This window comes from Arthrobacter methylotrophus, from assembly GCF_039539965.1.
Lineage (GTDB): Bacteria > Actinomycetota > Actinomycetes > Actinomycetales > Micrococcaceae > Arthrobacter > Arthrobacter methylotrophus.
Window position 1 is genome coordinate 2636849 of record NZ_BAABED010000001.1, and the last position, 229710, is coordinate 2866558.

At 63.0% G+C, this 229710-nt stretch carries 212 protein-coding genes, 8 tRNA genes, 3 rRNA genes, 6 pseudogenes and 1 riboswitch (2 of these 230 only partly in view); of the genes and pseudogenes, 76 read left to right on the forward strand and 153 right to left on the reverse strand.

The window, feature by feature from the left end; all coding sequences use genetic code 11:
* A protein-coding gene (locus ABD884_RS13990) for an anthranilate synthase component I (RefSeq protein ID WP_345046742.1) crosses the window boundary here: on the reverse strand, positions 1–217 show its start. Its footprint begins 1364 nt before the window's first position; only the first 217 of its 1581 coding nucleotides appear in the window; it begins with the start codon at positions 215–217; its stop codon lies beyond the left edge, outside the window.
* 55 nt (positions 218–272) lie between these two features.
* Positions 273–701, reverse strand: coding sequence for a phosphoribosyl-AMP cyclohydrolase (gene hisI / locus ABD884_RS13995; protein WP_345046743.1), 429 nt, complete (start codon positions 699–701; stop codon positions 273–275).
* Positions 702–790: 89 nt separating this feature from the next.
* Between hisI and ABD884_RS14000 the strand changes: the two genes are divergently transcribed.
* Positions 791–1435, forward strand: a complete 645-nt coding sequence (locus ABD884_RS14000; RefSeq protein WP_028266822.1) for a TIGR03085 family metal-binding protein — start codon at positions 791–793, stop codon at positions 1433–1435.
* 87 nt (positions 1436–1522) lie between these two features.
* Here ABD884_RS14000 and hisF read toward each other — a convergent pair whose 3' ends face one another.
* From hisF to ABD884_RS14070, 14 genes are all read right to left on the reverse strand, one after another.
* On the reverse strand, positions 1523–2299 hold the full coding sequence (gene hisF, locus ABD884_RS14005; protein ID WP_345046746.1) for an imidazole glycerol phosphate synthase subunit HisF: 777 nt from the start codon (positions 2297–2299) through the stop codon (positions 1523–1525).
* Between the two features lie 25 nt (positions 2300–2324).
* A complete protein-coding gene (gene hisG, locus ABD884_RS14010; RefSeq protein WP_345046747.1) occupies positions 2325–3185 on the reverse strand; it encodes an ATP phosphoribosyltransferase in 861 nt (286 codons plus the stop codon).
* 115 nt (positions 3186–3300) lie between these two features.
* A complete protein-coding gene (locus ABD884_RS14015; RefSeq protein ID WP_018778638.1) occupies positions 3301–3564 on the reverse strand; it encodes a phosphoribosyl-ATP diphosphatase in 264 nt (87 codons plus the stop codon).
* Positions 3565–3681: 117 nt separating this feature from the next.
* Complete coding sequence (gene ribH / locus ABD884_RS14020; RefSeq protein WP_345046749.1) at positions 3682–4164, reverse strand: 6,7-dimethyl-8-ribityllumazine synthase; 483 nt, start codon at positions 4162–4164, stop codon at positions 3682–3684.
* A gap of 18 nt (positions 4165–4182) precedes the next feature.
* The gene (ribA, locus tag ABD884_RS14025) at positions 4183–4884 is read right to left on the reverse strand and encodes a GTP cyclohydrolase II (protein ID WP_345046752.1); all 702 of its coding nucleotides are present in this window, start codon (positions 4882–4884) and stop codon (positions 4183–4185) included.
* Positions 4881–5501 carry a 3,4-dihydroxy-2-butanone-4-phosphate synthase gene (gene ribB, locus ABD884_RS14030; RefSeq protein ID WP_376954744.1) on the reverse strand — a complete coding sequence of 207 codons (621 nt, stop codon included), beginning with the start codon at positions 5499–5501 and terminating at the stop codon, positions 4881–4883. The genes ribA and ribB overlap by 4 nt, the downstream gene beginning before the upstream one ends.
* Before the next feature lie 71 nt (positions 5502–5572).
* A complete protein-coding gene (locus ABD884_RS14035) occupies positions 5573–6211 on the reverse strand; it encodes a riboflavin synthase (protein ID WP_028266816.1) in 639 nt (212 codons plus the stop codon).
* Positions 6211–7359, reverse strand: a complete 1149-nt coding sequence (gene ribD, locus ABD884_RS14040) for a bifunctional diaminohydroxyphosphoribosylaminopyrimidine deaminase/5-amino-6-(5-phosphoribosylamino)uracil reductase RibD (RefSeq protein WP_345046758.1) — start codon at positions 7357–7359, stop codon at positions 6211–6213. The genes ABD884_RS14035 and ribD overlap by 1 nt, the downstream gene beginning before the upstream one ends.
* The gene (locus tag ABD884_RS14045; protein ID WP_345046761.1) at positions 7356–7487 is read right to left on the reverse strand and encodes a hypothetical protein; all 132 of its coding nucleotides are present in this window, start codon (positions 7485–7487) and stop codon (positions 7356–7358) included. The genes ribD and ABD884_RS14045 overlap by 4 nt, the downstream gene beginning before the upstream one ends.
* Before the next feature lie 84 nt (positions 7488–7571).
* Positions 7572–7725: riboswitch (FMN riboswitch) on the reverse strand.
* Between the two features lie 79 nt (positions 7726–7804).
* A complete protein-coding gene (gene rpe / locus ABD884_RS14050) occupies positions 7805–8467 on the reverse strand; it encodes a ribulose-phosphate 3-epimerase (RefSeq protein ID WP_028266814.1) in 663 nt (220 codons plus the stop codon).
* A 91-nt stretch (positions 8468–8558) separates the two neighbouring features.
* Positions 8559–10109 carry an RsmB/NOP family class I SAM-dependent RNA methyltransferase gene (locus ABD884_RS14055; RefSeq protein ID WP_345046771.1) on the reverse strand — a complete coding sequence of 517 codons (1551 nt, stop codon included), beginning with the start codon at positions 10107–10109 and terminating at the stop codon, positions 8559–8561.
* A complete protein-coding gene (gene fmt / locus ABD884_RS14060; RefSeq protein WP_345046777.1) occupies positions 10106–11026 on the reverse strand; it encodes a methionyl-tRNA formyltransferase in 921 nt (306 codons plus the stop codon). The genes ABD884_RS14055 and fmt overlap by 4 nt, the downstream gene beginning before the upstream one ends.
* Positions 11023–11589, reverse strand: coding sequence for a peptide deformylase (gene def, locus ABD884_RS14065; RefSeq protein ID WP_345046779.1), 567 nt, complete (start codon positions 11587–11589; stop codon positions 11023–11025). Before def ends, fmt begins: the two co-directional genes overlap by 4 nt.
* Before the next feature lie 51 nt (positions 11590–11640).
* Positions 11641–12522, reverse strand: coding sequence for a cytochrome (locus ABD884_RS14070; protein WP_345046782.1), 882 nt, complete (start codon positions 12520–12522; stop codon positions 11641–11643).
* A gap of 178 nt (positions 12523–12700) precedes the next feature.
* Here ABD884_RS14070 and ABD884_RS14075 point away from each other — a divergent pair, with 178 nt between their 5' ends.
* From ABD884_RS14075 to acs, 3 genes are all read left to right on the forward strand, one after another.
* Positions 12701–13849, forward strand: coding sequence for a GGDEF domain-containing protein (locus tag ABD884_RS14075; protein WP_345046787.1), 1149 nt, complete (start codon positions 12701–12703; stop codon positions 13847–13849).
* 134 nt (positions 13850–13983) lie between these two features.
* Entirely contained in the window at positions 13984–14658 is a 675-nt protein-coding gene (locus ABD884_RS14080; RefSeq protein WP_345046790.1) for an acetate uptake transporter, read from the forward strand.
* 6 nt (positions 14659–14664) lie between these two features.
* Entirely contained in the window at positions 14665–16644 is a 1980-nt protein-coding gene (gene acs / locus ABD884_RS14085; protein WP_345046793.1) for an acetate--CoA ligase, read from the forward strand.
* An 85-nt stretch (positions 16645–16729) separates the two neighbouring features.
* Here acs and ABD884_RS14090 read toward each other — a convergent pair.
* Positions 16730–16804 (reverse strand) — tRNA-Val (locus tag ABD884_RS14090).
* Positions 16805–17087: 283 nt separating this feature from the next.
* Here ABD884_RS14090 and ABD884_RS14095 point away from each other — a divergent pair.
* From ABD884_RS14095 to ABD884_RS14120, 6 genes are all read left to right on the forward strand, one after another.
* A tRNA-Gly gene (locus ABD884_RS14095) sits at positions 17088–17160 on the forward strand.
* A 55-nt stretch (positions 17161–17215) separates the two neighbouring features.
* Positions 17216–17286: transfer RNA gene (locus ABD884_RS14100), tRNA-Cys, on the forward strand.
* 41 nt (positions 17287–17327) lie between these two features.
* Positions 17328–17402, forward strand: a tRNA-Val gene (locus ABD884_RS14105).
* Between the two features lie 57 nt (positions 17403–17459).
* Positions 17460–17532, forward strand: a tRNA-Gly gene (locus ABD884_RS14110).
* A gap of 47 nt (positions 17533–17579) precedes the next feature.
* Positions 17580–17654, forward strand: a tRNA-Val gene (locus tag ABD884_RS14115).
* A 57-nt stretch (positions 17655–17711) separates the two neighbouring features.
* Positions 17712–17787 (forward strand) — tRNA-Gly (locus ABD884_RS14120).
* A 101-nt stretch (positions 17788–17888) separates the two neighbouring features.
* Here ABD884_RS14120 and ABD884_RS14125 read toward each other — a convergent pair.
* Positions 17889–18296: a hypothetical protein gene (locus ABD884_RS14125; RefSeq protein ID WP_345046796.1), complete on the reverse strand. Its 408-nt coding sequence runs from the start codon at positions 18294–18296 to the stop codon at positions 17889–17891.
* 309 nt (positions 18297–18605) lie between these two features.
* On the opposite strand from ABD884_RS14125, the gene ABD884_RS14130 reads away from it, so the two are divergent.
* The 5 genes and pseudogenes from ABD884_RS14130 to ABD884_RS14150 all read left to right on the forward strand — a co-directional run bounded on the left by ABD884_RS14130 (position 18606) and on the right by ABD884_RS14150 (position 21176).
* The gene (locus tag ABD884_RS14130; RefSeq protein ID WP_376954742.1) at positions 18606–20015 is read left to right on the forward strand and encodes an amino acid permease; all 1410 of its coding nucleotides are present in this window, start codon (positions 18606–18608) and stop codon (positions 20013–20015) included.
* Between the two features lie 110 nt (positions 20016–20125).
* A pseudogene (locus ABD884_RS14135) lies at positions 20126–20224 on the forward strand (antitoxin); the annotation flags it as partial.
* A 288-nt stretch (positions 20225–20512) separates the two neighbouring features.
* Entirely contained in the window at positions 20513–20938 is a 426-nt protein-coding gene (locus ABD884_RS14140; protein WP_345046800.1) for a benzoate/H(+) symporter BenE family transporter, read from the forward strand.
* Complete coding sequence (locus ABD884_RS14145; protein ID WP_345046803.1) at positions 20893–21051, forward strand: benzoate/H(+) symporter BenE family transporter; 159 nt, start codon at positions 20893–20895, stop codon at positions 21049–21051. The genes ABD884_RS14140 and ABD884_RS14145 overlap by 46 nt, the downstream gene beginning before the upstream one ends.
* The gene (locus ABD884_RS14150) at positions 21024–21176 is read left to right on the forward strand and encodes a hypothetical protein (protein WP_345046805.1); all 153 of its coding nucleotides are present in this window, start codon (positions 21024–21026) and stop codon (positions 21174–21176) included. The genes ABD884_RS14145 and ABD884_RS14150 overlap by 28 nt, the downstream gene beginning before the upstream one ends.
* Before the next feature lie 18 nt (positions 21177–21194).
* Here the strand turns inward: ABD884_RS14150 and zapE are convergent, their stop codons facing one another.
* On the reverse strand, positions 21195–22232 hold the full coding sequence (zapE, locus tag ABD884_RS14155; RefSeq protein WP_028266805.1) for a cell division protein ZapE: 1038 nt from the start codon (positions 22230–22232) through the stop codon (positions 21195–21197).
* A gap of 208 nt (positions 22233–22440) precedes the next feature.
* On the opposite strand from zapE, the gene ABD884_RS14160 reads away from it, so the two are divergent.
* The 3 genes and pseudogenes from ABD884_RS14160 to ABD884_RS14170 all read left to right on the forward strand — a co-directional run.
* On the forward strand, positions 22441–23364 hold the full coding sequence (locus ABD884_RS14160; RefSeq protein WP_345046807.1) for a sulfurtransferase: 924 nt from the start codon (positions 22441–22443) through the stop codon (positions 23362–23364).
* A gap of 89 nt (positions 23365–23453) precedes the next feature.
* Positions 23454–23909 (forward strand): SufE family protein, encoded by a 456-nt coding sequence (locus ABD884_RS14165; protein ID WP_345046810.1) that lies wholly within the window; start codon positions 23454–23456, stop codon positions 23907–23909.
* Positions 23910–23926: 17 nt separating this feature from the next.
* Positions 23927–24175, forward strand: a pseudogene (locus ABD884_RS14170) (YbaK/EbsC family protein); the annotation flags it as partial.
* A gap of 112 nt (positions 24176–24287) precedes the next feature.
* Here the strand turns inward: ABD884_RS14170 and ABD884_RS14175 are convergent.
* Positions 24288–25538, reverse strand: coding sequence for an alpha/beta hydrolase family protein (locus tag ABD884_RS14175; protein WP_345046812.1), 1251 nt, complete (start codon positions 25536–25538; stop codon positions 24288–24290).
* 141 nt (positions 25539–25679) lie between these two features.
* Here ABD884_RS14175 and ABD884_RS14180 point away from each other — a divergent pair, with 141 nt between their 5' ends.
* The 9 genes from ABD884_RS14180 to ABD884_RS14220 all read left to right on the forward strand — a co-directional run bounded on the left by ABD884_RS14180 (position 25680) and on the right by ABD884_RS14220 (position 35952).
* On the forward strand, positions 25680–26171 hold the full coding sequence (locus ABD884_RS14180) for a hypothetical protein (RefSeq protein ID WP_345054803.1): 492 nt from the start codon (positions 25680–25682) through the stop codon (positions 26169–26171).
* 13 nt (positions 26172–26184) lie between these two features.
* Entirely contained in the window at positions 26185–26676 is a 492-nt protein-coding gene (gene msrB / locus ABD884_RS14185; protein ID WP_345046817.1) for a peptide-methionine (R)-S-oxide reductase MsrB, read from the forward strand.
* 172 nt (positions 26677–26848) lie between these two features.
* Complete coding sequence (locus tag ABD884_RS14190) at positions 26849–28225, forward strand: DUF6421 family protein (RefSeq protein ID WP_345046821.1); 1377 nt, start codon at positions 26849–26851, stop codon at positions 28223–28225.
* Positions 28225–28992, forward strand: a complete 768-nt coding sequence (locus ABD884_RS14195; RefSeq protein ID WP_345046824.1) for an SDR family oxidoreductase — start codon at positions 28225–28227, stop codon at positions 28990–28992. Before ABD884_RS14190 ends, ABD884_RS14195 begins: the two co-directional genes overlap by 1 nt.
* Positions 28993–29001: 9 nt before the next feature.
* The gene (locus tag ABD884_RS14200; protein ID WP_376954696.1) at positions 29002–30114 is read left to right on the forward strand and encodes a threonine aldolase family protein; all 1113 of its coding nucleotides are present in this window, start codon (positions 29002–29004) and stop codon (positions 30112–30114) included.
* 61 nt (positions 30115–30175) lie between these two features.
* Positions 30176–30841 carry a DUF3000 domain-containing protein gene (locus ABD884_RS14205; RefSeq protein WP_345046825.1) on the forward strand — a complete coding sequence of 222 codons (666 nt, stop codon included), beginning with the start codon at positions 30176–30178 and terminating at the stop codon, positions 30839–30841.
* Positions 30842–30910: 69 nt separating this feature from the next.
* Positions 30911–32248 carry an HRDC domain-containing protein gene (locus ABD884_RS14210; RefSeq protein WP_345046829.1) on the forward strand — a complete coding sequence of 446 codons (1338 nt, stop codon included), beginning with the start codon at positions 30911–30913 and terminating at the stop codon, positions 32246–32248.
* A 261-nt stretch (positions 32249–32509) separates the two neighbouring features.
* The gene (locus ABD884_RS14215; RefSeq protein WP_345046832.1) at positions 32510–33805 is read left to right on the forward strand and encodes a thiolase family protein; all 1296 of its coding nucleotides are present in this window, start codon (positions 32510–32512) and stop codon (positions 33803–33805) included.
* Complete coding sequence (locus ABD884_RS14220; protein WP_345046835.1) at positions 33802–35952, forward strand: 3-hydroxyacyl-CoA dehydrogenase NAD-binding domain-containing protein; 2151 nt, start codon at positions 33802–33804, stop codon at positions 35950–35952. Before ABD884_RS14215 ends, ABD884_RS14220 begins: the two co-directional genes overlap by 4 nt.
* 10 nt (positions 35953–35962) lie before the next feature.
* On the opposite strand, the gene ABD884_RS14225 is transcribed toward ABD884_RS14220, so the two are convergent.
* The 9 genes from ABD884_RS14225 to ABD884_RS14265 form a co-directional block, all read right to left on the reverse strand.
* Positions 35963–37051, reverse strand: a complete 1089-nt coding sequence (locus ABD884_RS14225) for a nucleoside hydrolase (protein ID WP_345046837.1) — start codon at positions 37049–37051, stop codon at positions 35963–35965.
* A 10-nt stretch (positions 37052–37061) separates the two neighbouring features.
* Positions 37062–38039 (reverse strand): aldo/keto reductase, encoded by a 978-nt coding sequence (locus tag ABD884_RS14230; RefSeq protein ID WP_345046840.1) that lies wholly within the window; start codon positions 38037–38039, stop codon positions 37062–37064.
* 39 nt (positions 38040–38078) lie between these two features.
* Entirely contained in the window at positions 38079–38294 is a 216-nt protein-coding gene (locus tag ABD884_RS14235) for a helix-hairpin-helix domain-containing protein (RefSeq protein ID WP_028266791.1), read from the reverse strand.
* Positions 38295–38324: 30 nt separating this feature from the next.
* Positions 38325–38885 carry a hypothetical protein gene (locus tag ABD884_RS14240; RefSeq protein ID WP_345046844.1) on the reverse strand — a complete coding sequence of 187 codons (561 nt, stop codon included), beginning with the start codon at positions 38883–38885 and terminating at the stop codon, positions 38325–38327.
* The gene (locus tag ABD884_RS14245) at positions 38882–39406 is read right to left on the reverse strand and encodes a DUF402 domain-containing protein (protein ID WP_376954691.1); all 525 of its coding nucleotides are present in this window, start codon (positions 39404–39406) and stop codon (positions 38882–38884) included. The genes ABD884_RS14240 and ABD884_RS14245 overlap by 4 nt, the downstream gene beginning before the upstream one ends.
* Positions 39407–39453: 47 nt before the next feature.
* The gene (gene dxs / locus ABD884_RS14250; protein ID WP_345046852.1) at positions 39454–41427 is read right to left on the reverse strand and encodes a 1-deoxy-D-xylulose-5-phosphate synthase; all 1974 of its coding nucleotides are present in this window, start codon (positions 41425–41427) and stop codon (positions 39454–39456) included.
* 152 nt (positions 41428–41579) lie between these two features.
* Complete coding sequence (locus tag ABD884_RS14255) at positions 41580–44405, reverse strand: aconitate hydratase (RefSeq protein ID WP_345046854.1); 2826 nt, start codon at positions 44403–44405, stop codon at positions 41580–41582.
* Between the two features lie 142 nt (positions 44406–44547).
* Positions 44548–45927: a class I SAM-dependent RNA methyltransferase gene (locus ABD884_RS14260; RefSeq protein ID WP_345046857.1), complete on the reverse strand. Its 1380-nt coding sequence runs from the start codon at positions 45925–45927 to the stop codon at positions 44548–44550.
* Positions 45927–47900, reverse strand: a complete 1974-nt coding sequence (locus tag ABD884_RS14265) for an APC family permease (RefSeq protein WP_345046861.1) — start codon at positions 47898–47900, stop codon at positions 45927–45929. Before ABD884_RS14265 ends, ABD884_RS14260 begins: the two co-directional genes overlap by 1 nt.
* A 110-nt stretch (positions 47901–48010) precedes the next feature.
* On the opposite strand from ABD884_RS14265, the gene ABD884_RS14270 reads away from it, so the two are divergent.
* Complete coding sequence (locus tag ABD884_RS14270; protein WP_028266784.1) at positions 48011–48685, forward strand: potassium channel family protein; 675 nt, start codon at positions 48011–48013, stop codon at positions 48683–48685.
* Positions 48682–49413, forward strand: coding sequence for a potassium channel family protein (locus tag ABD884_RS14275; protein WP_345046865.1), 732 nt, complete (start codon positions 48682–48684; stop codon positions 49411–49413). The genes ABD884_RS14270 and ABD884_RS14275 overlap by 4 nt, the downstream gene beginning before the upstream one ends.
* Here ABD884_RS14275 and ABD884_RS14280 read toward each other — a convergent pair.
* The 4 genes from ABD884_RS14280 to dut form a co-directional block, all read right to left on the reverse strand.
* Positions 49383–50174, reverse strand: a complete 792-nt coding sequence (locus ABD884_RS14280) for a DUF3159 domain-containing protein (RefSeq protein WP_345046868.1) — start codon at positions 50172–50174, stop codon at positions 49383–49385. The genes ABD884_RS14275 and ABD884_RS14280 overlap by 31 nt on opposite strands.
* Positions 50171–50413, reverse strand: a complete 243-nt coding sequence (locus ABD884_RS14285; RefSeq protein ID WP_331280365.1) for a single stranded DNA-binding domain-containing protein — start codon at positions 50411–50413, stop codon at positions 50171–50173. Before ABD884_RS14285 ends, ABD884_RS14280 begins: the two co-directional genes overlap by 4 nt.
* A gap of 103 nt (positions 50414–50516) precedes the next feature.
* Positions 50517–51266 carry a DUF3710 domain-containing protein gene (locus ABD884_RS14290; protein WP_345046872.1) on the reverse strand — a complete coding sequence of 250 codons (750 nt, stop codon included), beginning with the start codon at positions 51264–51266 and terminating at the stop codon, positions 50517–50519.
* Between the two features lie 110 nt (positions 51267–51376).
* Positions 51377–51889, reverse strand: a complete 513-nt coding sequence (gene dut / locus ABD884_RS14295; RefSeq protein ID WP_345054809.1) for a dUTP diphosphatase — start codon at positions 51887–51889, stop codon at positions 51377–51379.
* Positions 51890–51986: 97 nt separating this feature from the next.
* Here dut and ABD884_RS14300 point away from each other — a divergent pair, with 97 nt between their 5' ends.
* Entirely contained in the window at positions 51987–52478 is a 492-nt protein-coding gene (locus tag ABD884_RS14300) for a DUF3093 domain-containing protein (RefSeq protein WP_345046875.1), read from the forward strand.
* Here the strand turns inward: ABD884_RS14300 and ABD884_RS14305 are convergent.
* Entirely contained in the window at positions 52475–52774 is a 300-nt protein-coding gene (locus tag ABD884_RS14305; protein ID WP_028266777.1) for a DUF4193 domain-containing protein, read from the reverse strand. The two genes, ABD884_RS14300 and ABD884_RS14305, sit on opposite strands and share 4 nt — an antisense overlap.
* Before the next feature lie 286 nt (positions 52775–53060).
* Here ABD884_RS14305 and sepH point away from each other — a divergent pair, with 286 nt between their 5' ends.
* Positions 53061–54509: a septation protein SepH gene (gene sepH, locus ABD884_RS14310; protein ID WP_345046883.1), complete on the forward strand. Its 1449-nt coding sequence runs from the start codon at positions 53061–53063 to the stop codon at positions 54507–54509.
* A 24-nt stretch (positions 54510–54533) separates the two neighbouring features.
* Here sepH and ABD884_RS14315 read toward each other — a convergent pair whose 3' ends face one another.
* From ABD884_RS14315 to ABD884_RS14330, 4 genes are read right to left on the reverse strand one after another with little or no spacing between them, the layout of a single operon-like run.
* Positions 54534–55265: a thymidine kinase gene (locus tag ABD884_RS14315; RefSeq protein ID WP_345046885.1), complete on the reverse strand. Its 732-nt coding sequence runs from the start codon at positions 55263–55265 to the stop codon at positions 54534–54536.
* Positions 55258–56487, reverse strand: coding sequence for an alkaline phosphatase family protein (locus ABD884_RS14320; protein ID WP_345046888.1), 1230 nt, complete (start codon positions 56485–56487; stop codon positions 55258–55260). The genes ABD884_RS14315 and ABD884_RS14320 overlap by 8 nt, the downstream gene beginning before the upstream one ends.
* Entirely contained in the window at positions 56487–57215 is a 729-nt protein-coding gene (locus ABD884_RS14325) for a DUF5998 family protein (RefSeq protein WP_345046893.1), read from the reverse strand. The genes ABD884_RS14320 and ABD884_RS14325 overlap by 1 nt, the downstream gene beginning before the upstream one ends.
* Positions 57216–57270: 55 nt before the next feature.
* Entirely contained in the window at positions 57271–59964 is a 2694-nt protein-coding gene (locus tag ABD884_RS14330; RefSeq protein WP_345046896.1) for a bifunctional acetate--CoA ligase family protein/GNAT family N-acetyltransferase, read from the reverse strand.
* Positions 59965–60018: 54 nt separating this feature from the next.
* Between ABD884_RS14330 and ABD884_RS14335 the strand changes: the two genes are divergently transcribed.
* Positions 60019–62568, forward strand: a complete 2550-nt coding sequence (locus tag ABD884_RS14335; protein ID WP_345046898.1) for a DNA gyrase/topoisomerase IV subunit A — start codon at positions 60019–60021, stop codon at positions 62566–62568.
* A 17-nt stretch (positions 62569–62585) separates the two neighbouring features.
* Here the strand turns inward: ABD884_RS14335 and ABD884_RS14340 are convergent, their stop codons facing one another.
* Positions 62586–62966 (reverse strand): VOC family protein, encoded by a 381-nt coding sequence (locus tag ABD884_RS14340; RefSeq protein WP_345046901.1) that lies wholly within the window; start codon positions 62964–62966, stop codon positions 62586–62588.
* Between the two features lie 124 nt (positions 62967–63090).
* Here ABD884_RS14340 and ABD884_RS14345 point away from each other — a divergent pair, with 124 nt between their 5' ends.
* Together ABD884_RS14345 and ABD884_RS14350 are read left to right on the forward strand one after the other, a co-directional pair.
* A complete protein-coding gene (locus ABD884_RS14345; RefSeq protein ID WP_345046904.1) occupies positions 63091–63609 on the forward strand; it encodes a DinB family protein in 519 nt (172 codons plus the stop codon).
* A gap of 8 nt (positions 63610–63617) precedes the next feature.
* A pseudogene (locus tag ABD884_RS14350) lies at positions 63618–64699 on the forward strand (NAD(P)H-dependent flavin oxidoreductase).
* Here ABD884_RS14350 and cydD read toward each other — a convergent pair.
* The 3 genes from cydD to ABD884_RS14365 are packed head-to-tail and all read right to left on the reverse strand — an operon-like array spanning position 64696 to position 70827.
* Positions 64696–68091 carry a thiol reductant ABC exporter subunit CydD gene (cydD, locus tag ABD884_RS14355; RefSeq protein WP_345046909.1) on the reverse strand — a complete coding sequence of 1132 codons (3396 nt, stop codon included), beginning with the start codon at positions 68089–68091 and terminating at the stop codon, positions 64696–64698. The pseudogene ABD884_RS14350 and the gene cydD overlap by 4 nt on opposite strands.
* A gap of 3 nt (positions 68092–68094) precedes the next feature.
* Positions 68095–69192 (reverse strand): cytochrome d ubiquinol oxidase subunit II, encoded by a 1098-nt coding sequence (cydB, locus tag ABD884_RS14360; protein ID WP_345046912.1) that lies wholly within the window; start codon positions 69190–69192, stop codon positions 68095–68097.
* A gap of 18 nt (positions 69193–69210) precedes the next feature.
* Positions 69211–70827 (reverse strand): cytochrome ubiquinol oxidase subunit I, encoded by a 1617-nt coding sequence (locus tag ABD884_RS14365; RefSeq protein ID WP_345046915.1) that lies wholly within the window; start codon positions 70825–70827, stop codon positions 69211–69213.
* A gap of 274 nt (positions 70828–71101) precedes the next feature.
* Between ABD884_RS14365 and ABD884_RS14370 the strand changes: the two genes are divergently transcribed.
* Complete coding sequence (locus ABD884_RS14370; protein ID WP_345046919.1) at positions 71102–71488, forward strand: BlaI/MecI/CopY family transcriptional regulator; 387 nt, start codon at positions 71102–71104, stop codon at positions 71486–71488.
* 6 nt (positions 71489–71494) lie between these two features.
* A complete protein-coding gene (locus ABD884_RS14375) occupies positions 71495–72487 on the forward strand; it encodes a M56 family metallopeptidase (protein WP_345046921.1) in 993 nt (330 codons plus the stop codon).
* Positions 72488–72537: 50 nt separating this feature from the next.
* Here ABD884_RS14375 and ABD884_RS14380 read toward each other — a convergent pair whose 3' ends face one another.
* A complete protein-coding gene (locus ABD884_RS14380; protein WP_028266762.1) occupies positions 72538–74646 on the reverse strand; it encodes a DNA gyrase/topoisomerase IV subunit B in 2109 nt (702 codons plus the stop codon).
* Positions 74647–74866: 220 nt separating this feature from the next.
* Between ABD884_RS14380 and ABD884_RS14385 the strand changes: the two genes are divergently transcribed.
* Positions 74867–75088: a DUF7455 domain-containing protein gene (locus tag ABD884_RS14385; protein WP_028266761.1), complete on the forward strand. Its 222-nt coding sequence runs from the start codon at positions 74867–74869 to the stop codon at positions 75086–75088.
* Positions 75089–75192: 104 nt separating this feature from the next.
* On the opposite strand, the gene ABD884_RS14390 is transcribed toward ABD884_RS14385, so the two are convergent.
* Entirely contained in the window at positions 75193–75840 is a 648-nt protein-coding gene (locus tag ABD884_RS14390) for an FMN-binding negative transcriptional regulator (RefSeq protein WP_345046928.1), read from the reverse strand.
* 51 nt (positions 75841–75891) lie between these two features.
* Positions 75892–76491 (reverse strand): annotated as a pseudogene (locus tag ABD884_RS14395) (DMT family transporter); the annotation flags it as partial.
* On the opposite strand from ABD884_RS14395, the pseudogene ABD884_RS14400 reads away from it, so the two are divergent.
* Positions 76483–76731 (forward strand): annotated as a pseudogene (locus ABD884_RS14400) (PLP-dependent aminotransferase family protein); the annotation flags it as partial. The pseudogenes ABD884_RS14395 and ABD884_RS14400 overlap by 9 nt on opposite strands.
* 142 nt (positions 76732–76873) lie before the next feature.
* Here the strand turns inward: ABD884_RS14400 and ABD884_RS14405 are convergent.
* From ABD884_RS14405 to ABD884_RS14420, 4 genes are all read right to left on the reverse strand, one after another.
* Positions 76874–78172, reverse strand: coding sequence for an RNA polymerase sigma factor (locus ABD884_RS14405; RefSeq protein ID WP_345046931.1), 1299 nt, complete (start codon positions 78170–78172; stop codon positions 76874–76876).
* Positions 78173–78486: 314 nt separating this feature from the next.
* Positions 78487–79773: a DUF4192 domain-containing protein gene (locus ABD884_RS14410; RefSeq protein WP_345046934.1), complete on the reverse strand. Its 1287-nt coding sequence runs from the start codon at positions 79771–79773 to the stop codon at positions 78487–78489.
* 90 nt (positions 79774–79863) lie between these two features.
* Positions 79864–81222, reverse strand: a complete 1359-nt coding sequence (locus tag ABD884_RS14415) for an MFS transporter (protein WP_345046938.1) — start codon at positions 81220–81222, stop codon at positions 79864–79866.
* Between the two features lie 35 nt (positions 81223–81257).
* Positions 81258–82196 carry a proteasome assembly chaperone family protein gene (locus tag ABD884_RS14420; RefSeq protein WP_345046941.1) on the reverse strand — a complete coding sequence of 313 codons (939 nt, stop codon included), beginning with the start codon at positions 82194–82196 and terminating at the stop codon, positions 81258–81260.
* A gap of 315 nt (positions 82197–82511) precedes the next feature.
* On the opposite strand from ABD884_RS14420, the gene ABD884_RS14425 reads away from it, so the two are divergent.
* The 5 genes from ABD884_RS14425 (at position 82512) to ABD884_RS14445 (ending at position 88653) form a co-directional block, all read left to right on the forward strand.
* The gene (locus tag ABD884_RS14425; protein ID WP_345046943.1) at positions 82512–84029 is read left to right on the forward strand and encodes a leucyl aminopeptidase; all 1518 of its coding nucleotides are present in this window, start codon (positions 82512–82514) and stop codon (positions 84027–84029) included.
* 234 nt (positions 84030–84263) lie between these two features.
* Positions 84264–85646: a dihydrolipoyl dehydrogenase gene (gene lpdA / locus ABD884_RS14430; RefSeq protein WP_345046946.1), complete on the forward strand. Its 1383-nt coding sequence runs from the start codon at positions 84264–84266 to the stop codon at positions 85644–85646.
* A gap of 105 nt (positions 85647–85751) precedes the next feature.
* Positions 85752–87473, forward strand: coding sequence for a 2-oxoglutarate dehydrogenase, E2 component, dihydrolipoamide succinyltransferase (sucB, locus tag ABD884_RS14435; protein ID WP_345046949.1), 1722 nt, complete (start codon positions 85752–85754; stop codon positions 87471–87473).
* A gap of 149 nt (positions 87474–87622) precedes the next feature.
* Positions 87623–87994, forward strand: coding sequence for a hypothetical protein (locus ABD884_RS14440; protein WP_345046951.1), 372 nt, complete (start codon positions 87623–87625; stop codon positions 87992–87994).
* Positions 87995–88224: 230 nt separating this feature from the next.
* The gene (locus tag ABD884_RS14445; RefSeq protein ID WP_345046954.1) at positions 88225–88653 is read left to right on the forward strand and encodes an OsmC family protein; all 429 of its coding nucleotides are present in this window, start codon (positions 88225–88227) and stop codon (positions 88651–88653) included.
* A gap of 85 nt (positions 88654–88738) precedes the next feature.
* Here the strand turns inward: ABD884_RS14445 and ABD884_RS14450 are convergent, their stop codons facing one another.
* Complete coding sequence (locus ABD884_RS14450) at positions 88739–92239, reverse strand: S41 family peptidase (protein WP_345046956.1); 3501 nt, start codon at positions 92237–92239, stop codon at positions 88739–88741.
* 83 nt (positions 92240–92322) lie between these two features.
* Between ABD884_RS14450 and ABD884_RS14455 the strand changes: the two genes are divergently transcribed.
* A complete protein-coding gene (locus ABD884_RS14455) occupies positions 92323–93222 on the forward strand; it encodes a TIGR01777 family oxidoreductase (RefSeq protein ID WP_345046959.1) in 900 nt (299 codons plus the stop codon).
* A gap of 4 nt (positions 93223–93226) precedes the next feature.
* Here the strand turns inward: ABD884_RS14455 and ABD884_RS14460 are convergent, their stop codons facing one another.
* Positions 93227–94888, reverse strand: a complete 1662-nt coding sequence (locus ABD884_RS14460) for a serine/threonine protein kinase (protein ID WP_345046962.1) — start codon at positions 94886–94888, stop codon at positions 93227–93229.
* Between the two features lie 141 nt (positions 94889–95029).
* Here ABD884_RS14460 and lipB point away from each other — a divergent pair, with 141 nt between their 5' ends.
* The 3 genes from lipB (at position 95030) to ABD884_RS14475 (ending at position 97577) form a co-directional block, all read left to right on the forward strand.
* Positions 95030–95698, forward strand: coding sequence for a lipoyl(octanoyl) transferase LipB (gene lipB / locus ABD884_RS14465; RefSeq protein WP_345046966.1), 669 nt, complete (start codon positions 95030–95032; stop codon positions 95696–95698).
* Positions 95695–96723, forward strand: coding sequence for a lipoyl synthase (gene lipA / locus ABD884_RS14470; protein ID WP_345046970.1), 1029 nt, complete (start codon positions 95695–95697; stop codon positions 96721–96723). The genes lipB and lipA overlap by 4 nt, the downstream gene beginning before the upstream one ends.
* Positions 96724–96812: 89 nt before the next feature.
* Positions 96813–97577 carry a DUF4191 domain-containing protein gene (locus ABD884_RS14475; RefSeq protein ID WP_345046974.1) on the forward strand — a complete coding sequence of 255 codons (765 nt, stop codon included), beginning with the start codon at positions 96813–96815 and terminating at the stop codon, positions 97575–97577.
* 64 nt (positions 97578–97641) lie between these two features.
* On the opposite strand, the gene ABD884_RS14480 is transcribed toward ABD884_RS14475, so the two are convergent.
* Complete coding sequence (locus ABD884_RS14480) at positions 97642–98079, reverse strand: RDD family protein (RefSeq protein ID WP_345046976.1); 438 nt, start codon at positions 98077–98079, stop codon at positions 97642–97644.
* 318 nt (positions 98080–98397) lie between these two features.
* On the opposite strand from ABD884_RS14480, the gene glnA reads away from it, so the two are divergent.
* A complete protein-coding gene (gene glnA / locus ABD884_RS14485; RefSeq protein ID WP_028266741.1) occupies positions 98398–99822 on the forward strand; it encodes a type I glutamate--ammonia ligase in 1425 nt (474 codons plus the stop codon).
* Between the two features lie 180 nt (positions 99823–100002).
* Here glnA and ABD884_RS14490 read toward each other — a convergent pair whose 3' ends face one another.
* Positions 100003–100167 carry a hypothetical protein gene (locus tag ABD884_RS14490; protein WP_197023219.1) on the reverse strand — a complete coding sequence of 55 codons (165 nt, stop codon included), beginning with the start codon at positions 100165–100167 and terminating at the stop codon, positions 100003–100005.
* A 221-nt stretch (positions 100168–100388) separates the two neighbouring features.
* Here ABD884_RS14490 and ABD884_RS14495 point away from each other — a divergent pair, with 221 nt between their 5' ends.
* Entirely contained in the window at positions 100389–100649 is a 261-nt protein-coding gene (locus tag ABD884_RS14495; protein ID WP_345046983.1) for a hypothetical protein, read from the forward strand.
* A gap of 6 nt (positions 100650–100655) precedes the next feature.
* Here the strand turns inward: ABD884_RS14495 and ABD884_RS14500 are convergent, their stop codons facing one another.
* The 3 genes from ABD884_RS14500 to ABD884_RS14510 form a co-directional block, all read right to left on the reverse strand.
* Positions 100656–101177 (reverse strand): GNAT family N-acetyltransferase, encoded by a 522-nt coding sequence (locus tag ABD884_RS14500; RefSeq protein WP_345046987.1) that lies wholly within the window; start codon positions 101175–101177, stop codon positions 100656–100658.
* Between the two features lie 64 nt (positions 101178–101241).
* Positions 101242–104253, reverse strand: a complete 3012-nt coding sequence (locus tag ABD884_RS14505) for a bifunctional [glutamine synthetase] adenylyltransferase/[glutamine synthetase]-adenylyl-L-tyrosine phosphorylase (RefSeq protein WP_345046990.1) — start codon at positions 104251–104253, stop codon at positions 101242–101244.
* Between the two features lie 9 nt (positions 104254–104262).
* Complete coding sequence (locus ABD884_RS14510) at positions 104263–105603, reverse strand: glutamine synthetase family protein (RefSeq protein ID WP_345046992.1); 1341 nt, start codon at positions 105601–105603, stop codon at positions 104263–104265.
* Positions 105604–105795: 192 nt separating this feature from the next.
* Between ABD884_RS14510 and panB the strand changes: the two genes are divergently transcribed.
* Positions 105796–106695, forward strand: coding sequence for a 3-methyl-2-oxobutanoate hydroxymethyltransferase (gene panB / locus ABD884_RS14515; RefSeq protein ID WP_345046995.1), 900 nt, complete (start codon positions 105796–105798; stop codon positions 106693–106695).
* Between the two features lie 24 nt (positions 106696–106719).
* Here the strand turns inward: panB and ABD884_RS14520 are convergent, their stop codons facing one another.
* The gene (locus ABD884_RS14520) at positions 106720–106884 is read right to left on the reverse strand and encodes an SPOR domain-containing protein (RefSeq protein WP_345046997.1); all 165 of its coding nucleotides are present in this window, start codon (positions 106882–106884) and stop codon (positions 106720–106722) included.
* A gap of 114 nt (positions 106885–106998) precedes the next feature.
* Between ABD884_RS14520 and map the strand changes: the two genes are divergently transcribed.
* Positions 106999–107877 carry a type I methionyl aminopeptidase gene (gene map, locus ABD884_RS14525; RefSeq protein ID WP_345046999.1) on the forward strand — a complete coding sequence of 293 codons (879 nt, stop codon included), beginning with the start codon at positions 106999–107001 and terminating at the stop codon, positions 107875–107877.
* A gap of 72 nt (positions 107878–107949) precedes the next feature.
* Positions 107950–108753 carry a polyphosphate--glucose phosphotransferase gene (gene ppgK, locus ABD884_RS14530; protein ID WP_028266734.1) on the forward strand — a complete coding sequence of 268 codons (804 nt, stop codon included), beginning with the start codon at positions 107950–107952 and terminating at the stop codon, positions 108751–108753.
* 48 nt (positions 108754–108801) lie between these two features.
* Here the strand turns inward: ppgK and nrdR are convergent, their stop codons facing one another.
* From nrdR to ABD884_RS14545, 3 genes are all read right to left on the reverse strand, one after another.
* Positions 108802–109296, reverse strand: coding sequence for a transcriptional regulator NrdR (nrdR, locus tag ABD884_RS14535; RefSeq protein ID WP_028266733.1), 495 nt, complete (start codon positions 109294–109296; stop codon positions 108802–108804).
* Between the two features lie 168 nt (positions 109297–109464).
* Entirely contained in the window at positions 109465–110838 is a 1374-nt protein-coding gene (hisD, locus tag ABD884_RS14540) for a histidinol dehydrogenase (RefSeq protein ID WP_345047002.1), read from the reverse strand.
* Positions 110839–110847: 9 nt separating this feature from the next.
* Positions 110848–111396 (reverse strand): hypothetical protein, encoded by a 549-nt coding sequence (locus ABD884_RS14545; RefSeq protein ID WP_345047004.1) that lies wholly within the window; start codon positions 111394–111396, stop codon positions 110848–110850.
* Between the two features lie 158 nt (positions 111397–111554).
* On the opposite strand from ABD884_RS14545, the gene ABD884_RS14550 reads away from it, so the two are divergent.
* Complete coding sequence (locus ABD884_RS14550; protein WP_345054821.1) at positions 111555–112013, forward strand: flavin reductase family protein; 459 nt, start codon at positions 111555–111557, stop codon at positions 112011–112013.
* A gap of 10 nt (positions 112014–112023) precedes the next feature.
* Here the strand turns inward: ABD884_RS14550 and dnaE are convergent, their stop codons facing one another.
* From dnaE to ABD884_RS14670, 24 genes are all read right to left on the reverse strand, one after another.
* Positions 112024–115581 carry a DNA polymerase III subunit alpha gene (dnaE, locus tag ABD884_RS14555; protein ID WP_345047007.1) on the reverse strand — a complete coding sequence of 1186 codons (3558 nt, stop codon included), beginning with the start codon at positions 115579–115581 and terminating at the stop codon, positions 112024–112026.
* A gap of 61 nt (positions 115582–115642) precedes the next feature.
* Complete coding sequence (locus ABD884_RS14560) at positions 115643–116569, reverse strand: RluA family pseudouridine synthase (protein WP_345047009.1); 927 nt, start codon at positions 116567–116569, stop codon at positions 115643–115645.
* Entirely contained in the window at positions 116562–117158 is a 597-nt protein-coding gene (lspA, locus tag ABD884_RS14565) for a signal peptidase II (protein WP_345047012.1), read from the reverse strand. The genes ABD884_RS14560 and lspA overlap by 8 nt, the downstream gene beginning before the upstream one ends.
* Positions 117159–117251: 93 nt before the next feature.
* Entirely contained in the window at positions 117252–117935 is a 684-nt protein-coding gene (locus ABD884_RS14570) for a DivIVA domain-containing protein (RefSeq protein WP_345047015.1), read from the reverse strand.
* 165 nt (positions 117936–118100) lie between these two features.
* Complete coding sequence (locus tag ABD884_RS14575; RefSeq protein WP_028266726.1) at positions 118101–118388, reverse strand: YggT family protein; 288 nt, start codon at positions 118386–118388, stop codon at positions 118101–118103.
* A gap of 101 nt (positions 118389–118489) precedes the next feature.
* Positions 118490–119020 (reverse strand): cell division protein SepF, encoded by a 531-nt coding sequence (locus ABD884_RS14580; RefSeq protein ID WP_028266725.1) that lies wholly within the window; start codon positions 119018–119020, stop codon positions 118490–118492.
* A gap of 88 nt (positions 119021–119108) precedes the next feature.
* The gene (locus tag ABD884_RS14585) at positions 119109–119894 is read right to left on the reverse strand and encodes a YggS family pyridoxal phosphate enzyme (RefSeq protein ID WP_345047021.1); all 786 of its coding nucleotides are present in this window, start codon (positions 119892–119894) and stop codon (positions 119109–119111) included.
* Positions 119887–120582, reverse strand: coding sequence for a purine nucleoside phosphorylase YfiH/LACC1 family protein (locus tag ABD884_RS14590; protein ID WP_345047024.1), 696 nt, complete (start codon positions 120580–120582; stop codon positions 119887–119889). The genes ABD884_RS14585 and ABD884_RS14590 overlap by 8 nt, the downstream gene beginning before the upstream one ends.
* Before the next feature lie 38 nt (positions 120583–120620).
* On the reverse strand, positions 120621–121853 hold the full coding sequence (gene ftsZ / locus ABD884_RS14595; protein ID WP_345047028.1) for a cell division protein FtsZ: 1233 nt from the start codon (positions 121851–121853) through the stop codon (positions 120621–120623).
* A 215-nt stretch (positions 121854–122068) separates the two neighbouring features.
* A complete protein-coding gene (locus tag ABD884_RS14600; RefSeq protein WP_345047031.1) occupies positions 122069–122908 on the reverse strand; it encodes a cell division protein FtsQ/DivIB in 840 nt (279 codons plus the stop codon).
* A complete protein-coding gene (murC, locus tag ABD884_RS14605; protein ID WP_345047034.1) occupies positions 122901–124274 on the reverse strand; it encodes a UDP-N-acetylmuramate--L-alanine ligase in 1374 nt (457 codons plus the stop codon). Before murC ends, ABD884_RS14600 begins: the two co-directional genes overlap by 8 nt.
* Positions 124271–125392 (reverse strand): undecaprenyldiphospho-muramoylpentapeptide beta-N-acetylglucosaminyltransferase, encoded by a 1122-nt coding sequence (gene murG, locus ABD884_RS14610; RefSeq protein WP_345047036.1) that lies wholly within the window; start codon positions 125390–125392, stop codon positions 124271–124273. Before murG ends, murC begins: the two co-directional genes overlap by 4 nt.
* Before the next feature lie 6 nt (positions 125393–125398).
* On the reverse strand, positions 125399–126703 hold the full coding sequence (gene ftsW / locus ABD884_RS14615; RefSeq protein WP_345047039.1) for a putative lipid II flippase FtsW: 1305 nt from the start codon (positions 126701–126703) through the stop codon (positions 125399–125401).
* 2 nt (positions 126704–126705) lie between these two features.
* Positions 126706–128307, reverse strand: a complete 1602-nt coding sequence (gene murD / locus ABD884_RS14620; protein ID WP_345047043.1) for a UDP-N-acetylmuramoyl-L-alanine--D-glutamate ligase — start codon at positions 128305–128307, stop codon at positions 126706–126708.
* Positions 128289–129398, reverse strand: coding sequence for a phospho-N-acetylmuramoyl-pentapeptide-transferase (mraY, locus tag ABD884_RS14625; protein ID WP_345047046.1), 1110 nt, complete (start codon positions 129396–129398; stop codon positions 128289–128291). The genes murD and mraY overlap by 19 nt, the downstream gene beginning before the upstream one ends.
* Positions 129395–130885: a UDP-N-acetylmuramoyl-tripeptide--D-alanyl-D-alanine ligase gene (locus tag ABD884_RS14630; protein WP_345047051.1), complete on the reverse strand. Its 1491-nt coding sequence runs from the start codon at positions 130883–130885 to the stop codon at positions 129395–129397. Before ABD884_RS14630 ends, mraY begins: the two co-directional genes overlap by 4 nt.
* A gap of 6 nt (positions 130886–130891) precedes the next feature.
* A complete protein-coding gene (locus ABD884_RS14635) occupies positions 130892–132529 on the reverse strand; it encodes a UDP-N-acetylmuramoyl-L-alanyl-D-glutamate--2,6-diaminopimelate ligase (RefSeq protein WP_345047055.1) in 1638 nt (545 codons plus the stop codon).
* A gap of 121 nt (positions 132530–132650) precedes the next feature.
* On the reverse strand, positions 132651–134447 hold the full coding sequence (locus tag ABD884_RS14640; RefSeq protein ID WP_345047061.1) for a peptidoglycan D,D-transpeptidase FtsI family protein: 1797 nt from the start codon (positions 134445–134447) through the stop codon (positions 132651–132653).
* A 55-nt stretch (positions 134448–134502) separates the two neighbouring features.
* Positions 134503–135168, reverse strand: a complete 666-nt coding sequence (gene ftsL / locus ABD884_RS14645) for a cell division protein FtsL (protein ID WP_028266712.1) — start codon at positions 135166–135168, stop codon at positions 134503–134505.
* Positions 135165–136163: a 16S rRNA (cytosine(1402)-N(4))-methyltransferase RsmH gene (gene rsmH, locus ABD884_RS14650; protein ID WP_345047067.1), complete on the reverse strand. Its 999-nt coding sequence runs from the start codon at positions 136161–136163 to the stop codon at positions 135165–135167. Before rsmH ends, ftsL begins: the two co-directional genes overlap by 4 nt.
* Positions 136164–136358: 195 nt before the next feature.
* The gene (gene mraZ, locus ABD884_RS14655) at positions 136359–136790 is read right to left on the reverse strand and encodes a division/cell wall cluster transcriptional repressor MraZ (protein WP_028266710.1); all 432 of its coding nucleotides are present in this window, start codon (positions 136788–136790) and stop codon (positions 136359–136361) included.
* Positions 136791–137168: 378 nt separating this feature from the next.
* Positions 137169–137531 carry a DUF3040 domain-containing protein gene (locus ABD884_RS14660; protein ID WP_345047074.1) on the reverse strand — a complete coding sequence of 121 codons (363 nt, stop codon included), beginning with the start codon at positions 137529–137531 and terminating at the stop codon, positions 137169–137171.
* Between the two features lie 236 nt (positions 137532–137767).
* Positions 137768–139033 (reverse strand): DNA polymerase IV, encoded by a 1266-nt coding sequence (gene dinB, locus ABD884_RS14665; RefSeq protein ID WP_376954350.1) that lies wholly within the window; start codon positions 139031–139033, stop codon positions 137768–137770.
* A gap of 116 nt (positions 139034–139149) precedes the next feature.
* A complete protein-coding gene (locus ABD884_RS14670; protein WP_345047077.1) occupies positions 139150–139413 on the reverse strand; it encodes a hypothetical protein in 264 nt (87 codons plus the stop codon).
* On the opposite strand from ABD884_RS14670, the gene ABD884_RS14675 reads away from it, so the two are divergent.
* On the forward strand, positions 139391–139663 hold the full coding sequence (locus tag ABD884_RS14675; RefSeq protein WP_345047079.1) for a hypothetical protein: 273 nt from the start codon (positions 139391–139393) through the stop codon (positions 139661–139663). The two genes, ABD884_RS14670 and ABD884_RS14675, sit on opposite strands and share 23 nt — an antisense overlap.
* Positions 139660–140751: a polyprenyl synthetase family protein gene (locus ABD884_RS14680; RefSeq protein ID WP_345047082.1), complete on the forward strand. Its 1092-nt coding sequence runs from the start codon at positions 139660–139662 to the stop codon at positions 140749–140751. The genes ABD884_RS14675 and ABD884_RS14680 overlap by 4 nt, the downstream gene beginning before the upstream one ends.
* A gap of 102 nt (positions 140752–140853) precedes the next feature.
* On the opposite strand, the gene ABD884_RS14685 is transcribed toward ABD884_RS14680, so the two are convergent.
* Both ABD884_RS14685 and ABD884_RS14690 read right to left on the reverse strand, forming a co-directional pair.
* A complete protein-coding gene (locus tag ABD884_RS14685; RefSeq protein WP_028266705.1) occupies positions 140854–141207 on the reverse strand; it encodes an Rv2175c family DNA-binding protein in 354 nt (117 codons plus the stop codon).
* On the reverse strand, positions 141200–141703 hold the full coding sequence (locus tag ABD884_RS14690) for a hypothetical protein (protein ID WP_345047088.1): 504 nt from the start codon (positions 141701–141703) through the stop codon (positions 141200–141202). The genes ABD884_RS14685 and ABD884_RS14690 overlap by 8 nt, the downstream gene beginning before the upstream one ends.
* Between ABD884_RS14690 and ABD884_RS14695 the strand changes: the two genes are divergently transcribed.
* Together ABD884_RS14695 and pknB are read left to right on the forward strand one after the other, a co-directional pair.
* Positions 141681–142808: a LysM peptidoglycan-binding domain-containing protein gene (locus ABD884_RS14695; RefSeq protein WP_345047092.1), complete on the forward strand. Its 1128-nt coding sequence runs from the start codon at positions 141681–141683 to the stop codon at positions 142806–142808. The two genes, ABD884_RS14690 and ABD884_RS14695, sit on opposite strands and share 23 nt — an antisense overlap.
* A gap of 83 nt (positions 142809–142891) precedes the next feature.
* The gene (gene pknB / locus ABD884_RS14700) at positions 142892–144982 is read left to right on the forward strand and encodes a Stk1 family PASTA domain-containing Ser/Thr kinase (RefSeq protein ID WP_345047095.1); all 2091 of its coding nucleotides are present in this window, start codon (positions 142892–142894) and stop codon (positions 144980–144982) included.
* Between the two features lie 123 nt (positions 144983–145105).
* On the opposite strand, the gene ABD884_RS14705 is transcribed toward pknB, so the two are convergent.
* Both ABD884_RS14705 and ABD884_RS14710 read right to left on the reverse strand, forming a co-directional pair.
* Positions 145106–146533 carry a class II 3-deoxy-7-phosphoheptulonate synthase gene (locus tag ABD884_RS14705; RefSeq protein WP_035741741.1) on the reverse strand — a complete coding sequence of 476 codons (1428 nt, stop codon included), beginning with the start codon at positions 146531–146533 and terminating at the stop codon, positions 145106–145108.
* A gap of 65 nt (positions 146534–146598) precedes the next feature.
* Positions 146599–147402 (reverse strand): lysophospholipid acyltransferase family protein, encoded by an 804-nt coding sequence (locus ABD884_RS14710; protein WP_345047099.1) that lies wholly within the window; start codon positions 147400–147402, stop codon positions 146599–146601.
* A 199-nt stretch (positions 147403–147601) separates the two neighbouring features.
* Between ABD884_RS14710 and ABD884_RS14715 the strand changes: the two genes are divergently transcribed.
* Both ABD884_RS14715 and ABD884_RS14720 read left to right on the forward strand, forming a co-directional pair.
* On the forward strand, positions 147602–148417 hold the full coding sequence (locus ABD884_RS14715; RefSeq protein ID WP_345047101.1) for an alpha/beta hydrolase: 816 nt from the start codon (positions 147602–147604) through the stop codon (positions 148415–148417).
* Positions 148410–148967 carry a hypothetical protein gene (locus ABD884_RS14720; protein ID WP_345047103.1) on the forward strand — a complete coding sequence of 186 codons (558 nt, stop codon included), beginning with the start codon at positions 148410–148412 and terminating at the stop codon, positions 148965–148967. The genes ABD884_RS14715 and ABD884_RS14720 overlap by 8 nt, the downstream gene beginning before the upstream one ends.
* A 66-nt stretch (positions 148968–149033) precedes the next feature.
* Here the strand turns inward: ABD884_RS14720 and ABD884_RS14725 are convergent, their stop codons facing one another.
* A complete protein-coding gene (locus ABD884_RS14725; RefSeq protein ID WP_345047109.1) occupies positions 149034–150149 on the reverse strand; it encodes an ROK family glucokinase in 1116 nt (371 codons plus the stop codon).
* 207 nt (positions 150150–150356) lie between these two features.
* On the opposite strand from ABD884_RS14725, the gene ABD884_RS14730 reads away from it, so the two are divergent.
* Positions 150357–152168, forward strand: coding sequence for an AMP-dependent synthetase/ligase (locus ABD884_RS14730; protein ID WP_345047111.1), 1812 nt, complete (start codon positions 150357–150359; stop codon positions 152166–152168).
* A gap of 80 nt (positions 152169–152248) precedes the next feature.
* On the opposite strand, the gene ABD884_RS14735 is transcribed toward ABD884_RS14730, so the two are convergent.
* Positions 152249–155644 carry a pyruvate carboxylase gene (locus ABD884_RS14735; protein ID WP_345047114.1) on the reverse strand — a complete coding sequence of 1132 codons (3396 nt, stop codon included), beginning with the start codon at positions 155642–155644 and terminating at the stop codon, positions 152249–152251.
* Between the two features lie 80 nt (positions 155645–155724).
* Between ABD884_RS14735 and ABD884_RS14740 the strand changes: the two genes are divergently transcribed.
* The gene (locus ABD884_RS14740) at positions 155725–155967 is read left to right on the forward strand and encodes a hypothetical protein (protein WP_345047115.1); all 243 of its coding nucleotides are present in this window, start codon (positions 155725–155727) and stop codon (positions 155965–155967) included.
* Positions 155958–156776, forward strand: coding sequence for a ParA family protein (locus tag ABD884_RS14745; protein ID WP_345047120.1), 819 nt, complete (start codon positions 155958–155960; stop codon positions 156774–156776). Before ABD884_RS14740 ends, ABD884_RS14745 begins: the two co-directional genes overlap by 10 nt.
* 118 nt (positions 156777–156894) lie before the next feature.
* Here the strand turns inward: ABD884_RS14745 and ABD884_RS14750 are convergent, their stop codons facing one another.
* The 6 genes from ABD884_RS14750 to ABD884_RS14775 form a co-directional block, all read right to left on the reverse strand.
* Entirely contained in the window at positions 156895–157488 is a 594-nt protein-coding gene (locus ABD884_RS14750; RefSeq protein ID WP_345054836.1) for a MerR family transcriptional regulator, read from the reverse strand.
* 240 nt (positions 157489–157728) lie between these two features.
* The gene (locus ABD884_RS14755) at positions 157729–158232 is read right to left on the reverse strand and encodes a bifunctional nuclease family protein (RefSeq protein ID WP_345054839.1); all 504 of its coding nucleotides are present in this window, start codon (positions 158230–158232) and stop codon (positions 157729–157731) included.
* Positions 158232–158948: a transcriptional regulator FtsR gene (ftsR, locus tag ABD884_RS14760; RefSeq protein WP_345054842.1), complete on the reverse strand. Its 717-nt coding sequence runs from the start codon at positions 158946–158948 to the stop codon at positions 158232–158234. Before ftsR ends, ABD884_RS14755 begins: the two co-directional genes overlap by 1 nt.
* Before the next feature lie 20 nt (positions 158949–158968).
* Positions 158969–159448, reverse strand: coding sequence for an FHA domain-containing protein (locus ABD884_RS14765; protein WP_028266693.1), 480 nt, complete (start codon positions 159446–159448; stop codon positions 158969–158971).
* Positions 159449–159590: 142 nt separating this feature from the next.
* Complete coding sequence (gene gcvH, locus ABD884_RS14770; protein ID WP_028266692.1) at positions 159591–159977, reverse strand: glycine cleavage system protein GcvH; 387 nt, start codon at positions 159975–159977, stop codon at positions 159591–159593.
* Positions 159978–160340: 363 nt separating this feature from the next.
* The gene (locus tag ABD884_RS14775) at positions 160341–161564 is read right to left on the reverse strand and encodes an MFS transporter (RefSeq protein WP_345047130.1); all 1224 of its coding nucleotides are present in this window, start codon (positions 161562–161564) and stop codon (positions 160341–160343) included.
* Between the two features lie 171 nt (positions 161565–161735).
* On the opposite strand from ABD884_RS14775, the gene ABD884_RS14780 reads away from it, so the two are divergent.
* Positions 161736–162182, forward strand: coding sequence for a MarR family winged helix-turn-helix transcriptional regulator (locus tag ABD884_RS14780; RefSeq protein WP_345054847.1), 447 nt, complete (start codon positions 161736–161738; stop codon positions 162180–162182).
* Between the two features lie 67 nt (positions 162183–162249).
* Here ABD884_RS14780 and ABD884_RS14785 read toward each other — a convergent pair whose 3' ends face one another.
* Positions 162250–162600 carry a zinc ribbon domain-containing protein YjdM gene (locus ABD884_RS14785; RefSeq protein ID WP_345047133.1) on the reverse strand — a complete coding sequence of 117 codons (351 nt, stop codon included), beginning with the start codon at positions 162598–162600 and terminating at the stop codon, positions 162250–162252.
* Positions 162601–163012: 412 nt separating this feature from the next.
* Between ABD884_RS14785 and ABD884_RS14790 the strand changes: the two genes are divergently transcribed.
* The gene (locus tag ABD884_RS14790; RefSeq protein WP_345047136.1) at positions 163013–164230 is read left to right on the forward strand and encodes a tyrosine-type recombinase/integrase; all 1218 of its coding nucleotides are present in this window, start codon (positions 163013–163015) and stop codon (positions 164228–164230) included.
* 15 nt (positions 164231–164245) lie between these two features.
* Positions 164246–164785, forward strand: coding sequence for a hypothetical protein (locus ABD884_RS14795; RefSeq protein WP_345047138.1), 540 nt, complete (start codon positions 164246–164248; stop codon positions 164783–164785).
* 98 nt (positions 164786–164883) lie between these two features.
* On the opposite strand, the gene ABD884_RS14800 is transcribed toward ABD884_RS14795, so the two are convergent.
* The 19 genes from ABD884_RS14800 to ABD884_RS14890 all read right to left on the reverse strand — a co-directional run bounded on the left by ABD884_RS14800 (position 164884) and on the right by ABD884_RS14890 (position 175959).
* Positions 164884–165135 carry a hypothetical protein gene (locus tag ABD884_RS14800; protein ID WP_345047140.1) on the reverse strand — a complete coding sequence of 84 codons (252 nt, stop codon included), beginning with the start codon at positions 165133–165135 and terminating at the stop codon, positions 164884–164886.
* Between the two features lie 101 nt (positions 165136–165236).
* The gene (locus ABD884_RS14805; protein ID WP_345047142.1) at positions 165237–165383 is read right to left on the reverse strand and encodes a hypothetical protein; all 147 of its coding nucleotides are present in this window, start codon (positions 165381–165383) and stop codon (positions 165237–165239) included.
* Positions 165384–165408: 25 nt separating this feature from the next.
* Entirely contained in the window at positions 165409–165612 is a 204-nt protein-coding gene (locus ABD884_RS14810; protein ID WP_345047145.1) for a hypothetical protein, read from the reverse strand.
* 130 nt (positions 165613–165742) lie between these two features.
* Entirely contained in the window at positions 165743–168640 is a 2898-nt protein-coding gene (locus tag ABD884_RS14815; RefSeq protein WP_345047148.1) for a hypothetical protein, read from the reverse strand.
* Between the two features lie 306 nt (positions 168641–168946).
* Positions 168947–169729, reverse strand: a complete 783-nt coding sequence (locus ABD884_RS14820; protein ID WP_345047150.1) for a hypothetical protein — start codon at positions 169727–169729, stop codon at positions 168947–168949.
* On the reverse strand, positions 169729–170169 hold the full coding sequence (locus ABD884_RS14825; RefSeq protein WP_345047153.1) for a helix-turn-helix domain-containing protein: 441 nt from the start codon (positions 170167–170169) through the stop codon (positions 169729–169731). The genes ABD884_RS14820 and ABD884_RS14825 overlap by 1 nt, the downstream gene beginning before the upstream one ends.
* Positions 170163–171653 carry a terminase large subunit domain-containing protein gene (locus ABD884_RS14830; protein ID WP_345047159.1) on the reverse strand — a complete coding sequence of 497 codons (1491 nt, stop codon included), beginning with the start codon at positions 171651–171653 and terminating at the stop codon, positions 170163–170165. The genes ABD884_RS14825 and ABD884_RS14830 overlap by 7 nt, the downstream gene beginning before the upstream one ends.
* On the reverse strand, positions 171646–172125 hold the full coding sequence (locus ABD884_RS14835; protein WP_345047162.1) for a hypothetical protein: 480 nt from the start codon (positions 172123–172125) through the stop codon (positions 171646–171648). The genes ABD884_RS14830 and ABD884_RS14835 overlap by 8 nt, the downstream gene beginning before the upstream one ends.
* Positions 172118–172432: a hypothetical protein gene (locus ABD884_RS14840; RefSeq protein WP_345047165.1), complete on the reverse strand. Its 315-nt coding sequence runs from the start codon at positions 172430–172432 to the stop codon at positions 172118–172120. Before ABD884_RS14840 ends, ABD884_RS14835 begins: the two co-directional genes overlap by 8 nt.
* A complete protein-coding gene (locus ABD884_RS14845) occupies positions 172429–172638 on the reverse strand; it encodes a hypothetical protein (RefSeq protein WP_345047167.1) in 210 nt (69 codons plus the stop codon). The genes ABD884_RS14840 and ABD884_RS14845 overlap by 4 nt, the downstream gene beginning before the upstream one ends.
* Positions 172635–172784: a hypothetical protein gene (locus tag ABD884_RS14850; RefSeq protein ID WP_345047170.1), complete on the reverse strand. Its 150-nt coding sequence runs from the start codon at positions 172782–172784 to the stop codon at positions 172635–172637. Before ABD884_RS14850 ends, ABD884_RS14845 begins: the two co-directional genes overlap by 4 nt.
* Positions 172785–173002: 218 nt before the next feature.
* A complete protein-coding gene (locus ABD884_RS14855; protein WP_345047173.1) occupies positions 173003–173161 on the reverse strand; it encodes a hypothetical protein in 159 nt (52 codons plus the stop codon).
* 2 nt (positions 173162–173163) lie between these two features.
* Positions 173164–173373 (reverse strand): hypothetical protein, encoded by a 210-nt coding sequence (locus ABD884_RS14860; protein WP_345047175.1) that lies wholly within the window; start codon positions 173371–173373, stop codon positions 173164–173166.
* Entirely contained in the window at positions 173370–174518 is a 1149-nt protein-coding gene (locus tag ABD884_RS14865; protein ID WP_345047177.1) for an AAA family ATPase, read from the reverse strand. Before ABD884_RS14865 ends, ABD884_RS14860 begins: the two co-directional genes overlap by 4 nt.
* Positions 174515–174784 (reverse strand): hypothetical protein, encoded by a 270-nt coding sequence (locus ABD884_RS14870; protein WP_345047180.1) that lies wholly within the window; start codon positions 174782–174784, stop codon positions 174515–174517. Before ABD884_RS14870 ends, ABD884_RS14865 begins: the two co-directional genes overlap by 4 nt.
* Before the next feature lie 93 nt (positions 174785–174877).
* Positions 174878–175171 (reverse strand): hypothetical protein, encoded by a 294-nt coding sequence (locus ABD884_RS14875; protein ID WP_345047182.1) that lies wholly within the window; start codon positions 175169–175171, stop codon positions 174878–174880.
* Between the two features lie 105 nt (positions 175172–175276).
* On the reverse strand, positions 175277–175528 hold the full coding sequence (locus ABD884_RS14880) for a hypothetical protein (protein ID WP_345047184.1): 252 nt from the start codon (positions 175526–175528) through the stop codon (positions 175277–175279).
* Positions 175528–175749, reverse strand: a complete 222-nt coding sequence (locus ABD884_RS14885) for a helix-turn-helix domain-containing protein (protein WP_345047188.1) — start codon at positions 175747–175749, stop codon at positions 175528–175530. The genes ABD884_RS14880 and ABD884_RS14885 overlap by 1 nt, the downstream gene beginning before the upstream one ends.
* Complete coding sequence (locus ABD884_RS14890) at positions 175750–175959, reverse strand: helix-turn-helix domain-containing protein (RefSeq protein WP_345047190.1); 210 nt, start codon at positions 175957–175959, stop codon at positions 175750–175752.
* Positions 175960–176054: 95 nt separating this feature from the next.
* On the opposite strand from ABD884_RS14890, the gene ABD884_RS14895 reads away from it, so the two are divergent.
* Positions 176055–176708: a helix-turn-helix domain-containing protein gene (locus ABD884_RS14895; RefSeq protein WP_345047193.1), complete on the forward strand. Its 654-nt coding sequence runs from the start codon at positions 176055–176057 to the stop codon at positions 176706–176708.
* Entirely contained in the window at positions 176698–177942 is a 1245-nt protein-coding gene (locus tag ABD884_RS14900) for a tyrosine-type recombinase/integrase (RefSeq protein ID WP_345047197.1), read from the forward strand. The genes ABD884_RS14895 and ABD884_RS14900 overlap by 11 nt, the downstream gene beginning before the upstream one ends.
* A gap of 62 nt (positions 177943–178004) precedes the next feature.
* Here the strand turns inward: ABD884_RS14900 and ABD884_RS14905 are convergent.
* From ABD884_RS14905 to ABD884_RS14950, 10 genes and pseudogenes are all read right to left on the reverse strand, one after another.
* Positions 178005–178078: transfer RNA gene (locus tag ABD884_RS14905), tRNA-Pro, on the reverse strand.
* 127 nt (positions 178079–178205) lie between these two features.
* A complete protein-coding gene (gene der, locus ABD884_RS14910; RefSeq protein ID WP_028266687.1) occupies positions 178206–179756 on the reverse strand; it encodes a ribosome biogenesis GTPase Der in 1551 nt (516 codons plus the stop codon).
* 13 nt (positions 179757–179769) lie between these two features.
* Positions 179770–180482: pseudogene (locus ABD884_RS14915) on the reverse strand (lysophospholipid acyltransferase family protein); the annotation flags it as partial.
* 25 nt (positions 180483–180507) lie between these two features.
* The gene (gene cmk, locus ABD884_RS14920; protein ID WP_028266686.1) at positions 180508–181221 is read right to left on the reverse strand and encodes a (d)CMP kinase; all 714 of its coding nucleotides are present in this window, start codon (positions 181219–181221) and stop codon (positions 180508–180510) included.
* A complete protein-coding gene (locus tag ABD884_RS14925; protein ID WP_345047206.1) occupies positions 181221–182327 on the reverse strand; it encodes a prephenate dehydrogenase in 1107 nt (368 codons plus the stop codon). The genes cmk and ABD884_RS14925 overlap by 1 nt, the downstream gene beginning before the upstream one ends.
* Before the next feature lie 4 nt (positions 182328–182331).
* Positions 182332–183567, reverse strand: coding sequence for a pseudouridine synthase (locus ABD884_RS14930; RefSeq protein ID WP_345047208.1), 1236 nt, complete (start codon positions 183565–183567; stop codon positions 182332–182334).
* Between the two features lie 152 nt (positions 183568–183719).
* A complete protein-coding gene (scpB, locus tag ABD884_RS14935; RefSeq protein WP_376954374.1) occupies positions 183720–184403 on the reverse strand; it encodes an SMC-Scp complex subunit ScpB in 684 nt (227 codons plus the stop codon).
* On the reverse strand, positions 184400–185332 hold the full coding sequence (locus ABD884_RS14940) for a segregation and condensation protein A (RefSeq protein ID WP_345054854.1): 933 nt from the start codon (positions 185330–185332) through the stop codon (positions 184400–184402). The genes scpB and ABD884_RS14940 overlap by 4 nt, the downstream gene beginning before the upstream one ends.
* A 44-nt stretch (positions 185333–185376) precedes the next feature.
* Entirely contained in the window at positions 185377–186276 is a 900-nt protein-coding gene (locus ABD884_RS14945) for a ParA family protein (RefSeq protein ID WP_028266682.1), read from the reverse strand.
* 239 nt (positions 186277–186515) lie between these two features.
* Positions 186516–187841 carry a cation:dicarboxylate symporter family transporter gene (locus ABD884_RS14950; RefSeq protein ID WP_345047213.1) on the reverse strand — a complete coding sequence of 442 codons (1326 nt, stop codon included), beginning with the start codon at positions 187839–187841 and terminating at the stop codon, positions 186516–186518.
* Positions 187842–187991: 150 nt separating this feature from the next.
* On the opposite strand from ABD884_RS14950, the gene ABD884_RS14955 reads away from it, so the two are divergent.
* The 3 genes from ABD884_RS14955 to ABD884_RS14965 all read left to right on the forward strand — a co-directional run bounded on the left by ABD884_RS14955 (position 187992) and on the right by ABD884_RS14965 (position 191686).
* A complete protein-coding gene (locus ABD884_RS14955; protein WP_345047215.1) occupies positions 187992–189659 on the forward strand; it encodes a sensor histidine kinase in 1668 nt (555 codons plus the stop codon).
* Positions 189656–190369 carry a response regulator gene (locus tag ABD884_RS14960; RefSeq protein ID WP_345047217.1) on the forward strand — a complete coding sequence of 238 codons (714 nt, stop codon included), beginning with the start codon at positions 189656–189658 and terminating at the stop codon, positions 190367–190369. Before ABD884_RS14955 ends, ABD884_RS14960 begins: the two co-directional genes overlap by 4 nt.
* Positions 190370–190534: 165 nt before the next feature.
* Positions 190535–191686 (forward strand): bifunctional 2-methylcitrate synthase/citrate synthase, encoded by a 1152-nt coding sequence (locus ABD884_RS14965; RefSeq protein ID WP_345047219.1) that lies wholly within the window; start codon positions 190535–190537, stop codon positions 191684–191686.
* Positions 191687–191772: 86 nt separating this feature from the next.
* Here the strand turns inward: ABD884_RS14965 and ABD884_RS14970 are convergent, their stop codons facing one another.
* The 3 genes from ABD884_RS14970 to ABD884_RS14980 form a co-directional block, all read right to left on the reverse strand.
* On the reverse strand, positions 191773–193278 hold the full coding sequence (locus ABD884_RS14970; RefSeq protein WP_345047222.1) for a hypothetical protein: 1506 nt from the start codon (positions 193276–193278) through the stop codon (positions 191773–191775).
* A gap of 1 nt (position 193279) precedes the next feature.
* Positions 193280–193789 carry an RNA polymerase sigma factor gene (locus ABD884_RS14975; protein ID WP_345047225.1) on the reverse strand — a complete coding sequence of 170 codons (510 nt, stop codon included), beginning with the start codon at positions 193787–193789 and terminating at the stop codon, positions 193280–193282.
* Positions 193790–193897: 108 nt separating this feature from the next.
* Positions 193898–194401, reverse strand: a complete 504-nt coding sequence (locus ABD884_RS14980; RefSeq protein ID WP_345047227.1) for an 8-oxo-dGTP diphosphatase — start codon at positions 194399–194401, stop codon at positions 193898–193900.
* Positions 194402–194456: 55 nt separating this feature from the next.
* Here ABD884_RS14980 and ABD884_RS14985 point away from each other — a divergent pair, with 55 nt between their 5' ends.
* Positions 194457–195110: a hypothetical protein gene (locus ABD884_RS14985; RefSeq protein ID WP_345047229.1), complete on the forward strand. Its 654-nt coding sequence runs from the start codon at positions 194457–194459 to the stop codon at positions 195108–195110.
* A 26-nt stretch (positions 195111–195136) separates the two neighbouring features.
* On the opposite strand, the gene xerD is transcribed toward ABD884_RS14985, so the two are convergent.
* From xerD to ABD884_RS15030, 9 genes are all read right to left on the reverse strand, one after another.
* Entirely contained in the window at positions 195137–196099 is a 963-nt protein-coding gene (gene xerD, locus ABD884_RS14990) for a site-specific tyrosine recombinase XerD (protein ID WP_345054862.1), read from the reverse strand.
* A gap of 2 nt (positions 196100–196101) precedes the next feature.
* Positions 196102–196764, reverse strand: coding sequence for an NUDIX domain-containing protein (locus ABD884_RS14995; RefSeq protein ID WP_345047232.1), 663 nt, complete (start codon positions 196762–196764; stop codon positions 196102–196104).
* Positions 196765–196791: 27 nt separating this feature from the next.
* Positions 196792–198534 carry a CTP synthase gene (gene pyrG, locus ABD884_RS15000; protein ID WP_345047235.1) on the reverse strand — a complete coding sequence of 581 codons (1743 nt, stop codon included), beginning with the start codon at positions 198532–198534 and terminating at the stop codon, positions 196792–196794.
* Between the two features lie 212 nt (positions 198535–198746).
* Positions 198747–200483, reverse strand: a complete 1737-nt coding sequence (gene recN / locus ABD884_RS15005; protein ID WP_345047236.1) for a DNA repair protein RecN — start codon at positions 200481–200483, stop codon at positions 198747–198749.
* 3 nt (positions 200484–200486) lie between these two features.
* Entirely contained in the window at positions 200487–201509 is a 1023-nt protein-coding gene (locus tag ABD884_RS15010; protein ID WP_345047240.1) for an NAD kinase, read from the reverse strand.
* A 13-nt stretch (positions 201510–201522) separates the two neighbouring features.
* Positions 201523–202335, reverse strand: a complete 813-nt coding sequence (locus ABD884_RS15015) for a TlyA family RNA methyltransferase (protein WP_345047243.1) — start codon at positions 202333–202335, stop codon at positions 201523–201525.
* A gap of 2 nt (positions 202336–202337) precedes the next feature.
* Positions 202338–202547: a hypothetical protein gene (locus ABD884_RS15020; RefSeq protein WP_345047245.1), complete on the reverse strand. Its 210-nt coding sequence runs from the start codon at positions 202545–202547 to the stop codon at positions 202338–202340.
* Positions 202548–202556: 9 nt separating this feature from the next.
* Positions 202557–203546: an HAD-IIA family hydrolase gene (locus ABD884_RS15025; protein ID WP_345047250.1), complete on the reverse strand. Its 990-nt coding sequence runs from the start codon at positions 203544–203546 to the stop codon at positions 202557–202559.
* Positions 203539–204405: a hypothetical protein gene (locus ABD884_RS15030; RefSeq protein ID WP_345047252.1), complete on the reverse strand. Its 867-nt coding sequence runs from the start codon at positions 204403–204405 to the stop codon at positions 203539–203541. The genes ABD884_RS15025 and ABD884_RS15030 overlap by 8 nt, the downstream gene beginning before the upstream one ends.
* A 6-nt stretch (positions 204406–204411) precedes the next feature.
* Between ABD884_RS15030 and ABD884_RS15035 the strand changes: the two genes are divergently transcribed.
* Positions 204412–205497, forward strand: coding sequence for a hypothetical protein (locus ABD884_RS15035; RefSeq protein WP_345047254.1), 1086 nt, complete (start codon positions 204412–204414; stop codon positions 205495–205497).
* Positions 205498–205999: 502 nt separating this feature from the next.
* On the opposite strand, the gene rrf is transcribed toward ABD884_RS15035, so the two are convergent.
* The 5 genes from rrf to ABD884_RS15060 all read right to left on the reverse strand — a co-directional run bounded on the left by rrf (position 206000) and on the right by ABD884_RS15060 (position 215554).
* Positions 206000–206116, reverse strand: a 5S ribosomal RNA gene (rrf, locus tag ABD884_RS15040).
* Between the two features lie 146 nt (positions 206117–206262).
* Positions 206263–209400, reverse strand: a 23S ribosomal RNA gene (locus ABD884_RS15045).
* A 544-nt stretch (positions 209401–209944) separates the two neighbouring features.
* Positions 209945–211469: ribosomal RNA gene (locus ABD884_RS15050) — 16S ribosomal RNA — on the reverse strand.
* The 16S, 23S and 5S rRNA genes sit together here, the layout of an rRNA operon.
* A gap of 512 nt (positions 211470–211981) precedes the next feature.
* A complete protein-coding gene (tyrS, locus tag ABD884_RS15055; RefSeq protein ID WP_345047258.1) occupies positions 211982–213292 on the reverse strand; it encodes a tyrosine--tRNA ligase in 1311 nt (436 codons plus the stop codon).
* A 33-nt stretch (positions 213293–213325) separates the two neighbouring features.
* Positions 213326–215554 carry an AAA family ATPase gene (locus tag ABD884_RS15060; protein WP_345047261.1) on the reverse strand — a complete coding sequence of 743 codons (2229 nt, stop codon included), beginning with the start codon at positions 215552–215554 and terminating at the stop codon, positions 213326–213328.
* A gap of 157 nt (positions 215555–215711) precedes the next feature.
* On the opposite strand from ABD884_RS15060, the gene ABD884_RS15065 reads away from it, so the two are divergent.
* The gene (locus tag ABD884_RS15065; RefSeq protein ID WP_345047268.1) at positions 215712–216347 is read left to right on the forward strand and encodes a GNAT family N-acetyltransferase; all 636 of its coding nucleotides are present in this window, start codon (positions 215712–215714) and stop codon (positions 216345–216347) included.
* 22 nt (positions 216348–216369) lie between these two features.
* Here ABD884_RS15065 and ABD884_RS15070 read toward each other — a convergent pair whose 3' ends face one another.
* Positions 216370–217020, reverse strand: coding sequence for a DNA-3-methyladenine glycosylase (locus ABD884_RS15070; RefSeq protein WP_345047270.1), 651 nt, complete (start codon positions 217018–217020; stop codon positions 216370–216372).
* Positions 217021–217114: 94 nt separating this feature from the next.
* Between ABD884_RS15070 and ABD884_RS15075 the strand changes: the two genes are divergently transcribed.
* Positions 217115–218692 carry an AlkA N-terminal domain-containing protein gene (locus tag ABD884_RS15075; protein WP_345047272.1) on the forward strand — a complete coding sequence of 526 codons (1578 nt, stop codon included), beginning with the start codon at positions 217115–217117 and terminating at the stop codon, positions 218690–218692.
* On the opposite strand, the gene ABD884_RS15080 is transcribed toward ABD884_RS15075, so the two are convergent.
* From ABD884_RS15080 to argC, 9 genes are all read right to left on the reverse strand, one after another.
* Complete coding sequence (locus tag ABD884_RS15080; protein ID WP_345047277.1) at positions 218598–219335, reverse strand: maleylpyruvate isomerase family mycothiol-dependent enzyme; 738 nt, start codon at positions 219333–219335, stop codon at positions 218598–218600. The two genes, ABD884_RS15075 and ABD884_RS15080, sit on opposite strands and share 95 nt — an antisense overlap.
* 132 nt (positions 219336–219467) lie before the next feature.
* Complete coding sequence (gene argH / locus ABD884_RS15085; protein ID WP_345047280.1) at positions 219468–220895, reverse strand: argininosuccinate lyase; 1428 nt, start codon at positions 220893–220895, stop codon at positions 219468–219470.
* Between the two features lie 5 nt (positions 220896–220900).
* Positions 220901–222106 carry an argininosuccinate synthase gene (locus ABD884_RS15090; protein ID WP_345047283.1) on the reverse strand — a complete coding sequence of 402 codons (1206 nt, stop codon included), beginning with the start codon at positions 222104–222106 and terminating at the stop codon, positions 220901–220903.
* Positions 222107–222168: 62 nt separating this feature from the next.
* Complete coding sequence (locus ABD884_RS15095; RefSeq protein WP_345047285.1) at positions 222169–222705, reverse strand: arginine repressor; 537 nt, start codon at positions 222703–222705, stop codon at positions 222169–222171.
* Positions 222705–223724, reverse strand: coding sequence for an ornithine carbamoyltransferase (argF, locus tag ABD884_RS15100; protein WP_345047288.1), 1020 nt, complete (start codon positions 223722–223724; stop codon positions 222705–222707). The genes ABD884_RS15095 and argF overlap by 1 nt, the downstream gene beginning before the upstream one ends.
* Positions 223721–225049 (reverse strand): acetylornithine transaminase, encoded by a 1329-nt coding sequence (locus ABD884_RS15105; RefSeq protein ID WP_345047291.1) that lies wholly within the window; start codon positions 225047–225049, stop codon positions 223721–223723. Before ABD884_RS15105 ends, argF begins: the two co-directional genes overlap by 4 nt.
* Positions 225046–226005, reverse strand: coding sequence for an acetylglutamate kinase (argB, locus tag ABD884_RS15110; protein WP_376953600.1), 960 nt, complete (start codon positions 226003–226005; stop codon positions 225046–225048). The genes ABD884_RS15105 and argB overlap by 4 nt, the downstream gene beginning before the upstream one ends.
* A gap of 12 nt (positions 226006–226017) precedes the next feature.
* Positions 226018–227184 carry a bifunctional glutamate N-acetyltransferase/amino-acid acetyltransferase ArgJ gene (gene argJ, locus ABD884_RS15115; RefSeq protein ID WP_345047297.1) on the reverse strand — a complete coding sequence of 389 codons (1167 nt, stop codon included), beginning with the start codon at positions 227182–227184 and terminating at the stop codon, positions 226018–226020.
* Positions 227181–228212 carry an N-acetyl-gamma-glutamyl-phosphate reductase gene (gene argC / locus ABD884_RS15120; RefSeq protein WP_345047301.1) on the reverse strand — a complete coding sequence of 344 codons (1032 nt, stop codon included), beginning with the start codon at positions 228210–228212 and terminating at the stop codon, positions 227181–227183. Before argC ends, argJ begins: the two co-directional genes overlap by 4 nt.
* A 175-nt stretch (positions 228213–228387) precedes the next feature.
* Between argC and ABD884_RS15125 the strand changes: the two genes are divergently transcribed.
* Together ABD884_RS15125 and ABD884_RS15130 are read left to right on the forward strand one after the other, a co-directional pair.
* Positions 228388–229476 carry a fatty acid desaturase family protein gene (locus tag ABD884_RS15125; RefSeq protein WP_345054866.1) on the forward strand — a complete coding sequence of 363 codons (1089 nt, stop codon included), beginning with the start codon at positions 228388–228390 and terminating at the stop codon, positions 229474–229476.
* Positions 229477–229611: 135 nt separating this feature from the next.
* Positions 229612–229710: the beginning of a quinone oxidoreductase family protein gene (locus ABD884_RS15130; RefSeq protein WP_345047304.1), read on the forward strand. 867 nt of this gene lie beyond the right edge of the window; the window shows 99 of its 966 coding nt (coding positions 1–99); its start codon is at positions 229612–229614; its stop codon lies off the right edge, out of view.

Consider the following 229710-nt stretch of genomic DNA (forward strand, 5'->3'; position numbering starts at 1 on the left):
AACGGGAACCAATGAAGGAATAACGTGACCATGCTCCGCCGACGGCTGCCGACTCAAGGAGGAACGTGCCGGGCTGGCCTTGGGCCAGCTTCCGGTAAAGCCCGATGGGGGTCTCGGCGTCGGCCAGTACCCTGAGCCGGACCGGGATGACCCGGTTGTGCGCGGCGAGTTCGCGGAACTCCTCCAGGCCCGGGCTGATGATTCCAAGGTCCTGCATGGTTTGTGTTCTCCGCCTTTTCTTGTGATTCCTCAAGTGGATGGTGTGTGGTGGGCTAGTCCCGCTCGCCTGTCACGGCGGCGAGGCTCCGGTCATCGAAGCATGTGCGCGTACCGGTGTGGCATGCCGCCCCTACCTGGTCGACGCGGACCAGGAGGGCATCGCCGTCGCAGTCCAGGGCCACCGATTTCACGAACTGGACGTGCCCGGAGGTGTCTCCCTTGCGCCAGTATTCCTGGCGGGAGCGGGAGAAGAAGGTCACGCGTCCCGTGGTCAAGGTGCGGTGCAATGCCTCATCGTCCATCCAGCCGAGCATCAACACTTCGTCGGTGTCGAACTGCTGGATGATGGCCGCCACCAGGCCGGCCGAGTCGCGCTTGAGCGCGGCTGCCAGCTCTTGCGGGAGCGGACTTCCGGGTTCGACGGCGGGCTCCGCGGCAAAGGCTGCCGTGGACATGGCTGGGGGTGTTGACTGCTCGGACATCAGATCAAGTCTAGTGCCTCCTAGAGAGCCAAAATTCAGCGGCGCTTCCACTGCGCAACAGAGGGCGTCTCGTGCTAGTTTCACAAGTGATGCATTTCGTCGATCCCTCCCGCGAAGTACTGGCCGAAACACTCCTGGCGGCCGGACCTGACTCCCCCACGCTCTGCGAAGGGTGGCTGACAAGAGACCTCGCGGCGCACCTGTACTTGAGGGAGCGCAAAGCGGCCGTCGGCATCGGCCTGCTCCTCAAGAGCCTTGCCAAGGCCTCGGACAAAGCCACCGCCAAATTGGCCTCCAAGCTCAAGACCACGGAAGATTACGCCGAGTTGGTGAACACTTTCCGCGCTGGACCGCCGGCCTTGTCTCCCCTGAAGATCAAGGCCCTCGACGAATCCTCCAACCTCATTGAATATTTTGTGCACACGGAAGACATTCGCCGGGCCGGAGACCGTTGGGCCCCCCGCGCGCTGGACGAGGAATACTCGGACGCTTTGTGGGACGAATTGATTAAGCGCGCGGCCATTCTCTATCGCGGCGTGGACCTCGGCATCGTCTTGGTGCGCCCGACGGGTCCCCGCCACGTTGCCAAGCGCGCCCCCGTGTCCGTCGCGATCGTCGGCGAGCCCGGTGAATTGCTGATGCACGCCCACGGCCGCACGCATCACGCCCTCGTCACCTTCGAAGGCCAGCCGGACGCCGTCGCGCTGCTCCAGTCAGCCGAAGTCGGCCTCTAACCGTCCTTAAGCCCAACTAGCTCGCACTTGTTGTCGTTCTGAGCCCTCAAAACGACAACAACTGCGAGTTAGTTGGGCTGGAGCCAGCTAGCGGACCAGGAAGCCTGCTTCGCGGATCGCCGCCTTGACCCGGGCAATCATGTCATCCGGGCCAAAATGGAAGACGGAAGCCGCCAAGACCGCGTCGGCACCTGCTTCAACTGCCGGCGGGAAATGCGCCGGTTCTCCCGCGCCCCCGGAAGCGATGATCGGGATGCGGACCGCAGCGCGGACCAGGCGGATGAGTTCGAGGTCAAAGCCGTCCTTGGTGCCGTCGGCGTCGATGGAATTGAGGAGGATCTCCCCCACGCCGCGGTCAGCGGCTTCCTTGGCCCAGGCGATGGCGTCGATTCCGGTGCCCTGGCGTCCACCGTGGGTGGTCACCTCGAAACCGGAAGCCGTGGGCTCCGAACCTGGCCTTGTCCGCCGGGCGTCCACCGACAGAACCAGCACCTGCGATCCGAAGTGGCGCGTGATCTCGTCGATGACGTCCGGACGGGCCACGGCGGCCGTGTTGATGGAGGCCTTGTCAGCGCCGAACCGCAGAAGCTTGTCTACTTCGGCCACGCCGCGGACGCCACCACCGACGGTCAACGGAATGAAGACTTCCTCAGCGGTGCGCCGAACGACGTCGAACGTGGTTTCCCGATTGCCGGAGGACGCCGTGACATCAAGGAACGTCAGTTCGTCCGCCCCGGCGTTGTCATAGCGGTGCGCCAACTCAACGGGGTCACCGGCATCGCGAAGGCCTTCGAAGTTGACGCCCTTCACCACACGTCCGGCGTCGACATCTAGGCAGGGGATGACCCGAACTGCTACAGCCATTGCTACTCCCTGGAATTGTCTCTTGTCAGATGCGGCAGGCGTGGATGCTGCTGACCAGGATGGCGCGGGCGCCAAGGTCGTACAGCTCGTCCATGATCCGGTTGGTTTCCCTCTTCGGAACCATGGAACGGACAGCCACCCAATCGGAATCGCGCAGCGGGGACACGGTGGGCGATTCGAGGCCCGGTGTGAGGGTGGCAGCTTCTTCCACGAGGTCCTTGCGGATGTCGTAGTCCATGAGCACGTACTGACGTGCGACGAGCACGCCCTGCAGGCGACGGATGAGGACCTCGATCTCCTTCGCCGTGCCGTTTGCGGCGCCGCCTTCGCCTGTGCGGCGGATCAGGACGGCTTCGGACTTAAGGATCGGCTCGCCGAAGATCTCCATGCCGGCGGCCTTGAGCGTGTTGCCGGTTTCGACGACGTCGGCAATGGCGTCCGCGACGCCGAGACGCACAGAGGACTCCACTGCGCCATCGAGACGGACGACTTTGGCCTTGACGCCGCGCTCGGCGAGGTAAACGCGCAGGAGGCCGTCGTAGCTGGTGGCCAGGCGCTTGCCTTCAAGCTGGTCGACGCCGGAGAAGTCCCCGACGGGGCCGGCGAATCGGAACGTCGAGGCGGCGAAGCCAAGGGGAAGCAGCTCTTCCGCTTCGACTTGTGCGTCCAAGAGGAGATCGCGGCCGGTGATGCCGACGTCGAGCGTTCCCTGGCCGACATACACGGCGATGTCGCGCGGGCGGAGGAAGAAGAACTCAATGTCGTTGTCAGGATCGATCATGACCAGTTCGCGGGTATCGCGGCGCTGGCGGTATCCCGCCTCGGACAGCATCGCGGAGGCGGCTTCGGACAAGGATCCCTTGTTGGGGACGGCTACTCGCAGCATGAGGGGACTTTCTTGAGGTATGGAGGGTGAAGTTTCAGGCATTGTGCTTCAGCACGGGGGCCACGCTTGGGCTCCGGCAAGACCTCTTCGGGTCCCGCAGACGGAGCGGACGTGGCTAGAGATGCTTGTAAACGTCTTCCAGGCTCAGACCCTTGGCGAGCATCAGGACCTGCAGGTGGTAGAGCAACTGGGAGATTTCCTCGGCCGCGGCTTCATCGGACTCATACTCTGCAGCCATCCAGACCTCGGCTGCTTCCTCCACGACCTTCTTGCCGATGCCGTGGATTCCGGAGTCCAATTCGGCGACGGTACGGGAGCCTGCCGGACGGGTCGCTGCCTTTTCGCTCAGTTCTGCGAACAGCGTCTCGAAATTCTTCACGCCCTACAGCCTACTTGCTCCGAGCCGGAGACCGCCTGTCGAGGCATTGCATGACGAAAGGGATGTGAGCGAACGCACAATGCGCTTTGGTACGCCCACATCCCTTTCCTTGGTTTGCTAGAACTGCTTCAGGGTCAGTGCCGCGGCGAGCGCTGCGGTCACCGCTTCGTGGCCCTTGTCCTCGGACGAGCCTTCCAGCCCGGCGCGGTCCAGCCCCTGCTGTTCCGTGTCGCAGGTCAGCACACCAAAGCCCACCGGCACGCCGGTGCGGACACTGACGTCGGTCAGGCCCACGGTGGCAGCCTGGCACACGTATTCAAAGTGCGGTGTACCCCCGCGAATGACGACGCCGAGGGCCACGACCGCGTCAAAATGCGGTGCGAGCCGTGCCGCCGCGACGGGAAGCTCAAAGCAGCCAGGCACGCGCAGCACGGTGGGCTCGGCGATGCCGGCTTCCTTCGCAGCTCGCAGCGCCCCGTCGAGGAGCCCGTCCATGATCTGGGTGTGCCAGCTAGCAGCCACGATGGCGAGTTTCAACTGATGGGTTTCCTCCGATTTGAAGGTAGTGAGGTCAATGGTGGGGGCGCCGTGTCCGCTCATGAGTGTTTGTTGATCCGTTCAGTCTTGGTCGAGTTCGAAAGTGCTGGAAGAAGTATGGGTACCCGCTGGCTCAGTATCGCCCAGGGTGAGGCGGTGGTCCATGCGGTCCTTCTTGGTTTGCAGGTACCGGAGGTTTTCCTCACGAGACGGGACCTCGGTAGGCACCATCTCGACAACCTTCACGCCGGCCGCGGCAAGTCGGTTTTGCTTGTCCGGGTTGTTGCTCAGGAGCCGGATTTCGTGAAGGCCAAGTTCCGCAAGGATCTGGGCGGCGGCCTTGTAGCAGCGGGCGTCAATCGGGAGGCCCAGTTGTTCATTGGCCTCAACCGTGTCGAATCCGGCTTCCTGGAGTGCATAAGCCCTGATCTTATTGGCCAAGCCAATGCCACGGCCCTCCTGTCCACGCAGGTAGAGCAGCGTACCGCCTTCATCCCGGATCAGCTCAAGGGCGTAGGCAAGCTGTTCGCCGCAATCGCAGCGATACGAACCAAAGACGTCACCTGTCAGGCACTCGGAGTGCAGGCGCACCAGCGGCGCTTTGCCCGCCCGCGGCGTGTTCGGCGAACTGACCGCCAAGTGCTCAGCGCCGGTCACGTGGTCGGTCCAGGCCTGTGCCACGAACACACCGAACGCAGTGGGTAGCTGGACAACCGGGCCGCCGCTCACTGGGTGAGGCGTGCGTGCGGCCGTGCCGCCGTCGTGCGTTGTCGCTGTAGTCATCGCTGCTCCTCGTTTCGTGCCGGAAGTACGGCCTGGTCTTCACCCTCCGCCGCTGCCAGATAGGCCACAAGGTCCTCGATCGAAATCAGAGGGCACCCATGCTCTGCCGCGAACTCCCGGAGGCTGTCCAAGCGCATCATTTCGCCATCGTCATGTACCAACTCGGCGATCACACCCACTGGGGCCAGGCCCGCAAGCCGGCAAAGATCAACTGCCGCTTCCGTGTGTCCGGGGCGTTCACGCACTCCCCCTTTAACGGCCCGGAGCGGAAAAATATGCCCGGGACGGGTGATGGATGAGGCTGTGCTGCTGGAATCGGCCAGAATTCGGGCCGTCAATGCCCGGTCCGTGGCCGAAATACCGGTGCTCACGCCCACGGCGGCATCGCAAGAGACCGTGTAGGCCGTGCCTTTCGCGTCTTCGTTGACCATGACCATGGGCGGCAATGCCAGCGCGGCAGCCCGCGACTCCTCGAGGGGAACGCAGATGACTCCCGAGGTGTAGCGGATAGTCCAGCCCATGAGGGCGGGCGTCGCGTGCTCGGCGGCGAAGATGATGTCGCCTTCGTTTTCCCGGTCCTCGTTATCCACCACGATGACGGGACGTCCGGCCGCCATGGCCTGCACGGCCTTCTCAACCGGATCAAGTCCCTGGCGCACCGCCGTGGCACTCCTGTTGTGCTCGGAGCTCACAGTGCAACCTCCCCGGCAGTTGCGGGAGCACGGAAAGACAACAGCCGCTCGGTGTACTTCGCGAGAACGTCCACTTCGAGGTTGACGCGGCCACCGGTGGCCTTGGCTCCGAGTCCCGTTTCGTCCAGGGTGGTGGGAATGAGGCCCACCTCAAACCAGGGGTTCTCTTCGTCAGCCGGGCTGACGGCGGTGACGGTGAGCGAAACGCCGTCGACGGCGATCGATCCCTTTTCGGCGATATACCGGGCCAGCGGAACCGGCACTCCGAAGCGGAGGCGGTCCCAGTTGCCCTGCGACTCGCGTTCAAGAAGCCGCCCGACGCCGTCGACGTGCCCCTGCACGACGTGGCCGTCCAAGCGGCCCCCGGCCTGTACGCAACGTTCCAGGTTCACCGTGTCGCCAGCCGCCAGTTCACCGATGGTGGTCCGGTCAAGGGTTTCGCCCATCACATCGACGCTGAACTCCTGGCCGTCCAGCTCCGTAGCGGTGAGGCATACGCCGTTGACGGCAATCGAGCCGCCCAAGGCGAGCCCTTCGGTGGTGCTGGGGGCCGTCAGGCGCAGCGTGGCGCTAGCGTCACCCTCGCGCTCGACGGACAGGACCGTGCCTTGCTCAGCAACGATTCCGGTAAACATCAGTGTCCTCCTGTGGTGTTGTCCGGGGCATCCTTGCCCTGGAATGGTTCATGGTGTTCGTCGTGGGATTTCCACGCGGGTTTGTTTCCGTCGCTCGGTCCGGACCTCAGATGGAGCCGGAGGTCGCGGCCCAACGCATGGACTGCACCCCCGGCGGCATCGTCCCAGTTCCATTGCTGGGCATCCGCCAGGGTGAAGATGCCCAGATCACCCAAGGCCGGTGTACCCGCACCCAAAAGGGTGGGCGCAAGATAGACAATCAATTCGTCGACGAGGCCCGCGGCCAGGAAAGCACTCAGTATTCTGGAACCGCCTTCCACCATGACATGCCGCACGCCTTCGGCGAACAGCAGTCCCAAAGCTTCGGCAGGATCCCGGGTTGGCAACTGGATGAACTTGCCGTCAGTCCCCCGCACCGCGGCATCCGGCGGGACCTCCCGCAATCCCATCACGGCCCGGATCGGCTGGCTGGCCGACTCCTGGCCATCCACTTCCCGGGCCGTCAGCCGCGGATTATCGACGAGGACAGTTTCGGTGCCAACCAGGATCGCATCGATCAAGCGGCGCAATCCGTGGTTATCGGCCAGCGACTCGGGGCTGGAGATCCATTGGCTCGTCCCGTCCGTGGCCGCAATCCGGCTGTCCAAGGTCTGCGCGATGTGGAGTGTGACGAACGGACGCGTGGCGTCCACCGCATGGAACCATTCGCGGTTTAGATTCAAGGCCTCCGTCGCGGCTAACCCGGACTGCACGTCCACACCCGCAGCGCGCAAAGTACCGGCACCTCCGGCAGCGGGATCATGGGGATCGTCCACGGCATAGACCACCCGCGAAATCCCGGCATCAATGATCGCTTGCGCACAGGGTCCGGTGCGCCCGGAGTGGTTGCAGGGCTCCAAGGTCACCACCATGGTGGTCCCGGTCAGGTCCAGCCCCCTCGCCTTCGCCTTCGCAATCGCATCGGCTTCGGCGTGGGCGCTCCCCGCTCCGCGGTGGTAGCCCGTGACCAGCTGCTCTCCGCCGGGCCCGAGCACAACCGCTCCAACCAAAGGATTGGCCCCGCGGTGCCCCCGGAGAGCAACGTGCAGCGCAGCGTCCATGGCTGCGGACTCGGCGTCCGAGAAGTTCCGGTTCAGCTCCTCGCTCATGAGAAGACTCCTGCGATCCGCACTTTGGAGATCGCCCAGTCGGAGATATTGCCTGGCACTTCGCGAAGCACAATGACAGATCCAGCTACGGGAATCTGTGCTTCGAAGAGCCATCGCAGAATGCCCATGTCGTTCCTTCCCTCGAATGCCGCGATGGCTCCGGGGGGTACGACAGCGCTATGCGGGGCGCACTGGGCGCCCGAAGCATGACTGTACGTGCTTCTCCCATCCAGACTTTAACTGTCGGTACCGGAATTTCACCAGTTCAACCGTCCGCCGTCGTGGTTCCTGGAAGGAACCTCGACGGCTCGCGGGTCGCGGACTATAACCGCCGGTTCGGAATTACACCGACCCCGGAGCACGTATGTGTGTTGTTATTGTGACACAACTGGGGCCTTGGCCGATGTATTCCCGGCCGAAGATGCAAACATTTACGTCATTGTTGTCACATTGCCGCCAACCCCGCGGCCCGCAACCGCTCAATAGCGGATGCGGGGTCCTCATGGCCGTAGACGGCGGATCCGGCAACGAACACATTTGCACCGGCCTCTGCCGCCCGGACAATGGTCTCCTCGGTGACGCCGCCGTCAACCTGCAGGGCGACGCCAATGCCGGAACCGTCGATCGCGGCACGCGCCCGGCGGATCTTGGGCAACGTGACATCCAGGAAGGACTGCCCGCCGAAGCCCGGTTCCACAGTCATGATGAGTAGCATGTCCAGCTCTGAAAGCATGTCCAGATACGGTTCCACCGGCGTCGCCGGACGAAGCGCCATACCCGCCTTGGCACCGCGAGCACGGAGCTCACGCGCAAGCTTAATGGGGGCCATCGCGGCCTCTGCATGGAAAGTCACGGAAGCGACGCCCGCGTCGGCGTAGGCCGGCGCCCAGCGGTCGGGGTCGGCGATCATCAAATGGGCGTCGAGCGGGACCGGGCTCACTGCCTGGATCCTCTCCACAATCGGCAGTCCGAGCGTCAGGTTTGGCACAAAGTGGTTGTCCATGACATCGACATGGACGGCGTCGGCATTGTTGATTCTCTTCAGCTCGGCTTCCAGGTTCACGAAGTCCGCGGACAGGATGCTCGGGTTGATGCAGCACTCGGTCAAGGCAGTCCCCTCAGGGTTGGTGGCGCTCGTAGTTGTGGGAAATCCCCAGCTTAGGCAGGTGGGGCCTTCGGACGGGGAAGGTCGCTGAAGGTTAAGGCTTCTTCCGGATGAGCGCCAGGAACATCGCATCCGTTTGATGCACGTGCGGCCAAAGTTGTGCCGTCAACTCGTGCCCGGCACCCAAGTTGCCCGTCAGGCTGACAGCGTCCAACGCCGCTCCGGCGTCGATCTGCTCCAGGTCAGTCCTCTTGCGCAGGACGTCGCTGACGACTGCGGTGGTTTCCGCCGGGTGCGGCGAGCAGGTCACGTAAGCCACTACGCCGCCCGGTTTGACGGCGTCGATGGCCGACTTGAGCAAGTCACGCTGCAAGGGACCAAGATCGGCGAGGTCTTTGGGAGTCCTGCGCCAGCGCGACTCAGGACGGCGACGCAGTGCACCAAGGCCGCTGCAGGGAACGTCAACCAGCACCCGGTCGAAAGTCTCCGGCTGTTCCTCGCCGACGTCGCGCCCGTCGCCCACCCGCACGGTCCAGGCATTCGCGGGAACTGCCGCGAGCGCTTGGCTCACGAGCTTTGCCCGGTGTTCCGCGGGTTCGTTGGCCAAAAGAGTTGCACCTTCTTGATGAGCGAGGGCGGCCAGCAGCGCAGCTTTGCCGCCGGGACCGGCGCAGAGGTCCAGCCACTTCTCACCGTCCTTGGCGAGCTGTCCAAGGTCCACCGCCGCGACGGCCCGGGCCACCAATTGGGACCCAACGTCCTGGACGCGCGTAGTGCCTTCACGGATGGAGGACATGCGGCCGAGGTCGCCGCCGCTGGACAGTGCTGAGTCGATCACGAGTTCACCGGGTGTGGCCCCGTTCCCGAGGGCTTCATCAAGAGTGCCGATGCCGGGCAGCGCCACCAAGTTCACCACGGGGGCTGCGTTGTCGGCTTCAAGGAGTTCCGTGATTTCGCTCGCGGGACGGCCATGCATGACGAGCGACTGGCGCAACGCCCTGACAATCCATTCGGGGTGCGCGTAGCGTACGGAGGCGATCTTGGTTTCGTCGGTCTCGTTTTCCAGCAGGTGGTCGAGCCACTCCGGCAGCGTCCTCGCGGTGACTCGTCGGAGCACTGCATTGATCAGCGACGACGGGCCAGCTCCGATGACTGCCCGGGCCAGCCCTACCGTCTGGTCGAGTGCGGCGTGAGCAGGAACGCGCATGGCGAGCAACTGATGGGCGCCGAGGCGCAACGCATCAAGCACTGCCGGATCGAGTTGGGCGAGCGGGCGGTCGACGCACTCGGCGAGGACGGCGTCGTACGTTCCCTGGCCGCGGAGAGCCCCGTAGGCCAGCTCGGTGGCGAATCCGGCGTCGCGCTTGTCGAGGTGATGGTGGCGGATCCGTGACGGCAGCACAAGGTTTGCGTAGGCGTCTTCTGAAGCGACTGCACGTAAGACTTCGAAGGCCACCAATCGTGCCGGATCCGCTCGCCGGGTGCGCTGCGACGGTGCATTGGTGGAGAAACCCCGCTGCGGACCCCTGTTGCGTTCGCGACCTTGGGCGTTGCGGTTACTTTCGCCGCGGGCACCGCGGTTTCCGTGGCCGCCGCCGTCCCGGTTCCCGCTGTTGTTGGGGCCGCGCCGGCCGGACTCACTCATTCGAATTCCACGCTTTCTGGTGTTGCCAAACCACGGGCCCAATCGGCCGGCGGCATCATCTTCTTGCCCGCAGGCTGGATCCGTCCGAGCTGCACTGCATGCGAGCCGGTCCCCACAAGAACGTTCTTGCCATCCACCCGGACTTGGCCGGGTGCCAGGTCGCGGGTGTCCGGGCGCAAGGCGACGGGTTCCAGCTTGACCCGTTGCCCGTCGAGCATGGTCCAGGCGCCGGGTTCGGGCGTGACGCCGCGGGACCTGCGGTTGAGGGCCAGGGCCGGCTGGGTCCAGTCGAGCCGGCCGTCGTCGAGTGTCAGTTTGGGAGCAAGCGAGACGTCTCCCTGCTGCGGCTGAGGGGCGGCTTGGCCGGCGTCGACGGCGGAAAGCGTTTGGGTGAGTAGGATGGCGCCACTGCGCGCGAGCCGTTCCAGCAGATCCCCCGCAGTGTCGTCGGGCCGAACGGTTTCCGTTAAAGTCCCGAAGACGGGGCCGGTGTCGAGTCCTTCTTCCAGGAGGAAGGTCGCAGCTCCGGTGATGTCGTCACCTGCGATGACGGATCGCTGCACAGGTGCGGCGCCGCGCCACGCAGGGAGGAGGGAGAAGTGGAGGTTGATCCAGCCATGGCGTGGTATCCCGAGGGCGGCTTGGGGGACGAGGCCTCCGTAGGCCACGATCGCCGCGACGTCGGGCGCGTATGAAGCGATCCGCCCCGTGGTCTCTTGGTCCACCTTGGACGCATGGATGATGTCGATGCCTAGTTCCGCTGCGCGGGCTGCCACCGGCGACGGCGTCAGGATCCGTTTGCGGCCGGTAGGCGCATCCGGCCTGGTCAGCACCGCGACGATCTCGAAGCCTGCATCGATCAGCGCGTCCAGAGAAGGCACGGCGACGGCTGGGGTGCCCGCAAAAAGCACCCTCATTGGGCAGCCCCGAAACTGCCGAAGCTGGATCCGACCGTGTTGGCACGCTTGGCGGTGGTCCGATCAGTTACGGAGTGGTAATTTGCCGCGCGGATGGCGCGGAGGGCGGCTTTGCGGTCCTCGCCTTCGAGGCGGTCAGTGAAAAGGACCCCGTCCAAATGGTCGGTCTCGTGTTGGAAACAGCGGGCGAGCATGCCCTCCGCCTCGACCGACACGGGTTTGCCGTTGATATCCATTCCGGTGGCCCGGGTCGTCCTGCGGCGGCTAACCGGGAAAGCGAGTCCCGGAATGGAGAGGCAGCCTTCCACTTCGTCCGGCTGGAAGTCATCGCTGTTCTCCAGCACGGGGTTGATGATGTGGCCTTCCACGCCGCCGATCCGGTACGTGAATACCCTTTGGCTCACGCCAACCTGCGGGGCGGCGAGCCCGGCACCGTCCACGTCTTCCATGGTCTCCGTCATGTCCGACACAAGTTTGGCGAGCTCAGGACCGAATTCCGTGACTGGATCAGCAACCGTGCGGAGCACGGGATCGCCGATGATACGGATACTCAAAATGGCCATGTGCTGTCTTTCCTCACGATCGGCAAAACTTCGGGGCCCGGAAAAGGGCGCCTAGTCCAGTTTAGTTGAGCCTGCGGGCGCCGCTGTGGCGGTGTACGACGGCGGAGCTACAGCAAGCAGCGCCGTACCCGCCGCAGCAACATCAGCAGACATCTCCCACACCCGCTTCAAGGCGCAGAATTTCCACCAATGGTGCTTGAGGACGTCCGGATTGGCCCGCTGGGGACGGACTTCCGTCTCGCCGATGGCCACGGCAAGGAGGACGGGGTTCTCTCCGTATTTCCACGGTTCCCACTCCCCTGCCACCGGATCCACCAGGCTTTCCTCGGCCTTCATGCCGGCTACGAGTTGCATCACCACCTTGTCGTCAAGGGGTTTCACCGTTCCATCACGAGCGGTGCCTTTGGTCTTGTAGTCGATCAAACAGACCCTCCCGTTGATTTTGGCCACGAGGTCCAGCGTTCCGGCGTAGCCGACGCTTGAGTTCCACACGGTGATCTCGGGTGCAATGGGCTCCACCCGGTATAACTCCCACCATTCATCGAAGCGGTCCGCGAAGGCTTCTTCGCCGTTTGAAGCTAGCTCTTCGCGCGTTTCCTTCATTCGGTGCGGGCGTCCTAGGGCATGGATGGCCACTTGTTCGCAGTAGTTATGGACTCGATCGCCGCGGCGTGCGGCGTCGTCCCGGTAAACCTCCGCTGCCTTGGCGGCTTTGTTGACAGCCTGCCGCATCTTCGCGGGGCTGGAGAGATGCTGGGGAAGCTCCGGATCTTTTGCCAAGCTGCTGGCCCCCATATAACCGAACCAGCCGTCCAGGGAGTGGGCCTGCTGGCCGATCACCGTGGTGATGGAAGGGACCGAAAAGGACTCGGCCGTGGACCGGGCATACATCCGGCCATATTCGGTAGCGTGGGCAAGCAATGGATCTGTCATGGGAAAACTCTTTCACACACCACTGACAAGAAGGCGCGTCGGCTCGGTCTCCTCCATCGCAATGAGGGCGCGCTCACGCCGTCCCCTTCGTAACTAATCGGGCACTCATGCATGGCGATCCTGCTTTCTTGACCCGCGATGCCATAATTGGTCACGTCCTCGGCTACGGGAGCGAACAATGGTCCTCGATGTATCAACACTGCGCGTGGTTCTTGGCGTGGTCGCTCTCACCCTGCTTCTTCTGTTTTATGCATCGTTCAGGCGCACGCGCTCGCCGTACAGCGGATGGTGGTGCATTGCCCTCCTTTTCTTTCTTTCAGGGAACCTGGCTTTTCTTTTCAATGGGACGCCGCAGCAATTCTGGGCAAATCCGACGGGGAATGTCCTCTTGGTGGGTGGGGCGTTCAGTGTCTGGTCCGGCGCCCGCTCGCTAAGAATGTTGCCGCCGCCAAAATGGCAGTTTTCGGCGGCGTGTGGCGTCACGGCGTTCGCCTCGATATTGGAAAGCCCTGCTCACAACACGTGGTCCGGGGGCCTGGTTTATCTGGGCTTCATGACGTTGGGCATCGGGCTGGCGTCGCGCGATCTTTGGCGCCTGGATTCCAGCTACTCCCACGTGCACAAATCGATGGCCCTGGCCGCGGCATTCCTGTCTGCTTACTATTTCTGCCGCCTGTCCGTATATTTCGTCGAAGGGCCGACAGGTCCGGACTTCCGCCTGTACTTTGGCCCGTCCATGGCCAGTCTGGTCACGTTGATACTGCTGGTTGCCGTGTCTTTCAGCATGACAGCCCTCAGTAACGATCAGTTGATCAACCGGCTCAGTGAACGCGCTGCCCACGACAACCTGACCGGCCTCCTCAACCGTGGCACTTTCATAGACCTTGCCACCAAGGAACTTCAGCGACTACACACCACAAACTCCGTCGCCTCCCTGGTCTTGGCCGACCTGGACCACTTCAAGGGGATCAACGACGAGTACGGCCATGCCGCCGGTGACGCCGCGCTACAAGCCTTCGCTGCCGCCTGCACTGAGTCGGTACGGTCCACCGACCTGGTTGGACGCTACGGCGGTGAAGAATTCATCCTGCTCCTACCAGGAGCCAACCAGGAGCGGGCCGAGAGCATCGCGGCCGACATCAGCCGTGCCTTGGCAGCAACCGGGAGTCTCGACCATCTCCAGATTCCGACGGTGAGTTATGGAGTGACCTCCAGCCAGCACGGCGCCGTCGGCCTCACCGCAATGATTGCTGCCGCCGACGCAGCCCTCTACCAAGCCAAATCGCTCGGGCGGAACCGCGTGGTCAGCGCCGGTCCGCCTTCTTGAGAATCAATATGTGATTTGCGTCAGAGTATATTGTGATTTGCGTCACGGCACTTTTCAATATCGACTTGCACACTCAGGTGTACTCTGATATAAGTCACCGGCAGTGGAGCTGGTGCCGACCAAGGAGTCGTACCATGAGTGTCGAATCTAGTTCTGCCGCGGGAACCGTCCCGGCCGATAGTGGTCACCGGGCTGCAAATCCCCTATCAGCCCAAGGCCCTGTAATTTCTCCACAGGCGAGCCCCAGCCCCCCATTTGCCGATCCGGCTGCTTTGGGTTTGGGCGCTTTCGCAATGACGACGTTCGTCTTGAGTGCCATTAATGCCGGCCTGATCGTCAAAGCCGACGAACCCGTTGTCTTGGGACTTGCACTTTTTTACGGCGGCCTCGCACAATTCGGCGCAGGTATCTGGGAGTTTGCCAACCGCAATGTCTTCGGTGCGACCGCTTTCTGCTCGTACGGAGCGTTCTGGCTCTCGTTCTGGTTCTTGAGCCAATTCAGTGCAGCCAGCCTTCCCGCCGCCGACGCTGGCAAGGCTGTGGGCCTTTACCTGCTGGCCTGGGCAATCTTTACGGCCTACATGACCATTGCCTCGTGGCGCGTCAGCCTGGGCGTCTTTGCGGTCTTCGTCTTCTTGACCCTCACGTTCATCGCGTTGTTCATCGGCGCCTTCGCGGGGGCAAGCGGCATGACGATGCTGGGCGGCTGGCTGGGCCTCGTGACGGCGCTCATTGCTTGGTACTGCTCCCTCGCGGTCGTCGCGAACTCCACCTTCAAGCGGACCGTGCTCCCGGTGGGGCGACGGTGACCGGTGATGGCCGACTACCCGACAGAATCGGATGAAACCCTCGCGAACCTGCTGCATGAACAACGGCGATTCCCCCCGGAAGCCGGCTTTTCCGCCGAGGCCAACGCGACGTCGTCGGACTATGACATGGCCGACGACGACAGGCTGGCGTTCTGGGCCCGCCAGGCGGAGCGGCTGGATTGGTCGCAAAAATGGACCGAAGTCCTGGACTGGTCCAACGCGCCATTCGCCAAATGGTTCGTCGGGGGCAAACTCAATGCCGCCTATAACTGCCTGGACCGGCATGTGGCCGCCGGTCGCGGAGACAAAGTCGCCTACTACTTTGAAGGAGAAGGCGGAGACACCCGTACCATCACCTACGCCCAGCTCACGCACATGGTCTGCCAGGCGGCGAACACCCTGAGCGATTTGGGCGTCACTGCTGGAGACCGGGTGGCCATCTACATGCCGATGATTCCGGAAACCGTGGTGTCAATGCTGGCTTGCGCCCGAATAGGAGCCCCCCACACAGTCGTGTTCGGCGGGTTCTCCGCGGACGCCCTCCGGACGCGGATCCACGACTGCGATGCCCGGATTGTCATAACCTCCGATGGCGCCTACCGCCGCGGCAAGGCTATCGGGCTGAAGTCCGCCGTTGACGAGGCCCTGCTGGACTGTCCCGACGTCCGCAACGTCCTGGTGGTCCGTCGCACCGGCCAGGAGGTCGGCTGGACACCGGGGCGCGATATCTGGTGGCACGAATCAGTTGAGCTGGCTTCCGCCGATCACCAAGCCGAGGCATTCGACGCCGAACATCCGCTGTACGTGATGTACACCTCGGGAACCACGGGCAAGCCCAAGGGCATTCTGCACACCACCGGCGGCTACTTGACCGCCTGCGCCTATACCCACTGGGCCGTGTTCGATCTCAAAGCCGAGTCCGATATCTTTTGGACAGCCGCGGACATCGGCTGGGTGACCGGGCACAGCTACATCGTGTACGGGCCTCTGGCCAACGGCGCCACCTCCGTGCTCTACGAAGGCACTCCTGACACGCCGCACCAAGGCCGCTGGTGGGAAATCATCGACAAGTACAAGGTCTCGATTCTCTACTGCGCGCCGACCGCTATCCGGACGTTCATGAAGTGGGGCGCCCAGATACCGGCCAAGTACAGCCTCGGGAGCCTGCGCGTCATCGGCACGGTAGGCGAGCCGATCAACCCTGCCGCGTACATGTGGTATCGGGAGAACATCGGGCACAGCCGGACGCCTGTGGTGGACACCTGGTGGCAGACCGAGACCGGGTCGATCATGATCAGTCCCCTCCCTGGAGTCACGGCAGGCAAGCCCGGCGCCGCGATGAAGGCCCTCCCGGGGGTCGTCGCCGACGTCGTGGATGACTCGGGTGCATCGGTCGCCAACGGTTCCGGCGGCTACCTGGTGCTGAGGGAACCCTGGCCGTCCATGTTGCGCACCATTTGGGGCGACGACGACCGCTACGTCGAGACGTATTGGTCACGGTTCCCGGGGCTCTACTTTACGGGCGACGGCTCGAAAAAGGACGAGGACGGGGATATTTGGCTCATGGGACGAGTAGACGATGTGATGAACGTGGCAGGGCACCGCCTTTCGACCACGGAAATCGAATCGGCCCTCGTCTCCCATGCGAAAGTCGCCGAAGCCGCCGTCGTCGGCGCTACGGACGAAACCACTGGGCAAGGCATCGTCGCCTTCGTCATCCTCCGCAGCGAGGCGGGCGACGGCGGTCCGGAGGTCGTGCAGGAGCTTCGTGAACATGTGGCCAAGGAAATCGGCAAGATCGCTCGGCCCCGACAAATCATGGTGGTGGCCGAGCTTCCCAAGACCCGGTCCGGCAAGATCATGCGACGGCTGCTCAAAGACGTCGCACAGGACCGGCCGATTGGAGATGTCACTACCCTGGCGGACTCGTCGGTGATGGACCTGATCAAGGCCGGCATGCCGGGCGGCGCGGGAGGCTCGCACTAGCCGACAGCATCCGGACCGACAGCATCCAGGCAGCGCAAAGGAGCCCTTCCGGCCGGAAATTTCTGCGGCCGGAAGGGCTCCTTCTTGGTGGGCGATACTGGGTTCGAACCAGTGACCTCTTCGGTGTGAACGAAGCGCGCTACCACTGCGCCAATCGCCCGTGCACAAGAAGACTAACCGACCCATGCCGGAATTCAAAAATCGGGATGCCATACGGAATGATGCCATACGGAATAGCGACCAGGAGACCCGGCGAACTCCGTAATACCGGAAGCGAATCACATGGGTGTAACTCGCAAAATCCGCGCCGATTCAAGGAACTTACGCCCATTGCCGACCATTCGGACAGATCGATTTGGAGTTTCCCCGAACCTCCTATAGAGTTTTTACTCGTCGGAAAGCGACGGAATGTCCCTTGCGGGCAGGCCGCCGAATAAGGCTATGCGGACGTAGCTCAGCTGGTAGAGCACCACCTTGCCAAGGTGGATGTCGCGAGTTCGAATCTCGTCGTCCGCTCGCAGGACACTGTCACGGCATGAACTTCTTGGAACTCCAGGAATCGTGCTTACACGGTGGGTTGGCCGAGAGGCGAGGCAGCGGCCTGCAAAGCCGTATACACGGGTTCGAATCCCGTACCCACCTCGGTGAAAACCTTGGTTTCCGGTCCAGGCCGGATTGCATTTGGGCGATTGGCGCAGCGGTAGCGCGCTTCCCTGACACGGAAGAGGTCACTGGTTCGATCCCAGTATCGCCCACCAGAGCAAGGCAACTTGCTTGATGATGAAAGTCCGGTTCGGCCGGTACGGCCATCATGTGCGGACGTAGCTCAGCTGGTAGAGCACCACCTTGCCAAGGTGGATGTCGCGAGTTCGAATCTCGTCGTCCGCTCTTGTTTTCCACGTCCCGGCAACGGGCCGGTCGGCTCACGCCGATCCGGGCGATTGGCGCAGCGGTAGCGCGCTTCCCTGACACGGAAGAGGTCACTGGTTCGATCCCAGTATCGCCCACCAGAGCAAGGCAACTTGCTTGATGATGAAAGTCCGGTTCGAGCGGAACAGTCATCATGTGCGGACGTAGCTCAGCTGGTAGAGCACCACCTTGCCAAGGTGGATGTCGCGAGTTCGAATCTCGTCGTCCGCTCCACGTTTCCCTGTCCGGCAAGCGCCGGCATTCACAGCCGTATCATCCTCCAAAGCAGCTCCGCGGGAGCTGCTTTTTTTGTGCCCCGGGCAGGGTTATAGGAGTTATAGGACAAAACGTGTGGAAATCCCGGGCGCGTCGGGTCGTGCGGGGATCGTTTTCGCTCGGATGTCGGATTCTGCTCCATCATTCGAATGGACAGATTCCGGTCCCTCGCACGGGACCGGCAACTTCGGCGAAGAGAATGATCCAGCAAAATCCGACGGTGTCCATAGATCGTCGACCTGGACCTGGTCATGGACCTCGCCGGTCACCGGGATCCGCGGGGCAATGTTCCAGCACCAGGCCGTGCGGCGGCGGAATGACCGGGCGGCGCCGAACGAAGTGAGCGAAGACTCATTGGAGGTGCCCATCAGCCAGCCAAAGAACGCCTCGAGCTCGGAGCGTCTGCCGACGTCCTGGCGTTCACGGAGCGGCGAGCCCGCAGCCCAGACACCGGCAGCGCTGCTCACCCGCGGCCGCCTTTCCGTTCCGCACCAACGCCTGACCGCAGCCACCCTAAGCGTCCAAAGCTTAGCTACCCCCGAAATTCACCCGCCAACACCGGGAAGCAAGCCCCTCCCATACATACGTTCTGTCTCATACCCCGGCACGCCGCCCGCATGTGGCTCGCCCGAAGATTCGGCGGGCCTAATCAATACCGCTCAGCAAAAATCACTTTATCCAACGTGATTTGGATCGCATACTTTTCTTCAGGTCTCATTCGTCCACGCCAACCGGCAGGAGCAACGGTGAATCAAGAAACACTTGTCCGATCGATCATGCGGAAGAAACCCATTGACGACATCGAGGAGGAGAGCAAGCACAGCGGGCTCTTCAAGAGCCTGGGCCTTTGGCAACTGACGGCCATCGGCGTTGGCGGCATCATCGGCGTCGGGATCTTCTCCCTCGCCGGACTCGTGGCGCATGGAAGCAAGGACACCCCGGGCGTAGGCCCGGCTGTGCTGATTTCATTCCTGATTGCTGGCCTTGCGTCCGCCGCTGCCGCCCTGTCCTACGCGGAATTCGCCGGAATGATCCCCCGCGCCGGTTCGGCCTACACCTATGGGTACGTTGCCTTGGGCGAGGTCATCGGATGGTTCATAGGCTGGGACCTCCTGTTGGAGTACATCGCCATTGTCGCCGTCGTCGCGATCGGCATTTCCGGTTACTTTGATGCGTTCCTTTCCGGGATCGGCCTCCACATGCCCGCTTGGATGACCTCGACGGTGGACGAAGGGAATGGCGGTGTCATCAACCTGCCGGCTATCCTGGTCTGCCTGCTGGTCACCTGGATCCTCAGCCGCGGAACCAAGGCATTTGGCCGCTTCGAACTCGTTGCAGTGGCCATCAAGGTAGTGCTCATCCTGTTCATCATCGGCCTGGGGATCTTCTACATCAACACCAAGAACTACAACCCGTTCATGCCCAGCGGCTTCGGGCCCGTGCTGGCAGGCTCGGCCACGGTCTTCTTCGCCGTGTTCGGCTACGACGCCATGAGTACAGCCGCCGAGGAAGCTACGGATGGCAAGAAGCACATGCCGAAAGCGATTGTGCTGTCCCTCGTCATCGCCATGCTCCTTTACGTTGCGGCGACCTTGGTGCTCACCGGGATGCAGAACTACAAGGACATCAACCCCACCGCCGGCTTCGCCTCCGCATTCACCGGCGCCGGTCTGCCCGTCATCGCCACCATCATTTCCGTATTCGCGGTCCTGTCCATCCTGACCGTGATGCTGACCTTCCTCCTGGGCGTCACCCGGGTCTGGTTCTCGATGAGCCGCGACGGCCTGCTTCCCGGATGGTTTGCCGGAACCGACAAGCACGGCACCCCGCAGCGCGTCACATGGATCGCCGGCATTGCCTCGGCCTTGCTCGCCGGAGTCTTCCCCATCAAGGCCGTTGCCGATCTGACCAACATCGGCATCCTCGCGGCGTTTGTGGTGGTGTGCTTGGCGGTGATCGTCTTCCGCTACAAGAAGCCCGACGCTCCGCGCACCTTCAGGCTGCCCCTCATGCCTTTGGTGCCTGCCTTCGGCGTCCTAGCCTCGGCCTTCCTCATGATCCAGTTGCACTGGGAAACCTGGCTCCGCTTTGTGGTCTGGCTGATGGTCGGGCTGGTGATCTACTTCACCTACGGTCGTAAGCACTCGCTCATGAATCCGGAAAGCCCACGTCACCAACAAGCGTGACTCCTCAGGAAAACCATTTGACATCCCAGTCACGCAATCGCTTGGCACCTCCTGAGTCTCGGGTTAGGATCGAGAACGGAGGAGCGAACTGGCTCCGCGATTGAAGGGAGGTGCCCGTGGGATTACTTGACGATCTGAAGGGCAAAGCTCAGGGCCTCATTGGTGGCAATGAAGAAGCCATCAAGTGCGGCATCGAGAAAGCCGGTGACGCAGGCAAGGCTCCGGCCTAGGCGGCTCCCTCCACGGATGAGGCTCCGTAGCCGGTCTTTCCGGCCAGAGCTCCCGATTACAGTTACGTCAACGGGGCACCGGTCCCGCCGCGAGGCGCCGCCGGTGCCCTAGGCGTTTAATCGCCTGGGTTTTGCTTCGCCCGCCCGCTGGCTGCGCGCCGGCTCGGTTAACGTGAAGGACTATGCCAGCGTCACCCCTCCACACCGGACAGCCACGTCCTGTTCCCGCCTCCCGGCAACTGTCCCGCCCCCCTTGTGGCTGGGATCGTGACGGCGTTGGTCGGTTTCACTTCATCCTTCGCCGTCGTGCTCGCGGGCCTCAAGGCGGTCGGGGCCACACAGGAGCAGGCCGCCAGCGGACTGTTCTCCTTCACCCTCACCTTCGGGCTCGGCGTGCTCTGGCTTTCCTGGCGGTCTCGCTTGCCCGTCACGCTCGCGTGGTCGACGCCGGGCGCGGCGCTCCTCGCGGGAGCCGGCGTGCCCGGCGGCGGGTGGCCCGCCGCCGTCGGCGCCTTCCTTATCGCTGGAGTACTGATCGCCCTGACCAGTCCCTGCCGGGCTCCTGGTGGCCCTCGCCGCCATCGGCATCTACACGTGGCGGTCAACGGCGTAAGTATCCCGTCCAACGGGCTCTTGCCCGAATTGCGGTGGAGGCTCCGTTCGGCGGACATGCGATTAACCTGGCCGCACTGAGTGCCGCCCTGGCTGCCGGGGAAGAAGCTGGCGAGGACAGGGGCAGGCGCTGGATCGCGGCCTTCACCAGGGCCTGGCCTACCTCGTGCTGGCAGCCTTCTCCGCCGCGCTAGTAACCGTCGTGGCAGCGGCACCGGCGTCCGGCCTCAGTTTCGCGGGCGTCGGCGCCGCATTCTGGGCGCTTGCCGCCGGAATCCTGGTCCGCTGGGTGCTGAAAGACCGGGAACGCCGAAATTAGGGCGGGGCAGCAGGGTCCCTAGGAGGGTTCGTGGTTCTGGCCCTCGCGCGCCAAGGCGGTCAGTCGGGACACAGCACGGAAGTATTTCTTCATGTAGCCGCCGGTCATCATTTCCTCGGTGAAGAGCTTGTCGAACGGCACGCCGCTGGCGAGGATCGGGACGTCCTTATCGTACAAACGGTCGGCAAGCACCACGAAGCGGAGGGCGACGGCTTGCTCCGTAATGGTTTCCACATCCCGCCATACGACCGCGTCGATTCCAGCGATCAGCTTTCGATAACGGCTGGGATGGACACCGGCGAGATGTTCGATCAGGCCGCGGAAGTCATCCATGGCCACTGTCTGGCCATCGAACTCGGCGTACATTTGCCGTTTGAGGTCTTCCGTCTTCAAGGGAGCCGGGGCGGCCGGCAATCCACGGTGGCGGAAGTCTTCGCCGTCGATCCTGACGACATCGAACTGGTCCGCGAGGACCTGGATCTCGCGCTGGAAGTCGACGGCGGCAAAGCGGCCATCTCCCAATGAACCAGGCAAGGTGTTGGAGGTTGCGGCGAGCTTCACGCCGGCGTCGGCCAGCTCACGCATGAGGCGGGACATCAATACCGTGTCGCCCGGATCGTCGAGCTCGAATTCGTCAATGCAGACAAGCTTGTAGCTGCTCAAAGCGTCCACGGTCTTGCGGAACGACAGGGCACCCACCAAGTTGGTGTACTCCACGAATGTTCCGAAGGCCTTCGGCCCCGGCGCGGAGTGCCACAAAGAAGCCAGCAGGTGGGTCTTTCCGACCCCGAACCCGCCATCGAGGTAAATGCCTGCCCTGCCGTTGACCTTCTTGCCGAAAAAGCGTTTGAACAGGCCATCTCCGTCACCGGCGCCTACCGTCGCCCCAAACGCTTCCAGGGACTTGACTGCCGCCGCTTGGCTCGGTTGGTTCGGATCGGGCCGGTAGCTGTTGAAGGACACTTCTCCGAACCGTGGCGAAGGGTAGAAACCCTTGAGAATCTCGTCCGCTGAGACCGCCGGTGTGCGTGCGGCGAGCTGTTCGATCTGTACCAATGCGGTCCGTTCTTCGTGTCGTAAGTCCCCAGCAAGAATACCGGCAATGGCATGGCCCCGGCGGACACGTGATGAAGGCCATATTTCACCATATGAACGGAAGGGAGCTTTAGTCCCCGGGCATCGATACTGTGGATTCAATGCCGGGTAGGTCCTATCGTCCGGCGCCGCCCGGTGTCAGTGAAAGTGTCAGTGAAAGGCCATAGCTATGTCCTACCCCGTTGAACAGAACGAGAAGTTCGCCGCGTACGCCCACCCCGAACGCCTGGTGTCCACCGAATGGCTTGCCGCGGCCATTGAAGGCGGCGCCCTCGGCGACGGCAAGCTGGTTGTTGTCGAATCCGACGAGGACGTTCTCCTGTACGAGACCGGCCACATTCCGGGAGCAGTCAAGATCGACTGGCACACGGACTTGAACGATGAAGTCACCCGGGACTACGTAGACGGTGCGGCTTTCGCGGCCTTGGCAGCCGCCAAGGGTATCTCCCGCGACACCACCGTGGTGATCTACGGTGACAAGTCCAACTGGTGGGCCGCCTACGCTCTCTGGGTGTTCACGCTCTTTGGCCACGAAGACGTCCGGCTCCTGGACGGTGGCCGCGACAAGTGGATTGCCGAAGGCCGCGATATCACCACTGAAGTGCCGCAGCCTGCCCGGGGCGAGTACCCCGTTGTCGAACGCAACGATGCACCAATCCGTGCCTTCAAAGACGACGTCCTGGCTCACTTCGGCAAGCCGCTCATCGATGTCCGCTCCCCCGAGGAATACACGGGCCAGCGCACGCACATGCCGGCCTACCCCGAAGAGGGTGCCCTGCGCGGCGGCCACATTCCCACCGCTGCCTCCATCCCATGGGCACGCGCTGCCGCCGAAGACGGCACCTACCGCAACCGCACTGAACTTGAGGACCTCTACCTCGGCGAAGCCGGCCTCGCAGCAGGCGACGACGTTGTGGCGTATTGCCGCATCGGCGAACGTTCCAGCCACACCTGGTTCGCCCTGAAGTACCTGCTCGGTTTCGAAACGGTCCGCAATTACGACGGTTCCTGGACTGAGTGGGGCAATGCCGTGCGCGTACCGATCGCCAAGGGCGCTGAGCGAGGATCCGTCCCCGCACTCGCCGGAAAGTAGTCCGGAACCTCTGTGCCTTGCCATCTTGGACTGGGCCATTTTGAGCGATCCAGAGCCAAAGCTGCCCGGACGTGCGTAAGCTGGAAGCGATGAGTACCAATACTTTGCCCGCCGCATTGGCGGAAATTGTCGATGACTTCCAGGCACTGACCGAGCCGGACCGCCTTCAGCTCTTGCTTGAGTTCTCGCGCGAACTCCCGGCGTTGCCGGAACGGCTTCTGGACCACCCTGAACTGCTGGAGCAGGTGGTGGAGTGCCAGTCACCCCTGTTCCTGACCGTTGAACAGGAACAGAAGCCCGACGGCGTGGCCTACCGTTTGTTCTTCAAGGCACCGCCGGAGGCGCCCACCACGCGCGGCTTTGCGGGTGTCCTGCGCGAAGGCCTGGACGGATTGACTGCCGCGGAGATCCTGGCTGTTCCTGATGACATGCCGGAATTGCTGGGCCTTACGCGGGCCATCACGCCGTTGCGCATGCGTGGCATGACCGCCATGCTGGGGCGCATCAAGCGCAAGGTCGCCGCGGCGGACCGTTTGTCGTCCTGAGCCGGAATACACCGCGAATGGCCAAGAAACAGGCTTCTCAGGGAACGCCGGCCACAGCCATATTGGCTGCGGCCGGCGTTCCCTTCACTCTGCACCCGTATGCACACGATCCTTCGGCGGCCAGCTACGGGCTCGAGGCGGCGGAAGTCCTCGGAATCGAGCCTGGCCGGGTCTTCAAGACTCTGATGGTCGACGTCGAAGGCAAACTTGCCGTGGGAATCGTTCCGGTCAGTGGAACCTTGGATCTCAAAGCAATCGCCGCGGCCTGGACATTGAGCTAGATCCTGCGGACCTTATCCGGCTGACCGGCGCCCGTACCGCTCCGATCGGCAGCCACGCCACTAGCGGTCGCTGGGTGCAGGGCAGGCAGCGGTGCGCTCAAGCCGACGCCGGGCCGACGCGGGGAGTGAGCCGCGGAGCGAGCCACGAATGCACCAGCCGCTCCCACTTCTGCGGATCCACGTTCCACTCTTTGGTGTGCCGTGCGCCTTCGAAGGGTTCGAAAGTGACCATGTCCGGGTTCTTCTCGGCGAGGCTGGCCGAGGGTTCGTACGGTACGTACTCATCGTCCACGCTGTGGATCACCAGCGTCGGAGTACGGAGTTCGACGGCGCGTGTATCCCAGTCCATGGCCTTCAAGTCGACGGGTGCGGCCAGGCCGGTGAGGCGGCGGCCCAAGGGGTGCCCCAACATCAGCTGCCCGTAGCGACCCACCGCGTACGGGATCCTGTTGAGCTGCGCGTGGTGTGCCAGGACGTTGACCCAGTCGATCACCGGCGCGTCCAGGACCATGGCCCTGATGACATGGCGGTGGTGCGAGAGGTCGGCCGTCTGGAGGCAGATCGCACCACCCATCGACCATCCGAACAAGACCACCTCGTGGGCACCATGGGCCAGCGCGTATTCAATCGCCGCATCGACGTCGCGCCACTCCGTGGATCCCAAACCGTAACGCCGGTCCGGGGCGGACGGCGCCAGGCCGTCGTTCCGGTACGAAACCAACAGGCTGTCGAGGCCTAGATCGCGAGCGCTGCGCACTGCGCGCAAGCCTTCGACGCGGGTGGCACCGCGGCCATGGACCATGATTGCCCACACTTTCGCGGGCTTGCCTGCGCCCGACGGGATCAGCCATGCCGGCGCCTGGCCACCCTCGACGTCGATCTGCACTTCTTCCGAATCCAGGCCAAGCACCGCCGGGGAGTCATAGACGGCACCACTCCACCACCCGCGCCGGGCTTTTGCCAAGTCTCCGCTGTACACTTCTTCGACTTCGCGCTGCACCGTACGTTCCGCGGGCGAATAGGACACGATCCGCCCGATTCGCGCGAACCCGGTGCCACCTGCGAAGTAGAGGCTGAACACTCCATCGACGATGCTGTCCGGGGTAGCTGCCAGGATGACCTGGAGTCCATGGTCTCCGCGCACCACCGCCAGCACTTCCTGGTCAGCCTCGCGTTCGGACGGGGTGATGACGCGGCGGGCGAAATAGGCTGCGAGTGCCGAAGAACCGGCGCCCAGCAAGCCGGCGATGCTGCTGCCGGCAATGATTCCTGCGACGGCCCATTTGGCGCGGGTGGACATTTTCGCACCGTTCTCGGCGGTTGGTGCGGCTCGGGTCATGGATGCCATGTGACCATTGTCCCGGTTGCGGAGCCGTCCTTTGCACAGCACTGTTCACCGGCGTTGCCTCCCGAGCGGGCCAGCTACGCCGAGAACAGAATTGCCGGACCAAATCATGCTCCCGGCGCGGCTCCGGTCTACGCTGTAGCCATGAGTGATCCAATCGTCATCCTTACTGAAGAGCCTCTCGGCCCGGAAGACCGTGTCAATATTGCCAAACTGCTCGACGGCAGCGACTCGCCCGTGGTGGTGTTGGTGCCGGCGAACACCGAAAGGCACTTGCTGGTCGACTTCCTCGAAAACCTTTCGATGCTCGAAGTAGCCAAGGCATTTCGGGACCTTGTCGGCGAGGCGCCGACTCCCCAATCGGAGCGTGCGCAGGCCGCGGAAGCCTTGTCTGCCTCCCTGATGGCACTCGAGGGGCTCGGTGGCGGAGTTACCGGTGAAATCGTCGACGGCGGTGCCGTGGCCGGCTTGGTGTCCAAAGTCAAAGCGCTCAATGCGGCGCAGGCAGTGGTGATCACGCGCCCCCACGCGATCACCGATACCTTCCATACGGACTGGGCGAACAAGGCCCAGGACCAATTGGGGTTGCCGGTGCTTCATCTCTATGCGGGATCGGGATTTATCGGCGACTCGTAAGCGTTGAGAGATCATGAGCACTGCAGATAACAGGAAGTACTTCCAAGCCGCAGACCCCTTGGCCGGGGTCCCCCTCCAAGAAGTTCCGAAGGACGGGCAATGCGTGGAGAAGACGGATGCGGAGTGGCGCGAGGAGCTTACCCCGGAAGAGTTCAGGGTGCTGCGCCAGGCAGGAACGGAACGGCCCTACACGGGAGAGTATTGGGACACCCATACCGCCGGTGTCTACCAGTGCAGGGCCTGCGGCGCAGAGCTTTTCACGAGCAACGAAAAATTCGATTCCCATTGCGGTTGGCCGTCCTTCTGGGCCCCGCTCGCGGAAGGCACCGTCCGATACCTGCATGACCGTACCGTGGGAATGGAACGGGTGGAGGTCCGCTGCGCCAATTGCGATTCACACTTGGGACACGTTTTCGAGGGTGAGGGCTACGGGACGCCCACTGACCAGCGGTATTGCATCAACTCCGTTTCGCTCAAGCTTGTCGAGTCCCCCGCCGGACAATAGCTCCAGCGCCCGGCAGTCCCGGGGGCCAGCCCTCGCCGGGCTGGATCTCCGGGTGCCGGCGGAGCCATTTTCAACAGATTTTCTTACGCTCGAGCCACTTTTGAATTAGTTACTCTGACCGATTGCTACGCTCGCCTCAGAACAATATTTCTTGAGGAAGGCACCGTCGTCGATGACAACTACCGCTAGCATCGCCCGCCCGCGCATCACGTCCGATAACCGGGACTGGGTCTCGCTGAAGACCGCAGCCACTGCCCTGCAACCTCTGCAGAGCCGGGATGGCTCCATTCAGGATCCGGCACACCACGGCGCTGCGCAAGAATACACAGCCACCATTATCGAATCCATCAAGCGTCTGGGCCCGGCGTTTCCCCACGATGTCGCGTACCTTGAACTCTTGATCGAAGATTTCGCTCGGTGGGCCGATTCCGGATTCGGAGTCCCGGACTTCCTCGACTCGCTGCTGGCCTTCCAGCCCCAGGAACACCGCGAAGACGGACTCCAGCACCTCGTGGTATTCCCCATGTACACCCAGAACGGCAGCACAAGCCGCCTCGTGGAGGCCGTCCTGATCGAGGTCATCTGGCCCGAGTTCATCGGCGACTTGGAGTCCGGCGACTACTCCAACAAGCTCTTCGTGCCCATCCGTTTCCTGGACTTCACTCCGGGGTATGACACCAATTCCGCCGTACTCTTTCCAGAGACAGTCGCAGTGAGGGAAACGCCCGCCTTTACGTGGGGCGCCATCTTCGCCGACCGTGAAGCCGCCCGCTTCCGGCGTGTGCTCAAAGCAGCCGCGGCAACAACATCCCTGCAGCTGCCCGCAGGTGCGGCGGAGCTTTTGGATGACCAGGAACTCACGCAGCGGACCTTCGTCATGTGGGACCTGATCCATGACCGTACCCACATGCGCGGCGATCTTCCCTTCGATCCGTTCATGATCAAGCAGCGGATGCCGTTCTTCCTTTATTCGCTCGAAGAGCTCCGGTGCGACCTGACAGCCTTCCGGGAATCCGTCCGCATCGAGAAGGACGAGGCTGCTTCCCCTGACGCCCGACGCCACGCGAAGCTCGTCCAGTACGCCGTCATCTTCGACCGGATCTTCCGCTTCGCCATCACGGGAAACCGGGTGCGCAACTACGACGGCCTCGGCGGCCAACTCCTCTTCGCGTGGATGCACCAGCACCACGTCCTGCACTGGACCGACAGCAAGCTCAGCATCGATTGGGACGAAGCCGCCGACGTCGTCGTCGAACTCGGTGCCCGGATCGAGGAACTCTATTGGCGCTCCATCGACCGTCCGAAGGCTGCCCACTGGCTCGCGGCGTATAAGCTCATTTCCGGTACGGTCACTCCGCATCCGGCTTCGGTTTGGGCGAAGGGCCCGGAGGCACTGCCGCTCGACGGGCCGCCCCGCGGCCTCACCGACCAGGTGCTCGACGATGAATTCCCCCTGTCCATGTTCTACGAAGCCTTGGAGAAGAAAATGCGCCCCATCATCGAATCAACCACGGGCATCACCGGCACCAGCGGACCGGCCGCAGCCTGATGGTTAGCGAGCAGCTGACCATCCTCGTTACAGGTGGCAGCAACTCCTCCGGCATTGCCGTTGCCCGCGCCTTCACGCTGGCCGGGCACCGGGTCTTCACGGTCGGCTCGGACGAGGCCCGCATCAAGGCTGCCGCTTCCCAAGCGGGCGCCGACGTCACTCCCCTGGTGTGCGATCTTTCCCGGCTCGAGGCAGTGCGGGAACTCGCGTCGGCGATCCACGGGAGCGCTAAAAGGGTCGACGGCGTGATCCACTTGGTAGGAGGGTGGCGCGGCGCCAAGGGAATCGAAGATCAACCGGACGAAGACTGGACTGCCCTCGAACAAAGTGCCATCACCACACTGAGAAACGTCTCCCGGGTCTTCTACCAGGATCTCGAGTCCTCCCCCATGGGACGTTTCGCGATGGTGAGTTCGACGGCGGTCGCAGCACCCACCGCCGGAGCCGCGACGTACGCGGCGGCCAAGGCTGCTGCGGAGACTTGGACCTTGGCCTTGGCCGATGGGTTCCGACGTGATCAATCAGGCAAGCCCGGCAACCCCAGCAACCCAGGAAACCCAGAAAACAACGACGAACCCACGGAGCAGCACAGCGCCGCCGTCGTCTTCGTCGTCAAGTCACTGCTGGATGCCGCGATGCGGAAGGCACATCCCGAGCGGAAATTCCCCGGGTACACCGACGTCGACGATTTGGCGACAGCCGCCGTCGGGCTCTTCGACAAGCCGGCGGCAGAACTGAACGGACAGCGCCTCCTCCTGGCCAAATAGACTGAAAGCGTGAACGAACAAGTGACGAGCATTACTGAAGAGAACCCGGTCGCCCTGCCTTCGGAAGCCACGGGGCGCCTCCACGATCCCTCAGTCCGGGGATTCGCCTCGGACAACTACTCCGGCGTCCACCCTGAAATCCTGGCGGCCCTGGCCGCGGCCAACGGCGGCCACCAGGTCTCCTACGGCGAGGACCAGTACACGGAACGGCTCCACGAAGTCATGGAACAACATTTCGGCGAAGGCATCGAGTGTTTCCCGGTCTTCAACGGCACGGGCGCCAACGTGTTGTCGTTGCAGTCTTTGCTGCCGCGTTGGGGCGCCGTCATTTGCGCCTCGACCGCCCACATCAACATGGACGAGAACGGTGCCCCGGAGCGGATCGGCGGGATCAAGCTCCTGCAGGTCCCCGCCCCGGACGGCAAGCTGACTCCCGAACTGATCGACCGCGAGGCCTGGGGTTGGGGCGATGAGCACCGTGCGCAGCCGTTGGCCGTGTCCATCACGCAAACCACGGAGCTCGGCACCTGCTATACACCGGAAGAAATCCGCGCGATCGCGGACCACATCCATGCCAAGGGCATGAAACTGCACATGGACGGTGCCCGGCTCGCCAATGCTGCCGCCCATCTTGGAGTGCCATTGCGGACGTTCACCCGCGACGCCGGCGTCGACATTCTGTCCTTCGGCGGCACCAAGAACGGACTCCTGTTCGGCGAGGTCGTCGTTGCGCTGAATCCCGAGGCCGCCCACGGACTCAAGTTCCTACGCAAGATGAACATGCAACTGGCCTCCAAGATGCGATTCATCTCGGTCCAGTTCATCGCACTTCTGGAATCCGGACTGTGGCTTCGCTCCGCGGAGCACGCAAACGCCATGGCTGCACGGCTGCGTGCCGCCGTCGACTCCATTGAGGGTGTGGAGCCTACCCAGGCTACCGAGTCCAACGGAGTTTTCGCGGTGCTGCCCGCCGGCGTCGCCGATCGCCTCCGTTCCTCCTTCAAGTTCTACGACTGGAACGAAGCGAACCGCGAGGTGCGCTGGATGTGCTCCTTCGACACCACGGAAGAGGACATCGATTCTTTCGTTGCCGCCATCAAGCGCGAGCTGGCCCCGGCATAGGCCTGCGTGCGGGGCGGCGTGGCTTCAGGGTTTCGCCGCCCCGGGCACATAATCTGCGAAGGTGAACGCACTCGCACAGGTTCCCGCGGATTTTTTGCATGCGTTGGGAACGCTACGAAAAGCACAGTGCCGGAGCGAGCTGCGGCTCGCGGAGATTCCGGCACCGTCCCGCTTGGCCCCCTACGCTGTAGCCCTGGGGGCCGAGGTCTTCAGCCGTTCGACGCGTCCGGTCCGGACTCCTGTCCATGGCCCTGCAGCCATGGCGTTTACCCACGAGAACCCCTCCGGACCCGCCAGTACGGCCGATGATAATGATGACGAGCTTGCCACGGGCAGATTCATCCTCCTCCATGACCCGGACGGCTCCGCCGTGTGGGATGGGGAATTCCGGATCGTGACCTACATCCGGGCACAGCTGGACGCCGAGATGGGCAACGACGCGATGCTCGGTTCCGTGGCCTGGACGTGGCTCGTGGACGCCCTCGAAAGCCAATCCGCGCAGTACCGGGCGGCGGGAGGTACAGCCACACGCATCCTGTCGGAGAGCTTCGGTACCTTGGCTGAAAGACCGGAAACCATCGACATCGAACTTCGCGCCTCGTGGACGCCGGCGTCTTCCGATGCCCAGGCACATCTGGAGGCCTGGTGCGACATGGTCTGCACGTTCGCCGGGCTCCCTCCCTTGCCTCCCGGCGTCACACCCCTGCCACGTCGGCGGCTCACCTGAACGCCGTCGGGGTGCTCTGGAATGCGTGGACGGACCGGCCACGCACAGAGTCGGTAAACTGAAGGCACCATGACCCCTGAAAATCTGGAACCCACCACAGCCGGCGCTCCGGCTGCTGATCCCACACCACACATCACGGTAGACGGCTTTGATGGCCGGATACCCGAAATCATCGATCTGGATGCCCCGCGTGAGGGTGTACCCCTTGTCATCGACACCTTATCCGGCTTGGAGCGGTGCGCTGCTGCCATCGCCGCGGGAACCGGCCCCGCCGGGGTCGACGCCGAACGCGCCTCGGGTTTCCGCTACGGTCAACGCGCCTTCCTGGTGCAGATCAGACGCGACGGCGCAGGCACCTGGCTGATCGACCCTGAGCCCTTCGATGACCTGAAGATCATTAACGAAGCGCTGCGCGGCGTCGAATGGATCCTGCACGCCGCGACTCAGGATCTTCCGTGCCTGGCCGAGCTCGGCATGTGGCCCGACAAGCTTTTCGACACCGAGCTCGCTGCTCGGCTTGCCGGGCTGCCGCGCGTTGGCCTCGCCGCCGTCATTGAGCAGCTCCTTGGTTTCGGCCTCGCCAAGGAGCACTCCGCTGCCGACTGGTCCACCCGCCCCCTTCCCGAACCATGGCTGCGTTACGCAGCCCTCGACGTCGAAGTCCTCGCCGAACTGCGCGAAGAACTCATGGAACTCCTGGAAGCGGACGGAAAGCTTGAATTCGCCGAACAGGAATTCGCCGGCATCCTTGGAGCCGGACTCCCGGCACCGAGGATTGACCCGTGGCGCAAGACCTCCGGCCTGCACCAAATCCGCGACCGCCGTCAATTAGCCGCCGTGCGCGAGCTGTGGTACGAACGGGACCAGCTTGCGCGCAAACGCGATGTTGCTCCCAGCCGCCTCATTCCGGATTCCGCTTTGGTAGCCGCCGCCAAGGCGATGCCGGCTACCGTTCCGCAGCTCCTCGCCACCAAGGGTTTCCACGGGCGGGCCGCGCAGCGGGAAGCGCCACGCTGGTTGCGCTGCGTTACCGCCGCAAGGAGCACCGAGGACCTTCCTCCGTTGCATTTACCGACCAACGCTCCGCCGCCCCCGCGTGTGTGGACAGACCGTGATCCGGAGGCCGCAGCGCGCTTGGGGACTGCCCGGCCCAAGCTTCAAGCGGCTGCCGACGAGCTCAAACTTCCCGTGGAGAACCTCCTCACTCCGGACTACATGAGGCGTGTACTGTGGCGGCCGCCGTCGGACCTCACCGTCGATTCCGTAGCGGAAGAGCTGCGCGCCCTCGGCGCCCGGGAGTGGCAAATCGCCATCACGGCACCCATCCTCACCGAGGCGTCACTGAATCCGCAACCGCTGCCGCCCAAGGAGCCGAAAGAGCCGAGGAGCGCGGCTCCCAGCAACTGAATCATGCACAGCCCGTTGGGCCTGAGGGCCCCAAGCCCAACGCTCGCTCACATCGAACGCCCCCAAGCCCAACGCTCGCTCACATCCGACCGCGGTTCCTGCGGGATGTGAGCGAGGATCCGGCGAGGGGACGTCATATGTGAGCGAGGATCGGAATTTGTTCTCCTTGCGCGCTAAGTTACCGGCGAGTAACATAGCGGTAAATGACGCCGACTCCCTCTCAGGGCTGTCCGGCATCCCTGTCTCAACGAGGAGCCACACATGAGCCACAGCGGGAACAGCGCCAAGCCCCGGATTGTCCGCGACGTCGTCTTCGTGGACGGTGTCCGGACGCCTTTCGGCAAAGCAGGCGAAAAGGGCATCTATGCGGGGACCCGCGCCGACGACCTGATCGTCAAGTGCATCCGAGAACTCATGCGCCGCAACCCTGCTTTGCCCGCCGAGCGCGTCGACGAAGTCGCCATCGCTGCCACGACGCAAACCGGCGACCAGGGCCTGACGATCGGGCGTACTGCTGCTCTCCTGGCCGGTCTCCCCCGCAGCGTGCCGGGCTTTGCCATCGACCGCATGTGTGCCGGGGCGATGACGGCGGTCACGACGACGGCAAGCGGCATTGGTTTCGGTGCGTACGACGTCGTGATTGCCGGCGGTGTTGAGCACATGGGCAACCACCCCATGGGCGCCGGCGCGGATCCGAACCCGCGGTTCATGTCCGAACGGATCGTGGATCCAGCTGCGCTGAACATGGGCAATACTGCCGAAAACCTGCACGACCGCTTCCCGGCAATCACCAAAGAGCGCACGGACATCTATGCAGCGGCATCCCAGGCAAAACTAGCTGCGGCCTACGGCAAGGGCCAGATCCAGCCGGATCTGGTCCCGGTCGCCACGATGAAGCCCGGGGAAGGCTGGACGGTCAACATCACCGACGAGCCGCCGCGCCCCGGAACCACGGTGGCCGACCTCGCGGAACTGCGCACGCCGTTCCGCGCACACGGCCGCGTCACGGCGGGCAATGCCGCCGGATTGAACGACGGCGCGACGGCGGCAGTCCTCGCCTCCGCCGAAGCTGCCCAGGAGCTCGGCTTGTCCGTGAAAATGCGTCTGGTCTCCTATGCCTTCGCCGGTGTCGAGCCGGAAGTCATGGGAATCGGACCGGTCCCGGCCACCGAGAAGGCGCTCAAGAACGCCGGACTCGGCATCGAAGACATCGGCCTGTTCGAGATCAACGAGGCCTTCGCCGTGCAAGTCCTGAGCTTCCTGGACCACTTCGGAATCGCCGACGACGACCCGCGCGTCAACCGCTACGGCGGGGCGATCGCCGTCGGGCATCCGTTGGCATCCTCCGGCGTGCGGCTCATGAACCAACTCGCCCGCCAGTTCGAGGAAGACCCGTCAGTCCGTTACGGCATGACCACCATGTGCATAGGCTTGGGCATGGGCGCCACGGTTATATGGGAGAACCCGCGTCACCCCGACTACAACAACGACTACAACAGCTATGACAGCGCGACAGAGAACTCAGCAGACACCGCTACCCAGGGAGCCACAGCATGAGCGCCGCCCAATTCCAGCAACTGGCCGATCTGTTCCCGGACGAGACAGTGACCCATTCCTATGTCCAGGACATCAAACTCTCCGGCAATGCCGGAACGTTCGCCCTGATCACCCTGGACAACGGTCTGGACCACACCAAGCCCACCACCCTCGGGCCAAATACCCTGGTCGAGCTCGGGACGGTACTTGAAGGCCTCAAGGATCGCGCTGCGCGCGGCGAGATCGTCGGCGTCGGTGTCACGGGCAAGCCGTACTTCCTGGTGGCCGGAGCGGACCTCTCAGCGGTCAAGCGGCTCCATGAGCGCGATCACGGACTGTGGATGGCGCAGCTCGGCCATGACGTCTACGGCACGCTCGCCGATCTGGGCGTTCCCAGCTTCGCCTTCATCAATGGCCTTGCGCTCGGCGGTGGCCTCGAAATCGCCCTCCAGTCAACGTACCGCACCGTCTCGACCGCGGCGGGAGCCCTCGCTTTGCCTGAAGCGTTCATCGGGCTCGTCCCGGGCTGGGGCGGTGTCTACCTCCTGCCGCGCCTCATCGGTCCGGAAAACGCCGTCAAGGTCATGATCGAGAGCCCGCTGAACAACAACCGCACCCTCACCGGCCCCCAGGCATTCCATCTCGGCATTGCCGACGCCATCTTCGAGCCTGCGGACTTCATGGAGCAGTCCATTGACTGGGCAGCGAAAGTAATTGCCGGCGAGATCATCCCGAACCGGGGGAACTCCGTGGACCCGGCAGATCCTGCCGTTGCCGAACGCTGGGCCGGCGCCGTGACAGCGGGCCGCGCGTTCGTGGAAGCCAAGACTTCCAACGCTTCGCCGGCTCCGGCAAAGGTGCTGGATCTTCTCGAGGCCAACCGGACCATGGGCAAAGCGGCATCGGCGGCCTTGGAATGCGAGACGCTCGCCGAGTTGATGCAGACGGACGAGTTCCGTTCCACCGTCTATGCTTTCCTGGACCTCGTGCAGAAAAGGTCCAAACGGCCGGCGGGTGCGCCCGACCGCAAACTCGCACGCCCGGTGACGAAGATCGGCGTCGTAGGCGCCGGACTCATGGCGAGCCAGCTCGCCCTGCTGTTCGCGCGCCAGCTCAAAGTGCCCGTTGTCCTGGCGGACATCGATCAGGAGAGGGTGGACAAAGGCGTCTCCTATGTCCATGCGGAGGTGGACAAGCTCCTCGGCAAGAAGCGGATCAGCTCCGACGCCGCCAACCGGACCAAGGCCCTGGTCAGCGGCTCCGTTTCCAAAGACTCATTCGCCGATGCCGACTTCGTCATTGAAGCGGTCTTCGAAGAACTCAATGTCAAGAAGCAGGTCTTCGCCGAATTGGAGGCCATCGTCTCCCCCGAATGCATCCTCGCGACCAACACTTCATCGCTGTCCGTGACAGCGATGGCCGAAGACCTGGAGCACCCGGAGCGCCTGGTCGGCTTCCACTTCTTCAACCCGGTTGCAGTCATGCCGCTCCTGGAGATCGTGCGTGCCCCGAAGACCGACGACGCCGTGCTGGCTACCGCGTTCGAGCTCGCCAAAGGGTTGAAGAAATCAGCAGTGCTGGTCAAGGACGCCGCCGCGTTCGTCGTCAATCGGATCCTGCTGCGACTCATGGGCGAAGTCATTGCCGCGTTTGACGAAGGGACGCCGGCGGAAGTCGCCGACTCGGCGCTGCGACCCATGGGCCTGCCGATGAGTCCGTTCACCCTCAGCGCGATGGTGGGCCTACCGGTAGCCCAGCACGTTCAGGAATCGCTCCACGCAGCCTTCGGCGAGCGTTTTCCGGTATCCCAGAACCTGCAGAAGCTGGTTGACAACGGCGTTACGTCGCTCTGGGCACCTGGTCCTGACGGAACACCGGTGATCCCCGCGGACACCCTGGCGCTCATGTCCTTCGGCACCACCCCGTCCACGGCCGAGGAAGTCCTGCGCCGTACACAGGACGCATTGGCCGAGGAGATCGGGCTCATGCTTTCCGAAGGCGTGGTGGCAGGGCCGGAAGACATCGATCTCTGTGTCATCCTCGGAGCCGGCTGGCCGATGTTCCTGGGTGGTATCACCCCGTATCTGGACCGTGTCGGCGCTTCAGAGCGCGTCAACGGCAGACGCTTCCTGGCACCCGGGATCGCTTCGAAGCCGTCCGCGGGCTAGCTGCCCCTTTCTAGGGATTGCCTTGGCCGTCGGGTTTTCCCAGCCGCCGGCCAAGGCCACCCAGTGACCGCACCAATTCGCTAAAGGTCTCGCTGGGGTAGTTTTCAGAAACGATGCGCGCGTTGGGCGGTTCACCCCATAGGCCACGGAAGTCCGCCACCGTCGTACCGATGAGCCTGGGAGCTGCTGTTTCGACGTGCACGGTTGCGGCCCGCGCCCGGTACCTTGCGGTTCCGGCGGCGACGGACGCGGCGAAGTAGTCGTGGATGTGCGCCACGTAGCCCTGGTCGTAGCGGCGATGGAACTCGAAATAGAAGCGCAGCATATCGCTGACGTGCCTCACGAGCACATTTGAGGCGGTGCTGCGGCTCCCCTCCGGCTGATCCGGCAGGACAAGTTCCGGCTCCGTACAGCCTGCCTCAGCAGCCAGGGCGGTCACATGTTCGGGTTTGAGTTCGATCCGCTCCGTGGTCTCCAGGGCGCACACCACCGGCAACCGCTCCTCGGGAAGGCCGGAGAATGCCGCGAACACCTCGGCGGCTGCGTGCGGATCAACGTGCGTGTTCCACTCGGCGGTAGGCGTCGTGTTGCCTTGGTAGTAGTAACTGCCGCCCATGATCACGACGCCGCGCAGCAGCTCAGGTAGCCGGGGTTCGGCGCGCAGCGCGAGGGCGAAGTTGGTGAGGGGAGCGGTCATCAGGGCAACCAGTTCTCCCGGCCGGGATCGCGCCGCTTCGACCCAGAGCTCGACGGCGTCGATCTCGCTCACGCTCCCCTGCGGTTCCGGCAACTCGGCGTAGCCAACGCCTTGCGGCCCGTGGGTTTCCGGCGTGGTGACCAGCGGGATCCGCAGCGGCGCCCGGGCACCGATGGCAACGGGCACCCCGGGACGGCCACACAACTCGAGCAAGGACAGGTTGTTGCGTGCCACCTGTTCCGCGGCGACGTTGCCCGGAGTACAGCTGACGGCCACAAGCTCTACCTGTGCCAGGCTGCACAAGTAGGCTAGGGCGATGGCGTCGTCGATTCCCGTGTCGCAATCCACCAGCAAGCTCACGGGCTCCCGAAGGCCGGCTACCGGCGCGTGTTCCCCGCTCATGGCGCACTCCTCAGAAAAGAGCTACCTTCGGCGTGCGCGGGAAGATGTCGTCCAATTCCGCGCGCTCCTCTGCGCTCGGTACCCACCGCACGGCCTGGGCGTTTTCTTCGATTTGCTCGGGACGGGTGGCTCCGGCAATGACACTGCTGACTGCGGGCTGTGCGGCCAGCCAGGAAAAGGCCAGCTGAAGTTCGCTCAGGTCCCGTGCCTTGGCGAATTGGCTGAACCGGCCCAACTGGACCCAGTCGGCGTCGTTAACCATGTTGGTCCGTGTGTGGCTGAGCCGCGATCCTTCCGGGGCGCTCCCAGGCGCATACTTACCGGTCAGGAGGCCGTTCGCCAGCGGGAAATACGGCAAGACGCCGAGCCCGAAAGCTTCGGCGGCCGGCAGCACTTCGAGTTCCGCCCGGCGGTCCAGCAGGTTGTAGTGGTTTTGCGTCGAAATGAAGCGGGGGCCGCCCTGCATTCGGGCGACGTATTCGGCCTCGGCAATCTGCCAGCCGGCACGGTTGGAGTGGCCGAGGTACCGGACCTTACCGCTTGCGACGAGGTCCTCGAGGGCGGCGAGTGTCTCGTCAACAGGGGTGAGGGGATCCGGGGTGTGGTACTGATACAAGTCAATCCAGTCGGTGCCAAGGCGACGCAGCGATGCCTCGACGGCCTGGATGATGTAGCGGCGCGAACCCCGGGCACCAAAATCGTTGCCGTTGGCGCCGCGCATGTCCATGCCGAATTTCGTTGCCACGATCGCGTCGTCCCGGCGGCCCTTGAGCGCAAGGCCCAACATGGTTTCGCTGAGCCCGGGTTCCCGGCCGTAGACGTCTGCCACGTCGAAAAGGGTGACGCCGGCATCCAACGCGGCGTGCACCACCGCGTTGGTGCCCTCTTGCGATTCGGTGGCAGTATTGGGCCGGCCGAGATTGTTGCACCCCAAGCCGACTACTGAGACGGTCAATCCGGAATGTCCAAGACGGCGATATTCAGTCATGATTTCACCCTACAATGCCTGCCGGACCCCTGGGGTCACTCAGGATCCGAACGCGATTCCTGCTTCTTCCATCGCGTCATGCAGCTGGGCCATGACCTTCGGCCCCATACCGTGCAGGGCCGCCACGCGCCCTTCCCCGAACTCGGCGAGCTGTTCCAAGGTTTCCAGCCCTTCGTGAGCGAGGGCCCTGCGTGCCGGGGCGGACAAGCCCTTTGGCAGCGGCGTATGGCCGGGCCAGTTGCTCTTGGGAGCCATGGTTGTCCCTTCGAAGCTGGGGTGTGGTCCTTAGAGGGTAAAGCCCGCACCGGTTTTCGGCGAGTGTTTTACCTTGAATGCCGCGGGCTCGGCGTGGGGCGCAGCGGCAATGCTCAACTTGGTGAAGTCCAGGTCTTCTCCCCGGATGCACACCTTGATGGCGTTGACGGCCTTGTTGACGTCCGGGCACAGGCAGAAGATGTTGAGTTTTGAGTCGCCGATATCGGAACGTTCCACGGTACCGAGGCCGCGCCAAGCCAGTTCGCTCGTCAGCGCCGCCTTGGCCTTGCGTTCGAGGTACCGGTCGCGGTCCGTCCCGTCCTTCGTCTTCAGCGCAATCTGGGCGACTACCCAAAACTGCTCCGCCTCGGGGATCTCAGCGTAGCCATCCTCTTCGCATTGCGCGGCGAAGGCCGTCATGAGTCCGTCGACGGCGGCCTCATCCGCGACGTCGGTTTCGTCGGTGCTGCTCTGGTGCCCTGCGACTCCATGGTTGATGACGAACTGCTTGAATTCCTCGTCGTACCAAGCCTCGCGAAAATGCAGGACTGCCTCTTCATCGCGCTTGTAGGTGCGGATAATGCCGCTCATGCTTGTCCTTTTCTGAACCATTCGGCGCAGGTACTGCTGGGGCCTGTGCCGTCGAAGGGTGTTTGTTGCTTGGATACCGCGTGGAAAAGCTCCCCGCACTCGCGCCGCATGGACTCGACCACGTCATCGGGATAGCCCATGCTCACACGGCGCTCGTCGAATTCGTCCTCGTCGTCAATGAAAACATCCCTCTGGACGGAGCGGATGACGTCGAGATCCATATCGATCACATGGAATTCGGACACGCCGGGCTTGATGGCCTTCCACTCATGGGCCGTGGCGAGATCGACGTAGATCCGAAAATCCCCGGGGTAGCTGTCATTGTAGAACGTCGCTACGTACTCGCCGGCGCGTGGTATCAAGAGCACAGCATCCGACGCGGTGTAGAAAGCCGCCCCTGGCCGCGAGCAGAACTCGTTCCGGCCTTGGAAAATCCACCAGCCGTGGATGTCTTCGCCGAGATAGCGTCCCGGGACAACCCAATGTGCCGTGCCGTCCCATTTCCGGTTCCGGGCCACCACCAGGTCACCTGGCTGCAGACTCCCCGGCAACCGAGATGCGTCCTCGCTCACAGCTTGGGAAGACTGCCGGTGGTGGGGTGTTCCTGTCCCGGCAGGGGCCGCGCGAAAGGCACCTTTGTCCCTAGAACCTGCGCCACGACGTCGTGCGTTATCTGTTGGGCGGTAAGCCCCACACGCTCAAGCACTTGGCTTCTTGTTCCGTGATCGAGGAACTCAACCGGAAGTCCCACTTCGTTGAGGGCGGTGTCCACACCGGCCGCGCGCATCTCCTGGCGGATCCGGGATCCGACGCCACCCGCGCGGACGCCGTCCTCGATGCAGATCACCAAGCGGTGCCTGGCAGCGAGGGCAATGATGGACTTGCGCACCGGCAGGACCCACCGTGGATCGACCACGGTGGAACTGATGCCTTGGGAACCGAGCCGGCCGGCAACGTCGAGGGCGAGCTCGGACATGGCACCGACGCTCACAATCAGGACGTCGTTCTCCATGGAGCCTTCGGGGCGACGCGCCAGCACATCGACGCCGTCGGAAAGCCGTTCGATCGCCTCGATCTCACTTCCTACGCTGCCTTTGGAGAAGCGCACCACGCTGGGCGCGTCATTGATGGCGACCGCCTCGCGGAGCTCTTCACGCAAACGGCTGGAATCGCGTGGAGCAGCGAGATGAAGCCCCGGAACGATCTGGACCATGGCCATGTCCCACATGCCGTGGTGGCTGGCACCATCCGGGCCCGTCACGCCGGCGCGGTCCAAGACAATCGTTACCCCGGCCTTGTGCAGGGCGACGTCCATGAGGAGCTGGTCGAAGGCGCGGTTCAGAAATGTAGCGTAGACGGCCACTACCGGATGCAGGCCACCGAAAGCCATGCCCGCCGCGGAGGTGAGCGCGTGCTGTTCCGCGATGCCGACGTCGATCACCCTCTTTGGGTGTCGCTCCGCGAACTTATGCAGTCCAACGGGGATCAGCATCGCGCCAGTAATTCCCACGATATCTTCGCGTTCGTCGGCAATATCCGCGATTTCCTCGGCGAACACGGAGGTCCATGAGCGGGCTCCGCCGGCCTCCGTGGGTTCCCCGGTCTCGGGGTCGATGATTCCGACCGCGTGGAACTGGTCTGCCTCATTGGCAAGGGCCGGCGCATAGCCATGGCCCTTTTCGGTCATGGCATGGACGATCACGGGACCGCCGTAGTTGCGGGCTGCGGTGAGCGCGTGCTCGAGGGCACGCATGTTGTGGCCGTCGACGGGACCGATGTACTTCATGCCGAGATCTTCGAACATGCCCTGCGGAGCCCACCAGTCCTTGACGCCCTTCTTCATGGCATGCAGGCTCTTATAGGTGAACTGGCCGATCGGTCCGCCGTTCTGCAGCTTCTTCTTCCACCAATCCAACACGACCTCGTAGGCGGGCGCAGCGCGGAGCGAATCGATCGTGGGGCGCAAGGAAGCGAGGTAGTCTGCCACGCCGCCGACCGTGGGGGCGTAGGATCGGCCGTTGTCGTTGACGACAATCACTACGCGGCGCCGCTTGTCGGCGGCAATGTTGTTGATCGCTTCCCACGCCATGCCACCGGTCAAGGCACCATCCCCGACGACGGCGACGACGCAGCGATCTCCCTGGCCCGTCAGCTGCCTGGCCCGGGAAATACCGTCGGCCCACGACAGCGACGAGGAGGCATGTGAACTTTCCACGATGTCGTGCTCGGACTCGGCACGATCGGGGTAACCGGACATGCCCCCTTGCTGTCGAAGCGTACTGAAGTCCTGGCGTCCCGTCAGCAATTTATGGACATAGGACTGGTGGCCGGTATCGAAGACGATGCTGTCGCGCGGCGAATCGAAGATCTTGTGGATGGCCATAGTGAGTTCCACGACGCCAAGGTTCGGTCCGAGATGTCCACCCGTTTGAGCGACGTTGGTGATGAGGAAAGTCCTGATCTCGCCGGCAAGCTGCTCCAACTGCTGGCCGGTGAGCTTACTCAGGTCCTGCGGGTTCCGGATTGTCTCCAAAAGTCCCAACGGCCCCTCCTTAGGGTGATTGACGTGCCATACAACTCTACCGCCTTGGGCGCAACGAAGCCGTCGGAAATTGCGACAGCCCCGGATGGTCCGTGACCATCCGGGGCTGTAGCAATTGCCTTCAGCTCAGGCCGAGCCTGTGCTGTCTTCCGCTAGTGTGCGGAGATCTGGCGCAGCACGTACTGCAGGATTCCGCCGTTGCGGTAGTAGTCTGCTTCGCCCGGGGTATCGATGCGCAGCACGGCGTCGAAGGACTTGGTGCTGCCGTCCTCGGCCGTTGCCGTGACCTTGAGCGTCCGCGGCGTGGTGCCGTTGTTCAGCTCGGTGACGCCCTCGACAGCGAACGTTTCCGTGCCCACCAATCCAAGGGACGCGGCGGATTCGCCGGCCGCGTACTGCAGCGGGAGGACGCCCATGCCAATGAGGTTGGAGCGGTGGATACGCTCGTAGCTTTCGGCGATGACAGCCTTCACACCCAGGAGCGCGGTGCCCTTGGCAGCCCAGTCACGGGAAGAGCCCGAGCCGTACTCCTTGCCGGCCAGGACCACCAGCGGGGTGCCGGCAGCCTGGTAGTTCTGGGCTGCGTCGTAGACGTAGGCCTGCGGGCCGTCCGCCTGGGTGAAGTCGCGGGTGAAGCCGCCCTCGACGCCGTCAAGCAGCTGGTTCTTGATGCGGATGTTCGCGAACGTTCCGCGGATCATGACCTCGTGGTTGCCACGGCGTGAGCCGTAGGAGTTGAAGTCCTTGCGTTCCACACCGTTGGCCAGAAGGTACTGGCCTGCCGGGGTGTCCGACTTGAAGGAGCCGGCCGGGGAGATGTGGTCGGTGGTGACGGAGTCGCCCAGCTTGAGCAGGACGCGGGCCCCGGCGATGTCCGTTACCGGTTCCGGCTGTGCCTTCATGCCTTCGAAGTACGGAGGCTTCCGCACGTACGTGGACTTGGCGTCCCAGGCGAAGGTGTCGCCTGCCGGGGTGTCGAGGGCCTTCCAGCGGTCGTCGCCGTCGAAGACGCCCTCGTAGCCACGGGCGAACATTTCCTTGTCGATCGAGGAGTCGATAACCTTCTGGACCTCGACCGGGTTCGGCCAGATGTCCTTCAAAAAGACATCGTTGCCGTCCTGGTCCTGGCCCAACGGGTCGGCGTCGAAGTCGAAATCCATGGTTCCGGCCAAGGCGTAGGCGATGACCAACGGCGGGGAAGCCAGGTAGTTCATCTTGACGTCCGGGTTGATGCGGCCTTCGAAGTTGCGGTTGCCGGAGAGGACAGCCGTGACGGAAAGGTCGTTGGCCTGGATGGCCTCGGAGATTTCGGCGTCAAGCGGGCCGGAGTTGCCGATGCACGTGGCGCAGCCATAGCCGACGATGTAGAAGCCGAGCTTCTCCAGGTAGGGGGTCAGGCCGGACTTCTCGTAGTAGTCGGTGACAACCTTTGAACCGGGGGCGACCGAGGTCTTGACCCACGGCTTGGACGCGAGGCCCTTGTCCACGGCGTTGCGGGCGAGAAGCGCGGCAGCCAGCATCACGGACGGGTTGGACGTGTTGGTGCAGGACGTGATCGAAGCAATCGAAACGGCACCGTGGTCCAGTTCGAATTCGCGGCCGTCAGCAGTCGTGACGCCCACCTTGTTCGACGGGCGGCCATTCGATTTGGGTCCGTGTGCGTGCGGAGCAACCTCGGCCAGATGGGTCGCGGAGGAAGTGAAAGACGGCGAATCCGAGGCCGGGAAGCTCTCGTCAATCGCTTCGTCCAGGCTTCCGTCAGCCAGGTCTTCCTTCACGTAGTTGCGCAGGTCCTCACGGAACTGTGCCTTGGACTCCTTGAGGATGATGCGGTCCTGGGGCCGCTTCGGACCGGAGATGGACGGAACAACCGTCGACAGGTCCAGCTCAAGGTACTCGGAGAACTTGATCTCATGGGAGGGATCGTGCCAGAGGCCTTGTTCCTTCGCGTAGGCCTCCACCAGGGCAACGTTCTGCTCTGAGCGGCCGGTGAGGCGCAGGTAGTCGAGAGTGACGTCGTCGATCGGGAACATCGCTGCAGTGGAGCCGAATTCCGGGCTCATGTTGCCGATGGTTGCGCGGTTGGCGAGCGGCACGGCCGCGACGCCTTCACCGTAGAACTCCACGAACTTGCCGACCACGCCGTGGTTGCGCAGCTGCTCGGTGATCGTCAGGACGACGTCGGTGGCGGTGGCGCCCGCAGGAATCGAGCCCGTGAGCTTGAAACCGACAACGCGAGGGATCAGCATGGAGACGGGCTGTCCGAGCATCGCGGCCTCAGCTTCGATGCCGCCGACGCCCCAGCCCAGTACGCCCAGGCCGTTGACCATGGTGGTGTGGGAGTCCGTACCGACGCAGGTGTCGGGGTAGGCGCGGAGAACTGTGCCTGTCTCGGTGTCAACCGAGCGGGTCATGACGGTGCGTGCCAGGTATTCGATGTTTACCTGGTGGACGATGCCGGTTCCCGGGGGAACAACCTTGAAGTCGTCAAACGCAGTCTGGCCCCAGCGCAGGAACTGGTAACGCTCGCCGTTGCGCTGGTATTCGATCTCCATGTTGCGCTCGAGGGCGCCGGAGTTGCCGAAGGCGTCGATCTGCACCGAGTGGTCGATGACCATCTCGGCCGGAGCCAGCGGGTTGACACGCTTGGGGTCGCCGCCGAGGTCCTTAATGGCTTCTCGCATGGTGGCGAGGTCGACTACGCAAGGAACCCCGGTGAAGTCCTGCATGATGACTCGAGCAGGGGTGAACTGGATTTCGGTGTCCGGCTGGGCGTCCGGATCCCAACCGGCCAGTGCGCGGACGTGGTCGGCCGTGATATTGGCGCCGTCTTCCGTCCGCAGGAGGTTTTCAAGCAATACCTTAAGGCTGAACGGAAGGCTGTCTGCGCCTTCAACGGAGTTCAACCGGAAAATTTCATAATCGGTGCCGGCTACATTCAGTACGCCTTTGGAACCGAAGCTGTCCACAGTGCTCATGGCAGGACTCCTCTCGCAACAGCTTTCATCTTTGTCGCGCGGTTGACCACTAGCTAGTTAGGCAAGCCTAATCTAAGCATCGTGCGGCCGGTAGTGGAGAAGTGAAGCGCGACGCGGGACCTCTCCACCATCGTAGTAGCGGCTATGCCGCGGGCACCAGCAATGCAACGGTCTCCAGGTGATGGGTGTGCGGGTAAAGATCAAAGGCACGGAGCGATTCGAGCCGCCAGCCGCGGTTCCGGAAGTAGCCCAGATCACGTGCGAAAGAGGCCGGATCACACGACACATAGGCAATTGCCCGCGGCCTGGACTCGATGAGCTGGCTCACGACCGCTTTGCCGGCACCGGCCCGCGGCGGGTCGATCACCAAGGAATCGAAGTTTCGGGGCCGCTGGCGTAGTACTCGTTCCACCCGGCCCTGGACTATTTCCACGTGGGACTCGCCATGTAGGTTCTTGCGGGCATCCCGGCTGGTGCCTGGCGATCCTTCGACGGACAGCACGGAACCGGTGATCCCCACCGCGTCGGCCAAGGGCGCCGTGAACAGTCCGGCGCCCGCGTAAAGATCCGCCACGGCAGATCCCGGAACGAGGTAGCCGCCGTCGTGCAGGAAGCCGGTCACCGCGCCCACCAAAGTTTCCGGAGCGTCCTTGTGGATTTGCCAGAAGCCCTCCCCCGTTACCCGGTATTCGTGGCCGGCGGCCGATTCCTGGACCCAGGTCCTTCCGCGCAACTGCAGCACTTCTCCGCGGACAGGGTCGAAGCTTGCCACGGACGCCTCATGCGGTAGCTGGTCTAGGATCCGGTGGAGGCGCCGCGCGTCAGTTCCTTCTCCCGGGGCAAGGAGGATGAGCGGCCGCGATCCGTTGGCCGGCGCAGCTACTTCCACCCTGGAGATGCCCCGCAGGTCGATATCCCACAGCCGCAACTCGTTGATGCCTGGCATCGCCAAGGGCATCTCGTGAACGGGAATCACGACGTCGGAGCGGTGGGCATGCATTCCGAGCCGGCCGCCTGGGGTGACGGCAAAGCTGGCACGGGTCCGCCAGCCGAGTCCTGTCTCGCCGTCGGACCCCATGGCACCGGCAGCTGCGGCCTCGACCTCGACAGTGAGGTCAACACCGGCGAGCCGTTTCAATTGCTCGGCAAGGACCTCGGATTTGAGCGAGCGTTGCCGTTCCAAGGTGACGTGCCCGAGTTCGGCGCCGCCCACGGGCGGACCGCCTTTCCGCCAAGCGGCCAGGGAATCGGCGAGTGGCCAGAAATGGCGCGTCCGGTCCTCCGATGCTTCCAGGACGTCGACGACGTCGGCACGCCAGAAACGGGAAGCCTCTCCCGAGTCGGTCAGCCGGATCCGGACCTTCTCCCCCGGGATGCCATGCCGGACAAATATGACCCTGCCTTCGTGCCGTGCGACAAAGTGGCCCCCATGCGCGATGGGACCGACGTCCACCACCAGCTCCATGGCAGCTCCGTCCTGGGCCGTGGGCGAGCTGGATTCGGTTTCGCTGGGGTGGGTCATTAGGTATCCTGCAATGCCTTTGCTTCTTCGGACGACTTTAATTGCCATGGAACGCTGGCCACCATGACCCCGGGTTCAAAGTGAAGCCGGGCCTTGATTCGCAGCGCGGTCTGATTGTGGACGAGTTGTTCCCACCACTTGCCAACGACATATTCGGGGATGTAGACCACGATGAGGTCGCGTGGAGAATCGCGCCGCATGTTCTTGACGTAGTCCAGGATCGGCGTGACGGTTTCCCGATAGGGGCTCGCCAAGACGGTCAACGGGACCGGGATGTCCAGCTTGTCCCAGGCTTCCACCGTGTGGGCCGTTTCCTCGTGGTTGATGTCAACAATGATGGCATCCAGGCGGGACGGCCGCGACGCCCTCGCATAGGCGAGTGCGCGCAGCACCGGCTTGCGGACGTGGGACACCAGCAGGACTGCGTGGACCCGGGTAGGCAAGGCGCGCGGCGAAGAATCCTCGTCAACGGCAAGTTCCTTGGCGACGTTGTCGTAGTGGGCGCGGATGCTCCACATGATGAGGAACAGCACGAACATGGCCAGAAGGGCGATCCAGGCGCCCTGTTCGAACTTGGTGATCAGTACGATGGTCAGTACCAGTGCCGTCATTGCGAAGCCGAGCATGTTGATGGTGCGGGACTTCAGGATCCTGCGGCGGACGGCTTTGTCGCGGGCAAGTTTGAGTTCCCTTCCCCAGTGCCGCACCATGCCCAACTGGCTCATCGTGAAGGAAATGAAGACACCCACGATGTAGAGCTGGATCAGCTTGGTGACATCGGCGTTGAAGGAAATGATCAGGACGAGGGCTCCGGCAGCAAGGGCCAGTACGCCGTTGCTGAAGGCGAGGCGGTCCCCGCGCGTTCGCAACTGCCGGGGCAGGTATCCGTCTTGGGCGAGGATGGACCCCAGGACAGGGAATCCGTTGAAAGCCGTGTTGGAGGCGAAGACAAGGATGACTCCCGTGGCGGCGACAACGATATAGAACGGGATGGAGCCCGCCCCGAAGATGGTCTCCGCAATCTGGCTGATGGCCGGGTTCTGCAGGTAGTCGCCCGCCAGCGGTTGGCCGTTGAGGAGGAACTCCTTGGCTGGATCCAGCACGATATGGACCTTGGTGGCGTTGGCGAGGTAGATGATGCCGGCCAGCATGGACGAGGCGATGACTCCAAGCAGGAGCAGCGTGGTTGCCGCATTCTTGCTCTTGGGCTTCTTGAAGTTCGGCACACCATTGCTGATGGCCTCGACGCCGGTCAGCGCGGCAGCTCCGGAGGAGAAGGCCCTCAGGAGAAGGAACGCCCCGGCGAGGCCGACGAGACCTTGGTCGAATCCTTCTTGCGGGACGATGGTGAATGCCGCCGACGGCGCTTGGCCCAGTTGGCCGGTGACCGCCTGGAAGATGCCCACCGCCGTCATGCCGAGGATCGAGAACATGAAAATGTACGTGGGCACGGCAAAAACACTCCCGGCTTCCTTGATGCCACGAAGGTTCACCAAGGCCAGGATGACGACGCCGATCGTGGCGATGAGCGCTTGCTGTCCGTGCAACGACGGGATCGCGGTGGTCATGTACGCGGCTGCGGACGACATGGACACGGCGACCGTGAGGACGTAGTCCACCAACAAAGCGGCCGCGACGGTCAGGCCAGCGAACTTCCCCAGATTAACGTTGGCGATTTCGTAGTCTCCGCCACCGGAGGGATAGGCGTGGACGTTTTGCCGGTACGAGGCCACCACCGTGAGGAGGACCACCATCACTGCGAGGCCTACCAGCGGCGAGATGGCCACTGCGCTCACTCCCGCAAGGGCCAGCGTCAGGAGGATTTCGTCGGGAGCGTACGCCACCGAGGACAGGGCATCCGAAGCGAAAATCGGCAGTGCAATGCGCTTGGGAAGCAGGGTGTGGGCCAAACGGTCGTTACGGAAGGGCCGCCCCACCAACACTCGCTTCGCGGCATTGAGAATTGTCAGCACTCCGCAAAGCTACTCTGAATCGAACCCGATGTCATGACGGCGGTCTGGCTTCGCCGACTTGCCCCGGTAGAGTCTTACCGAGCGGCAAGCTTAAGAGTGAAGGAGAGACCGTGGCTCACTTTGTAATCATGGGTTGCGGACGAGTGGGCGCAACATTGGCGCACACCTTGGAAGACGCCGGCCATTCCGTGGCGATCATCGACCAGGACGACCGTGCCTTCCGCCGTCTGCGCAGCGGATTCACCGGCAGGAAAGTCACCGGCGTCGGCTTTGACCGCGACACCCTCAAACAGGCGGGTTGTGAAGAGGCGTACGCCTTCGCTGCCGTCTCCAGCGGTGATAATTCCAATATCCTCGCAACCCGGGTAGCCCGTGAAACTTTCCATGTTTCGCATGTTGTTGCCCGCATCTACGATCCCGGCCGCGCCGAAATCTACCAACGCCTGGGCATTCCCACGGTTGCGGCCGTGCGTTGGAGCGCGGACCAGGTTCTGCGACGCATCCTGCCCGAACAACACTTGGCGGGCGATTACCGCGAGCCTTCCGGCCGGCTGGTGCTGTCCGAAGTGGACCTCAACGAAGGTTGGATCGGACGCCCGTTGACTGCCATCGAAGCAGCTTCCGGAATCCGCATCGCTTTCCTGACCCGCTTCGGGGAGGGCGTCCTGCCCCAGACCGGAACGGCGTACCAGGAGGGTGACACTGTGCACGCCATGTTGAATCTGGACCGCAGCGCCGAGGTAGCGCGCGTCCTCGCCAGCGCACCCGCCAAGGAGTCTGAGTGAAAGTCGTTATTGTCGGCGCCGGCAGCGTCGGTTCATCGATCGCGCGGGAATTGCTCGCCCACAAACACGAGATCATGTTGATCGACCTCAAGCCGGAAGTCATTGGGCGCAGCGGCCTCCGTGGGGCCCGCTGGCTGGTGGGCGATGCGTGCGAATTGAGCACGCTGCAGGAAGCGAAATTGGAAGGGGCCGACGTCGTCGTGTCTGCGACCGGCGACGACAAGGTCAACTTGGTGGTGTCCTTGCTCGCCAAGACCGAGTTCGGTGTTGGACGCACGGTGGGTCGCGTGAACAACCCCAAGAACGATTGGATGTTCAACGATTCCTGGGGCGTCGACGTCGCCGTCAATACCCCGCAGCTCATGACGGCGCTTGTCGAAGAAGCCGTGGAAATCGGTGACCTTGTCCGCCTGCTGACCTTGCAGACGGGCGTGTCCTCGCTCGTCGAATTCACCGTCCCCCACGACTCACACATCATCGGCAGCACGGTGGGCGGCATCGAATGGCCCGAAGACACCACCCTGGTGGCGATCCTCCGGGACCATGCACCCATCACTCCGAGCCGCGACGACGTGATCGACGGCGGAGACGAGCTGTTCTTCGTCACGACCATCGTGGCCGAAGACGGTCTCAGGGCCTTGCTCTCCCCGTCCGCCGCCGACCACGGTTCTGTGGAGGTCGAGGAAGAGTTTTCGGATCAGTCAGACGACGACGGCTTCGACGGCTGAGGATCCGTTTCCGGCTTCTGGCCTGGCGCCGGCCGGGTCAGGAGCCAGGCAATCCAGAGACCGAGAATGTACAACGGGGCGCCCATGATCAGCCTCATGGTGGCGAGGGCGGCCAGGCCGGGCTCGCCCATGAAGTACAGGGGAACCTGGACCACGAGCCGTAGCGCCAACACAACGATGACCACCCACGTGCCGATGGCGTATGCCCGCAAGCGCTCCGGGTCCTTCCGCCATTCGAAGCCTTCGTTGCGGACAAAGCCGAACAGCAGGCCGGCGATCGGCCACTTGAGCAAGATGGACAAGAGCATTCCGGCGATGTAGGCGCTGTTCGTGTAGAAGCCCAGGACGTAGAAATCCTCGGCCTTTCCGGTGGTGTTCGCGAGCCAGGCGGAGACTGCGACGCCGGCGGTCCCGGCAAGCGCCTGGGTCAACGGGCGCCGCTGGACCAACCGGACGACGGTAAAGACGGCGGCAGCCGCGAGGGACGCAAGCAGGGAAGCGGCGAGGTCCTTGGTAATCATGAACGCGATCAGGAACACCAAGCCCGGCACGATGCTCTCGGCTATCCCTTGAAAACCTCCGGCCGACTTGAGGATATCCACGTGCCCATGACTGTTGCGTTGGAGTCCGGCCTTTTCCGCGTAGCCTGCGGCAATGTCGGCAATACTTGGGCCTGGGGTCCCCTGAGCGAAATCTCCTGCCAAGCCAGGTTCTTCCTGAGCTGGTTTCTCGTGGGGACCGGGTCCCTTGGCGACTGTCATTGGTGCTCCTGCCGGGAGAGGATTTCATAGCGCGGATTGAACATGGTGGGCATCCCGTCCCGCACGGTCACCATGCCTTCGAGCCGCAAGAGGGTCCCGGGTTCGATCCCAGTCACTTTTCGCCGCCCCAACCAGATGACCCGTAAGCGGACCAACGGCTCGTTTTCCCCCCTGCGGGCAATCCGGTCAACGACGATTGCCGAAAAATGTGCTTGCTCGTTGGCGGGCTGGTAGGTCACCGATTCAATGAAACCCGTGCAATCGACTCTGCCCCGTGCAGGGAGCTCAGCGAGGGAGCGGGATGGCGGGCTGCCATGGGCGCCAGCAGCGCGAGGCGCTTTGTCAGCCAATCTGGGTGATCTCCGGGCCACGTTCGGGCTGCTGAAACTCCGGTGTTTCGTGCGGAGCACCGTGCTCGCCGGGGACTGCTGCGTCCTTGGGCAGCTTCAGCTGGAGCAATTCGCGGGGCGGCATGGGGTTGTCTCCGCGAATGACCACAACCTTGCGGAAGAGGTTCTCCAGCCCTTCGGCAGCTGCCTTGTCCAAAGCGGCCTCACCACCGATGACACCCCGGAGGAACCAACGGGGCCCGTCCACCCCCATGAACCTGGCAGCTCGGAAGCCGCGTCCGCCGTCGGCAGATTCGCTCGGAAGTTTGGCGATGAGTTCCGTGCCGAAGGTGCCGTCGATCTCCTCGACTTCGCCTCCTTGACTGGACACGGACTGGCCGATCTGCTCGCGGATCTCGTCCCAGAGACCTTCGGACCGGGGCGCCGCAAAAGCCTGGAGCTGAAGGCTCGAGCCACCCAAGTCCATGGTGACGGCCACGACCCGTTGGGTTGCTTCTTCCACCTCGAGACGCAGTTGGAGTCCCTCGGTAGGTTCGATGAGCAGGGAGCCAAGGTCCACGTAGCCGTCCTGGCTATCAATTTCGCTGGCATCCAATGGCCCCTTGGAAAGACGGAAGTCGCCTTTGGGGGCACCGCTGGCTACTGTCCCGGCGTCCTGCCGCGGAGTCGCGGCGTTGGCCTGCTCGGTACCGCTGTCTTTCGGCTGCTCAGCCTTGGACTTCTTTCCGCGCCCAAAAAGCATCGGGTTGTCTCCTTAGTAGTGGTCTATCCCCAGTAAACCGCAGACTGCCCGTCAACTCGCGGGCAGTATCTCACTCGGCGCCAGACGGCGTCGATTGTCGAGGCTTTTTGCTAGCCCACAGCCGGTGCGAAGCCCCCGGTCGATCCAAAGCCGCCGGTGCCGCGCGACGTGTCGGACAGCTCATCCACCGCAACGAACTGCGCATACTCGACGCGCTGGATCACCATTTGGGCAATTCTATCGCCGCGCTTGAGCTCTATTGCCTGGTTTTTGTCCGTGTTCAAAAGCGTCACGGAAATTTCACCTCGGTAGCCGGCATCGACTGTCCCTGGGGCGTTGACCACTGTGAGTCCGTGTTTGGTGGCCAGCCCCGAGCGCGGGTGGATCAGCGCGACGAAGCCGTTGGGCAGCCCGATAGAGACCCCTGTGGGAACGAGCTTCCGTTCCCCCGGGGCGAGCGATACGTCCACCCGGGCACGCAGATCCGCACCGGCATCTCCGGGATGGGCGTACGACGGTGCTTCCAAACCGGCGTCGAGCATCTTCAGCTGAATCTGGAGGGTTGGCGCGCCATATTCGGCGGCGGTGTCTGCTGGGTTGGCTACTGCGGTCTCGTGGCTCACAGTCACATATTCTATCGTCCGCGCGATACTGCCACGGTTGCGGTCGCACATTCCTGCGCGTTCAATCAGGGGGTCCGAGTCCCGATAAGCTGGTTGCATGCCTGAATCGACTGCTTCCGTACCCGCTCCGGACCATTCTTCGAGTGAAACGGGCGTCCTGTTTACGGAAAAGCTCTGGCCGTCACCCTGGATTTGGATTGTGGTGGTCGGCTTGTCCGCCGCAGGCATCCTGATGTTTGCTCCCATCAGCATTACCGCGGGCATCATCGCCGCTGTGGTCCTCTTCGCGGTCATGACCATCATGCTGTTGTTGTCGACTCCGGCGATCGTCGTGGACCGCGACACCGTCCAGGTGGGCCGCGCCACGATCCAGCGCGAATTCGTCGGAGCAGTCAGCGCATTCCGCAAGGAGGAAGCCACTGCAGAGCGCGGTACGCGCCTCCATGGCCTGGCGTTCCTGTGCCTCCGCGGCTGGATCGACCCTGTGGTGCGCATTGAAATCACCGACCCGGCGGACCGCACTCCGTACTGGCTGACGTCCACCCGTCGCCCTGAAGAACTGCTGGCGGCGCTCTCCAAGCAGGGCTAGCTTTCGCACTCCTTGCAGTAAAGGTGCCCGTCCTTCTCCCGTGCAATCTGGGAACGGTGCTTGACGAGGAAACAATTGAAGCACGTGAATTCATCTGCCTGCGGAGGCAGGACGCGGACCAGTAGCTCTTCGCCCGACAAGTCCGCGCCCGGGAGCTCGTAAGCGTCAGCCAGATCAGTCTCATCAATGTCAACCGCTGATGACTGCTTCTCTGTACGACGCGATTTGAGTTCCTCGATCGAGTCCTCGCTGGCGTCTTCCTCTGTCTTCCGAGGGGCATCGTAATCCGTTGCCATGGTCCCTTCTTCGTTCTCCCTTGTGCTTCACGCGGGGCGCGCGGTCCTGCCGACCAGAACCTGCTCCGGTCTAAGGATGTAACGCAGCAGGCAGCATTTTTGTGCCCGATATCGGGCAGATTTTCCTCCCGACAGCATCAAATGTCCATAGCCCCGCAGCAAACGTTCGGCGCAGCAGAATGCCGGAAAATCGCGGAATATCGCGGCGCGCCCTTTGTCCTAGTAGGAAAAGCCTCCACCGGGTGGCAGAGTTTCGAATGTCAGATAGGCCATGGTGGAGGATTTTATGCGGGATCTACGGCTGGTTGGCGTCCACGACGACGGCGGACATCTCCTGTTGAGCGGTACCGGCGGCGAGATGTTCCAGCTTCCGATTGACGAGGCGCTGCGTGTTGCAGCGAGCCGGACACCTGCCCAGGTGGCCGCCCGTGCCTCAATTACGCCCGTCTCCATGTCCCCCCGTGACATTCAGTCGCGTATCCGTAGCGGCGCGACGGCCGAGGAAGTGGCAGAGCTGTCCGGGTTGCCACTTGCCAACGTGCAGCGGTACGAGGGCCCCGTGCTGGCTGAGCGCGAGTACATCGCCCAACAAGCCCGCAAAGTCGAAGTCGCTGCCCCTGCCCCGGGCCACGATGCCTACCGTGCGGCGTTCGGCGACGATCCTGCAAGCTTGGGCGAAATGGTGGCGCACCGGCTCACGGCCCACGGGATCGATTCCGCCGCGGTGGAATGGGACTCTTGGCGCCGGACCGACGGCGCGTGGACCGTCGTCGCACGCTTCGAAACCAAGCCAGGCAGCCTGGAGAGCATCGGCGAAGAGCCGCCCGCGATGTGGACTTTCAATCCCGCCCGAAAATCCCTCCAGAACGCCAACCGGTGGGCCCAGCAACTGAGCGAGCTCGAACCTCTTGATGGTCCCGTGCCGGCCCGACGGCTCGCAGCCGTCTCCGACAGGCCCTTTGACTTTGAGGTCGACGGCGGGACCGCCGCCCGTGCGGCCGCCGCCGCTGCCACCAAGGAAGCCGATGGACTTCTGGACATGCTGCGCTCACGCCGGGGACAACGGCTCGGTCTCGACGAAGACAGTGACGACGCTTTGGCACTGCTTCTGAGCAGCGGGGTTCCTGCTGCTCATCCCCGACCCGGCGATATCGAAGACGACGAGCTTTCGGACAAGGCATCAACCGAAACAGCGACGGACGAGCCGGCAGAAGACGAGCCCGCCCCGAGCCGCCGGGACGCCCGCGCATCCATGCTGGCAAGGCTGAGCTTGGCGCCGCGGCATGAGGACAAGGAAGACGATTCCCTCCGCCTTCACGATGGAGTCAGCACCGATACGCGCGAAATCACGGTGATTCCCAGTCCCTTGCGCCCCGTGACCCTGCTCCGGGGCAAGACCGACGATGCCCAGGCCAGCAAGGATGAAGCGCGGTCCCCGGCCGAGGCGTCTTCCCAAGACGGACCGGCATCAACGCGGGCCGGGCTCGACGAATTGCTCGGCGGAGCGCCCCGACGTGACCGCGAGGAGCTGAAGCCCACCCGTGCCGGGTTGAAGGATTCCTGGCACAAAGTCACTCCGGCTGCCCCGTCTGCGGGGGTGCACCCGGAAGCAGACAGCCAGTCCCACGGTGAAGAGTCCGACGCAGCAGCCCCAGCCGAGCGCCAACCGTCACGGCCCAAGCGCTCCAGTATCCCAAGCTGGGATGACATCCTCTTTGGAACCCGCGGCGACTAGGCAACCTTCACTCGCGGCGGACGCTCAGCTCGCGCCGCGCCAAAGGCAGGCGTCGACGTCGAACGGCAGCAATTGGTCCCGGCTCGCCATCAGATTTGCGCCATGTGCCGTCACCCGGCGCATGTAGTGCCGGCGGCATAAGGTCTCGTACCCGACAACAGGGAGCAAGGTTTCAAGGGGCAACATTTCGGCTTGCGCACTGGCAGCCTCTGCCCGGTCGTTCTCCCTTGCGACGTCACCCACCACGACCTGCTCACCTTCGACCACCATGATGCCATCCACGGTCCGCGCATTGTGCGTTGCCCGGCGGCCGCACCAACACAGCGCTTCGACCTGCAGGACCTGTACCCTGTCCGCAAGTTCCACGAACCGCTGGGATCCAGGGAACAGCCGGGTGCGGAAGTCAGAGGTGATCCCGAAGGCGAAGACGTCTACATCCATCTCGTCGACAACACGCGCCAGTTGTTCGACTTGCTCCGGCGAGTAGAACTGGGCTTCGTCGCAGATGAGGTAGTCAACCCGGAGGCCCGTCGTCCGGCGCAGGACAACTTCGTCCCAGAAGTCGGTGGCGTCAACGACCTCCACCGCATCCGTCCGGAGCCCGAGCCTGCTGGAGATGACGGAACCGCCAGCGCGGTCGTTACGGCTGAAAAGAATCCCGCCGCGGCCACGGGCCCTGTGGTTGTAGTCCATCTGCAGAGCGAGGGTGGACTTGCCGCAATCCATGGTCCCGGAAAAGAAAATGAGCTCAGCCACGGCGGCCTTTGGCTCCTCCGGCCTGGAAGCAAAGCAATGGCACTTCGCGCTCCGCCTTGGTCAGCGAGCCGTGTTGCCCGACGACTTCCAAGGCGGTGGGGCGGACGCGGCGGACGTCGTAGAGCGCCAAAGCGTCCCGGGCGGCGATCATGACGTCGCCGATCCGAGGTGATACCTCCGGGCGGACGGCTCCGAAAAGACCGGCCGCAAGCGCTTGTTCCCGGGTGAAAGCCCAGATCCGCTCGCCGAAGCGGTCGCGCCAGGCATCCAGCAAGGCCTGCCGGTGATGCTCGCCGGCATCGGGTTCCAGGTACAGGTGGACCATGCGCGGCTCGCCTGCCGTGTGCCGGACGCCTGCAACAAGAGCAGCATCGGCTGAATAGTCGAGACGCTGCGATTCCGGGACGTCAAGCATCCCGTGGTCGCCTGTGAGCAGGATCGTGGTGCCTGCGGGAAGGGACGCGGAGAGCCTTTTCACGGTCGAATCGATCTCTTCGAGCTGGTGCTCCCAGCGATCCGACTGGCAGCCGTAGCGGTGCCCGGCCTTGTCCAGCTCGTTGACGTAGAAGTACATGAGTGAAGGCGTTCCTGCGGTCATGGCCTCCCCCGCGGCTGCCGTTCGGGCGTGCAGTGAGCCGCCTCCCACGAAACGGCTCCCGCGGAGCGCAGCCCGGGTCATGGGTGATCCGCCGAACTGGGGCAGGCTCACAGTGACGACATCGGCCTCGGCGGCCACCCGTTCGAAAATTGTGGGGAACGGCTGCCAGTTCAGGGGGTCCACGCCGGCGTCCCAATTGCCGAGCAGGTTGACCACCTTGTCCTGGGCCGGATCCAGGACGTCATAACCCACCATGCCGTGCTCGCCGGGCGTACGGCCGGTGCCAAGGCTGGCCAAGGACGAGGCTGTGGTGGAAGGGAAAGCCGAATCGAGCCAGACGGGGACAACGCCTTGCCCCACGTTCGTGATGGACCGGAGGAACGGGGTGTGTGCGGCCTTCTGCTTGAGGAGGCTCCGCCCCAAGCCGTCGGCGAGCACCACGCACACGCGTTGTGATGCTGGTAATTGCAGCTTGTTCACGAACCCGGGCAGGCCCATGCTCGCGGCGGCGCTCGTGAAGACCTCGGCGATTGATTTGCTTCCGTACAACGGCGCGTTGGGAAGCTCCGGACCTGAGTTGGCGACGGGTGAGGCTTCCCGGGTGACGGGTTCCGACGTCGGCATCAGCGCTGGTGTCCGCGGCTCAGCCGGTTGCCGAAGACGCCCGAGCGGAGTCGTGGTGCGGGAAGGCTGCCCGTGTGTACCGAAGGCCCAGGAACGCCTGTGTTCACCGCTCGCAGTGCGCGGGCAAAGATCTTCGCGTCTTGCACCGCCCTGGGGCCGTCGGCCTCCGCGCTGATCCGAAGCACGATGTCCTCTTGGGAGATGGTGCCCGTGTACCCATGGTCTGCTTCGCACTGCGGATCGCCGCAGCTGGCAGGTCCCACGTCCAGGCGTTGGCCACCGGACCAGGCAATGGACAAGGTCAGTTCCCTGACGGGGTCGCTGGGAGCGTAGTTCTGCGGTTGCGCATACATGTAGCTGAGGACTACCGAGCGGATCTGTGCCACGGGCACGGACTCGGTGGAAATCTGGGCGACGATCTGCTCGCCGGCCTCGTCAAGCTGCTGGTCGTCGACGTGGGTGATGACCAGCATGTCCTCCGTGAGGACAAGGACCGTGATGTGCCGCCGGACCTCGGCACGGTCGAAATGCGTTTCCAGATGCACGAGATGCGCAAGGCAATCGCGCCCGTCCAAGGCATCGGCAACAACATCGGCAACGAGGACAGGGTAGAAACCTGCCCGCTGAAGTGCCTGGTCCAGGCTCTGCCCCTGCGAGCTGTGGTCGTGTGCTGCATGGTGCCCGGTGTTGGCCGGACTGGACGGAGGCGTCGGGGACTTCGAGCTCATTCCCCCATTTTCACAGATCGGCAGGGGACTTCATAACTGCCCGGTTACTTCACGGTCAGCCGAGCATCGCACGGCGGGCGCTGTCCGTACGCTGCGCGGCGTTTCCGATCCAGACCTCGGCGGCCAGGATTTTCACTCCCCGCGCCCCGGCGAGGACGGGATTGAATTCCACCAAGGCAATCTCGGGGTGTTCATCCTTGAGGCGCACCAACCGCGCTCCCAGGTCCTCGAGGGCTGCCACGTCAACTGCAGGAAGTCCTTGGTAGCCGAACAGTTTCAAGGAAGCACGGGGGGTCCGGATGAAATCGTGGAGATCGGCTGCGTACAAGGGAGGCACGCGGTGTGCCCAATCGTCGAGGAGGTTCACGGCATCTCCCGCCAATCCGAAGGACACCACCGGCCCCAGGAGCGGATCTTCGATGGCGCGGAAAGTGCATGCCTGCCCCACCGGAACCATGGCCTGTACCTCGATCGCGGATGAACCGTAGGGCTCGAGGACCCGGCGCATCTGTGCGATGTTGCGCCGCAGCGAATCCGCGTCCTCGATGTCCAGCCGCACGCCTCCCAGGTCCAGGCGGTGCCGGAGGGCAGGGTCCGTCGTCTTGAGAACCACGGGCCAGCCAAGGCGTTCCGCAGCCGCTACGGCTTCGTCGTCGCTCTCGAAAACCGCCGATGGCACCACCTGGATGCCATAGCGGGACAGCAGGGCCGCGGCTTCGCCGGCGTCGAGGTGGACCAGTTGCTCCCCGGTGACGGAAGACAAGAGCCGTTCGATGTGTTCTCGGGTACCCTCGCGGTCGCAACCTGTTGGTTCCACGACCATGCCTTGGTCCCGATCCAGCCATTTCGCGTAACGGACCACTGCCGCCAGCGCCGCCACCGCGGTCCCGGCGCTGGAGAAGCAAGGAAGGGACGGCCCGGACGCTCCGCCTGGAGTCAGCAGACCATCCAGTTGCACGGAAGCGTCCAAGACCCCTGTGAAAGCCGCCACCACGGGCTTCCCGGCCTCAGCCGCGCACTCGGCGAGGATTCCGGCGATCACTTCCATGGTGAGGCTGCGTGAGGGCACCATGGCTGCCACCACCGCATGGACGGCGTCGTCCGAAAGATTCTGCGTGAGACTTCTCCGCATTTGATCCCGTGCCGCGGACATCCCCGCATCCAGGTCGACGTCCGTGACGATCCTGTCGACGACGAGTCCTTGGGGCGCCGCGTTGTCCGCCACAACCTTCCCAAGAGCTGCGGAGTTGCTGTAGACGGCGAGCGCCGGGCCCTTGGGCAATGGCTGGCTGGACACGATCTGGGCCACGTCCATGAGTTGCTCAATGGTTTCGACGGCGATGACCCCTGCCTGGCGCATCATGGCATCCAAAGCTGCTGCCGGAGCCAACGTTGTCCTGACCACGTGGCCCGGCGGAAGGCGCAGCCCTGTGACATCGGATTTGGCGACGATGACCGGCTTGGAGCGCGACAAGCGGCGGGCCAGCCGGGAGAACTTGCGGGGGTTGCCGATCGACTCCAGGTAGAGCCCGACGGCGGAGGTGTCGGGATCGTCTTCCCAGAACTGCATGACATCGTTGCCGGAAACGTCGGCGCGGTTCCCGGCGGACAGGAACGAGGAAAGGCCCAGGCCCCGGCGGCTCGCGGCGGCGTAGACGGAAATGCCAATAGCCGCTGATTGCGTAAACAGCCCCAATCCCCCGCGCCGCGGCAGCTTCGGAGCCATCGACGCGTTGAGGGAAACGTCGGGATTCGTGTTCACGATCCCCAGCGACTCGGGACCGATGACGCGCATCCCGTAGGACCTGGCGCGGCGCACGAGGTCTTTTTGCCGCCGCAACCCTTGCTCGCCGTCCTCGGCATAACCCGCGGTGGCGACCACGAGGCCTTTGACGCCGGCTGCACCGCATTCGTCCACGACTTTCGGTACTTCTTCGTATGGCACGGCGATGATGGCAAGCTGCACGGGACCCGGGACCTCGGCGATCCGGGCGAAGGACTTCATTCCGGCCAGCTCGAAGGCTTCAGGGTTGACCGCATAGACCGCGCCGGTGAAACCGCCCTCCAGGATGTGGTCAAGCAGCTGGTGCCCCACAGCACCCCACCGGCGGCTTGCGCCCACCACGGCGATCGACGACGGCGCCAAGAGGTCCCGCACGCTCCGTGCCTCGGCGCGGTGTTCCCGCGATTCCATGACGGCGAGGGATTTTTCTGTGGGGTCGATGTTGAATTCCACGCTGACGACGCCGTCGTCGAACTTGCGCGCAAGCTCGTATCCGGCGTCGGCGAAGACCCTGAGCATCTTCCGGTTCTCCGGGAGCACCTCGGCGGTGAACCGTCGGATGCCGTTTTCGCGGGCGGCCGCCGCCAGGTGTTCGAGCAGGATGGAACCGATGCCGCGGCCCTGCTGGACGTCGGAAATGTTGAAGGCCACTTCAGCCTCGGTGGGGTCCCCGAGCCTGTCGTAGCGGCCGACGCCCATGATCTCGCCGCCGATGGTAATGACGAACGCCACCCGGTCCTTGTGGTCCACTTCGGTGAATCGACGCAGTTCCTTGCTGGAGAGCCTCGGCTTGAACGAGAAGAACCGCATGTAGATGGACGTCTCGGACTGCGAAGTGTGGAAGGCCTGCAGTGCCTCGGCATCTTCGGGCGAGATGGGTCTCAAGTGGGCAGTGCCGCCGTCGCGAAGAACGACATCGGCCTCCCAATATTCCGGATATACGCCGGCGCCGGGCTGATCCACCATAGGCTTAGCCTAGCTAAGTCTTCCGCAGTACACGTTTAAGGATCCACCGACTCCATGGCACGCAGCCAACGTCCCCCCCGCGCAAACGCAGCCACGGCCGCCGTCGACGGGGACTTCACAGAGAACATCATCGATATCGACGTCACTTCCGAGATGGAAGGCTCCTTCCTGGAGTACGCGTATTCGGTGATTTATTCCCGTGCGCTCCCCGATGCGCGCGACGGCCTCAAACCCGTCCAGCGGCGCATCTTGTACATGATGAGCGACATGGGCCTGCGCCCGGACCGCGGGCATGTGAAGAGCGCCCGCGTCGTGGGCGAAGTCATGGGAAAGCTGCACCCCCACGGTGATGCCGCCATCTATGACGCCATGGTGCGCATGGCCCAGGACTTCTCGCTGCGCTTGCCCCTGATTGACGGGCACGGCAACTTCGGTTCGCTCGACGACGGCCCGGCCGCGCCGCGTTACACGGAAGCCCGGCTCGCCGCGGCTGCGATGACGATGACCGAGAACCTCGACGAAGACGTCGTGGACTTCGTCCCCAACTACGACAACCAGCTCACGCAGCCGGATGTCCTGCCCGCAGCTTTCCCCAACTTGCTGGTCAACGGCACCACGGGCATCGCCGTCGGCATGGCCACGAACATGGCTCCCCACAACCTCGTAGAGGTCATCGCGGCCGCCCGCCACCTCATCGCTCATCCGGACGCCACGTTGGAAGACGTCATGCGTTTCGTGCCCGGCCCCGACTTGCCCACGGGCGGCAGAATCGTGGGCCTCGACGGAATCCGTGACGCGTACGCCACGGGGCGCGGTTCGTTCAAGACCCGCGCCAAGGTGGAGATCGAGCAGCTGACCGCGCGCCGCACCGGCCTTGTGGTGACCGAACTCCCCTACATGGTGGGCCCGGAGAAGGTCATCGAAAAGATCAAGGATGCCGTCAACGCCAAAAAGCTGAGCGGCGTCAGCGACGTCATGGACCTCACAGACCGCAAGCACGGGCTGCGGCTCGTGGTCGAGATCAAGAACGGCTTCAACCCCAACGCGGTTCTCCAGCAGCTCTACCGCTTCACACCGATGGAAGACTCCTTCGGCATCAACAACGTGACCTTGGTGGATGGGCAGCCGCAGACTTTGGGCTTGCTCCAGCTTCTCCAGGTCTACGTTGGCCACCGGCTGTCCGTCGTGAGCCGCCGCACGGCCTTCCGCTTGGGCAAGAAGAAAGACCGTCTCCACTTGGTTGAGGGCTTGCTGATTGCGATCGTGGACATCGACGAGGTCATCCAGATCATCCGGTCCTCTGACGAGGCCGCGGCGGCCCGCGAACGGCTCATGTCCATCTATGACCTGTCCGAGATCCAGGCCAACTACATCCTGGAACTCCGTCTGCGCCAGCTGACCAAGTACTCGCGCATCGAACTTGAAAAGGAACAGGAAGAGCTACGTCGCGAAATTGCCGAGCTTGAGGCGATCCTCGAGTCCGACGTCCTGCTGCGCGAGCTGGTGTCCGGTGAACTGGCCGACGTGTCCGAGAAATACGGCACCCCGCGACGCACTGTTCTCCTCGAGTCGGAGGCAGTCTCCCCCACCGTCGCCGCGGCGCTCGCGGCCGCCGTCCCTGCCGGCAAAGGCAAGGCCGCGGCACTCCCACTCGAAATCCCCGACGATCCCTGCTGGGCGCTCCTGAGCACCTCCGGCCAGATCGCACGGACGTCCAATCAGGAACCGTTGGCCGAATCCGGCCCCCGGAGCAAGCACGACGTCTACCGGTCCGTGGTCAAAACGACCGCGCGCGGCGAAATCGGCGCTGTCACCTCACAGGGCCGCATGCTCCGCGTCCAGGTCATGGACATGCCGGCCCTCCCGCCCGTGTCCGGCTTGCCTAATCTTGCAGGCGGCGTGGCGGCAAAGGACTTCATTACCCTGCTCAAGGGCGAAACGCTTGTGGCGTTCGTGCCGCTCGATGCCGTGTTGGCCATCGGAACGGTCCAAGGCGTGGTCAAGCGTGTCCAGCCGGACTATCCGCTGAACCGTGAAGACTGGGAAATCATTGCGCTCAAGGACAAGGACAGTGTGGTGGGCGTGGAACCTGCCCCGGACGACGACGTCGAACTCGTCTTCGTGACCCGGCTTGCCCAGCTGTTGCGCTTCAGCGCCTCCTCTGTCCGGCCACAGGGGCGCACCGCCGGCGGCATGGCGGGCATCAAACTTGCAGATGGCGACGACGTCATCCACTTCGGCACGGTGCGCGCCGACGACCCTGCTGCGGTTGTCGTGACGATCGCAGGGACCAACGGTGCGCTGCCGGGGACTGCTCCGGGCACCGCAAAAGTCACCCCGTTCGGGGAGTACCCGGCCAAAGGCCGCGCCACGGGAGGCGTCCGGGCCCACCGGTTCCTCAAGGGTGAAGACACGCTCCTCCTCGGGTGGGCGGGTCACGGTCCGGCGAAGGCATCATCGAGCGCCGGCGTTGCCCGCGCCCTCCCACAGGAGCACGGCCGCCGCGACGGTTCCGGGGTTCCCCTCTCCCAGCCTGTTGACGCTCTTGGCGCGAGCATGGCGTGGGAGGAAGGAATCGTGCCGGAAACCGTCGTGCGGGGCTAATACTCGAAGGTGCCGGGTTACATCGTGGCGAGGCTGATGATGTTTCCTTCCGAGTCCAGGAACCAGGCTCCCCGTTCGCCGTCCGGCATGGTGGCGACGCCGTTCTCGGTTTTCAGGCCCGGGAAGTCGTATTCTTCGAAAACGACTCCCCGTGACCTGAGATCGGCCATGTCCTGGTCCAGATCGGTGCTCTGGAATCCCAGCTGGGTGTTCTTGGCGGTCCCGGCGTTGGGCGTCTCGTACAGGAGGAAGGCAGTGCCGTTGGCGCACTTGTACATCAAGTTGTCCGTGGCATCCGGGTTGTCCGGTTCGAGGCCGAGCTTGTCGCGGTAGAAGTCGCGGGCGCGGGCGAGATCGCTGGCCGGAAGCACGCCGGCGACGTTTAGATCCTTAAGCATGGCAATTTCACTTTCCAGGCTTCCCCAGCACCTAACTGTACTCCTGATCGGGCGCTGGGTGCCGTGGACCCGATGGGATTCCGCAGTGCGCCCGGATCACGAATTCGGGCCCTAGACTACTGCCATGCCGATCATTCCTGATGAGAAGGACTGGACCTGGGTCCTGTCCGCACCGTGCCCCGAATGCGGCTTCGACGCCGTCACCGTGACTCCCTCGACCGTTCCGGGAACGGTGCTGAACATGTTGCCGCGCTGGCGCGCCGTGCTGCGCCGGGAAGGCGCTTCGGTCCGCCCCGACGAACACACCTGGTCGCCGTTGGAATATGCGTGCCACGTGCGGGACGTGTTCAGCCTCTTCGACCAGCGCCTGAACCTGATGCTGCGCGAGGACGATGCCCACTTCGCCAATTGGGACCAGGACAATGCCGCGATCGACGGCGGCTACGCCAACTCGGATCCCGCCGAAGTGGCCGCACAACTGGCAGCCGAGGGAGAACAAATTGCGAATTCCTTTGCCGCCGTCCGCGAAGAAGAATGGCCACGAACCGGTGTCCGCAGCAACGGCTCCACCTTCACCGTGCTGACATTTGCGCAGTATTTCCTGCATGACGTGGTCCATCACCTCCACGACGTGGACGGCTAGGCGTTGTGATGCCGTGGAAGGATACGCGGGCAACTCGTCTCTTCGATGTTGAGCTCCCTATCGTCCTTGGCCCTTTCGGTGGCCTGTCCTCGGTGGAGCTTTCCGCCACGGTCAGCGATGCCGGGGGACTGGGTTCGTATGGACTCTACGGATTTGATCCGGAACGGATTGCGGCCACGGCCTGCGAGCTCAAGGAGGCCAGCGGGAAGCCGTTTGCCCTGAACCTCTGGCTTCCCATCGAGGGCGAAGAGGCGCCAAGCGTGGATGCCGAGCAATTCGCCGCCTATGTGGACATCCTCCGGCCCTATTTCGAACGGGTGGGCGTGGACCCGCCTGAGCAGCCCGAGCACTACCTGCCGGATCTGGAGAGTCAGATCCAGGCGGCCATCGACGCCCGTCCGGCCGTGCTGAGCTTCGTGTTCGGGGTCCGTCGGAATCCGTTATTGAACAAGCCCACCGGAACAACGTTGTTGTAGTAGGCACGGCGACCACTGTGGACGAAGCCGTGGCCCTCGCCGCCGGCGGAGTGGACGCCATCGTTGCCACGGGGATGGAAGCCGGCGGCCACCGGGTATCTTTCCGCCGTGCTCCGGAAGATTCGCTGGTCGGAACCATGGCCCTTGTCCCGCAAGTGGTGGATGCGGTCTCCGTTCCGGTCATCGCCGCGGGAGGTATCGCAGATGGCCGCGGGGTCGCTGCCGCTCTCGCCCTCGGTGCGGATGCGGTCCAGATCGGTTCGGCTTTCCTTGGCACGCGCCAGTCTGCCGCCAGCCCGGCCCACGTGGCTGCGCTGCACGGCCCCGACGCCGCCCATACAGTCCTGACACGTGCCCTCAGCGGCCGCTTGGCACGCGGTATCCCCAACTTGATCATCGCGGAGCTTGCCGACCCCTCGGCCCATGCCCCGTTCCCCATCCAGAACTGGCTGACCGGCAAGTTTCGGCCTGCTGCGGCAGCCCAAGGAGTCCCTGGCCTGATGTCCCTGTGGGCAGGCCAATCGACGCCGCTCATCCGGGAGGACGACGCGCGGAAACTCGTGGAGACCATCGTCGAGTCGGTTGACGCCATCTTCGGGCGGTTCGCCGACTAGCCTCCGGGTACCAGCGCCGGGCTCTCCTTCGGGGCTTCGAGGTCGAGCCGGGCGTCCGCCTCGCCGATCTCGACCGGGTTGTGGGTCACGAGGACCACCGTGACATCCTTCAGCCCGCTGCGGAGTTCCGCCATCATGAGGCGCCCGGCTTCAGCATCGAGGTGGGCGGTCGGCTCGTCGAGGAGGAGGACTTTCGCTCCGGTCAGCAGCGTTCTGGCCATGGCGAGCCGTTGGCGTTCGCCGCCGCTCAGGAACGACCCCGAGGGGCCGATGCGGCTATCGAGTCCGCCGGGAAGGCCGGCTACCAGTCCGGAAAGGCCGACAGCGCGCAAGGCCTTGCACATGTCCGTTTCGGAAGGCTTGCCGGTGGCGGGGCGGGCGAGCAGCAGGTTGCCGCGGATAGTGGAGTCGAACAGGTGGGCTTCTTGGGGACACCATGCGGCATTCCCGCTGAGATACGCCCTGCCGGACGAGGCAGGCAGGAAGCCGAGCAGCACAGAGAGTAGCGTGGATTTTCCGGAACCGGAGGGGCCGGTGACCGCGAGCCAGCGGCCGGGGACCGCCTCGGCGCTAAGCCCGGTGAAGACGGGCGCGCCACCGGGCCAAGACGCTCCGAGGCCGTCCAACAGCAGCCCCTGGGAACTGTCAGGTCGCTCCGCCAAGGCCAGCACACCGCCGTCGGACACTGGCATGTCAAAAGCCCCGGAGCGGGCGATACGCCGCAGCACTGCGGCCAAAGCGGGGGCTTGCCGTACGGCGGACACCACTGCTCCGTAGGGTTCCGCGAGCGCCAATTGGAGAAGGACGACGACGGCCAGCAAGGCGGGTGCAACGGTTCCGGACTGCACCGAGGGCGCAGCGAGGATGCCCGCCGCGAGCGCTCCCAGCGTGCAGGCGAGCACCGCAGCCCCCTGGCCTATGCCGTCGGCCCACGCGGAACGCTGTGCCGCGGCGGTGGCTGCGTTGTCCCGCTTGGTCAAGGAGCTCAGAACGGCCCCGGCCACACCATTGGCGCTGAGTTCGGCACGGGCATCGAGGGCGGATGCAACGTCACGCAGCACCAGCGAGCGCAATTGCTGTTCGCCGCGCGCGGCATTGCGGTCCGCCACCAGGGCAAGGAGAGGCGCCAGGACAACGCCAACCACGGCGGTTGCGATGACAGCCGGCACCGTGGCGGGCGCCAGAAAGGCCGAGGCGACCACCGCCGATACCGCGACGGCAAGTGCGGAAAGGGGCGGCAGTACGACGCGCGGCAGCACGTCGCGCAAGGTATCGACGTCGTCCACCACGGCGCCCAGGACGTTCCCGCCTTGCAGAAGCCTGCGGAGGGACAGCGCCCGCGCGCTGAGCGCCGCCCACAGCGTACCCCGGAGCCTTGTCATCGCGGCGAAGACGGTGTCGTGGACGAGGAGCCGCTCGGCATAGCGCAGCACCGCCCGGCCAATACCAAAGAACCGCACCCCCACGATGGCGCCCAGCAGGTACAGGATCGGAGGCTGCTGGCTGGCCCGGATGATGAGCCAGCCGGACAGTCCGGACAAAGCCACGGCAAACAAGGCGGCGAGCGCCGCAACGAGCGCGGCGCCGGCAAACTTGTAGCGGACCGGGGCCAGGATCCGCGCCAGGTCCTTGACCGTGGAGAGAAGGATGGGGGGTTCAATTCCCCGGTCCGGTGTGGCTGCGGGATTCGTGTCCCGCTGGACCGGAGCTGCCGCCGATACGGCGGAGTCCTGGTGCACGGAGCCGACGTGCTCCTGTGCCGTCCCGCCGTCGATCTTCACTGGGTCGATCTTCACTACGTTGTGCGCCAGTTTCCGGGTCGCAGCGTCGTGGGCAACCAGGATGACCGTCGCATTCCCGCGCAGTCCCGCGATCACCGTGCGGATGGCGTCGGCGGAGGCGACGTCTAGGTGGGCGGTGGGTTCGTCGAGGAGCAGCACAGTGGCTCCCGCGTTAAGGCGCGCCAAGCCGCGGGCCACAGCGGCCCGCCGCACTTCGCCGGGGCTCAACTCGGCAGGATGTTTGAGGGCGAGGTGTTCCGCTGCAGCCTGTTCCAGGCAGCGCATTGCCGTTGCAATGTCCGCGTCTGGCGCGGAATCCTGGCTTCCGTTGTTCAGGTAGAGGAGGATCTCGTCCAGCACCGTCCCGGCCACCATGACGGGATGCTGCGGCACCCACGCCACTGTACCGGCCTTCAGGCCGGTGACGGATCCCGTGATCGAGGCCTGCGGACCGTCGCCGATCGTCCCGGCAAGGACGCCGAGAAGGGTGCTTTTTCCCGAACCGCTGCGGCCGTCGAGGGCCGTGATTTGCCCTTCGGGTGCATGGAAATCGATAGGCCCGACGGCGGCTGCGTCCCTTCCCGCATAGCGCACCGTCAATCCGGTCACCCCGACGCCGGGCTCGCTGCCGGAAACCGGCTCGTTGGCCGAAAGGCAGCCAAGCGGACTGCCCGCCGGCGACTCCAACACTGCGTTGCTTGCAGCCAATGCCTCGCGGCCCTCGTCGCTGGCGTGGTGGGCCGTCCCCAGCTCTCGCAGAGGAAGATAGCAATCGGGGGCGAGGATGAGTGCCAGCAAGCCCGCTTCAAGGCCCATGTCACCGGCCACGAGTCGCACCCCGATGAAGACGGCCACGACGGCCACCGAAATGGTGGCTATGAGCTCCAGGGCAAGGGCGGACAAGAAGGCAATCCGCAGGGTTCCCATGGTCCGTGAGCGGTATTCCTCCGAGAGGTCCTCAAGGGCTGCACGCTGTTCGCCCGCGCGGCCCAGTCCCACGAGCACGGGAAGCCCCTTGGCCAGCTCGAGGATGTGCCCTGAGAGCCTCCTCAACGTGGATTGGGCTCCGTGAACCTGGTCCTCGGTGTGGCGGCCGATCAGCACCATGAACAGCGGCACCAAGGGTAGGGTCACCACCACAACGACGGCACTGACCCAGTCCGCGAAGAAGATCCGGACTCCAAGGAGCAGTGGTATTGCTGCGCAGTTGACCAAGGCGGGCAGGAACTGGGTGTAGTAGTTGTCGAGCGCATCGAGTCCGCGGGTCGCGAGCACCGCCAGCCCGCCGTCGTTGACTTCCCCGACCCTTCCCGCAGCCCCCGTACCGAGGGCACGCCCCAAGAGCCGGGACCGCAGTTCTTCCTTTACCCCCAGTGCGGCCCGGCGGGCCGCAACAGCCTGGCCCCAGACGGTCAGGGAGCGCAGCACTGCTCCGGTGGCGCCCCAGAGAAGTCCTTCCCGCCAGCCGGTGCCGCCCGCTGCAAGTCCGGACAGCATTCCTGCGATGGACTGCGCAATCAGGACGAGGGACAAGGCCTTGAGCGAAGACAGCAAGCCAAGGACGTACAGGGCGGATCGCGTGGCCGGCCCGGCGGGCAACTGGGGCTTCATCCGCTACTCGCTGGCGTTGTGGCGGGCGTGGTTGGCAGCAGTGCCGCCCGGTGACTCGTTGCCGACGAGCACTTTGGCGGCGATGGCCGGCAGGAATCCATGCGCTGCCGGAATGTGTGCCGCGCTCACCCGCCGGCGGAACACCCAATAGGTCCACGCCTGGTACGCGATGACGAGAGGCAGACCGACGGCCGCCACGATGCTCATCAAGCCCAGGGTGTAGGCGGAGGACGAGGCGTTGGAGACCGTGAGGTTGAAGGCGGGATCCAAGGTCGAAGGAATGACCACGGGGAAGGCGGCGCCGAAGATGGATCCGGTAGCGCACACCAGGAACGCACCCAAGGCTCCGAAGGCCTTGCCCTCAGCACCCTGGCGCGCGAGAACCCAGGCCACTGCGGCCGCCACCACTGCCAGGATCACGAGCAACCACGTCCACGGCTTCCCGCTCAGGAGCTGGACAGCCACTGCCCATGCCAGCAACGGCAGTAACGCAACGGGCGCAAGCCGCACAAACCAGCGGCGCGCACGGTGCCGCACGTCGCCGTCGGTCTTCAATGCCAGGAAGGCCAAAGCGTGCACCAAGGCAAAGGCTGCGACCGCGAGGCCGCCCAGCACGGCGTACCCGCTGAACCAGGCGAATGCTCCGCCTTGGCGGTCGCCGTTCGAGTCGAGCGGGAGCCCCGTGGTGGTCAGGGCCAGGGCCGCGCCGATGCCGAAGGAGGCCGTGAACGAGCCCACGGCAATCGCCCAGTCCCAGACCGTACGCCAGCGCGCATTGTCCACCTTGCCGCGGTACTCGAAAGCCACCGCCCGGAAGATCAGGGCCACCAGGACGATCAACAAGGGCAGGTAGAGCGCTGAGAACAACGCGGCATACCAGAGCGGGAAAGCCGCGAATGTGGCACCGGCCGCGGTCAGCAGCCACACTTCGTTTCCGTCCCATACCGGACCGACCGTGTTGAGCAACACGCGGCGTTCGGTATTGTTCCGGGCGAAGAGTTTCATGAGCATTCCGACGCCGAGGTCGAAGCCCTCCAGGAAGAGATATCCCGTCCACAGCACGGCGATGGCCACGAACCAGACGGTAGGCAACAGTTCCATTCGAAGATCCTCTGCTTCCTAGTAGGCGAATGCCAGGACGTCGTCTGGCGTGCCGGGCTCCCCCGGAGCGCCCGGGGTCCCGCCGTCGCCGTCCTTCTTCTTTTCGTTCTTTTCGCCGTGGCCGGCCTCGGCGAGCTCGGGCATGGCGGAGGCCACGCCACCGCGGACATATTTGACCAGAAGGCGGACTTCCACCACCAACAGCACGGCGTAGATGGAAGACAACACCACCAGTGAGGTGATGAGCTCGGCGGCGGAAACCCCGGGCGACACGGCCGCAGCGGTGAACATGAACACTTGGTCAATACCGCTCGCGTCCGGATTGGGCGCGACGACGAAAGGCTGACGGCCCATCTCGGTGAAGATCCAGCCGGCGGCGTTGGCCCCAAAAGGGGCCAGGATACCGAAGACAGCCAGCCGCATGATCCAGCGGGATTGGGGCACCACGCCCTTGCGCGTCACCCACAGGGCCAGCAAAGCAGCGAAAGCGGCGATGCCGCCGAAACCGATCATCATGCGGAATCCCCAGTACGTCACTTCCATGACGGGCACGTATTGGATTTGCTGCCCGGCGCGGTCCCCGTACAGGGGATCGTTCGGCAGGTTCGTGCCGTACTTGGCTTTGTATACGTCCAGGAGGCCGTTGACGCCTTTCACTTCCGTGGTGAAATCGCCCTTGGCCAGGAAGGAGAGGATGCCGGGAACTTCGATCACGGCGACGATGTCGTTGCAGTTCTTCGAGCCGACGTTGCCGACGCTCAGGACGGAGAATCCCGTGCCGTCGTGGCAAGCGGCCTCGGCCGCGGCCATCTTCATGGGCTGTTGTTCGAACATCAACTTGCCCTGCATATCACCCGTGAAAGCGGTGCCGGCAAAAGAGATCATGGCGACGACCGCACCGATCCGCAAGGAGCGGATCCACACTTTGTAGTCGGCCTTGTCCCGCCCCGGGATGTTGGTCTCGCCCGCAATGGCACGGCCGTCGGCTCCGACCGTGTCAATGCCGTCGTGGCGGCGGCGCCAAAGGTGGTACCAGGCAATTCCCAGGAGGAAGGCGCCGGCGACCCCCAGCGCGCCGAAGAGCGTGTGCGGCACGGCCACGAGTGCCGTGTTGTTGGTGAAAACTGCCCAGGCGTCCGTCATGACGGGCCGTCCGTTGACCATCTGGACGCCGACCGGGTGCTGCATCCAGGAGTTGGCAACGATGATGAAGTAGGCCGAGAAGACCGAGCCGATCACCGCGATCCAGAGGCACGCGAGGTGGACACCGCGCTTGAGCTGCTTCCAGCCGAAGATCCACAGCCCCAGAAAGGTGGATTCAACAAAGAACGCGAGAAGCGCTTCGAGGGCCAACGGCGCGCCGAAGATGTCTCCCACAAAGCGGCTGTATTCGCTCCAGGCCATGCCGAATTGGAATTCCTGCACGATGCCCGTGGCCACGCCCATGATGAAGTTGATGAGGAAGAGCTTGCCCCAGAACTTGGTCATCCGAAGGTATTCCACCTTGCCAGTGCGGTACCAAAGAGTCTGGATGACGGCTACAACGAGTCCCAGCCCAATGGTCAGCGGCACCATCATGAAGTGATAGACCGTGGTGATTCCAAATTGCCAGCGTGCGATTTCCAAGGCGTCCATGGCTGTCCTTATTATCCGGCCGTCCGCTTGCGGCGTTCATTTTCTACGCTGCGTAGAAATTTCTTCTTCTACACAGTGTAGAACAAGCCTCTGCGATATTTTCACCACTCTTCCAGTGGCGCCGCAGCGCCGCAAGGACACGCCGGGCAGCATGTTCTACCTCACGTAGAATCGCGAGCCGAAAAGCTGTAGATTGAAGGTGGAATGTTGGATTCATCGCGCACCCCCACCCGTACAACGGAGCAGGGAAAGTGCGGAAAGTAGGGATGCATTGATGGCAAGTCTTGGCGAACTGGAACGGGCGGTCATGGATCTGCTCTGGGCGGGCCAGGAGGCTGCGACAGCCAACAAACTTCGTGATCTGCTGGCGCAGGATTCCGCCGCAGTGGATGGCAACGCGGGACATCAGGGCAAGGACCTCGCAGTCACCACAGTGCTGACTGTTCTGTCCCGCCTTGAGAAGAAAGGCCTCGTGGAGCGCGAACGCGGGACCCGCCCACACCGCTACCAGGCAGTGTCGAGCCGCGCCGACCACACGGCAGACCTCATGCACGAGGCCCTGGGTTCCGCCCCGGACCGGGAAGCCGTGCTGGCCCGGTTCATTGGTTCCGTGAGCGAGAGTGAAGCCGCCACGCTGCGCAAGCTGCTCGGCAAAAACTAACCACCCATGTTCTGGACCTCATATTTTCTGGCGGTCCTTGCTCTGGTACTGGCATGGCCGGTTCCTGTACTTTTGTCGCGCGCCGAATGGCCGGCTCGCGCACCGTTCATGGCCATGGTCCTCTGGCAGGCCATCGCGCTTGCCGGTGGCCTCTCGATGATCGGGGCCATGCTTGTCTACGGACTTGAGCCGATCGGCGACAACCTCATCGCCGGGCTGCGTTCCCTGGCCGGCATGGTGCTTCACAACGAGCCCACTACGGCGCTGGGGTTCTGGCATTTGTTCGCCTTGTCCGCGGCAGCCCTGCTGAGCGCCCATCTCGTCTTCACCCTGCTGCTCACCTACATCAAGATCGAACGGCAGCGACGGAGGCACCGCGAACTTCTCGCGCTTCTGGCGTCGCCCTCCGACGACGGCCCCGGCACCGTGGTCATCAACCACGACTCCCCCGTCGCCTACTGCCTGCCCGGCGGCGCGCGGTCCGTCACAGTGCTCTCGGACGGCCTGATGGCAGCCTTGGAGCCTGCCGAGCTCAGGGCAGTCCTGATCCACGAGAACGCGCATCTTTCGCAGCGGCACGACCTTCTTCTGTGGGCCTTCGCCGCTTGGCGCCAGGCGCTGCCTTGGTTCCCCACCACGCGACTCGCCCAGGTTGCAGTCAACTCCTTGATCGAGATGCTCGCCGATGACGTGGCGCTGCGCACCGAGAGCAAGGGAACGCTCATCAAGGCGATCGCGATCGTGGCCGGCGGTTCCGCCCGACCGATTGAGCAATTCGCGCCTCCTGCACCAAACACCGGGGCACCTTCCCCCGACGACAGCACCTTCAGCGGGACCGGCGGCGCCGATTCCCCGCGTACGACGGCGTCGCGCGTCAGCCGGCTGCTCTCGCCGAAGCCGCCACTTCCGCTTGGTCAGTGCGCCTTGGTCCTTGCTGCGTCGACCATGTTGCTCGCAGTGCCGACAGGCCTGCTGATTGTGCCGGGTTTGCTGGGCTGAACATGCCCTCCCGGGCTGAGCCGGCCCTGCTGTAACGAGGGCCCGCCGAATCAGGCGTCGATGCGTTCCCGGTCCAGGTCCGCGGCGCCGGCAATAATGAAGTCCTTGCGCGGGGCAACGTCTGAACCCATCAGCAGGTCGAAGGTGTCCTCGGCCATCTTGGCATTCTCGATCCCTACCTTGCGGAGGGTGCGATGGCGTGGATCCATGGTTGTCTCCGCAAGCTGCTCGGCGTCCATCTCGCCCAGGCCCTTGTACCGCTGGATCGGCTCTTTGTAGCGCTTGCCTTCCTTGGCGAGCCGGGCCAGCAGCACGTGTAGTTCAGCCTCCGAGTATGTGTAGATCATCTCGTTGGCCTTCTGGCCGGCGTTGATGACTTCCACCCGGTGGAGCGGCGGTACGGCCGCATACACCCGGCCTTCATCGATCATCGGGCGCATGTAGCGAAAGAACAGGGTGAGCAGGAGCGTACGGATGTGTGCGCCGTCGACGTCCGCGTCGGTCATCAGAATCACCTTGCCGTAACGGGCAGCGTCAATGTCGAAGCTGCGGCCCGAACCGGCTCCGACCACCTGGATGAGGGCGGCGCACTCTGCGTTGGAGAGCATGTCTCCCACCGAGGCTTTCTGCACGTTCAGGATCTTGCCACGAATTGGCAAGAGCGCTTGGAAGTCCGAGGACCGCGCCAGCTTGGCCGTGCCCAGGGCCGAATCGCCTTCTACGATGAACAACTCGGAGCGTCCGACGTCGTCCGTGCGGCAGTCTGCCAGCTTGGTGGGCATCGACGATGTTTCCAGAGCATTCTTCCGGCGCTGCGTTTCCTTGTGGACGCGGGCGGAGATGCGCGACTTCATCTCGCTGACGATCTTCTCGAGCAGCAGGGCGGACTGTGCCTTGTCGTTGCGGTTCGCCGAGTTCAGCCTCCCTGTGATCTCTTCCTCGACCACCTTGGCGACGATCGCCTTGACGGCCGACGTGCCCAGGATTTCCTTGGTCTGGCCCTCGAACTGCGGCTCTGCCAAGCGGACAGTCAGGACTGCCGTCAGGCCGGCGAGCACGTCGTCCTTCTCGATCTTGTCGTTGCCGGCTTTGAGTCTGCGTGCGTTCGTTTCCACGGCCTTGCGGAAGGTCTTCAGGAGTGCCTGCTCGAAGCCGGCCTGGTGCGTCCCGCCCTTGGGCGTCGCGATGATGTTGACGAAGCTCCGCATGGTGGTTTCGTAGCCGATCCCCCAGCGCAACGCGATGTCCACTTCGCAATCGCGCTCTACTTCGGCGATCTTGCTGTGGCCATTATCGTCAAGGACCGGAACGGTTTCCTTGAACTTACCGGCACCATGGAGCCGCCAAATGTCAGTGACACCCGAATCCGCGGCGAGGAAGTCGACAAACTCGGAAATGCCGCCGTCGTGGTGGAAGACCTCTTCGTGCGGGCCGTTCTCGCCGGGCGTGCCGGGAAGCCGGCGCTCGTCGCGCACAGTCAGCTTGAGACCCGGAACAAGGAACGAGGTTTGGCGGGCACGCGCAGCAAGGTCCTCGAGGGAGAATTTCGCGTCAGGCGTGAAGATCTGGCGGTCTGCCCAGTAACGGATTCGCGTACCGGTCACGCCCCGCTTGGCCTTGCCTACGACGTCGAGCACCGAGTCTTCGACGAAAGGCGCAAATACCGACGTCGGGCTGGGCTTGGAGCCGATGTCCTTGAACCGGCCGGGCTCGCCGCGGCGGAAAGACATCTGGTAGGTCTTGCCCCCACGGTCCACCTGGACGTCCAGACGGGAAGAGAGTGCGTTCACCACTGACGCGCCAACGCCGTGCAGGCCGCCGGAAGCCGTGTAGGAGCCGCCGCCGAACTTACCGCCGGCGTGCAGTTTCGTGAAGACAACTTCGACGCCGCTCAGCCCGGTCTTGGGCTCCAGGTCCACGGGGATGCCGCGGCCGTCGTCGTGTATTTCCACTGAATTGTCCGCGTGGAGGATAATCTGGATGTCGTGGCCGAAACCAGCCAGCGCTTCGTCGACCGAGTTGTCGATGATCTCCCACAGGCAGTGCATGAGACCGCGTGAGTCGGTGGAACCGATGTACATGCCCGGACGTTTGCGGACCGCTTCCAAGCCCTCCAGGACTGAAAGGTGCCGGGCGTTGTATTCAGAACTCGGTGCCACGGGCTGGGCGCTCCTTCGGGGTGTAACAGAGGCAATAACACTCCTCCTAGGCTAGCCGCCCCGGAGCCAAGACGAGCGCTGCCACTCCCAATCGTGCTGGACGCCACTTCTTCGTGTTACGCATATGTGATACGCGGACAGCGAACGTGACCCATCCTTGCCATGGTTTTGCTCCGAATGCTGGTTATATGGATACACAGAACTACTAAGGAGGCCGAACATGACAACAGCAGTTGCAGACCGCACACTCAACGCAGTTGACCGGTGCGATCGTTGCGGGGCACAGGCATATGTCCGCGTTGTACTTGAGTCCTCCGGCGGTGAGCTGCTTTTCTGCGGCCACCACGCACGTGCAGTAGAGGCCACGCTGCGGCCGATGACCTCGGACTGGCATGACGAAACGGGCCGCCTTCAGGAGAAGGAACCGGCCCTGGCCGACTAGCCATCCATGGCTGGCCCATCGGCCGCCCGGCTGACAAAATTTCACAGAGACGGCAAGGCCCCCTCCAAGCGGAGGGGGCCTTGCCGCTTTGGCGGAAGAGTCGGCTATGAGCCAGCGTCCCGCTGCGGCTTTTCCTGCCTCGCTCGCGCTACGTCGGCGGCGATCTCCGATTGCCCGCGAGCTTCAAGTCCGGCCACGACTCCGTCAATGTCCTTGTCCGGCCGATTCTGGCTCAGTTTGGCCTTCCCTTCGATCCGGGTAATGACCAGCTCGACGCCGACGATGGCACGCAATTGGCCGGAGATATAGCGCTCCGGGGCATCGTCCACGGACCACGGCCGCTCGGACTGGCCTTCGTTGAGATCGGTCAACCGCCTGACGTGGTTCCCGAGCCAAGCCACATCGTCATGGATGGTGAGCTTGCCGTAGACATGGACTGTCGAATAGTTCCAGGTGGGGACGACGCGCCCATGCTCTGCCTTCGATGCATACCAGGAAGGCGAGACGTAGGCGTCCTCGCCCTGAATGATGACGAGTGATTCTCCGATCGCGGGCTCGGACCATTGGGGGTTGGTTCGGGCGAGGTGCCCGTGGAGCGCCCCGTTCTCACCAGTGGACGGATCGTAACGGAGGGGCAGGAAGGTGGCGAGCAGGCCTTGCGACGTCATCGTGACCAGGTTGGCTGCGCCTGGCCGCCTCAGGAGGCCGTCGATGACGTCAGGACCGGCGGTGAAATGCGCTGGGATGTACATGGTTTCATTCTTCCTGTTCTTGGAAAGGCAAGCGTCGTGTTCTGCTCGTCCTCAGCGGCCCTGTTTCCCGGGCGAGGGATTGAGCCGGACCCGAACGGCGATTCCAGCACTGACGATGACGGCGATGCCACCGACGATTGTGATCCAGCTCAGGGTTTCACCGAGCAGCAGCCCGGCCCAGCAAATGCTCAACACGGGCTGGACAAGTTGAACCTGGCTGACTTTGGCCATGGGGCCAAGGGCAAGGCCCCTGTACCAGGCGAAGAAACCCAGGAACATGCTGACGATGCCGAGGTATCCGAAAGCCGCCCACTGGACCGGTGTGGCTGACGGTGGCTGCTGAGCCAAAGAAAGCGCGGCCAGGCCGGCCATCAACGGAAGGGCGAGAACCAGCGTCCAGGATACGGTCTGCCATGCGCCGAGTTCGCGCGCGAGCAGTCCGCCTTCCGCATACCCGATGGCCGCTGCCAGGACGGACCCGAGGAGCAGGAGGTCCGCCGAGTCCAGCTGCCCGAAACCACCCGACTGCGAGGACGCAAAAGCAATCGCGGCGATGGCCCCCACCGCAGTGACCGCCCGGAAGGCTATCGGCGGATGTTCCCGCCCGCGCAGGACGGCGGCTGTAGCGGTGGCGGCAGGGTCCAAGCCCACCTCAGCCTCATCCCCAAAGGTGGGCTCAACCTGTGGGCACGGCTTCCCGACGGAACCGACCTCGAAAAGCTGAGCCGTGATTGCGAGAGCGCCGGGGTCATCATTGCTGTCGGCACCGAATGGTTCCCGGCAGAACCGGCAGGTCCGTTCATCCGGCTCAACTTCGCCGGACCTAATCCTGCCGCCTTTGCCGAAGGTGCACGAATCCTCGGACAGTCGCTGGAACGCAACAGCCGCTAGAAGCAACGCAGTGAACCTGGACTTTCCGCGGCAGCTGCGTCCATGCACCTTGCGGGAAGGCAGAAAAGAAACGGACCCCCGGAATAATCCGGGGGTCCGTTTCGTCACGGGCCGTGCGGTTCAAGGCCGCTCGTCCGTTGCTTTAGTCAAGGTAGTCGCGCAGAACCTGCGACCGCGAAGGGTGGCGCAGCTTGGACATCGTCTTCGATTCGATCTGACGAATGCGTTCGCGGGTGACTCCATAGACCTTGCCGATTTCGTCTAAAGTCTTCGGCTGGCCATCGGTGAGACCGAAGCGCATCGCGACCACGCCTGCTTCCCGCTCGGACAAGGTATCAAGCACCGAGTGCAACTGCTCCTGGAGGAGGGTGAAGCTCACCGCGTCCGCCGGCACAACAGCTTCGGAGTCCTCGATGAGATCGCCGAATTCGGAGTCACCGTCCTCGCCAAGCGGGGTGTGCAACGAGATCGGCTCGCGGCCGTACTTCTGGACTTCGACGACTTTCTCGGGCGTCATGTCCAGTTCGAGCGCCAGTTCCTCAGGAGTAGGTTCACGTCCGAGATCCTGCAGCATTTGGCGCTGAACGCGTGCCAGCTTGTTGATGACTTCCACCATGTGCACGGGAATACGGATGGTGCGGGCCTGGTCCGCCATGGCACGGGTAATGGCTTGGCGGATCCACCACGTGGCGTAGGTGGAGAACTTGAAGCCCTTGGTGTAGTCGAACTTCTCCACGGCGCGGATCAGACCCAGATTGCCTTCCTGGATGAGGTCCAGGAACAACATGCCACGGCCCGTGTAGCGCTTGGCCAGGGAAACCACCAGGCGCAGGTTGGCTTCCAGGAGGTGGTTCTTGGCCCGCTTGCCGTCGTGGATGATGAACTCGAGCTCACGCTTGAGTTTCGGGTCCATGGATCCGTCATCGGCATTGATCTTCTCTTCGGCGAAGAGGCCGGCTTCAATACGGAGCGCAAGGTCGACTTCCTGCTCCGCGTTCAGCAGGGCGACCTTGCCGATCTGCTTCAGATAGTCCTTGACCGGGTCGGCGGTGGCGCCGGCAGACATCACCTGCTGGACAGGCGCGTCGTCGTCGTCGGCATCCGAGTAGACAAAACCGGAACCGGTGGTGACGGGTTTCTTGCCCTCTTCGCCTTCTTCGACTTCCTCCGTGAGCTCTGCGTCGTCGGGAACGACGGCGTCAAGATCGACTTCTTCCTCGGAGTCGTCGTCGTCGGCGCCGGCGGAGTTGTTGGCTGCTTCGGCAGCGGCCTTGGCGCCGGGCTTGGGCCCGCGCTTCTTGGGTGCCGGCTTCTCTGCACCTGCAGTCGAAGCATTGGCAGCACGCGTTGCCGCACGCTTCACAGCTACAGCCGCCTTCTTTTCTTCGGCGGACAGTTCGGCCAGGGCGGCGGGTTCCTTCTCGGCGGAAGACGGGGTCACAGAAAACCTTTCTAGCGGCGGTCTGTGGAATCACCATGGGGGCAACACCACTATGACCCTGTCAAGTCCGCGATCAATATCAAATGCCATCGCCGACTGCAGAGTCTTAAGGTAGAACTCCCGCCGACGCCTAAATGTTCCCTGAATCCGGGGACATTTACGGCACATGAATCACGGACCCAACCGGGTCTCGGCAACCATTGTCTCACGGTTTTGGATTCCGGAGGTCGATTTCCGCCTCCTTGCAGACAATTACGCTCCAGCGGATTGTGCACAACAGCGCGCACCCGGAGGCCCCGCGTCATGGCTTCGCATCATGCCGCTGCCCCACCGAACTTCCGCCATGCAGACGAGGGGTTCTTGGCCCAGCCACACACAGTGCCGCGCCGCAACACTTCGGCTAGAAGTTCGGCAAGCCGATAGCCTGGTTGCTCGGCGTTTGCCTGCGAAAAGAGCTCATCGGCGAACGACCCCCTTCCCTGGCACCAATGAATCCACCCCCGGATCGTGAGCGCAGCCGCACGCGCCTCCCCCACGCCGAGCCGCGAGAGCATTGCCAGAACCTCGTCTAGGCTCGTCATCCGGGCCCAGTCGGGCTGCTCCGGGTGAAGACCCAGCAACACGTCCCCGTACCGCAAAGCATTGATGTCCCTGTCCGCACACCGCGAAGATTCCCCGGATCCGGAGGATCCCTGGACATTCCCTGTTTCCGCTGGTCTCCTGGTCCCCTCCGGTTTCAGTGGCACCCGGGACGCGGGACGCAGCCCGTGCGGAATGACCAAAGGCTCCCCTTCGTCACCGTCGCGGTAGAAGGTGCAGAACGCCTCTGCGCCGCCACGGGCGACTGCTTTCCCCGCAGCCGCCAGGACCACAACTGCGTCGCGCCACGCGGGGACCCTGAGGCTCGCCCGCAGAAAGGCCGCAGCCTCAGCGTCGAATTCTTCGGGAAGGCCGCTATCAAGGACCCGTGTCCAGACATCCAGCACTTCTTCGAATGCCCTCCCGCTTCGCCACCCCTGAAGCATTTCCTCCAGCTTGCCGTCTTCCGCACGCATGAATCCGGGATCTACGGCAGGTTCGTCCCCAGGCCCAAGCAGCTGCGGTGATTCCCGGACGCTGCTCCCCCTGAAGACCATTTCCGCATTAATCCGGCTATCAAGGATCTGGTCCACGGGACGCCCGGGGATGGGACAGCACTCCACATCGGCGCAGAACGCGCTCCGCCAATACTCCGAACCGATGAACCATGCATCCCGCAGCGCAAGCCCACAGCCGGCCAGGACCGGTTCAAGGGACGATAGCAGCGACACGTTGCCGCGGACCACGCCGCCGTCATCCCACCCCTCGTCGCTGAAGATCGCCAGGAGTACTCCATCGGCATCACGGTCCGCTTCCAAATATTCGCCGATCGTCCGCGAATACACGGCAAGCACTCTTTCGGACCTCGCAGATGGAAGGTCCACGCGCAGGGTGGCGCCGATGGTTTGGCCGCGCAAGGTGATGGCCACGAGGCTCTCCTTCGGCCAGAGTCCCAAGGCATGGGGAATGAAGGCCAGGATGTCTTCGGCCCGGGAGACTGTTACTCGGTTGTCTGCTGTCATGAATCCAGCATCGGCAGCAATTCACGGCGATGACAGCCCCCAATTGCCCTATGTGGACAACGCCGGCGACGACCTTGTGGAGGAACACCGCTACTGGCTGGCGCTTCGCTGCTTCGCGAGCCGTTCGCGGCGCAATTCCACACGGCGCCGACGCTGAGTTGCCAGCGATACCAAGAGCGGCGGAACGTGTACGCCTTGGGCCGCCATCTGGCGGCGCACCTTGCGACGGGTGACAAGGATCAACACGCCACCCACCAGCAAGAACAGGAACTGCACGCTGAGCGCGATGCGGAAGGACGCCAGGCTGTACAGTTCCCCGCCCGAAAAACCACTGGTATGGAGCACGTCGAGAATCAGCCCCACCAAGTAGATCGTCAAGAGCGCCGCAACAAAACCGCCCACGTTGACGATGCCCGTGGCTGTGCCGATCCGGTGCGAAGGATTGAAGGTTCTGGCGAAGTCAAAACCGATCATGGAGCCGGGGCCTCCGATGGCCAGGACCACCACCAGCAGGGCGAGCAACCACAGAGGTGCCCTGCCCGGGAGCGCCAGGACCGCAGCCCAAGCGAGCGCGGTGGCCACAGTAATAAGCAGGACCATGGCCGAGCGTCGCATGGGGTGCCTGGCCACGAAGGTTCCGAACAAAGGACCGACCAGAATGCTCGTAACGACGAACAGACCCATCAGGGCGGACACGGTCGCGGTATCCAGGCCCTGTGCGGACACCAGAAACGGGTAGCCCCAGGACATGGCAAAGACGTTTCCGCTGAATTGGACCGTGAAGTGGCTCCAGAGCCCCAGTCGCGTGCCTGGTTGCTGCCAGGCGCGCGCCAAAGTCACCCCGGTGGCACGCAGCCCCTGGCCGCTCTCCCGCGGTGGGTGGCCGGGCGGAACGTCCCGGAGGAGGGCGACGACAAGGACGACGGCGAGCGCGGACAATGAGCTCAGCGCCAGGAAAGCCGTAGTCCAGCCTGCAGAATGAAGGACCAGCGCGAAGGGCACCACGCTAATGAGCTGGCCGAGCTGGCCCGACATGCCGGTCAGCTGGGTGACGAGCGGAACCCGCGCCGGGGCAAACCAAATCGGGACGAGGCGTATGACGGAGACGAACGTCATGGCGTCGCCGGCGCCGACGAGCACCCTGCCGAGAACACCAGCCGGAACCGCGTCGGCATATGCCAGCTGGAGTTGGCCGAGTCCCATCAGGACGGCACCGCTCGCAATCATCGCGCGGGAACCGAAACGGTCAACCAGGAGCCCGACCGGTATTTGGAGGCCGGCGTAGACCAGCAGTTGGAGCACTGTGAAGAAGGAAATGGCCGCGGCACTGGCATGGAACCGCTCGGTCGCTTCCAGTCCGGACACACCAAAAGATGTGCGCTGGGCGACCGCCACGAGGTAGGCAAGCACCCCGATCGTCCAAATGAGCCAGGCGCGGGGTGCGTTCACCTCTCCATTATGCCCGGGGCAGGATTAAAGCTGCTTTATGGGCGCGCATCTTTGCGCGCGAGATACGCCTCAACCGCCGCACCCAGGTCCTCGGCATTAGGCAGCTGGTCGTTCTCGTCGGCGAGCAAGGACCGGCGGGTGGTTCCCTCGGCTTTGTCGTCGTAGCGCGATTCGAGGTTCGAGACCACCTGCTGAACATCCTCGGATGCCTCCACCTGCTCGGCGATCTGCCGGCCCACTTCCCGTCCGGCCTCACGGAGTCGGTCCGTGGGGAGCATGAGGGAGGTCGCGGCTCCCAAGTATTCAAGGCCCGCGACCGCAGCCGGCGGGTACTCGGCGTCCGCCAGGTAATGCGGGACATGGATGACGTATCCAGCCACTTTCCGCCCGGCTTCCATCAACCGCAGTTCGAGGATGTGGCCGATGGCCGAAGGAACCTCGACCGTGGGTTTCCACGTCGAGATCCCCTCGATGAGTTCAGGCCGGTTTCCGTGCACCGTCACGCCGACCGGCCGCGTGTGCGGAACCGGCATCGGGATGGAGTGGATCCAGGTGACCAGGTTCACGTCGAGTTTTTCCACGATCCCGACGACGGCGCGCGAGAAACGCTCCCACTGCAGGTCCGGTTCAAAACCGGCAAGCAGCAGGAATGGCTCGCCCAAGCCGTCATTGAGCTTGTATAGCGCCAACCGGGGAGCTTTGTAATCCTCCAGATGGTCTTCCACAAAACTGATGTGGGGACGGCGCGTGCGGTAGTCGATGAGCTGATCGGCATCGAATACCGCCACGGTTTCGACTTCGAGTGCATCCAGCAGTTCGCGGTTGATCTGCTGGACCACGTGGCCGGCATCGGCAAACCCCGTGAAGCCCATCAGCATGTTGAGGCCCCTGATGTCCGGGCTGTGGAAGAGCTCAATGTTGCTCGCGTAGAGCGACTCGGGGTCAAGGAGGGAGCCGGAAATCCGTTCAAACACGGCGTTTTCCTTTCGCGGTTACACATTCGAGGAGGAGCAGGCGGCTACACACCGCGGCAATACCTCGGCGGCCAGCCACGCTCCATGTACTGATACAACGCTTAGGATTGGCCACGCATTCCTCTCAATCGATGTGCTGCAAATCTCATTTAATTGCTTTCCGGCGCGGCAAACCGACTACGATCAAGACGTGCCGCTGTGCGCGGACCACTCAACCACCGACGTTGGCACAAGCTGGCAACCGAGGGGTATCAGGGCCGGCGCCTAACATGCAGCCCGGCCAAGCCATGCAGAGAGAGATGAGGAAAGATCCTCGTGGTGAAGACTACAGACATCGCCCTTGGCACGATCGCCAAGGACCTGAAGAAGTCGCCCAGCGACGCACTCGTGATAGGCATCGGACAGGGCGAGGACGGGCCAGTGCTGCTCGGAAATCCCCTGGGCGCGAAAGCCGCGGAATCCCTCGCGGCTTCGTTGGGCCTCCTTGGCATCACTGGAGCAGCCGATCAGGTACACCGTCTGCCAGGTCTTCCGGAGACCGGTTCGGGCGTTCTGGTTCTGGCGGGTGTCGGCAAGGTTGCCGATACCATCCTCTCGGAGGAGGCCCTGCGCCGCGCGGCTGGATCCGCCGTCCGCCAGCTGGCCGGCTTGTCCTCCGTGACCCTCGCACTCCCGACGGCGTCCCTCGACGACGTCGCGGCCGTCGCCGAGGGCGCCGTGCTGGGTTCCTACTCCTACACAGAGCACCGCTCCAGCAAGGATGGCCTCAAGGATCCCGTCGGCAAAGTCCTGATCCACACGGCATTTGACAGCAAAGACGTCCAGCCTGCGCTTGACCGGGCCTTGCTCGTGGGACGCGCAGTCAACAACACCCGCACCCTGGTCAACCAGCCGCCGAGCCACCTTTTCCCCGAGTCCTTTGCCGAAGCTGCCAAAGAACTCTCCAAGGGACTTCCCGTCAAGGTGACCGTGTGGGACGAGAAGCGCCTCGAAAAGGACGGCTTCGGCGGAATCCTTGGCGTCGGCAAGGGTTCAACCCGCCAGCCCCGCCTGGTCAAGGTCGAGTACGCCCCGGCGAGGGCCACCAGGAAGATCGCACTGGTCGGCAAGGGCATCACCTTTGACACTGGCGGCATTTCCATTAAGCCCGCCCTCGGCATGGGCGACATGAAGAGCGACATGGCGGGTGCCGCCGTCGTACTTAATACGGTCTTGGCCGTCGCCGGACTCGGGCTGCCGGTCAAGGTGACCGCGTGGCTCTGCATTGCCGAGAACATGCCGTCCGGCGCGGCACAGCGCCCCGCCGACGTCCTCACGGTGTACGGCGGCAAGACGGTTGAGGTTCTCAATACCGACGCCGAGGGACGCCTTGTCATGGCGGACGGGATCGTGGCGGCAAGCCTCGAACAGCCTGATGCCATCATCGACGTCGCAACGCTCACGGGCGCGCAACTGATCGCCCTCGGCAACCGCACCGCCGGTGTCATGGGATCCGACGCCGTCACCGGCGCGCTCAAGTCCGCCGCAGACCGCGCCGGCGAGCTCGTGTGGCCGATGCCGCTGCCCGAGGAACTTCGGGCCAGCCTCGACTCGCAGGTGGCGGACATCGCCAACATCGGCGAACGCCACGGCGGCATGATGACCGCAGCCGTGTTCCTTCGCGAATTCGTCGGCAAGGACGCCGCGGGCAAGCAAATCCCCTGGGCACACGTCGACATAGCCGGCCCGTCCTTCAACAACGGCAGCCCCTACGGCTACACACCCAAGCAGGGCACCGGTTGCACCGTCCGGACACTGCTTGCCTACGTGGAAGACATGCTCGCAACGGCCTGAACCGGCACCCACTTGGGGCCGGTCATGACCGGCCCCAAGGCCCGACGTGAGTCTGGCCACAAGCGCCCCACAAAAGCCTCGGCAGGGTGGAGCATGGATAAGTGGTTCGCTAAGGTGAACCACGGTAGTCACAAATGCAAGAGAACTTCGGTGCTGGCATAATCGCCGCAGTACAAGTTCCAAGACCAGATGACGCGTAGTCGCGTGTCATCGCTCACGCGAGGGAGCGTCCTAGTGGCCGATCAGGCAACTGCGCAAGAATTCGACATCCTGGTACTCGGCGGCGGCAGCGGCGGCTACGCCACGGCCCTGCGTGCCGTTCAGCTTGGTTTCACCGTTGGCCTCGTCGAGAAGGGCAAGCTCGGCGGCACCTGCCTGCACAACGGGTGTATCCCCACCAAGGCACTCCTGCACTCGGCGGAACTGGCCGACCACGCACGCGACTCCGCCAAGTACGGCGTCAACGTCACGCTGGACAGCATCGACATCACTGCTGTGAACGCTTACAAAGACGGAATTGTCGCCGGTAAGTTCAAGGGCCTGCAGGGACTCATCAAGTCCAAGGGCATCACGGTCATCGAAGGCGAAGGCAAGCTGCACGGCACCGACACCGTCGTGGTGAACGGCACCGCCTACAAGGGCAAGAACATCGTCCTGGCCACGGGTTCCTACTCCCGCTCCCTCCCGGGCCTGGAAATCGGCGGCCGCGTCATCACCTCCGATGAAGCGTTGACCATGGACTACATCCCGAAGAGCGTGATCGTGCTCGGCGGCGGCGTCATCGGCGTCGAATTCGCTTCTGTATGGAAGTCCTTCGGGGTCGACGTCACCATTGTTGAGGGCCTCCCCTCCCTCGTTCCCAACGAGGACACCGCCATAGTCAAGAACCTGGAGCGCGCCTTCAAGAAGCGCGGCATCAAGTTCAGCACCGGCGTCTTCTTCCAGGGCGTGGAGCAGGACGAGAACGGCGTGAAGGTCACTTTGGTCGACGGCCAGACCTTCGAAGCCGATCTCCTCCTGGTTGCCGTGGGCCGTGGCCCGGTCACTGCGAACCTCGGGTACGAAGAAGCAGGCGTCACCATCGATCGCGGCTTCGTCATCACCAACGAACGCCTACACACCGGCATCGGCAACATCTACGCAGTCGGTGACATCGTCCCCGGCGTCCAGCTCGCCCACCGCGGGTACCAGCAGGGCATTTTCGTTGCCGAAGAGATCGCCGGCCTGAAGCCGGTGGTCGTCGAAGACGTGAACATCCCGAAGGTCACCTACTGCGAACCTGAAATCGCCACCGTTGGCTACACCGAAAAAGGCGCCAAGGAGAAGTTCGGCGACGACCAGGTCCAGATCCAGGAATACAACCTGGCTGGCAACGGCAAGAGCTCTATTTTGGGGACGAGTGGCATCGTCAAGGTGGTCCGCCAGAAGGACGGTCCCGTCGTCGGCATCCACATGATCGGCTCTCGCATGGGCGAACAGATCGGCGAGGCACAGCTGATCGTCAACTGGGAAGCACACCCGGAGGACGTGGCCCAGTTCATCCACGCACACCCGACGCAGAACGAGGCCCTGGGCGAAGTCCACCTCGCGCTGGCAGGCAAGCCGCTCCACGGCTAAGTCTTTCGCAAGACACCCGGTCCTGCGCCCGCACGAACTGCGGCGCAGGACCCCAGCAGGCAACACTCATCCGCACTAAAGATCAATAAGGAGAACGGGGACGACATGTCTGAATCCGTTAACTTGCCCGCCCTTGGTGAAAGCGTCACCGAAGGCACCGTTACCCGCTGGCTCAAGCAGGTTGGTGACCGAGTGGAAGTCGACGAGCCCCTGCTCGAAGTTTCCACCGACAAAGTAGACACCGAAATCCCGTCTCCTATTGCCGGCATCATCGAAGAGATTCTCGTAGCTGAAGACGAGACCGCCGAGGTCGGCGCTCCCCTGGTTCGAATCGGCAGCGGCAGCAACGGCGCTGCAGCACCCGCAGCCGCACCTGCGGAAGAAGCCCAGGCAGCTCCCGCCCCGGCACCGGCCCCTGAAGCAGCACCGGCTCCCGCAGCCGAAGAAGTCGCAGCACCCGCAGCGGCCTCCGGCCCGGCATCGGGCCACGACGTAACCCTCCCTGCCTTGGGCGAAAGCGTCACTGAAGGCACCGTCACCCGCTGGCTCAAGGCCGTCGGCGACACCGTCGAGGTCGACGAACCGCTCCTCGAGGTCTCCACCGACAAGGTCGACACCGAGATCCCTTCCCCCGTGGCCGGCACGTTGCTCGAGATCCGCGTCAACGAGGACGAGACCGCAGAGGTCGGCGCCGTTCTTGCCGTCATCGGCTCCGGCGCACCCGCCGCCGCAGCTCCCGCACCCGAAGCTGCTCCGGCACCTGCCGCAGCAGCACCGGCACCCGTTGTTGAAGCAGTGCCTGCACCGGCTGCTGCCCCTGCAGCGCCTGCACCAGCCGCCGCACCCGCAGCTGCGCCTGCGCCGTCGGCTCCGGCGGAATCCGGCTATGTCACCCCCCTTGTCCGCAAGCTTGCCAACCAGAACGGTGTCGACATCAGCACGGTGGCCGGCACCGGCGTCGGCGGCCGTATCCGGAAACAGGACGTCCTCGCCGCGGCCGACGCAATGAAAACGGCGGCGCAGGCAGCCTCGACTCCCGCGGCGGCGTCCGCCGCACCGGCAGCCTCCGGGAAGCCCGCTGCCGCCCCGGTCGCGGCGTCCTCGCTGCGCGGAACTGTCGAGAAGGCTCCCCGCATCCGCCAGGTCATCGCCCGTCGCATGCGCGAATCCCTCGAAACCTCCACGCAGCTGACCCAGGTGCACGAGGTCGACATGACCAAGGTCGCCAAGCTCCGCCTCAAGGCCAAGGGTTCCTTCGAGGCCCAGAACGGCGTCAAGCTGACCTTCCTGCCATTCATCGCCAAGGCTGTCGCCGAGGCACTGAAGCAGCACCCCAAGCTGAACGCTGCCTATGACGAGGACAAGCAGGAGATCACATACCACAACGCGGAACACCTCGCGATTGCGGTGGACACCGACAAGGGACTGCTGGTTCCGGTCGTTACCGACGCCGGCAACCTGAACCTCGCCGGCCTGGCCAGCAAGATCGCCGACGTCGCCAGCCGCACCCGCCAAGGGAAGATCGGTCCGGACGAGCTCTCCGGCGGCACCTTCAGCATCACCAACATCGGTTCTGTCGGTGCCTTGTTCGACACGCCGATCATCAACCAGCCGCAGGTGGGAATCCTGGGTACCGGTGCCATCGTCAAGCGCCCGGTAGTGGTTGCCGACGAGAACGGCGACGACTCGATCGCCATCCGCTCCATGATGTACCTGTCTCTGACGTACGATCACCGACTGGTGGACGGCGCCGACGCAGGCCGCTTCCTGCAGACCCTCAAGGCCCGCCTTGAAGAGGGTTCGTTCGAAGCTGACCTGGGTCTCTAATCCCAGTCGCTCCGATAGCACGCACCGCCTGAGGTTGCGATAGCAACGGGCAGATCCCGGCACGAAACTGCCGGGATCTGCCCTCTTTGCGTTCATTTTGTTGCGTGGCTTTGCTACGGCACGTAGAAGCTTCTGGCTAAGCTTGGGCCATGAGTATTCTCTTCAACGTCCTGCTGTTCTTGCACATCGTCGGCGCAGCCATGATTGTGGGCTACTGGATCGCCACCATGAAGCAGCCCACCGTCCACCCACGCCAGCGGGATGGCGCGTTCGTGCAGCTGATCACCGGTATTGCCATGATGGGCCTCCTACCGGTGCTCCACAATCAAGACCCTGCCGAATTCGGCGACCCCAACTACTTCAAGCTCGGCATCAAGTTCGCCATCGGCCTCGCCGTGGCCGTGCTCGCCGTCATCGGTGCGCGCAAGGTGAAGAAGGGCGAACCGGTCTCTACAGGCCTGGCCCACGGAGTGGGCGGACTGGCACTGCTCAACATCGCGATTGCGACCATCTGGCAGTAATTCGGGAGAACCCCGCGGAACAAACAGGGCGGCCGCCTGGACTTTCCGTCCGGGCGGCCGCCTGGACTTTCCGTCCGGGCGGCCGCTGGCGTCTCGAGCCCGGCAACGGTTCGTGGTCACAATCCTCTCAGAGCGGACAAGCGGTGCGCCGCCGTCGTCGAATCCCTAGGATTGAACCCGGCGGCATCCGGCATCCGGACGCCAATTCGCAACGACGCTGAGGAGTGGACATGGCTACAACACGCACCGCACACACCGTATGGAACGGCAACCTGATCGAAGGCGCCGGCAACACCACGCTGGACAGCTCCGGACTCGGAACCTTCAACGTCACGTGGAAGGCCCGCGCGGAGTCCGCAGAGGGCAAGACCAGCCCCGAAGAGTTGATTGCCGCCGCACACTCGGCATGCTTCTCCATGGCCTTCAGCAACGGCGTGGCAGGCGAGGGCTTCACGCCGGAAGAGGTCAACACCAAGGCCGATGTCACCTTCCAGCCAGGCGTTGGCATCACGGGCATCCACCTGACCGTGAGCGCACGCATCCCCGGAGTCTCCGAGGAAGAATTCCAGCGCCTCGCCGAAGACGCCAAGGTCAACTGCCCGGTCTCACAGGCGCTCAAGGCAACCCCGATCACCTTGGACGCCACGCTCGCTTCCTAGCGGCGACACGTCCGAAACCTATCCAAAAAGCGAGTCCCCGCCTTCCTTCCGGGAGGGCGGGGACTTCGCTGTTGTGGCTTAGCCGCTAGCCCTTGTGCGGCCTCGCGGGCAGCTTGGCCGGGCGGACCTTGCGGTAGCCCTCACGCAGCGGAGGCCGGTCCGTGGGCAGTTCCTGGACCATTTCCCTAAGCGCGCCGATCCCGTATTCCAACTGGGGATCAGTGCCAGCTGCATATGCGTGCGGCGGGAACACCACTTCGATGTCAGGCTCCACCCCGAAGTTCTCCACGCTCCAGCCGATGCCCCCGGAGAACCAAGTCGCATAGCGAGGTTGCGTCACACCGGTGCCATCGGCCAGCGTGAAGCGGTTGTCGATGCCCACGACGCCGCCCCAGGTCCTGGTACCGATGACCGGGCCGATGCCCCGGAGTTTGGACACCTGGGTGATGATGTCCCCATCGGAGCCGGCGAATTCGTCGGTCAGGATGATGACTGGACCGCGCGGAGCGTGATGAGGGTACGTGCGCGGCTTTTCGCCGCGGGGCATGCTCCAGCCGGTGACCTTGCGGCCGATCAGTTCGGCCACCAATTGGGAAGTATGGCCGCCGCGGTTGCGCCGGACATCAACAATCAGCCCATCCAGCGCGGTCTCCGTATCGAGGTCCCGGTGAAGCTGCGCCCAGCCGTTGGCCATCATGTCCGGAACGTGCAGGTAGCCGAACGTTCCGTCCGAGGCCTCACGCACGGTGCGCCTGTTGGCGTGTACCCATTCCTGGTACCGCAGGCGTTCCTCGTCCTTCACAGGAACCACGGCGATCCGCCGCTGCCGACCAGCGGCTTCACCGTGCCCGACGCCGTTCAACAGCGTGAGTTCCACTGCCCGGCCTGCCGCGCCGACCAGCTGTTGGGCCGGAGTACGGTCCGCGGACAGCCCGACGCCGTCGATCGCCAGAATGACGTCGCCCACCTTCGCATCGGCTCCAGGCCGGGTCAACGGTGAGTTTGCCAGAGGGTCCGAAGTGTCTCCGGCGAGGATGCGCGTGATCTCCCAGCCGGCCTCCGTGAGCCTGAGGTCGGCACCGAGTCTGCCCTGTCCATTGCTGCCGGGTTCACTCACTGCCGCCGGACGCACGTAAGCGTGCGAGGTACCCAGCTCCCCGTGCAGTTCCCACAAGAGGTCCACAAGATCGTCGTGCGAACCCAGGCGTTCGACGATTGGACGGTACCTCCGGTGTACCGATTCCCAGTCCTGTCCTGCCATGTCTTCGGTCCAGAAGAAGTCCCGCTGCAGCCGCCATGCTTCGTCGAATGCCTGTCCCCATACGGCCACGGGATCCAGGACGACCCGGATGCGGTTCAGCTCAACTTTCACGAGCTCACCGGATTCTTCGTCAACCTTGGCGTCCGACGGTACGGCAACAACCTGTTTGTCATTGACGTAGACCAGTTTCTTGCCATCTCCGGACAGGCGGTAGCGCTCGACCGCGGAGACCAGGGTAACGTGTTTCTGCTTCGAAAGCTCGTAGCGGACCAGCGCGGGAGCGGGTGCCTTGTCCTGCACCTTTCCACGGCCGTCGCCGGTGACTCCCGAAAGCGGTGTGTCGAGCCAGAGTAGCGCTCCGCCGGAGGCCGAAAGTTCCGAGTAGTTGCCCTGAGGCACCGGGACACCGACCACTCGCGAGGGCAGGCCCTCGAGGTCCACGCGGACCTGGACGGTGGGCGAGGCCTCATCCTTCGTCGTTGTGGCAGGCTCAACGTCATCCTCGTCCAGGAGGTCCACTACCGGGCCGAAGGGAGACGGAGTGTCCGCTGCGAGAGCCACGAGATAGGGCTTGATGGGGCTGGGGAAAGACAGGTCAAAGGCATGGCCGTCGTAGACGGGATCAAAACTGCGGTTGGACAGGAACGCCAGGAACTTGCCATCGGGAGTGAACGCAGGTGATTCGTCGCAGAATCGTCCATCGGTGACATCCACGATGTCCTCCGGCTTGGCGGTGCTTACCATGCGCAATTTGCTCCGGGAGCCGAAAGCCGTAACGGGTTCGGACCACGCCAGCCATTGTGAGTCGGGAGACCACGCGAGGCCGTCAATGCTGCCGTCCCCGACGCTGAACAGCAGCGACAAGGTGCCGCTGGCCGTGTCGGCCAGGTAGACGTCCCCGAACGCAGTTCCCACGGCAAGCCACCGGCCATCAGGGCTGGGCTCGAGGGCGCTCGGACGGGCTGCCTTGGGGAAGTCAATGCGCAGGACATCGATGCGCGGCCCTTCCGCCCGGTCATCCGCGGCTCCTACCGGGGCAGTTTCCTTATCCCCGGAAGGCGGGACCGGCTCCGCATACGTTTCCGGTAGCCGGACGCCGGACGTGACAGGCTGCCCGGCGATGGCCGACGCCGAAACGGGGCGGGGCAGTTGCTCGGCCCCGCCCTCGGCACTTTCGCGCGGCTCTGGTGTGGTGTCCGGGACCGGCGCTTTGAGGACGGGCCGGCCGATTCGAGGGGCAATCCGCTTGATGTACACGGAATCGACGCCGTCGTGGTCTGCCACGTAAGCGATGCGACCGTCGATGAGGGGCCGGGGAAGCCTTGCGCGGACGCCGGGAGTCGCTTCGACCACCCGGGATGGTCCGTCTTTGTGGCGCAGCCAGTGGATGGTCCCGTGGGTTTCCACTGCGCTGGCCGAACCTGCTGCGTTGGGGAAGACGTCGCCCAAGTGGGCGGCAACTTTGAGGGGCGCCGGGCGGCGGGACCGCGATGCCGAGCCCAGCGTAATCTCCAGACGCACTGCTTCGGACGTGGCGTCGAGCGTCGGCAGGATCCACAACTCGCCGGCCGATTCGAAGATGACCCGTTTGCCGTCGCTTGCGGCATGCCGTACGTAGAAGTCCTCGTGATCGGTGTGCCGGCGCAGGTTCGAACCGTCCGGCCGCACGGAGTAGAGATTTCCGTAACCCTCGTGGTCCGAAAGGAAAGCAATCCGACCGTCCACCCATAGCGGATCTGCGAGGTTCCCGTCGAGTTCCGGAAGCAGCCGGGCGAACTCACCGTTACCGTCGGCATCAATCCATAGTTTTCCAGCGGTACCGCCGCGGTAACGCTTCCACCATGCCGGCTCGCGGGAGAGCACACTGGCAAGGACTACAGGTCGTTCGTCCCCCACTTCCGGGCCAAACGCCAGCGATTCCACCGGACCGAAAGGGAGCTCGACGCCGGGGCCACCGTCGAGGGATAAGGCGTAAGCATGTGTGTGCCGTCCCTCTGCCTTTTCGAAAGCAGTCGTGACGACCACGTCGCCCGAGGAGGTGAATCCCTTGACCCGGGTGGTGCTGTGGCCGAAGTAGCTCAACTGCCGGTACCCGCCGCCGTCGACCTCTGCTGTCACCACTTCGGGAGCAGCCCCGACGATCGTCGTCCAGACGAGCCGCTTGCCGTCCGCGGTGAAGCGGGGATTGCGTGCAGGCAACTGCTGGGCTGAAATCCGCCACGCGCGGCCTCCGGCCAAGGGGGCGATCCAAACGTCGTCTTCGGCCACGAAAGTAAGCAGATCACCGTGCACATGTGGGAAACGGAAGTAGCTGGAGGAGGTCATTGTTCGATCATAGTCAAAGGAGAAGGGAGCCCCTTGAGGCCTGCCGTAGTGCCGGAGTGACGCTCGCCATGATGTGATGAGGCATGCGAATCGTGATTTCAGGTGCTTCGGGATTCATTGGAACTGCACTGTCCGGGCATCTTCTCGCTCAGGGGCACGACGTCGTCCGGCTGGTTCGCCGTCCACCGGCAGGAACCGGCGAGGCTTTTTGGGATCCTGCCGCGGGGCACCTGGACGAGACAGTGCTCGACGGCGCGGACGCAGTGGTCAATCTCTCCGGGGCCGGCATCGGGGACCGCCGCTGGACGAAAACACGCGTGCGGGAGATCATCGACTCACGCTTGCGGACAACTACGACGCTTACGGCGGCCATGGCACGGCTGGCAGCCCCGCCCGGAACGTTTTTGAGCCAGTCGGCGTCGGGCTATTACGGTTCGTCCCGGCAGGGTCTGCTCCGGGAGGATGCGGGACCAGGCAAAGGCATGCTGGCTGCCCTGTGCGTCGAATGGGAGGCCGCCGCCCACACGGCACCCGCCGGAGTGCGAGTGGTGACCCCGCGCACCGGCGTGGTCCTCAGCCCGGCCGGCGGTGCGTTGGGGCCGCTCCTTCCATTATTGAAGCTGGGTGTGGGTGGCCCGCTGGGAAACGGCCGGCAGTACTGGCCGTGGATTTCCCTGGTGGATGAAGTCTCCGCCTTCGCTTACCTGCTCGGCTCATCGATCGAGGGTCCAGTCAACGTCTGCGCCCCGGAAAGCGCTGACGTCAACGCCATCGTTGCGCAGTTGGCGGCTGCCTTGCACCGTCCAGCGTTCCTCCGCGTACCCGCCCCGGCTCTACGACTCGTCTTGGGCGGCCATTTGGCTGAGGAGCTGGTCCTTGCCAATCAGCGCATGGAACCGGCGAGGCTTATGGACGCGGGCTTCACCTGGGAGCACCCAGCGCTTGCGGACGCGGCCCGGTGGGTGGCGAGCGGCGGCAAGTGATCGCTTAATCCTTCTTGGCCAGGATATCCTTGATACGCCACGCGCCCTCGAAACGCTGGAGAACCACCCGGAGTTCCTGCGGTTTGCCAGGAGGACGGGAGCGGAGCATTTTCCCCGTGGAATCCTGTTCCGCATAGGCCGAAGCCTCCACCGTGACGGCAACTGTTGCATGCTCCGAGCTCGGCGCGTCCTCCAAGCGCACGCTGGTCAAAGTGGTGGAGAAGCCCGCAAGAACCAAACCGCCTCCTTGCAGTTCGTCCCTGGTCTTGGTGTCCGCAGCAGCGGCGACCGAGCCCTGCGCGTTGACGTGTTCCAACAGCTCAAGCCTGCCTGAATTGAACGCCACGTCGCGGAGCGCCGATAGTCCCCGGAGGGCTTCCTCGGGGTCCGGCGACTGGATCTGGCGCTGCACCCCGTCGGGAAGGCCCCGGACGTCGGCAGGAAGCGGAGTATTTCCCGGCTGACCCTCCAACCCGCTGGGAGCCGGCGTCGGAGTCTGCTGCTCAACTCCCTGTCCCCTTTCTCCGGCCCACCACACCGTGATTGCCGAACCGACAGCCACAAGTATCCCGACGGTGAACAGCATGGACGCTGCCCGTCGTCGTGCGGAAAGGAGCGAAACGGCACGCCGGCCCTCTCTTCCTCCCCGTGGCGAGCGGAAACGGCCGAAAAACGCCGCCACGCGTGTCCGCCTTGGGCGAGGACCGGAAGCCCGACGCCGGGTCAGCAGTTCCGGAATGACCGTCGCATGCACCGAAACGGAAAGGTCAACGGGTTCGGGCGCTGAGCTCCGGTAAACGGCTGTACCTAATTCGCTCGCGGAAGGCCTTTGACTCACCTCCGGATGAAGACCGGCCTCGATGGCAACGGCCAGGGGGGCAGGTACCTCCGGAACAAGCAACGTCAGGGGTGGCCTGCGGGCCGGGGCGCCTGGAGCAGAACCGGTGAGGCAATACCAACCAAGGGCAGCGAGGGCGTAAGTGTCCCGCTCGGGTTGGAGCTCGGCCCGCTGCCCGGCGATGGGAGCTGGATCGACGAATCCGGGAGTGCCGGCATCCGGGGCACCTGTTGCATCCCCCACTATCCGCGAAATGCCCAGATCCGACAGAAGCGGCTTCCCTTGGGCGGTGAAAAGCACATTCCCCGGCGAAACGTCGGAGTGGGTCATGCCCTGATGGTGCAGGTACGCCAAAGCCTGGGCGAGGGGAGCCAGGATAGTCACTGTCTCGCCCACGCCGAGACGCCCTCTGCTGGACACCAGCTGGCCCAGCGAACCCCCGGGTGCGTAGTCCATGACCAGGCCCAGGCCGCCATCATATGCCCCCGACAACGTGACGACGCCACGAACTTTGACTAGGTGTTCATGGTCCAGCCGCGACTGGAGTTGCACCTCCCGGAGCACAGGGGTTGTGGCCTCGCCCGGTTCCTCCGTCTCAGTTTCGCGGGCAATGCACTTCACTGCGAATCCGTCGCCCGACCGTTGGTCCACGGCGAGCCACACCACGGCGGATCCACCGCGGCCCAGCTCCCGGACGGGGACAAAGCCGGGAATCACCGGTTCGGAACCACCGGTCCCCGGGGCGGCCCCTGCTTTCTCGTCTTTCTCGTCGTCTTTCTCGTCTTTCTCGTCGTCTTGGTCGCCCTTGCCGGACGCAAAAGTCTCCATGCCTCAAGAAATACCGCATTTCCCGGATTGCCGCAGAAGTTATCCACAGGCTACTTTGTCGAAACCGCAGTTGCAGCGGTACGACTGAGAGCTTGGCCACAAAATCATGGCCTCCGCCCGGCGGGGTCTAAGCTTGTCCCCATGACTCTTGAGTTTTCACAGCTGGGTCTCGCCCCGGATTTCGTCGACTACATGCAGGGCTGGGATATCCAGCGCGAACTCCACACCAAGGTTGTTGCAGGCGAGAAACCCAGCACCGTCTTGCTCCTCGAGCACGAGGCGGTTTACACGGCAGGCAAGCTCACGGAAGACCATGAGCGCCCGTTTGACGGCACTCCTGTTGTTCCCGTGGATCGTGGCGGCAAGCTGACCTGGCACGGTCCGGGCCAGCTGATTGCCTATCCCATTCTCAAACTGAAGAACCGTGCCGGGATCCGTGACTACGTCGAGCGCCTCGAAGCCGTCATGATCGCGATCATGGAGGACTACGGGATCAAGGCCACCCGGGTCAAAGGCCGGGCGGGAGTCTGGGTCCTCGCTGACGACAAGGGCCCCGACCGCAAGATCGCCGCAATCGGCATCCGGGTCTTGGACGGTGTCACTATGCACGGCGTGGCCATCAACTGCAGCAACGATCTGGCTCCTTACGCACAGATCATCGCGTGCGGCATCACCGATGCCAGCGTCACAACTATGTCCATCGAGACCGGCAGGACCATCAACCCCGCCGACATTGCCGAGCGCTTCAAGGAAGAGTTCCGCAAGCACGAAGAAGCACTCGTATCCAGCCCCGAAGGAGCACTCCAGTGACCCTGGCACCTGAAGGCCGTAAGCTGCTGCGCGTTGAACAGCGCAATAAAGCCGTCCCGGTCGAACGCAAGCCCGAATGGATCAAGGCCAAGGTCCAGATGGGCCCGGAATTCGTGGGCCTGAAGAACCTCGTGAAAAAGGAAGGCCTGCACACCGTCTGCGAGGAAGCCGGCTGCCCTAACATCTTCGAATGCTGGGAAGACAAGGAAGCGACCTTCCTGATCGGCGGCTCCGAATGCACCCGCCGCTGCGACTTCTGCCAGATCGACACCGGCAAACCCTCACCGGTGGACATGTTCGAACCCACCAAGGTCGCCCGCTCCGTCCAGTCCATGGCCCTGCGCTACGCCACCGTGACCGGCGTGGCCCGCGACGACCTCGCCGACGAAGGCGTCTGGCTCTACGCCGAAACCGTCCGCAAGATCCACGAACTGAACCCCGGCACCGGCGTCGAACTGCTCATTCCGGACTTCTCCGGCAAACCCGAACACATCAACGCGATCTGCGACTCGAACCCGGAAGTCTTCGCGCACAACGTCGAAACCGTGCCCCGGATCTTCAAACGCATCCGCCCCGCGTTCCGCTACGACCGCTCCCTGGACGTCATCACCCAGGGCCGGGCCCGCGGCATGGTCACCAAATCCAACCTGATCCTGGGCATGGGCGAAACCCGCGAAGAAATCTCCGAAGCCCTGGCAGACCTGCACGCCGCGGGCTGCGACCTGATCACCATCACCCAATACCTGCGCCCCTCCGAACGGCACCTGCCCGTGGACCGCTGGGTCAAACCCCAGGAATTCGTCGACCTCGCCACCGAAGCCGAGGAAATCGGCTTCCTCGGCGTCATGTCCGGCCCCCTGGTCCGCTCCTCCTACCGCGCCGGCCGCCTCTGGGCCACCGCGATGCGCAAGAAAGGCCGCGAGATCCCGGTGCACTTAGAGCACATTGCCCACATCGCCGAAGGCATCCAGGACTCCGGCACCACCCGCCAGGAAGCCCGCACCCTCCTCGCACAGGGCTCGTAGCGGGTCCGAAAACACATAGCCAAAGGACCTGGTCCCGGATAAGTCCGGCGTCCGGTCCTTTGCCGCAAATCACGTAGAATTAAGGCACTATGGCGAAATCCCCTGATTCCAGCAACTCCACAACATCGGCTGCCGAGGCTCCCAAGCGCGGGTTGTTTTCCCGCAAGCCCAAGGAAGCCAAGGCCAAGAAGCCGAGCCAGCTGAAGCAGATCGGCGAGGTCTTCAAGATGACCCGCCGCAACGATCCCATCGTCGTGTGGCTCATGCTGCTGGCGTTCCTCGGCGTCGTTGCTGTCAGCCTCGTTGTCGGGCTGCTCCTGAACAACTGGGTCACGGGCCTGATCATCGGCATTCCTTTGGGCTTGCTCGCAGCTGTCTTCATCCTCTCGCGCCGTGCGGAACGGGCAGCCTTCGCACAGATCGAGAACCAGCCCGGGGCCTCCGGTGCGGCCTTGGGAACCTTGCGCCGTGGCTGGATCACCGAAGACCAGCCGGTCGCCGTCAACCCGAGGACCCAGGACGCGGTCTTCCGCGCTATCGGCCGCCCGGGCGTCGTACTGGTCACCGAGGGACCTTCGCACCGCGTCAAGCCGCTGGCCGACGCCGAGCGCAAGAAACTCTCCCGCATTCTCCCGAACGTGACCATTCACGTGATCGAGAGCGGCCGTGGCGAGGGTCAGGTGCCCATCAGCCAGATTGCAAAGACCATGAACAAGTACAAGAACGAGCTCACCAAGACTGAGGTCGGCGCCGTCAACAAGCGGATCTCCTCGCTCGGCAACCGCCTGCCAATCCCCAAGGGCATCGACCCTTACAAGGCTCGCCCGGACCGCAAGGCTGCACGCGGACGCTAAACCACAAAAGCCGCTTGTTCCTGGAAACTCCAGGAACAAGCGGCTTTTTTGTCTGAGGAAGTGTCTACATCCGAATGAGTATTGTGTTCATCGCTTTGTCATGGAGGCCACGCTGATCAGGATCGAAGACAACTGCGGGAATCACCAGGCACAGCAGGAGAGTCCTCACCAGGGCCGCCAAAGGCCCCGCCGGCGTGCCTCCGAGCCGCACGACGTGGATACCTGCAACGCGGTGTCCGATGCTGTAACCAAGCGTGCCGATCAGGAGGATCTGTTCCACGGCAAAGACAGCAAGCGTTGCCCACGAGTTGCCGCCAAAGGCAAAGTTGCTGATCACCAGGGCGATGACCCAGTCGATGCATATCGCCAGGATGCGACGGCCGGCCCTCGCCATGGAGCCGGGTCCCGACTCGGGCAGGCCGAGCCGTTCGCCGGGGTATTTGGATATTCCGGACGTATCCGGCCCTGTGAGCCATGAACCAATGTCTTTACGATCTACCACTGTTCAAGCTTACGGCTTCACCAGGGGATGCCAGACGGCGGTTGCTGATGCTTGCTCGACCGTCCACTGAGTTCCCAAGGAACGGGCAGACACCTGAAGGACATAGACTGGCACTGCAGTAGACCAGTAGCGTTTACACAGCGGGTAGTTCTGTAACCTGCTCGAAACAATACCGACACTCCGGGGAAATCACGTTTCCCTAGGGTTGGAGAAGTTGCTAGCCACCGCCTCAGGGATACTTTTTTGTTTCCCTGCTTCCGGTTTGCGCTGGACCAGACGGCCCGAGGGCCTGTTACCTGTTATGCGTTAGGAGCATAGATGTTCAAGACTGCGGACGAAGTCCTCCAGTTCATCAAAGACGAAGATGTCAAATTCGTCGATATCCGCTTCACCGATCTCCCGGGTGTCCAGCAGCACTTCAACGTGCCGGCTAAGAGCGTAGATCTCGATTTCTTCGTCCACGGCCAGTTGTTCGATGGTTCTTCCATCCGCGGCTTCCAGGGCATCGCCGAGTCCGACATGCAGCTCATCCCGGATGTCACTTCCGCATTCGTCGACGCTTTCCGCATCGAGAAGACGCTCGCGCTTAACTTCTCCATCGTGAACCCGCGTACCGGCGACCCGTACCACCGGGATCCCCGTGGCGTAGCCGAGAAGGCTGAGGCCTACCTCGCTTCCACGGGCATTGCCGACACCGCGTTCTTCGCTCCCGAGGCCGAGTTCTTCGTCTTCGACAACATCCAGTACCAGTCTTCCCCGCAGGGCAGCTTCTACAAGATCGACTCCGAAGAGGCCCACTGGAACAGCGGTCGCGAAGAAGAGGGTGGAAACCTCGGTTACAAGACCCCTGTCAAGGGCGGATACTTCCCCGTCTCCCCGACCGACAAGCAGGCTGACCTTCGCGACGCCATGTGCCTCGCCCTGGATGAAGCCGGCCTTGAGGTCGAGCGCAGCCACCACGAAGTCGGCTCCGCCGGCCAGGCTGAAATCAACTACAAGTTCACCACGCTGACCCACGCGGCTGATGACCTGCAGAAGTTCAAGTACGTCATCAAGAACACCGCTGATGCCTGGGGCAAGTCCGTGACCTTCATGCCGAAGCCGGTCTTCGGTGACAACGGCTCGGGCATGCACTGCCACCAGTCGCTGTGGACCGGTGGCGAGCCGCTGTTCTACGACGAGAAGGGCTACGCCGGCCTGTCCGACACCGCCCGCTGGTACATCGGCGGCCTGCTGAAGCACTCTTCAGCAGTCCTGGCCTTCACCAACCCGACGGTGAACTCCTACCGCCGCTTGGTCAAGGGCTTCGAGGCTCCGGTCAACATGGTCTACTCGCAGGGCAACCGCTCTGCCGGTATCCGCATCCCGATCACGGGCTCCAACCCGAAGGCCAAGCGCATCGAGTTCCGTGCGCCGGACCCCTCCTCCAACCCGTACCTGGCGTTCGCTGCCCAGCTCATGGCCGGCATTGACGGCATCCGCAACCGCATCGAGCCCCCGGCTCCGATCGACAAGGACCTGTACGAGCTGCCCGCAGAAGAAGCCAAGGACATCCCCAAGGCTCCGGGTTCCCTTGAGGAAGCCCTCGACGCCCTGAGCGAGGACAACGAATTCCTGCAGGCCGGCGGCGTCTTCACGCAGGACCTGATCGACACCTGGATCGAGTACAAATACGAGAACGAGATCCGTCCGCTGTCGCTGCGCCCGAACCCTTACGAGTTCGAGCTCTACTACGGCGTCTAATGCCAGCAAAAGGATAGAAGGGGTCACGGGCAAGCGCCTGTGACCCCTTCTTCATTTAACGGTCACAGTGAAATAGTCACCGTGACTTATCCGCACAAACAAAGGACGGCTGTGTCAATTAAGACACAGCCGTCCTTGCTGTAATGGCCTCAGGGTGGCGGGATATGACCGCCAGTTTCCCTACACCCGCCGACGCCCACTCATCAACCTGAAGAGGAAGACAATGATCGCCAGGACGATCAGAATAGGGGCAATCCAAAGAAGGAACCCGAGGGCCTTTACGGTGCCGCCAATGATAAAGAAAAGAATCGCGATGACCGCGACGATTCCGAGGATGACATTCATGATGTAATACCTTCCGTTTCAGTCGTAAACATTTTGATGATTGCTTTATCGCTGTGCAAACCTCAGCAACCTTACTGTAAGTAAGCTTATTACTCCAATCGGCACTCGCGAAAGCCTGTCGCCGCAGCGAAGGGCGTGATACTTTCAGCGTGATCAGGATGCCTTGGGCGATTCCTCTCCCAAGAAGCTCCTGACGCAACTTCTGAAAGCGGAGGCACAAGATGACGACACTAATGATCTTTCATGAGGTCGATGACGTTGAGCACTGGCTCAGCTCACCACAACGGGGAGAAATCTTCGGACCCATGGGTATGACAGTTCGAACGTTCGTCGACCCGGCAAAGACCAACCGCGTCGGGCTGATCGTGGAAGTGCCCGACCTGGAAACGTTCCAACGGATGATGGAGTCAGAGGCTGCGGCCGAGGCGATGAAGGTCGACGGCGTACGCCCCGAAACAATCGTGATGCTCGTCGAGTCCTAGATACCCCTAGTCGCGGAAAGCCCGATACATGGTCCGCTGCGGACCGGCGGAACCGCCCAGGTACCTTCCAGTCTCGGCAAAACCCGCTTTGGCGTAAGCAGCCTTGGCCGCCGGATTGCTCTCGTTGACCGAAAGTACGACGCCGGCCTGGCCGCCGCCCAGCCTCTTTGTCAGCTTGAGGGCTTCCCGGGCGGCTGCGGCTGCCGCCAACGCACCAAGGCCCCTCCCTTGGTGCGCCTGGTCGATCAGGAACCCCCGCAAGAGCCACGCGGATTCGTCGTCCGGCCATCCTGCCAAGCTTGCGGCACCAGCCTGCAAGGTGAAGACTCCGACGGCTGCGCCTGCCGCTTCAACCACGTACGGCAGGCGGCTCTCGTCTTCCAGGCCCATGAGCATCATCCTGAAAGGGTCGCCAACGAAATCCTCTTGTCCCGCGGCCAATTCCATGGTCGCGACGTCGCCGAGCGTCACGGCGCGGGCGTCGTCGTCGAGATCCTTCAAGGGAATGAGCCACACGGTGTCACGCATCTTTCGAGCTTAGCGGTCTCCGGGCTCCGCCCGTCGGCTCCGGCCGAGGGTCACTGACCGGAGGTCACTGGCCGTAGAAATCCTTTTCGAATACAGCTCGGGTCCGCCGGCTCAGGCGCAAGTAGTCCTCTTCAAGCATCGCCGCCTGGCCGGGAGCGTAGCCACACCACCGGGCCACAGCCTCCAGGTCCCGCCGGGAGGCAGGCAGGAGATCGGAGGCGCGGCCGGTGCAGATCACATTCGCCGAACGGATGCGGCTCGCGAGGCGCCACGCTTTGCGCAGCAACACGATGTCAGCCTTGGCGATCAGGCGCAGCGACTCAATTGCGTCGAGGGCCTGCAAGGTGGAGGTGGTCCGGAGTTGCGGATGACGCCCCGCGTATTGGAGTTGCAGCAGCTGCACAAGCCATTCGACGTCGCTGAGTCCGCCCCGGCCGAGCTTGACGTGCCGTGCCGGATCGGCGCCCCGGGGAAGGCGTTCGGATTCGACCCGGGCCTTGACGCGTCGAATCTCGCGCAGATCCGTATCTGCGAGCGATTCCGGGTAGCGGATCGGGTTGATGAGCCGGACGAATTCGGCCGCCAATTCGTCGTCGCCGGCCATGGGCTGAGCCCGCAACAGCGCCTGGGCCTCCCAGATGAGGGACCAGCGCCGGTAGTACTCGGCGTAGGAATCCAGGGAGCGGACCATGGCCCCGTTCTTCCCTTCGGGGCGAAGGGCTGCGTCGACGGCAAGCACCCGCTCCGCCAGGATGGCCGGCTTGAGGGGTTGGGTCAGCAAAGTGGAGATGTGCCCCACAATGGCGAGCGCCTGTTGCTGGGCTTCGGACTCGCTCGCTCCCGGAAGGGCGCGATGGACGTACATGACATCGGCATCCGAGCCGTAGCCAATCTCTCGTCCGCCTTGTCTTCCCATGGCAACCACCAGCACCTGGGTCTTGAGGGGCCCTTCGGTCCCCACGATGGCCTCGGCGACGTGCAAGGCGCCCAACACGGCAGCCCGGTCGGCGTCGGCCAATGCCACGCCCACTGCGTCCTGCTCCAGGAGCCCGGAACTGTCCGCAATCGCGATCCGGAGGATTTCCCGGCGCCGGATGAGCCTGATAAGCCGCATCGCGTTTGCGGGATCGGCATGGCGTGAGAGCTTGGATTGGATTTCCTGCCACTGCGCCTCGAAGCCGATCGGCATAAGATCCTTGTCGGAACCAAGCCACGCAACCGATTCCGGGGAAACCTCCAGGAGGTCGGCAATCAGCCGTGAGTTGGAGAGAACATGGCAAAGTCGCTCGGCGGCTGCCTGCGAATCCCGCAGCATTCCGAGATACCAGTGCGTGGTTCCGAGGGCTTCGCTGACGCGGCGGAAGGCCAGCAAGCCGGCGTCGGGATCCACTCCTTCGGCGAGCCAGCCGAGAAGGATGGGGAGCAGCTGACGCTGCAAAGCGGCACGCCGGCTGACACCCGCCGTCAAGGCTTCAATGTGGCGCATCGCCCCTTGCGGATCACGGTAGCCAAGAGCCGCAAGGCGACCCTGGGCAGCTTCCGGCGTGAGCCGGGCATCCTCGCTGCTCAACTTCGCGGCAGTGTTGAGAAGCGGCCTGTAGAAGATCCGGTCGTGCAGCTCCCGCACGGACCGTTTGGTCTTCTGCCAGGTTTCGACCAGCGCATCCGGATGCGGCCTGCCCGTGGAAAAGGGACCCAGGACGGCCTTTGCAAGGAACCGCAAGGATTCCTGGCTGGTGGGCATGAGGTGGGTACGGCGCATCTGGAACAACTGGATCCGGTGCTCAAGAACCCTCAAGTAGCGGTATGCGGCGTCGAAGGCAGCGGCATCGACCCGGCCAATGTAGCCGCCTGTGGACAGCGCGGATATCGCCGAGGTGGTGTCCCGGCAACGAAGGGTTTCGTCGGACTTTCCGTGGACGAGTTGCAGGAGCTGCACCGTGAATTCGACGTCGCGCAGGCCGCCCGGCCCGAGTTTGATCTGGCGCTGTTCATCCGCCGGGGCGATGTTGTTCGTGACCCTGCGGCGCATCGCCTGCACCGATTCAACGAAGCCTTCCCGTCCGGCCGAAGCCCAGACGAGCGGCTGGACAGCCTGCTCGTACCTCGCGCCCAGATCCTTGTCCCCGGCGATGGTCCGGGCCTTGAGAAGTGCCTGGAATTCCCAACTTTCGGCCCACTTCGCGTAGTAGCTCAAGTGCGAGGGCAAGGTCCTGACCAGAGGACCCGATTTCCCCTCGGGCCGCAGGTTCGCGTCGACTTCCCACAATCCGGGTTCTGGAGCTGTGGAGGAGATAGCGCGGGAGATGCCGGCTGCAAGCGCGGTACCGATGGTCGCAGCCCTCGCGTCATCCAACTCCGGCGCCTCGATGACGTAAATGACATCGACGTCGGAAATGTAGTTCAGTTCGCGGGCACCGCATTTGCCCATACCGATCACGGCCAGCGCGACGCCGGCAATCTCGGCGGGATCGAACGTCGCCGCCGCTTCGGCGCGGGCCACCGCCAGGGCGGCCTCTATCGCCGCACCGGCGAGGTCAGCCAGTTCAGCGCCGACGGCGGGCATGAAATCCTGGGGACTGGCTGCGCAGAGGTCCTTGATGGCTAGCTCGGTCAGCCCACGCCGGTAGGCCGTCCGGAGCGCGGCATATGCACCAACCCCCGTTACCCCGGCGACCGGCCTCGGAGAGTTGGGGTCCGCCTTCACCGAGCGGAGGAGCTTCATCTGCAGCTCACCGGCGTCGGCGGACAGCGGCTCAGGGCTGACACGGACGTCGAAGACATCCAAATGCTCCGGATGCCTGATCAGGAACTCCCCTAAGGCCTCGGAAGCCCCCAACAAGCGGTAAAGCGGCTCACTGCGATCCGGGTGCTCTCCCGCAAGCTGCCTAAGTGAGGGATGCTTCTCAATCAAACGGACGAGCGACTGAAGCGCGGTGTCCGGGTTGGCGCTCAGATGCAGTCCGGCGAAGATCGTGTCTTGATCTATGCCCTCGAGTTCGCGCGCAGCAAGGAACCGCTCGCCCTTCTCGAGATCGCTGAAGCCGGCCGAGATGAGCCGGCGGGCCAGACTCACACTCACGGTCTAGAGAATGCCGAGATTGCGCTTGAGCTCGTAAGGGGTGACTTGGAGCCGGTAGTCCTGCCACTCCGAGCGCTTGTTCCGCAGGAAGTGGTCAAAGACCTGTTCGCCGAGGATATCGGCCACGAGTTCAGAATCCTCCATGGCCCGGATTGCATCGTGGAGGCTGGCTGGCAGCGGAGTGTGCCCCATCGCCTTGCGCTCGGCCGAGGTCAGCGACCAGACGTCGTCTTCAGCTGCACCCGGGAGCTCGTAGCCTTGCTCGATACCCTTGAGCCCGGCGCCCAGCAACACTGCGTAGGCGAGGTATGGGTTGGTGGCGGAGTCGATCCCGCGGTATTCGATCCGCGCGGACTGCCCCTTGCCCGGCTTGTAAAGCGGCACACGAACCAGGGCAGAACGGTTGTTGTGGCCCCAGCTCAGATAGCTCGGAGCTTCACCTCCACCCCAGAGACGCTTGTACGAATTGACGAACTGGTTGGTGACGGCGGTGAATTCCGGAGCGTGCCGCAGGATACCGGCAATGAACTGGCGGGCGGTCTTGGACAGCTGGAATTCGGCGCCTGCCTCGTAGAAGGCATTCGCGTCACCCTCGAACAGGGAGAAGTGGGTGTGCATGCCCGAACCCGGGTGATCGGTGAACGGCTTGGGCATGAATGTGGCGTAGGTGCCCTGTTGTAGGGCCACTTCCTTGATCACAGTGCGGAAGGTCATGATGTTGTCCGCAGTCTGGAGCGCGTCGGCGTAACGGAGATCGATCTCGTTTTGGCCGGGTCCGCCCTCGTGGTGGCTGAACTCCACGGAGATCCCGACGGATTCCAGCATGGTGACCGCCGTGCGGCGAAAGTCTTGTGCCACGCCACCGGGTACGTGGTCGAAGTAGCCGCCTTCGTCAACGGGAACAGGCACGCCGTTGGCGTCAAGTTCCTGGGACTTGAGGAGGTAGAACTCGATCTCAGGATGGGTATAGCAGGTAAAGCCCATATCGGCGGCCTTCGCGAGGGTGCGCTTGAGCACATTCCGCGGATCGGCAGCCGACGGCTCGCCGTCGGGCGTCAGAATGTCGCAGAACATTCTGGAGGTCTGCTCTGTTTCGCCGCGCCAAGGGAGGATCTGGAACGTGGAGGGGTCCGGCTGGGCCAACATGTCGGATTCGAACACCCTGGCGAGCCCTTCAATGGCCGATCCATCGAAACCGAGGCCTTCTTCGAAGGCACCCTCCACTTCGGCCGGCGCGAGCGCCACTGACTTCAGGGAACCGACGACGTCGGTAAACCACAAGCGTACGAAGCGCACATCACGCTCTTCGATAGTTCGCAGAACGAACTCTTGCTGGCGGTCCATGGGGCCTCATTTCAGGGTCAACGTCCATGCCGTGGGTTCGGGGAGTTCGAAGCCGACGACAACTCAGCATTTACTCTACTAAGCATTGGCCCGGAATGGCTGCAGGCCCGGTCCCCGTAACACAGCGTTTACAAATGCCTCGCCCCGCTGCCGCCGGTGGCTACGACAGCCGGTACCGCATACGCTCTACTCATGGCCCCAAGCAACAAATCTGATTCCAGCATGCCCGCCGAAGTTCCCGCCCCCTACGGAACAGGACCTGCCGTTGCAGGTGCCGGGGCTTCAGCGCCGAAGCCCGCTACCAGGATCCGCACGCACCACCTCCAGCAGGCCAAGGACAAGGGTGAGCGTTTCGCGATGCTGACCGCCTACGAGCAGTACACGGCCGAAATTTTCGACGAAGCCGGCATCGAAGTCCTGTTGATCGGCGATTCTGCATCCAACAACGTCTTCGGAAACGAAACCAGCCTCCCGGTCACCGTCGATGAGCTCCTGCCGTTGTGCCGTGCGGTGTCCCGGTCGGCCAAGCGCGCGCTGGTAGTGGCCGATCTCCCCTTCGGAAGCTATGAGGTCTCGCCGGAACAGGCTGTGGCGACGGGTGTCCGTTTCCTGAAGGAAGGTTTGGCCCACGGCGTCAAGATCGAAGGCGGCGCGTTCTATGCGGGAACTGTGCGGGCCATGGTCCAGGCAGGCATTCCCGTCATGGCGCATATCGGCTTCACGCCCCAGAGCGAACACTCCCTGGGCGGCTACCGCGTCCAGGGACGGGGCGATGACGCCAACCGTCTGGTCGAAGACGCAATTGCCCTCGCCAATGCCGGAGCTTTCTGTGTGCTCATGGAGATGGTTCCCGCAGAAACCGCAGCCGCAGTCGATGCCGCTATTGAAGTGCCCACTATCGGAATCGGCGCAGGCAACGCGACCACGGGACAGGTTCTGGTGTGGCAGGACATGGCCGGACTTCGCGGCGGCAAGATGGCCAAATTCGTCAAACAGTATGCGGATCTGCGCACCACGCTCAGCGAAGCCGCGAGGGCGTACGCCGACGACGTCAGGTCCGGGCAGTTCCCCGGCCCGGAGCACTCTTTCTAGGACCAGAGCCGGCCCTCGTCGCCGCTAGTCCTCTTCGTCTTTGTCCCAGGCATCGTTGCGGGCTTTGACCTTTTCGAGGGCGTGCTCGGCTTCTTCGCGGGTCTTGTAAGGACCAATCAGCTGGGTCCAGTCCGACAACGCGTCTTCTTCGATCTGGTGTGTCTGAACGTTGTACCAGTACTCCGCCACGGTTCCTCCTTTGCTCCTCCCGCCGGAACGCCGGCGGGCCAGTCGGCCTGCGACCGGGCTGTTATTTAGCTACTTAGTTACTTGCGTCTCGCGCGTGCCTTATATGATCAATCTATGCCTTCTCCCGCTCTGACTGCACCCATCGGCACGCTCACCCGAGGAACCGTCAGCCCACAGCTGCCTGTACCGGCGTCCATCCCGCGTCCGGAGTACGTTGGAAAGCCCGGACCGGCTAAATTCACCGGTTCCGAAGTCAAATCGGCGGAGACCATCGAGAAAATCCGTATCGCCAGCAAGATTGCCGCCCAGGCGATCGTCGAGGTCGGAAAGCACATCGAGCCAGGCGTCACGACGGACCAGTTAGACCGGATCGGGCACGAGTTCATCCTGGACCACCACGCTTACCCGTCAACCCTTGGCTACCGCGGCTTCCCGAAGTCCCTGTGTTCTTCCCTCAACGAGGTCATTTGCCACGGAATTCCGGACAGCACGGTGGTGCGCGACGGTGACATCCTGAACATCGACATCACGGCCTACATTAACGGCGTCCACGGCGACACCAACTACACTTTCCTCGTGGGGGACGTGGACGAGGAGTCCCGACTGCTGGTTGAACGCACCCAGGAATCGCTGAACCGTGCCATCAAAGCAGTAGCTCCCGGCCGCGAAATCAACGTGATCGGCCGGGCTATTCAGTCCTACGCGAAACGCTTCGGCTACGGTGTGGTCCGCGACTTCACCGGCCACGGGGTCGGCGAGGCCTTCCACACGGGCCTGATCATTCCCCACTACGACGCCGCGCCGGCCTACAACACCGTGATCGAAGCGGGCATGGTCTTCACGATTGAACCCATGCTCACCCTCGGCACGATCGAGTGGGACATGTGGCCCGATGATTGGACCGTAGTGACCCGGGACCACAAGCGGACTGCGCAATTTGAACACACCCTGTTGGTCACCGAGACCGGCGCCGAAATCCTGACTCTTCCTTAAACTGTCCGGAAGGTCACCTGCAGCCCTTCCGGCTATGACCTGCCCACCCCTCCTGCCATGAACGGAATCGCATTGACCAAGAAGGATGAGAAGATCCACAAGAACGGCCCGCTGATCGGCATCGACGTCGGTGGCACCGGCATCAAGGGTGGCGTCGTCGATCTCAAGAAGGGCAAGCTCGTCGGGGACCGCCTTCGCATTCCCACCCCCCAGCCGGCCACGCCCGAGGCCGTCGCCGAGGTTATCGCGCAAATCGTTGACGAGTTGTCTTCCCGCTCGGACGCCCCTGCCAAGGGTTCGCCTGTGGGCGTCACCTTCCCTGGAATCATCCAGCATGGTGTGGTCCGTTCTGCCGCCAATGTGGACAAGTCCTGGATCGACACCGACATCGATTCCCTCCTCACCAAGCGACTGGATCGCCCCGTCGAGGTCATCAACGACGCCGACGCAGCCGGCCTCGCGGAAGCCCGCTACGGAGCGGGCGAAGGCGTTAACGGCACCGTGCTCGTCATCACCCTCGGTACCGGAATCGGCTCGGCCTTCATCTTCAATGGCCACTTGGTGCCCAATGCCGAGCTCGGCCACCTCGAGGTGGACGGCCACGACGCGGAAACCAAAGCGTCCGCCGTCGCGCGCGAACGCGATGGCTTGAGCTGGGAAGAGTACAGCGTCCTGCTGCAGCGCTACCTCTCCCATGTGGAGTTCCTGTTTTCCCCTGAGCTCTTCATCATTGGCGGCGGGATTTCGAAGCGTTCCGATGAGTATTTCCCGCACCTGAAGTTGCGTACGCCCATCGTTACGGCGGAGCTGAAGAACGACGCAGGAATCGTCGGAGCGGCCCTCGACGTCGCCCTTCACCACAAGCTTGCCAAGTAAGTGATGCCGGTGGCGGCTGCGGCTTCCCCTCCGCAGCCACCACCGGAGCTAGAGTGCGCTCTTCTCGGAGCTTTTGCCGGGGCCCTTTGCTGCATCCTCGGCCTCGTGGCGAAGGAGCGAGATGGCTGATTCGAAGTCCTCCAGGGATTCGAAGGCCTGATAGACGCTGGCAAAGCGCAGGTAGGCGACCTCGTCCAGTTTCTGGAGCGGACCAAGGATGGCCAACCCGACCTCATGGGCATCGATTTCCGCCGCACCCGAGGAACGGATGTTTTCTTCGACTTCCTGGGCCAGCATCGCGAGGTCATCCTCCGTCACCGGCCTGCCCTGGCAGGCCTTGCGCACACCGTTGATGATCTTGATCCGGCTGAAGGGTTCTCCCACGCCCGATCGTTTGATGACCGACAGGCTGGTGGTCTCAACTGTGGTGAAACGGCGGCCGCATTCGGGACACTGCCGCCGACGCCGGATGGCTGACCCGTCGTCGGCCATGCGACTGTCAACAACGCGCGAGTCAGGGTTTCGGCAGAACGGACAATACACGCTGGACCTCCCCTGCTCGGTTCCGGCCCGCTGCCCCCGCGCCAGGAGCGGCCGGGAACGCAAAGGTGCCGGAAGTTTGACTTCCGGCACCAGTTTACGGCTAGATCAGGCCTAATGACAAGAATGTAACTACTATATGTAGTAGTGCCCACCCATACATGTAGTGGTCTAGCCGCCAGCGAACCGGATCTTGACGGCGTCGCCGTGGCCCGGAAGGTCCTCGGCGTCGGCAAGACTCACAATGTGTGTGCTGACCTGTTCCAGCGCGACCTTGTTGTAGTTGATGACCTGGATGGCCCGCAGGAAAGTTGTCACGTTCAGCCCGGAGGAGAAGGCTGCGGTACCGCTCGTAGGCAACACATGGTTGGAGCCCGCGCAGTAGTCCCCCAAGCTGACAGGGCTGTAGTCCCCCACGAAAATCGCGCCGGCGTTGCGGATCCTTGCAGCCACTGCGGGCGCATCCGCCGTCATGATTTCCAAGTGCTCTGCTGCGTAGGCATCGCAGACCGCAATGCCTTGCTCAAGGTCATCAACCAGCACCACGCCTGATTGCGGCCCCGACAACGCCGTGCTGACTCGTTCCCCGTGCTTCGTGTTTCCGGCCTGAACCTCGAGCTCCCGCTGAACCGCCGACGCAAGTTCCTCAGAATCGGTGATCAAGACCGACGCCGCCTTGGGGTCGTGCTCGGCCTGGCTGACAAGGTCCGCGGCCACGAGCGCCGGGCGGGCCGAAGCATCAGCCAAAATGGCGATCTCCGTGGTCCCGGCCTCGGAGTCGATCCCCACGACGCCTTTTACCAGCCGCTTGGCGGTGGCCACGAAGATGTTTCCGGGACCGGTCACAACGTCCACTGGCTCGATGGGCTGCTCGTCTCGAGCACCCGGGATCCCATACGCAAAAGAGACGATCGCTTGAGCGCCACCGATGGCGTAGACCTCGTCGATTCCGAGCAAAGCGGCCGCGGCGAGGATGGTGGGGTGGGGCAAGCCGCCGAAGTCCTTTTGGGGCGGCGAGGCCAACGCAATCGAAGCGACTCCGGCAGCCAGGGCCGGAACCACGTTCATGATCACCGAAGAAGGGTACACGGCGAGCCCGCCAGGCACGTACAACCCCACCCGGCCCACCGGCACCCACTTCTGACTGACGACGGCGCCGTCCCCCATTTCCACGTCGATGTTCGCGGGCCGCTGGGCGTCGGCAAAACGCCGGGCACGGCTGATGGATTCCTCCAGAGCCGCACGGACCGCCGGCTCCAGATTTTCAAGAGCCTCGGCGAGGGCGGCGGCCGGCACCCTCGGGTGGGATTGTTCCACGCCGTCGAACGCCAGAGCCAACTCGCCCAGCGCTTCAAAGCCCCGGGAGCGGACGGCGGCAATGATGTCAAGGACCTTTTGCTCGGCGTCCGCCATGGTTTGATGCTTCGCCCGGGGCACCGTGGCGCGCAGTTCGGCCAACGTCAGGGACCGTCCGCGCAAGTCAATGCGGCGGAAGTCCAGGGGCAGGGCGGCGGTGTCGGCAGGATTCTCCGGAAAAGTGGTCACCAGATCATTTTACGGGTCGAGCGGCTCTGCCTCCGGCTGGCGTCCCATCAAGCCGAAAAGAGTCAGGAAGAAAGTCACGAGGGCGATCGCTCCGGGCCACAGCAAGAGTGCCGCCATCGACCGCAAGGAGAATCCGTTGGCCGCGTCGCTGGAAACGGGACCCCACCACTGCGCGGCCAAGAGGCCCACCTGCCAGGCCACCAGGGCCCCTGCGGCGCCGCCGAGAACCGCCAGGAAGGTACGGATGCCCTGACCTGGCTTCTGCACCTTGCTGTCGAGGAGGATGGCCGTGAAGCAGCCTGCAAGCAGGAGAATCCCGGCCAAGACCACATCCCGCGGAAAGCGGCCTGCAGAGGCAGACGGATCCGCGAGGGCAGGATTTCCAGAGATGACATTAAGGCCGCCCGGGGCCAACACCCACCAAACGAGGCCGAGCCCTATGCCCGAAGCAACGGGCACGGCGAGCCATAGCCACCATCTCGGTGCCCGCGTTTCCGTGTCCGCACCGGCTCCTGTCACAGGGGCGGAGTCGAGAACATTCGATGTTGGCTTGGTCATGACACAAACATTAACAAACCTTCCTGAAAGCTCCACAAGTAAGCTCCCTGGCGGGCCGCGGAATACGCTGAACCCATCAGCTTTATTACTAGTACATCATCAGGAGATCGAGCAAAGTGTCGTCGGACAAACCGGCTTTCGAAGCAACGTTCAAGCAAATGTTCCGTCGGCATGCCGCCGGGGTTGCCATCATCACTGCCAACCTCAACAGCAAGCCGTTCGGCTTCACCGCGACCTCAGTCGCTTCGTTGTCGGCGGAACCGCCCCGATTCACGTTCAATATGTCCCGCAGTTCCAGTTCCTGGCCGGCGATTGCGAATTCGACATATATCGGCTTGCATATGCTCGGTCTCGAGAACCAGGCACTCGCGGACCGTTTCGCCCGTACCCAGGAACGGTTCGAGGGCGATCACTGGGAACCGGGCCCCTTCGATGTTCCCCTCCTGAAGAACGTGCCAGGTTGGCTGATCGGCAAGATCCAGATGCGGCTTTCCTTCGAAAACAACGCGATCGTGGTTGTCGAAGTCATCGACGGCCTGGTGGGCGACGAAGATACGCCCCTGCTGTACCACTCCGGCGCCTACGGACAGCCGGTTCCGCTCGACTACGAAATCTGACTCGCCGGGATCAGCTGTCCAGGCAGGTTGGACCCAGGAGAACCTTGAGGTCACCGAACAGCGACGGCGTGGGATTCACGCGCAGGTGCACCGGCAGGCCCATGACCTCCACTTTGGAGTCGCCTTGCAGATGGAGCCTGACCTCGGAGTTTCCCCGGTGGGTGTTCAAGACGTCGCGAAGATCGGTGACAACAGCCTCGGTTGCCTTGTAGGTGGGCATCGTAATGACCAGGGGACCGTTGGTACTTTCACTCAAGTCCGGAACCGAGAGCTCCATGCAGTTCAAAGTGACCGCACCGTCGTCGCGCCGTTGCAAACGGCCCTTGACTACCACGATCAAGTCCTCCGCCAGCACCGAGGCAATCGGGCCGTAGACCTGGCCGAAGAACATGACCTCGATGGATGCCCCGAGGTCTTCGATCTCGGCCCGCGCGTAGGCGTTGCCGCTTGCCTTGGCGATCCTGCGGCTGAGGGACGTGATCATGCCGGCAATGGTGACGACGGCGCCGTCGTGCGGTCCGTCTTCGCCCAGGATCGAGGTGATCGACTGCTCGGCATGCTGGCTCAAGACGCCTTCAAGCCCTTGCAACGGGTGGTCCGAGACATAGAGCCCAAGCATGTCGCGCTCGAAGGCAAGCTTGTCCTTCTTTTCCCATTCCGGCAGGTCCGGGATCTCCGTGCTCAGGGAGGCCTCGGGTTCCTGGTCCTCGAAGCCGGCAAACAGATCGAACTGGCCAATCGCTTCGTTCCGTTTGAGTGTGATGACGGAGTCGATCGCTTCTTCGTGGACCATGGCCAACGCACGGCGGTGATGGCCCAGGGAGTCGAAAGCACCGGCCTTGATGAGGGACTCGATAGTGCGCTTGTTGCAGACCACCGCCGGAACCTTCATGAGGAAGTCCTTGAAGGTGGTGTAGGCGCCTTCGCTCGCACGGGCTGCCACCATGGCCTCCACGACGTTGACGCCAACATTGCGGATGGCCCCCATTCCGAAGCGGATGTCAGTTCCCACAGGGGTGAAGTTGAGGCTTGACTCGTTGACGTCGGGCGGCAGGACAGTGATGCCCATGCGCCTACATTCATTGAGGTAGATGGCCGATTTGTCCTTGTCATCGCCCACGGAAGTGAGCAAGGCAGCCATGTATTCGGGAGCGTAGTGGGCCTTCAGGTACGCAGTCCAGTAGGAGATGACTCCGTACGCGGCCGAGTGCGCCTTGTTGAACGCATAGTCGGAGAACGGGAGCAGGATGTCCCACAGGGTTTTGACGGCAGCCATGGAGTAGCCGTTGTCCTGCATGCCTTGGGAGAAACCAGCAAACTGCTTATCCAGTTCGGATTTCTTCTTTTTGCCCATGGCACGGCGCAGGATGTCGGCTTGGCCCAGTGAGTAGCCGGCCAGCTTCTGGGCCACGGCCATGACCTGCTCCTGGTACACGATCAGGCCGTACGTTCCGCCGAGGATTTCCTGCAGGGGCTCGGCGAGCTCCGGATGGATGGGGATGACCTCTTGGATCTTGTTCTTCCGGAGGGCGTAGTCCGTGTGGGCATTGGCGCCCATGGGGCCCGGTCGGTACAACGCCAACACGGCGGAGATGTCTTCGAAGTTGTCAGGCTTCATGAGCTTGAGCAGCGACCGCATGGGTCCGCCGTCGAGCTGGAACACACCCAAAGTGTCGCCGCGCGCCAGCAGCTCGTACGACGCCGCGTCGTCCAACGCCAGGTTCTCAAGATCGAGGTCGACGCCGCGGTTCATCTTGATGTTTTCCAGGGCGTCGGAAATGATTGTCAGGTTCCTCAGGCCGAGGAAGTCCATCTTGATCAGCCCGAGACCCTCGGACGTCGGGTAGTCGAACTGGGTGATGACCTGGCCGTCCTGGATACGGCGCATGACGGGAATGACGTCGATGATGGGGTCCGAGGACATAATGACGCCGGCGGCGTGTACGCCCCATTGGCGTTTCAGTCCTTCGATACCCAGGGCGGTCTCGAAGACCTTGGCCGCTTCGGGGTCCGTGCTGATGAGCTGGCGGAAGTCTCCGGCCTCGCCGTAGCGCTTGGCTTCCGGGTTCTGGATGTCCGCAAGCGGGATGTCCTTGGCCATCACGGCCGGCGGCAGGGCCTTGGTGAGCTGTTCGCCCATGCTGAACGGGTAACCCAGCACGCGGGAGGAGTCCTTGAGCGCTTGCTTGGTCTTGATGGTGCCGTAGGTGACAATCATCGCCACGCGCTCGTCGCCATACTTCCGGGTGACGTAGTCGATGACTTCGGAGCGGCGCCGATCATCGAAGTCGACGTCGAAGTCGGGCATGGACACGCGATCCGGATTGAGGAACCGCTCGAAGATCAGGCCATGTTCCAGCGGGTCGAGGTCGGTGATGCGCATGGCATACGCCACCATGGAGCCCGCACCTGAACCACGGCCCGGGCCCACCCTGATCCCGTTGTTCTTGGCCCAGTTGATGAAGTCGGCCACGACCAGGAAGTAGCCCGGGAATCCCATGGACGTGATGACGTCGAGCTCATAGTCGGCTTGCTTGCGCACCTTGTCCGGGACGCCTTGGGGGTAGCGGTAATCAAGTCCCGTGGCTACTTCCTTGACCAGCCAGGACGTCTCGTCCTCGCCTGGCGGGCACGGGAAGCGGGGCATGTAGTTTGCGCCCGTGTTGAAGGACACTTCGCAGCGCTCCGCGATCAACAAAGTGTTGTCGCAGGCCTCGGGATGGTCGCGGAACAGCTCGCGCATCTCCTGCGGGGACTTCAAGTAGTAGCCGCTTCCGGAGAAAGCGAATCGGGAGCCGCCATTGTCATAGGTGGGCTCGAGCAGGGTGGAGCCCGACTGGATCGCCAACAAAGCCTCGTGGGCCTTGGCGTCATGCTCATGCGTGTAGTGGAGGTCGTTGGTGGCCACGAGCGGAAGCTTCAGTTCCTTGGCCAGGCGCAGCAGATCGCCGGTGACCCGCCGTTCGATGTCCAGGCCGTGGTCCATCAGTTCGCAGAAGTAGTTTTCCGCACCGAAGATGTCGCGGAACTCGGAGGCCGCGGCCAGGGCCTCCCGGTATTGCCCTAGCCGGAGCCGGGTCTGGACTTCGCCCGAAGGGCAGCCCGTGGTGGCGATCAAGCCTTCGGAATACGTGTTCAGCAGCTCGCGGTCCAAACGGGGCCATTTGCCGAACACCGAGTCGAGGGAGGCAATCGACGATGCCCGGAATAGATTGCGCATGCCGACGTTGTTGTAGCTCAGCAGTGTCATATGGGTGTAAGCGCCACCACCGGAAATGTCGTCCTTCCGCTGGCTCTCCTCGCCCCAGCGAACGCGCTCCTTGTCGCCTCGCGCCGTACCCGGCGTGACATAGGCCTCGACGCCGATGATGGGCTTGATGCCTTTGTCCGTGGCCTTCTTCCAGAAATCGAAGGCGCCAAACAAGTATCCATGGTCCGTGGTGGCAAGCGCAGGCATCCCGAGCCGCTCCGTCTCATCGAACAACTCGGTGAGACGGGCCGCACCATCCAGCATGGAGTATTCGGTGTGGGTGTGCAGATGGACGAACGAGTCATTGCTGGAAGTCACCACGACAGTCTACCGGCAGGGGTCGCGAGGTTGGAGGGGCACGCCTGAAGCATGAGTCCCGCTACGCGTTGCCGCTTTCAAGAAGTTCCAGCGCATACTGCAGGTCCGCCGGGTATTGGCTGGTGACTTCCACCCATTCACCCGTGCGGGGGTGGGTGAAGCCAAGCTGGCGCGCATGCAGCCACTGCCGGGTTAGCCCCAGGTTCGCGGCCAGGCGTGGATCCGCACCATAGGTCAGATCCCCCGCGCAGGGATGCCGGAGGGCCGAGAAATGCACGCGGATCTGGTGTGTCCGGCCAGTCTCAAGGTGAATTTCCACGAGGCTCGCCTTGCCATAGGCTTCGAGGACTTCGTAGTGCGTTACGGAAGGACGGCCATCCTCGATCACCGCGAAACGCCAGTCATGCCCGGGATGGCGCCCGATGGGCGCGTCGATGGTGCCCTCCAGCGGATCCGGCAGGCCTTGGACCACTGCGTGGTACACCTTGTCCACGGTGCGCTCCTTAAAAGCCCGCTTGAGCACCGTGTAGGCGCGCTCCGTCTTGGCGACTACCATGACGCCGGAAGTTCCGACGTCGAGGCGGTGGACGATGCCAGCCCGCTCAGGCGCTCCGGACGTGGAGATCCGGTATCCGGCACCGGCGAGGCCCCCGACCACCGTGGGGCCGACCCAACCCGGTGACGGGTGCGCCGCCACACCAACTGGCTTGTCGATGACAACAAACTCGTCATCGTCCAACAGGATATTCAGGCCTTCCACGACTTCCTCCACGATTTCCAAGGGATCCCGGCGTTCGGGAACAGTGACTTCCAGGACGGACCCGGCGACGAGCTTCGCCGATTTGCCCACCGCACTCGCTGAGACGGTCACGTTGCCCTCGGCGATCAGCAAAGCAGCCGCGGAACGGGAGATATCCATTAGCTTGGCCACGCCTGCGTCCGCCCTGACGCCGTCCAGCTCTTCGGGCACCACGAATTGCTCAGACATCGCCGGGATCCTCGTCGGTCCTGGGCATGCCGGTTTGAGGCCGGGCGGCGTGCTGCCGGGAGCCATCGAGCCCAATCCCGCGCAGAGTCAGAAGGCAGATGATCGCGACGCCGGAAACCACTGCTGAGTCTGCGATGTTGAAGATCGCGAAATTGGGAAATTGAATGAAGTCCACCACGTGGCCCATGGCGAAAGAAGGCTCACGGAAAAGCCGGTCCGTGAGGTTTCCGAGCGCGCCACCTAGCAGGAGGCCGAGGGCAAGTGCCCACCAGGCCGACCCCAATCGACGCAGTTGGAACAAAATCACCACCGAAACGGCCGCCATAATGATCGTAAAGACCCACGTGACGTTTTCACCGATCGAGAACGCAGCACCGGAATTACGGATGTAGTACCAGTGCAGGAGCGGCGGAAGGACGGGGATCCGTTCACCTTCGACCATGGTGCTGGTGACCCAGAGTTTTGTCAGTTGGTCGAAGGCATACGCGAACACGGCGAAGCCTGCAAAGACCCAAAGCAGTGCGGGACGCCAGATGTGGGTTTTGATGCGGACCGGCTCCGTGGTGCCGTCAATTTGTTCGTCGCTCATAGTACTTTCATTCGGTAACCGTGGCTTTTGACGCCTTAACAGGCGAAAGCCGGTGGCCGAGGAATCCCCAGCCACCGGCTTTCAGAATACTTGCTAGACCTCTGCAGCGGCTTCGCCGACCTCAGGAGCCGCAACCGAGCCGCGGGCATCCAAGTCACGCAGCTGGCCTTCGATGTATGCCTTCAGGCGGGAACGGTAGTCACGCTCGAAGCCGCGGAGCTGCTCCACCTTGCGTTCCAGAACCGAGCGCTGCTGCTCGAGGGCACCGAGGATCTTGCGAGACTTGTCCTGCGCGTCGTTGACGAGGGTGGAAGCTTCGATCTGTGCCTCGGCAATGATCTTTTCCTTCTGCTGCTCACCATCAGCGACGTGCTTGTCGTGCATCTGCTGCGCCATGGCGAGCAGGCCCGCTGCGGACTCAGCAGAAGGAGAGCCGACAGAAGCGACTGGAGCGGGGGCCGGAGCGACGGGCGCCGATTCCTTCTTCTTGTCAGCTTCGGCTGCCTTGGCTTCGGCTTCCGCCTTGGCCTGGGCGTCCTTGTCGGCCTTCACCGGCGCGGGCACCTTTTCGATCACGGGTGCCGATACTGCGCTGGCGGGAACCGGGTTTCCGCCTTCGGCGAGCTTCTTGCGCAGCTCGTCGTTCTCTTGGTTCAAACGCCTCAGCTCGACAACGATTTCGTCGAGAAAGTCGTCGACCTCGTCCTGGTCGTAGCCTTCGCGGAACTTGGTCGGCTGAAAGCGCTTGTTGACAACGTCTTCTGGCGTCAAAGCCATCTGGTCACCTCGTTGGTCTAGTTAGTCAGTAGGCCTTCCGGCCGTTCAAAACTACGGTACCTAAATATCATCTGATTCCCCCAATTCAACACCATGTGTTGGCTCGAAGGATTGCAGCCCACGGGCCGAAGAAAACAGATCGTCGGAACATGCACTACGGAAAAGCTACGCCAGCGTCCAGACGAATCCCATCGCGATGCTGACGATGATAAACACGATCAGAAATGCCAGATCAAGCGACACTCCTCCAAGCTGCAGGGGTGGAATGAGCCGGCGAATCCGTTTCAGGGGCGGATCAGTCACGGAATACACCACGTGCGCGGTGACGAGCGCAGCGCCTCGGGGCCTCCACTGGCGAGCAAACATCTGCACCAGATCAAAGACGAGCCTAACGATGAGGGTGACCAGGAACAGCAGCAATGCAATGTAGATAAGGCCGAAAACTATGCCCACGGGTTAGCTCAGATCTCCTAGTTCGCCACTTTTCGGTCAGTCCCTCTATTGCAACACAGATGCCAGGCAGATCGCTCTGCCTGGCATCTGTGTCAATGGTGCTAGCTTTGGTTGAAGAACGTTGCCTGCGCCTCGCTGGCCTTCTTATCGTCGCCAAGGACTTCGACATACGACGGCGACAACAGGAATACCTTACTGGTGACGCGCTCGATGCTGCCATGGAGTCCGAAGACCAGGCCGGCCGAGAAATCAACGAGTCGCTTGGCATCTGCCTCGCCCATGTCCGTGACGTTCATGATCACGGGGATGCCATCCCTGAAACTTTCGCCGATGATCTTGGCGTCGTTGTAGGACCGGGGATGGACGGTGGTGATCTGCCTCAGTCCGGAGGCGTCTTCGCGGCTCGAAGCCGCACGCTTGATAGGTGTCACGGGTGCGCGGTATTCCTCTTCGGCGACAGGGGGGACTTCACGAACTACTTCACGTACAGGCGCAGGGGCGCGGCGCTCTTCGCGATCATGGTCAACTGAACGGTCCTCGTCAGCTTGCTGCATGTGCTGCTCAGACTCGTAGTGATCATCGCCATCGGCGAGCCCAAGATAAACCATTGTCTTGCGCAGTGCGCCAGCCATGCTGGACTCCTATCGTGTCTGCGGTAGGCGGGCCGCCCATGACTTGACATCGCTGAAATCCCGGCCCGTCGCTTCCAATACTTCGACGCTACCCCACCTGCGGACGCGAACCGAGAATATCCGAGCCAATTCTCAGGTGTGTCGCACCGAAGTGGACAGCAGCTTCAAGGTCCTGGCTCATCCCGGCGGATATCCCCACGGCACCCGGGTGCAACCGCCGCAGATCCATTGAAATACCGGCGAGTTTCTCGAACGCTTGCTCCGGGGACGCTCCGAGGGGAGCGACCGCCATCACGCCGGCTAGATGCAGCCCGGCTGCGGTAGCGATGGATTCGGCGAGGCGTTCGACGTCGAACGGAGCAGCACCGCCGCGGTGGGCACCGGCGTCGAACGGAGCAGCACCGCCGCGGTGGGCACCGGCGTCGTCCTCGAGGCTGACCTGGATGTAGCAGTCAAGATCCGGCCTGCCGGACTCGGACTGTTGCCGAGCAACCGCCTTGGCCAGGGCCTCGGAGAGCTGCGCACGATCAATTGATTGGACGGAGAATGCATACTTCGCGACCGACTTTGCCTTGTTGCTCTGCAATTGACCGATGAAGTGCCAGCGCACCGGGAGCCCGGCGAGCTCCGCGGACTTCCCTGCCGCTTCTTGGTCGCGGTTTTCGCCGACGTCCGTCACGCCCAGCGCCGCGAGCCGGGTGACATCCGCTGCGGGATGGAACTTGGTGACGACAATCAGTTGGGGCTCTTCGCTGCGTCCAGCCGCCAGGGTTGCCGCAGAGATTCTCTGCCGGACGGCGGCGAGCCGTTCCCGCAGTTCGACTGTCCGCGGATCAGTGCCGGCAGTACCAGCGGCCGGAGGGACTTCACTCATGCGTCCACACCAAACCTGCAAAGCGGCCTGTTTGCTGATTGCGCCGGTAGGAGTAAAGCCGGGCAGTCTCCCGGGTGCACTCCCCCGAGTACTCGACCGTGACGCCAAGCGCTTTCAACTGGGCCCGCACTCCGGCGGGCAGGTCCAGAGCAGGCGTACCCCACGAGGTTGTGGACCAGGTTTCCGGCACAGCGGCAGCAACGTCCGCCCGCAACTGTTCGGGAACTTCGTAGCATGCGCCGCAAATGGAGGGGCCCACCCAGGCGCTGATGGTCGCGGCACCGCGGCTGCGCATGTTCGCCACAGTGGCCGAAACGATATCTACAGCAACACCGGGCCGGCCGGCGTGGACCACCGCAAGGACTGAGTCGAGTTCGTCTTGCACTTCGCCCAACAGCACGACGGGGACGCAATCTGCCACCATGACCGCGAGCGGCTGGCCCCTGGACACCATGGCGTCAGCCGTTGGACCGTCGCCGTGCGCAGTGATGAATTCGACGGCGTTTCCGTGGACCTGGTTCATATATTGGAAATGCCGGTCGCCGAGCCCCGCTGCTGATTCCAGCCGGGCCCGGCGCGCCATGACGTCGTCAGGAATGTCCGCGACGTGCAGTGCGAGGTTGCCTGCATCGACATCGGTGAACGCGACCGAGACTCCTGGCCGTACTTCTTTTCGCCACCAAAACACTACTGTCCGACTCTCCTGGAATGACGTGAACGAACCGGCTACTTCAGGAAGTCCGGAACGTCCAGGTCGTCGGTGCGGCTTCCGGAGAGGTCCGGCTCAACGACGGCCGGAAGGTCTACGTCGAAACCCGAGTCGGCAGGGAGTGCCGAGGGGCGCTGCTGGCCCCAGTTACTCAAGCCCGAGGCGCCGATCCCGGCAGCAACGTGCTGCGGAGTCGAATAGGCCGGGGCAGCTGCGGGCGCTGCAGGACGGTCCGGGATCGAAGACGCCTGGTGCTGGCCCGACTGTTGGGAGGTGTGCTGGTTCATCGACGGTGAGGTGGCCTTGACGTCGTCAAAACCAGCGGCGATGACCGTGACGCGTGCTTCGTCACCCAAGGCGTCGTCAATGACGGCACCGAAGATGATGTTGGCCTCGGGGTGGGCCACTTCCTGCACGAGCCGCGCGGCTTCGTTGATTTCGAACAGACCGAGGTCCGATCCGCCCTGGATGGAGAGCAGAACGCCGTGGGCACCGTCGATCGACGCTTCCAGCAATGGCGAGGCAATGGCAAGCTCTGCCGCCTTCACCGCACGGTCCTCACCGCGTGCCGAGCCGATACCCATAAGGGCGGAGCCGGCGCCCTGCATGACGGACTTGACGTCGGCGAAGTCGAGGTTGATCAGGCCGGGCGTCGTGATGAGGTCCGTGATGCCCTGAACACCGGACAGGAGTACTTGGTCAGCGGAACGGAAGGCGTCCAGGACGGAGACGTTACGGTCGCTGATGGAGAGGAGGCGGTCGTTGGGGATGACGATGAGGGTATCGACTTCGTCGCGCAAGGCATCGATACCGGCCTCGGCGGAACCGGCGCGTCGGCGGCCTTCGAAAGTGAAGGGCCGCGTCACCACACCGATGGTCAGGGCACCGAGCGAGCGTGCAATCCGCGCCACGACGGGGGCGCCGCCGGTTCCGGTGCCGCCGCCTTCGCCTGCAGTGACGAAGACCATGTCGGCTCCACGAATTACTTCTTCGATCTCATCGGCGTGGTCCTCGGCGGCCTGGCGTCCGACGTCGGGGTTGGCGCCTGCTCCCAGACCGCGCGTGAGCTCGCGTCCGACGTCGAGCTTGACGTCCGCGTCGCTCATGAGGAGAGCCTGGGCATCGGTGTTGATAGCGATGAACTCGACGCCGCGAAGGCCGACTTCGATCATTCGGTTAACTGCATTCACGCCACCGCCGCCGATGCCGACGACCTTGATGACGGCCAAGTAATTCTGCGGTGCTGCCACGTTTCGTGCCCCTTGCTTGTGTCCTATAGCGAAACAGATCGAGTCCAACTTGAATTCTTGGACCTTAACCCTCTAGTTGAAGGTTATAGTTATGTCAAGTAACTCCTAAGTGACGGTATGGGCTATGAATCCGACATTCAATGACCGCCTCCGCGTGTCGTGCGAAAGTCCGAAAAATAGCGCCATACATCAACGAAGTTACTTCCCGGAATTGGCTACTTCGTGAACGGGTGCCGCGGCGCGCTGACGTCGTAGACGTTCACTGGAACCTTGGGATTCGCCGGAGCCTTCAGCAACGCCTCGAGGACCCGCGCCTTCAGTTCCTTTTCGTCCGCATTCCCCCACACCACGATCTTGCCGTCCGTGAGCTTGAGCTCTACGGCGTCGGGCGACGTGGCCGAAGCGCTGGCCATCTTCGCCAGGACATCCGGCGGCAGCGTCGCAAGGACACTCGTGATCGCCTTGAACAGGTCCTGGTTGGCTCCTTGTCCGTCGACCAGGGGCAAGGGAACCGAGGCTGGATCCGCGGTTGACCCAAGCTGCACTCCATCGACATCAACCAAAAGATAGTTGTCCCCGCTCTTGACCAACGCCACCGGTACCCGCTCCACAATGTGGACCAAAAGTTCGGACGGCGGGCGCGCCTCGGTGCTCACGGAACGCACCTGGACCAACGGTTTGAGCAGCGCGGCGATTTCGGCGTCGCTGACCTGCGGAAGCGGCTTTCCCTTCACCGGTTCCAATGCTTTCTGGACAGCCCCCGGCTGGAGCAGCTTGGTGCCTTCGACCGACACCGTGCGCACGGCGAAAACCGGCGAATAGATCGCCGCAACGAGTATTCCGGCGACCAAAACGACGATGACCGCCAACGCCGTGAGCACCGTCCGCCGCCGTTTGCGTCCTTTCGGCTCCGGGAAGGCCAACACATTGCTGTCCTTGCCGCGAGCGGCTTCTTGGGGACCGCCGACGGAATCGTCGAGGCTGCGTTCAGCACTGACGACTCCGGCCCGGGCTCCGGCCTTCCGCTTGAAAGTGGGCTTCCGGGTATCAGCCACCCAACAACTCCAGGATCCGGGGCCCGTAAGCCGTCACGTCGCCAGCTCCGACGGTCAAGACGATATCGCCCTCGCTGGCCACCGCAAGGACTGCGTCCAGCGCTTCCTGTCCGGCCCCCACCAGCCTGCCGTTCTTGAGGCGTTCCGTGATCATGGTGCTCGTGACCCCGGGAATGGGGTCTTCGCGGGCAGGGTAGATGTCCAGCACGAGCGCCGTGTCCGCTTCGCCGAGCGCCTCGGCAAAATCTTCGGCGAATTCCCGGGTGCGCGAAAACAGGTGCGGCTGGAAGAGCACATGCACTTTGTTCCCGCCTGCCACGGAGCGGGCCGCGGACAAGGCAGCCCGGACCTCGGTGGGGTGGTGGGCGTAGTCATCATAGACCCGCACCCCTCTCCCCTGACCCTTGAATTCAAATCGCCGCGATGCTCCCGTGAAGCGGCCCAGGGCGGCCGCGGCGGCCTCTGGTGCCACTCCCAGTTCGACGGCGACGGCAAACGCTGCGGCCGCGTTCAGCGCGTTGTGCCGCCCGGGAACCTGAAGGTCAAGCCGGTACCGCTGTTCGTCGATGGACACCCAGACATCACCCGGACCTCCATCATGTAGGCGGATGTCGGCGTCCTCTGCCGTCCCGTAGCCCAGCACCCGGGTATTGCCCGCCGCACGGGTCCGTTCAGCGAGGGCCCGGGCGCCGTCGTCGTCGGCGCAGGCGAACAGCGCGCCTGCAGCCGGCAACAGTGCGGCGAAACTGTCGAAGGAGGCAAAGACGGCCTCTGGAGTGCCGTAGTAGTCCAGATGATCGGCCTCGACGTTGGTGACAACGGCGATGAGGGGCCTGTAGTTGAGGAAGGAACCATCCGATTCGTCGGCCTCGGCGACGAAGATGTCCGAGCTGCCGTGCGCTGCGTTGACGCCTAGGGCGGGCACGTTGGCCCCGATGGCAAACGACGGATCCAGGCCCGCTTCCTTGAGCAAAACAGCCACCATTGACGTGGTGGTGGACTTGCCGTGCGTGCCGGCCACGGTCACCACGCGGTCCGCGCCCATGGTTGCCGCGAGGGCCTCGGAACGGTGGAGCACGGGAAGTCCTGCCGCGCGGGCCGCTTCCAATTCCGGGTTGTCAGTCCTGATGGCTGAACCTGCGACGACGGTCTGCGCCTCACCAAGATTTTCAGCGGCGTAGCCGACGGAGATCCGAGCCCCGGCGGACCGCAGGTCCTGCATGACGGGCAGGTCTTTGGCATCCGAGCCGCTTACCGGAACTCCGCGGGCCACCATGATCCGCGCGACGGCGGACATGCCCACCCCGCCGATGCCGATGAAGTGAACCCGGCCGAGGGACGAGAGGTCTGTGAGGGGCTGGGTCATTCGGATACCGCTTCCAAGACGAGATCAGCCACCCGCTGATCAGCATTTCTGATGCCAAGTCCTTTTGCCTTGCTGGCCATATCCTCAAGGCGGGCTTGATCCGTGAGCAGCGGAATCAACTCGGCTTTGAGCCACTCCGCGGTCAGCGCCCCATCATCGACCAGAAGCGCCGCGCCTGCCTTGACCAAGGCGGAAGCGTTCATGGCCTGCTCGCCGTTCCCGACCGGCAATGGAACGAATACCGCAGGAAGCCCGACGGCGGCCACCTCGCTTACTGTTGCGGCTCCGGAGCGGGCAAGGAGGACATCCGCTGCCGCGTAGACGTTTTCCATGCCGTCCACGTATTCCACCTGATGGTAGCCGTCGGCTGCCAGGAGGGCGCCGCCGGCGTTCGTCACGGCCTTGCCGCGGCCGGTGATGTGGAGTGTTTGGATCCCGGCTTCGGCCAAAGCGGCAACGGCGCCGGCGATGGTGAGGTTGATGCTCTGGGCTCCGGAAGAACCGCCCGTGACGATGAGTGCAGGTTGTCCGGCATCCAGGCCCAGGGATCGTCTGGCGGCCGCACGGCCGGCCGCACGATCCAAACCGGCGATGGCCTTGCGCATGGGCATGCCGACGTGGCGGGCGTGCCTCAACCTGGTCTCCGGGAAGGCCACGGCAACATGCTTGGTGAACATCGCCCCGACCCTGTTCGCAAGCCCGGGGCGGGTGTTGGCCTCATGAATGACGATGGGGATCTTCCGGCGCCATGCCGCAAGGTACATCGGCGTGCAGACGTAGCCACCCACGCCCAGCAAGACGTCGGCTTGGGCATCGTCGAGAATACGGCCGGCCTGTTTGACGGCTGCCGCGAGCCTCCCGGGCAATTTGAACAGATCTGCGGAAGGTTTCCGGGGAAACGGAACCCTATCAATCGTGGCCAGCTCGTATCCCGCGGCCGGAACGAGGCGGGTTTCCATTCCATTCGGCGTCCCGACGGCAAGGATGGCCGCATCCGGCCGCAGCGACTTGAGGGCATCGGCGATGGCGAGCAAGGGACTGATGTGTCCTGCCGTCCCGCCGCCGGCCAACACCACGGAGAGAGGCTTGGGCTGGGAATTCTGGGGTTGGGAATTCATGGAGTGCTATGTACGCTTTCGTGCAGGTTTCACAAGACGCCAACGCGGCTTGGAGGGGCTGGCAGAAGCCGTTTGTGCCCGGGCCAAAGACAACACTACGCCCACGCCGCATAGTGACATCACCAACGCTGAACCGCCATAGGAGATGAAAGGCAGCGGAACACCGATCACGGGAAGCAAACCTGCCACCATGGCCATGTTGATGACGGCTTGCCCCAGCATCCAAGCCATGATCGATCCGCCCAACACACGGGCGAACAAGTCTTCCTGGTGGCTCACGACTCGATAGATGGCAACGGCCAGCAACGCGAAGAGCACCAAGACCACGATGGTTCCCACCAGGCCGAGTTCCTCCCCGATGACCGCGAAGATGAAGTCATTGTGGGCTTCAGGGATCCACTGGTACTTTTGCCGGCTCTGGCCGAGCCCCACGCCAAGCCAACCACCGGAAGCCAGCGCGTTCATGCCCTGTTCACTCTGGAAGCCAATGTCGCTTGCCCCCGCGCAGCTCTGCCCCATCCACGATGTAATACGGCACATCCGGTTTCCGCTGGTGGCCGCGAGTATCAGGGCTGCAGCGGCGGCAACACCACCCGCCGCAGCGAAGAGCTTCAGATTGACGCCGCCGAAAAACAGGCCGGCAGCCATAATGAGCATGACCACCAGCGAGGTGCCGAGGTCGTGGCCTGCAACGATCAGGCCAATGATGCAAAACGAGACCGGGACGATCGGGACCAGTGCGTGCGTCCACTTGTCGAGGAGCTTTGCCTTCACCGAAAGGACCGTGGCCATCCAGAGCACTAGCGCGAATTTGGCATACTCCGACGGCTGGAAGGTGAACCCACCTATCTCGATCCAGTTCTGGTTGCCCAGGACCCGCTTACCGATCACCAGGACGAGCATCAACAAGGCAACGGCAAGCACAATGGCCGGCCACGCGAACCTCTTCAGCCACAGGACGTTGACTCGTGAAAGCACCAGCATTGCAACGATGCCGATACCGGCAAACATGCCTTGCTTTGTGGCGATGGAGTATGGGGATTCCCCGGCCGCAATCGATTCGACGCTGGAGGCGGACAGGACCATGATGATCCCGATGGCCGTCAATGCGAGTGTCGCGCCAAGGATCAGGTAATAGGTAGAGCCGTTAGTCGGCTTGCCGTTTCCTTCGAGGTTCGACCAAAATCCGGCGACCCCGGACCGAATACGCGACGGTAGCGAGGCTCGAGCAGCGCCTGCCGCGCGTCCAGCAGGGGCTGCCTTAGCGGCCCGAGTCCGCCCGGGCCCCCTGCGCGTGGGCGTGCTGACCATTGCTACTCCTCGGTGGTCTGTGCCTGGCCTTCCACAAGATCGCGCACTGCCCGGATGAAAGCATCGCCACGGTGAGCGTAGGAAGAGAACTGGTCCATGGAGGCAGCCGCCGGGGCCATCAGCACAGTATCGCCGGACACGGCGATACTGGCTGCCGACTCGACAGCGTGGGCCATGACGGTGTCGCCGAAGATCGGAGACGGTTCCGCGGCGGCACCAGCTGAATCGGCGGACTGCACCATTTCAGTGTCGCTCTTGGGCTGCCCGATTACGGGCACATCCGGCGCGTGTCGTTGGAGGGAGGCTTCAAGATCCGCGGTATCGGATCCGATCAGCACCACGGCCTTGAGCCTGCGTGCGTTGCCCTTGACCAAGTCGTCATAGTTGACGCCCTTGGACAATCCGCCCGCAATCCAAACGACGTTCCTGAATGCCGACAGGGCCGCCGAGGCGGCGTGTGGATTGGTCGCCTTGGAATCGTTGACCCAAAGCACACCGTTCTGCCTAGCCACAGGCTGGATCCGGTGGTCTCCCGGGAGATAGTTCCTGAGACCCTCGCGCACTGCCGCCGGATCCACGCCATAAGCGCGCACCAGTGCCGCAGCAGCCAGAGCGTTGGCAACCATATGGCGTGGAGCAGCCAGGCCCAGATCCGCCAGCGCGGCAAGTTCCACGGCGGAGCTCTTGCGTTCTTCGAGGAACGCACGGTCCACGAGCAACCCCTCGACGACGCCGAGCATGCTCACGGCCGGAGTCAATGTGGTGAAGCCGATTGCCCGGCAGCCCTCCACTACGTCGGCGTTTTCCACCATGCGTTCGGTCTCGATCTGCTCGGCGTTGTAGATGCACGCCTTCTGGGTGTTCTTGAAGATCTTCGCCTTGTCCGCGAGGTAGGACTCGTAGGATCCGTGCCAGTCAACGTGGTCCTCCGCAACATTGAGGCAGACACTGGCGACCGGAGAGATCGACTCACTCCAGTGCAGCTGGAAGCTGGAGAGTTCAACCGCGAAAGCATCGTATTCCACCGGGTCGCGGAGGGCATCAAGGATGGGAGTGCCCACATTCCCCACGGCGATCGCTTTGAGGCCCGATGCCTGCAGCATGGCCTCGGTCATGCCCACCGTGGTGGTTTTGCCGTTGGTACCGGTGATCGTGAGCCAGTCCGCGGTCTTGTGGCCTTTGCGTTCGCGCACCCGCCATGCGAGTTCGACGTCGCCCCACACTGGCACGTGGGCACGCTTGGCAGCTGCCAGGAGGGACTGGTCCGGGCGCCAGCCCGGTGACGTCACCACAAGTTCGGCCTTTTCACCGTCCACCAAAGGCAACTTCTTGACGGCGTCCTGGCCGAGGAGGACGTCGGCAGCGCCCACGATCTTCAAGGTATCCGCCTGGGCCGCGGCCTTAGCGCTCGTGGCGGCGTCGACCACCACCACCCGCGCACCGAGTTCGATAAGGGTGTCGGCGGCAGCGAAACCGGAGACGCCGATGCCCGTCACAACGACGCGCAGGCCTTTCCATTCGGAATCCCAGCTGACGAGGTTCTCAAGCCGGTCATTGGCCGAAGGTTTGGTTTCAGGAATTGCGCTCACAGCAGCACCACCCATTCAGCATAGAAAATCCCAAGGCCGGCGGCCACGAACAGGCCACAAAGAATCCAGAATCGGACAACCACCGTGATCTCGGCCCAACCCTTGAGTTCGAAATGATGTTGCAGGGGGGCCATTTTAAAGACCCGCTTACCCTTGGTGACTTTGAAATAGCCCACCTGGATGATGACGGACAGGGTGATCAGGACGAAGAGGCCGCCGATGATCCCCAAGAGAAGCTCGGTGCGGGAGAGGATCGCAAAGCCGGCCACCGCGCCGCCGATGGCCAGGGAACCGGTGTCACCCATGAAGATCTTTGCCGGGGATGTGTTCCACCAAAGGAAGCCCACCAGCGCAGCACTGCAGATAGCCGCCAAGAGTGCCAGGTCAAGCGGATCACGGACCGAATAGCAGCCGCTGCCCGCTTCGCGCGGTGAACCACAAGCCTGGTTGTTTTGCCAGATTCCCATGAGTGTGTAGGCCCCGAAGACCATGATCGAGGCGCCCGCGGCGAGGCCGTCCAATCCGTCTGTCAGGTTGACGCCGTTGGTCGCTGCGGTGACGATCAGGTTCGACCAGATGACGAACAGGATGGCTCCCAGGACGGTACCTCCGAAGGCCAGGTTCAGCCACGGAATGTCGCGCACCAGGGAAATATGCGTGGAGGCCGGTGTAATCCCCTGGGAGTCGGGGAAGTTCAGGACCAGCACGGCGAAGACAATACCGACGAACGCTTGGAGGATCAACTTGGCTTTGGCATTGAGCCCCAGGCTGCGTTGCTTCGATATCTTGATGAAGTCATCGAGGAAACCAACGAATCCCATGCCGACCATAAGGAACAACAACAACAAGCCTGAAGCGGACGGCCCCGGTGAATGCGGATTCATCATCCACATGATCAGGTGGGTCACTCCGTAGCTGATGAGAACTGCGGCCACCACGACGGTGCCGCCCATCGTGGGTGTACCACGTTTGGTGTGGTGGGACGTGGGGCCGTCGTCCCGGATGAACTGGCCGTAGCCCTTGGTGACAAGGAACCGGATGAAGAGTGGTGTTCCGATCAAGGCCACCAGGAGGGCGACGCCTGCGCCGATCAACAGTGCAATCACAGCAGCTCGTTCCCTTCATTGGCGGCAGTCGCAGTCGCGGTGTTCGCACTCGTTCCGGCTTGTGGGGGTAATGCTATCCGATCCCCCAAATACCGCAGGCCGACTCCGTTCGAGGACTTGAACAGCACAAGATCGCCCGGTTCAAGCTCAGCCTGCAGGAGTTCGTAGGCCTCGTCCACCGTTTCGGTGAAACTGCATTCGTTGCCCCAAGAGCCTTCCTGGATCGCGGAAATGTACAGCGCCCGGGCCTCTCGGCCAACCACCACGAGCCGGGAAATGTTCAAGCGAACCACTTGGGTCCCCACGGCCGTGTGTTCACGAATGGAATCGTCGCCGAGTTCGCGCATCGCGCCCAGCACGGCCCAGGTGCGGCGTCCCTGGCCGAGATCGGCAAGGGTGCGCAAGGCTGCACGCATGGATTCGGGATTCGCGTTGTACGCATCGTTGATGACGGTCACCCCGTCTGCCCGCTCGGTGCGTTCCATTCTCCACCGGCTGGCCGGCGACTGCTCGCTCAGCGAGGCGGCAATGTCGGTCCCGGGGATTCCCGCCGCGAACGCGGCCGCTGCAGCGGCAAGCAAGTTGGTGATGTGGTGAGCACCGATCAACTTGCTGTGGACGGCATGGGGGGCCGCGCCGTCGGGCAGGCTGAGTTCGAAGACCGGGTGGCCGTCTTCATCGATATCCGCGTTCCTCGCCGCTACCCCCGAGCCGGAGGCACCGGTGGAGGTTGTTCCAAGCACTGTGGCCCGCGTGCGGGAAACCATCGCCGCGACACGCGTGTCGTCGAGGTTGATGACGGCCGTCCCAGCCTCCCCAAGTGCCTCGACGAGTTCACCCTTCGCTTTGGCGATGTTCTCGACGCCACCGAATTCGCCAGCGTGCGCTGTGCCGACGACAAGTACCACGCCGATGTCGGGTTGGACCATTTCGGCGAGGTACTTGACGTGTCCCACACCGGTGGCTCCCATTTCGATCACGAGGTAGCGCGTACCGGCGTCGGCCCCGAACACCGTGAGCGGTACGCCGACTTCACCGTTGTACGAACCCTGGGGAGCCACTGTGGCCCCGGCCCGGGAGAGAATCCCGGCGAGCAGGTCCTTCGTGGTGGTCTTCCCCGCCGAACCTGTGATGCCAATGACAGTAAAGTCCTCACCCTTGACGGCGCGGGCAGCACGGATGCGGCCCACGGACTCAGCGGCCAGGGCACCCATCGCGAGCACGGCGTCATCGACGACGACGGCGGGGTAGGGCCGGCCGTCATCGTCGGAAATGGCGCGCTCGGTTAGCGCCAGGACGGCACCGCGCTCAAATGCGGCGCCAACATAAGCATGGCCATCGGCGTTTTCTCCGGGCTTGGCCACGTACATCGATCCCGCGGTCGCCTCACGGGAATCGGTGACGATGGACTCGGGAACAATGCCCGGGTCCGCCATCAGTCGGCCGTTGGTGATATCGGCGATTTCCGCCGCAGTAAGTGCAATCATCTCGGTCTAGGACTCTATCCGTTTGTCCGTGGAAATTCTGAATCTCCTGGCTGTCAAGGCTGCCCGCAACTCGACCCGGTCATCGAGCGCAAGGTTGACACCTTTCACTTCCTGCCAAACCTCATGGCCCCGCCCGGCGATCAGGATGGTGTCCCGTTCAGTGGCCAATTCCACAGCGCGCCGGATGGCAAGCTCCCGGGGGTACGCTTCGACGATCTCGCAGGTGAGTTGCTCCGACTCGCGGGCGGCTTTGGCCCCGGCCAGTACCTCCGAGCGAATGGTTGCGGCATCTTCGTCGTGCGGGTCGTCGTCGCTGATGATCACGACGTCGGCGAGCCGGGCGGCTATGGCGCCCATGGTCGGCCGCTTGCCTTGGTCGCGTTGGCCTGTGGCCCCGAAAACGACGATGACCCGGGATCCGGGTTCTTGGGAACGCACGGCCTTCAAGGCCCTGGCCAGGGCGTCCGGGTTGTGCGCGAAATCAACGACAGAAGCCGGAGCGTCCGAGATCAGTTGCATCCGGCCCGGCACGGAAAGGGTGAAAGGATCGTATTCGTCGAGGGCCGCCTGCAATGTCTGCGGATCGGCACCCGAATCGAGCACCATGAGGGTGGCGAGTGCCGCGTTCGCGACGTTGAAGTCTCCCGGCAATCCTGTGTGGACGCGCAGGAGCGTTCCGTCTCGGTGGCGCAATTCGAAGTCGTTTCCTAGCCCGCGTTGCTTTGCCGATTCCACCGTCCAGTCAGCATCCGTGCCCGGCACGGCGGACAGGGTGGTCACGGGAATTCCCGCTTCTTCCGCCAGCAAACGACCCCACTCGTCGTCCACGGTGACCACGGCGCGCCGAGCGCGGGACGTGGAAAAGAGTTTCGCCTTGGTCCGGAAATACTCGTCCATGCTTCCGTGGAGGTCCAAGTGATCCTGGGTGAGGTTCGTGAAGCCGGCAACGTCGAACGTGACCGAGTCGACCCTGTGGAAAGACAGGGCGTGCGAGGAGACCTCCATGGAAGCCGCGTCCAGCCCACGCTCGCGCATGAGCGCGAGAAGGGCATGAACGTCCGTTGACTCGGGCGTCGTCAGCAGGCTGGGGATGGCCTCTCCTCCCGCAAGAATTTCTATAGTCCCGATCAAGCCTGGATTCCTACCCAGGGCGCGAAGAAGCGCGTTGATGAAGTACGTCGTGGTGGTCTTGCCGTTGGTACCCGTGACACCGAACAGCGTGGGAACAGCCTCATCGTGGGGCTGGCTTCGATAGATGAGGGCAGCAAGGGGCCCGACGGCGGCACGGGGACTGCTGACGATCAACACAGGGATAGAAAGATCGTCGAGTGCCAATTTGCGTGCGCCGTCTTCATCAGTCAAGACGGCCACGGCTCCCGCGGACACAGCTTGGGGGACAAAGTCGGCCCCATGGCGTGCGGCGCCTGGCAATGCCAAGTACAAGTCGCCCGGCTCGACGGTGCGGGAGTTAAGGGACACCCCGGTCACCGACGTCTTGGCTGAGTCCGGTGGCACCACGATTCCTAGCGAGGCTGCGATGGTTTCGAGGGAAACGGACTCCACGACGGCGGGACGGAAGCCGGCTTTGTCCGTAGCCGGCGGATTCCCGGAAGGGATCGATGCGGCGTCATTCTGCTCTGACAATGGGTCTCCGTTGGTACTCGTAAAACTGGCCGCGCAGGAACCGTTGGACTCCTGGAAACGGCATGGGTGGATCGTGGTGTGGCCGGACAGATGCCAAATAAGCTTACTTGGCAAAACCGACTTACTTGGCGTACTGCGGGAATCGCGCCGGAGTGCCGGTGGAGGGCGAGACGTTGTAGGTGCGCAGGACCTGGCCCATGACCGAGCGGAAGATCGGCCCCTGGGTGATGCCGTAGATGTTTCCCTTGGGCCGCTGGACAACTACTTCGACGATGAACCGTGGATTGTCCATAGGGGCCATTCCGATGATGGAGGCGGTGAAGCCATCGAAGCCGGGCAGCCCGTCTTCACGGGGCGCCTGGGAGGTTCCCGTCTTGGCGCCCACGCGGTATCCATCGATTCCCGCATCCTTCACTTCGCCCATGGTGACGTTGCTCTCAAGGATGTCGCGAACCTGCTGCGCCGTGTCTTTGGAAACGACTTGCCGGGAATCCTTGGCAGGCGCTTTCGCCTCGACTCCGTCAGCGCCGACGTAGCCGTCGATGAGCCGCGGCTGCAGCATCACGCCGTCATTCGCCACGCTTTGGTAGGCCCGGACAGTCTGAAGCGTGGACTGGGAGACGCCCTGTCCGAAAAGCACCGTGTACTGCTGACGGTCGTCCCACTGCTCGGGCTTTGCGAGGATGCCGGTTGCTTCAGCCGGAAGGCCGATATCCGGAGCTTCGCCGATACCGAAGCGTGTGAGGTAGTCGTACCGTTGTTGCTTACTCAGGCGGCTACCGATCATCACGGTACCGGTGTTCATCGAATAGCCGAGGATGCCGGCGAGGGTCCGTTGTTCGGTTCCGTGCTCGAACGCGTCCGTGAAAGTCTGCCCGTCAATCGTCAACGCCGGGGGAACGGTGACCGTATCCAGCGGGCTGGACTTTCCTTCATTGATCGCGGCCGAGGCCGTGATCATTTTCTCCACCGAACCGGGCTCGTAGGCAGCTGTCACGGAACGCACGCCACGGTCCGCGGCCGCCGTCTTACCGGGATCGTTGGGGTCCGGCGCATTGGTGTCCGCCATCGCGATGAGGTTTCCGGTCTTGATGTCCTCGACCACGATTGATCCCCACTCGGCATTGAGTTGGCTCACTTGCGTCTGGATCGCCTGCTGGGCAAAGTACTGAATGTCAGTGTTCAGCGTGAGCTTGACGTCCTTGCCGTTGACCGCAGGGGTCAGGAGGTCGGTAGCCACGGGGATACGAAGACCATCGGCGCCGATCTCGAATACCCGCTTTCCGTCCGTGCCGCGGAGGAGATCGTCCTGCGTCTGCTCAAGCCCGGCCTGGCCTGTGGTGCCGTCCTTGAGGAAACCAATGACTCCCCCAGCGACGCTGCCGTTGGGATAGACCCGTTTGCTGACACCTTCGGAGCCCACTCCCGGAATGTGCAGCTGGGAAATCCGGTCTTCAACGTCCGGTTTCACTTCCTTGGCCACGATGTTGTACTTCTTCTCGCCTGTTACTGCCTGCGTGACTTGGCTGACGTCCATCCCCAGGGCGCTGGAAAGCTCCGCTATGCCCTGGGCCCTGGAAATCTTGTCGATGCCTTGGGTCTGGGAATTGTAGCGCGGGAACTGATCAGTGTTTGTGTTGACCGTTTGATCCACGACGATGTTGTAGCGGATCACGCTGGTAGCGAGCACGGTGCCGTTCGCGTCAAGGATCTTGCCGCGTTCGGCAGGCAGGATGGTGCTTGTCAGCCGGTTGTTATAGGCAGCCTCAGCCATCCCTCCAACGTCCAGGCCCTGGACGAGGAACAGTTTGCCCCCGACGATCAGCAGCAGCGTGAGCATGATGGTCAGGCCGATGCGCAGGCGCTTCTGCGCCGCCGGCGTTCTCTTGTTTTTCGATTTGCCGGTCTTCTGCACCACGTCGATTTCCTTGCTGCTTGCCTTGCTGTTTGCCTGAAATCAGGTCGGCCGGAAGCTACTGCCCGGGCACCTTCTGCTCGGGAGCAGGGACCGAGCCACCATGGAGGTCCACCACGGGGGGCTTGGGGGCCGCAGGAACCGCTGGCGCCGTCGGTTTGGCCGGTGTGGAGTCCACAGCCCCGTTGGGTTTGCGGCTATCCAGTGAATCATTCTTGGCCGGCGCGGAAGGTGCCGCACTGGGCTGGCCTCCAACCGCAGGAGCCGCGAGGACAGCACCGGGATCCTGTCCCTTGGTTGCTGGCGTTGCCTTTCCTGTAACCGTCAGTTTGTCCAGATCGATCTGGCCAGTGGCGGTGGACGCTACCATTCCCAATTCTGCAGCCTTGGCGGCCAGATTCTGCGGAGCTTGGAAATTCTGAACTTGCTGTGTCAGATCCTGGTTTTGTTTGTTCAGGGACGCATCATCGTTCCTGAGCTTCACGAGGTCGTACTGGGCTGTGGAAACGGAGATGTTGAGCACCAGGACAGTCAACAGGGCTGCCGCAAGCACGCCGAAGCAAAAGACGACGAAGGGGGTGCGACGTCTCCCGGGGACGCTCTGAACGAGTGAGAGCGGCGTGCGGACCTTGCGGGTGGGGTCGGGTTCCGGGCCTCGGACGGGCAGGGCACGCGCGGTGTTACCCACCGTGGTCGGCAAGATCTTCGCGGCGGCGGTGCTCATGCTGTTCTCCTCGCTTTGATGCGTTCCACGGCCCGCAGGCGGGCCGATGCCGCACGGGGGTTTTCGGCAATTTCTTCGGCTGTTGGCACTTCGGTGCCTTTGGTCAAGGTCTTGAATTCCGGTTTGTGTTCCTCCAGCTCCACCGGGAAGCCGAGCGGAGCCGATGACTTGGACCGGGACTGGAATGCCGATTTGACGATCTTGTCTTCAAGCGAGTGGTACGACATGACCACAACTCGTCCCCCCAATGCGGAGGCCGCAAGAGCTGCAGGCAACGCTCTCTCCAAGACATCGAGTTCCTCGTTGACTTCAATCCGCAGAGCCTGGAAAGTCCGCTTTGCCGGATGCCCTCCGGACTTTGCGGCCGCCGCGGGAACGACGCCTCGGATCTGTTCGACGAGTTCGCCTGTGGTGGCGAACGGCCTGGTGGCCCTCGCAGTGACGATGCGGTTTGCGATCCTGCCGGCAAACTTCTCTTCGCCCCACTTGCGGATAATCCGCACCAGGTCTTCTTCGGAATAGTTGTTGACTACGTCAGCGGCAGTCTGGCCGCGACTGGTGTCCATCCGCATGTCCAGTGGCGCGTCGTAGGAGTAGGCAAAGCCACGCTCCCGCTCGTCCAGTTGCAGGGACGACACGCCGAGGTCCATGAGGATACCGTGCACCTCCGGGATGCCAAGGTCCGCGAGGACGTCTTCGATCTCATCGTAGATGGCATGTACCAGGTCGGTGCGGGCCGAGAACGGCTTCAGTCGCTCTCCGGCGAGAGCCAAAGCCTCTTCGTCCCGGTCGATTCCGACGAGGTGCAGATCAGGGAACCGTTGAAGCATCGCTTCGGAGTGGCCGCCCATACCCAGGGTGGCGTCGATGGCCACAGGCGTTTCGCCGCGGCGACGGGCCGCCTCAAAACCGGGGGCCAACAAATTGATGCACCGGTCCTTCAGGACCGGTACATGGCGTTCCGAGGTTGGTTTTGGCGCGTCCTGCTCCTCCATGCGGCCTCCTCAGTGCTGAATCGTTCGGTACATCCGTCAGTTGCGTGTTGCTTTGAGTGGTCGCTACTTGGGCCGGATCCCCATCCGCGCCTATCCCAGGGTCTGCCTGGCTCCGGGGAAGGGAAGCCAGGAAAACAATGTGATGGGCGGCTGGAGATCCCGTCCAAGAAGCTTCGGTGCTTTCTTGCCCGGTTCCTACATGAATCCGGGAAGGGTGTCGTCGTCGGTCTCCGAGAAGGCGGCTTCCTTCTCAGCCAGGTACTCATCCCAAGCCTGGGCATCCCAAATCTCAGCTCGGGTGCCGGCGCCGATTACCGCCAATTCCCGGTCGAGACCTGCGTAGCTCCGGAGCGTCGGCGGAATCGTCACTCGCCCCTGCTTGTCAGGTACCTCGTCAGAGGCTCCGGACAGGAAAACCCGCATGTAGTCACGTGACTGTTTGGAGGAGATGGGGGCCTCCCGCATCGATTCGTGAATACGTTCGAATTCCCGCTGGCTGAAGACGTAGATGCATCGCTCCTGGCCTCTTGTAAGTACCAAGCCGTCAGCAAGTTCCTCGCGGAACTTGGCGGGAAGGATGATCCGGCCCTTTTCGTCCAGACGCGGCGAATGCGTGCCAAGAAACATTGGCCCACCGCCCATCTGTCAAAGGTGCCCGTACCTACCCCACGCCGCCACTACCCTCTTACTTGCTCCACTTTACTCCACAAGCTCCCACAGTCAACGCAATCACGCGTGTTTCTGCCCCACTTTCGAAGACAGGAGCCCGAACACATGCGGAATTTTCGGGCGTGGTTGAAAGTGGAGTGGATTTGCGATGGTTTTCAAGGAAGCGCACGACGGCGGCGCCAGAGTTGCGCCTACATCCTCCTGAGAAGCTGCGCGCCCGGTTAAATGCGAAAAGACCCGAAGTCCGGGTCTTTTCGCAATCAGGCCGACGCCTGGTGGTGCAATGTGGAGGATTTACTTCCAGCGGAAGACCATCCCGATAATGGAAGCTCTCAGCTACTCCTCGCCCCGCCGACGCTCGTCCCAGCGCTCCTCGAGGTTGCTCATGAATGAGTTCCTCGCCTTGCCCGGCTTGGTATTCTTCGATTTGCCCCCGATAGCCCTTCTCAGGGTCGCAAAGTACACGCCGGCGCCCATGACAATGAAGCCCAGCACTCCAAGGAAGATGTTCTGCAAGGACACACCTACCAACAACAAGAGGATCCCGGCGATAGTGCCTAGAACGCCAATAACGATGTGCCTGGTCGACCACGAACGAATGGGGTCAGAGCCCATTGAATTGGCAAACTTCGGATCGTCCTCATGCAGTTGCTTCTCGAGTTGTTCGAGGAGCTTCTGTTCGTGCTCCGAGAGGGGCATCGCGACCTCCTTTAGTCGGCCAGCGACTGGATATGCCGCTGCCCTTGCCTCTGTACCCTTGAACGGACGAACCCAAAAAAGGGTTCCCGAAGACCGGGTCTTGTGAACACGGTCTCACGGAACTGACACAACGGAGCAATTTATCCAGACGGTCTAAATCTGTGTATATCTAGGATAGTTTGTTGGCCGCTGTTCTGAAAGACACACGACCGGCATCCGGAGGTGCTCTTGGGCACCTAGGGAGAGTCCGGTTCATCCGGCCCTGCATGCGGCTCCAAGAGCCTCGCCGGAAGGACCGTCTTGCTGCCGAACCGCTCGGTGACACGGTCGAGCGCCTGCTCGGCCGCTCGCCAGTTATCATCCCGGCGATCCAGGCTTAACTGCAGTGAAGCCTGTTCAGCTGGCTCAAGCTGCTCGGCGCGGACACCCACAAGCCGCACGTCCATCGGCCGCTCGCCCAAGGACGCCAGCAACTGGCTTGCCACCTGAAAGATCAGCTGGGCGCTATCCACGGGTGTATGCATCGTCTTGCTGCGGCTGATGGTCGAAAAGTCCGCATACCGCAGCTTCAACGCAATGGTGCGGGCCAGCATTCCGGCATTCCGTAGCCGTGAAGCGGTGCGGTGCGAAAGCCGGAGCAACTCGCGGTGGAGGAGCGCGTCATCCGGGGTATCGACTGCGAAGGTTTCCTCCGAACTGATGCTCTTCTCGAGTCGGACGGGGGTGACCGGCCGGGGATCCAAACCCATGGACAGCCGGTGGACGTGCTCCCCCGAGGCGCCAAGGACCTTTTTCAAAGAAGAAAGCGGCGTGGCCGCAACGTCGGCCACGGTGCGGATCCCCAACCTGGCAAGGACATCAGCCGTCTTGGCCCCGACTCCCCACAAGGCGTTCACCGGCAGGCTGTGCAAATAAGCTACGGTCTGCCCAGCCTCGATAAGCAGCATCCCGTCGGGCTTGCAGCGCGTGGAAGCGATTTTGGCAACGAACTTGTTCGCGGCGATACCCACGGATGCCGTGATTCCGAGCTCGGAAACAACGCGGCGCCGGATCAAATGGCCGATCTCGAGAGGCGGCCCCAGCCTCCTGATCGCCCCGCCGACATCCAGGAAGGCTTCGTCGACGCTCAGGGGTTCCACGAGATCCGTTATTGATTCAAAGATTCCCATCAACTGCCCGGAGACCTCGTAGTAGAGGCTGTGGCGGGGTTCGATAATCACCGCGTGGGGGCACATCCGCATGGCGTTGGCCATGGGCATGGCAGACTTTACGCCCAAGGCGCGTGCTTCGTAGGAGGCAGACAGGACAACAGAGCGATCCACAGGGAAGCCCACAATGACGGGTTTTCCCCGGAGCTCTGGACGGGTGCGCAGTTCCACGGAGACGAAGAAGGCATCCATGTCCACGTGGAGAATACTGGTGCGCCTTAGCTCCCGCAGTGCGGCGGCATCCGGGACGATTACTCGACCGGGGCCCCGCCCGTCCTCTCCATGTGGTCTCACAAGCAAATCCTATGCCGGGACGCTGGTTACGGGAGGCAGCGTCCGGCGTCCTAAACTGAAGGCAGCATCCGGCGTCGTCCCCAGGAGGAAATCCCTGTGAAGCTCTTTGGAAAGCCTCAACCCGTCAGCCTGGCCTTGTTGGCCACGGGCGTCGCGTTGACCATCTCGGCTTGCGGCTCGTCCCCTGCAAGCACGGCATCCCAAGGGGCTGCGCCAACATCGTCGGGGTCGGCAAGCGCCTCGGCCAATCCGATGCCTGCTGCTCCCTCCACAGCGAGCCCGGGAGCGACCGCGGCGGTCGGGGCGTTGGTCCCCGGGTTTCCACAACAACTCATTCCGCTGATGCCGCAGGCGACCGTGGAGTCCAGCAGTTTCGACAAGAACACCTCCCCGGCGTCGGTGGCCCTGGTCGGTGCCATTGCATCGCCTGCCGACGCGGTGGTCGCCTTTTATACGACGGCACTCACGGCACAGGGGTTCAAGGAAATTCCCGGTAATACGGTGGGGAGCATCAAGTCAAAGGACTTTCTCCGCGGGGACAATGAAACAGTAAACATCTCGGTCGTGGAAACCGCGGGCAAATCCACGTTCACCATCGGCGCCAACGTGGCCGCCGGGTCCGTCAAATGACCGCGGAGAGCCTCGGTTCGGAGCAGAGCCGATTCGTGGCCGACGTCGCCGCCAAACTTCATGGCTTCCTGGGTGTGCAGCAGGAGACCATGGCCACCATATCCCCCGATGTCGCTCCCCTCATGGGCTCCATCAGGAACCTTGTGACAGGTGGCAAACGCCTCCGTGCCTTGATGTGCTATTGGGGATGGCGGGGTGCCGGAGGTGAGTCCGGGCATCCCGATATCATCACGGCTGGCTGCGCTTTGGAACTCTTTCAAGCTGCCGCCCTGATTCACGATGACATCATCGACCGCTCTGATACACGACGCGGCGGTCCCAGCGTCCACAAGCGGTTCAGTCAACTCCATGAAGGCGAAGGCTGGGCCCTGGACAGCGAACGGTTCGGGCATGCGGCGGCCATATTGACCGGGGATCTGTGCCTGTCCTTCAGCGAAGAGGCATTCACCCAGATTGGGGTCAGGGCTGCTTCCGGGACACCTGCGCGGCGGATCTTCAACGTGATGCGCGCCGAAGTGATGGCCGGTCAATACTTGGACATCCTGGAGGAGGTTGCGGGTCCAGTGCGGGACCGCGCAGGCGCCGTCCACCGCGCGCAATCGATCATCCGTTTTAAATCGGCAAAATATTCAACGGAACATCCCTTGGCGCTGGGGGGCGCCTTGGCCGGCGCCAGCCAAGAGCTCCTACAAGGATATTCCGCTTTTGCGCTGCCGCTTGGTGAAGCATTCCAACTGCGCGACGACGTGTTGGGCGTGTTCGGCGACCCCGGGACTACGGGAAAGCCCGCGGGCGATGACCTCCGCGAAGGCAAGCGGACCGTTCTGGTCGGCTTCGCCATCAACCAAGCCGGAGCCGCTGATTCCAGCTATATCGACACCATGCTGGGAAGACAGGATCTCGGGGAAGCCGAGGTTGCAGAGATCAGGCGGATCATCGTGGATTGCGGAGCGCTGGAAGCCACGGAATCAATGATCGAGGAACTCAGCAACCAGGCTTTCGAGGCCTTGGAACGCCTCCCCTTGGCTGAACTCCCGCTTACGGCACTACGTCAGTTGGCCGAAGCCGCTGTCAGCAGGGCCGCGTGAACTCTTGGCTAAATCCAGATTAATCTCAACATAGAATCCGGGATTAAATACAGTGGTGACGGCAGTTTCCTGCCGCCACCACTGTATTTAACGGAGGAGTCCTTACCAGGCCAGCGATTGGGCTCTGCGTCGGATTTCAGTCTTGCGCCCTTCGCGCAACGCGTCCACAGGCCGGCCACGCAGTGACTCATCCGGAGTGAAGAGCCACGCAATGAGCTCCTCATCCGTGTACCCGGCGTCGCCAAGTACTGCAATGGTGCCCTTCAGGCTGTCCACTACATGACCATCCTGGATAAAGAGTGCGGGAATCGACCGGATGTTCCGTTCGCCCACTCTCACAGCCACCACTGCACGCTCATCCAGAAGACCGTGGACCTTGGTGATTGAAACGTTCAGCAGCTCTGCGACATCGGGCAGCGGCAGCCAATCGGAAACGAGGCTTTCTACATTACTCACGGATCAAGATTGCCACGCCTTTGCACTTTGCGCCTAGCCAGCTGGGCGGAACCGGCCGGATTTGCGGCCATGAATTGCCCAAGAATCGAATGCTCAAGGATTTCTTGTGCCGAATCGAAAAATGTGAGAGATTCACATTGATCACATTTGCATCACTACTAACTTTAGTAACACTGGCAACAGCGGCATTCCCCGTATCCGCTGCTGAGATGAGGATTGCTTCCATGACGACGCCCCGCTCGCCCAAGAAGACACCGAACATGCCCATAATTGCGGCCACTACCGCGGCATTGCCCGCCGTCATGCTCTCTTCCTTGGCGCTTGCCCAACCGGCAACAGCGCTTCCAGCGGTCCAGCCCCAGAGGATCCCCGCGACGCTGGCAGCGGCCATGCAGGCCCAGGCTTCGGCCGTTGCTGCGAATGTCATCCCGGCGTCAGCGGTTGCCGCCACCATCCCGACTGCCATGCAGCCAATGGCCCCGTCCGTACCTGCCACGTACACCATCGTCCGCGGCGATACCGTCAGCGGCATCGCAGCCCGCTATGGACTGAACACCAACACAGTGCTGCAGCTCAACCAGCTCTCGGCCAACACCATCATCTACCCGGGACAGCAGATCAAGCTGACCGGTTCCGCGACCACGCCCGCTGCCCCGGCTCCCGCACCAACCCCGGCTCCCAGTACCGCGTCGTCGTTGGATGCCACATACACCGTCAAATCCGGCGACACCCTGGGCGGCATTGCGGCCCGCCATGGCGTGGCGCTGTCCGACGTTTTCAGCTGGAACGGCCTCAACGGCCGGTCCATCATTTACCCCGGCCAGAAGATCAAAGTCGGGGCGGGATCGAAAGCCCCGACACCCGCAGCGCCAGCCCCTACGGCGCCAGCCCCTGCTTCCGCGCCTGCGCCAGCAGTGACGGCTCTTGCCAGCACCGGCGCTTACACGATCAAGTCCGGTGACACTTTGGGCGGCATCGCATCCCGCCTTGGCGTCTCCCTGTCATCGCTGCTTTCGGCCAACAAACTGTCCATGAGCACCATCATTTATCCCGGGCAGAAGCTCGCCATCCCGGGCGCTCCTGCGGCCCCTGCACCAGCCCCCGTCACCACACCGCTGGTTCCGAGCACTTTCCTGGGCTACACGTACCCGGCCGCCGTCGTCAGTTCAGCCAACGCCAATAAGGCCCTGCTTAATGCTTCCCCGGTTCCGACCGCCGCCCAGATGAAGGCAATCGTTACCGACACCGCGCGTCGCATGGGCGTGGACCCCTCCCTGGCCCTGGCATTCGCATACCAGGAATCGGGCTTCAACCAGCGTGCCGTCTCGCCTGCCAATGCCATCGGCACCATGCAGGTGATTCCATCCTCCGGCGAATGGGCCTCGGAACTTGTGGGACGCAAGCTCAACGTCCTGGACCCGTACGACAATGTGACCGCCGGCGTCGCCATCATCCGGGCACTCGTGAACACCAGCAAGGACCTGAACACCGCTATCGCAGGGTACTACCAGGGCCAGTACTCAGTGAGCAAGTACGGGATGTACGACGACACCAAGGCCTACGTCGCCGCGATCTTGGCACACAAGAAGACCTTCAGCTGAGCCACACGAATAACATGGGCCCGGATCGCATGGCGATTCGGGCCCATGTTTTTGCTCAGTTTTTGCTCAACTAGGATCGTAGGGTGCAGGAACAAGTTTCGGACCATCTCCTCGGATCCCTCGTGGACGGGCGCTACCTGGTGCGATCGCGCCTTGCGGGTGGCGGAATGTCCATCGTCTACCTCGCTACCGACAAGCGGCTCGACCGCGACGTGGCGCTCAAAGTGCTGCATCCGCACCTGGCTAACGACCAAAATTTCCTGGACCGGCTTCAGCGTGAGGCCAGGGCCGCCGCCAGCTTGTCCCACCCCCACGTTGTCGGGGTCCTCGATCAAGGACAGGACGGCCACATTGCGTACATCGTCATGGAGTACATCAAAGGCCACACCCTGCGCGACGTCCTCAACGAGAAGACAGCGCTTCCGCCCCGGCTGGCCTTTGCATTGATCGATCCAGTCATCGAAGGACTTGCTGCTGCCCACGCGGCGGGACTGATCCACCGTGACGTGAAACCGGAGAATGTCCTGATCGCCGAAGACGGCCGCATCAAGGTGGGCGATTTCGGCTTGGCCCGGGCGGTCACGGCGACAACGAGCACCGGTGCCCTGATCGGCACGGTCGCTTACTTGGCTCCCGAACTGGTCCTGGGGAAGGCCGCCGATGCGCGCAGCGACATCTACTCTGCCGGCATCATGCTCTACGAGATGCTTACCGGCGAGCAACCGTACGCGGGCGACGTACCCATCCAAGTTGCCTACCAGCACGTCAACGCAGCCGTCCCTCCGCCGTCGCTCGCCGTCCCTGGACTTGCCACGGACGTGGATGAACTCGTCCAATGGTGCACCGCGAAGGACCCTGACGGGCGTCCCGTGGACGGCGCTGCGCTCTTATCTGAACTACGGCATATCCGGACGACCCTGAGCGACGCCCAACTGGACATCAATCCGCCAGCAGCCAAGACACTTGCTGCAGGTTCGGAAGGGCGGAAGGATGAGGCCGGAGCAACGGCAATCGTCGCCCCTTTCCCTGCAGAACCGACACAACCCTTGGAGAGGATCGGACGCCCAACCGAGGTTATCTCCGGCCAGCGCAATCCAACCACGGTGCTGCCGCCGTCGGGCTACTCCCCCGGCGCCACCACCCTTCAGGGACGATTACCCCAGGACCGGACGACCCCGGCGGGACCCCCGGCGAGCAAACGCGACATCAAGCGGATGGCGCGCCAAGAGGAGAAGGACCGTTCGCGTGCAGCGGCTACGCCGTCGCGCTCGTTGCGGGAAGGCAATCCGCGCCGCCGTGCCGTTATCTGGACGATCGTGGTGATTGTCCTGGCGATCCTGGCTACCGCGGCGGGCTGGTTCTTCGGCATGGGGCCCGGCTCGCCCGGAACCATTCCGGATACCAAAAACAAGACGGTCGCGGAGGCGCAGCAATTGCTGAGGACAGCCGGCTTCCAATCGGATCCGAAAGACGTCTTCGACGACGAAGTCACGGCTGGCTTCGCGGTGGGAACCGAGCCCGCGTCCGGCCAGGTGGTCCGGAAATTCCAGCCTGTGTCGCTCTTCGTCTCGAAGGGACCACAGTTGTTTCCCCTCGCCGGGATGACGGGCCTGACGTTGGACCAGGCCAGCAACGCCCTCGGAACTGCCGGGATGACCCTCGGCAAGGTCACTGCGCAGTATGACGACAGCGTGCCTTCGGGACTGGTCATCTCCCAGTCCCCGGTACAGGACACCCCAGTGCGCCACGGAACCCCCGTAGGGTTCGTGGTTTCCAAGGGACCCCAGCCACTCCCCGTGCCCGATGTCCGCGGCATGACCCAGCAAGCAGCCGTCAAAGCGATCAGCGATACCGGTTTGACGGCGAAGATCGCTCCGGATCCTGTCAATGATAAGAAGGTTCCTGCCGGGGCCGTGGTCAGCCAAACTCCAGCCAACGGCACTTTGGCCCGCGGGGAGGCCGTCACGCTGACCCTGTCCAAGGGACCGAAACTCGTCCACGTCCCCAACTTCATCGGCAAGCAGGCCGACGCTGCCCGCAAAGCCCTGGAGTCGCTGGGATTCGACGTCAAGATCAACAACATCCTGGGTGGCTTCTTCGGCACCGTCCGTGACCAGAACCCCGTGGAGAGTGACGCGCCGGAGGGCTCGCAAGTCACCCTGACCGTCGTGTAGGACCCAAGCACGCAAGACAAGAAAGGCGATCCGGAACCAGCCGGATCGCCTTTCTTGTGTGTGCTTGCTCGCCGCGCGGCATATTAGCCGGATGGCACCCTTGCCGGACTAACGCTTGCCGGACTAACGCTTGGTGAGGGCTCCGGCTACGAGGAATGCCATCTCAAGGGACTGCATGTGGTTCAGTCGGGGATCGCACACTGATTCATAGCGGTCCAGGAAGGCGTCCTGGTCGATGGGATCGGCACCGCCAAGGCATTCCGCGACGTCGTCCCCCGTCATCTCCATGTGCAAGCCACCCGGTACCGTACCCAAGCCGTGGTGGACCTCGAAGAACCCGCGGACTTCGTCCACGACGTCGTCGAAGTTGCGCGTCTTGTACCCGTTGGGCGAGGTGACCGTGTTCCCGTGCATGGGGTCCGTGACCCAGAGAACCTGCGCGCCCGAGGCTGTGACCTTTTCGACAACGGCAGGCAGTTTCTCGCGGATGTTCTTGGCACCCATCCGCGTGATAAAAGTGAGGCGGCCTGGCTCGCGGTTCGGGTCCAGCTTGTCGATTAGCCGCAATGCGTCGTCTCCACTGGTCCCGGGGCCAAGTTTGACGCCGATGGGATTGCGGACGCGGGACAGGAAATCCACATGCGCATGATCGAGCTCGCGCGTACGCTCACCGATCCAGAGGAAGTGAGCGGAGGTGTCATAGGGAAGGCCCGTGCGGGAGTCAATGCGGGTCAGCGCGCGTTCGTAATCCAGCAACAAGGCCTCGTGGCTCGCGAAGAATTCCACGCGCTTGAGGGCTTCAAAATCGGCACCGCAGGAATCCATAAACTTGATGGCGCGGTCGATGTCCCGCGCCAAGGACTCGTAGCGGGCGTGTGCGGGGTTTTCGGTGAATCCCTTGTTCCAGAGGTGCACCAAGCGGAGATCGGCGAAACCGCCCTGCGTAAAGGCGCGGATGAGGTTCAGCGTGGAAGCCGAGGTATGGTAGGCCTTCAGCATGCGGCTGGCATCGTGGGCGCGCGACTCGGGGGTGAAGTCGTAGCCGTTGACGATGTCTCCGCGGTAGGCAGGCAACGTCACGCCGTCGCGCGTTTCCTCGTTTGAGGACCGTGGTTTGGCAAACTGGCCCGCCATGCGCCCCATCTTGATGACGGGCATGGCCGCACCATAGGTGAGGACAACGGCCATCTGGAGGATGGTGCGGACCCGGGCGCTGATCTTATCAGCGGTGGCGTCTTCGAAGGTCTCGGCACAGTCGCCGCCTTGAAGCAGGAATGCCTTACCTTGGGCTGCGGCGGCCAAGCGCTCGCGCAAGATGTCCACTTCGCCGGCAAAGACCAACGGCGGGAGCACGGAGAGTTCCTTGACGGAGGCATCGAAGACGGCCCTGTCGGTCCAGGTGGGTTGCTGCGAGATAGGCAGCTGGCGCCAATCGTCCAAGCCGGGATAGTTTGCCGCACCGCTCTGCGCGGTGCTGGTCAGCGGGCTGCCCAGGGAAGTGCGCAGGGGGCTCGTCACGGACGGGGCGGGGTTCGCGGATAGCTCAGTCACCCTCCAAGACTAGTTGCCTTGCCCGCTGTTCGGGGCACGGCCCCGTAACCGTTATTCGCGGGTCGTCACACTTTTCCAGACACTCCGCCGTTGCCCTCATCGGGGGCTGGGCCCTCGACGGACACGGGCTTGTCAACCTTGCCGGTATCTGCTGGATCTTCCTGGCTTCCCTTCGCGTGGCCGGGAAGGGGCCCGGCCAGTCGCTGCTTGACGACGGCGGCATATTCGTCCACGTATTCCTGCCCGGAGAGCCGCATGAGTTCATACATGATTTCATCGGTCACGGCGCGTTGCACGGAGCGATCTTCTTCTTGGCCGTAGTACCGGCTAAAGTCCAGCGGTTGGCCGAAAATGATCCCGATGCGGCGGATGTTGGGCAGACGCTTGCCGATCGGCTGGACCTTTTCGGTGCCGATCATGGCCACGGGGATAACCCGTACCCGGGTCTGGAGGGCAAGTTTGGCGACTCCCACTTTGCCCCGGTACAGCTTGGCGTCAGGGCTGCGGGTGCCCTCGGGGTAGATGCCCAGCAGGCCGCCCCCGGTCAGGACGTCTCTACCCGCCTGCAGGGACATCTCGGATGCCGCTCCGCCGGAACGATCCATGGGCAGCTGGTTGGTGAGCCGGAAGAACATGGCCGTCAGCCTGCCCTTGATCCCTGTGCCGGTGAAGTACTCGGACTTGGCCAGGAAGACGACCGGCCGCGGCACCATCAACGGCATGAAGATCGAATCGGAAAAGGACAAATGATTTGACGCGAGAATAGCGGCACCATCGGGAGGAACATTGTCGAGACCCTTGACCCAAGGACGGAACAGCAATTTGAGAACCGGACCCAAGAAGATCCGTTTCATGACCCAATAGAACACTGCGGTTCCTCTCGAGGGCGGCGTCTGCAAGGCGTCCGAACGGTCTCGGCCTGCACTCAGAAGCCACCCTACTCCAGTGAGAAATGTCCCGAACAGTGACACCATGGACTCATGACGGAAAGCACGCTCCGACCATACTTGAGGAATCGACCAGCTTTTTCCTGCAACGTGCCGCCAACAGAGTAGCCTCGGAGTCATCATGAACAGGATCCCTGATCCCTCCCCGTACGTCAGCGATTTTACCGGCGGCGGACCTAGCGTCGGCGTCGTGATGAGCCACGGCTTCACCGGCAGTCCGCACAGCATGCGCCCCTGGGCAGAGTACCTTGCGGCCGAAGGCTACGCCGTCCGCCTCCCCCTGCTTCCGGGCCATGGGACTACTTGGCAGGACATGTCCACCCGGCACTGGCAGGAATGGCACCACGCAGTGGATGAGGCGTACCTCAACCTCCAGGCCGAGTGCGATTTCGTCTTCGCCGCCGGGCTGTCGATGGGCGGGACGCTGGCCCTCCGGATCGCGGCTACCCGCCCCGTGGCGGGTAGCGTCGTCGTCAATCCGGGACTGGTGATCGATGACCCCCGCGCGGCAGTGGTTGGCCTTCTCAAGCACGTGATGAAATCCACCCCGGCCATTGCCAACGACATCCTCAAGCCAGGCATGGACGAGGGAGCGTACCCCAGAACACCGGTCGCGGCAGCCCATGAGCTGAAGAAGATGTACAAGGACACCGCCACCCTCCTTCCCAGGATTTCCGCCCCCGTGCGCGTCTTCCGTTCCTCCGTGGATCACGTGGTTTCGGATCGAAGCACCAAGCTCTTGACGGAGCGCGTCACCGCTTCGATGGAATTCAGCACCCTGGGGAACAGCTACCACGTAGCCACCCTGGATAATGATGCCTTGGAGCTCTTCCGTGGCTCGGCCGAGTTCATCCGGAAGACGATGGCTGGACTGACCAGCGGTTCCGCCGCTGCCCGCCAGTCCGGCTCCGAACTCCGGGACCTACCCCATGAATAGGCCAGGACCTGATTCCGCAGACCAGAGCGCGAACAAGGGCGACGACGCCGTCTGGCTCGATATTGTGGCGCGGCTTGAGTCGATGCCTTCCTCAGCGTTCGATGAGCCGCTGCCGGCGGAGGAGCTCCCCAACGAGCCGGTGCCTGAACAAGGTCCCGGACCGGATACGGTTCCGGGCAAGACCACATCCCGTTCATTCCAGGACTTCGATCCGCTCGGGTTGTCAAAAAGAGGCGCTGCCGAAGGACTCGGCACAGGAGAGGGGGAGGACGGCGGAACGACCGGTCCGCGGGACTATGACGTCGAAGACGAGAACGGGTTCGTGCCCGAGGACCCGCCGAGCCTGGCCGGCACAGAACCCCTGACCATGCTCGCCTGGATCGGAGCCGTGGGCGGCCCGCTTGCGCTGCTCTTCACCGCAATGTTCTGGCGCTCAGCACCTCTCCTGGCCGTGATGGGCATCTTGGTGGCGTTTCTGGCCTCGGTGGTGTACCTCATCATGAAGCTGCCCCAGGAAAAAGACGAGAACGATGACGGAGCCCGCGTCTAAATGGCAGTCCTGGGTAGCTTGCCGCATCGCAGATAGTCCCAGCTCGAGCCGCAGGGACGCCCGTATCTAACCGCGTGCCCTGCCGCTGACCCGGGACAGATCCGCAGCGCCTATCATCCCTGCCCGCGGCCCCAATGCCGCAAGCTTGATGGCGGCAGCGGGTCTGAAACCGCGGCCCGTGAGGTTCCGGGCGAACGCAGTCCGCGCGGGGCCCACAAGAAGCTCTCCTGCATCGCACAGTCCACCGCCGATAACGAATGTCCCGGGGTCCAGCGCAGCCGCCAGGTTCGCCAAGCCGAGCCCGAGCCAGTGCCCCACCTCTTCCAGGAGCTCCCTTGAAGCCGGGTCTCCGGCTTTTGCCCTCTCGGTCACGGTGACGCCCGTAATGCCTTCGGCAGCTCCCCCGGCTGCCTTGAGCAATTCGTGGGCTACCGGCGAATTCCGCAGGGCCAACTCCCGGGCTTCCCTGCCGAGCGCGTTCCCAGAGGCATATTGCTCCCAACAGCCCCGGTTGCCGCATTCGCAGCGGTGCCCGCCGGGCACCACGATCTGGTGGCCGAACTCTCCCGCTACGCCGAAGCGCCCGCGTTCGACGCGTCCATCCATGACCATGGCGCCACCGATGCCGGTGCCGAGCGTGATGCAGACGAGGCGGCTCTCCCCAAGACCAGCGCCGAAGCGCCATTCAGCCCAGGCAGCCGCGTCGGCGTCGTTAGTCACCAGTACCGGGCGCCTCAACAGGCTCTGGAGGTTTTCGCGCAGCGGTTCGTTACGCCAGGCGAGGTGCGGGCTGAACAGCACCGTGCCGCCGTCGAGATCCATCCAACCGGCCGCACCGATTCCCACGGACGCGATCCGGTGGCTTCTGCCCAATTCCTGAACCAGCTCGACGATCACCCGCTCCACGGCGCGGGGGTCATTACCGGGCGTGGAGCGCCGGGCTTCATCGACGACACGGCCCGAGGGATCCACAACTCCCGCCGCCACCTTGGTGCCGCCGATATCGATCCCGATGGCAAGTCCCCTGCGTCCGAGATGCGAGCGGCGGGCGGCCCAAGGCACTGACTCCCATCGGGTGCCGCCATGCAGGGAGCCCGGACGCCGGCCGGTTGTGGTTGAACCGGGCCAGGAAGTCTTCAGAACTCTTGCCGCGGCCTGGTCGTTGGATGAAATCAGAGGCATCCCGCCATCCTATTCCGGGTGCCGCATATGTACTGACATGCAGACTCTGCGGACGGAGCGCCTGTCCGCCGACATTGGAGGGAATGACGCGCTTCGCGTAAAGTTACTCATCAGTAACCTTAGTAGGTGAATTGCGCCACACCCATTACTTGGCCGTATAGAGTTAGAGCAGCCCCGCAATGGTCTGTTGATATCGAAGGAGCTATCGTGCGTGAATTCAGTGTTCCGCCCCTGGTGAATGTTGCCCCCGAAACCAACATCACGGACCTCGTGGTTCGTCAGGCCATCAAGCCATCCAACCCGGCACTATTTGCCAAGCTCAACGGCACGGGCCAATGGCAGGACATCCGGGCAACGGAGTTCCTCAGGGACGTCTCGGCCCTGGCCAAAGGCCTGATCGCGAACGGCGTCGGCTTGGGAGACCGCGTGGGCATCATGTCCAGGACCAGGTACGAGTGGTCCCTGGTGGACTTCGCCGTCTGGTTTGCGGGAGGCATTTCCGTACCGATCTACGAAACCTCTTCTCCGTCCCAGGTGGCTTGGAACCTCGGCGACTCAGGAGCTGTTGCGGCGTTCGCGGAATCCGCGCACCACGAGGACGTCATCCGCCAAGCCGTCTCTGCTGAAGGACTCAGCACTGTTGCCAACGTCTGGCAGCTTGAAGGCGGCGGCCTTGACGTGCTCCGTACCGCGGGAAGCGGTGTGAGCGATGAGGATCTTGAGGGCCGCCGCAGCAGTGCCGGGCTTGCCGACGTCGCCACCATCATCTACACATCCGGCACAACGGGCCGCCCGAAGGGTTGTGAGCTCACGCACGGCAACTTCGTGGAACTCTCCGAGAACGCCCTGGCTTCCCTCGGCGACGTCGTCAACGAGAATGCCAAGACCATCATGTTCCTCCCGCTGGCCCACGTCTTTGCGCGGTTCATCTCGGTCCTGGCCGTCGCAGCCGGCGCCCAAGTCGCCCACACCCCGGATATCAAGAACCTCTTGGCGGACCTCCAGAGTTTCCAGCCAACGTTCATCCTGGCCGTTCCCCGCGTCTTCGAGAAAGTCTTCAACTCTGCACTCACGAAAGCGGAAGACGGCGGCAAGGGCGCCATCTTCCACAAAGCGGTAGAAACAGCGATCGCCTACTCCAAGGCGCAGCAGTCGGGTTCTGTCGGGCTGCTTTTAAGGCTCAAGCACGCCGTTTTCGATCGCTTGGTGTACCGGAAGCTCCGCGCCGCTATGGGCGGCCACGTCAGCCACGCAGTCTCCGGTGGCGGCCCCCTCGGGGAACGGCTGGGGCACTTCTTCCACGGCATCGGCCTGCAGATCCTGGAAGGATACGGATTGACCGAGACCACGGCGCCCATATCAGTCAACACCCCGTCGCTGATCAAGATCGGCACGGTGGGGGCTCCGCTCCCCGGCAACGCTGTCAAGATCGCCGACGACGGCGAAATCCTCACCAAGGGCGTCTGCGTCATGAAGGGGTATTACAAGCGGGACGACCTCGCCGCGGACACTTTCGTGGACGGCTGGTTCCGCACGGGCGACATCGGTGAGCTCGACGAACAGGGCTTCCTGAAGATCACCGGCCGCAAAAAAGAGATCATCGTGACCGCCAGCGGCAAGAACGTCGTGCCCGCCCACCTCGAGGACCAAATCCGGGCCGACGCCCTGGTGTCCCAAGTCCTTGTCATCGGCGACAACCGGCCCTTCATCGGTGCCCTGGTCACTCTGGACGAGGAAGCGCTGCCAGGCTGGTTGGAGCGCCACGGCCTTCCCACATCAACCAGTACGAGCGACGCGGCGGACAATACCCTGGTCCGGGCGGCCGTCCAGGAACTGATCAGCCACGCCAATCAGTCAGTCTCGCAGGCGGAGGCGATCAAATCGTTCCGGATTGTCCCGGCCGATTTCACGGAAGCGTCCGGGCACCTCACCCCGTCCTTGAAGGTCAAGCGCGCCCAAGTCATGAAGGACTTCGACGCCGTGATCGAGGAAATGTACTCGGCACCCAAGGCGTCCTGAGGCACCGCCAAAGCGCAGAAAGGTCCCGGGCTCGTGAGCCCGGGACCTTTCCCATGCCGTCTCCGGCAAGGAGCGCGCGACTATCCGACGACGAGCAACAAGTCTCCGCCCTGGACCTGCTCCACGTTGTTGATGGCGAGGCGCGAGACCGTGCCGGCCACCGGCGTCGTAATCGACGCCTCCATCTTCATCGCCTCAATGGTGGCGATAGTGTCGCCGGCCTTGACGGCGTCTCCAGCCTTGACGGTCAGGGTTACGGCACCCGCGAACGGCGCTGCGACCTGGCCCGGCTGGGCGGGGTCCGCCTTCTCCGCAGCCTTGACATTGCTGACAACGGACTTGTCACGGACCACCACGGGCCGGGACTGGCCGTTGAGCTTGCACATGACGGTACGCATGCCCTTTTCGTCGGGCTCCGAGACCGCTTCCAGCGAGGCGATCAGGCGCACGCCTTTCTCGAGTTCCATCACGTGCTCGGCGCCGAGCTGGAGACCGTACAGGTAGTCACGGGTGTCAAGGACTGAGAGGTTGCCGTAGGTCTCGACGCTCTTGAGGTAATCCTTCGTGGGACCATCGAACAGCAGCCGGTTCAGGGTCCCCTGGCGGGACTTGGAATCACCCTTGAGCGCTGCACTGTCCTCGGCACTCAGTTCGACGTCGCGGACCTTGATGCTGCGGCCCTGGAGCGCCTTGGTGCGGAACGGCTCAGGCCATCCTCCGGGAGGATCTCCCAACTCACCCGAGAGGAAGCCGATGACGGAGTCCGGAATATCGTAATTCTGCGGGTTCTCGTTGAAGTCCGCGGGGTCTGCATGGATTCCCACGAGGTGCAGTGCGAGGTCTCCCACGACCTTCGAAGACGGCGTCACCTTGACCAGGCGGCCCAGAATGCGGTCCGCTGCGGTGTACATGTCCTCGATGGCCTCAAAATGCTCGCCAAGCCCCAGCGCGATGGCCTGCTGGCGCAGGTTGGACAGCTGGCCACCCGGGATTTCGTGCTGGTAAACCCGGCCTGTCGGGCCCGGTAGGCCGGATTCGAACGGTGCATAGACGCGGCGGACGGCTTCCCAGTAGGGCTCCATCGCACTGACGCTGGCCAAGCCGAGTCCGGTGTCGCGCGGGGTGTGCGCCAAGGCTGCCACAAGGGCCGACGCCGACGGCTGGCTCGTGGTGCCTGCCAGCGACGCAGACGCGACGTCGACGGCGTCCACGCCGGCTTCCACGGCTGCCAGGAGGGTGGCCAGCTGGCCGCCTGCAGTGTCGTGCGTGTGCAGGTGGACCGGAAGGTCGAAGCGTTCACGCAGGGCACCGACGAGCTTGGCTGCGGCCGCCGGGCGAAGCAGACCAGCCATGTCCTTGATGGCGAGGATGTGTGCACCGGCGTCGACGATCTTCTGGGCGAGGTCCAGGTAGTAGTCGAGGGTGTACAGGTTCTCGTTCGGATCCAGGAGATCGCCGGTGTAGCAAAGTGCGACTTCGGCCACGGCGGTGCCGGTAGCCCGCACTGCGCGGATAGCCGGGGCCATCTGGTTGACGTCGTTGAGGGCGTCGAAGATGCGGAAGATGTCGATGCCCGTCGCCGCAGCCTCGTTGATGAATGCCTCGGTGACTTCTTCGGGGTACGGCGTGTACCCAACGGTGTTACGGCCACGAAGCAGCATCTGCAAGCAAACGTTGGGCAGCGCCTTGCGGAGCGCAGCGAGTCGGTCCCAAGGGTCTTCGCCGAGGAAGCGCAGGGCCACGTCGTAGGTGGCACCGCCCCAGGCTTCTACCGACAGCAGTTGAGGCATCAGCGCGGACACCGCAGGTCCGGCAGCGACGAGGTCGCGGGTACGGACACGGGTAGCAAGGAGCGACTGGTGTGCGTCGCGGAACGTGGTGTCCGTGACCGCCACGGCAGTCTGCTCCCGCAGCGCTTTGGCAAATCCCTCCGGACCCAATTCCTGCAGCTTCTGGCGGGAACCGGGGGGTGCAACAATCCCGGAGACCGAAGGAAGCTTGGCTGCGGGGTCCGAATGGACTTTGAGTTCGCCATTGGGCTTGTTGACGGTGACATCGGCCAGCCAGGTCAGCAGCTTGGTTCCGCGGTCTGCGGACACGTGGGACTTCAACAGCTCGGGGCGCTTGTCGATGAAGTCGGTGGCCACGTTGCCGGCTATGAAGTCCGGATCGGCCAGGACAGCCTGGAGGAAGGGGATGTTGGTGGACACGCCGCGGATGCGGAACTCGGCCAAGCCACGCCGCGCGCGGGCCACGGCGGCCGGGTAATCGCGGCCGCGACAGGTCAGCTTGACCAGCATGGAGTCGAAGTGCGGGCTGATCTCGGCGCCTGAGTAGACCGTGCCGCCGTCGAGACGCACGCCAGCGCCACCAGCGGAACGGTAGCCGGTGATCCGTCCGACGTCGGGCCGGAAGCCGTTCGCGGGATCTTCGGTGGTGATGCGGCACTGCAGGGCAGCACCCTTGATGGACACCGACTCCTGGCTCAGGCCGAGGTCGGCGAGGGTCTCCCCCGACGCGATGCGCATCTGTGCCTGGACGAGGTCAACGTCCGTGATTTCCTCGGTCACCGTGTGCTCAACCTGGATGCGCGGGTTCATCTCGATGAAGACGTGCTGGCCGGCGCGTTCGCCCTCGGTGTCCACCAGGAACTCGACGGTGCCGGCGTTGACGTAGTTCAGGGCCTTTGCGAATGCCACAGCGTCACGGTAGAGGGCTTGGCGGATGGACTCATCCAGGTTGGGTGCCGGCGCGATTTCCACGACCTTCTGGTGGCGGCGCTGCAGGGAGCAATCGCGCTCGAAAAGGTGCATGACATTTCCCTCGGCATCAGCCAGGATCTGGACCTCGATGTGGCGAGGACGCAGCACTGCCTGTTCCAGGAACATGGTGGGATCGCCGAACGCGGCGTCAGCCTCACGCATGGCCGACTGGAGGGCTTCAGGGAGGTCCTCGCGGGTCTCCACCCGGCGCATGCCGCGACCGCCACCACCAGCGACGGCCTTGGCGAAGATCGGGAATCCGACCTCGTCCGCGGCAGCGATCAGCTCATCGATGTCACGGGAAGGCGCGCTGGACTTCAGGACCGGTACACCGGCCTTGCGTGCGGCCTCGAGTGCGGCGACCTTGTTGCCGGCGAGCTCCAGAACTTCCGCCGGTGGGCCAATAAACGTGATTCCTGCTGCTTTGGCCGCCCGGGCGAGGTCCGGGTTCTCGGACAGGAATCCATAGCCTGGGTAGATCGCGTCGGCGCCGGATTCTTTCGCGACACGGACGATCTCGGCCACGTCAAGGTAGGCGCGGACCGGATGACCCTCCTGGCCAATCAGGTAGGCCTCGTCAGCCTTCTGCCGGTGGATCGAATTGCGATCCTCATACGGGAAGACCGCTACGGTCTTGGCGCCGAGTTCGTAGCCAGCGCGGAAGGCCCTGATCGCGATTTCGCCGCGATTAGCCACCAGAATCTTGGAAAACATGCTTCTCCTGCATCATTGCGGGTGTAACGGTCGGTGGTCACAGTGTGTAAGACCTCCATACCCAAACACAAATCTTTGTGGTGACAGTCACACGGGAATTCGTCACGAGCAGTGTAGCTTCGCCCACGATGCAGTTTCACGTGCTAGAAGGCTGCGAAGTAACAGACGTCCCAAGCGGTTCAGCGCTGATAAGACGGGAATCAGCGGCCGCGCACCATATGATGTTGAAGGGCGGCGGCAGAGCCCCGGTTCCGGCAACGCCGGAACACAAGCACCGCGACACGGCAACCGGCGTTAGGTTTTGGGTTTTCAAGTGCAAGTAGTCAGCATCAGCAGCCTCAAAGGCGGCGTGGGCAAGACATCCGTAACCACGGGGCTAGCCTCGGCCGCATTGGCCGCAGGCATCCCCACCCTCGTTGTGGACTTGGATCCCCATGCCGACGCCACCACGGCCCTCGGCGTCCAGGCCAGCGAGCAGCTGGACATTGGCCGGATGCTCAAGAATCCCCGCAAGGCCCGACTCTTGGAAAACGTGGTCAGCAGCGGCTGGGTTGAACAGGCACGCCGCAACGGCGGAGGCTCGGCCCTTGATGTCGCGGTTGGATCCGCGTACACGGGAATCTATGATCGGCCGGACCTCGGGCGGCGAGATCTCCGCCGCCTCAGTTCCGTCCTTGCCCCGGCCGAAAAGTATGAGCTGGTGCTCGTCGATTGTCCGCCATCCCTCAACGGATTGACCCGCATGGCCTGGAGCGCGAGTGACCGCGTTGTACTTGTTGCCGAGCCTGGTCTCTTCTCGGTAGCCGGCACGGAACGCACGATGCGCGCCATCCAACTTTTCCGTCAGGAGTTCGCTCCCCAACTGGCCCCCGCAGGCATTGTGGCCAACCGGGTCCGCCCGGCCTCCGCCGAGCACACCTTCCGGCTCGCCGAGATGGAATCGATGTTCGGCGAACTCTTGCTGGCCCCGCATATCCCGGAGCAGGCGAACTGGCAGCAAATCCAGGGTGCCGCGCATGCTGTGCATCACTGGCCTGGCGATTCTGCCAAGAACACTGCCAAGCTGTTCGACTCCCTATTGGAGAACATGCTGTCCTCACGCAACGGCACGCAGGAACACGGCCAACGCTGAGCGACGCGGGGATCTGCTCGGCAAGAAGCTCACTTCGATAACAGCGATGAAGCCGCTTTCCTGTTGGAAGGCGACTTCATCGCTGTTCTCACGGTCCTGCGAAGGATCCGACGGCGGCTCAGCCCGTGCGGCGCGCGGACCGCCGCTTGCTCAATTCGTCGTCGGGAAAGGACTGTTCTGCGGCGTGCTCGCTCGGGAGCGCAGCAAGGCTCCCCTCGACTTCGCGCCACACGCGGCCTACTGCGATACCGAACACCCCTTGGCCACCCTGGACCAGGTCGATGACTTCATCTGCGGACGTACACTCATAGACACTCGCGCCATCGCTCATGAGCGTGATTTGGGCGAGGTCTTCCACTCCGTGTTCGCGCAAATGCTCCACGGCCGTGCGGATCTGCTGGAGGGACACGCCTGTGTCCAGAAGGCGCTTGACGACTTTGAGAACAAGAATGTCCCGGAAACCATAGAGCCTCTGCGATCCAGAACCAGCAGCTCCCCGTACAGCGGGTTCCACAAGTCCCGTGCGTGCCCAGTAGTCAAGTTGGCGGTAGGTGATACCCGCCGCTTTGCACGCAGTGGGACCACGGTAGCCGGCATCTTCATCCAAGACCGGAAGGTCCTCGGTGAAAAGCAGACCCTGAGCACCGCTTGCGGGTACAGCAATGCCTACCGAGGCCTGCTTTAGCTCGCCTGCTTCGCCTTTGGGACTCACGTGACCCTCCTTGTCAGAAGTTCCCTTGGGGATGGTGCATACGGCGGCCAACACGAAGGGAAAATGCAGTCGTGTAATTTCAGCGCGTCCGCACCTTTCAGTGTGACTTGCGCGGGCCCTGTACGCAACGGGAACTTGATACCTTCGACGTTAGGCGTGCCGGGGCCTCAGGTCAAAGACGTCCGGCCCTTTTCGGATCGTGTCGAAACTTTCACCCTCACCTTTAACCTTAGGCGGCGTTCAGCCTTCGAAGTCCTCGGGTTCCACGTCGTCCAGGAACTCCCGGAAGCGGCGCAATTCCCGTTCTTCGTCGACCTCGGGACCAGGCTCGGTATCTTCGCCTTCGTCATGTTCGGTGATTCGAACGCCGGCCTCATCCATCACTGCGTCGGCACACCAGATGCGGCATTTCGCCCGCAACGCAAGGGCCAACGCGTCCGAGGCACGGGAACTGACCACTGTGCCGTTGTCGAACTGGAGCTGGCCATAGAAGATGTTGTCCTCAACCGCCACGATGTTGACACTGATGATCGTGTGGCCCAAGGCCTCGACGACGTCGATCATCAGGTCGTGGGTCATGGGCCGGGGCGGAACCACACCTTGCTGGGCCAGGGCGATGGCACTGGCTTCGGGCGTACCGATCCAGATGGGAACATGGCGCTCCCCGTGCATCTCACGCAGGAGAACCAGCGGCTGGTTTGAAGGCAGTTCAATCCGCACGCCAACAATCTCGACCTCAATCATCATGCGTCCATACGAGAGATTCGGTCCTGCACCAAAGCTCGGTGCAGGCTGAGGCAAAGCTCGCTGATTTCCCGGGCAGCCTCGGCAGCCCGGGACTGGGATGCCGCGTCCTTTCGGGAGGTCAGCGGCGCGACAACCCGCTCCACCAGACCGAATTCGCGTTCGGCCGCAGCCTGGAACGGACGGAGGTGCCGCGGCTCGAGCCCGTGGCTTTCAAGTTGCACGCATGCACGCGCCACTTGCAGGGCGTGTTCATCGAATTTTCCGTTGACGTGACTGATGAGCCCGAAGCTGAGAAGGGACTGCACTAGGCGAACACTGGCTCCGGATTCCGCCCGGAGCTGTTCCTCGGTCAGAGCGCGCGTATGCCCCTGCAACTCAGCGGCCAATTCATCCGAGACAATGCGGGGGGAAACCGATACTCCCGGAGGGAGGTTTTCGGGACGTTCGCCGCGGTCGATCGCGTCCAAATAGTCTTTGATGACTTTGAGGGGCAAATACTGGTCACGCTGAAGGGCCAACACGAAGCGCAAACGCTCAACGTCACTTTCGGCGTACTGCCGGTATCCCGCAGGGGTGCGCTTGGGATTGATCAGTCCCTTTTCCTCAAGAAAACGGATCTTGGACGCCGTCATGGTGGGAAAATCGTCGCTGAGTTGAGCGAGGACCTCTCCAATGTTGAGGACCTGCGGTCCGCGCCGTTCCGGCTGGGCCATTGCCACAGGCGTACCCGGTATCAGTCCTGCCCTGCTGCGCGGGCAGGACTCAAGTAGTAGGTGAGACGGAACTTTCCGATTTGGACCTCGCTGCCGTTCTTGAGCAGTACGTTGTCCACCCGGTCCTGGTTGACATAGGTGCCGTTGAGGCTTCCCGTGTCCACCACTTCGAAGCCCTCGGGCGTGCGTACGAATTGCACATGCTTACGCGAAACCGTCACGTCGTCCAGAAAGATATCCGCATCCGGGTGACGCCCGGCCGTGGTGGTATCCGAGTCCAGGAGGAACCGCGCGCCGGCGTTGGGGCCGGTGTGCGCAATCAGCAACGCCGAACCCGGAGGCAATGCCTGCACAGCGGCGCGCTCTTCCGGCGCCAGCGGCGGGCGAACATCCGGCTCATGGTGGCGCACCGGCGTGAGCTGGATGGAGGTGGTCTCCGACGTTGGCCGTTCTACAGCACCGTGCTCGTCCCGGGCGTGGTTCCGTTTGCCGCCAACCATGGAAGTCCTCCTCATCCGCCGGCAGCCGTTGTCAACTGCCGGTTACGCATCTACCCGGTTCCGCCGGGCCCAAACGGGTCGCTGGCCCGCCGCCGTCGCTCCCCTGCTTCGGGGAGGGCCAACCGGGCGGACCAGATACCTTTTAGCCTACCTGTTGTTCGTACTCTGATGCACTGAGGAGCGTTTCGATGGCGTCGGCTTCCGACAGCTTGACTTCGAACAGCCAACCCTCACCGTAGGGGTCCGAGTTGATGAGGGCAGAATCGGTGTCGAGGGCCTCGTTGCGGGAGACAATTTCGCCGCTGACCGGGGCATAGATGTCGCTCACGCTCTTGGTGGACTCAACTTCACCCACGACGTCGTTGCCCTTGACGGTAGTGCCGGGCTCGGGCAACTGGGCATAGACCACATCACCGAGCGCGTCCTGGGCGAAGTCCGTGATGCCGACGCGCACAACGCCCTCTGCATCCGGGGCGCTGACCCATTCATGTTCGGCGGTGTAGGAAAGCTCGGCAGGAATGTTGCTCATGAGTCGCCTTTCATCGGTACGTTACGGACCACGACGGCAGGCCGGGCTTCCGGCCACCGCTGAAAGTATAAGCACATCAAGCCCTCCTCCCCACAGGTCTCGGGGATGATTGGGTCGATACCGATCCGCACAGTCCTGCAACGCCGTCGAAGGAGCGCGATCATGCCGGAAACTGCCTGAAATCGCTGCCCTGAGCGACTACCTGGACGATCGGCTGTCCGGCGCAAAGCGTGTAGCGACGAAATCCTCCACGCGACGAAGCTATCTCCTGTCGCCGTCGGCTCCTCGCTGGACCTGCCGGCAAGAAGCCTGGCGCTATCCATTGAAAACCGCAGTGCTGCCGTGGGCTTTCTTGTGTTTCGCTTAGGCGAGCGGCACATCCTCCGGCTCGCGCACGACGTCGGGGGCTGCTTGCGGTGCGGAAGCAGACTGAGCTGCTCTCCCCCGCCGGGCCGCTGCCGCGGCGGCGATCATGACGATCAGGGCCGCTGCGGTGATGGCGGCCCCGGCCCAGATCGGTGAGGTATAGCCCAGACCCAGGGTGATGGTGACGCCGCCCAGCCAGGCGCCGAGGGCGTTGCCCAAGTTGAAGGCGCCGATATTCGCGCCGGAGGCGAGGGTGGGCGCGGTGGTGGCAAAGTGCATGACGCGCATCTGCAGACCCGGCACGGTAGCGAAGCCGAAGCCGCCCATAAGCGCTAGCGAGAACAGGGTGGCCACCGGGCTGACGGCGGTGAGTGCGAAGCATACGAGCACCAGTACCAGGCCCGCGAGGATGACCACGAGGGTTTTGTCGATGGATTTGTCGGCCGCTTTGCCGCCGGCGATGTTGCCGACGAACAGCCCGGCGCCAAACAGGACGAGGAGCCACGGGACGGCATGGGGATCGAATCCGGAGACGTCGGTCAGGGTGAAGGCGATGTAGGTAAAGGCTCCGAACATGCCGCCAAAGCCGAGAATCGTGACGATGATGGACAGCCACACCTGACCGGAGGCGAAAGCGCCAAGCTCGCCGCGGAGGCTGCTGGCGACGGCGCCCTCCTTGGTGCGCGGGACCATGAGGGCGATGCCGATGAGGGCGGCAACGCCGATGAAGGTAATGGCCCAGAAGGTGGACCGCCAGCCGAGGTTCTGGCCAAGGAAGGTTCCGAAAGGCACGCCCAGCACGTTGGCGGCAGTGAGGCCCGTAAACATGATGGCAATCGCTCCGGCCTTTTTGTGGGCCGGGACCAGGCTGGCCGCGACCACTGAGCCGATACCGAAGAAAGCTCCGTGGCAGAGGGCCGCGACAACGCGCCCAACCAGCATGGCCGGGTAGCTGTCCGCAATGGCGGAGAGGAAGTTTCCCGCGATGAACAGGACGAGGAGTCCGATCAGCACAGGCTTGCGAGGCAAGCGAGTGACGGCCGCTGTCACCAGGAGGGCCCCGACAACGACGCTCAGCGCGTAGCCGGTGATGAACCAGCCGGCGGCTGCTTCGCTGACTCCGAAGTCGGCGGCAATCTCGGGCAAGAGGCCCATGATGACGAACTCGGTCAGGCCAATGCCGAATCCACCGAGGGCAAGGGCGATCAACCCTGCGGGCATGTTGTGCTCCTTTGTGGGGATGGATTCCCGTAAGACTGGAAGTGCGCCGCCGAGAACCATAGAATATTAGTTGCAGACGCTGCATATATAGTTGCACGCGCCATGTAATTGCGCAAGCAACTACTTTGCGTGCGTCTGGTTTTTCATCAATCGGCAGGAGTTACGGGAGACATGGGCATCAAGGACGACGCCGTTGAGGTGCGCGCGCAGGGGTGGCGGACTCTCGCGGCGCTGCACGGCACCATCGAGGCAGCACTGGAGAAGGCGTTGCAATCGGCCGCGGATCTTTCGGTGGTCGAGTACACGGTGCTCGACGCGCTGAGCCGTCAGGACGGCTGGCACATGCGGATGCAGCAGCTCGCCAGGGCCACAGCACTATCCAGCAGCGCCACGACGCGCCTGGTGAACCGGCTCGAGGACCGCGCACTGCTGACCAGGATCCTGTGCGCCGACGATCGGCGCGGAATCTACACGGAACTCACTGCAGCGGGTCAAAAGTTGCTGCTCGCGGCCAGGCCCGTGCATGACGAAACCCTGGCGGAGTCTCTGGCTGCTGCGGAGTCGGTGCCCGAGCTTGAACCACTAGTGAAGGCGTTGGGGGCGCCGCAGGGGGCCTGAGGCCTTGCCTTGTTTCGTGGGCCGCGCAGCGTTGGTTGGGCGTGCCGTGGGCGCGCCTTGCGGCGGCTTAGACCTTCTTGACCACGCTGGACTTGAGCTGCATGGGACCGAAGCCGTCCACCTTGCAGTCGATGTCGTGATCCCCCACGCCGTTCACGAGGCGGATGTTGCGGACCTTGGTTCCAACCTTGATTGCCGTGGCGCTCCCCTTGACCTTGAGGTCCTTGATCACAGTCACGGTATCCCCGTCTGCGAGGACATTGCCCACAGCGTCCTTGATTTCCGTTGACTCGGCTTCTGCTTCATCAGCCGCGGCCGGCGACCACTCGTGGGCGCACTCGGGGCAGACAAGCAAGGCACCCATCTCGTAGGTGTATTCGCTGTCGCATTCGGGACAAGGGGGAAGGGTTTCGCTCACCGTCCAATGATAGACGGAGAGCGGGGTCGGATTCTGCCGGATCATTCTCTACGCCGAAGTTGCCGCGCCTATGATTCCGCGGATCCGTAATTTATCCATTCGAATGATTGCGCAGAATCCAACGTCCTAGCCGCCACATCAGGCCCTTAAGCGCAAGAGTCCCGGGAACCATACGGTTCCCGGGACTCTGCGTACCTTGCGGTCGGGCTGACAGGATTTGAACCTGCGACCCCTTGACCCCCAGTAACGAGGCCACTATATCCCCGGCCCTCTCAGGGATTCCCATAGCGGCTTCCACCCTTATATATAGAGGGATGCCGATTCCACTGGTGTCCCCAACAAACCGAGACGATCCAGCGGTGTGCACACACATCTGTGCACACTGCTGGCTCCCAGACCTAAGGAGCACGCAATGCCCAGGCCACCGCTGGAAGTCGGGAAATATGGAAAGATCTCAACGTCGGAAACCAACGGGGTATACACATCACGTGCGCGCCTAAGATTCTTCAACGGAATGGTCCGTCAAATCTCCGCCACTGGAGCGGACGAAAAGAAGTCAACGGCTGCGCTCAAGAGGAAAATCACGGCGACGCTCCAATCTGCGGGTTCAGAGATTACGGCGCTCAGTCCCATCCGCGAATTGGCCGAACTCTGGTACGCGGACAAACGCGAAGAAGGTCTGGCGCCGAATACAGTCGAGCGGCACCGTCAAATTCTTGATACCTACATCCTGAAGGCAATCGGTGGTCTTCCAGTCCGCGAGGCAACAACGGGCAAGCTCGATCGACTAGTCAAGGAAGTCAGTCGGAGAAACGGTCCCGGCACTGCCAAGCTGGTCAAGAGCGTACTTGCCGGGATGATGGGGCTTGCCACCCGCTACGACGCGCTGGAACACAATCCCGTCGACAACGTTCAAACCCCCAAGCAACCCAGGCCAAATGTGCGTGCACTGAGCCCAGAACAATACGCCGAGTTGCGCGCAATCGCGGTAGAGAAGCTACGACCAGCCACCCGCGAGGAACGCAGAGCCAGGGCGGGAGACGACGGGAGGCGTATGGGTGGGGCGAACCGATCCGGAACTCTCTTGGACGTCATGGACTTCCTCATAGCTACGGGAGTTCGGCCCGCGGAAGCCCTTGCACTAACTTGGGAGAAGGTCACGCTTGACGCTGAGGTGCCGTTCGTTCAGATCGACAGCACCGTTGTAAGACTGCGCGGTCAAGGGTTGATTATTCAGCCGCGGACCAAGACCGGGGACACTCGCCTACTGGCGCTTCCAGAGCACGCCATTTCCATGCTCAATCGAAGGCGCCCCGCGTTGATAGAGGGATCACGGCTGGTGTTCACCTCCGTGCGCGGGACTCTGATCGATCCGGCAACCATGCGGAAGATTTGGCGCGATGTCTTCCGTGAGACCGAGTATTCGTGGGTGACTCAAAAGACGCTACGCAAGACCGTGGCGACCGCCCTCAGTTGGGCACAAAATCCGGGGTTCGCAGCCACTCAGCTCGGTCACACATCGGACGCCATGACTCGGCGCTTCTACATAGAACGCTCGCGCCTCCCTCACGATGCCCGAATGGTTTTGGATGCCTTCGCGGACCCCACCCTATTAATTGGGTCGGATTGAGTTTACGATCGGGGCATGAAACGAATATTGGGGGTAGCCGGCGCTGTGTTGCTGGCAGTTTCGATAGCATCCTGCGGCTCGATTGAGCCGGTTGCCCAGCAAACTCAGTCCGCGCCACCTACTGCGTCACCGAAGCCGACGACCTACTACGGGGAGACGGCAACCGCTATCGCCGCGCTCATCCCAGACTGCACGGACATCAAGCCCGGCGACGTGGCGAAGGGTGGGCCAGATCTGACTTCAATAGGAACGTGTGTTCTGGGGGGCCGCACAGTGGACGTTTACAGTTGGGCCGACCGCAGCGCCGAGGTAAGCATGGGAAACGTCCTCCAGGCCAACAAGGAGGCCGTCACATATGCCAGCGGCACAGGGTGGTCCGCGTTTGTCAGACGCGACATGACTTTTCAATGGCAGCTCACCAATCAGGCAGACAAGCTGTTAGCTGCCGCTTGGAACCACGCCACGCCTGCCGCTCCGGATCTTCCAGGGGAGCTTGAGGTATCAAAGAAGCTAGTTGACGCCTTGGGCGGGCAAGTAAATCAGTACCAGCCCTAGCCGGTGGTCTACCGTTGACCAACCTGCAACTATATGCGCTTGGCCGCAATCCTATGCGCCACGGCATCTGTCCAAGCTAACAAGGACGTGGTCCAGGATTATTCCCCCACAATGGCCCAGATTTCATGAACGCAGTCGGGATCGTCCGCAATATGGGTCCAACCATTCCTGATAAGCAAGCTCTTGCAGCGCTCGTTACGTCCGTGCACTTCGGCTCTCATCACGATTTTCGAAGTCCTGGACTGGGCGTGGCTTTCCAGCACGATTTCGTCCCAGATCCGGTCAAGAGTTGCTTGCCCTTGACCGGATCCCCAGAGATCACGGTGTGTGGCGAGGAGGTAGAGCTTCACGCTATGAACGCCGTTTGGATTCCACGTGGTCGTGTAGCAACCCACTGACTCTATGACTTTTCGATGGTCATCCCATCGGAGAGTTAGTCGCTCAGGGCGTGTCAGCCTTGGCTCAAGAATTCGTACCAAGCTCTGGACGCGGGAAGACCAGACTTCGCCTCCGGGGCGTCCGGACCGAATGAGCTTCTTGAGTCTGCGATACGGGCTAGGGGCGCATACAAAGCGTTGAAGGTACTGCCGATGTTCAAAGTCGGCCTCAACCCACTCTGACACTCAGCGCTTGGGCAGTTTGTAAGAAGGCTTTAGAGCGAGTGCCTTTGCAAGAATCTTCGGATCATCAAGTACGGCATCGACTCGGCTGACGTAGTCAGCAAATGTTTCCTTGCGGAGAACCGGACGCGCTAACAAGGTAAGCCATGCGAAACGACGAGAAGAGGCATGCTTCGCACCCGCGCGACCATATGCATGTGCAGTCATGCTGACTCCTCCTTACGTCCATCGCTTCTAATTCAGCCAACTGTATCGCGATTACACCAATGTAAACCATTCCTGTGAAGTGGATCATCTTCCGAAGCCTGTGCCATCCTCAGACGGCGGAGGCAAAGATCTAACGGGACGGGCGCCTACTGGCGTCCTGATTCGCCGCGGTGATAGCCGCTGACGCTGCACTGACTGCGACGGACTTCACTACGGCTTGTACTTCCTCCCCCGTGAAGGGGTTCTGCACCGTGACGGAGACGTTTACGGCCTGCCCCTGTGGTGGTAGCTGGCCAGTAGCGTTCATGTAATTCAGGTTCGACAGTCCGATTGACTCCGCAGAAGCCCGCTTGACCACGAACTCCTTGGGCGTCAACCATGCCGGGACGGTGTCAGTGCCGCTTGGACCGCCCGGGAACCCGCCCGATGCGAGGTAGTTGACCATGCCTCCCTGAGCACGTGCGATCCACATCGAACCACCCGTAGCCGTCCCGACGCCGCCATTGCCAGGCGCTTCCGCTACCCCAGGCGTCGAAACGTACGTCGATTGTTCTCCGGTAACCGGGTCAGTGCGCGTACCCAGCGTGTCCGCGGTTTTCTGTGTGGACTCGCGGGTAATCAGATCAATGGTTTTGCCGTGTATCGCGTCCACATGGGCTTGGAACGCGGCAATGTCGGCCTCAGCCTTCGCCTTGTCGATTTGAAGCTTCGTGGGCGGAACCGACGCCGGGATCGTCAACAGTTTGTCCACGTAAGCGGTGACAGCATCCTTGTCCACCCCGTGGGCCACGGCGTTGTCGATGATCTGCTGACGCATCTTTTCCATCTCGGCCTTGGCCTGCCCCGTGGAATCGTTCAGACCGCCATTTGCCTCCACCACGGCCTGAAGCCCGGACACCTGTGAGTTGAGCTGTCCGCGCAGCGCTACCGAAGCAGCGGACATGTCCCCGATGTTCGCGGTTGTGAACTGGACGGTCTTGCCGACCTGGTCCACATGGGTGCCCATGTTGGCGAGTTGTGAGTCGAAGGCGTTCTGCGCCTGCGCGGCCGAGATCGCCTTGCCGTTCAGCCCGTCCAAGGTCATCTTCAACAGCCCGGCGGCGTCGTTCTGCTGGATCATGTTTGCCGTGGTCTGGGCGGTCTGAGCCGCGACATCTTGCTGCGACTTGACGGCGGCTTGATACACCGGAACTGACGAACCGTACTGGGCGGCCTGCTGCTGCAACGCGATCTGCTGGGCTGTCAGCGCGCCCGTGGTGGTGTCCATCGCGGCTTTTTGGTCGATAATCCCCTGCTTATTCTTATCGATTGCCGCGGTCTGGATGCCGAGCTGCCCGGTGACAAGGGCGATGGCGCTGGCAGTCTTTTTCTGGGAGTCTGACATGACCAGATTTGCCGTGCCGCCCGTATGCACCTTTTGGGTGTTGTCCTCCGTGTAGGCGGTACCTTTTTTGACTGCGTCGTTGACGATGTCCTGTGCCCCGGCGACCCCCATGAGCGCGTCTGTCAGGACCGTCTGCGAGACCCCGAGGGTGCGGGCAGCGTCATACGCGCCAGCGTCCGAGAGGGCCTTGGCGGCCTGCGCCCGGACATTGATGCCTAGCTGCTCGTTGTCATCCTTCAGCGCCTGGGTGTAGTCCTGCGTAGACGAGGTGGCTTGCTGCGTTGACGCGGCACTGGCGGCGAAAGCCATACCGACGCCAGCGAGGATCGCGGTGAGGATCCCCACGACGGGTACGGCAAGGTTTATGGCAGTTCCGAAAATGGTCACCTGGAGTGCGGAGAGTGCCGCTGTTTCGCCAAACTTGCCCACGACAGCGCTGGCGATACCGAATGCCGTAGGGATCGTGGCCGCGGTGGACACAAGACCCGCGAGGACGGGCAACGGCAGCGCATTCAGCACGTCCGTAAGCCCGTTCAGGAACCCGAGCACCACTGGGCCGAGTGGGGCGAACGCGGCCAGGATGTGCCCCGCCACGGTGACAAGGTTCTCGATCAACTGCATGGTCGCTGGGAGGTTGTCCCTGGCGTACTGGATGAACTCAGTAAAACCATTTGTGCCCGTGAAGGAAAACAGCCAAGTGACGAACTTCTCTAGTTGGACCGCTCCGTCTTGGATCAGCGGGTTCATCTGCTGTAGCCCCGACAGAACACCGCGTAGTGCCGTGTCGCCCATGTGCCCCAGCTCGGCAGCGCCCTCTGAAAGCATCTGGTTCAGGAACGGCATCGACACGTTGATGTCCGCGACGATGCTGTTGAATGAGCCGAGCATGGCGTTGGCCGAACTGGTGGACAGTTGGTCAAGGTCGCTCTTGAGGTTCCCTAGGCCGGCAGCGTACTGATTGCCAACTGCAGTGCCGTCCGCCATTTCCTTTTTGATGCCCATGATCGCGGCGACACCGCCAGCGGCCATGCCACCGAACGCCACGCCGAGACCAACAGCGGCAGCGGAGATAGCAGCCACCGGACCCAGCAACGCCGGGGCAAGGGCGATAAACACACCAAGGGCGGAGATGTTACCCTGCTGCGCCTGCCCTGCCCTCTTCGCGGACTCGGCCTGCTTGTCATCGGACTTCGAAACAACCTCGTTGGCTGCCGCCTCTTCGAGGGACTTCCGGACAGCCTCGGCCTTCGCCTTATTCAGGGCATCGGTCGCGGCGAGAAGCTTTATCTCGGACGCTTCGGCGTTCCGGTCGGCCCTAGCGGCTGCTTCCGTGGCGGCGGTGACTTGCAAGTCGGTGCGGCCACGCTTCTCCATGACAGCAGCAAGGCGCTCGTTGGCAACATACGCTACGGAGGCGGTGTTGGCGGCTTGCCGGGTCGCTGTTTCGAGGCGCTGCTCCGCGATGGCAACCGAGTCCAGCTTCGCCACGGCCTCGGCGACATTCGCGTCAACCTTGATCTTCGGATCAAGGGCGCCGACATCCCGAGACTCCGCTTTGACTTGGGCTACAGCACGGTCCCACTGAGACAGATCAAGGGTGAGTTTCGCGTCTATGGATCCGGTGGTTGTTACAGGTTCGCCCACTTTTGTGGTCCTTCCAGGAAAGCGAAAAGCCGAGAAGACGCACCCGTGAATGGGTTTCGTCTCGCTCGGCTACCTCCTGGATAGATCCGTTCAACCTCCGACTACGCGCGGGTCAGGCTCCTGGCCATTCCCGCCGGCATTGGTCTAGCTGCGGCTTATTGAATTGGGTTTGTGGGGCGCTCGGCGCCTATTTCTCTGCTGCCTGCTGCTGGCCGAGCAACTCGGAAAGCCTGCCCTCTCGCCGGGCTGCGACGATCTGCTCGGGTGTCATGGCCTTCAACTGGGCCTTGGTGACCTGCTCGGCCATTACTCGCCCCAGGCCTCGGCGCGGCTGATCTTCGTCAGTTGCGCGCGCTTGACCTCGTCATCGGCAAATGGTTGGTCCTTGGCGAAAACTGCGCCGCTTGTGTTCCGGTAGAAATACAGGTTCGTCGGCGTCTCAATAGGGGCGTCCACGGCTGCGAGCGCGGCGTAAATATCACCCTCGGCCCCAGGGTTGACCTTCGGATCGTGAAGCACCTCGGCGCGGTTCAAGACACCCAGCAAAGAGTTGATGTGGTGATCCGCGTTTACACGCTCGACGTGGCGCATACCGGCGATCACCTTCCCATCAAAGCCCAGACCCACGCGGCCATGCTCAGCCGGCGGCGCAACAGGATACTTGTGCTCGGGAATGTCCAAGGATTTGGCCCTATCCACCCAGCCAGTCACAAGTGCGTTACGGTCCCCCACAGCGGACACAAACGCCGTGATGGATTCCTCCACCTTGCGGAGCAGCCCGGCGAGTTGTTCCCCGCCGTCCGTCGCGTGCTGCTCAATCTCAGCCCGCAAAGCCTCACAGTCCCGCAGCCTAGCTGCTTCACGGGTCTTCGCGGCCTTGCGGCGGGTAGCCTCGGCGCGGAGCTTGGCAAAACGGCTCAAAGACTCCTGCGCGACGATCTGTTCCGCCGTCACCGTCTCGTCACCGCTGGCCACGGCTTCCTCAAGCCTGGCAATCAAAGCCTGAGCATCGTCAGCAGCAGCCTGCGCGGCAGCAACATCGTCATCAGTCACAGGGGCATCCGCCTGTTCGGTTGTGTTCTCGGCCATCAGGCCACCTCTCCAAGGTCATAAAAGCGGTATCGGTCCAGGTCAGCCTCAGCGATCAACCACTGGGATCCGTGTTTCAGGGCTGACAGCCGGCCCTGCCCGCACGCCTTCCGGATAGCCCGGTCGGTGCACTGGAGCAGGGCCGCTGCCTCACGGCATGTAAGCCATGAACCACCCTTCATGCTTTCCATGGTGCGCTTTTCACCAAACACGGTTCCGTTCGCGGAACTGGTCTGTTCCTCACGGGCCGCAGCAGCATTCAGCGCGTGCAAAACGTTCATAACCGGCTCGGACACCCTGCCGCCGGCGTTCCGCTGGACAGACTCACTCAGCCCCACCACAAGGATCCGCAACACCCGGTCAGCGACCTCGGGAGGCACCACCACAGACCCGTCAGGACGGACCAGATGCGCGAAACTCGCATCAGCCGGCGTCACCATCCCGAACCCTTCTCCTGCCCGCGAGGCCACGTCATGAACGAATCATGGAACATCACGGGGCGGGCCGCGATGGGCACCCTCAAGCCGCTCACGGTGGTCACAAACGCATCCGGATCCAGAGGACGTACTTCCACGGGGCGATGCCTCACAGCACCCTCCAAACTCAGCGAAGAAACAGCCTGCATCAGAGCCATTGCCAAGTCATCATGACCAGCCCGCTCCGGGACAGCGATCCGCATACTGCCGGACGGTAACTGCTCAAACTCCAGCGCCCGCAACTGCTTCAACAACTCAGGCTCACGCGGCAACACCAAACGGTTCTGCTGCAACAAACCCTTGATCATCGAAAAGCCAGACTGCTTCCGCCGCACATCCGTCACCACCGACGCAACGTTCATATCCCGCCGCGCCTCGCCGGAACGCCGACGCAACTCCGTAGTAGGGAACGCACCGACGCCGTTCGTTTCCGACGCCAGCACCCGAATGTAGTACTTGCCCGCAGTCTCCACCACACGCTCGATGAACTGCCCATACGGCCAGTTATGCCTGACCTCCAGCCACGGAATGAAGAAAGCCAACCGGTCACCAAGCATCTCGTGATTCGCGCCGTGATCCTCCAGCACAGACACCAAGGCCAGGGCGTTGGCGTCCTGCGCGAAACCCCAGTCAACCCCGCCAGCAGCGCAATACGGGCGGTCCAGCCACATCTCCAGATCCTCCGGGGCGCACATCTCATAACTCGCCACAGCGGCCATGATTTCCTGCTCCGAAAAATAAGCCCCAGCCGCATCAGTCCACTCCGCCAGATACTCGCGCCTGAAATAGTCCGCGGGCTCACGGCTCTGAATATCGTCCAGGAGCGACTGATCCACGTTCGGGCTGATCGAAGACGGCCAATGCCACGCCGCAACCTTCGAATCCGGCGCCAGCATGCCCCGATTCCACAACGCCCGGAAGAAATGCGACGAATCACCCCACGGCGTAGAAGTCAGAATCACCTTCGAACCAGGGCGGGCAATAATCGCAGGCTCAGCCGAACGCCAGATGTCCGGATCGATGAACGCCGCCTCATCCAAGATCAACACATCCACCGGCCAGCCACGAATCTGCCGCTGAGACGCCGGCACGCTGATGATCCGCGAACCATTCGAAAGCGTCAAAAGAGACTTCGAATCATCCAACACCGAACCGCCAAGGACAGACGAGCCCGTAGCCAAGGCCGTGCACTCCTCCAACAAGCGCCGGGACGCAACCTCACCCGCAGACACCAGCAGCACAGTGATGTTCCGCCTCGTCGTGGCCTCAAACAGGGCCAGCGAAGACAGGATCGTGGACTTGCCGACCTGCCGGCCCGCACAAATGACCCTGTAACGGGCGTCAGACCGGGCCACCTCCAACTGATGAGGCCACAACGGGCGCCCCAGCACCTGCTCAGCAAAAGCTCCCGGATCCGTAGCCGGGTGATACTCAACCGTCTTAGCCATCGACAATGTCCGTCCTGATCGTGCGTTCCATGTCAGCCCGCATGCGTGTCAGCTCGGTCGCCGCATCAGCCTGCTTGGACTGCGCAACATCCTTACCGAGACGGGCCGCGGACATCGGGTCAAGGCCCAGTCTGGACCGGTGATTCTGGGCTGTGGTCTCCCACTTCCGGAGCAACTCCAGCGGAGATGTCTGCCCCTGCTTCGAGGAAGCAGCCTGCTCGATCGGCATGGTGTCCACCCACTGACTGATCAGCGCGCACTTCGCCTCAGCCACCGCCCACGCCTGGACCGCAGACGCGTAGCGGGGTGCCCGCAAGTACCCCACCGCGTCATCAGCCAGCAGCTCGACCGCGAGCGCCTGCGCGATCGGATCAACCTTCCGTGACTGGGCGCCATGCTTCACCGCCAGCTCATTACCGGCCTGGAACGGGAGCCGCTGCCCCTCAAACGCCGGCACCCACGCCTCAGACATTCGGCCACCCCGCAGGATAGACCCGCGCCCACGCCTCAGGCGCCGGGCCAACAGTCCAGTCCTCAGGCCAACCCAGCCGCAACCAGCGCACCGCCGTGGCCGACAGCACAGCGTCGTCCCCCACCACATCCCTGGCCGTCAGGATCATCTGCGCATACTCGGGATCCACAATGAACGTTCCGCGCTGGCCGGTTGAATTGACCGTCGCCCGCAGAACGCCCGCGCCCTGCGTGTCAGCAGGCAGCCCGAAGGATACCGGGTCGCCAAGCCCTGTCAGGTAGTGGACCTTGTAAGTTTCCTCGGTCATGGTTCCGCCCTGTAAACGTCCGCGGCGTGCCCGTCCAAGCCCTTGTTCAGCCCGAGCGACTCCAGCGCCTCTGTGATCGCGAGCCCCGCATCATTGGCAGCCTCGGAGGTGATGCCGTGGCGTACCTCGATGTCCTCCAGCGCGTTCACAGCACCACCGAGGCCCCATGCAGCAGCCCAGCCCCGTAGCGCGTCAGAGGCGCTCATTCGGCGTCTCCACGGCTAGGGCGTGGGTCCAAGATGCGAGGCGAACAGAGGCCGCGTGCCACGAGTGACCGCGCGAGCCGTTCAAGCTCCCGCGCCGTGTAGAGCGTGGCCTGCTCGGGTAGCTGCTTTATGCGCCGCTTAGACATTGATGCACTTCTCCCCTGCAAATACGCTCAACTGAACCGCTGAGCCCCTTGACTCGATATCAAGGTTTCCGCCTCTGACCTGCGCTTTTACCCCTGTGTGTGCAGACGTGAGTGCAGTTGCTTGGCGAACCGATGGCGCCGAAACCGCTACGGACTCTCGCGCGGGGTTTGAGCCGAAGCCAGGGACGGCGCGGCCAGACGGGCTGGCGCTCACATTCCTAGTCATTGGCGTTCTCTTTCTGCTGGCTGAGTTGTTCGCATCGGCGCTGCCAGAGGGCGGCATTGCGCTGGGCGTTGAGGTATTTCTGGCGGTAGATCTCTGCGGCGGCATCCGAAGGCCACTGTTCGATTTGTCTGGGCGTGTAGTCGTAAGCCACGGTTAGCGGTTCCTGTTTCTTGAGCGGTCGGCACGGGAAGCGGCACGGTTGCCGGTGCTGTCGGTGTAGGTGATTGTTCGTCCGTTGTGTGATTCTGGGACGTTCTTGGAGGCTAGGAGTTGCTGGTGAAGCCTCGCGGAAAGTTCCTTGTAGTAGCGGAGCTGGTTGGTCAGGTACTCGATGCGCTGGGCATCCGTGAGAGCCTCCGTCATGCCGCTTCTCCCTCGCCCCGAAGGCCAAGCGTTCCTTGTTCCTCAGGAACGGTCGAGGCACGGAGAACACCCTCTGTTCCTGTTCCCCTACCCTGTGTCTCAGGAACGGGGAACGCATCCCGAAGGACCTTCAAGGCTAGGGTTGCCCGATTGGTTCCCCAGCCGAGACGTTCTTTCACATCTCGAACGGATACAGGTGGGGGGACAAGAGCTTTAAGCGCGGCGATGTCGATGGCAGGTGCGGCAGCGGGGGTTCGTTCTCCACCCTCAGGAGCAAAGACAGTGAAGCTTGAATCCGGGAACATCTTGAACGTGCCAGCCAAAGGTTCCTTGTCGCCGGTCGGTGACGTTTCCCGTAGCCCTCCGTGACGGTCCTTCTTGATGTTTAGATAGCAGGAGCCTCCGCTGCCGGGAGTGAACTGTTCCTTGACCGTTACTCGGAGCATCACTCCACCGGTTGACCTGGCCTTGGCTCCTGTCCCGGTGGGACCCTGAGCCTTGGAATCAGGGTTCTTGGCAACGTGGTCGATTGAGATCACACATGCACCAGACATTGCCAACGGTTTTAGGATGTAGGCATGGGCGATGGTGAAGTCATCAGGGCTATTGCTGTTGAGGTTCATCATTGGCAGCAACTCACCGATGCTGTCTACTACGACAGTGCAGGGTCGCCATGCTTTGAGATCCGCGATGGTGGCCAGGAGGTCGGCTCGGTCCTCGGGTTCCTTGTATCGGAACTTGTCCAGGTCACTTAGGGTTTCGGGTGCTACTCCAAGGTCAAGAAGCCTGGAGACGATGGACTGCATCCCGTTGTGGTCCAGATCCAGGATCGCCGCCTTGCCGCCTCCGTTTAGAGTGGCAGCAGTGGCCGCGAGTGCAACGAATGTTTTGCCGGATTCGGGTTCTCCAAAGAGGCTGTTGACCTGCCCTCTGTAGAACAGTGCATTTCCGTCGTTGCGATACAACACGTTTGGCTTGGGTGCCGGGGGGAGGTCGCCGGATAGCAGTCCTGCCACGTCCCCATATGCGACGCCTATAGTGTTCCTCGTTCCTGACATAGGGGGTAGGGGAACAGGAACGCTGCGGTGGACGAGGTCCTGGGGTTGATACTCGGACTCGGTGAGGGGTGCGAAAGAGCTGTTCATGCGGCGGCTGCGTCCGGGCTGAGAGCCAGCATCCATTCCGCTATGACGGTCGGGTCGGTTGCTTCAACCTGGACAATCAAATCAGCCCGCATCCAGCCCAGTTCACCTGATGGCTTGTATTTGTGGACGATGAGTCGGACGTTTGCGCCTGCGGGAAGCGTTTGGAGCGCCCAACGCATTTGGCGGTCCAGTTCGGTGAAGTCGTAGGTGGATCGGTCGGCAGGGTAGTCTGCCAGGTCAATGCGAAACACGGGGTTCGCGAGCATAGGGGGTTGTCCTAGAGGTCTGGTGTGGACGTTCGGGGTTGGTGCCTTGGTGTGCCGGCCCGCGCTTGCTCAAGGTCGCGGGCCGGCTGATTTTCATGCTTTGTGGGCTGGTTCGAGTTCTCCCATGAGTTCCAGGAGCCCTGTGAGGTTCCGGTGAAGCTCTTTGGCTTTGTCGATGGGAATCGAAATCATCGTCTTGTCGTCGTTGAGGGTGATCGTTGCCATAATTCCCTTGTCGTAGTGCCACCTAGCCCATGCGTGATCGTTTCCGGGGCCTTCCCAAAGGGGTTCGGTGTTGTCGAAGCACAGCTCGTACCCTTCAGGGACGGTGGACTGTTCTTCGTGGACTTCCGGATCGAGTTCGGTTACGATGATGTGAGTGGGCATGGCGAGACCTAATTTCTTGTTTGGTTGATCGATTTGCTTAGCGGTTCCGGTTATCACTTGACAGAGTGATCAGTCCGGGACCGCTTCTTGTTTAACCCGCATGGGCTAAATCCTGTAGGGGTTTCGCGCTTCTACAATGGCGTCGGTCAGGGGCCCTTTGTGACTAGTTCCCCGCCAGTACCCGCTTGACCATGCCGCTGCGGCAGTCTGTGGGAGGGCATCAAGTGCCAAGAGCACATCGGTAAGGGCGTACACCTGTTGGGAGCCGTCTTCCAACGCAATGAGCACCTGGTCCGGGCCGATCAGATCGAAACTGATCGGGGCTGTGCCTGTGGTGCTCCTGACGGTCGCAGTCATTAGGCCGCGCCAGATTCCAAAGCGCCGGCGTCCAGTATTTGGTTGATGACGCGGGTGCTGATGAGGATGCGGTTCCCGATCCGGATTGATGGGATTTCGCCCCGATTGACTGCTTCATATGTCTGCCGAAGTCCAACCCCTAACACCTTGGACAGTTCGGGAACGGTCATGGTCGGTTTTGCCAAGGCCAAATCGGCGCTATTGCCGTTCGGGTGCGCCATCTAAGCCACGTCCTTATCTAGCTGAAGCTGCTCCCACGTCAGCACATCGACGATTCGGTAGCGGACATGCTTGCCGATTCGCATTGCTCGCGGGCCTTTGTGCTGAGAGCGCCATCCGTAGATGGAGCTCAAAGGCACACCGAGCCGAAGAGCGAGATCCTGGGGGGTCATGTGTCGCTGGTCGCCGGCGCTGGTCTCGATAGAGTCCACCTCTTCTCCTTTCCGCATTTTGCGGTATCCATACTCAAATACTAGGTAACGGAAAACGACGTGTCAAGTACCGCAAATTTCGGTACAGTGGACCCATGAGCAAAGAACTTACACCGGATCAACTCGTGGGAGCCGCGATCCAAAGTCGCCGCGTGACTTACGGCGCGAGCCAAGGTTCGTTTGTCGAGAGACTGCGGGACCGCGGCCTTAACTGGTCGCAAGGAACTCTTTCGAGGGTTGAACTGGGGGACCGACCCGTGCGCTTGGTTGAGGCCGCGGTTGTAGCCGAAGTGCTGGGGGTTGGGCTTGACGTCCTGCTCCGAGAGGGGGCTTCAACTGAAGATAAACTCCGAAAGGCCCAGGCCGACCTCGTGGAATCCATCATCGGCATCCAGCAATCGGTTACGTGGATGAACGCCCGACTCATGGACGTTGAGGAGATGCTGGAGCTTGCACCGGACTCGATTCAAGCCCTCGGAAACGAAAAGAGGTCTGCCCCCGCCAGCCCGAGCGCGTTCCTCGACTGGCTCCTGGAGTCCCTAGACGACATCAAATTCGAAGGGCCGTCTTTCGCGAAAGATCGCCGGACAAGTGAGGCCATACTGACCATTGCCGATACAGCAGTTGCTCACTCTATAGCCCTATTTACGGGGCCCGAGGATGACGACTGGGAACTCTTGAGATCCCCGAAATTCACAACAGAAATGTCTGGGCCCTCCGAGACTGAGAGGAAATCGAATGGCAAATGACGTGTTTCGGCGCTGCGGGTGCCGGGATGAGAACAAGAAGCAGCTAGGGGGCCGCTGCCCACATCTTGCGACCGATCCAAAGCATGGATCCTGGGGTTACTACGTGGCCGGCGGCGTGAACGCAGCCACCGGCAAACGGCAGCAGTTCCGCAAGACGGGCTTTCCGACTCAGAAGGCCGCACGGGAGGCCCGCAACAAGGTCGCCGTGAAAGTGGACCAGGGCACTTACGTGCCGCCGTCCAAGGAAACCTATGGCGAGTATCTGGACAAGTGGCTTCCCCGCCACGCTGCCACCGGCAAGGGCCTGAAACCGACGACCATGGATAACTACGAGCGGTATATCAGGAATGATATAAAGCCCTCTGCGCTGTCCAGAATGCTCCTGACGGACATCCGGCGCTATCACCTGAATGAGTTCCTCAGCGGGCTGTCTGAGGCCGGAAGAGGGGCTATCACGGTGCGGCGCATCGCGGCAGTTCTGCAAGGCTCGCTGAGGGCCGCGGCGAGGTCGCACCGCATCGACCACAACCCTGCCACCGAGCTTGAGTTGCCGACTGCCGAGAAGCACAAAGTATCCGTATGGGAGCCTGCACAGGTCGGCGCGTTCCTTGATGTCGCGTCCGAGCACCGGCTGGGCGCTCTGTTCGAACTGGCCATGTTCACCGGCATGCGCCGCGGTGAGCTGATCGGCCTTCGGTGGACAGACATCGACCTCGCTAAGCGCGTCATCACGATACGGAACAACAGAGTTCAAGCCGCTGGCAGGATCCTGGATCAGGGCACGAAGACCGACGCGGGCGAGCGATACGTCGATTTGGACGATCGTTCTACTGGGGCGCTGATCGGCTGGCAGATCCAGCAGGCTGCGGAGCGGGAAGCCGGGCAGGAGGCTTATGAGGTGTCAGGGTACGTGTTCACCATGGAGGACGGGCGCCCGCTGAAACCGCAGTACGCGACCAGACTCTTTGAGAGCCTCCGAGTAAAGGCGGGCCTGCCCAAGCTGACGTTCCACGGGCAGCGCCATGAACACGCTTCATTGATGATCGCCGCAGAGGTAGACATCGCCGTCGTGTCCAAGCGCCTGGGTCACAGCTCGATCAGCATCACGTCAGATATCTACGGGCATCTGATCGGGTCCGCTTCACGTAATGCAGCAGAGAATGCGGCTGCCCTGGTGCCGGCAAAAAAGGCCCGTGCACACACACTGCACTCACAAGCCCCAATTTCGGCTTGAGGGCAAAAGAAAAACCGCCCCACCACCGGGTTACTTCCCAGTGATAGAGCGGTTTTCATCGGTCGGGCTGACAGGATTTGAACCTGCGACCCCTTGACCCCCAGTCAAGTGCGCTACCAAGCTGCGCTACAGCCCGTCAGTTCCGCCGTTCTCCGCTTAGGTTTTCACCTAAGCAGTCCGGCCGAACCACCTCAAAAAGCTTACACGATCTTCGAGGCCCTCGATGACACCTTGACGGGTGTCATCTGTGATGCGCGTCTCAATTAGCGCTTCTTGCCGCGCTTTTCACGGACGCGCATGTTGACCTCGATCGGCGTGCCCTCGAAGCCAAAGGTTTCGCGGAGCCTGCGGGTGATGAATCGACGGTATCCGGGGTCCAGGAAGCCCGTGGTGAACAACACGAACTTCGGCGGACGGCTGGATGCCTGGGTGCCGAACAGGATGCGCGGCTGCTTACCGCCGCGGACCGGGTGCGGGTGGGCAGCCACGAGCTCGCCCAGGAACGCGTTGAGGCGTCCTGTGGGGATGCGCTTGTCCCAGCTCTCCAAGGCCACGTCCAGCGCAGGAACCAGCCGGTCCTTGTGCCATCCGGTCTTGGCGGAAATGTTGACGCGCGGAGCCCACTCGACGTGTGCCAGGTCCTGATCGATTTCGCGTTCAAGGTAGCGGCGGCGTTCGTCGTCGAGCAGGTCCCACTTGTTGAACGCAAGGACCAACGCGCGGCCCGATTCAATGGCGAGCTGCAGGATGCGCACGTCCTGTTCGCTGAGGACTTCGTCCACGGCGAGGAGCACGACGGCGACCTCCGCCTTTTCGAGCGCGGCCTGCGTACGCAGGGAAGCGTAGAAGTCCGCGCCCTGGGCCATGTGCTGACGGCGTCGAATGCCTGCGGTGTCCACGAAACGCCACGTGCGGCCGCCGAGTTCGATGAACTCGTCTACCGGGTCGCGGGTGGTTCCGGCGAGGGTGTCGACAACAACGCGCTCGGAGCCGGCCAGCTTGTTCAGCAAAGAAGACTTGCCGACGTTCGGACGGCCGATGAGGGCGATGCGCCGGGGGCCGCCGGAGCGCTCGACACCTTCCACCGTGGAGAACTCGGGCAGGGTGTCCATGACATGGTCCAGGAGGTCGGCAACGCCGCGGCCGTGGAGGGCGGACACAGGGTATGGCTCACCGAAGCCAAGGCCCCAGAGCGCAGCCGAGTCAGCTTCCTGCGCAAAGTCGTCAACCTTGTTGGCCACCATGATGACCGGTTTCTTCGACTTGCGCAGCATCTTCATGACGCCCTCGTCCGTGGCAGTAGCGCCAACAGCGGAGTCCACCACGAAGAGCACTGCGTCGGCCAGTTCCACGGCCATCTCGGCCTGCTCGGCGACGCGGGCATGGATGCCCCTCGCGTCGTGCTCCCAGCCACCGGTGTCCACCAGCGTGAAGTTGCGGCCGTTCCAGTGTGCCGAGTACATGACGCGGTCGCGGGTAACGCCCGGGGTGTCCTCGACGACGGCTTCGCGGCGGCCAAGGATACGGTTCACCAGCGTGGATTTGCCGACGTTCGGGCGACCAATGATGGCCAGGACCGGGTCAAGCTTGAGGGGACCTTCCTCGCCTTCGTCGTCGTACAGCCCGCTCAGCAGAGCGGCATCGTCCTCGTCGAGGTCATAGTCTGCCAGACCCGCCCGGAGGGAGGCGGCACGGAGTTCGGCTTCTTCGTCGTCCAGGGCGGCGAGGTTCTCAGCCACCTGGTCGGTGCCGGTGGGCGTGTATTCGTCGTCGCCGGCTCCGATGTTGCCGGATTTTTGAGTCGTATCGCTCATTGCACTTTCCTTCGTGGTGATCTGCCGGCGTCCCGGCTACTTCTTCTTGGCGGTGCTGCATTGGCTGTGGTGCTGCATTGGCTGTGGGCCGGTCCTCTAGTCCCACGGGAGGGACTGACCGGTGGTCTTGACGGCATCCTGGACGTGTCCAGCCAGCGCAGCGCGGATCTCCGCGGCCGCCCTGTCCATTGAAACACGCCCGGACTCGCCATCTCTGCGGGTCACACTGAAGGGGGCTCCGAAATTGACGTGAAGGTGGCGGCGCAAACGCGGAATGGAATCACGGTGTTCGCCTCCAGTTCGTGTCCCGAGAACCGCCACGGGAATAACTGTTGCTTCGGACATCAGGGCGAGCCAGGCGACGCCGTTGCTGATGCTGCCAGCGGTCCCGCTCCCCCGCGTTCCCTCCGGGAGAATCCCGACGCAACGGCCGGCGTCGAGCACTTGCCTCCCACGCTGGAGCGCCCTGCGATCGCCCGAGCGGTCCACCGAAATCTGGCCTGAGGCACGCAGCACCGTTCCAAGGAAACCCTTGAACATCTCCTTCTTGACCAGGATGTGCATGGGCCGCGGGGCGGCGCCGAACATCACCGGCCCATCTAGGAAGCTGATGTGGTTGCCCGCGAAAATGACCGGACCCGATTTGGGAACGTTCGAGCGCCCGGTCACCGTGGTCCGGAACAGGACATGGTCCACCAGCCAGCCGACGGGCCGGCTCCAGACCATGGTCCAGCGTGCCGGAATTCGGGTTTCAGTCACCGTAGATGACCTTGCCTACAATGCTCAGGGCCGTTTCGACCGTCTCGTCGAAGTCCAGGTCGGAAGAATCCAGGGTGACGACGCCGTCGGCCGCTTGGGTGAAGTTCACCACTGTGGAGTCCTTCGCATCGCGGTGGATTACTTGGGCGGCGAGCTGCTCTTTGCTCTGGGTCCCGCCCAGCTGAAGGCCGCGGCGGCGCAGCCGGGCTTCCTCGCTTGCGGTCAGCAGCATCCGGATTTCCGCATTGGGCGCGACGACGGTGGTGATGTCCCGCCCTTCCACCACCATGCGGCGGTGGTGCTGGTCGATCAGTTGCCGCTGGCGTCGGATGAGTTCATTGCGGGCCCCCAAGGTGGTTGCCACCGCACTTACGGAAGAGGAGATCCTGGGCTCGCGGATTTCTTCCGTGATGTCCACGCCGGCAACACTGACATATTCGGCGTTGGCGCTGGTACTCAATTCCAGCGGCAGATCCTTTGAGGCTTGCTCGACGGCGGCGCCGTCTGTGAGGTCGATGCCGGTCTTGAGGCAGTACCAGGTCAACGCACGGTACATGGCCCCTGTGTCCAGGTAGGCGAGCTTCAAGCGTCGGGCCACTTCCTTGCTGACGCTGGACTTACCGGAGCCGGATGGGCCGTCGATGGCGACGACGAGCGGCTTGCCCGGACGTACTACGGTCTCCGGGCCGAAAAGGTCACGTGTCATTACTGCAGTACCCGCCATCCACGGTCGGTCAAGGCTTCAACAAGGACGTCATGCTTGTTGGGCATGACGGAAAGCTCCACCATGCCCACATTCTGCCCGGACGAGTGATCCAGGCGGAGGTCTTCGACGTTGACACCGATCTCACCGATCTCCGTCAACAGCCTGGCGATTTGCCCGGGCCTGTCGTCTACCAGAACTGTAAGCCATGAGTATGCCTGCGGGGGTCCGCCATGCTTTCCCGGAATCTTGGCCTGCCCGGCGTTGCCCTCGCTGATGAGCTGGGCAAGGTCCAGGCGGGCACCAGGAGCCGTGGGATCCTCCAGGGTACTGATCAGGCGATTGAGGTCCTCCCGGACACCATGAAGGATGTCCACCATCTTGGCTGCGTTGTTGCCAAGGATCTGGACCCAGAGGGTGGGATCGCTCGCAGCAATCCTGGTGGTGTCCCGGAGCCCATTGCCAGCCAGGGACAGCGCATGAAGCGGTGTCCCCTGCAGGCGGCTGGCGAGAAGCGATGACATCACCTGGGGCAAATGCGAGACCAAGGCAACGGCTTCATCGTGTTCCTCCGCCGTGAACTGCGAGACGATCGCCCCCAGGTCACCAGCCAACGAACGAGCGGTCTGGAGCGCGTCGGCGCTGGTCTCTTGGGACGGACAAAGCACCCACGGCATGGAGGTGAAGAGTTCGCCGCGGGCAGCAACGGGCCCTGACTTCTCGCGGCCCGCCATCGGGTGCGTCCCGACGTAGCGGGACATGTCCACTCCACGACCCCGGAGATCAGCCTGGATGGCCAGCTTGACGCTGGCAATGTCCACGACGACGGCCTCCGGGTATTCACCCAGGGCACGCTGAACGACGTCGGCCGTGACGTCCGGCGGCGCGGCGACGACAACCAGCTGAGGTGCGCCTTCAAGCTCGGACAGGGGCCGGCCAGCCCCGATGTCCACGGCGACGGCCTGGTTGGTTGGCGAAGGATCTGCGAGGAACACCGGGACGCCCCGGCCGCGCAGGCCGAGGCCGATGCTGGCCCCGAGCAGGCCGGTACCGAAAACGACCACAGGACCGTCAAGGTGGCCCCGGCCGTGCGAGTGGAACGCCGACATGCCTTTACAGTCCCACGGAGGCCAGGAGGTGTCCGACTTCCTGCTTGCCGAGGTTACGGATGCTGCCTTGGCGCTGGTCACCCAGGCCGATGGGGCCGATCTTGACGCGCACGAGCCGCAGCACGGGGAAGCCGACGGCCTCGAACATGCGGCGGACAATGCGGTTCTTACCGGAGTGCAGCACGACCTCGATCAGCACATGGCCCGGGGTGGAATCCACGAGTTTGAAAGAGTCGACTGCTGCAATTCCGTCTTCGAGCTCGATGCCTGCCTTCAGCTTCGCCCCGACGCCCTGCGGGAATGGACCGCGGACCTGCACGAGGTACGTCTTGGGCACCTCATACGACGGGTGCGTCAAACGGTTGGCGAGTTCGCCGTCGTTGGTCAGCAAGAGCAGTCCCTCGGTGGCGACGTCGAGGCGGCCGACGTGGAAGAGTCGCTCACCTTTGTTCTTGGCAGACTTGAGGAAGTCGCTGATGCAGGGACGACCCTCAGGGTCTTCCATCGTGGAGACGACGCCCTTGGGCTTGTTGAACACCATGTAGAGCATGGTGTCATCGAGCTGGATGCGAATGCCATCGACGTGGATCACCGCATTGGTGGGATCCACGCGCATGCCAAGCTCAGTGGTGAGCTGGCCGTTGACCTCGACGCGGCCTTCTTCGATCATTTCCTCGCAAACGCGGCGGGAAGCCACGCCTGCCTGGGCCATGACCTTCTGAAGGCGTACGCCGTCGGCGTCGTGCTGCTCGGACTGAACCACCTCACCGCGGCGGCCGCGAGGCTTGCGGATTGGACCAAGGCTCTGCCCGAAGCGCTCGCTTCCGAAGGCACGGGAAGCATACTGTTTTTTGTTGCCGGCCTTGGGCTTCAACGCGCCGGGCGTGCCCGGGGCCTTGCCGAAGCCGGGCTTGTTGGAACCGGGCTTGCGCGGTGCCTTTGCTGGTTTGGCATCTTCACGGCGCTCGCGGCCGCCGGCCGTGGTGGGGTTGTCCGGATCAAAGGGGCGCTCTTCACGCGGACGAGTTGATTTGAAGGGGCGGTCTCCGCCCGGGGAGAAGCTGCGCTTGCTGCCTCCGGAGGCGCCGCCGGCACGGCTTGCTCCTCCGCGGCCTGCACCGAAGCTGCTGCCTCCCGTGCGGCCTGCGCTACTGCGGCCTGAGTCTTGCGACTCGTTGCGTCCTGAACTGTTTCGTCCCGAACTATTACGTGGTGAACCCTGGCGTCCCGCCTGTGTCATGACCCGTCCTTTTGTTATGGTGGCCGGCTTGTTCCTTCTCAAGATTAGCCAGCCGGGCAGAGAATATCTGCCCAGTGTGAACTCCGCCCGCTACTTACCGGGCGTTGGTAAATCCTTTGCAATATTAAAATTCATTGGGTTGTTTCCCGCGACTACATGCGTTCGGCGTCGAAGAACTCCTCGATGCCCTCCAGCCCCGGAAGGTGGGGGGACAATTGAGGCAGTTCCGCCAACGAGCCAATGCCCATGCGCTCGAGAAAGTACGAGGTGGTCCGGTAAAGGACAGCCCCGGATTCAGGATCGGTACCTGAATCCTCGATCAGGCCGCGTTGGACAAGGGTCCTGACGACCGAATCGACATTGACGCCGCGGATGGCCGACACCCTGGCCCGGGAAACCGGCTGGCGATACGCGATGACCGCCATGGTTTCAAGGGCTGCCTGCGTCAGCCGCGCGGTCTGGCCTTCGAGAACGAACCTGCCCACGACGTCGGCAAATTCCGCCCGTGAATAGATTCGCCACCCTCCGGCAACGTTCCGCAACTCAAAACCCCGGGGTGCAGCGCTGCTACTTACATCGTTCAATTCACCATGCAAGCCATCAGCGTCCCTGCCCGGGGCTTTAACAGTATAGCCGCTGTACTCCCGCTGAAGTCCCGCCAGCAATTCCTCGACGACGGCGACTGTCACGTTGAGCCCGGCGGCGAGCTCATCCGCGGTGGCCGGTTCGTCGATCACCATGAGGACAGCTTCCAATGCCGCACGAGCGCCACCGGGAAGTCCTTCAAGCTCGGCAAGCCCTTCAAGCTCATCCCCGCCTGTTTCTTGCCCGCTCACAACGGCTCGCCTGCCTTCTCGATGCTATCGGTGTCAGTTTGGGCGTTCGCGCCCATCTCAGCAACGGAATCGTACTCATCGCTCAGGCCGTCACTACTCCATCCTTCAGGGCGCCCTGTCCAGCGGACGGTCAGTTCCGCAAGCGGTCCCGGCTGTTCGAAGGCCACCACGCGATCGCGGAACAATTCCAGCAACGCCAGGAACCGGGCCACGACAACCAGTGTGGACTCTGCGTCGGCAATGAGTGCCCTGAAGGACTGTGCCATTCCGCGTTGTAGGCGGTACCCGATGATTTCCGCCTGTTCCTTGACGCTTACCGGCGTGCCGTGGAGATGGTCCAACCCCACTTCTTCGGGCGTCTGGTCCTTCGGCGCCAACGTCTTGGCCGCGAGGGCCGCGAATTGTTCGGGCGTGTGGCGCCAAATCAGCTCAGGCAGCAATGCGGCAAAATGCCCTTCCAGGGCGACTTGCCGAGGGAAGCGCCGGGCTTCGGATTCCAAAGTGCCGGACATCATCGCGGCTACCTGCTTAAAAGCCTTGTACTGCAGGAGCCGGGCAAACAAAAGGTCCCGGGCTTCCAACAGGGCAATGTCTTCGGCATCCTCGACTTCTCCCGCCGGCAACAGCCTCGCAGCTTTCAGGTCCAGGAGGGTCGCAGCGATAACCAGGAATTCGCTGGCTTCGTCCAGCGCCCAATCCTTCCCTAGTTCCTGCAGGCGCCGGATGTACTTGATGAACTCGTCAGTGACGGTGGCCAACGCAACTTCGGTGATGTCCAGCTTGTGCTTGGAGATCAGGCCGAGCAGGAGATCGAACGGGCCGGTGAAGTTGGCCAGCCGGACCTCAAAGCCGGCCTTTCGTCCGGAAGGCGAGGCTCCGGCGTCGTCCGCGTTGCTTGCAGAGGAGTACGACGGCGGGGCGGCGCCCATCAGGGCGGGCGCGGCTTCAGGTGTGAGTGGCTCTGCCACGCTGGCTAGGGTGCGCCGCCGCGCGAAATCAGTTCCTTGGCCAGCCGACGGTAGGCGTCGGCACCGATGTGGTTTCCGGCGTAGCTGGTGATGGGCTCAGCGGCAACCGTGGCGTCGGCGAACTTAATGGAACGCTTGATGACGGTTTCGAAGACCTTGTCTCCGAATGCCTCCACGAGCCGCGAAATGACTTCCCGGCTATGCAGTGTGCGGGCGTCGTACATCGTGGCGAGCACGCCGTCCACCTGAAGCCGCGGGTTCAGCCGGTCCTGGACCTTTTCGATCGTTTCGACGAGAAGGGCCACGGCGCGGAGGGCGAAGAATTCGCAGATCAACGGAATGATGACTCCGTGCGCGGCCGTCAGGGCGTTGACCGTCAGCAGGCCCAGGGACGGCTGGCAGTCGATGAGCACGACGTCGTAGTCGTCCTCGACGCTCTTGAGCGCGCGGTCCAGCACTTGTTCACGGGCAACCTCGTTGACCAACTGGACTTCGGCCGCGGAAAGGTCGATGTTCGCCGGCAAAAGGTCGATGCCTTCGACGCCGGTCTGCTGGATGGCGTCACGGATGTCCACTTTGCGGTCCATCAGGACGTTGTAGACAGTGAGGTCAAGTTCATGCGGGTTCGCACCGAGGCCCGCGGAAAGGGCACCCTGCGGGTCGAAGTCGACGAGCAGGACGCGACGGCCGAATTCCGCGAGCGCAGCGGCGAGGTTGATGGTTGAGGTGGTCTTGCCCACGCCACCCTTCTGGTTGACCATGGCGATGACCCGGGCCGGGCCATGGGAGGCCAAGGGTGCGGGTTCCGGGAAGTCGCGGTACGGGCGGCCCGTAGGCCCCATGACGGCGTCTTCCAGATCGAAATCCGTGCCCTCCAGCGTAGTTGCTCCCCGATCGCTGCTCACGTATCTATCCACTCTCTCCACGACGGTCATTTCCTGCGGCTGTCTCCAGCATCAGCACTGCTCCCCACCTAGGCTACAGCGCCCGACACGGCATTCTGCGGAACTTGACATTCCCCGAAATTTGAGCCTTTACCTTCTAGTTGAGGTAGAAGGTTTAGCTCAACGCCAGCTAAAACGCTGGCAAGGCAGGCCTTGGGGCCTGCCCTGCCAGCGTTGAGGGGTCCGGATTGCGTGCCTCGCTAAGCGGCCACAACTTCTTTAGACTCGACGTCGCCATGGTGGCTGATCATGGTCAGCTCGTCGAATGGCTTGGTGCCGGACAGGACGTCTGTGACCTGCTGACGGTCGATTTCCTTGACCCACGTGCCGATCAGCACCGTGGCAACTGCGTTTCCGGTGAAGTTGGTCAGCGCCCGGGCCTCGGACATGAAGCGGTCGATACCTACGATCATGCCGACGCCGCCCAAAAGCTCGGGCCGGTGCGCCTGCAGGCCTGCTGCGAGAGTGGCCAAGCCTGCACCGGAAACTCCGGCTGCTCCCTTGGACGCGATGATCATGAAGACCAGCAGCGATACCTGGGCTCCGAGGTCCAACGGGATACCCATGGCGTTGGCGACGAACAGCGAGGCCATGGTCAGGTAGATGGCCGTTCCATCCAGGTTGAAGGAGTAACCGGTAGGCACCGTGACACCCACAACCGGCTTGGAAACACCCAAGTGCTCCATCTTGGCGATGAGCCGCGGCAGTGCTGCTTCTGAGGAAGACGTGGAGAAGATGAGCAGGTACTCGCGAGCGAGGTACTTCATCAGTTGGAAGATGCTGACGCCAGCCACGACTCGGAGCAAAGTGCCTAGCACCACAACGATGAACAATGCACAGGTGATGTAGAAGGCGACCATCAGGGTGAACATTCCGAAGATAGCCTTTACTCCGGTAGCACCGACCACGGCGGCGATCGCACCGAAGGCGCCGACGGGTGCCAGCCACATGATCATGATGAGGATGCGGAAGACCAAGGCCTGGCCGTGCTGGATGGCTTTGAGCACCGGCTGGCCCTGGGAGCCCATGCGCTGCAGCGCGAAGCCCACGAGAATGGCGGCCAGGAGCGTGGGCAGGACCGGGATGTCGCCCGGGATGATACCCAGCAGGAAGTCAGCGGTGCTGTTCGTGGAGGTGGGGCTGTTGGGGTTGTACGGGACGAGCTTCAGTCCCTCGCCCGGATGGATGATGTTGCCTACTACCAGCCCGATGGCGAGGGCGAAGGTGGACATCACCAGGAAATAGATCAGGGCAAGTCCGCCGACCTTGCCAACTGTTGCTGCCTTGGCGATGGAGCCGATCCCCAGGACGATAGTGCAGAAGATGACCGGGGCGATCATCATCTTGATGAGTTTGATGAAGCCGTCACCCAGTGGCTTGAGGGATTTACCGACTTCAGGGAACATCAGGCCTACGACGGCGCCCAGCACAACTGCGGCGATCACGGCCATGTAAAGGTAGTGCGACTTGTCCAGCCCCTTGCGCCCGGCCTTCGCGGGTGCAATCTCTCCTCTTTGAGAGGTCATGGCTTTGCTCCTTTTAGATACTTTGGAAAGCGCCGTGGTTCCTGCAATGTCCCTGCGTCGCTCTGCTGTGATATCCATCATTGGGGGCAGCGTGACATGTATCACTGTTGCGTTCATATTGGTCACAGAACCCGTCAAAAGGAGGAGCGCGTGATCCGACGCTGGAGCATTGCCCGGAGACTCTTTGTGGCGAACCTCCTGTTAGTCCTGGCGCTGACCGCCGTTGTCGGGACGGCGGCCTTTGTGGACGCCAGGGACCGGGCCTACAACGACGCCGGCCAGCGCATGCAGGCTGTTGCCGCTGCGATTGCAGCCAATCCCCTCGTGCTACAAGCAGCCGGCACTCCGAATCCGTCCGCCGCCCTGCAGCCATACGCCCTAGTGGTGATGGCCAATGCCCACGCCGACTTCATCACCATCATGGCGCCGGACCGGACCCGCTGGACCCATGCGAATCCCGACGAAATCGGCAAGCCCTACATCGGCACCATTGATCCTGCCTTGCACGGCCAGACGTTCACCGAGGTTACGGCCGGCACCCTCGGCCCGTCGGTACGAACCATCGTTCCGGTGGAGGATTCATCCGGCGCGGTTCGGGCCCTCGTGGCCGCGGGCGTCACCGTGCGGACCGTGGACGTCGCCGTGTCGGCGCGGCTCCCCGCCATCATCGCCATCTCCCTCGCCATGCTCGCAGGAGGCTCCCTGGCCTCGTGGTTGCTGGGCCGATACCTGCGCTCCGTCACCCGGGGCTGGGGGCCGGAACAATTGGCGCAATTGTTCGCCTACTACGAGTCCGTCCTCCATTCGGTCCGCGAAGGCGTGGTCCTCATCGACACAGGCGGCAAGGTAGTCATGTACAACGACCAGGCCGCGGAGCTGCTGGGACTGGAACGGTCCGACGTCGATCCCGTCGCAGGGGTGCCCCCGCGTCTTTCGGATCTTCCCTTGGAACCGAGCCTCCACAGCCTCTTCGAATCCGGCCGGACGGCGCACGACGAAATCCACCTCACCGGCTCGCGCATCCTGGTGGTGAACCAAGAACCGGCAGTGGGGCCGCCTGGAATGAGGGGTCGGCAGCGCCCTGCCGTGTTCGGGACCGTCGCCACGCTTCGGGACAGGACGGAAATCGAGTCCCTAGGCAGCGAACTGGAGACCATGAAGACCCTGTCCGACGCCTTGCGGGCCCAGACGCACGAACACGCCAACCGTCTTCACACCATCGTTTCCCTCATGGAGCTCGGGCGTAGTGCTGACGCTCTGGATTTTGCCACCAAGGACCTTGAACTGAGCCAACAGCTGACGGACCACCTTGTGGCATCAGTGGACGAGCCTGTCCTCAGCGCGCTGATCATGGGGAAGACGGCCGAGGCGCACGAACGCGGAGCAGAGCTCACGGTCACAGTGTCCGGCGGGGACGGTCTCCAGGGTTTGGCCGTCCAGGACCTGGTGACGATCTTGGGCAACCTGCTGGACAACGCCCTCGACGCTGCGGCTGCCGCTCCCCCGCCACGCAAAGTGGAACTGGGCATCGAGTCCGGACCTGAAGGAACCACATTCACGGTTGCAGATTCCGGCAACGGCATCGATCCCCGTATCGTGGACGACGTCTGGCAGTACGGATATAGCACCAAAGCGGCGGGTATTGGCCAAAGCGCCGGGCAGGCAGCTCCCTCCCGCGGTGTTGGCCTGGCCTTGGTGCGGCAAGCAGTGAAGCGGCTTGGCGGTACGCTGTCCATCAGCGAATCCATGAGCGCCTTGGGCGGCGCGTTGTTCCGGGTGGTGATCCCCGCTGGGGACTTCAGGAAAGAAGCCGAATGACCGAAATACGCGTCCTCGTTGTCGAGGACGAACCTATAGCCGCTGATGCCCATGGCGTCTACGTCGGCCGGATTGACGGTTTCACTGTTGTTGGAACGGCGCCGGACGGGCAATCGGCCCTCCGGCTACTCAACGATTTCGCTGCTGCAGGACAGCCCGTGGACCTTGTCCTGCTGGACATGAACTTACCGGACCTTCATGGCCTGGATGTTGCCCGCCGGATGCGCGCTGCGGGGCTGCTCGCCGACATCATTGCCATCACAGCCGTCAGGGAAGTGAATATTGTCCGCAGCGCAGTGTCAATCGGAGTGGTCCAATACCTGATCAAGCCGTTCACTTTCGCAACGTTTGCGGACAAGCTCGCCAGCTACCGCATGTTCCGCGAGCAACTTGCCGCGCCGGCGTCCGGGTCGCGAGCCAGTGGCGCTTCGCAAAGCGATGTGGACCAGGCGTTCGCCAGCCTCCGTGCGCCCACTGAACTCCCACTGCCCAAGGGCCTTTCCGCCCACAGTCTGGAGTCCGTCAAGGACCTTCTCGCGAGCCTTGGCCGGGCCGTGTCTGCGAGCGAGACAACCGCAGCCTTGGGAATGTCCCGGGTCACCGCACGCCGCTATCTCGAGTACCTGGCCGACGCCGGGATGGTCACCAGGAATCCGCGGTATGGCACCCCTGGGCGCCCGGAGAACGAGTATCGCTGGAATCGGAGCTAGCCGTCCAAACAGACACCGAAACAGACACCCAAACAGCGGACCACAGCGAGTTCCAAGCCAGCCGTGATGCAGTGAATGTGGTGCAGAGCGTACGCTGGAAACGATCAGGGGATGCAAGCGTTCCGGCTATTCCGGAGCGTTTGCCGATGAACGAAGGAGTCCGGCATGGCAGCTGAAGAGATCAAGAAGGGCCTGGCCGGCGTCGTGGTCGACTACACCGCGATCTCCAAGGTCAACCCCGAGACCAACTCGCTACTCTATCGCGGATACCCCGTCCAGGAACTCGCCGCCAAATGCAGCTTCGAAGAAGTCGCCTACCTGCTCTGGCACGGCGAACTACCCACCCAGGATCAACTGACGGAGTTCTCAGCCCGCGAGCGTGCCGGCCGCGCCCTTGACGCCGTGGTCAAGCAGGTTATCGACACTCTGCCCACCACCGGACACCCCATGGACGTCTGCCGGACGGCCGCGTCAGTGCTCGGAGCCCGGCACCCCCTGGCAGGAGATTCCTCCCCCGAAGCCAACCTGGCAAAAGCCAAGGACCTCTTCGCCGCCATGCCGGCCGTGGTGGCATACGACCAACGCCGCCGCCGCGCGGCGGGCCACCCCATCGAACCCGTGGAACCCCGGGACGACCTGGGCTACTCCGCAAACTTCCTCTGGATGACCTTCGGCGAAGAACCCGTAGACGAAGTCGTCGAAGCCTTCGACGTCTCCATGATCCTTTACGCCGAGCACTCCTTCAACGCCTCGACCTTCACCGCCCGCGTCATCACCTCCACCCTCTCGGACCTGCACTCCGCCGTCACCGGCGCCATCGGCGCCCTCAAAGGCCCCCTGCACGGCGGCGCCAACGAGGCCGTCATGCACACCTTCGACCAGATCGGCATCCGCACCGAGGAATCCCTCGAGGAGGCCGCCGCACGGGCAAAAACCTGGATGGAAGATGCCCTGGCCCAGAAGAAAAAAGTCATGGGCTTCGGACACCGCGTCTACAAACACGGCGACTCAAGGGTACCCACCATGAAAGCCGCCCTGGACAAAATGATCGCCCACTACGGACGCCCCGAACTCCTCGGCCTCTACAACGGCCTGGAACAAGCCATGGACGAAGCCAAAGCCATCAAACCCAACCTTGACTACCCCGCCGGACCCACCTACCACCTCATGGGATTCGACACCCCCACCTTCACCCCGCTGTTCGTCGCCAGCCGCATCACCGGCTGGACCGCCCACATCATGGAACAAACCGCATCCAACTCCCTCATCCGCCCCCTCAGCGAATACAACGGCGTGGACGAACGGCACCTGCCGTAATCCTCGGAACGTACGACGGCGGGCCGGCCACCTGAGTGGGCCCATGCGAGCAGGGTTCCCTAACCGGCCCGCCGTCGTAACTCAAGCTATTGAGTGAGCTGCAGGCTGGTGATCATTTCCTTCAATTTCGCGTACTCGGGTGTGCCCATGTATGTCTTGGCATCCTCCATTGTGGCGAAGGTCGGGGCCCCCGACCCCTGGCTAGCCCGGTCCGCGAAGGACAGCGTGCCCTTGGGAGCGCCGCTGACCACTGTGTACATCAATTCCGGGCACGTATCGCTCAGTTGACCGCTGGACTTGTCCACCAGACCCACTTCATAGCTCAGGCCCTTGCCCACCGCGGATTGATCCAGAACGCGGTATGAAAAACGGACACCCGCCGACTGCGCCCATGCACCGTTCAAGGCCGATGGGGCCGTATCAAGCTCCGTCATTTTGTAGCGCTCATTGGGACCGCAGGCGCCACCGAGGCCACCACCGGAGCCGTAGTACAGATGCGCCACCTTCCGGCCAGACTCATCCGCGACCTCAATCCCCGAGGCCGGGAAGTCCGCGGTCCCTGCAGGAACATCCTTGGCTGTCCACCCGGTTGGAAGGCTGAACTGCACGTTGGCCTTGTCGCTCTTGAAGAGACTCGAAGTTGCCACGTTGCTTGGCTTCAGTGACAGCGAGATCAGCATCCGCTTCATGTCCTGGTATTCCTGTGTCTGCATGTAAGCGCGAGCTTCCGCAACCGAGTTGAAAACGAGCGGCGCGTTGGAGCCATCGGCCGCCATCGCCCAGACGTCCCCGAAGTCGACGAAAGGTACATTACTCGGTCCGGTAATGCCGTTAATCTGCTGGCACACGGGTGTTCCTGGCAGCTTCTGTTCTTCTGAAAGCGCCACGGTCCCGTAAACGCGGTCTCCTGTAATCACGGTGAACGTAAAACGTGACGGACCAAGCGCGGAACCTTTGAGCGCGGAAAACTCAGCAACCTTATCGGGCTTCTGCGGGATATCCAGATCCACTGAATCAAGGACGGCGACCGGCTTGGGCGCAGCGCAGCCACCAATGGTCCGGTCGTAGACCAGGTTCAATGCGGCAACCTGCTTGTTGCCGGAGTTTCGGACGCTGACGCTGTTATACGCCTTGCCGGCAATCATCGTCGGCGTCTCGATCGCGGTCCAGCTATCAGGCAATTCGAACGTCGCCTGCGACGTTGAGTCTGTGAACGTCTTCCATGGGACCGCCGGAGCCTGACTTGCTGTCGGTGTGGCCGTGGGCGTTGCCGAGGCTGAAGGCGTCACGGTCGCAGCCGAAGTCACAAGCCCTGAGTTGGCGGGAACGGGGGCTCCCGTTAACGTGCCCAGATTTGAAACTACCAGCACACCAGCCGTTACGGCAGCTGCAGCGATAGTGAGCAATCCAGCAATGCGCACGGCGCGCTGCCGCTTGGCATCGGCCAAGGACCGAACATTCGGCGGCATCTTGTCAACGGCTTCGGAACGGTCCGTGACAATTTTCCCCAGTACCGTCTCGGCGTCGGGGACCGCAGCTGGATCTGTTTTCAGCGGATCGGTCGCTGAGATCAAATTCTTGATGGCATCCATCTCATGCCCCCATTTTCTGTGAAGCGGTCCCGGCCTGGACCGGCATCGTCTTGCGGAAGGCCTCCCGGGCGCGGTGCAGGCGCACCTTTGCGGCCGATTCGCTGCATTGCAGCACCCCGGCGATTTCCGCGATCGAGAACTCATCCCAATACGCGAGTTGCAGGACGTCACGGTCCTTTTCCCGCAATGCAGCCATGGCGTGCTCCACGAGTTCGTTGCCTTTGCCATCTGCTTCAATGACACTCGCTGATTCCATCAGCCGAAAATGCAACGCTTGTTGACGTTCGTAGCTACGGTAGGCGTTCCCCAGCAGGTTCCGGGCCACTGCAAACAGCCAAGCGGGTTCAAACACTCCGGCGTCGTCCCATTTCTGCCACGCCACACGGAACACGTCCGCAGCGAGCTCCTGCGCCAATTCCGGATCAGTCACCCGTCTTCGGACAAAACGGAATACGCGTGGGTAACAGTCCTTGTGAAGCGCAATAAACACCAGCTCCCGGTCTGAAAGCATCGGTCCCCCTTTTGAAATTGAGCCTAGATTTGCCTGCTACGAAGGTAATTTCCAGGCAGGAGGACAAAGTTACAGTTCACTGCAAGCTTTTTGAGAATCTTTCAGGAGTTAGAGAGCAACGCCCGAATCCAGCCATTCCGCGGTGTGCACTTCGGCGACGCTTTCGTTGTCATCCGCGAGCACCACCTCAACTGCGATGCGTTGGCCGGAAATCATGGCGGGCAGCCAGTGTTCGGCGTCGGCCCACATCCGTTCGACGGGGAGCCCGGCTACCAGGTACCACTGCGGCGCTATTTCATCGCTTTCGGCGGGTTCGCCCGTCCATCGCTCGGTCAGATACACCGTGGTGAACATGTTCCATTCGGCCTTGGCGGGGAAGACGAACTCCACTGTCCCGGCCGGAATGAGATGCTTCTCCTCCACACGGACGAAGATTTCCTCATCGACCTCGCGGCAAACCGCCTCAGCCGCTGTCTCTCCAGGCTCCACGTGCCCGCCCACACCCACAATCTTCCCGGTGCCAAAGCCAGTCTTCTTCCGGCCAAGAAGCACCTCCTTGCCCGCATCGCCGTCGCGGAGCAAGAAACAGAGGGTGACATGGGTTGCCGTCATTGACCAAGCCTAACTCTGCGGGTCTTCGAACGTGGGTCCTTGCTACAGTTGGCCCATGAGCGTGGATGGGGGCGACGGGTTCCCTGGCTGGGTGGTCCGGAATCCGCTCTACGCCGGGTGGGCTTGGACCGGATTCTGGGCACTATTAATCGTCCTCGATGAGTTCCTGGATATTGCCGGGTGGAGTTGGTACCTGTTGGTCGGCATGGCCGCCCTACCGACGCTTCTGTGCACCCTGGCTGTGCTGAACGCGACTCCCCGCAGGCATTTGAAACCGCAAAACGAATCAGTGCTGGGGCACTTCTTCGTGCGATTCCTTGCCTTGGTGACTGCATTCCTCGTGTGGGGCGTTTCAGTGGTCATGAGCGCCTCGATCTCCACCACCGTCCAAGCCGCAGCAGACAATTCCGAGCGCGAGGTGACATCCCTGGGTTTTAACTTGCTGGTGGCAGCTGTCCCGCTGGTCATTTCGGTTCTGTGGATGGCCTTTATCGTCCGCTGCGCCTGGTTCCTGCGCCGTCTGCGTGGCTGGAGCCAGAGTCCCGCCAATTCACGGGTGCCCAGGAAATTCCTGCGCTCCCGGCCACGGCTGAGACGGCTAGTGGTGGGTCTGGCCCACCCCGGCCTTCTGCTCGTGGCCGGTCTTGGCATGTCGGTTCTGGCCTTGTTTTTGAACGCCGTGGAGCTGACCTTCAACGTGTTGGGGTAATCGCTTACCGCGTTCAGTTCCCGGAGTTAGCCGAGCGCCCTCGGATGCGCAGCCGCATACACCTCGCGCAAGGTGTCGGCAGTGACCAGTGTATACACCTGCGTGGTGGTCACCGAAGCGTGGCCCAGGAGCTCCTGCACGACACGGACATCGGCGCCGCCCTCCAGCAGGTGCGTGGCGAAAGAATGCCGGAGGGTGTGCGGGGAGACGTCCTTGGTGATGTTGGCCTTCTCCGCCGCGGTCTTCAGGATGGTCCAGGCACTCTGCCGGCTGATCCGGCCTCCGCGCGCATTCAGGAACAGCGCCGGAGTGCCTTTTCCCTTGGCGGCCAACGCGGGCCTTCCACGGACCACATAGGATCCGACGGCGCGCGCACCATAGGAACCCAAAGGCACCAAGCGCTCCTTGGAGCCTTTTCCGAACAGCCTCACGATCGCCGGCCCGTCGGCCTCCACTTCAAGGGAAACATCGTCAACGTCCAACCCGACGGCTTCGCTGATGCGGGAACCGGTGGAGTAAAGGAACTCCAAAAGGGCCCGGTCCCTCAGGCCGGTGGCGGTATCGGCACCGGCAGCTTCGAGAATCCGGGTCACTTCGTCGACACTAATTGCCTTCGGAAGACGCTTGCCAGGCATGGGCGGGTGGACATCGCTGGCGGGATCCGCCGTCGTCGTCCCCTCCAAAGCCCAAAACTTATGGAGGCCGCGGACGGCAACCACCGTGCGCGCCGCGGACCGTACTCCGAGAGCCGCTGCGCCGTCCGAGCCGTCGGCAAGCGCCTGAACAAAGGCAGTGACGTCGTGGCGCGAGACGTTCTCCGGTTTGTCGACACCGGCAGCGGCCAGGAAGTTCGAATAGCGGGACAGATCCCGGCGGTAGGCGGACAAAGTATTGCTTGCGAGGCCGCGTTCCACGCCAAGGTGCTGCAGATAGTCCGTCACGGCGCGGTCAATGGCCGTTTGAATCCGGGTGTCCGCAAGCTGGGGCATGGTCAGCGCTGGCTCGGGTGAGCTGGCCAAGGGGCATTGCCCGGGCGCAGGCTCCTGAAGCCATCGGCCCGTGCAGCGGCGGCCGCGAGGATCCCGACGACGGCGGATGGGTTGTGCAGGCGGCCTTCGAGCACCGCGGAAACAGCTTCGTCGAGCGTGACCCACACCAATTCGATTTCGGCTTCTTCATCTGTGCGGACGTGCCGTTCGGCCTCGGGGACGTCCCCGAGTCCACGCGCCAGATAGATTCGGATCGCTTCGCTCGAGGACCCGGGCGAATTGAAGAAGTCCGCCAAGACGTTCCACGTGGCGGCCGTAAGATCGGCTTCCTCCGCCAGCTCACGCGCTGCACCCACCACGAAGTCTTCGCCGGCAATATCAAGGAGCCCGGCAGGAATTTCCCACAGATCCATGCCGACCGGGTGGCGATACTGCTTGAGCAGCAGGACTTCGCCGTCGACATTCATCGGCAGCACCGCTACAGCGCCAGGGTGGTCGATATAGTCGCGGACCAATGTACCGGCGTCTTCATTTAGCTCGAAGGCGTCGCTGACAACGTCCCAAATGCGGCCTTCATAGACCTTGCTCGACGACAAAAGACGGCGCGGACTCGGCATATCCGAAACCTTCCGAGCAGTACTGGGAGTTTCAGAAATACCGGGCATCGCGCCGTCCTTCGTTGGTGTGGGAAATTACTTCGCGGCGACCTTGCGGGCCGACTTTGCTGCCGAATCAACGCCTGCCTGACGCTCCAACGCAGCCTTCACGAGGCCGGCAAACAGCGGGTGGGGGCGGGTAGGGCGGGAGCTGAGCTCCGGGTGGGCCTGGGTTGCGACGTAGTACGGGTGTACTTCGCGCGGCAGTTCCACGAACTCAACCAGCTTGCCGTCGGGAGAGGTTCCGGAGAACACCAGTCCTTCGGCTGCGATCTGCTCGCGGTACTTGTTGTTGACCTCGTAACGGTGGCGGTGACGCTCGCTGACTGTCGTTGTGCCATAGGTCTCTGCGACCACGGAGCCTTCGTTCAACTTGGCCTCATAGAGCCCCAAGCGCATGGTGCCGCCAAGGTCGCCCTTGCCGTCCACAATGTCCAGCTGCTCTTCCATCGTGGCAATCACCGGGTACTTGGAGTCAGGCTCGAATTCGCTCGAGGAAGCACCTTCAAGGCCAACCACATTGCGGGCATATTCGATGACCATGCACTGCAGGCCCAGGCACAGGCCCAGCACCGGAAGCTTGGTTTCGCGGGCGAACTTCAGCGCGCCGAGCTTGCCTTCCAGGCCGCGGATGCCAAAGCCGCCGGGAACGCAAATGGCGTCGACGCCAGCCAAGGACTTGGTGGCGCCCTCGAGGGTTTCACATTCGTCGGACGGGACCCAACGGATCTTGACCTTGGTTTCATTGGCGAAACCACCGGCACGCAATGCCTCGGTTACGGAGAGGTAAGCGTCCGGCAGGTCTATGTACTTGCCCACCAGCGCAATTTCAACGTGGTGTTTGGGGTTGTGGACCGCTTCGAGCAGCTTGTCCCAGCTGGTCCAGTCGACGTCCTTGAACGGAAGGTCCAGGGCGCGGACGACGTAGGAATCAAGGCCTTGGGAGTGCAGCGTCTTGGGAATGTCGTAGATGCTGGGAGCATCGGCGGCGTTGACCACTGCGTCGATATCGACATCGCACATGCGGCCGATCTTTTCGCGCATGGCCTCGGGCACTTCGCGGTCCGAACGGATCACGATCGCCTCCGGCTGGATGCCGAGGGAACGCAACGCAGCAACGGAATGCTGGGTTGGCTTGGTCTTCAGTTCCTGCGAAGGTCCGATGTAGGGCACCAGCGAGACATGCAGGAAAAAGACGTTGTTGCGGCCGATGTCCTGGCGGACCTGGCGTGCGGACTCCAGGAAAGGCTGCGACTCAATGTCGCCCACGGTGCCGCCGATTTCGGTGATGATGACATCCGGTGCGTTCTTGCCTTCAGCGGGGAGGCGCATACGGCGCTTAATCTCATCCGTGATGTGCGGGATGACCTGGACGGTATCGCCGAGGTACTCGCCACGCCGTTCCTTGGCGATGACCGTCGAATAGATCTGGCCGGTCGTGACGTTGGCAGAGCCCTCGAGGTTTTCATCGAGGAACCGCTCATAGTGTCCGATGTCGAGATCGGTCTCGGCGCCGTCGTCGGTGACGAAGACTTCGCCATGCTGGAAGGGGTTCATTGTGCCCGGATCCACGTTCAGATAGGGATCGAGCTTCTGCATAGTTACAGACAAACCGCGTGCCCGCAGTAGGTGGCCGAGGCTCGAAGCCGTCAGTCCCTTACCGAGCGAGGACGCCACACCGCCAGTGACAAAGATGTGTTTGGTCGTCTTGGACGAGCCCGGGAACCGGGAATTTACACGGGAATTTGATCGCTGCACCACGGAATTCGAGCCTATCATCAATTGCGCCTCCAAAGGATCCGCTCACCGTTTCCCCAAATGCTCAATAGTCCCCCGCCGTGGGGCCAGGATCAAGGGTAACGTTCGGCGAACCCGCCAAAAACAGCTCAGGCACTCGGGAATCCGTAGCTTTTTGCCAGCCCCGCAGCAGTTCGGTCCGGAGCCCGGCAGGGCACACTTGTGAGCGATGTCCTACGGGCGCAGCTCCGTGGCTACGCCTGAGGTAGAAGCTTCGCATCGTCCAGCAATTCCTGGGCATGGGCCCGCGCAGACTCCGAATCTTCTTGGCCCGCCAGCATCCTGGCAAGCTCTTTCACGCGCTCTTCGTCGTCAAGAAGCTGGACATCGCTGGAGGTGAAGCCCGTGGCGGTCTTCCCGTCGCTCCCCCTGACGGAGGTCTTGGTGACCCGGATGTGGTGGTCGGCGAATGCAGCCACCTGCGGAAGGTGGGTCACCACCAGCACCTGGACGTGGCGCGCCAGCATGGCAAGCCGGCGTCCGATCTCGACAGCTGCACGCCCGCCAACGCCCGCGTCCACTTCGTCGAAGACGAACGTCGGTACCGGATCCACAGCGGCCAGCACCACCTCGATGGCGAGCATGACGCGGGACAACTCACCACCGGATGCCCCCTTGCCCAGGGGGCGCGCCGGGGCGCCTGAATGGGGTTGCAACAGGAACGAGATGTCGTCGACACCGTGTGGCCCCAGCTGTCCATCGCTGTCCACCTCGATCATCAGGGTGGCATCCGCCATGGCCAATGCGGTGAGTTCCGCGCTCACCCGCACGGAAAGCTCTTTCGCCGCCTTGGACCGCGCTTTCGAGATGCGGGCGGCCTGCTTTCGCAGCGTGGACTCCGCCGCAGCCACTTCGGCGTCGAGGGCTTCGATCCTGCTGGAGTCGTCCTGCAATTCGTCCAGCCGGGTCCTCGAAGCCGCTGCCCATTCCAGGACCTCGTCGATGCTCGGGGCGTACTTTCGAATGAGTTTGGCCAGTGCTGCCCGCCGCTCCTCGATCTCCGAAAGGCGTTCGGGACCTTCGGAGTCCAAGGAAGCCTGGTAGCTGGATAGCTCCCCCGCAATGTCGTTGATGAGGAAGCCGATTTCGGCGAGCCGTGCGGCGGCCCCGGCCAGCGCCTCGTCATGGTGGGAAACCTGGTCCAGCGCCCGCTTGGCAGCATCGATCAGCGTCGTGGCATCGGCTGTTTCGCCGAACTCCTCCGAGATCAGTCCCTCGTGTGCTGCTGCGGCTGCGAGACGGAGTTCTTCCACGTTGGCCAATTTCACGGCCTCGGCCTTCAAGGATTCGTCCTCGCCCGGTTGGGGGTCGACGTCGTCGATTTCCTGCAGGGCGACTGAAAGCGATTCCGCCTCGCGTAGCCTTTCCCGGGCTTCACTGCGGAGCGTATCGAGTTCCGCCTGACTGGACTTCCAATGGCCGTAGAGCTCCTGGTATTCCGCCAGGGGCGCAGCCAGGTCGGCTCCGGCGAAGCGGTCCAATGCATGCCGCTGCGCTACGGCACCCTTGAGTCGGATCTGGTCCGACTGGCCGTGCACCACCACAAGGCTTTCGCCAAGTTCCGCCAGCACCCCCACCGGCGCCGAACGTCCGCCCACGAAGGCACGGCTGCGGCCATCCGCGCCCACGGTGCGGGCCAGCAGGAGCTGGGTGCCGCCGTCGTACTCTTCGGCATCGCCGCCTGCCTCCACGGCCCGCTCAACGGCGGCGTGCCCCGGCTCAAGCATGAGCCGTGCCTCCGCAGAGGCTGATTTGGCACCGGAACGCACCGCACCGGCGTCGGAGCGCGCCCCCAGAAGGAGGCCGACGGCGGTGACCACCATGGTCTTGCCCGCACCGGTTTCGCCGGTGACGACGCTCAGTCCGGGCCCCAATGGCAATGTGGCATCGGCGATGACGCCGAGATCACGGATCCGGAGTTCCTCGATCATGGTTTACATCTCCTTGGTGGGGTCGGCCGCTCTGCCCGTCCGCACATCCTGAGGCGTTGGCAAAGGGCTGGGCTTGAATGTCCTGACCACGGGGGTGGGACCGGTATGGATATCCGAGGAACGGGGTGCCGGACCCCGCCAGCCGTGGATGGGGAGCTCGAACTTCCGCACGAGCCGTGCGGAAAACGGCGTCTGGTGGGTGCGGGCAAGGCGGACTGGCCGGGTAGACCGGGTTACTTCGATGCGGGCGCCGGGCGGCAGGTCCACGGAACGTCGGCCATCGCACCAGAGCACGCCTTGGGCATCGGTCCGGGAGAGGATCTCCACGGCCAGCCTGGACCGCGGAGACACCACGAGGGGCTTCGCGAAGAGGGCATGGGCACTGATGGGGACAATCACCAGGGCCTCGACCTCAGGCCATACCACCGGTCCCCCAGAGGAAAAAGCATAGGCGGTGGAGCCCGTGGGGGTGGCAAGCACCACACCGTCGCAACCAAAAGACGTCAGGGGACGTTCATCTACTTCCGTCACCACTTCGATCATGCGTTCCCGGTCGGCTTTTTCGATGGCGGCCTCGTTGAGGGCCCACGTGTGCCAGATCTTCTGGCCCCGGACCCACACCTGAACATCGATGGTCATGCGCTCTTCCACCGTGTATTCGCGGCTGGCTATCCACTCGACCGTCTGGGCGAGATCCGCCCGTTCGCTCTCGGCGAGGAAGCCGACATGCCCGAGGTTGACGCCCAGCAGGGGTACGTCGACGTTGCGGACCAGCTCTGCAGCCCGCAGGATCGTCCCATCGCCGCCAAGTACCATGACAAGTTCGACGTCCTCCAAGCGAACGTCCTCGTGGAGTATCTCGATCGGCTTATCGACCACACCGTAGAACCGTTCGATGTCATCCAGTTCCGACTTCTGCATCACGGGAATCAAACCGGAATAGTGAAGCTGCCCGCAGGCATCCCAGGCCGCGCGAAGGGAGTCCTCACGCCCGGTGTGGGCAAGGACCAAAACGCGCCTGCTCATGGTGTTCTGCTTTCTAGTGGGTGGTCCAGTTTCGTTCCATCAGTGCAGCAACTTCCTCGTCCCGCTCTTCGATCTTAGGCAAGTCCGTCTGGATCCTGCGTCTCATCCACAGGAAGTACTCCACATTTCCGTCCTGGCCCGGCAAGGCACTCGGTGCCAGGCCGCAGAGTTCAAGTCCAGCGTCCACGGCGGGTTTCGCCACTTGGGCCACCGCCCGGCGCCGCTCGTGGTCGGAGGTGACCACCCCGGTGCGGCTCAGGCGTTCCTTGCCAACTTCAAATTGCGGCTTCACCATGAGGACCAGGTCTCCCCCGGGTTCTGTGCAGGCGGCAAGCGGATGCAGGACCAGGGTAAGCGAAATGAAGGACAGGTCTGCCACGGTGAGCGCAGCCGGACCGCCGATCTGCTCCGGAGCCATATACCGGACGTTGAGGCCCTCATGGACGGTAACGCGCGGGTCCTTCCGCAAGGATGGCACCAACTGGTCATGCCCGACGTCGACCGCCACCACGTGCGCAGCACCTTGCCGGAGCAGCACGTCCGTAAAGCCGCCAGTGGACGCGCCGGCGTCGAGACACCGCTTTCCTGCCACGAGGACCGAGGGAAACGCCGCCAGCGCACCCGCCAGCTTGTGGCCGGCCCGGCTGACGTAGGCGTCCTCGGCGTGGGCTTGGACATCGAGTTCGGTCTCTCCAGAGACCTGCTGGGCCGCCTTGGCGAGAACGCTGCCTCCGGACCTGACTTTTCCATCCGAAATAAGCTTCGCGGCATGGGTACGCGACCTCGCCAATCCGCGGCTGACGAGTTCCTGGTCCAGTCTGGGCATGCTCAGCGGTCTTCGGTGTCGAGGGCGGCCATCAGCGAACCGTGGATCTCGGCGTATATGCCGCGATGCTCGGCCACCGGGACAGAGCGGATATCGGACAGCCGCTCAAGGGTCGAGTCCACGACCCCGTCCCCTGTGGAGGCCAAGTGGTCCGGCCAAGAGGCATCGTGCGGCTCGACGGCGTACCCCGGGAGATCGTTCACCTCGCTCATTGGACCAGTCTAGTTTTCCAGCCATTCCAGCCGCGGCGAAGTGGCCTCCGCTGCGTCGGGATGCGCGGCCCACCAGGCTGCGCAGGCAGCACGCCAAGCGTCAAGATTCTTTTCGGACCCGGAAACGGTGATGAGGCCATCTTGGACTTCGGCGGTAGCCTTTCCGCAGCGGAACGCGCTGTCCTCCTCGACGATCTCCGGATACGGCTCATACAGTTCCGTGAGATCAGCCAGCAAGTAACCGGGGCGCTCCGAGCTTCGTGCGGCAAGGACGGACTCGCGCGTGTCGACTCCTGTGAGGACCGCTGCCGTCGCGAAGCCCGCACGGTTCCCGCCGAGGATGTCGGTATCGAGGCGGTCTCCGACGACGATCGGCCGTTCCGACTTGAGCCGTCTCGCGGCGGAATGGAAGAGCGGGGCCTCCGGCTTGCCGGCGACTCGTGGCTTTTTGCCCGTGGCAGACGCGACGGCGGCGACGAGCGTGCCGTTCCCTGGAGCCATCCCGCGCGTCTGGGGAATGGACATGTCCGTGTTTGTAGCGATCCAGAGGGCACCTGCGGCCACGACGTAGGATGCTTCGGCGAGGTCCTTCCAAGCGATTTCCGGGTTGAAGCCTTGGACCACCGCCACAGGCTTCTCCTCGGCGCTGTGGACCGGGGTGAGGCCCACCAGTTCGATTTCATGCGCCAGCGCCGCGCTGCCGGTAATCAGCACCCGCGAACCGGGAGCAAGAAGCCCGGCCAAAAGATCTCCGGCGGCCTGCGAAGAGCTGACCACCTGGTTGTCCTCGGCAGGTGCACCAAGTTCGCGAAGATGCGCCGCGACCTGGGCAGGGGTGCGGGAAGCGTTGTTTGTGACGTATCCAAGCCCCACCCCCACGGACCCAAGCCGCTGCAGGGACTCTACGGCACCGGGGATGGCGTGCGGACCTGCATAAACAACTCCGTCCAAGTCGGCCAAAACTGCGTCAAAATGCGATACGAGCGGGGCCTCAGTCATTAGTCGACTCCTCGGCGTCTTCGGAAGCCTTTTCTTCGTCTTCTTCGGCGCCGTCCGCGCCTTCGTCTTCTTGGTCATCGTGCTCGTCTTCGGCGTCTTCGACCGAATCGCGGTCCGACTCAGCATCATCGGACTCGAAGTAGTCAGACTCGACGTCGTTAAGTTCCACCTCGTCCTGTCCCGAGGCTTCAGAATCGGTCACCGTCTCTGCGCGTGCCGGGGCAACTTCGGTGTTCTGCTGTTCGGCTCGCTCGTGGTTGTCGTCGAAGTTCCGGAAGCGGGCCCTGGGGGCTTCCCTTTCATCGTCTTCGCCGAGATCGATGATGTCCGGGTCTTCGAACTCACCTACGCCTAGCGCATTCTCGGCAACCACCGCCTGCCGCTGCCACTTGCCGGCCTCTTCCGTGCGACCCACGGCAGTCAGGGCGTCAGCGTACGCACGGAACAGGCGCGGGCTGTAGGAAAAGGCTCGATTGATGTCGAGCTGGATGATCTCTAGCTCAGCCACGGCGGCGTCCAACTGGCCAAGATCGCTCCTGGCACCGGAGGCCACAATAGCGAGCTCGACCTTGCCGGGGGCGTCAAGATCCTGGGCCTCGGGTGAACGGACAACGTCCAGCGCACGGTCCGGTCGCCCCAGACCGCGTTCGCAGTCGGCCATGAGCGGCAAATGAACATTGGAGCCGCTGATCCGACGGTACGTGCGGAATTCGCGGAGCGCCTCTCCATAGTGGCCCGCCGCATAGGCGGTCAGACCCACGGCTTCACGGACGGCTGCCAGTCTGCCACCGCGTCGACTAGCGGCCAAGGCGTGCTGGAACGACAGCTCAGGGTCGATATCGATGAGCCGACCCGCCATGACAAGGTGTTTGGAAACCCAATCGGCGTTGGTGCCTTCAAGGGTCTTGATCTGGTGCTTGGTAACCCGGTCGAGCTCCTGGCCGGTAACGTCGTCGTCGATTTCCGGCGAACGCTCGCGGTCCGGGCGGTTGGCGCTGCGCAGATCCGCCGCGTTCGGAACCCGCGCGGGACGCTCTTCCCACGATCCGCCGCCGAAGCTACGTCCTTCGGCACGGGGGCCATCGAACTTGCGGGGGCCGCGCTCCGGACGGTCTCCGAAGCTGCGGCGCTCACCGTCACCCTGACGATGGGGCCGGTCACCAAACGGCTTACGGTCGCGATCACCAAAGCTCGGGCGCGCATCCCCGTCACGACGAGGACGATCACCAAACGGCTTACGATCACGATCACCCTCACGACTCGGCCGGTCACCAAACGGCTTACGGTCGCGATCACCAAAGCTCGGGCGCGCATCCCCATCACGACGAGGACGATCACCAAACGGCTTACGGTCGCGATCACCAAAGCTCGGGCGCGCATCCCCATCACGACGAGGACGATCACCAAACGGCTTACGGTCGCGATCACCAAAGCTCGGGCGCGCATCCCCATCACGACGAGGACGATCACCAAACGGCTTACGGTCGCGATCACCAAAGCTCGGGCGCGCATCCCCATCACGACGAGGACGATCACCAAACGGCTTACGGTCGCGATCACCAAAGCTCGGGCGCGCATCCCCATCACGACGAGGACGATCACCAAACGGCTTACGGTCGCGATCACCAAAGCTCGGGCGCGCATCCCCATCACGACGAGGACGATCACCAAACGGCTTACGGTCGCGATCACCAAAGCTCGGGCGCGCATCCCCATCACGACGAGGACGATCACCAAAACTACGGCGCTCACCATCGCCAGCCGGCTTACGATCACGATCACCACCGGCAGTGCCGGGAGTGCCATCACGGTTCTCCCTGGAACGGAATCCTCGCGGCTCGCCCCCGGAATTGTTGTTGGCGCGGAACGGGCCGCGATCGCCACGGCCACCACCGAAGTTGCCGCGGTTGCCGCTGTTGTGCTCAGCCATGATGGATTCCTCCTGTTGTGAGCTGACCACTGGCGCATGCGCAGCCGCTCTTATCCGTACTTTGTTCGCACGCCGCCGGGATCCGGCTCGTATCTCTCATGCAATTCTAGGTGAACACCTATCCCCCAACCCATTCAGGGGCCAAGTAATCAGCTCCCCGTGGGAATCATCACAACACCCAAGCCTGAGTGAGCCCCTGCGACGGGCTTCCTGATCCAAGTCCAAGGGCGGAGAGTCGGCGCTTTGCGCTGCCAAAGGGTCGGAATCCTCAAAGAACGCCCGCTCACGTATGCCGCGTTCTGTCCGGACGCCCGCTCACATGTACGTGAGCGGGGGGTGCTGGCAACTGGTGGATTGGTGATGGAGGGTTGGGGTGAAGCGCCTGATATGTGATGGAGGGTGGGGGTTCCGGGGATTGTTCGGGGCGCCCGCGGGCTGGTGGCCCGTGGGTGGCCCGTGGTTGGTTGGTTGGTTAAATGGTTCAGGCCCCGACATCGTGGTCGGGGCCTGAACGTTAATGGTTGTCCGGCGGTGTCCTACTCTCCCACACCCTCCCGGGTGCAGTACCATCGGCGCTGTGGGTCTTAGCTTCCGGGTTCGGAATGGGACCGGGCGTTTCCCCCACGCTATGACCGCCGTAACCCTGTTACCCGTCCCCCCGTGTTGGCGGGGGGTGGGAAGACTGTGGTTACAACATGGTGGTGTTGTTATTCAGTTGTTTGGTTCCTGGAGCAACGGGTTTTGTTGTTCGGGAACCACATAGTGGACGCAAGCAGTAATGGTTGTGTGGTGTAAGTTATCGGCCTATTAGTACCGGTCAGCTTCAACAGTCTTTAGTCCTGTCTTCCACATCCGGCCTATCAACCCAGTGGTCTGGCTGGGGGCCTCTCACACACGAGGTGTTTGGAAATCTCATCTTGAAGCGAGCTTCCCGCTTAGATGCTTTCAGCGGTTATCCCATCCGAACGTAGCTAATCAGCGGTGCACTTGGCAGTACAACTGACACACCAGAGGTTCGTCCGTCCCGGTCCTCTCGTACTAAGGACAGCCCTTCTCAAATTTCCTGCGCGCGCAGCGGATAGGGACCGAACTGTCTCACGACGTTCTAAACCCAGCTCGCGTACCGCTTTAATGGGCGAACAGCCCAACCCTTGGGACCTACTCCAGCCCCAGGATGCGACGAGCCGACATCGAGGTGCCAAACCATGCCGTCGATATGGACTCTTGGGCAAGATCAGCCTGTTATCCCCGAGGTACCTTTTATCCGTTGAGCGACGGCCATTCCACAATGTACCGCCGGATCACTAGTCCCGACTTTCGTCCCTGCTTGAGATGTCTCTCTCACAGTCAAGCTCCCTTGTGCACTTACACTCGACACCTGATTGCCAACCAGGCTGAGGGAACCTTTGGGCGCCTCCGTTACTTTTTAGGAGGCAACCGCCCCAGTTAAACTACCCATCAGGCACTGTCCCTGACCCGGATCACGGGCCGAAGTTAGATGTCCAAAGTGACCAGAGTGGTATTTCAACGATGACTCCACCCGAACTGGCGTCCGGGCTTCAACGTCTCCCACCTATCCTACACAAGCCACTCCGAACACCAATACCAAACTATAGTAAAGGTCTCGGGGTCTTTCCGTCCTGCTGCGCGTAACGAGCATCTTTACTCGTACTGCAATTTCGCCGAGTTTATGGTTGAGACAGCGGGGAAGTCGTTACTCCATTCGTGCAGGTCGGAACTTACCCGACAAGGAATTTCGCTACCTTAGGATGGTTATAGTTACCACCGCCGTTTACTGGGGCTTAAATTCTCAGCTTCGCCTTGCGGCTAACCGGTCCTCTTAACCTTCCAGCACCGGGCAGGAGTCAGTCCGTATACATCGTCTTGCGACTTCGCACGGACCTGTGTTTTTAGTAAACAGTCGCTTCCCCCTGGTCTCTGCGGCCCCGATCCCCTCCCACCAGCAAGTGGTGTTCAAGGTAGGGGCCCCCCTTCTCCCGAAGTTACGGGGGCATTTTGCCGAGTTCCTTAACCATAATTCTCTCGATCGCCTTGGTATTCTCTACCTGATCACCTGTGTCGGTTTGGGGTACGGGCGACTAGAACCTCGCGTCGATGCTTTTCTAGGCAGCATAGGATCACCGGATCCCCCCGAACGGGGGTCCCATCAGATCTCAGGAACGTCATCAAAGACACAGCGACGGATTTGCCTATCGCTGACCCTACATCCTTAGACCGGGGCAACCATCGCCCGGCCCGGCTACCTTCCTGCGTCACACCTGTTAATACGCTTACCTCCCGGGATCAGATCCCGCGCTCGGCCAAAACCCGCACACCACAAGGGTGATAGGGCAGGCTCCGGGCGGTTAGTATCCCCCGCTTGGCATGGGCGGTCCTTCGCCGGTACGGGAATATCAACCCGTTGTCCATCGACTACGCCTGTCGGCCTCGCCTTAGGTCCCGACTTACCCAGGGCAGATTAGCTTGACCCTGGAACCCTTGATCATTCGGCGGACGGGTTTCTCACCCGTCTTTCGCTACTCATGCCTGCATTCTCACTCGTGTAGGCTCCACCGCTGGTTTACACCGCGACTTCACCGCCCACACGACGCTCCCCTACCACTCCAGACGACTGAACCACGAAGGCTTGTCTACTATCTGAAATCCACAACTTCGGCGGTGTACTTGAGCCCCGCTACATTGTCGGCGCGGAATCACTTGACCAGTGAGCTATTACGCACTCTTTCAAGGATGGCTGCTTCTAAGCCAACCTCCTGGTTGTCTTCGCAACTCCACATCCTTTCCCACTTAGCACACGCTTAGGGGCCTTAGTTGGTGGTCTGGGCTGTTTCCCTCTCGACTATGAAGCTTATCCCCCACAGTCTCACTGCTGCGCTCTCACTTACCGGCATTCGGAGTTTGGCTGACGTCAGTAACCTTGTAGGGCCCATCGGCCATCCAGTAGCTCTACCTCCGGCAAGAAACACGCAACGCTGCACCTAAATGCATTTCGGGGAGAACCAGCTATCACGGAGTTTGATTGGCCTTTCACCCCTACCCACAGCTCATCCCCTCCATTTTCAACTGAAGTGGGTTCGGTCCTCCACGACGTCTTACCGTCGCTTCAACCTGGCCATGGGTAGATCACTCCGCTTCGGGTCTAGATCACGCCACTAACTCGCCCTATTCAGACTCGCTTTCGCTACGGCTACCCCACACGGGTTAACCTCGCGACGTAACACTAACTCGCAGGCTCATTCTTCAAAAGGCACGCCGTCACAACTACAAGGCTGCTCCGACGGATTGTAAGCACACGGTTTCAGGTACTGTTTCACTCCCCTCCCGGGGTACTTTTCACCTTTCCCTCACGGTACTGGTCCGCTATCGGTCATTAGGAAGTATTTAGGCTTATCAGGTGGTCCTGACAGATTCACACGGGATTTCTCGGGCCCCGTGCTACTTGGGATCCTCTCCAGGCGGTACACAACATTACGGTTACGGGGCTAACACCCTCTCCGGCCGGCCTTTCAAGACCGTTCACCTATGCCTGCACCCACACCCCACCGGTCCGGCAGAACCAGTACGGAAAGTCCCACAACCCCGCCCATGCAACGCCCGCCGGCTATCACACATGGAACGGTTTGGCCTCATCCGCGTTCGCTCGCCACTACTAACGGAATCACTCTTGTTTTCTCTTCCTGCGGGTACTGAGATGTTTCACTTCCCCGCGTTCCCTCCACACACCCTATGTGTTCAGATGCGGGTCACCAGATCACGCCTAAACGCCCCTGGCGGGGTTTCCCCATTCGGACATCCTGGGATCACAGTCCGGTTATCGACTCCCCCAGGCTTATCGCAGATTCCTACGTCCTTCTTCGGCTCCTAATGCCAAGGCATCCACCGTGTGCCCTTAAAAACTTGACCACACAAAGATCAAAAACTCTCGAAAGAACCAAACCACCAAAATGGCCGGGTTCATAAAAAAGAAATTGCTGTAAGACACGGACCAAACCCGAAAGCCCGCCCGTGCCTAGATGCTCGCGTCCACTATGTAGTTCTCAAACAACAACCCCGTACCACACACCCCGCACCAGCCCCCACCCCCACAAAAAACACCAGGAACAGGAAACCACACGCACGAACCATGCAGCCAGGAAACCAGAAACAAACAAACCCGGAACAAACCACGCAACCCTCACAGGCCACGCAACCCCTCCCGACCCTGTTGCCTCAGGACCCAACAGTGTGCCAAACACGAACACCAACACCCTCCCCGCACCCTTCCAGACCACCCCCCGCAAAACGAGAGACAACCGTACTAAGCACAGAAAAAACACCGGCCGCTATCTGCTGAAATTCCACCCATGAGCACCCACCGCAGAACGAACGCCTGCGCAATGGGCTTTGCTTCCACACACCCCCGAACCATCCATGCAGACAGCACAGGGGCAATAATGGTGCTCCTTAGAAAGGAGGTGATCCAGCCGCACCTTCCGGTACGGCTACCTTGTTACGACTTAGTCCCAATCGCCGGTCCCACCTTCGACAGCTCCCTCCCACAAGGGGTTAGGCCACCGGCTTCGGGTGTTACCAACTTTCGTGACTTGACGGGCGGTGTGTACAAGGCCCGGGAACGTATTCACCGCAGCGTTGCTGATCTGCGATTACTAGCGACTCCGACTTCATGGGGTCGAGTTGCAGACCCCAATCCGAACTGAGACCGGCTTTTTGGGATTAGCTCCACCTCACAGTATCGCAACCCTTTGTACCGGCCATTGTAGCATGCGTGAAGCCCAAGACATAAGGGGCATGATGATTTGACGTCGTCCCCACCTTCCTCCGAGTTGACCCCGGCAGTCTCCTATGAGTCCCCGCCATCACGCGCTGGCAACATAGAACGAGGGTTGCGCTCGTTGCGGGACTTAACCCAACATCTCACGACACGAGCTGACGACAACCATGCACCACCTGTGAACCAGCCTCAAGAGGGGAACGCATCTCTGCGCTTTACTAGTCCATGTCAAGCCTTGGTAAGGTTCTTCGCGTTGCATCGAATTAATCCGCATGCTCCGCCGCTTGTGCGGGCCCCCGTCAATTCCTTTGAGTTTTAGCCTTGCGGCCGTACTCCCCAGGCGGGGCACTTAATGCGTTAGCTACGGCGCGGAAAACGTGGAATGTCCCCCACACCTAGTGCCCAACGTTTACGGCATGGACTACCAGGGTATCTAATCCTGTTCGCTCCCCATGCTTTCGCTCCTCAGCGTCAGTTAATGCCCAGAGACCTGCCTTCGCCATCGGTGTTCCTCCTGATATCTGCGCATTTCACCGCTACACCAGGAATTCCAGTCTCCCCTACATCACTCTAGTCTGCCCGTACCCACTGCAGAACCGGAGTTGAGCCCCGGTCTTTCACAGCAGACGCGACAAACCGCCTACGAGCTCTTTACGCCCAATAATTCCGGATAACGCTTGCGCCCTACGTATTACCGCGGCTGCTGGCACGTAGTTAGCCGGCGCTTCTTCTGCAGGTACCGTCACTTTCGCTTCTTCCCTACTGAAAGAGGTTTACAACCCGAAGGCCGTCATCCCTCACGCGGCGTCGCTGCATCAGGCTTTCGCCCATTGTGCAATATTCCCCACTGCTGCCTCCCGTAGGAGTCTGGGCCGTGTCTCAGTCCCAGTGTGGCCGGTCACCCTCTCAGGCCGGCTACCCGTCGTCGCCTTGGTAGGCCATTACCCCACCAACAAGCTGATAGGCCGCGAGTCCATCCAAAACCGCAAAAGCTTTCCACCACCACCACATGCGTGGAATGGTCGTATCCGGTATTAGACCCAGTTTCCCAGGCTTATCCCAGAGTCAAGGGCAGGTTACTCACGTGTTACTCACCCGTTCGCCACTAATCCCCCCAGCAAGCTGAGGATCATCGTTCGACTTGCATGTGTTAAGCACGCCGCCAGCGTTCATCCTGAGCCAGGATCAAACTCTCCGTTGAAGTAAAACAAAAACAGACACAACCACCACCACCGGAAATAACGGCGACAGGGCTGCACAAAATTTGAAACCAGCCGTAAAAACCAGCCCCACACCACAAAAAGTGACACAAGACCAGCCAAAACAACCAATTCAATAAAAAATCGGTATCAACAAACTTGGCACACTATTGAGTTCTCAAACAACAGACACAATCCGAATACTTCCCGAAACAAATTCAATCGAATTTCAATGTTCCGTATTTCTTCGCTGCGGTATTTATACTGTATTTGATTCATATTCACTTTGCAAATCCGGGATATTTTCCCTGAATTCACATAAGTGAACCGAATCGCCCCGCAGAGTTCGCAATTTTTCCGGCTTCCAGACTTTCATTGGAATCGGATAATTCACGCTTGTAGGGATTTTGCCGCAATTTGTCCGCATCAGCGGCAGCGACTCAGAAAACAATACACGCTCCCCGGAGGCCACGCAAGTCAGCCTCGGGGGAACGTGCAGGGAGTCAAAGACCTGTCAGACAGTCACTTCGACAGTCGCCAGATTCTTCTTCCCACGGCGCAGCAACAGGTAGCGGCCGTGGAGCAGCTCGGCCCGGTCGATCACGGCGTCGGGGTCGGTCACTTTGCTGTTGTTCACGTAGGCGCCGCCCTCCCCCACAGTGCGTCGAGCAGCAGATTTACTCTCGGACAATCCCGACGCAACCAAAAGATCAACGATGCCCAGGCCATCGGCGCCAATCGAGGCAGACGGCAACTCGGCCGTTGCGGATGCCAGGGTCACCTCGTCCAGAACCGACAGATCACCATTGCCGAACAAAGCCGCGGATGCCGCGATGACCTTTTCCGTAGCATCCACCCCGTGCACCAGCGAGGTGACTTCGTAGGCTAGCCTGCGCTGGCCCTCACGTGCGAACGGACGCTCGGCAACTGCTGCTCCGAGTTCCTCGATCTCGGCCCGGCTAAGGAAGGTGAAGACCTTAAGCCGATCAACGACGTCGGCATCAGCGGTATTGAGCCAGAACTGGTAGAAGGCGTACGGGCTGCACATGTGGGCATCGAGCCAAATCGCATTGCCTTCGCTCTTACCGAACTTGGTGCCATCCGAGTTAGTGATCAAAGGGGTGCCCAGGGCATGGACACTCTTCGCATCGACTTTGCGGATCAACTCCGTCCCGCTCGTGAGGTTGCCCCACTGATCCGAGCCACCGGTTTGCAACACGCAGCCGTAATCGCGGTTCAACTGCAGGTAATCCATGCCTTGCAGGATCTGGTAACTGAACTCGGTGTAACTGATGCCCTCATCGGAGCTGAGACGGGACGCAACGGCATCCTTGCGAAGCATGGTGCCCACGCGGAAGTGCTTGCCGATTTCACGCAGGAAGTCGATGGCACTGAGCGGCGCGGTCCAGTCAAGGTTGTTCACCATGCGTGCGGCATTGTCCCCCTCGAAGCTAAGGAAGCGGCGGACCTGCGCCTGGAGGTAGCCAACCCACTCCGAGACCGTGTCCTTGGTGTTCAAGGTGCGTTCCGCCGTCGGCCGCGGGTCGCCGATCAGCCCGGTAGAGCCGCCCACGAGGCCAAGCGGCTTGTGACCGGCCAACTGCAAGCGGCGCATGAGCAAGAGCTGCACCAAGTTGCCCAGATGTAGAGACGGCGCCGTCGGGTCGAAGCCGCAGTAATACGTGATCGGGTCCCCGGCGAGCAGTTTTTCCAATTCCGTTTCGTCGGTGGAAACGTGAATCAGGCCGCGCCATGTGAGCTCTTGCCAAATATTGGCAAAGCCCGGGTCGTTGTGCTGGGACTCGAGGTTGTTTACGTGTGACACGAGTTCTAAGTTAGCAGGATTTGCCGGCGGGCTTCAGCGCTCAATCCCCGCCGGCAGTGGAGCCGCCGCGATAAGCCGCAGTCGCTGCGTCGGACGCGTCATCGCAACGTAGAGATCGCCCACCTTGCCATGTTCGTGGTTGAGCATGGCAGCGGGCTCCAGAACCACGACGCCGTCGAATTCAAGGCCCTTGGCTTCCTTGGGGCTGATGACCACGATGTCCTGGGAGTAGCTGCCCGCACCTGTGCCCACGCGGTGGCCATAGACTCTCCGGAGGGCGGCAGCGGCTTGCGGCAGCAGGGCACCGTCGGCAATCACGGCGAGGAGGCCGCCATCGATCGCTTCCAGTTCCTCCGGGAGCACCTCAACGAGGCGGTCTATCATCCCCGCTCCCTCCACGCGGTCCACGATGGGCGACCATTTGCCTTCGCGGACGGCCTTGGGGGCCGAGACAACCAGGCCTGCGCGGTTCGCCATGCGGACCGCAGCTTCGGCGATCTGCGAGGGGGTCCGGTAGTTGACGGTAAGTTCTTCGAGCTGCCAGCGGTCCCCGAACGACGGCGCGAGGGCACTTTGCCAGGAGTTCGCACCGGCAGAGGAACTCGTCTGTGCGATGTCGCCGACAATCGTGAAGGACTTCAACGGGCAGCGGCGGACCAACAGCCGCCACTGCATGGGCGAGAGCTCCTGGGCTTCGTCCACCACAATGTGTCCGAACGCCCAGGAACGGTCGCTCGTGGCCCGTTCGGCCGCCGTCAGGCGCGTTTCACGCTCCTGGTTCTGGTCTGCCAGCTCCTCGGCCGTCATCAACACATCGACGCCCATGGCCTCCATGTTGACCAGGGTCTGCTTGGCGTTGGCGATGTCGCGGGCACGGTCGTGCTCTTGCTGGGCAAGTCCCCTGCCGGCGGCAGGATCCAGTTCGCCCAGAAGCTCAGCGGCCTCGTCGAGTAGCGGGACATCGGCTTCCGTCCACGGAGAATCCGCGGGGCGAAGCAAGAGGGCACGCTGTGCCGGCGTGAGGTGCGGAGTGCAGGCCTCCAAAATGGCAGGCTTGCTGAAGAGTTCGGACACGAGCTTCTCGGGCGTCATGGGCATCCAGCACAGGTTCAGGACGATCCTGACATCGCGTGCGGAGCGGACGTCCTCGGCGAGGTAGGAGCGGTCGGCGTTGTTGCCGACATTCGATTCCTCGACGATCTCCGTCAGCTGCTCCGTGAGTTCGCGCAGCAGGATCTTCACGAACGTCACGCGTGCTTCGTTGTGCGGCTTGCCGGTGGCGCGTGCACGGTCGCGGGCGCGGCGCACTTGCCGTACCGAGAGGGTGAGCTTGCGGGATTCGACCTCGAGGATGCGGTCCTCGGCGGGAGTCCTCTGGCGGTTGGCGACGGCATTGGCAATAACGTCGGCCATGTTGAGCTTGCCCTTGAGCGCGGCGACGTCGGGATCCGTTTCGGGCACGGCATGGATGCCGGGCATGAGGCGGCCCAGGCTCGCCATGACGACGCCGGTCTCGCCAAGCGACGGCAGGACCCGCTCGATGTAGTGCATAAACGACGACGAAGGCCCAACGAGCAGCACGCCCGCGGACTTCAGCCGGTCCCGGTGGGTATACAACAGGTAGGCGGCGCGGTGGAGCGCGACGGCGGTCTTGCCGGTACCGGGACCGCCCTGGACCACCAAGGCACCCGAAATGGAGGACCGGATGATGCGGTCCTGCTCGGACTGGATGGTGCCGACGATGTCGGACATGCGGCCGGTTCGCTTCGAATTGAGGGCTGCGAGAAGGGCCCCCTCGCCTTGGAGGGAAGCGTTGTCCGCCAGCATGCTGGCATCCAGCACGTCGTCTTCGATTGCCTTGACCTCGCGGCCTTGCAGGATCAGGTGACGACGACGGCGGACGCCCTGCCGGTCGAAGGCGGTGGCCTGGTAGAAGTGGCCGGCTTCGGGGGCGCGCCAGTCCACCATGAGCCGCTGGAGGTCGGCCGTGGACAGTCCGATGCGGCCAATGTATTGGGCCTCACCGGAGTCCAGGTCGAGGCGCCCGAACACGAGGCGGTCGTCGACGGCGTCGAGCTGCGCGAGGCGGTCCTCGTACAGCGCTGCGAAGGCGTCCCGTTCGGAGACGTTCTGCATGGTGCCCACCGCTCCGGCGCGCCGGACTTGCGCCAGCTGTTGGCGCTTCTCCTCCCGCAGCTCATCCAGACGCGAGTAGAGACCGGCCACGTACTCGCGTTCGTGGAGCAAATCAGCGTCGTGCATCGAAACGTTCCCCTATCGAAAAAGACGGACCGTCCATTCTACAGCGGTTTTGCTTGACGCGCGTGAAACTGCCCGCAAGGCGGTGCGTCACACAATGTTCACCCCATGCTTACCTTCAGAGGTTTTCCGCCATGCCCGGCGATGCTTCAATGCTGCAATGCAGCACGACCTTGCCCTCACCCGACACGGCATCAGCCTTGTCCCTCTCTCCCCCGACCATGCCGGTCCGCTGTTCGACTTCGTGGACCCCGGCTTGTGGTCCGGCATGGCTGCCGAGCAACCTTTGAGCGCCTCGGAGCTGGCGGAACTCTTCGCAGCCCGCCTGGCGGATCCTGACACCATCCCCTTCACCGTCGTCGAGCAGCGGACGGGGGCACTGCTCGGCACCACTTCCCTGTACGAGTACAGTTCCCGCCAGCAGCGTCTGGAGATCGGCGGCACTTTTTACGGGCGCCCGTTCTGGGGCAGCCACGTCAATCCGGCCGCGAAGCAACTGCTGTTGGCCTACTCCTTCGATGAGCTGGCCGTCCACCGGGTCGCATTCCGCTGCGATGCCCGCAACACGCGCAGCGCCTCCGCCATTCAGCGACTAGGGGCCAGCTACGAGGGCACCCTGCGCGGGCATCGCTTCGCTCCCGACGGCACCCGCTGCGACACCGCCGTTTTCTCGATCCTGCACGAGGAGTGGCCTCGGGTGCGGGAGGCCTTGCTTCGTCGGCTGGCCCCCTTCGAAATGAGCGACAACCGGTGCGCGTACATCGCTGAGCCAGTACAGCCCGAACACGCAGCCTAAGCCACGCCTTCCGCGGGGGCTCCTAGACGGTCCGACCGCGGGCCGCCTTGTACCTGGACACCGTCGGATCCCCTGAGAGCCAAAACCGCCACGGGTAGTCGGCCGAGCCGCCGTCGCCGGCCACTCCTACCCGGGGACCGCTGGCCACTGCCGATCGGGCCGCCGAAGTGCCCGGAAGTTCGAGGCCGAAGGGCTCGGCCAAGGCGTCCCGGCCACTGTCCGCCGTCGTCAGCCCCAAAGCAGAAGCAAGCCGTGCCGGTCCGCTGGCCAAGTCAGTCGGCGATCTGGACGCCCGACGGCGGGACTGTGCCAAGGCCTGCCCGGCCACCACCTCACCGGCGCGCAACAGCAGCGCGGACGCAACGCCGTCGGGACCGCAGACAATGTTGGCGCAATAGTGCATGCCGTAGGTGAAGTAGACGTAGAGGTGGCCGGCCGGACCGAACATCGGGGCGTTCCGCGCGGTGGGGCCGCCGTAGGTGTGCGATCCCGGATCGGGCTGATCCGAGTGCTTTGGGCCCAGATAGGCCTCCACCTCGCTCAGCCGCACGGACACCGTGCCTTCCGACGTCCGGTGGCTCAGCACGGCGCCGAGGAGCAAAGGGGCAACGTCCCGCGGATCTCCGGAAAGAACGCCCCGGATGGCCTCCGGGGATGAACCCTGCGTTGTCATGCCCAGACCCTAACAAAATCCGCTCGGCAGAATCACCGCCGGCGATGTCCGATTCCCGCTAGGAACTGTGCGCCGGGGCTGCAAGGATGAAGTCATGGATTTTTGGCAACGCTACCGCGCCATCGACGCGCGGGATCCCCGCTTCGACGGCCAATTCTTCACGGCCGTCCGCTCGACAGGCATCTATTGCCGGCCCTCATGCCCGGCCCGGACACCCAAAGCCGAAAACGTGACGTTCTACGAAACCTCAGCCGCGGCGCACGACGCCGGGTACAGGGCGTGCAAACGCTGCCTCCCCGAGGCGGTTCCAGGCACTCCCGCGTGGAACCTCCGCTCAGATGTTGCCGGCCGGGCGATGCGGCTCATCAACGATGGCGCGATATCCCGGGTGGGCGTCGAAGGACTCGCCACCCGTTTGGGCTACTCTTCCCGCCAGCTCAACAGGATCCTCAGCCATGAACTTGGCGCCGGGCCACTCTCCTTGGCCCGGGCCAGCCGGGCCCAAACGGCCAGGACGCTCCTGGTATCCACCTCGATGAAACTCTCCGACGTCGCGTTCGCCGCCGGGTTCAACAGTGTCCGCCAGTTCAACGACACCATCAACGAGGTCTTCGCCCTGACTCCGACGGGACTGCGGGCCACCGCGAAGCCGTTAGACCATCAGGGCAAGCCGGGCGGGGCTACCGCCCTGACCCTCAACCTGCCCTATCGGAAGCCTTTTGATCCGGGGATTTTCGATTTCCTCGCCGCCCGCGCGGTTCCCGGGATCGAGCTGGCGGGCGGGAATGGTTCTACATACAGTTACGCGCGAACCCTCCGCTTGCCTCGCGGCAATGCCGCGTTCACCGTGGAGTACGACGCCGGGGCTCGCGGCGGTGCGCTGACCCTCGCGGTCAGCTCCTTGGATCTCCACGATCTCCCGGTCCTTCTGAGCCGCGTGCGGCGGTTGTTCGATCTCGACGCGGATACGGTAGCCGTGGACGAAGCCCTTGCCTCCGATGCCAGGATCGGCCCATCAGTCCGTGAGACGCCCGGAATGAGGGTTCCGGGCGCGGTGGATCCCCAGGAACTTCTGGTCCGAGCGATGATCGGCCAACAAATCACGGTGGCTGCGGCCCGGACCGCCTTGACCCAGCTTTCCGGTGCCGGAACACGCCTGCCGGAAGGACACGCCGGACATGCACCGGGACTGGATCGGCTGTTCCCCACAGCCGGGGAAATCGCCCGCTCGGGCCGGGAATTGCTGAGGGGACCCCAGCGCCGCATAGATTCCGTGCTCGCCGCAGCGGCTGCGATGGCCAGCGGGGAACTCGACTTCGACTATGGTGACGAGCCCCAAACGCTTGCCGACAAGCTTCTGCCGCTGCCCGGCGTCGGGCCCTGGACCGTAGGCTATGTGGCGATGAGGGTCATCGGGGATCCGGATGTCTTCCTGGCCAACGATGCAGCGGTCCGAAACGGACTCAAGAATCTCGAGGCCGCTGAGGAACTGCCGGCCGACTTCCGCAATGTGAGCCCGTGGCGCTCCTACGCCACAATGCACCTCTGGAGGGCAGCGGCCAGCAAACGCCGGAACGTTACTGCACCGCCGGAACGCTCGATGGCCATGGCAGCAGCTCAGGCAAGTCAACACCGTCCGCGTCGGCAGAGGCCCGCAGGCTCCCCAGCGTAGGCGTCCGACCGGCGAGCCACGCAGCGATATCCGTGATCATGCCGTTGATGGCAACGGACTGCCGGCCGGAGCCGATGACAGTCCGCGGAAGGCCCAGCGGCTGCAGCACGAATTTCTGCTCTGCCGGAACACGGGCCGAGAGGAAATCGAAGAGGTGCTCGCAGAATTCCCGGCTCCAGGTCTCCGGGCCGCGACCCATTCCCAGATCCGTCACGTGGATGACCAGTTCGCGCCAAAGCGCCAGGCCGCCGTCGAGCACTCTTCCGTCCCGGAATCTGATCCGGGTGTTCCAGCCGGACTCGACGAGTCCGTCGAAGGCCCGCAGGGCCCTGGCGAGGGCGGCTTCGGTGGCGGCACGGTGTTCAGCGAGGCTATGGCTCGCCGCCAGCTCAATGGCCTTGGTGCGGCCCTCATAGCCGCCGTCATAGATATCGACGGTCTCGCCCCGGGCGGCGTACTCCAGCTGGCGGGCCATGGCGTTGGAAATGCCGGCAATGTGCGCCAGCACATGGCCCCGGGTCCATCCGGGCAGCTCAGAGGGTGCTGTGACCTGGGCGTCGTCAAGTTTGGCGACAACGTCGGTGACAATGCCGGCTGCTTTGTGGAGCTCGGCAAGAAGCGCAGAGGTAGTGATCTCGGTCATAGCGCCATAGTAACGGACAACGCTCCCTCACCTTTGGCATGAAATCGACCGACCCTCCTGCAGATCTTACTGAAGGAGGGTCGGCCGAAAGGACACCAAAGCTGAGGGAGCGTTCCGGTCGCTAGGCCGACGCTAGGCCGCGTACTCGCGTACGAGGTCGAGTTCGGCCTCGAGGGCAAGCAGTTGGCGTTCGACGGCGGCCGGAGCCGTGCCGCCCTGCGAGTTGCGGCTGTTGAGCGAACCCTCGGTGCTGAGCACGGAGCGGACCTCGGGAGTCAGGTGCGCCGAAATGCCCGCGTACTCTTCGTCCGTCAGGTCCCACAGCTCGACGCCGCGTCCTTCAGCCAGCTTCACCGCTGCACCGGAGAGCTCGTGGGCCTCCCGGAACGGCACCCCTTGGCGGACAAGCCACTCGGCAATATCCGTGGCGAGGGCAAAGCCCTGCGGCGCCAGGGAAGCCATGCGCTCGGTGTTGAAGGTGAGCGTGGCGATCATGCCGGAGACCGCGGGGAGCAGCACTTCCAAGGTGTCCGCGGCATCGAAGACCGGCTCTTTGTCTTCCTGCAGATCGCGGTTGTACGCGAGCGGCAGGCCCTTGAGCGTTGCCAACAGCCCGGTCAGGTTGCCGATGAGGCGTCCCGCCTTGCCGCGCGCGAGCTCGGCGACATCCGGGTTCTTCTTCTGCGGCATGATCGAGGACCCCGTGGAGTACGAATCATGCAGCGTCACGAAGGAGAACTCCTTGGTAGCCCACAGAATGACTTCCTCGGAGACCCGCGATAGGTCGATGCCAATCATCGAGCAGATCCATGCGAACTCGGCGAAGACATCGCGCGAAGCGGTGCCGTCGATCGAGTTGTGGACCGCAGAGAAGAATCCGAGGTCCGCAGCGACGGCCTCAGGGTCGAGGCCGAGCGAGGAACCCGCCAAGGCACCCGAGCCGTACGGCGACACGCCTGCTCGTTTATCCCAGTCCTGGAACCGCTGCACATCGCGCAGGAGTGCCCAGGCGTGGGCCAACAGGTGGTGGCTCAGCAGGACCGGCTGGGCATGCTGCAAGTGCGTCCGTCCAGGCATGGCAACGCCCCGGTGGGCCTTGGCCTGCTCAACGAGGGCATCGATCGTTGCAAGCACACCACGGGCGATGATGCGGGCGTGGTCACGCAGGAACATGCGGCCCAAGGTGGCCACCTGGTCGTTGCGCGAACGGCCCGCCCGGAGCTTGCCACCCAAGTGGGTACCCGCGCGCTCAATGAGTCCGCGTTCCAAGGAACCGTGGACGTCCTCATCGCTCTCGGCCGGCTGGTAGGCACCGCTTGCGACGTCGTCATCCAGCAGGGTGAGCGCCGCGAGCATGCCGTCGAGTTCGCCGTCGTCCAGCAAACCGGCCTTGTGCAGCACGCGTGCATGCGCCTTGGAGCCGGCGATGTCGTAGCGGGCCAAGCGCCAGTCAAAATGGGTGGACTTGCTCAGTGCGGCAAGGGCGTCTGCCGGGCCGCCGGCGAACCGGCCGCCCCACAGCGCGCCAGTGTTCGTTGCTTCCGATTTTGGCTCAGCCACAGGGGCTACTTTTCCGAAACCCGCAGGTCGCGGCCTGCGGCAACCTTGGAGGACATGCCCCACAGCTCGATGAACCCCTTGGCCTGCGACTGGTCGAAGGTGTCGCCGGTGTCGTACGTGGCGAGGTCGAAGTCGTAGAGCGAGGTGTCGGAGCGGCGGCCGTTGACGATGGCCTGGCCACCGTGCAGGACCATGCGGATGTCGCCGGAGACGTACTTCTGGGTGTCCTCGATGAAAGCGTCCAGGGAGCGCTTGAGCGGGGAGAACCACTGGCCGTCGTAGACCAGTTCGGACCAACGCTGGCCGACTGTTGCCTTGAAACGCGCCTGCTCGCGCTCGATGGTGACGTCCTCGAGGTGCTTGTGGGCCGTGATGAGGGCCATCGCGCCCGGCGCCTCGTAGATTTCGCGGGACTTGATGCCTACCAGGCGGTCCTCGACGACGTCGATGCGGCCAACACCCTGGGCACCGGCGCGGCGGTTGAGTTCCTGAATGACCTGCAGCGGCGTGCGCTTGACCCCGTCGACGGCAACCGGGACGCCGGCTTCGAAGGTGATGGTGACTTCATCGGGTGCCGGCGGGAATTCCGGGGTGGCCGTGTAGTCGTAGATATCCTTGGTGGGAGCGTTCCAGATGTCCTCGAGGTAGCCGGTCTCGACGGCGCGTCCCCAGACGTTCTGGTCGATCGAGTACGGGTTCTTCTTGGTGGTCTCGATCGGCAAACCCTTTTCCTCGGCGAAGGCAATGGCCTTGTCGCGGGTCAGGGCGAGGTCACGGACGGGTGCGATGCACTTCAGGTCCGGGCCGAGGGTCTGGATGCCGACCTCAAAGCGGACCTGGTCATTGCCCTTGCCCGTGCAGCCGTGCGCGACCGTGGTGGCGCCGAATTCACGGGCAGCCTTGACGAGGTGCTTGACGATCACGGGGCGGGAAATCGCGGAAACCAACGGGTAGTGGCCCTGGTAAAGGGCGTTGGCCTTCAGCGTGGGCATGGCGTATTCGTTCGCGAACTCGTCGCGGGCGTCGGCCACATAGGCCTCGACGGCGCCGCAGCCGAGGGCGCGCTGGCGGATGGTTTCCAGCGATTCGCCGCCCTGTCCGACGTCGACCGCCACGGCGATGACCTCGGCACCGGTGGCTTCACCGATCCAGCCGATGGCTACGGAAGTATCAAGGCCACCGGAGTAGGCCAGAACAATGCGCTCAGTCACGAGAGTGCTCCTTTGTTGTTGCTTGGTTCTTTTGAGTCAATTTTTGGGACCGGCCCGAAGGCCTAGTTAGCCGGTCCGGCTTCCTGGGCCAATTGGAGGAATCGGGCCGCCAGTTCGGCTCCGCCGTTGGGATCCCTGGCAACCAAAAGCAAAGTGTCGTCGCCTGCGATCGTACCCAATACCGACGGCATCACCGAGTGGTCGATGGCCAAGGCGAGGAAGTTGGCCGCCCCGGGAGGCGTCCGCAGCACCGCGATGTTGGCCGAAGCCTCCGCGGTGACCAGCAGTTCCCCACAAAGCCGCGAGAGACGTGCATCAAGGATTTCCTGGGTGACCCCGCTCTTGGCGTTGCGGTCACCTCCCTCGCCGGGCACCGCGTAGACCAGCGCGCCGTCCTTGCCGCGAACGCGCACGGCCCCCAGTTCGACCAGGTCCCTGGAGAGGGTCGCTTGGGTGACCTGGACGCCGTCGGCGGCCAGCAGGGCCGCGAGCTCCGCCTGCGAGCGCACGGACTGACCCGTCAGGATCGCGGTGATCCGCGCCTGCCGGGCAGTCTTGGTGGCCGGGCTGGCCCCTTGCGACGCCGAATGGGTGGACACTAGGACGTGCTCTCCCCAGCGCTTCTTCCGGCAGCAACGGGGCCTTCAACGGGTGAAAGACCGTCGACGACGGCGAGTCCGGACTGGTGCATGAGCCACGCCATGAGCGCTTTCTGCGCGTGCAGCCGGTTCTCCGCTTCGTCCCAGACGATGGACTGCGGCCCGTCGATGACAGCGGCGGAGATCTCGTAGCCGCGGTAGGCGGGCAGGCAGTGGAGCACGACGGCGTCCGGGGCGGCCTGTGCCATGGCCGCCTCATTCACGGAATAGTCGCGGAAGAGCTGCATCCGGGCTTCCTTTTCGGCTTCCTGGCCCATGGACACCCAGGTATCGGTGGCGACAACATCGGCACCGTGGAGGGCCTCGGCGGCGTCGGTGGTGATCCGCACGGAACCACCGGTCTCCGCGGCGCGCCGTTCGGCTGCGGCAACGATGTCAGCGCCCGGCAGGTAGCCATCCGGACCGGAGATGCGCACATGCATGCCCGCGGTCACGCCCGCCAGCAGGTAGGAGTTGGCCATGTTGTTCGCGGCATCGCCAAGGTACGCCATGGTCAGCCCTTTGAGCTCGCCTTTGTGTTCCTTGACCGCAAGCAGGTCCGCCAGCAACTGGCAGGGGTGGTAGTCATCGCACAGGGCGTTGATGACGGGGACCTTGGAGTTCTCGGCCATGGCCACGAGGCCGGCGTGCGCGCCGGTACGCCACACGATAGTGGAGACCATCCGCTCGAGGACCTTGGCAGTGTCCTCCACGGATTCCTTGTGGCCGATCTGTGCCTCGCCGGGGTTGATGATGAGCGCGTTACCGCCCATGTCGGCGATACCGGTAGCGAAGGACACTCGGGTACGGGTGGAGGTCTTGTCGAAGATGACGGCGACGGTCTTGCGCCCGTTGCCGTCAGCTGCGAACGGTTGGACACTGTACGGGGCGGCTTTCATTCGAACGGCGAGATCAAGCACTTCGGCTTGCTCGGCCGGAGTGAGGTCCGTGTCCTTGAGGAAGTGACGGGTGGTATTCACTGTGCGTCCTTAGCGTTCAGGGGTGCAGCGGTCTGGGGTGCAGTGGCCTCGGCTGCAGTGGCCTCGGCTGCCACCTCGATGATGCCGGGCAGCGCGGCCAGGAAACGCTCGGCTTGCTCGATAGTCAGGATGAGCGGCGGCGCCAGCCGGATAGTGCGCGGACCCGGGCTGTTGATGATGAAGCCTGCGTCGAGCGCGGCGGTCACCATGGCGGGGGCGATGTCGGCGTCCAGGTCGAAACCGATCAGGAGGCCTTCGCCGCGGACTTCGGTGACACCGTCGATGGCGGACAGGCCGTCCCGCAGCCTTGCGCCGACTGTGAGCACGTTCTCCAGCACGCCCTGGCTTTCGATGGCGTGCAGGGTGGCGAGGGCTGCAGCGGTGGCTACCGGGTTTCCGCCGAACGTGGTGCCGTGCTGGCCTGCTGTCAGAAGCGAGGACGTCGGCTCGCCGAAGGTGATGAGCGCGCCTACCGGGAATCCGCCGCCCAAGCCTTTCGCGAGCGTCACCGCGTCAGGGACGATGCCGGCGTCTTCGCTGGCCAACCATTTTCCGGTTCTGCCGATGCCGGTCTGGACCTCGTCCAGGATCAGCAAGGCACCGACGTTGCTGGTGGCCTCGCGGGCGGCCTGCAGGTATTCAACGCTGAGCGGGCGAACACCGGCCTCGCCTTGGATAGGCTCCAAAAAGACCGCTGCGGTGGTCTCGTCGACGGCGGCACGGAGGGCCTCGATGTCGCCGAACGGGACATGGACCACGCCACCCGGTAGGGGCTCGAACGGGGCCCGGTACGCTTCTTTGGCTGTCAGGGCGAGGGCGCCCATGGTCCGGCCGTGGAAAGCACCTTCGAGCGCGATGATCTTGGTGCGCTTAGCCCCTTTTGCGCCGGCGGGAACATCCGCGTTGCGGCGCGCCAGCTTGAACGCGGCCTCGTTGGCTTCGGTGCCGGAGTTGGCGAAAAAGACCTTGGAGCCAGCCGGAGCCTTGGTGATGGCGAGGAGCTTCTCGGCCAACGCGATCTGCGTGGGGCTCGTGAAGAAGTTCGAAACGTGGCCCAAGGTGGCGAGCTGGCTTGCGATCACCGAGGTGACGAACGGGTGGGCATGGCCCAGGGCGTTGACTGCGATGCCACCCAGGAGGTCCAGGTATTCCTTGCCGTCCGCGTCCCACACGAGGGCGCCGGCACCACGGACCAAAACCCGCTGCGGTGTGCCGAAGACGCCCATGAGGGAGGAGGAGTAGCGGGACAGCCAATCGGCTCCGCTACTCGTTCCTGTCATGGTGTTGGATGGCGTTTCGGCCAGTTCTGCGTCGTTCGCGGTCATGGGTTCACTTCCTCGTCGGGGACAACCTGGGTTCCGATGCCCGCGGTCGTAAAGGTTTCCAGGAGCATGGAGTGCGGCAATCGGCCGTCCACGATGTGCGCCCGCTCCACTCCTTCGTCAATGGCCTTGAGGCAGGCCGCCATCTTCGGGATCATGCCGGACTCGAGACGCGGCAACATCGCCCGCAGCTCCGAAGCCGTCAGCGAGGAGATGAGCGAGGACCGGTCCGGCCAGTTGGCGTACAGTCCCTCGACGTCGGTCAGGATGACAAGCTTGGACGCACCCAGCGCCGAGGCAACGGCGGCTGCGGCGGTATCCGCATTGACGTTGAGGACCTGCCCCGTGGTGGAGCCGGTGCCGTCCCCTGCATCAAGGATTTCGGGGGCGACGGTCGAAATCACGGGAATCCGGCCGGCGGCGAGGATGTCCTCGATACCTGTGGGATCGACACCCACCACCTCGCCTACCAGGCCTAGGTCTACGTCCTCCCCGTCCACGACGGTGCCGGTGCGCACGGCACGCAGGAGGCCGCCGTCTTCACCGGACATGCCCACCGCGTAGGGTCCGTGGGAGTTGATGAGACCCACGAGTTCGCGACCCACCTGGCCGGTGAGCACCATGCGGACCACGTCCATGGCCTCGGGGGTGGTGACGCGCAAACCGCCCTTGAATTCGGATTCGATGCCGAGCCTGCCAAGCATCGAGTTGATCTGCGGGCCGCCCCCGTGCACCACGACAGGGTGGACTCCCACGTGGTGGAGGAAAACGACGTCCTCGGCGAAGGCGCGGCGCAGTTCCTCGTTGACCATGGCGTTGCCGCCGTACTTGATCACCATGGTGGTGCCGGCGAAACGCTGGATCCATGGCAAGGCCTCGATCAGCGTCGCGGCTTTGTCCTGGGCCGATTTTTCCGAACCGGCGCCGCTGGACGCATTTTCGCGGGTGTGCGCAGTCATGGTCATCTCCGGCTAGCTCGAGTAGGCGCTGTTCTCATGCACGTATTCGTGCGTGAGGTCGTTGGTCCAGATGGTGGCCTCGGCATCGCCGGCCTGCAGGTCGATCTCCACGAGTACCTCGCGGGGTTCAAGGTCCACGAGGTTGCGGTCGTCGCCGATGCTGCCGTTGCGGCAGATCTGGATGCCGTTCATGGAGACGTTGAGCTGGTCCGGTTCGAAGACGGCATCCGTCGTGCCCACCGAGGACAGGACACGGCCCCAGTTGGGGTCCTTGCCGAAGATGGCGGTCTTGAAGAGGTTGGAGCGGGCCACGGCGCGGCTGACGATTTCGGCGTCGCGTTCGCTGGCTGCGTTGAAGGTGCGGATGGCGATGTCGTGGCTGGCACCTTCGGCATCGCCGATCAGCTTGCGGGCAAGTTCGGCGCATACCTGGGTGATACCGGCACCGAGTTGTTCGGCGGACGGGATTGCCTCGGAGGCCCCGGAGGCGAGCAGGACGACCGTGTCATTGGTGGACATACATCCGTCCGAGTCCGCGCGGTCAAAGGTGACGCGCGTGGCGTCGCGGAGTACGACGTCGAGTTCCTCCGCCGGGACCTGGGCATCCGTGGTGAGCACCACCAGCATGGTCGCAAGACCCGGCGCCAACATGCCGGCACCCTTCGCGATGCCACCGACTGTGAAGGTCTTGCCTTCAGCGTCGGTCCCGGTGAAGACTGCTTCCTTCGCAACACTGTCAGTGGTCATGATCGCCGTAGCAGCGGCGCCGCCGCCGTTTTCGGAGAGCTCCGCAAAAGCGGCGTCGATGCCGGGGATGATCTTGTCCATGGGCAGTTGCGCACCGATGAGGCCCGTGGAGCAGACCACGACGTCGGAGGCGGAGATCCCGAGGACGGCCGCCACTTTTTCGGCGGTCGCGTGCGTGTTTTGGAATCCTTGGGGACCGGTGCAGGCGTTGGCCCCACCGGAATTCAGTACCACTGCATCCACGCGTCCGTCAGAGACAACCTGGCGGGACCAGTGCACGGGAGCAGCGGCCACTCGGTTGGACGTGAAAACGGCGGCGGCGGCTTTGAGCGGGCCGTCATTGACGACGAGGGCGAGGTCGGGATTACCGGATGCCTTGATGCCGGCCTTAATGCCGGCGGCCCGGAATCCTTGGGGGGCGGTGATGGTCACGGGGCGACTCCTTGGACGTTGAGGCCGGCGGATTCGTCCAGGCCGAGGGCAATATTCATGGACTGCACAGCGCCGCCTGCGGTCCCCTTGGTCAGATTGTCGATGGCGCACGTGACGATCACGCGGCCCGAATGCTCGTCGAACGCCAGTTGCATGACGGCGTGGTTGGACCCCTGCACCGACTTGGTGGTAGGCCACTGGCCTTCGGGCAGCAAGTGGACAAACGGTTCGTCGTCGTAGGCTTCCGCCCAGGCGCTGCGGAGTTCGGCGGCGGTGACGCCGGCCTTGACCTTGGCCGTCGCCGTGCTCAGGATGCCGCGGCTCATGGGCGCGAGGGTGGGAGTGAAGGACACTGTGACCGGTTCACCGGCGGCATTGGAGAGTCCTTGTTCAATCTCCGGGGTGTGGCGGTGGCCGCCGCCCACGCCATAGGGACTCATGGAGCCCATGACCTCGGAACCGATGAGGTTGACCTTGGCCGCCTTGCCGGCACCCGAGGTGCCGGAGGCGGAAACAATCACGACGTCGTCCGGCTGGAGAAGCTTGTTGGCGAAGCCGGGCGTGAGGGCGAGGAGGGCCGAGGTCGGGTAGCAGCCGGGTACGGCAATCCGCTTCGCGCCCTTCAGGGCGTCGCGCTGCCCGGGGAGTTCCGGCAGCCCGTAAGGCCAGGTCCCGGCATGGGCCGAGCCGTAGAACTTTTCCCACACTGCCGGGTCTTCGAGCCGGTGGTCCGCGCCGGCGTCGATCACCAGCGTGCCTTCCGGCAACTGTGCTGCGATCTCGGCCGAGGCCCCATGCGGGAGCGCCAGGAATACGACGTCGTGGCCCCCAAGGTTTTCCACGCTGGTGTCTTCGAGAATCCGACTGGCCAAACCATGGAGATGCGGCTGCAACTCGCCTAGTCTGGAACCGGCGTTGCTGTGCGCCGTGATGGCACCGATAGTGACGTCCGGATGCCCTGCCAGGAGGCGCAGCACCTCTCCCCCGGCATAGCCGCTGGCACCGGAGACGGCAACAGAAATAGTCATGGCAAGACTATACAGCAAAACTATTCATAGTTGCCGATATTTATGCATGCGTCTTTCCGGCAAGGTCGCGCCGGGCACGGTCGATCCGGGCGTATGCTGGATAGAGGGTGATCTAGACCGTGCAACCGATCGTCGGTTGCAGCGTTGCCCGTTAATCATTACGGGGCAACTGCATATGTCACCGACGTCCACCACGGAACTTCCCGCCAAGAGCGTCCGGCAACCCAACGCCGTCGTGCTGAGCTATTCCGAACTCCTTAAGACAGTCCGCGCGGAAGGGCTCTTGAAGCGTCGCGTCGGCTTTTACGTCAGCGTCTTCGCTGCGCTGGTCCTCTTGTTGACCGGCACTTGGTTCGGCTTCGCCCTCATCGGGCACAGCTGGTACCAACTCCTCATCGCAGCGGCCCTCGGCATTCTCTGCACCCAATTGAGCTTCCTGGCCCACGAGGCCGGCCACCGCCAGATTTTTGCCTCCCGCCGGGCCAATGACTGGTCTGCGCGCATCCTGGCCACTTCGGTTGCCGGCATCAGTTACTCCTGGTGGGAACAGAAGCACGGCGCACACCACAACAACCCGAACGTGATTTCCAAGGACCCGGACATCAAGACCGGCGCCCTGGCGTTCCACGTTGAAGCCGCAGCCGGAAGGAACGGACGCTTCGCGTTCCTCACCCGCAGGCAAGGCTGGTTCTTCTTCCCGCTCCTGATGCTGCTGGGCATCAGCCTGCAGTGGGAGTCCTTGATGTACATCCTGCGGCCCGGAGCCATCAAGCACCGCTGGGTAGAGACCCCCATCCTCCTGGCACGCCTTCTCGCGCTGCCGGTCCTTGCCTTCACCTTCCTGCCGCTTGGCATGGCATTTGCCTTCCTGGGCGTCCAGATTATGGTGTTCGGCTTCTACATGGGCGCTTCCTTCGCCCCGAACCACAAGGGCATGCCGGTCCTGCCGACCGACTCCCGCGTCGATTTCCTGCGCCGCCAGATTCTGACTGCCAGGAACATCTCCGGCGGACCCTTCATGAATATCCTCCTGGGCGGCCTCAACCACCAGGCGGAACACCACCTTTTCCCCGACATGGCACGCCCCCACTTGCGCCGCGCCTCGGAGATCGTTCGAAGCTACTGCGAAAAGCACTCCATTGCCTACACCGAAACCACGTTGATGCAGTCGTACGCAATCGTCGTACGCTACCTCAATGAGGTAGGACTCGCCGCCGGCCGCGGCTTTGACTGCCCTGTTGCTTCCGCGCACGGTAGAGGCTGACACGCACCGAAGACCACCGGGCACGTCACGGCGAACCACGTCGCTCAGCCGCTGACTGGACACTCGACGGACTCCGTTCCCTAGGATGGTTGTGTGAATGCGGGCACGAAAGTGCCTCGACGGAGAAGGAGAATCATGACGCATGCGATCATTGCCCGGCAAGCCGGAGGACCCGAAGTCCTCGAACTCACCGAAGCAGAGGTTCCGGCCCCGGGTCCGCGCCAGCTCCTCGTC

Excerpts from the sequence above, each read along its gene's own strand:
- ABD884_RS14300 (WP_345046875.1), top strand. The coding sequence starts at position 51,987 with ATGCCTGAATCGACTGCTTCCGTACCCGCTCCGGACCATTCTTCGAGT.
- ABD884_RS14965 (WP_345047219.1), top strand. The coding sequence starts at position 190,535 with ATGGCAGCTGAAGAGATCAAGAAGGGCCTGGCCGGCGTCGTGGTCGAC.
- ABD884_RS14860 (WP_345047175.1), bottom strand. The coding sequence starts at position 173,373 with ATGACGGAGGCTCTCACGGATGCCCAGCGCATCGAGTACCTGACCAAC.
- ABD884_RS14755 (WP_345054839.1), bottom strand. The coding sequence starts at position 158,232 with ATGATTGAGGTCGAGATTGTTGGCGTGCGGATTGAACTGCCTTCAAAC.
- ABD884_RS14795 (WP_345047138.1), top strand. The coding sequence starts at position 164,246 with ATGAAACGAATATTGGGGGTAGCCGGCGCTGTGTTGCTGGCAGTTTCG.
- ABD884_RS14950 (WP_345047213.1), bottom strand. The coding sequence starts at position 187,841 with ATGACCTCTCAAAGAGGAGAGATTGCACCCGCGAAGGCCGGGCGCAAG.
- der (WP_028266687.1), bottom strand. The coding sequence starts at position 179,756 with ATGAGCGATACGACTCAAAAATCCGGCAACATCGGAGCCGGCGACGAC.
- ABD884_RS14790 (WP_345047136.1), top strand. The coding sequence starts at position 163,013 with ATGCCCAGGCCACCGCTGGAAGTCGGGAAATATGGAAAGATCTCAACG.
- ABD884_RS14000 (WP_028266822.1), top strand. The coding sequence starts at position 791 with ATGCATTTCGTCGATCCCTCCCGCGAAGTACTGGCCGAAACACTCCTG.
- ABD884_RS14445 (WP_345046954.1), top strand. The coding sequence starts at position 88,225 with ATGGCTACAACACGCACCGCACACACCGTATGGAACGGCAACCTGATC.
- ABD884_RS14335 (WP_345046898.1), top strand. The coding sequence starts at position 60,019 with ATGGCACGCAGCCAACGTCCCCCCCGCGCAAACGCAGCCACGGCCGCC.
- ABD884_RS14930 (WP_345047208.1), bottom strand. The coding sequence starts at position 183,567 with ATGACACAGGCGGGACGCCAGGGTTCACCACGTAATAGTTCGGGACGA.
- ABD884_RS14695 (WP_345047092.1), top strand. The coding sequence starts at position 141,681 with ATGGCCCCGTCCGTACCTGCCACGTACACCATCGTCCGCGGCGATACC.
- rsmH (WP_345047067.1), bottom strand. The coding sequence starts at position 136,163 with ATGGAGGAGCAGGACGCGCCAAAACCAACCTCGGAACGCCATGTACCG.
- ABD884_RS14865 (WP_345047177.1), bottom strand. The coding sequence starts at position 174,518 with ATGAACAGCTCTTTCGCACCCCTCACCGAGTCCGAGTATCAACCCCAG.
- ABD884_RS14715 (WP_345047101.1), top strand. The coding sequence starts at position 147,602 with ATGAACAGGATCCCTGATCCCTCCCCGTACGTCAGCGATTTTACCGGC.
- ABD884_RS14180 (WP_345054803.1), top strand. The coding sequence starts at position 25,680 with ATGAGTGATCCAATCGTCATCCTTACTGAAGAGCCTCTCGGCCCGGAA.
- ABD884_RS14280 (WP_345046868.1), bottom strand. The coding sequence starts at position 50,174 with ATGACAGTCGCCAAGGGACCCGGTCCCCACGAGAAACCAGCTCAGGAA.
- ABD884_RS15060 (WP_345047261.1), bottom strand. The coding sequence starts at position 215,554 with ATGCACGACGCTGATTTGCTCCACGAACGCGAGTACGTGGCCGGTCTC.
- pyrG (WP_345047235.1), bottom strand. The coding sequence starts at position 198,534 with ATGATAGGCTCGAATTCCGTGGTGCAGCGATCAAATTCCCGTGTAAAT.
- def (WP_345046779.1), bottom strand. The coding sequence starts at position 11,589 with ATGGCCATTTTGAGTATCCGTATCATCGGCGATCCCGTGCTCCGCACG.
- ABD884_RS14850 (WP_345047170.1), bottom strand. The coding sequence starts at position 172,784 with ATGTCTAAGCGGCGCATAAAGCAGCTACCCGAGCAGGCCACGCTCTAC.
- ABD884_RS14495 (WP_345046983.1), top strand. The coding sequence starts at position 100,389 with ATGACGACACTAATGATCTTTCATGAGGTCGATGACGTTGAGCACTGG.
- ABD884_RS14075 (WP_345046787.1), top strand. The coding sequence starts at position 12,701 with ATGGTCCTCGATGTATCAACACTGCGCGTGGTTCTTGGCGTGGTCGCT.
- ABD884_RS14765 (WP_028266693.1), bottom strand. The coding sequence starts at position 159,448 with ATGGTTGGCGGCAAACGGAACCACGCCCGGGACGAGCACGGTGCTGTA.
- hisI (WP_345046743.1), bottom strand. The coding sequence starts at position 701 with ATGTCCGAGCAGTCAACACCCCCAGCCATGTCCACGGCAGCCTTTGCC.
- ABD884_RS14870 (WP_345047180.1), bottom strand. The coding sequence starts at position 174,784 with ATGCTCGCGAACCCCGTGTTTCGCATTGACCTGGCAGACTACCCTGCC.
- ABD884_RS14490 (WP_197023219.1), bottom strand. The coding sequence starts at position 100,167 with ATGAATGTCATCCTCGGAATCGTCGCGGTCATCGCGATTCTTTTCTTT.
- ABD884_RS14680 (WP_345047082.1), top strand. The coding sequence starts at position 139,660 with ATGACCGCGGAGAGCCTCGGTTCGGAGCAGAGCCGATTCGTGGCCGAC.
- hisF (WP_345046746.1), bottom strand. The coding sequence starts at position 2,299 with ATGGCTGTAGCAGTTCGGGTCATCCCCTGCCTAGATGTCGACGCCGGA.
- ABD884_RS14885 (WP_345047188.1), bottom strand. The coding sequence starts at position 175,749 with ATGGCGCACCCGAACGGCAATAGCGCCGATTTGGCCTTGGCAAAACCG.
- ABD884_RS14585 (WP_345047021.1), bottom strand. The coding sequence starts at position 119,894 with ATGAGTGAAGTCCCTCCGGCCGCTGGTACTGCCGGCACTGATCCGCGG.
- ABD884_RS14580 (WP_028266725.1), bottom strand. The coding sequence starts at position 119,020 with ATGGCTGGCGCACTGCGCAAGACAATGGTTTATCTTGGGCTCGCCGAT.
- ABD884_RS15010 (WP_345047240.1), bottom strand. The coding sequence starts at position 201,509 with ATGAGCAGGCGCGTTTTGGTCCTTGCCCACACCGGGCGTGAGGACTCC.
- ABD884_RS14080 (WP_345046790.1), top strand. The coding sequence starts at position 13,984 with ATGAGTGTCGAATCTAGTTCTGCCGCGGGAACCGTCCCGGCCGATAGT.
- ABD884_RS14240 (WP_345046844.1), bottom strand. The coding sequence starts at position 38,885 with ATGAGCGGCATTATCCGCACCTACAAGCGCGATGAAGAGGCAGTCCTG.
- ABD884_RS14190 (WP_345046821.1), top strand. The coding sequence starts at position 26,849 with ATGACAACTACCGCTAGCATCGCCCGCCCGCGCATCACGTCCGATAAC.
- ABD884_RS14840 (WP_345047165.1), bottom strand. The coding sequence starts at position 172,432 with ATGACCGAGGAAACTTACAAGGTCCACTACCTGACAGGGCTTGGCGAC.
- ABD884_RS14160 (WP_345046807.1), top strand. The coding sequence starts at position 22,441 with ATGTCCTACCCCGTTGAACAGAACGAGAAGTTCGCCGCGTACGCCCAC.
- ABD884_RS15015 (WP_345047243.1), bottom strand. The coding sequence starts at position 202,335 with ATGCCCAGACTGGACCAGGAACTCGTCAGCCGCGGATTGGCGAGGTCG.
- ABD884_RS14985 (WP_345047229.1), top strand. The coding sequence starts at position 194,457 with ATGAGCGTGGATGGGGGCGACGGGTTCCCTGGCTGGGTGGTCCGGAAT.
- ABD884_RS15125 (WP_345054866.1), top strand. The coding sequence starts at position 228,388 with ATGTCACCGACGTCCACCACGGAACTTCCCGCCAAGAGCGTCCGGCAA.
- ABD884_RS14830 (WP_345047159.1), bottom strand. The coding sequence starts at position 171,653 with ATGGCTAAGACGGTTGAGTATCACCCGGCTACGGATCCGGGAGCTTTT.
- hisG (WP_345046747.1), bottom strand. The coding sequence starts at position 3,185 with ATGCTGCGAGTAGCCGTCCCCAACAAGGGATCCTTGTCCGAAGCCGCC.
- ABD884_RS14175 (WP_345046812.1), bottom strand. The coding sequence starts at position 25,538 with ATGGCATCCATGACCCGAGCCGCACCAACCGCCGAGAACGGTGCGAAA.
- ABD884_RS14975 (WP_345047225.1), bottom strand. The coding sequence starts at position 193,789 with ATGCTTTCAGACCGGGAGCTGGTGTTTATTGCGCTTCACAAGGACTGT.
- fmt (WP_345046777.1), bottom strand. The coding sequence starts at position 11,026 with ATGAGGGTGCTTTTTGCGGGCACCCCAGCCGTCGCCGTGCCTTCTCTG.
- ABD884_RS14460 (WP_345046962.1), bottom strand. The coding sequence starts at position 94,888 with ATGGAGACTTTTGCGTCCGGCAAGGGCGACCAAGACGACGAGAAAGAC.
- ABD884_RS14070 (WP_345046782.1), bottom strand. The coding sequence starts at position 12,522 with ATGACAGATCCATTGCTTGCCCACGCTACCGAATATGGCCGGATGTAT.
- ABD884_RS14660 (WP_345047074.1), bottom strand. The coding sequence starts at position 137,531 with ATGCCCCTCTCGGAGCACGAACAGAAGCTCCTCGAACAACTCGAGAAG.
- ABD884_RS14345 (WP_345046904.1), top strand. The coding sequence starts at position 63,091 with ATGCCGATCATTCCTGATGAGAAGGACTGGACCTGGGTCCTGTCCGCA.
- ABD884_RS14225 (WP_345046837.1), bottom strand. The coding sequence starts at position 37,051 with ATGAGCGGGGAACACGCGCCGGTAGCCGGCCTTCGGGAGCCCGTGAGC.
- ribH (WP_345046749.1), bottom strand. The coding sequence starts at position 4,164 with ATGAGCGGACACGGCGCCCCCACCATTGACCTCACTACCTTCAAATCG.
- ABD884_RS14325 (WP_345046893.1), bottom strand. The coding sequence starts at position 57,215 with ATGAGCTCGAAGTCCCCGACGCCTCCGTCCAGTCCGGCCAACACCGGG.
- ABD884_RS14375 (WP_345046921.1), top strand. The coding sequence starts at position 71,495 with ATGTTCTGGACCTCATATTTTCTGGCGGTCCTTGCTCTGGTACTGGCA.
- ABD884_RS14725 (WP_345047109.1), bottom strand. The coding sequence starts at position 150,149 with ATGCCTCTGATTTCATCCAACGACCAGGCCGCGGCAAGAGTTCTGAAG.
- map (WP_345046999.1), top strand. The coding sequence starts at position 106,999 with ATGCCTTCTCCCGCTCTGACTGCACCCATCGGCACGCTCACCCGAGGA.
- ABD884_RS14895 (WP_345047193.1), top strand. The coding sequence starts at position 176,055 with ATGAGCAAAGAACTTACACCGGATCAACTCGTGGGAGCCGCGATCCAA.
- murC (WP_345047034.1), bottom strand. The coding sequence starts at position 124,274 with ATGACCCAGCCCCTCACAGACCTCTCGTCCCTCGGCCGGGTTCACTTC.
- ABD884_RS14940 (WP_345054854.1), bottom strand. The coding sequence starts at position 185,332 with ATGGGCGCCGCCCCGCCGTCGTACTCCTCTGCAAGCAACGCGGACGAC.
- ABD884_RS14735 (WP_345047114.1), bottom strand. The coding sequence starts at position 155,644 with ATGTTTTCCAAGATTCTGGTGGCTAATCGCGGCGAAATCGCGATCAGG.
- ABD884_RS15020 (WP_345047245.1), bottom strand. The coding sequence starts at position 202,547 with ATGAGCGAGGTGAACGATCTCCCGGGGTACGCCGTCGAGCCGCACGAT.
- gcvH (WP_028266692.1), bottom strand. The coding sequence starts at position 159,977 with ATGAGCAACATTCCTGCCGAGCTTTCCTACACCGCCGAACATGAATGG.
- ABD884_RS15080 (WP_345047277.1), bottom strand. The coding sequence starts at position 219,335 with ATGACCGAGATCACTACCTCTGCGCTTCTTGCCGAGCTCCACAAAGCA.
- ABD884_RS14130 (WP_376954742.1), top strand. The coding sequence starts at position 18,606 with ATGCGGAAGAAACCCATTGACGACATCGAGGAGGAGAGCAAGCACAGC.
- ABD884_RS14440 (WP_345046951.1), top strand. The coding sequence starts at position 87,623 with ATGAGTATTCTCTTCAACGTCCTGCTGTTCTTGCACATCGTCGGCGCA.
- ftsR (WP_345054842.1), bottom strand. The coding sequence starts at position 158,948 with ATGGCCCAGCCGGAACGGCGCGGACCGCAGGTCCTCAACATTGGAGAG.
- ribA (WP_345046752.1), bottom strand. The coding sequence starts at position 4,884 with ATGACTACAGCGACAACGCACGACGGCGGCACGGCCGCACGCACGCCT.
- sucB (WP_345046949.1), top strand. The coding sequence starts at position 85,752 with ATGTCTGAATCCGTTAACTTGCCCGCCCTTGGTGAAAGCGTCACCGAA.
- ABD884_RS14720 (WP_345047103.1), top strand. The coding sequence starts at position 148,410 with ATGAATAGGCCAGGACCTGATTCCGCAGACCAGAGCGCGAACAAGGGC.
- panB (WP_345046995.1), top strand. The coding sequence starts at position 105,796 with ATGGCCCCAAGCAACAAATCTGATTCCAGCATGCCCGCCGAAGTTCCC.
- argB (WP_376953600.1), bottom strand. The coding sequence starts at position 226,005 with ATGACTGCGCACACCCGCGAAAATGCGTCCAGCGGCGCCGGTTCGGAA.
- recN (WP_345047236.1), bottom strand. The coding sequence starts at position 200,483 with ATGATCGAGGAACTCCGGATCCGTGATCTCGGCGTCATCGCCGATGCC.
- ABD884_RS15070 (WP_345047270.1), bottom strand. The coding sequence starts at position 217,020 with ATGACAACGCAGGGTTCATCCCCGGAGGCCATCCGGGGCGTTCTTTCC.
- ABD884_RS14500 (WP_345046987.1), bottom strand. The coding sequence starts at position 101,177 with ATGCGTGACACCGTGTGGCTCATTCCCTTGAAGGATCTCGACGACGAC.
- argC (WP_345047301.1), bottom strand. The coding sequence starts at position 228,212 with ATGACTATTTCTGTTGCCGTCTCCGGTGCCAGCGGCTATGCCGGGGGA.
- ABD884_RS14810 (WP_345047145.1), bottom strand. The coding sequence starts at position 165,612 with ATGACTGCACATGCATATGGTCGCGCGGGTGCGAAGCATGCCTCTTCT.
- ABD884_RS14825 (WP_345047153.1), bottom strand. The coding sequence starts at position 170,169 with ATGGTGACGCCGGCTGATGCGAGTTTCGCGCATCTGGTCCGTCCTGAC.
- ABD884_RS14220 (WP_345046835.1), top strand. The coding sequence starts at position 33,802 with ATGAGCGCCGCCCAATTCCAGCAACTGGCCGATCTGTTCCCGGACGAG.
- ABD884_RS14290 (WP_345046872.1), bottom strand. The coding sequence starts at position 51,266 with ATGCTTTTTGGGCGCGGAAAGAAGTCCAAGGCTGAGCAGCCGAAAGAC.
- glnA (WP_028266741.1), top strand. The coding sequence starts at position 98,398 with ATGTTCAAGACTGCGGACGAAGTCCTCCAGTTCATCAAAGACGAAGAT.
- ABD884_RS15075 (WP_345047272.1), top strand. The coding sequence starts at position 217,115 with ATGGATTTTTGGCAACGCTACCGCGCCATCGACGCGCGGGATCCCCGC.
- ABD884_RS14215 (WP_345046832.1), top strand. The coding sequence starts at position 32,510 with ATGAGCCACAGCGGGAACAGCGCCAAGCCCCGGATTGTCCGCGACGTC.
- ABD884_RS14510 (WP_345046992.1), bottom strand. The coding sequence starts at position 105,603 with ATGGACCGCCAGCAAGAGTTCGTTCTGCGAACTATCGAAGAGCGTGAT.
- ABD884_RS14570 (WP_345047015.1), bottom strand. The coding sequence starts at position 117,935 with ATGGCTTTGACGCCAGAAGACGTTGTCAACAAGCGCTTTCAGCCGACC.
- ABD884_RS14385 (WP_028266761.1), top strand. The coding sequence starts at position 74,867 with ATGACAACAGCAGTTGCAGACCGCACACTCAACGCAGTTGACCGGTGC.
- ABD884_RS14880 (WP_345047184.1), bottom strand. The coding sequence starts at position 175,528 with ATGACTGCGACCGTCAGGAGCACCACAGGCACAGCCCCGATCAGTTTC.
- ABD884_RS14545 (WP_345047004.1), bottom strand. The coding sequence starts at position 111,396 with ATGACCAAGCCAACATCGAATGTTCTCGACTCCGCCCCTGTGACAGGA.
- ABD884_RS14260 (WP_345046857.1), bottom strand. The coding sequence starts at position 45,927 with ATGACCCACCCCAGCGAAACCGAATCCAGCTCGCCCACGGCCCAGGAC.
- lipB (WP_345046966.1), top strand. The coding sequence starts at position 95,030 with ATGACTCTTGAGTTTTCACAGCTGGGTCTCGCCCCGGATTTCGTCGAC.
- ABD884_RS14365 (WP_345046915.1), bottom strand. The coding sequence starts at position 70,827 with ATGGACGCCTTGGAAATCGCACGCTGGCAATTTGGAATCACCACGGTC.
- mraZ (WP_028266710.1), bottom strand. The coding sequence starts at position 136,790 with ATGTTTCTTGGCACGCATTCGCCGCGTCTGGACGAAAAGGGCCGGATC.
- ABD884_RS15030 (WP_345047252.1), bottom strand. The coding sequence starts at position 204,405 with ATGGCGGGTCGGCTCATCGATATCGACCCTGAGCTGTCGTTCCAGCAC.
- ABD884_RS14450 (WP_345046956.1), bottom strand. The coding sequence starts at position 92,239 with ATGACCTCCTCCAGCTACTTCCGTTTCCCACATGTGCACGGTGATCTG.
- ABD884_RS14055 (WP_345046771.1), bottom strand. The coding sequence starts at position 10,109 with ATGAGTGAGTCCGGCCGGCGCGGCCCCAACAACAGCGGGAACCGGGAC.
- ftsW (WP_345047039.1), bottom strand. The coding sequence starts at position 126,703 with ATGGTCAGCACGCCCACGCGCAGGGGGCCCGGGCGGACTCGGGCCGCT.
- ABD884_RS14045 (WP_345046761.1), bottom strand. The coding sequence starts at position 7,487 with ATGGGCATTCTGCGATGGCTCTTCGAAGCACAGATTCCCGTAGCTGGA.
- ABD884_RS15105 (WP_345047291.1), bottom strand. The coding sequence starts at position 225,049 with ATGACCGCGAACGACGCAGAACTGGCCGAAACGCCATCCAACACCATG.
- lspA (WP_345047012.1), bottom strand. The coding sequence starts at position 117,158 with ATGAGCGACGAACAAATTGACGGCACCACGGAGCCGGTCCGCATCAAA.
- ABD884_RS14455 (WP_345046959.1), top strand. The coding sequence starts at position 92,323 with ATGCGAATCGTGATTTCAGGTGCTTCGGGATTCATTGGAACTGCACTG.
- ABD884_RS14845 (WP_345047167.1), bottom strand. The coding sequence starts at position 172,638 with ATGAGCGCCTCTGACGCGCTACGGGGCTGGGCTGCTGCATGGGGCCTC.
- ABD884_RS14475 (WP_345046974.1), top strand. The coding sequence starts at position 96,813 with ATGGCGAAATCCCCTGATTCCAGCAACTCCACAACATCGGCTGCCGAG.
- ABD884_RS14390 (WP_345046928.1), bottom strand. The coding sequence starts at position 75,840 with ATGTACATCCCAGCGCATTTCACCGCCGGTCCTGACGTCATCGACGGC.
- ABD884_RS14775 (WP_345047130.1), bottom strand. The coding sequence starts at position 161,564 with ATGCCCGCAGGGTTGATCGCCCTTGCCCTCGGTGGATTCGGCATTGGC.
- ABD884_RS14630 (WP_345047051.1), bottom strand. The coding sequence starts at position 130,885 with ATGATTGCACTTACTGCGGCGGAAATCGCCGATATCACCAACGGCCGA.
- ABD884_RS14330 (WP_345046896.1), bottom strand. The coding sequence starts at position 59,964 with ATGGTGGATCAGCCCGGCGCCGGCGTATATCCGGAATATTGGGAGGCC.
- ABD884_RS14305 (WP_028266777.1), bottom strand. The coding sequence starts at position 52,774 with ATGGCAACGGATTACGATGCCCCTCGGAAGACAGAGGAAGACGCCAGC.
- xerD (WP_345054862.1), bottom strand. The coding sequence starts at position 196,099 with ATGCCCCAGCTTGCGGACACCCGGATTCAAACGGCCATTGACCGCGCC.
- ABD884_RS14835 (WP_345047162.1), bottom strand. The coding sequence starts at position 172,125 with ATGTCTGAGGCGTGGGTGCCGGCGTTTGAGGGGCAGCGGCTCCCGTTC.
- ABD884_RS14195 (WP_345046824.1), top strand. The coding sequence starts at position 28,225 with ATGGTTAGCGAGCAGCTGACCATCCTCGTTACAGGTGGCAGCAACTCC.
- ribD (WP_345046758.1), bottom strand. The coding sequence starts at position 7,359 with ATGAGCGAGGAGCTGAACCGGAACTTCTCGGACGCCGAGTCCGCAGCC.
- ABD884_RS14320 (WP_345046888.1), bottom strand. The coding sequence starts at position 56,487 with ATGCCGACGTCGGAACCCGTCACCCGGGAAGCCTCACCCGTCGCCAAC.
- ABD884_RS14235 (WP_028266791.1), bottom strand. The coding sequence starts at position 38,294 with ATGGCTCCCAAGAGCAACTGGCCCGGCCATACGCCGCTGCCAAAGGGC.
- ABD884_RS14210 (WP_345046829.1), top strand. The coding sequence starts at position 30,911 with ATGACCCCTGAAAATCTGGAACCCACCACAGCCGGCGCTCCGGCTGCT.
- ABD884_RS14340 (WP_345046901.1), bottom strand. The coding sequence starts at position 62,966 with ATGCTTAAGGATCTAAACGTCGCCGGCGTGCTTCCGGCCAGCGATCTC.
- cydB (WP_345046912.1), bottom strand. The coding sequence starts at position 69,192 with ATGGAACTGTTGCCTACCGTCTGGTTCGTGGCCATCGCCGTGCTGTGG.
- murG (WP_345047036.1), bottom strand. The coding sequence starts at position 125,392 with ATGAATTCCCAACCCCAGAATTCCCAGCCCAAGCCTCTCTCCGTGGTG.
- sepH (WP_345046883.1), top strand. The coding sequence starts at position 53,061 with ATGCGGGATCTACGGCTGGTTGGCGTCCACGACGACGGCGGACATCTC.
- ABD884_RS14035 (WP_028266816.1), bottom strand. The coding sequence starts at position 6,211 with ATGTTTACCGGAATCGTTGCTGAGCAAGGCACGGTCCTGTCCGTCGAG.
- ABD884_RS14875 (WP_345047182.1), bottom strand. The coding sequence starts at position 175,171 with ATGCCCACTCACATCATCGTAACCGAACTCGATCCGGAAGTCCACGAA.
- ABD884_RS15025 (WP_345047250.1), bottom strand. The coding sequence starts at position 203,546 with ATGACTGAGGCCCCGCTCGTATCGCATTTTGACGCAGTTTTGGCCGAC.
- ABD884_RS15065 (WP_345047268.1), top strand. The coding sequence starts at position 215,712 with ATGCAGCACGACCTTGCCCTCACCCGACACGGCATCAGCCTTGTCCCT.
- ABD884_RS14970 (WP_345047222.1), bottom strand. The coding sequence starts at position 193,278 with ATGGATGCCATCAAGAATTTGATCTCAGCGACCGATCCGCTGAAAACA.
- acs (WP_345046793.1), top strand. The coding sequence starts at position 14,665 with ATGGCCGACTACCCGACAGAATCGGATGAAACCCTCGCGAACCTGCTG.
- ABD884_RS14900 (WP_345047197.1), top strand. The coding sequence starts at position 176,698 with ATGGCAAATGACGTGTTTCGGCGCTGCGGGTGCCGGGATGAGAACAAG.
- murD (WP_345047043.1), bottom strand. The coding sequence starts at position 128,307 with ATGGGTGGTGCTGCTGTGAGCGCAATTCCTGAAACCAAACCTTCGGCC.
- ABD884_RS14980 (WP_345047227.1), bottom strand. The coding sequence starts at position 194,401 with ATGACGGCAACCCATGTCACCCTCTGTTTCTTGCTCCGCGACGGCGAT.
- ABD884_RS14960 (WP_345047217.1), top strand. The coding sequence starts at position 189,656 with ATGACCGAAATACGCGTCCTCGTTGTCGAGGACGAACCTATAGCCGCT.
- msrB (WP_345046817.1), top strand. The coding sequence starts at position 26,185 with ATGAGCACTGCAGATAACAGGAAGTACTTCCAAGCCGCAGACCCCTTG.
- ftsL (WP_028266712.1), bottom strand. The coding sequence starts at position 135,168 with ATGAGCACCGCCGCCGCGAAGATCTTGCCGACCACGGTGGGTAACACC.
- cydD (WP_345046909.1), bottom strand. The coding sequence starts at position 68,091 with ATGAAGCCCCAGTTGCCCGCCGGGCCGGCCACGCGATCCGCCCTGTAC.
- cmk (WP_028266686.1), bottom strand. The coding sequence starts at position 181,221 with ATGACACGTGACCTTTTCGGCCCGGAGACCGTAGTACGTCCGGGCAAG.
- ABD884_RS14410 (WP_345046934.1), bottom strand. The coding sequence starts at position 79,773 with ATGACAGCAGACAACCGAGTAACAGTCTCCCGGGCCGAAGACATCCTG.
- ABD884_RS14255 (WP_345046854.1), bottom strand. The coding sequence starts at position 44,405 with ATGAGCACTGTGGACAGCTTCGGTTCCAAAGGCGTACTGAATGTAGCC.
- ABD884_RS14370 (WP_345046919.1), top strand. The coding sequence starts at position 71,102 with ATGGCAAGTCTTGGCGAACTGGAACGGGCGGTCATGGATCTGCTCTGG.
- ABD884_RS14560 (WP_345047009.1), bottom strand. The coding sequence starts at position 116,569 with ATGTCTGAGCAATTCGTGGTGCCCGAAGAGCTGGACGGCGTCAGGGCG.
- ABD884_RS14550 (WP_345054821.1), top strand. The coding sequence starts at position 111,555 with ATGTTCCGTCGGCATGCCGCCGGGGTTGCCATCATCACTGCCAACCTC.
- ribB (WP_376954744.1), bottom strand. The coding sequence starts at position 5,501 with ATGGCGGCCGGACGTCCCGTCATCGTGGTGGATAACGAGGACCGGGAA.
- ABD884_RS14780 (WP_345054847.1), top strand. The coding sequence starts at position 161,736 with ATGGGCATCAAGGACGACGCCGTTGAGGTGCGCGCGCAGGGGTGGCGG.
- ABD884_RS14230 (WP_345046840.1), bottom strand. The coding sequence starts at position 38,039 with ATGACTGAATATCGCCGTCTTGGACATTCCGGATTGACCGTCTCAGTA.
- ABD884_RS14995 (WP_345047232.1), bottom strand. The coding sequence starts at position 196,764 with ATGCCCGGTATTTCTGAAACTCCCAGTACTGCTCGGAAGGTTTCGGAT.
- ABD884_RS14820 (WP_345047150.1), bottom strand. The coding sequence starts at position 169,729 with ATGGCCGAGAACACAACCGAACAGGCGGATGCCCCTGTGACTGATGAC.
- ABD884_RS14165 (WP_345046810.1), top strand. The coding sequence starts at position 23,454 with ATGAGTACCAATACTTTGCCCGCCGCATTGGCGGAAATTGTCGATGAC.
- ABD884_RS14925 (WP_345047206.1), bottom strand. The coding sequence starts at position 182,327 with ATGTCGGCGTTCCACTCGCACGGCCGGGGCCACCTTGACGGTCCTGTG.